Source organism: Streptomyces sp. NPDC020845 (assembly GCF_044334165.1).
Taxonomy (GTDB): Bacteria; Actinomycetota; Actinomycetes; order Streptomycetales; family Streptomycetaceae; genus Streptomyces.
Map to the genome: position 1 here is coordinate 1 of NZ_JBIRSJ010000001.1, position 230,686 is coordinate 230,686.

The 230,686-nt window shown below is 72.8% G+C and carries 164 protein-coding genes and 6 pseudogenes (1 of these 170 cut by a window edge); 102 read left to right on the forward strand and 68 right to left on the reverse strand.

What is annotated here, in order from left to right; genetic code table 11:
* The 5 genes from ACH4U7_RS00005 to ACH4U7_RS00025 all read left to right on the forward strand — a co-directional run.
* A partial coding sequence (locus tag ACH4U7_RS00005) for an amino acid adenylation domain-containing protein (protein ID WP_398525747.1) occupies positions 1–2,433 on the forward strand: 2,433 nt, incomplete at its 5' end.
* 72 nt (positions 2,434–2,505) lie between these two features.
* Positions 2,506–3,846 (forward strand): cysteate synthase, encoded by a 1,341-nt coding sequence (locus ACH4U7_RS00010; RefSeq protein WP_398525748.1) that lies wholly within the window; start codon positions 2,506–2,508, stop codon positions 3,844–3,846.
* A gap of 69 nt (positions 3,847–3,915) precedes the next feature.
* Entirely contained in the window at positions 3,916–5,043 is a 1,128-nt protein-coding gene (hppD, locus tag ACH4U7_RS00015) for a 4-hydroxyphenylpyruvate dioxygenase (protein ID WP_398525749.1), read from the forward strand.
* A complete protein-coding gene (locus ACH4U7_RS00020; protein ID WP_398525750.1) occupies positions 5,040–6,221 on the forward strand; it encodes an alpha-hydroxy acid oxidase in 1,182 nt (393 codons plus the stop codon). The genes hppD and ACH4U7_RS00020 overlap by 4 nt, the downstream gene beginning before the upstream one ends.
* Positions 6,218–7,546 carry a PLP-dependent aminotransferase family protein gene (locus ACH4U7_RS00025; RefSeq protein ID WP_398525751.1) on the forward strand — a complete coding sequence of 443 codons (1,329 nt, stop codon included), beginning with the start codon at positions 6,218–6,220 and terminating at the stop codon, positions 7,544–7,546. Before ACH4U7_RS00020 ends, ACH4U7_RS00025 begins: the two co-directional genes overlap by 4 nt.
* A 52-nt stretch (positions 7,547–7,598) precedes the next feature.
* Here ACH4U7_RS00025 and ACH4U7_RS00030 read toward each other — a convergent pair whose 3' ends face one another.
* Positions 7,599–8,678 carry an O-antigen ligase family protein gene (locus tag ACH4U7_RS00030; protein WP_398525752.1) on the reverse strand — a complete coding sequence of 360 codons (1,080 nt, stop codon included), beginning with the start codon at positions 8,676–8,678 and terminating at the stop codon, positions 7,599–7,601.
* A gap of 402 nt (positions 8,679–9,080) precedes the next feature.
* On the opposite strand from ACH4U7_RS00030, the gene ACH4U7_RS00035 reads away from it, so the two are divergent.
* The 3 genes from ACH4U7_RS00035 to ACH4U7_RS00045 all read left to right on the forward strand — a co-directional run bounded on the left by ACH4U7_RS00035 (position 9,081) and on the right by ACH4U7_RS00045 (position 12,626).
* The gene (locus ACH4U7_RS00035; protein WP_014173722.1) at positions 9,081–9,560 is read left to right on the forward strand and encodes an NUDIX domain-containing protein; all 480 of its coding nucleotides are present in this window, start codon (positions 9,081–9,083) and stop codon (positions 9,558–9,560) included.
* A gap of 55 nt (positions 9,561–9,615) precedes the next feature.
* A complete protein-coding gene (locus ACH4U7_RS00040; protein WP_398525753.1) occupies positions 9,616–10,476 on the forward strand; it encodes a 3-hydroxybutyrate dehydrogenase in 861 nt (286 codons plus the stop codon).
* A 116-nt stretch (positions 10,477–10,592) separates the two neighbouring features.
* Positions 10,593–12,626 (forward strand): helix-turn-helix domain-containing protein, encoded by a 2,034-nt coding sequence (locus ACH4U7_RS00045; RefSeq protein ID WP_398525754.1) that lies wholly within the window; start codon positions 10,593–10,595, stop codon positions 12,624–12,626.
* A gap of 45 nt (positions 12,627–12,671) precedes the next feature.
* On the opposite strand, the gene ACH4U7_RS00050 is transcribed toward ACH4U7_RS00045, so the two are convergent.
* From ACH4U7_RS00050 to dhaK, 10 genes are all read right to left on the reverse strand, one after another.
* Positions 12,672–14,132 carry an MFS transporter gene (locus tag ACH4U7_RS00050; RefSeq protein ID WP_398525755.1) on the reverse strand — a complete coding sequence of 487 codons (1,461 nt, stop codon included), beginning with the start codon at positions 14,130–14,132 and terminating at the stop codon, positions 12,672–12,674.
* Between the two features lie 263 nt (positions 14,133–14,395).
* Complete coding sequence (gene sbnA / locus ACH4U7_RS00055) at positions 14,396–15,379, reverse strand: 2,3-diaminopropionate biosynthesis protein SbnA (protein ID WP_398525756.1); 984 nt, start codon at positions 15,377–15,379, stop codon at positions 14,396–14,398.
* 37 nt (positions 15,380–15,416) lie between these two features.
* Positions 15,417–16,496, reverse strand: a complete 1,080-nt coding sequence (gene sbnB / locus ACH4U7_RS00060) for a 2,3-diaminopropionate biosynthesis protein SbnB (protein WP_398525757.1) — start codon at positions 16,494–16,496, stop codon at positions 15,417–15,419.
* Positions 16,493–17,497 carry a TauD/TfdA family dioxygenase gene (locus ACH4U7_RS00065; RefSeq protein ID WP_398525758.1) on the reverse strand — a complete coding sequence of 335 codons (1,005 nt, stop codon included), beginning with the start codon at positions 17,495–17,497 and terminating at the stop codon, positions 16,493–16,495. Before ACH4U7_RS00065 ends, sbnB begins: the two co-directional genes overlap by 4 nt.
* A 43-nt stretch (positions 17,498–17,540) precedes the next feature.
* Complete coding sequence (locus ACH4U7_RS00070) at positions 17,541–20,855, reverse strand: amino acid adenylation domain-containing protein (RefSeq protein WP_398525759.1); 3,315 nt, start codon at positions 20,853–20,855, stop codon at positions 17,541–17,543.
* Between the two features lie 17 nt (positions 20,856–20,872).
* A complete protein-coding gene (locus ACH4U7_RS00075) occupies positions 20,873–23,446 on the reverse strand; it encodes a Pls/PosA family non-ribosomal peptide synthetase (RefSeq protein ID WP_398525760.1) in 2,574 nt (857 codons plus the stop codon).
* A gap of 170 nt (positions 23,447–23,616) precedes the next feature.
* A complete protein-coding gene (locus ACH4U7_RS00080; protein ID WP_398525761.1) occupies positions 23,617–26,238 on the reverse strand; it encodes a polysaccharide lyase family 8 super-sandwich domain-containing protein in 2,622 nt (873 codons plus the stop codon).
* Positions 26,239–26,403: 165 nt separating this feature from the next.
* Positions 26,404–26,817, reverse strand: a complete 414-nt coding sequence (locus ACH4U7_RS00085) for a PTS-dependent dihydroxyacetone kinase phosphotransferase subunit DhaM (protein ID WP_089505382.1) — start codon at positions 26,815–26,817, stop codon at positions 26,404–26,406.
* Entirely contained in the window at positions 26,814–27,464 is a 651-nt protein-coding gene (gene dhaL / locus ACH4U7_RS00090) for a dihydroxyacetone kinase subunit DhaL (protein ID WP_398525762.1), read from the reverse strand. The genes ACH4U7_RS00085 and dhaL overlap by 4 nt, the downstream gene beginning before the upstream one ends.
* 68 nt (positions 27,465–27,532) lie before the next feature.
* The gene (gene dhaK / locus ACH4U7_RS00095) at positions 27,533–28,525 is read right to left on the reverse strand and encodes a dihydroxyacetone kinase subunit DhaK (RefSeq protein ID WP_398525763.1); all 993 of its coding nucleotides are present in this window, start codon (positions 28,523–28,525) and stop codon (positions 27,533–27,535) included.
* Positions 28,526–28,680: 155 nt separating this feature from the next.
* Between dhaK and ACH4U7_RS00100 the strand changes: the two genes are divergently transcribed.
* The 13 genes and pseudogenes from ACH4U7_RS00100 to ACH4U7_RS00160 all read left to right on the forward strand — a co-directional run bounded on the left by ACH4U7_RS00100 (position 28,681) and on the right by ACH4U7_RS00160 (position 45,702).
* A complete protein-coding gene (locus ACH4U7_RS00100; protein WP_398525764.1) occupies positions 28,681–30,744 on the forward strand; it encodes a pyridoxamine 5'-phosphate oxidase family protein in 2,064 nt (687 codons plus the stop codon).
* Positions 30,745–30,953: 209 nt separating this feature from the next.
* Positions 30,954–31,868: a carbohydrate ABC transporter permease gene (locus tag ACH4U7_RS00105; protein ID WP_398525765.1), complete on the forward strand. Its 915-nt coding sequence runs from the start codon at positions 30,954–30,956 to the stop codon at positions 31,866–31,868.
* On the forward strand, positions 31,865–32,722 hold the full coding sequence (locus ACH4U7_RS00110) for a carbohydrate ABC transporter permease (protein WP_398525766.1): 858 nt from the start codon (positions 31,865–31,867) through the stop codon (positions 32,720–32,722). Before ACH4U7_RS00105 ends, ACH4U7_RS00110 begins: the two co-directional genes overlap by 4 nt.
* The gene (locus tag ACH4U7_RS00115) at positions 32,719–34,107 is read left to right on the forward strand and encodes an ABC transporter substrate-binding protein (protein ID WP_398525767.1); all 1,389 of its coding nucleotides are present in this window, start codon (positions 32,719–32,721) and stop codon (positions 34,105–34,107) included. The genes ACH4U7_RS00110 and ACH4U7_RS00115 overlap by 4 nt, the downstream gene beginning before the upstream one ends.
* A complete protein-coding gene (locus tag ACH4U7_RS00120) occupies positions 34,104–34,826 on the forward strand; it encodes a glycerophosphodiester phosphodiesterase (RefSeq protein ID WP_398525768.1) in 723 nt (240 codons plus the stop codon). The genes ACH4U7_RS00115 and ACH4U7_RS00120 overlap by 4 nt, the downstream gene beginning before the upstream one ends.
* Before the next feature lie 165 nt (positions 34,827–34,991).
* Complete coding sequence (locus tag ACH4U7_RS00125) at positions 34,992–36,182, forward strand: acyl-CoA dehydrogenase family protein (RefSeq protein ID WP_398525769.1); 1,191 nt, start codon at positions 34,992–34,994, stop codon at positions 36,180–36,182.
* A 94-nt stretch (positions 36,183–36,276) separates the two neighbouring features.
* Positions 36,277–36,918: pseudogene (locus ACH4U7_RS00130) on the forward strand (oxygenase MpaB family protein); the annotation flags it as partial.
* Between the two features lie 58 nt (positions 36,919–36,976).
* The gene (locus ACH4U7_RS00135; protein WP_398525770.1) at positions 36,977–39,490 is read left to right on the forward strand and encodes a tetratricopeptide repeat protein; all 2,514 of its coding nucleotides are present in this window, start codon (positions 36,977–36,979) and stop codon (positions 39,488–39,490) included.
* Between the two features lie 410 nt (positions 39,491–39,900).
* Positions 39,901–41,454 carry a phytoene desaturase family protein gene (locus tag ACH4U7_RS00140; RefSeq protein ID WP_398525771.1) on the forward strand — a complete coding sequence of 518 codons (1,554 nt, stop codon included), beginning with the start codon at positions 39,901–39,903 and terminating at the stop codon, positions 41,452–41,454.
* 174 nt (positions 41,455–41,628) lie between these two features.
* On the forward strand, positions 41,629–42,732 hold the full coding sequence (locus tag ACH4U7_RS00145) for an NAD(P)H-dependent flavin oxidoreductase (RefSeq protein ID WP_398525772.1): 1,104 nt from the start codon (positions 41,629–41,631) through the stop codon (positions 42,730–42,732).
* Positions 42,733–42,792: 60 nt separating this feature from the next.
* On the forward strand, positions 42,793–44,352 hold the full coding sequence (locus ACH4U7_RS00150) for an acyl-CoA synthetase (RefSeq protein WP_398525773.1): 1,560 nt from the start codon (positions 42,793–42,795) through the stop codon (positions 44,350–44,352).
* Positions 44,353–44,371: 19 nt separating this feature from the next.
* Complete coding sequence (locus ACH4U7_RS00155; RefSeq protein ID WP_398525774.1) at positions 44,372–45,067, forward strand: alpha/beta fold hydrolase; 696 nt, start codon at positions 44,372–44,374, stop codon at positions 45,065–45,067.
* Positions 45,068–45,072: 5 nt separating this feature from the next.
* Complete coding sequence (locus ACH4U7_RS00160) at positions 45,073–45,702, forward strand: chorismate mutase (protein ID WP_398526417.1); 630 nt, start codon at positions 45,073–45,075, stop codon at positions 45,700–45,702.
* Positions 45,703–45,731: 29 nt separating this feature from the next.
* Here ACH4U7_RS00160 and ACH4U7_RS00165 read toward each other — a convergent pair whose 3' ends face one another.
* Positions 45,732–46,796, reverse strand: a complete 1,065-nt coding sequence (locus ACH4U7_RS00165) for a saccharopine dehydrogenase family protein (protein WP_398525775.1) — start codon at positions 46,794–46,796, stop codon at positions 45,732–45,734.
* A 134-nt stretch (positions 46,797–46,930) separates the two neighbouring features.
* Between ACH4U7_RS00165 and ACH4U7_RS00170 the strand changes: the two genes are divergently transcribed.
* Complete coding sequence (locus ACH4U7_RS00170; protein WP_398525776.1) at positions 46,931–47,920, forward strand: AraC family transcriptional regulator; 990 nt, start codon at positions 46,931–46,933, stop codon at positions 47,918–47,920.
* Here the strand turns inward: ACH4U7_RS00170 and ACH4U7_RS00175 are convergent.
* On the reverse strand, positions 47,872–49,506 hold the full coding sequence (locus tag ACH4U7_RS00175; RefSeq protein ID WP_398525777.1) for an acyl-CoA synthetase: 1,635 nt from the start codon (positions 49,504–49,506) through the stop codon (positions 47,872–47,874). The genes ACH4U7_RS00170 and ACH4U7_RS00175 overlap by 49 nt on opposite strands.
* Before the next feature lie 163 nt (positions 49,507–49,669).
* Here ACH4U7_RS00175 and ACH4U7_RS00180 point away from each other — a divergent pair, with 163 nt between their 5' ends.
* From ACH4U7_RS00180 to ACH4U7_RS00200, 5 genes are all read left to right on the forward strand, one after another.
* Positions 49,670–50,476 (forward strand): crotonase/enoyl-CoA hydratase family protein, encoded by an 807-nt coding sequence (locus ACH4U7_RS00180; RefSeq protein ID WP_398525778.1) that lies wholly within the window; start codon positions 49,670–49,672, stop codon positions 50,474–50,476.
* A 216-nt stretch (positions 50,477–50,692) separates the two neighbouring features.
* A complete protein-coding gene (locus ACH4U7_RS00185) occupies positions 50,693–51,697 on the forward strand; it encodes a Zn-ribbon domain-containing OB-fold protein (RefSeq protein ID WP_398525779.1) in 1,005 nt (334 codons plus the stop codon).
* Complete coding sequence (locus ACH4U7_RS00190) at positions 51,694–52,794, forward strand: thiolase domain-containing protein (RefSeq protein ID WP_398525780.1); 1,101 nt, start codon at positions 51,694–51,696, stop codon at positions 52,792–52,794. Before ACH4U7_RS00185 ends, ACH4U7_RS00190 begins: the two co-directional genes overlap by 4 nt.
* An 8-nt stretch (positions 52,795–52,802) precedes the next feature.
* A complete protein-coding gene (locus ACH4U7_RS00195; RefSeq protein ID WP_398526418.1) occupies positions 52,803–53,969 on the forward strand; it encodes a thiolase domain-containing protein in 1,167 nt (388 codons plus the stop codon).
* Positions 53,970–54,140: 171 nt separating this feature from the next.
* A complete protein-coding gene (locus ACH4U7_RS00200) occupies positions 54,141–54,383 on the forward strand; it encodes a DUF397 domain-containing protein (RefSeq protein ID WP_398525781.1) in 243 nt (80 codons plus the stop codon).
* A gap of 55 nt (positions 54,384–54,438) precedes the next feature.
* On the opposite strand, the gene ACH4U7_RS00205 is transcribed toward ACH4U7_RS00200, so the two are convergent.
* Together ACH4U7_RS00205 and ACH4U7_RS00210 are read right to left on the reverse strand one after the other, a co-directional pair.
* On the reverse strand, positions 54,439–56,763 hold the full coding sequence (locus ACH4U7_RS00205) for a HelD family protein (protein ID WP_398525782.1): 2,325 nt from the start codon (positions 56,761–56,763) through the stop codon (positions 54,439–54,441).
* 92 nt (positions 56,764–56,855) lie between these two features.
* A complete protein-coding gene (locus tag ACH4U7_RS00210) occupies positions 56,856–57,584 on the reverse strand; it encodes a leucine-rich repeat domain-containing protein (RefSeq protein WP_398525783.1) in 729 nt (242 codons plus the stop codon).
* Between the two features lie 285 nt (positions 57,585–57,869).
* On the opposite strand from ACH4U7_RS00210, the pseudogene ACH4U7_RS00215 reads away from it, so the two are divergent.
* Together ACH4U7_RS00215 and ACH4U7_RS00220 are read left to right on the forward strand one after the other, a co-directional pair.
* A pseudogene (locus ACH4U7_RS00215) lies at positions 57,870–58,556 on the forward strand (RNA-guided endonuclease InsQ/TnpB family protein); the annotation flags it as partial.
* Between the two features lie 21 nt (positions 58,557–58,577).
* Positions 58,578–58,682: pseudogene (locus ACH4U7_RS00220) on the forward strand (CGNR zinc finger domain-containing protein); the annotation flags it as partial.
* 88 nt (positions 58,683–58,770) lie between these two features.
* Here the strand turns inward: ACH4U7_RS00220 and ACH4U7_RS00225 are convergent.
* Entirely contained in the window at positions 58,771–59,841 is a 1,071-nt protein-coding gene (locus tag ACH4U7_RS00225; RefSeq protein ID WP_398525784.1) for an isoafricanol synthase, read from the reverse strand.
* Positions 59,842–60,092: 251 nt separating this feature from the next.
* On the opposite strand from ACH4U7_RS00225, the gene ACH4U7_RS00230 reads away from it, so the two are divergent.
* Together ACH4U7_RS00230 and ACH4U7_RS00235 are read left to right on the forward strand one after the other, a co-directional pair.
* Positions 60,093–63,041: an ATP-binding protein gene (locus tag ACH4U7_RS00230; RefSeq protein ID WP_398526419.1), complete on the forward strand. Its 2,949-nt coding sequence runs from the start codon at positions 60,093–60,095 to the stop codon at positions 63,039–63,041.
* 41 nt (positions 63,042–63,082) lie between these two features.
* Entirely contained in the window at positions 63,083–63,583 is a 501-nt protein-coding gene (locus ACH4U7_RS00235) for a hypothetical protein (RefSeq protein ID WP_398525785.1), read from the forward strand.
* A 145-nt stretch (positions 63,584–63,728) separates the two neighbouring features.
* Here ACH4U7_RS00235 and ACH4U7_RS00240 read toward each other — a convergent pair whose 3' ends face one another.
* Together ACH4U7_RS00240 and ACH4U7_RS00245 are read right to left on the reverse strand one after the other, a co-directional pair.
* On the reverse strand, positions 63,729–65,738 hold the full coding sequence (locus ACH4U7_RS00240; RefSeq protein WP_398525786.1) for an N-acetylmuramoyl-L-alanine amidase: 2,010 nt from the start codon (positions 65,736–65,738) through the stop codon (positions 63,729–63,731).
* A 394-nt stretch (positions 65,739–66,132) separates the two neighbouring features.
* Entirely contained in the window at positions 66,133–67,224 is a 1,092-nt protein-coding gene (locus tag ACH4U7_RS00245) for an aminoglycoside phosphotransferase family protein (protein ID WP_398525787.1), read from the reverse strand.
* 240 nt (positions 67,225–67,464) lie between these two features.
* Here ACH4U7_RS00245 and ACH4U7_RS00250 point away from each other — a divergent pair, with 240 nt between their 5' ends.
* Positions 67,465–68,985: a hypothetical protein gene (locus ACH4U7_RS00250; RefSeq protein ID WP_398525788.1), complete on the forward strand. Its 1,521-nt coding sequence runs from the start codon at positions 67,465–67,467 to the stop codon at positions 68,983–68,985.
* An 81-nt stretch (positions 68,986–69,066) separates the two neighbouring features.
* Here ACH4U7_RS00250 and ACH4U7_RS00255 read toward each other — a convergent pair whose 3' ends face one another.
* The gene (locus tag ACH4U7_RS00255) at positions 69,067–70,590 is read right to left on the reverse strand and encodes a PP2C family protein-serine/threonine phosphatase (protein ID WP_398525789.1); all 1,524 of its coding nucleotides are present in this window, start codon (positions 70,588–70,590) and stop codon (positions 69,067–69,069) included.
* A 319-nt stretch (positions 70,591–70,909) separates the two neighbouring features.
* Between ACH4U7_RS00255 and ACH4U7_RS00260 the strand changes: the two genes are divergently transcribed.
* The 6 genes and pseudogenes from ACH4U7_RS00260 to ACH4U7_RS00285 form a co-directional block, all read left to right on the forward strand.
* Positions 70,910–72,325, forward strand: coding sequence for a HEAT repeat domain-containing protein (locus ACH4U7_RS00260; RefSeq protein ID WP_398525790.1), 1,416 nt, complete (start codon positions 70,910–70,912; stop codon positions 72,323–72,325).
* Positions 72,326–72,444: 119 nt separating this feature from the next.
* Positions 72,445–73,575 carry a glycosyltransferase family 4 protein gene (locus ACH4U7_RS00265; protein ID WP_398525791.1) on the forward strand — a complete coding sequence of 377 codons (1,131 nt, stop codon included), beginning with the start codon at positions 72,445–72,447 and terminating at the stop codon, positions 73,573–73,575.
* A 169-nt stretch (positions 73,576–73,744) separates the two neighbouring features.
* Positions 73,745–75,019 (forward strand): glycosyltransferase, encoded by a 1,275-nt coding sequence (locus tag ACH4U7_RS00270; RefSeq protein ID WP_398526420.1) that lies wholly within the window; start codon positions 73,745–73,747, stop codon positions 75,017–75,019.
* 430 nt (positions 75,020–75,449) lie between these two features.
* Complete coding sequence (locus tag ACH4U7_RS00275) at positions 75,450–76,802, forward strand: SGNH/GDSL hydrolase family protein (RefSeq protein WP_398525792.1); 1,353 nt, start codon at positions 75,450–75,452, stop codon at positions 76,800–76,802.
* Positions 76,799–80,410 (forward strand): hydantoinase B/oxoprolinase family protein, encoded by a 3,612-nt coding sequence (locus tag ACH4U7_RS00280; protein WP_398525793.1) that lies wholly within the window; start codon positions 76,799–76,801, stop codon positions 80,408–80,410. The genes ACH4U7_RS00275 and ACH4U7_RS00280 overlap by 4 nt, the downstream gene beginning before the upstream one ends.
* Before the next feature lie 186 nt (positions 80,411–80,596).
* Positions 80,597–80,836, forward strand: a pseudogene (locus tag ACH4U7_RS00285) (WhiB family transcriptional regulator); the annotation flags it as partial.
* A gap of 142 nt (positions 80,837–80,978) precedes the next feature.
* Here ACH4U7_RS00285 and ACH4U7_RS00290 read toward each other — a convergent pair.
* Both ACH4U7_RS00290 and ACH4U7_RS00295 read right to left on the reverse strand, forming a co-directional pair.
* Positions 80,979–81,914 (reverse strand): S1 family peptidase, encoded by a 936-nt coding sequence (locus ACH4U7_RS00290; RefSeq protein WP_398525794.1) that lies wholly within the window; start codon positions 81,912–81,914, stop codon positions 80,979–80,981.
* A gap of 218 nt (positions 81,915–82,132) precedes the next feature.
* Entirely contained in the window at positions 82,133–82,639 is a 507-nt protein-coding gene (locus ACH4U7_RS00295) for a DUF664 domain-containing protein (protein ID WP_398525795.1), read from the reverse strand.
* Between the two features lie 249 nt (positions 82,640–82,888).
* Here ACH4U7_RS00295 and ACH4U7_RS00300 point away from each other — a divergent pair, with 249 nt between their 5' ends.
* A complete protein-coding gene (locus ACH4U7_RS00300) occupies positions 82,889–84,295 on the forward strand; it encodes a S1 family peptidase (RefSeq protein WP_398526421.1) in 1,407 nt (468 codons plus the stop codon).
* Positions 84,296–84,401: 106 nt separating this feature from the next.
* Here ACH4U7_RS00300 and ACH4U7_RS00305 read toward each other — a convergent pair whose 3' ends face one another.
* From ACH4U7_RS00305 to ACH4U7_RS00315, 3 genes are read right to left on the reverse strand one after another with little or no spacing between them, the layout of a single operon-like run.
* Positions 84,402–84,689: a DUF1876 domain-containing protein gene (locus tag ACH4U7_RS00305; RefSeq protein ID WP_398525796.1), complete on the reverse strand. Its 288-nt coding sequence runs from the start codon at positions 84,687–84,689 to the stop codon at positions 84,402–84,404.
* Positions 84,690–84,711: 22 nt separating this feature from the next.
* Positions 84,712–86,109: a nicotinate phosphoribosyltransferase gene (locus tag ACH4U7_RS00310; RefSeq protein ID WP_398525797.1), complete on the reverse strand. Its 1,398-nt coding sequence runs from the start codon at positions 86,107–86,109 to the stop codon at positions 84,712–84,714.
* A 45-nt stretch (positions 86,110–86,154) separates the two neighbouring features.
* Positions 86,155–87,303 (reverse strand): acyltransferase family protein, encoded by a 1,149-nt coding sequence (locus tag ACH4U7_RS00315; RefSeq protein WP_398525798.1) that lies wholly within the window; start codon positions 87,301–87,303, stop codon positions 86,155–86,157.
* Between the two features lie 261 nt (positions 87,304–87,564).
* On the opposite strand from ACH4U7_RS00315, the gene ACH4U7_RS00320 reads away from it, so the two are divergent.
* Positions 87,565–88,476, forward strand: a complete 912-nt coding sequence (locus ACH4U7_RS00320; RefSeq protein WP_398525799.1) for an endonuclease/exonuclease/phosphatase family protein — start codon at positions 87,565–87,567, stop codon at positions 88,474–88,476.
* A gap of 7 nt (positions 88,477–88,483) precedes the next feature.
* Here ACH4U7_RS00320 and ACH4U7_RS00325 read toward each other — a convergent pair whose 3' ends face one another.
* Entirely contained in the window at positions 88,484–89,365 is an 882-nt protein-coding gene (locus ACH4U7_RS00325; RefSeq protein ID WP_398525800.1) for a LysR family transcriptional regulator, read from the reverse strand.
* Positions 89,366–89,488: 123 nt separating this feature from the next.
* On the opposite strand from ACH4U7_RS00325, the gene ACH4U7_RS00330 reads away from it, so the two are divergent.
* The gene (locus ACH4U7_RS00330; protein ID WP_398525801.1) at positions 89,489–89,857 is read left to right on the forward strand and encodes a YybH family protein; all 369 of its coding nucleotides are present in this window, start codon (positions 89,489–89,491) and stop codon (positions 89,855–89,857) included.
* A 2-nt stretch (positions 89,858–89,859) separates the two neighbouring features.
* Positions 89,860–90,996 carry a flavin-dependent oxidoreductase gene (locus ACH4U7_RS00335; RefSeq protein WP_398525802.1) on the forward strand — a complete coding sequence of 379 codons (1,137 nt, stop codon included), beginning with the start codon at positions 89,860–89,862 and terminating at the stop codon, positions 90,994–90,996.
* Positions 90,997–91,066: 70 nt separating this feature from the next.
* Here ACH4U7_RS00335 and ACH4U7_RS00340 read toward each other — a convergent pair whose 3' ends face one another.
* Together ACH4U7_RS00340 and ACH4U7_RS00345 are read right to left on the reverse strand one after the other, a co-directional pair.
* Positions 91,067–92,329 (reverse strand): hypothetical protein, encoded by a 1,263-nt coding sequence (locus ACH4U7_RS00340; protein WP_398525803.1) that lies wholly within the window; start codon positions 92,327–92,329, stop codon positions 91,067–91,069.
* 90 nt (positions 92,330–92,419) lie between these two features.
* Positions 92,420–93,370 (reverse strand): anti-sigma factor RsbA family regulatory protein, encoded by a 951-nt coding sequence (locus ACH4U7_RS00345; protein WP_398525804.1) that lies wholly within the window; start codon positions 93,368–93,370, stop codon positions 92,420–92,422.
* A gap of 232 nt (positions 93,371–93,602) precedes the next feature.
* On the opposite strand from ACH4U7_RS00345, the gene ACH4U7_RS00350 reads away from it, so the two are divergent.
* The 4 genes from ACH4U7_RS00350 to ACH4U7_RS00365 all read left to right on the forward strand — a co-directional run bounded on the left by ACH4U7_RS00350 (position 93,603) and on the right by ACH4U7_RS00365 (position 96,696).
* Positions 93,603–94,484 carry an alpha/beta fold hydrolase gene (locus ACH4U7_RS00350; protein WP_398525805.1) on the forward strand — a complete coding sequence of 294 codons (882 nt, stop codon included), beginning with the start codon at positions 93,603–93,605 and terminating at the stop codon, positions 94,482–94,484.
* Positions 94,485–94,671: 187 nt separating this feature from the next.
* Entirely contained in the window at positions 94,672–94,995 is a 324-nt protein-coding gene (locus ACH4U7_RS00355; protein WP_398525806.1) for a hypothetical protein, read from the forward strand.
* A gap of 53 nt (positions 94,996–95,048) precedes the next feature.
* Positions 95,049–95,879, forward strand: a complete 831-nt coding sequence (locus ACH4U7_RS00360; RefSeq protein ID WP_398525807.1) for an SAM-dependent methyltransferase — start codon at positions 95,049–95,051, stop codon at positions 95,877–95,879.
* Between the two features lie 49 nt (positions 95,880–95,928).
* Positions 95,929–96,696: an N-acetyltransferase gene (locus ACH4U7_RS00365; RefSeq protein WP_398525808.1), complete on the forward strand. Its 768-nt coding sequence runs from the start codon at positions 95,929–95,931 to the stop codon at positions 96,694–96,696.
* Positions 96,697–96,712: 16 nt separating this feature from the next.
* On the opposite strand, the gene ACH4U7_RS00370 is transcribed toward ACH4U7_RS00365, so the two are convergent.
* Positions 96,713–99,544, reverse strand: coding sequence for an AfsR/SARP family transcriptional regulator (locus ACH4U7_RS00370; RefSeq protein WP_398525809.1), 2,832 nt, complete (start codon positions 99,542–99,544; stop codon positions 96,713–96,715).
* A 152-nt stretch (positions 99,545–99,696) separates the two neighbouring features.
* On the reverse strand, positions 99,697–100,569 hold the full coding sequence (locus ACH4U7_RS00375) for a pentapeptide repeat-containing protein (protein WP_398525810.1): 873 nt from the start codon (positions 100,567–100,569) through the stop codon (positions 99,697–99,699).
* A 222-nt stretch (positions 100,570–100,791) separates the two neighbouring features.
* Between ACH4U7_RS00375 and ACH4U7_RS00380 the strand changes: the two genes are divergently transcribed.
* The 6 genes from ACH4U7_RS00380 (at position 100,792) to ACH4U7_RS00405 (ending at position 105,437) form a co-directional block, all read left to right on the forward strand.
* Complete coding sequence (locus ACH4U7_RS00380; RefSeq protein ID WP_398525811.1) at positions 100,792–101,361, forward strand: TlpA disulfide reductase family protein; 570 nt, start codon at positions 100,792–100,794, stop codon at positions 101,359–101,361.
* Between the two features lie 119 nt (positions 101,362–101,480).
* Complete coding sequence (locus ACH4U7_RS00385; RefSeq protein ID WP_385627063.1) at positions 101,481–101,684, forward strand: hypothetical protein; 204 nt, start codon at positions 101,481–101,483, stop codon at positions 101,682–101,684.
* Between the two features lie 172 nt (positions 101,685–101,856).
* Positions 101,857–102,399: a MauE/DoxX family redox-associated membrane protein gene (locus ACH4U7_RS00390; protein ID WP_398525812.1), complete on the forward strand. Its 543-nt coding sequence runs from the start codon at positions 101,857–101,859 to the stop codon at positions 102,397–102,399.
* Positions 102,400–102,427: 28 nt separating this feature from the next.
* Positions 102,428–103,009, forward strand: coding sequence for a peroxiredoxin family protein (locus ACH4U7_RS00395; RefSeq protein ID WP_398525813.1), 582 nt, complete (start codon positions 102,428–102,430; stop codon positions 103,007–103,009).
* Positions 103,006–104,964 carry an ABC transporter ATP-binding protein gene (locus tag ACH4U7_RS00400; RefSeq protein ID WP_398525814.1) on the forward strand — a complete coding sequence of 653 codons (1,959 nt, stop codon included), beginning with the start codon at positions 103,006–103,008 and terminating at the stop codon, positions 104,962–104,964. The genes ACH4U7_RS00395 and ACH4U7_RS00400 overlap by 4 nt, the downstream gene beginning before the upstream one ends.
* Positions 104,961–105,437 (forward strand): S26 family signal peptidase, encoded by a 477-nt coding sequence (locus ACH4U7_RS00405; RefSeq protein ID WP_398525815.1) that lies wholly within the window; start codon positions 104,961–104,963, stop codon positions 105,435–105,437. The genes ACH4U7_RS00400 and ACH4U7_RS00405 overlap by 4 nt, the downstream gene beginning before the upstream one ends.
* 27 nt (positions 105,438–105,464) lie before the next feature.
* On the opposite strand, the gene ACH4U7_RS00410 is transcribed toward ACH4U7_RS00405, so the two are convergent.
* Positions 105,465–108,341, reverse strand: coding sequence for an AfsR/SARP family transcriptional regulator (locus tag ACH4U7_RS00410; protein WP_398525816.1), 2,877 nt, complete (start codon positions 108,339–108,341; stop codon positions 105,465–105,467).
* A gap of 163 nt (positions 108,342–108,504) precedes the next feature.
* On the opposite strand from ACH4U7_RS00410, the gene ACH4U7_RS00415 reads away from it, so the two are divergent.
* Positions 108,505–108,960 carry a winged helix-turn-helix transcriptional regulator gene (locus ACH4U7_RS00415; protein WP_398525817.1) on the forward strand — a complete coding sequence of 152 codons (456 nt, stop codon included), beginning with the start codon at positions 108,505–108,507 and terminating at the stop codon, positions 108,958–108,960.
* Positions 108,961–108,976: 16 nt separating this feature from the next.
* Here the strand turns inward: ACH4U7_RS00415 and ACH4U7_RS00420 are convergent, their stop codons facing one another.
* The 4 genes from ACH4U7_RS00420 to ACH4U7_RS00435 all read right to left on the reverse strand — a co-directional run bounded on the left by ACH4U7_RS00420 (position 108,977) and on the right by ACH4U7_RS00435 (position 111,649).
* On the reverse strand, positions 108,977–109,639 hold the full coding sequence (locus tag ACH4U7_RS00420) for an NADPH-dependent FMN reductase (RefSeq protein WP_398525818.1): 663 nt from the start codon (positions 109,637–109,639) through the stop codon (positions 108,977–108,979).
* A gap of 45 nt (positions 109,640–109,684) precedes the next feature.
* Positions 109,685–109,987 carry a hypothetical protein gene (locus ACH4U7_RS00425; RefSeq protein ID WP_398525819.1) on the reverse strand — a complete coding sequence of 101 codons (303 nt, stop codon included), beginning with the start codon at positions 109,985–109,987 and terminating at the stop codon, positions 109,685–109,687.
* Positions 109,988–110,063: 76 nt separating this feature from the next.
* Positions 110,064–110,705 (reverse strand): NAD(P)-dependent oxidoreductase, encoded by a 642-nt coding sequence (locus ACH4U7_RS00430; RefSeq protein ID WP_398526422.1) that lies wholly within the window; start codon positions 110,703–110,705, stop codon positions 110,064–110,066.
* 2 nt (positions 110,706–110,707) lie between these two features.
* On the reverse strand, positions 110,708–111,649 hold the full coding sequence (locus tag ACH4U7_RS00435) for an EamA family transporter (RefSeq protein WP_398525820.1): 942 nt from the start codon (positions 111,647–111,649) through the stop codon (positions 110,708–110,710).
* A gap of 45 nt (positions 111,650–111,694) precedes the next feature.
* Here ACH4U7_RS00435 and ACH4U7_RS00440 point away from each other — a divergent pair, with 45 nt between their 5' ends.
* Positions 111,695–112,192 carry a MarR family winged helix-turn-helix transcriptional regulator gene (locus tag ACH4U7_RS00440; RefSeq protein WP_398525821.1) on the forward strand — a complete coding sequence of 166 codons (498 nt, stop codon included), beginning with the start codon at positions 111,695–111,697 and terminating at the stop codon, positions 112,190–112,192.
* An 82-nt stretch (positions 112,193–112,274) separates the two neighbouring features.
* On the opposite strand, the gene ACH4U7_RS00445 is transcribed toward ACH4U7_RS00440, so the two are convergent.
* From ACH4U7_RS00445 to lxmK, 3 genes are read right to left on the reverse strand one after another with little or no spacing between them, the layout of a single operon-like run.
* Positions 112,275–112,745, reverse strand: a complete 471-nt coding sequence (locus ACH4U7_RS00445) for a hypothetical protein (RefSeq protein WP_398525822.1) — start codon at positions 112,743–112,745, stop codon at positions 112,275–112,277.
* Positions 112,746–112,751: 6 nt separating this feature from the next.
* Positions 112,752–113,906, reverse strand: coding sequence for a T3SS effector HopA1 family protein (locus ACH4U7_RS00450; protein ID WP_398525823.1), 1,155 nt, complete (start codon positions 113,904–113,906; stop codon positions 112,752–112,754).
* Entirely contained in the window at positions 113,903–115,081 is a 1,179-nt protein-coding gene (gene lxmK, locus ACH4U7_RS00455) for a class V lanthionine synthetase subunit LxmK (RefSeq protein ID WP_398525824.1), read from the reverse strand. The genes ACH4U7_RS00450 and lxmK overlap by 4 nt, the downstream gene beginning before the upstream one ends.
* 323 nt (positions 115,082–115,404) lie before the next feature.
* Between lxmK and ACH4U7_RS00460 the strand changes: the two genes are divergently transcribed.
* Positions 115,405–115,575 (forward strand): hypothetical protein, encoded by a 171-nt coding sequence (locus tag ACH4U7_RS00460; RefSeq protein WP_398525825.1) that lies wholly within the window; start codon positions 115,405–115,407, stop codon positions 115,573–115,575.
* Between the two features lie 78 nt (positions 115,576–115,653).
* Here the strand turns inward: ACH4U7_RS00460 and ACH4U7_RS00465 are convergent, their stop codons facing one another.
* A complete protein-coding gene (locus tag ACH4U7_RS00465) occupies positions 115,654–116,118 on the reverse strand; it encodes an XRE family transcriptional regulator (protein ID WP_398525826.1) in 465 nt (154 codons plus the stop codon).
* Positions 116,119–116,281: 163 nt separating this feature from the next.
* Here ACH4U7_RS00465 and ACH4U7_RS00470 point away from each other — a divergent pair, with 163 nt between their 5' ends.
* The gene (locus tag ACH4U7_RS00470) at positions 116,282–118,990 is read left to right on the forward strand and encodes a LuxR C-terminal-related transcriptional regulator (RefSeq protein WP_398525827.1); all 2,709 of its coding nucleotides are present in this window, start codon (positions 116,282–116,284) and stop codon (positions 118,988–118,990) included.
* Here ACH4U7_RS00470 and ACH4U7_RS00475 read toward each other — a convergent pair.
* Together ACH4U7_RS00475 and ACH4U7_RS00480 are read right to left on the reverse strand one after the other, a co-directional pair.
* Complete coding sequence (locus ACH4U7_RS00475) at positions 118,938–120,272, reverse strand: MAB_1171c family putative transporter (protein ID WP_398525828.1); 1,335 nt, start codon at positions 120,270–120,272, stop codon at positions 118,938–118,940. The genes ACH4U7_RS00470 and ACH4U7_RS00475 overlap by 53 nt on opposite strands.
* Complete coding sequence (locus ACH4U7_RS00480) at positions 120,265–120,888, reverse strand: ParH-like protein (protein ID WP_398525829.1); 624 nt, start codon at positions 120,886–120,888, stop codon at positions 120,265–120,267. The genes ACH4U7_RS00475 and ACH4U7_RS00480 overlap by 8 nt, the downstream gene beginning before the upstream one ends.
* Before the next feature lie 256 nt (positions 120,889–121,144).
* On the opposite strand from ACH4U7_RS00480, the gene ACH4U7_RS00485 reads away from it, so the two are divergent.
* From ACH4U7_RS00485 to ACH4U7_RS00525, 9 genes and pseudogenes are all read left to right on the forward strand, one after another.
* Complete coding sequence (locus ACH4U7_RS00485; protein ID WP_398525830.1) at positions 121,145–121,714, forward strand: cupin domain-containing protein; 570 nt, start codon at positions 121,145–121,147, stop codon at positions 121,712–121,714.
* A 374-nt stretch (positions 121,715–122,088) separates the two neighbouring features.
* Positions 122,089–123,426, forward strand: coding sequence for a beta-ketoacyl synthase N-terminal-like domain-containing protein (locus tag ACH4U7_RS00490; RefSeq protein ID WP_398525831.1), 1,338 nt, complete (start codon positions 122,089–122,091; stop codon positions 123,424–123,426).
* A gap of 129 nt (positions 123,427–123,555) precedes the next feature.
* On the forward strand, positions 123,556–130,092 hold the full coding sequence (locus ACH4U7_RS00495; RefSeq protein ID WP_398525832.1) for an SDR family NAD(P)-dependent oxidoreductase: 6,537 nt from the start codon (positions 123,556–123,558) through the stop codon (positions 130,090–130,092).
* A gap of 66 nt (positions 130,093–130,158) precedes the next feature.
* Positions 130,159–131,601, forward strand: a complete 1,443-nt coding sequence (gene mptB, locus ACH4U7_RS00500; protein ID WP_398525833.1) for a polyprenol phosphomannose-dependent alpha 1,6 mannosyltransferase MptB — start codon at positions 130,159–130,161, stop codon at positions 131,599–131,601.
* Positions 131,598–132,869 (forward strand): glycosyltransferase 87 family protein, encoded by a 1,272-nt coding sequence (locus ACH4U7_RS00505; RefSeq protein WP_398525834.1) that lies wholly within the window; start codon positions 131,598–131,600, stop codon positions 132,867–132,869. Before mptB ends, ACH4U7_RS00505 begins: the two co-directional genes overlap by 4 nt.
* Before the next feature lie 45 nt (positions 132,870–132,914).
* Positions 132,915–133,889, forward strand: a complete 975-nt coding sequence (locus ACH4U7_RS00510) for a YbhN family protein (protein WP_398525835.1) — start codon at positions 132,915–132,917, stop codon at positions 133,887–133,889.
* Positions 133,890–134,253: 364 nt separating this feature from the next.
* Complete coding sequence (locus ACH4U7_RS00515; RefSeq protein ID WP_398525836.1) at positions 134,254–137,004, forward strand: YfhO family protein; 2,751 nt, start codon at positions 134,254–134,256, stop codon at positions 137,002–137,004.
* Between the two features lie 28 nt (positions 137,005–137,032).
* The gene (locus ACH4U7_RS00520) at positions 137,033–138,007 is read left to right on the forward strand and encodes a glycosyltransferase family 2 protein (RefSeq protein ID WP_398526423.1); all 975 of its coding nucleotides are present in this window, start codon (positions 137,033–137,035) and stop codon (positions 138,005–138,007) included.
* A gap of 29 nt (positions 138,008–138,036) precedes the next feature.
* A pseudogene (locus tag ACH4U7_RS00525) lies at positions 138,037–138,390 on the forward strand (GtrA family protein); the annotation flags it as partial.
* Positions 138,391–138,949: 559 nt separating this feature from the next.
* On the opposite strand, the gene ACH4U7_RS00530 reads toward ACH4U7_RS00525, so the two are convergent.
* Together ACH4U7_RS00530 and ACH4U7_RS00535 are read right to left on the reverse strand one after the other, a co-directional pair.
* The gene (locus tag ACH4U7_RS00530; protein WP_398525837.1) at positions 138,950–139,600 is read right to left on the reverse strand and encodes a response regulator; all 651 of its coding nucleotides are present in this window, start codon (positions 139,598–139,600) and stop codon (positions 138,950–138,952) included.
* Between the two features lies 1 nt (position 139,601).
* Positions 139,602–140,888 carry a sensor histidine kinase gene (locus ACH4U7_RS00535; RefSeq protein ID WP_398525838.1) on the reverse strand — a complete coding sequence of 429 codons (1,287 nt, stop codon included), beginning with the start codon at positions 140,886–140,888 and terminating at the stop codon, positions 139,602–139,604.
* A 102-nt stretch (positions 140,889–140,990) separates the two neighbouring features.
* On the opposite strand from ACH4U7_RS00535, the gene ACH4U7_RS00540 reads away from it, so the two are divergent.
* The 12 genes from ACH4U7_RS00540 to ACH4U7_RS00595 all read left to right on the forward strand — a co-directional run bounded on the left by ACH4U7_RS00540 (position 140,991) and on the right by ACH4U7_RS00595 (position 152,090).
* Positions 140,991–141,902: an ABC transporter ATP-binding protein gene (locus tag ACH4U7_RS00540; protein ID WP_398525839.1), complete on the forward strand. Its 912-nt coding sequence runs from the start codon at positions 140,991–140,993 to the stop codon at positions 141,900–141,902.
* Positions 141,899–142,690: an ABC transporter permease gene (locus tag ACH4U7_RS00545; RefSeq protein ID WP_398525840.1), complete on the forward strand. Its 792-nt coding sequence runs from the start codon at positions 141,899–141,901 to the stop codon at positions 142,688–142,690. Before ACH4U7_RS00540 ends, ACH4U7_RS00545 begins: the two co-directional genes overlap by 4 nt.
* Before the next feature lie 33 nt (positions 142,691–142,723).
* A complete protein-coding gene (locus ACH4U7_RS00550) occupies positions 142,724–143,320 on the forward strand; it encodes a GNAT family N-acetyltransferase (RefSeq protein WP_398525841.1) in 597 nt (198 codons plus the stop codon).
* Between the two features lie 46 nt (positions 143,321–143,366).
* Positions 143,367–144,863 (forward strand): ABC transporter substrate-binding protein, encoded by a 1,497-nt coding sequence (locus ACH4U7_RS00555; RefSeq protein ID WP_398525842.1) that lies wholly within the window; start codon positions 143,367–143,369, stop codon positions 144,861–144,863.
* Between the two features lie 50 nt (positions 144,864–144,913).
* The gene (locus ACH4U7_RS00560; protein WP_398525843.1) at positions 144,914–146,821 is read left to right on the forward strand and encodes an ABC transporter permease subunit; all 1,908 of its coding nucleotides are present in this window, start codon (positions 144,914–144,916) and stop codon (positions 146,819–146,821) included.
* The gene (locus tag ACH4U7_RS00565) at positions 146,818–148,101 is read left to right on the forward strand and encodes an MDR family MFS transporter (protein WP_398525844.1); all 1,284 of its coding nucleotides are present in this window, start codon (positions 146,818–146,820) and stop codon (positions 148,099–148,101) included. Before ACH4U7_RS00560 ends, ACH4U7_RS00565 begins: the two co-directional genes overlap by 4 nt.
* Before the next feature lie 123 nt (positions 148,102–148,224).
* Positions 148,225–148,305, forward strand: coding sequence for a putative leader peptide (locus ACH4U7_RS00570; RefSeq protein WP_353594285.1), 81 nt, complete (start codon positions 148,225–148,227; stop codon positions 148,303–148,305).
* Between the two features lie 217 nt (positions 148,306–148,522).
* Positions 148,523–149,077 carry an NADPH-dependent FMN reductase gene (gene ssuE / locus ACH4U7_RS00575; protein WP_089505458.1) on the forward strand — a complete coding sequence of 185 codons (555 nt, stop codon included), beginning with the start codon at positions 148,523–148,525 and terminating at the stop codon, positions 149,075–149,077.
* Positions 149,078–149,146: 69 nt separating this feature from the next.
* Positions 149,147–150,271 (forward strand): LLM class flavin-dependent oxidoreductase, encoded by a 1,125-nt coding sequence (locus tag ACH4U7_RS00580; protein ID WP_398525845.1) that lies wholly within the window; start codon positions 149,147–149,149, stop codon positions 150,269–150,271.
* 225 nt (positions 150,272–150,496) lie between these two features.
* Complete coding sequence (locus ACH4U7_RS00585; protein ID WP_398525846.1) at positions 150,497–151,006, forward strand: hypothetical protein; 510 nt, start codon at positions 150,497–150,499, stop codon at positions 151,004–151,006.
* A gap of 67 nt (positions 151,007–151,073) precedes the next feature.
* Entirely contained in the window at positions 151,074–151,547 is a 474-nt protein-coding gene (locus ACH4U7_RS00590) for a DUF1348 family protein (protein ID WP_398525847.1), read from the forward strand.
* A gap of 150 nt (positions 151,548–151,697) precedes the next feature.
* Entirely contained in the window at positions 151,698–152,090 is a 393-nt protein-coding gene (locus tag ACH4U7_RS00595; protein ID WP_398525848.1) for a VOC family protein, read from the forward strand.
* 63 nt (positions 152,091–152,153) lie between these two features.
* Here the strand turns inward: ACH4U7_RS00595 and ACH4U7_RS00600 are convergent, their stop codons facing one another.
* The 5 genes from ACH4U7_RS00600 to ACH4U7_RS00620 are packed head-to-tail and all read right to left on the reverse strand — an operon-like array spanning position 152,154 to position 157,419.
* A complete protein-coding gene (locus ACH4U7_RS00600) occupies positions 152,154–152,912 on the reverse strand; it encodes a DUF6182 family protein (RefSeq protein WP_398525849.1) in 759 nt (252 codons plus the stop codon).
* Positions 152,909–154,168 (reverse strand): hypothetical protein, encoded by a 1,260-nt coding sequence (locus tag ACH4U7_RS00605; RefSeq protein WP_398525850.1) that lies wholly within the window; start codon positions 154,166–154,168, stop codon positions 152,909–152,911. Before ACH4U7_RS00605 ends, ACH4U7_RS00600 begins: the two co-directional genes overlap by 4 nt.
* A complete protein-coding gene (locus ACH4U7_RS00610) occupies positions 154,165–155,025 on the reverse strand; it encodes an SAM-dependent methyltransferase (protein WP_398525851.1) in 861 nt (286 codons plus the stop codon). The genes ACH4U7_RS00605 and ACH4U7_RS00610 overlap by 4 nt, the downstream gene beginning before the upstream one ends.
* A complete protein-coding gene (locus ACH4U7_RS00615; RefSeq protein ID WP_398525852.1) occupies positions 155,022–156,788 on the reverse strand; it encodes a GH3 auxin-responsive promoter family protein in 1,767 nt (588 codons plus the stop codon). Before ACH4U7_RS00615 ends, ACH4U7_RS00610 begins: the two co-directional genes overlap by 4 nt.
* Positions 156,775–157,419 (reverse strand): hypothetical protein, encoded by a 645-nt coding sequence (locus ACH4U7_RS00620; RefSeq protein ID WP_385621833.1) that lies wholly within the window; start codon positions 157,417–157,419, stop codon positions 156,775–156,777. The genes ACH4U7_RS00615 and ACH4U7_RS00620 overlap by 14 nt, the downstream gene beginning before the upstream one ends.
* 609 nt (positions 157,420–158,028) lie before the next feature.
* Here ACH4U7_RS00620 and ACH4U7_RS00625 point away from each other — a divergent pair.
* Positions 158,029–159,930: pseudogene (locus tag ACH4U7_RS00625) on the forward strand (BTAD domain-containing putative transcriptional regulator); the annotation flags it as partial.
* A 29-nt stretch (positions 159,931–159,959) separates the two neighbouring features.
* On the opposite strand, the gene ACH4U7_RS00630 reads toward ACH4U7_RS00625, so the two are convergent.
* Positions 159,960–160,799: a methyltransferase domain-containing protein gene (locus tag ACH4U7_RS00630; protein WP_398525853.1), complete on the reverse strand. Its 840-nt coding sequence runs from the start codon at positions 160,797–160,799 to the stop codon at positions 159,960–159,962.
* A 28-nt stretch (positions 160,800–160,827) separates the two neighbouring features.
* Between ACH4U7_RS00630 and ACH4U7_RS00635 the strand changes: the two genes are divergently transcribed.
* The 7 genes from ACH4U7_RS00635 to ACH4U7_RS00665 all read left to right on the forward strand — a co-directional run bounded on the left by ACH4U7_RS00635 (position 160,828) and on the right by ACH4U7_RS00665 (position 167,754).
* Positions 160,828–162,312 carry a PLP-dependent aminotransferase family protein gene (locus tag ACH4U7_RS00635; protein WP_398525854.1) on the forward strand — a complete coding sequence of 495 codons (1,485 nt, stop codon included), beginning with the start codon at positions 160,828–160,830 and terminating at the stop codon, positions 162,310–162,312.
* A 24-nt stretch (positions 162,313–162,336) separates the two neighbouring features.
* The gene (locus tag ACH4U7_RS00640; protein WP_398525855.1) at positions 162,337–163,449 is read left to right on the forward strand and encodes a CapA family protein; all 1,113 of its coding nucleotides are present in this window, start codon (positions 162,337–162,339) and stop codon (positions 163,447–163,449) included.
* A 28-nt stretch (positions 163,450–163,477) separates the two neighbouring features.
* Positions 163,478–164,251: a DUF2127 domain-containing protein gene (locus ACH4U7_RS00645; RefSeq protein WP_398525856.1), complete on the forward strand. Its 774-nt coding sequence runs from the start codon at positions 163,478–163,480 to the stop codon at positions 164,249–164,251.
* An 89-nt stretch (positions 164,252–164,340) separates the two neighbouring features.
* Positions 164,341–165,279, forward strand: a complete 939-nt coding sequence (gene opcA, locus ACH4U7_RS00650; protein WP_398526424.1) for a glucose-6-phosphate dehydrogenase assembly protein OpcA — start codon at positions 164,341–164,343, stop codon at positions 165,277–165,279.
* A 145-nt stretch (positions 165,280–165,424) separates the two neighbouring features.
* Positions 165,425–166,525 (forward strand): LLM class flavin-dependent oxidoreductase, encoded by a 1,101-nt coding sequence (locus ACH4U7_RS00655; RefSeq protein ID WP_398526425.1) that lies wholly within the window; start codon positions 165,425–165,427, stop codon positions 166,523–166,525.
* Positions 166,526–166,637: 112 nt separating this feature from the next.
* Positions 166,638–167,303: an FMN reductase gene (locus ACH4U7_RS00660; RefSeq protein WP_398525857.1), complete on the forward strand. Its 666-nt coding sequence runs from the start codon at positions 166,638–166,640 to the stop codon at positions 167,301–167,303.
* A gap of 25 nt (positions 167,304–167,328) precedes the next feature.
* Positions 167,329–167,754 carry a tetratricopeptide repeat protein gene (locus ACH4U7_RS00665; RefSeq protein WP_398525858.1) on the forward strand — a complete coding sequence of 142 codons (426 nt, stop codon included), beginning with the start codon at positions 167,329–167,331 and terminating at the stop codon, positions 167,752–167,754.
* Between the two features lie 111 nt (positions 167,755–167,865).
* Here the strand turns inward: ACH4U7_RS00665 and ACH4U7_RS00670 are convergent, their stop codons facing one another.
* A complete protein-coding gene (locus tag ACH4U7_RS00670) occupies positions 167,866–169,014 on the reverse strand; it encodes a CapA family protein (protein WP_398525859.1) in 1,149 nt (382 codons plus the stop codon).
* Positions 169,015–169,357: 343 nt separating this feature from the next.
* On the opposite strand from ACH4U7_RS00670, the gene ACH4U7_RS00675 reads away from it, so the two are divergent.
* The 6 genes from ACH4U7_RS00675 to ACH4U7_RS00700 all read left to right on the forward strand — a co-directional run bounded on the left by ACH4U7_RS00675 (position 169,358) and on the right by ACH4U7_RS00700 (position 187,032).
* Complete coding sequence (locus tag ACH4U7_RS00675) at positions 169,358–178,648, forward strand: amino acid adenylation domain-containing protein (protein WP_398525860.1); 9,291 nt, start codon at positions 169,358–169,360, stop codon at positions 178,646–178,648.
* Positions 178,649–179,342: 694 nt separating this feature from the next.
* Positions 179,343–181,883 (forward strand): ATP-dependent Clp protease ATP-binding subunit, encoded by a 2,541-nt coding sequence (locus ACH4U7_RS00680; protein ID WP_398525861.1) that lies wholly within the window; start codon positions 179,343–179,345, stop codon positions 181,881–181,883.
* A gap of 123 nt (positions 181,884–182,006) precedes the next feature.
* Positions 182,007–183,644 carry an AMP-binding protein gene (locus ACH4U7_RS00685; protein WP_398525862.1) on the forward strand — a complete coding sequence of 546 codons (1,638 nt, stop codon included), beginning with the start codon at positions 182,007–182,009 and terminating at the stop codon, positions 183,642–183,644.
* A gap of 217 nt (positions 183,645–183,861) precedes the next feature.
* Complete coding sequence (locus tag ACH4U7_RS00690) at positions 183,862–184,905, forward strand: LacI family DNA-binding transcriptional regulator (protein ID WP_398526426.1); 1,044 nt, start codon at positions 183,862–183,864, stop codon at positions 184,903–184,905.
* A 163-nt stretch (positions 184,906–185,068) separates the two neighbouring features.
* Positions 185,069–185,737 carry a ThuA domain-containing protein gene (locus tag ACH4U7_RS00695; protein ID WP_398525863.1) on the forward strand — a complete coding sequence of 223 codons (669 nt, stop codon included), beginning with the start codon at positions 185,069–185,071 and terminating at the stop codon, positions 185,735–185,737.
* 65 nt (positions 185,738–185,802) lie between these two features.
* Positions 185,803–187,032 (forward strand): alginate lyase family protein, encoded by a 1,230-nt coding sequence (locus tag ACH4U7_RS00700; RefSeq protein ID WP_398525864.1) that lies wholly within the window; start codon positions 185,803–185,805, stop codon positions 187,030–187,032.
* 180 nt (positions 187,033–187,212) lie between these two features.
* On the opposite strand, the gene ACH4U7_RS00705 is transcribed toward ACH4U7_RS00700, so the two are convergent.
* From ACH4U7_RS00705 to ACH4U7_RS00725, 5 genes are all read right to left on the reverse strand, one after another.
* Positions 187,213–189,780 carry a SpoIIE family protein phosphatase gene (locus tag ACH4U7_RS00705; RefSeq protein ID WP_398525865.1) on the reverse strand — a complete coding sequence of 856 codons (2,568 nt, stop codon included), beginning with the start codon at positions 189,778–189,780 and terminating at the stop codon, positions 187,213–187,215.
* 88 nt (positions 189,781–189,868) lie between these two features.
* Positions 189,869–190,759 carry a RimK family alpha-L-glutamate ligase gene (locus ACH4U7_RS00710; RefSeq protein ID WP_398525866.1) on the reverse strand — a complete coding sequence of 297 codons (891 nt, stop codon included), beginning with the start codon at positions 190,757–190,759 and terminating at the stop codon, positions 189,869–189,871.
* Positions 190,756–191,673 carry a RimK family alpha-L-glutamate ligase gene (locus ACH4U7_RS00715; protein WP_398525867.1) on the reverse strand — a complete coding sequence of 306 codons (918 nt, stop codon included), beginning with the start codon at positions 191,671–191,673 and terminating at the stop codon, positions 190,756–190,758. Before ACH4U7_RS00715 ends, ACH4U7_RS00710 begins: the two co-directional genes overlap by 4 nt.
* Positions 191,674–191,784: 111 nt before the next feature.
* Positions 191,785–192,627 carry an ABC transporter permease gene (locus ACH4U7_RS00720; protein WP_398525868.1) on the reverse strand — a complete coding sequence of 281 codons (843 nt, stop codon included), beginning with the start codon at positions 192,625–192,627 and terminating at the stop codon, positions 191,785–191,787.
* Positions 192,628–192,752: 125 nt separating this feature from the next.
* Positions 192,753–195,491, reverse strand: a complete 2,739-nt coding sequence (locus ACH4U7_RS00725) for a CocE/NonD family hydrolase (RefSeq protein ID WP_398525869.1) — start codon at positions 195,489–195,491, stop codon at positions 192,753–192,755.
* 260 nt (positions 195,492–195,751) lie between these two features.
* On the opposite strand from ACH4U7_RS00725, the gene ACH4U7_RS00730 reads away from it, so the two are divergent.
* Positions 195,752–196,030: a hypothetical protein gene (locus ACH4U7_RS00730; RefSeq protein WP_089505484.1), complete on the forward strand. Its 279-nt coding sequence runs from the start codon at positions 195,752–195,754 to the stop codon at positions 196,028–196,030.
* Positions 196,031–196,117: 87 nt separating this feature from the next.
* Here the strand turns inward: ACH4U7_RS00730 and ACH4U7_RS00735 are convergent, their stop codons facing one another.
* The 6 genes from ACH4U7_RS00735 to ACH4U7_RS00760 form a co-directional block, all read right to left on the reverse strand.
* Complete coding sequence (locus tag ACH4U7_RS00735) at positions 196,118–197,320, reverse strand: class I SAM-dependent methyltransferase (protein WP_398525870.1); 1,203 nt, start codon at positions 197,318–197,320, stop codon at positions 196,118–196,120.
* Positions 197,317–198,567 (reverse strand): glycosyltransferase, encoded by a 1,251-nt coding sequence (locus ACH4U7_RS00740; protein WP_398525871.1) that lies wholly within the window; start codon positions 198,565–198,567, stop codon positions 197,317–197,319. The genes ACH4U7_RS00735 and ACH4U7_RS00740 overlap by 4 nt, the downstream gene beginning before the upstream one ends.
* Complete coding sequence (locus ACH4U7_RS00745; RefSeq protein ID WP_398525872.1) at positions 198,564–199,409, reverse strand: alpha/beta fold hydrolase; 846 nt, start codon at positions 199,407–199,409, stop codon at positions 198,564–198,566. The genes ACH4U7_RS00740 and ACH4U7_RS00745 overlap by 4 nt, the downstream gene beginning before the upstream one ends.
* Positions 199,410–199,412: 3 nt before the next feature.
* The gene (locus ACH4U7_RS00750) at positions 199,413–199,742 is read right to left on the reverse strand and encodes an acyl carrier protein (RefSeq protein WP_179284970.1); all 330 of its coding nucleotides are present in this window, start codon (positions 199,740–199,742) and stop codon (positions 199,413–199,415) included.
* Positions 199,743–199,894: 152 nt separating this feature from the next.
* On the reverse strand, positions 199,895–204,790 hold the full coding sequence (locus ACH4U7_RS00755) for a beta-ketoacyl synthase N-terminal-like domain-containing protein (protein WP_398525873.1): 4,896 nt from the start codon (positions 204,788–204,790) through the stop codon (positions 199,895–199,897).
* Positions 204,787–212,325 carry an SDR family NAD(P)-dependent oxidoreductase gene (locus ACH4U7_RS00760; protein ID WP_398525874.1) on the reverse strand — a complete coding sequence of 2,513 codons (7,539 nt, stop codon included), beginning with the start codon at positions 212,323–212,325 and terminating at the stop codon, positions 204,787–204,789. Before ACH4U7_RS00760 ends, ACH4U7_RS00755 begins: the two co-directional genes overlap by 4 nt.
* Before the next feature lie 334 nt (positions 212,326–212,659).
* Here ACH4U7_RS00760 and ACH4U7_RS00765 point away from each other — a divergent pair, with 334 nt between their 5' ends.
* The 3 genes from ACH4U7_RS00765 (at position 212,660) to ACH4U7_RS00775 (ending at position 214,389) form a co-directional block, all read left to right on the forward strand.
* Positions 212,660–213,040 (forward strand): hypothetical protein, encoded by a 381-nt coding sequence (locus ACH4U7_RS00765; RefSeq protein WP_398525875.1) that lies wholly within the window; start codon positions 212,660–212,662, stop codon positions 213,038–213,040.
* A 191-nt stretch (positions 213,041–213,231) separates the two neighbouring features.
* Entirely contained in the window at positions 213,232–213,786 is a 555-nt protein-coding gene (locus ACH4U7_RS00770; protein ID WP_398526427.1) for a TerD family protein, read from the forward strand.
* A 126-nt stretch (positions 213,787–213,912) separates the two neighbouring features.
* On the forward strand, positions 213,913–214,389 hold the full coding sequence (locus ACH4U7_RS00775; RefSeq protein WP_398525876.1) for a nucleoside deaminase: 477 nt from the start codon (positions 213,913–213,915) through the stop codon (positions 214,387–214,389).
* Positions 214,390–214,420: 31 nt separating this feature from the next.
* On the opposite strand, the gene ACH4U7_RS00780 is transcribed toward ACH4U7_RS00775, so the two are convergent.
* Positions 214,421–215,047, reverse strand: coding sequence for a TetR/AcrR family transcriptional regulator (locus ACH4U7_RS00780; RefSeq protein ID WP_398525877.1), 627 nt, complete (start codon positions 215,045–215,047; stop codon positions 214,421–214,423).
* 59 nt (positions 215,048–215,106) lie between these two features.
* Here ACH4U7_RS00780 and ACH4U7_RS00785 point away from each other — a divergent pair, with 59 nt between their 5' ends.
* The gene (locus ACH4U7_RS00785) at positions 215,107–215,823 is read left to right on the forward strand and encodes a 2-oxoglutarate/malate transporter (RefSeq protein ID WP_398525878.1); all 717 of its coding nucleotides are present in this window, start codon (positions 215,107–215,109) and stop codon (positions 215,821–215,823) included.
* A 58-nt stretch (positions 215,824–215,881) separates the two neighbouring features.
* On the opposite strand, the gene ACH4U7_RS00790 is transcribed toward ACH4U7_RS00785, so the two are convergent.
* Positions 215,882–216,583 carry a TetR/AcrR family transcriptional regulator gene (locus ACH4U7_RS00790; RefSeq protein ID WP_398525879.1) on the reverse strand — a complete coding sequence of 234 codons (702 nt, stop codon included), beginning with the start codon at positions 216,581–216,583 and terminating at the stop codon, positions 215,882–215,884.
* Between the two features lie 105 nt (positions 216,584–216,688).
* Between ACH4U7_RS00790 and ACH4U7_RS00795 the strand changes: the two genes are divergently transcribed.
* The 3 genes from ACH4U7_RS00795 (at position 216,689) to ACH4U7_RS00805 (ending at position 219,697) form a co-directional block, all read left to right on the forward strand.
* A complete protein-coding gene (locus ACH4U7_RS00795) occupies positions 216,689–218,143 on the forward strand; it encodes an MDR family MFS transporter (RefSeq protein WP_398525880.1) in 1,455 nt (484 codons plus the stop codon).
* Between the two features lie 150 nt (positions 218,144–218,293).
* On the forward strand, positions 218,294–218,545 hold the full coding sequence (locus tag ACH4U7_RS00800) for a DUF6296 family protein (RefSeq protein ID WP_014173572.1): 252 nt from the start codon (positions 218,294–218,296) through the stop codon (positions 218,543–218,545).
* A 153-nt stretch (positions 218,546–218,698) separates the two neighbouring features.
* Positions 218,699–219,697, forward strand: a complete 999-nt coding sequence (locus ACH4U7_RS00805) for a sigma-70 family RNA polymerase sigma factor (RefSeq protein ID WP_398525881.1) — start codon at positions 218,699–218,701, stop codon at positions 219,695–219,697.
* Here ACH4U7_RS00805 and ACH4U7_RS00810 read toward each other — a convergent pair.
* Entirely contained in the window at positions 219,596–220,060 is a 465-nt protein-coding gene (locus ACH4U7_RS00810; RefSeq protein ID WP_398525882.1) for an STAS domain-containing protein, read from the reverse strand. The two genes, ACH4U7_RS00805 and ACH4U7_RS00810, sit on opposite strands and share 102 nt — an antisense overlap.
* Before the next feature lie 82 nt (positions 220,061–220,142).
* Here ACH4U7_RS00810 and ACH4U7_RS00815 point away from each other — a divergent pair, with 82 nt between their 5' ends.
* Together ACH4U7_RS00815 and ACH4U7_RS00820 are read left to right on the forward strand one after the other, a co-directional pair.
* Complete coding sequence (locus ACH4U7_RS00815; RefSeq protein ID WP_398525883.1) at positions 220,143–220,667, forward strand: GNAT family N-acetyltransferase; 525 nt, start codon at positions 220,143–220,145, stop codon at positions 220,665–220,667.
* Positions 220,668–220,685: 18 nt separating this feature from the next.
* Positions 220,686–222,101 carry a hypothetical protein gene (locus ACH4U7_RS00820; RefSeq protein ID WP_398525884.1) on the forward strand — a complete coding sequence of 472 codons (1,416 nt, stop codon included), beginning with the start codon at positions 220,686–220,688 and terminating at the stop codon, positions 222,099–222,101.
* Here the strand turns inward: ACH4U7_RS00820 and ACH4U7_RS00825 are convergent.
* From ACH4U7_RS00825 to ACH4U7_RS00840, 4 genes are all read right to left on the reverse strand, one after another.
* Positions 222,031–224,055 carry an AMP-binding protein gene (locus ACH4U7_RS00825; RefSeq protein WP_398525885.1) on the reverse strand — a complete coding sequence of 675 codons (2,025 nt, stop codon included), beginning with the start codon at positions 224,053–224,055 and terminating at the stop codon, positions 222,031–222,033. The genes ACH4U7_RS00820 and ACH4U7_RS00825 overlap by 71 nt on opposite strands.
* 119 nt (positions 224,056–224,174) lie before the next feature.
* Complete coding sequence (locus tag ACH4U7_RS00830; RefSeq protein WP_398525886.1) at positions 224,175–224,876, reverse strand: glycoside hydrolase family 75 protein; 702 nt, start codon at positions 224,874–224,876, stop codon at positions 224,175–224,177.
* 110 nt (positions 224,877–224,986) lie between these two features.
* On the reverse strand, positions 224,987–225,829 hold the full coding sequence (locus ACH4U7_RS00835; RefSeq protein WP_398525887.1) for a ketose-bisphosphate aldolase: 843 nt from the start codon (positions 225,827–225,829) through the stop codon (positions 224,987–224,989).
* Positions 225,830–225,913: 84 nt separating this feature from the next.
* Positions 225,914–226,804 carry an SIS domain-containing protein gene (locus ACH4U7_RS00840; protein ID WP_398525888.1) on the reverse strand — a complete coding sequence of 297 codons (891 nt, stop codon included), beginning with the start codon at positions 226,802–226,804 and terminating at the stop codon, positions 225,914–225,916.
* A 185-nt stretch (positions 226,805–226,989) separates the two neighbouring features.
* Here ACH4U7_RS00840 and ACH4U7_RS00845 point away from each other — a divergent pair, with 185 nt between their 5' ends.
* A complete protein-coding gene (locus ACH4U7_RS00845) occupies positions 226,990–227,775 on the forward strand; it encodes a DeoR/GlpR family DNA-binding transcription regulator (protein WP_398525889.1) in 786 nt (261 codons plus the stop codon).
* Between the two features lie 20 nt (positions 227,776–227,795).
* Here the strand turns inward: ACH4U7_RS00845 and ACH4U7_RS00850 are convergent, their stop codons facing one another.
* Positions 227,796–230,686, reverse strand: partial view of an amino acid adenylation domain-containing protein gene (locus ACH4U7_RS00850; protein ID WP_398525890.1) — the end only. It continues 7,801 nt past the right edge of the window; the window shows 2,891 of its 10,692 coding nt (coding positions 7,802–10,692); its start codon lies beyond the right edge, outside the window; the stop codon is at positions 227,796–227,798.

Genomic DNA, 230,686 nt, shown 5'->3' on the forward strand with positions numbered 1-230,686 from the left:
GACATCACCTTCGGCGCCACCACCGCCGGCCGACCCCCACACATACCCCACATCGAAACCATGGTCGGCCTCTTCATCAACACACTCCCCGTACGGGTCACCCTGCAGCCCAGCGAATCGATCAGCGCACTGCTGAAGCGAGTGCAGCAGGAACAGACCGAGCTGCTGGCCCATCAGCACCTTGGGCTTGCCGATATCCAGAAGGCAGTGGGACTCGGCGAACTCTTCGACACGGTCATCGTCTTTGAGAACTATCCTGTTGATCTTCCTGACGCTGACGGGCCTTCGGGAGAGCTCCAGTTCACGAAGGAAGACACCAGGAGCGGCAACCACTACCCGCTCACCCTGGCGGTAGTTCCCGGCCGCCAACTCCACCTCCGGTTTGACTACCGCACCGATCTGTTCGATCAGGCGACGGTTGAGGCGTTGGCTGGTCGTTTTGTGCGGGTGTTGGAGGCGATGGCCGCGGATCCGGATCTGCCCGTGGGACGGGTCGATGTGCTGGGTGAGGCCGAGCGGCAGCAGGTGCTGGTCGACTGGAACAACACCGCGCATCCGGTGCCGGATGCGGTGGTACCGGAGTTGTTCGAAGCGCAGGTCGCACGGACCCCGGATGCAGTGGCAGTGGTGTGCGAGGGCCAGAAGCTGACCTACGGCGAGTTGAATGTGCGAGCCAACCGGCTCGCCCGGTACCTGATCGGACAGGGAGCCGGGCCTGAGCGGCTGGTGGCGGTGGCCCTGCCACGCTCGGCCGAACTGGTCGTGGCGCTGCTGGCGGTGCTGAAATCGGGAGCGGCGTACGTGCCCGTGGACCCCGAACTACCCGCCCAGCGGATCAGCTACATGCTCCAGGACGCCGACCCGCTGCTCCTGGTCACCGACACCACCACCGCAACCGCCGCCACCCTGCCCACCCTGGACGGCCTGTCCGTGGTGGTGGACGCTCCTGAGACGGCCGCACAGATCGCCGGCCAGCCCGGCACCGACATACGCGACACCGACCGCACGGGAGCGCTGCTGCCGGGGCACCCGGTGTACGTCATCTACACCTCCGGCTCCACCGGCCGCCCCAAAGGCGTGATCATCCCCCACCAGGCACTGGTCAACTACCTCACCCGCGCCACCGAGGCATACCCGGAACTGTCCGGGGCCACCGTCGCCCACGCCTCCGTCTCCTTCGACATCGGCATCACCGTCCTCTACGGCACCCTGATCAGCGGCGGCCGCCTCCACCTCACCGCCTGGGACACCACCACCCCCACACCACCCGATAACCAGCCGGTCAGCCTGATCAAAATCACCCCCAGCCACCTCCCCCTCCTCCAAGACTCCCCCCACCAACCCACCGGCCGCCTCATCATCGGCGGCGAACCCCTCCCCACCGAAGCCCTCCACACCTGGCACACCCACCACCCCCACACCCCCATCACCAACCACTACGGCCCCACCGAAACCACCATCGGCGCCACCGACCACACCATCACCACACCAACCACCGGCACACAGGTCAGCGGCACCATCCCCATCGGCCGGCCCATGTGGAACACCCACACCTACATCCTCGACCAGGCCCTACGCCCCGTACCCCCAGGAGTCCCCGGCGAGCTCTACATCGCCGGCACACAACTCGCCCGCGGATACCATCGCCGCCCCACCCTCACCGCCGAACGCTTCATCCCCAACCCCTATGGCCCACCCGGCACCCGCATGTACCGCACCGGCGACCTCGCCCGCTGGAACACCAGCGGCACACTCGAACACCTCGGCCGCACCGACACCCAAATCAAAATCCGCGGCTTCCGCATCGAACCCGGCGAGATCGAGGCCGTCCTGACCGCTCACCGCGCGGTCGCCCAAGCCGCCGTCGTCGTACGCGAAGATCAGCCCGGCGACAAACGCCTCATCGGCTATCTCGTACCTGCCGACACGGCCGACACGGCTGACACGGCCGACACGGCTGACACGGCCGAAAGAGCCGACAAGGAAGCGGCCCTGGACACCACCGAAGTGCTGAACCTGGCCAAGGACCGGCTCCCCGACTACATGGTGCCCTCCGCGCTCGTCGTGCTCGAGCGCCTGCCGCTGACGCCCAACGGAAAGCTCGACCGGAACGCCCTGCCCGCCCCGAACCACACCGCGTCCGCCTCCCGGCGTGCCCCGCGTACACCGCGGGAGGAGACGTTGTGTGCGCTGTTCGCCGAAGTGCTCGGGATTCCGGAAGTGGGCATCGACGACGACTTCTTCACGCTGGGCGGGCATTCGCTGCTCGCCACCCGGCTGGTGAGCCGTATCCGGACCGTTCTGGGGGTCGAACTCGCCATCCGCGCCCTGTTCAAAGCACCCACTGTCGTCGGTCTCGGCGAACATATCGACGCATCCGCCGCCCAGCCGACGCGACCGAAACTGAGGCCCATGCGGAGGCCGGAGCAATAGTCGCGTCAGCGGACCCCCTCCTGCCCTGCGGGCCGATGCAGCCACCGCGGGCCGGGTCATGAGATTCTTGGAATGGGAGACATCGCAGTGGAAGTGTCGGGCAAACGCCACTATTCATTGGTGTGTTCGTGTTGCGGTAAACAGTATGCGGATGACGGGCTGATGCTCACCTGCCCCAATGGCCATGAGCCCGCGCTGCTCCAAACCGAATACACCGAGAACAACTTCACACCGGTGCAGGGAGACGAGGGGATATTCCGATACCGCCACTGGCTGCCGGTCGTCCGGGAGATCCCGGGCTCCGCGCGCCCCGCGGTGTTCCGGAGTGAGCGGCTCTCCCGCCTGGTGGGGCTTCCTGACCTCTGGGTGGCGTTCAACGGGTACTGGCCCGAGCGCGGTGGGCTTCTGGAGACCGGGACCTTCAAGGAATTGGAGGCATATACGGTTCTCGGCAGGCTGCCGAAGGATCCCGTGGTCCTGGTGGTGGCCTCGGCCGGCAATACGGCTGCCGCCTTCGCCTCCGTCTGTTCCCGCTATGGGCAGCCGTGTCTGCTCATCGTGCCGGAGGTCGGGCTCGGTCGGTTGAAGCTGCCCGAAGCGTTGCATCCGTCGGTACGATTGGTCGTTCTGGAAGACGCCGACTATGCGGATGCCATCGCGCTGGCGGAGGCGGTGGGGAAGTTAACCGGCTTCCAGTTGGAGGGAGGGGTACGCAATGTCGGGCGCCGCGATGGGCTGGCGACGGTGATGTACTCCGCCGTGGAGGCCATGGGCGAGCTGCCGGACTTCTACTTCCAAGCCGTCGGCAGCGCCGCCGGTGGTATCGCGGTCCACGAGGCCGCGAAGCGCTTGATGGCGGCAGGAGCCCCCTCGAATGCGTCGACTGCGCCGAAGGAGGCGCTGCCGCGGCTTTTCCTGTCCCAGAACGAGTCATTCGCCCCCATTCACAGGGCGTGGCAGGCCGGTCAGCGCTTCCTGGTCCGCGGTTCCGTGGAGGATGACAAGCGCGCCGTGCGGCGTGCGTTCGCCGATGAGCTCACGAACCGGTTTCCGCCCTATGCGGTTCATTCCGGTGTCTATGACGTGCTTGTCGAGAGCGACGGCGATGTCCTCGCGGTCGATGGTGAGTCGGCCCGTGCGGCCAGGGACATGTTCAACGACATCGAGTCGATCGATATAGAGCCGGCATCCGCCGTCGCCGCTGCCTCGCTCCTTTCCGCGGTGCGGGGAGGGAGAATCCCGCGAGACGCCTCCGTTCTCCTCAATGTGACCGGCGGTGGGCGGGCGAGAATGGCGCGGGATCACTCGCCGATTCAGGCCGAACCCAGTCTGCGTATCGCATCCCTGGGGTCTTTGGAGGAGGCGGTGAATCAAATAACAGGTCTCTTCTCTGTTGATCTTCAGATTTCCTAATTGAGGCCAGTCAAAGCACCTCCGAGGAATCCTCAAGGAATCCTCAAGGAATCAAGGAGCGCACTTCCCATGACTGATGGTGCCATCTCCACCACATCCGCCACTTCCGGCCTGGCCGGCCTGACCCTGGACCACATCGAATTCTTTGTGACCGACGTCGAGGCGACAGTGAGTGCACTGTCCACCGGTTACGGACTGGAGGTGCTGATACCGCCGACCCGTGGCAGCCGTAGAGGCGATCACCGGTCCGCGTTGCTGGGACGGAACCGTATTCGGCTGCTGGTGACACAGGCCCTCTCCGATGACCACCCCGCGCGGGCCTATGTCGAGCGACACGGCGACGGCGTCGCCGATATCGCTCTGTGCGCCACGGACGTCCGCGCCTCGCACGCCGAGTTGATGGCGAACGGGGCCGTGGAGGTGGCGCCGCCGCGGGAAGAGGACGGCTGTGTGACCGCGGCGGTGGGCGGCTTCGGGGATGTGATCCACACGCTGGTGGAGCGGCGCCCCGGTGTGCCGGTCGACCGCCTTCCGGGGCTGCCAGAGCCACGCCCCGCGACCGCCGAAGAGTTGACGACCGACGACCCGGTCGGGCTGCTGAACATCGACCACTTCGCGGTCTGCCTCCCGCTGGGTGAGCTGTCGGCGGCCATGAGGTTCTACACCGACGTCTTCGACATGCCGGTGGTCTTCAAAGAGCGCATCGAGGTGGGCCCGATGGGGATGGACTCGGCCGTGGTGCAGAGCCGTTCGGGCGAGGTGACCTTCACGCTGATCGAGCCGATGCCAGGAGCGCGCGCGGGGCAGATCGAGAGCTTTCTCGCCGATCACGGTGGGGCCGGGGTCCAGCATGTCGCGTTCGCCACGGACGACATCGTGCACAGCGTCGGCACGATGGGCGGCCGTGGCGTGCCCTTCTTGAACACTCCGGCGACGTACTACGATCTGCTCACCGCTCGGCTGACGCCGCTGCGCCATTCGGTGGAGCAACTCCGGGAGTTGAGTGTGCTGGTGGACGAGGACCACGACGGTCAGCTCTTTCAGATATTCACCCGTTCCGTACATCCTCGGGGAACGCTCTTCTTCGAGGTCATCGAGCGCATTCGGGCCACTACGTTCGGCAGCAACAACATCCGGGCGCTCTACGAGGCGATCGAACTGCAGCGCGCGGCGGCGGCGAAGGGGCAGGCGGAGTGACCAAGCTCCCCGCTGACCAGGGGTCAGGCGACCGCGCGGGTGCGCGGTCGCCCGATCCCGTCTCAGCCGCCCTTTCCGTGGCCGACTTCGCGGAGCTCGCGCGCACGGTGCTCAGCGTCGAGCTCTGGGACTGGCTGGAGGGCGGCGCGGGGCGGGAGCGGACACTGGTCGGTAACCGCGGCGCGTTCGACCGCGTCGCGGTGGTGCCCCGCGTACTTGCCGATGTGTCGTCCTGCGACCCGGCGGGTTCGCTGGTGGGCAGCCCGGCCGCGCTGCCCGTGGCCGTGGCGCCCATCGCGTATCAGCGCCTGTTCCACTCCGAGGGCGAGCTCGCGGTCGCGCGGGCGGCGGCGGACAGTGGGGTGCCGTATACGGTGTCCACGCTGAGCAGTGTCCCCATGGAGGAGATCGCGGCCACCGGCGCCACCACCTGGTTCCAGCTCTATTGGCTACGGAACAAGGGCGCCGTCCTCGATCTGGTCCAGCGGGCCGAGGCGATCGGGAGCGAGGCGCTGGTCCTGACCGTGGATGTGCCGGTCATGGGGCGGCGGTTGCGCGATATGAGGCACGGTTTCGCGCTGCCGCCGACCATCCGGGCCGCCAACCTCGACGGCGGGGCCATGAGCAGCGCGCATGAGCGCGTAGAGCGCGGCTCGGCCGTCGCCGCACACACCGCGTCCGCCTTCGCACCGTCGTTCACCTGGCATGACATCGAATGGTTGCGGGAGCGCACCGGACTGCCTCTGGTGGTCAAGGGGCTCTCCCATCCGGCCGACGCGCTGCGCGCGGCCGAGCTCGGGGCGGCCGCGGTGGTGGTGTCCAACCACGGAGGGCGGCAGCTGGACGGGGCCGTGCCCACCGCCGTGGCGCTTCCCGGTGTTGTGGAGGCCGTCAGGGGCGCGTTTGGGGAGAGCTGTCAGGTGCTGGTGGACAGCGGGATCCGGAGCGGGGCCGATGTGTTGGGCGCGCTGGCGCTGGGTGCCTCGGGTGTGCTGCTGGGCCGTCCCGTCATGTGGGGGCTCGCCGCAGGTGGCGAGGCGGGGTGTGCGCGAGTCCTGTCGCTGCTGGGGGAGGAGTTCCGGCACGCCATGGCCCTGGCGGGGTGCCCCGATCTGGCCGCCGTGGCCCGGCTGCGGACGACGACCATGCCATGCCACTGTGGGAGTGACCACCAATGACCGATTCCGCTGCCCGCGCCATCGATGTCCATGACGTACGGCTGTCGCAGCTGCACGGCTCGCTCGCGGATCCCGCGATGGCCTCGATGAACTTCCTCAACGAAGTGGCCATCCGGTTTCCGAACGCCATCTCGTTCGCGGCCGGGCGCCCCAGCGAGGAGTTCCTGGACTTCGCCGAAGTCCACCGCTACGTCGACGTCTTCATCGACCATCTGCGCCGCGAGCGGGGTATGACCGAGGCCGAGGCGAAGCGGACCGTCCTTCAGTACGGCCGGACCAAGGGCATCATCCATGAGCTGGTCGCCAGACATCTGGAAGTCGACGAGGGAATCTCGGTCTCCAGTGAGTCCCTGGTCATCACCGTCGGCTGCCAGGAGGCGATGTTCCTGGTGCTGCGCGCCCTGCGCACCGGCCCGCAGGACATCGTCCTCGCGATCTCTCCCACGTACGTCGGGCTGACGGGCGCGGCGCGCCTGGTCGATCTCCCCGTCCGGCCGGTCCGCGGGGGCGAGCGGGGGATCGACTTCGACGATCTGGGCGCGCAGATCGCCGAGGCCCGCGCCGCGGGTCTGCGGCCACGCGCGCTGTACCTCGTGCCGGATGTGGCCAACCCGACCGGCATCAGCCTGGACCTCGAGGCGCGGCGGGAGCTGCTACGGGTGGCCGAGGCGGAGGATCTGCTGCTGCTGGAGGACAACGCGTACGGTGTGTTCGCCGGAGAGGGCAGGCTGCCGTCGTTGAAGTCGCTGGACACCGGGCGCAGGGTCGTCCGGCTCGGCTCGTTCGCCAAGACGGTGCTGCCGGGGGCGCGGGTGGGCTACGTGGTGGCCGATCAGCGTGTGGTGGACGAGAATGGCGGCACCTCCCTCCTCGCCGACCATCTCTCGACCATCAAGAGCATGCTCACGGTGAACACCTCGCCCTGGGCGCAGGCCGTGGTCGGCGGGGCGCTGGTCGAGCACGGCTACAGCCTCCCGGCCGCGAACCGCCGGGAGATCGACGTCTACCAGCGCAATCTCCGGCTCATCCTGGAAGGGCTGGCTCGCCGCTTCCCGCGGGATTCGGCGGGGCCCCTGATCTCCTGGAACACCCCCACCGGTGGTTTCTTCCTCACTCTGACGGTCCCGTTCCGGGCGGATGACGAGCTGCTTGAGTACTCCGCCAAGGAACATGGCGTGTTGTGGACTCCCATGTCCCACTTCTACGGCGGTGACGGCGGTTACGAGCAGATCCGTCTCTCCCTGAGCCAGCTGACCCCGGACGCCATCGACGTCGGCCTGGACCGGTTGGCGTCCCTGGTACGGGAGTGTGCCGCGGCGCCGTGACCGGGACGCTGCGCCCGGACCGGGACGCTGCGCCCGTTCAGCGCGCCCACGCTCAGTGCGCCGCCCGTACCGGGTCCAGGGGCGGTGGCTCGCCCGCGAACGGACCCGGAGACGGACTCGGGCCCGAGTCCGGGTCCGGGCCCGTCTCCGGCAGTCGCGCCGTGGCCAACCCCGCGAGCAGGCCGGCTCCGGCGGTCACCTCCGGGAAGCTGAGCGCGTTGCCGAAGGTCGACTCGACGGCCAGGGCGGTCAGGGCCGCGGCCGCCGTCAGGATGGCCGGTGTGTGGCGCGGTGAGCGCCACAGCGCGTACAGCAGCCAGCCGAAGGCCGTGCCCAGCAGGGCGAGGCCCGGCAGCCCCTGGCCGGCGGCCTGCTGCAGCGGGGCCGAGTACGGCGTGTCGTCCGCGGCGGCGGGTGACTGCTGGGCGGTGGGGCTCAACTCGCCGAACCGGTCGGGCCCCGCTCCGCGCAGCGGTCCGTGCTCGGCGATCTGGGCGGCGTCGTGCCACAGCCGCACCCGGTGTTCGCCCAGCCGGTCGCGCAAGGGTGCCGAGAGCGCGCCGGGGAGGGCGTCCTCGGCCATGGCCCAGCAGCCGCCGACGGCCACCGCCGCGACCAGGGCCAGCCCGGCAAGACCCGGCAGCCGGCGGCGGGTCCGGGCGACGGCGAGCGAACACAGCAGCACCAGGGCCCCGGCCACACAGCCGACCGCCGAGCCGACCGCCAGGGCCATGGCCGTGATCGCCACCGCCAGCAGGCGCAGCGCCAGCCGGAGCGCGGCCGACCGGGCGGCCCAGGCCGCGCCGCAGGTCGCCCCGACGGCGAGCGTGAACTGCGCCGCGTGGGCGCCGCCATGGCCGTTCATCCCGTCCGGGACGGTGCAGGCCAGGCCGAGGCCCGCGAGCGCGGCGGCCGTGGCGGCGGCGACCGGCAGCAGCGATCCGGCGATCCGGCCGCATGCGTAGCCGGCGGCGACGGCCAGCACGGCGAGCAGGACCCCTTCGGGGCGGGCGGTGCGGCCCGCGGCACAGACCAGGGCCCAGACGGCGCAACAGCCGAGGACCGCGGTGCCCACGATGTCGGGCGCGCTGTGGTGTTCCCGTACGACAGGCCGTGCCGCTGAAGACGCCATCCCGTTTGCCCCCGTTTTTTCGGCTCGCCTCCGGGGCGCCTCAGCCCCTGTCGACGGTCGACCGTGCTCGGCCGCCCGCGCGGCGGTAGCCGCATATCGATCGCAGCCCTCGCGGCCTGCGCGCGCTCTCCCTTTCGACAGGGTCGCGCCCCTTCGGCTCCCCACCCCCGAGTCGTGACGGGCACCGCGTGCCGGGCCGGCCGTCCGCGGGGGCCGGAGGCCCGCCGGAGGCGGCCAAAGGCCGCATGCGGGCCTGGACGGATACCGTAGCGACTGGGGCCGGATATGTGTATATGTTGCGCAGAAACGATGCGGCAGGTGTGTGACAGCTGTGCGGAAGGCGTCCGGCTGTGACGGGAATGGCATCCGGTGCCGCCTTGCCCGGACCGATAGCCTCAGCGTATGCCTACTCCCGACTTCATCCTGGAGCTGCGGGCCACCGCGGGTCACCAACTGCTGTTCCTGCCGGGCGCCAGCGCAGTCGTCCTCGACGACGAGGACAGAGTGCTGCTCGGGCGCCGAGCCGACAACGGCCGCTGGGCGCTCCCCTCCGGCATCCCCGAACCCGGTGAGCAGCCCGCGACGGCGGTGGTGCGCGAGGTGTACGAGGAGACCGCGGTGCGCTGTGTCCCCGAGCGCATCGTGCTCGTCCACACCGCGGAGCCGGTGACCTATCCCAATAAGGATGTATGCCAGTTTGTCGACATCTGTTTCCGCTGCCGCGCGGTGGGCGGCGAGGCGCGGGTGAACGACGAGGAATCCCTGGAGGTGGGCTGGTTCCCGGTCGACTCGCTGCCGGAGCTGGACGAGTACGCGCTGACCCGGATCAAGCGGGCCTTCGAAGACGGCCCGACGTGGTTCGATTCCACCATCCCGGAGTGAAGTATGTGCCGGGCGCACATCGGTCGGGCCCCGGCCGCCGCTTAGCCTGCCCGTCATGAGCGCGTCCACCACACCGGGCCCCGACGCCGGGGCCGACCCGGCCCACGCCGCCGGGGCCACCGCGGGCCTAGGCGGCCGTACCGCACTCGGCGGCCGTACCGCACTCGTCACCGGGGCCGCCGGCGGCATCGGCCGGGCCTGCACCCTCCGGCTGGCCGCCGCCGGGGCCACGGTCCTGGCGGTCGACCAGGACGAGAAAGGGCTCGCGGAGCTCGCCGCCCTGGCGGCCCGGGCCGAGGCGGCGCCCGGGCTGCCCGGCAGGGTGGAGGCTCGGGCGCTCGACCTGACCGACCTCGACGCGGCCGAGCGGGCCGCCGCAGGCGTCGACATCCTGGTCAACAACGCCGGGCTGCAACTCGTACGGCCCATCGAGGACTTTCCGCCCGAGGCCTTCTCCCGGGTGCTCACGGTGATGCTGGAGGCCCCCTTCCGGCTGCTGCGGGGCGCGCTGCCGCATATGTACGCCCAGGGCTGGGGGCGGATCGTCAACATCTCCTCCGTCCACGGGCTGCGCGCCTCGGCCTACAAGTCGGCGTACGTGGCCGCCAAGCACGGGCTGGAAGGGCTCTCCAAGGTCGCGGCCCTGGAGGGCGCGCCCCACGGGGTCACCTCCAACTGCGTCAACCCCGGCTATGTCCGCACCCCGCTCGTGGAGCGGCAGATCGCCGACCAGGCCGCCGCCCACGGCATCCCCCCGGAGCGGGTCGTCTCCGAGATCATGCTGGCCGACTCCGCGGTCAAACGGCTCATCGAACCGGAGGAGGTCGCCGAGGCCGTCGCCTACTTGTGCGGTCCGCACACCTCCTTCATCACCGGCGCCTCGCTCGCCATGGACGGCGGATGGACCGCCCACTGACCGGACGGCTGCCCGGGCGTACGGCGGCCCACCCCGCCGAGCGGGCACCCGAGCGGGCGTCGGGGTCGCGCCCGGGCACTGGCGGGTCCGAGCCCGGCGGGAGTATCCCTGTGACCATGTCCGATGATCAGCCGGAGACCCCGTACCTGGAACTGCTCGCGCGCGGCGCGCCCGCCGAGGCGTACGAGCGTCCGGTGCTGCGCGCCCGCGCCGAGGGGGCGTCGGCCGCCCGGCTCGCCGCCCTGGAGCGCGCCAAGCTGCTGGCCCTGCGCGTACGCGGCGAACTGGAGGGGCGCAGACGCCGCGAGGCCGAGCTGTCCGCGCTCTTCGAGACCGCACACGATCTGGCGGGGCTGCGCGACCTGGACGCGGTGCTCCAGGCCATCGTGCAGCGTGCCCGCTCGCTGCTCGGCACCGAGGTCGCGTATCTCACGCTCAACGACCCCCAGGCCGGGGACACCTATATGCGGGTCACCGACGGTTCGGTCTCGGCCCGCTTCCAGCAGCTGCGGCTCGGCATGGGGGAGGGGCTCGGCGGGCTGGTCGCGCAGACCGCCCGCCCGTATGTGACCGAGAGCTACTTCGACGACGAGCGGTTCCAGCACACCCGGACCATCGACGCGGGCGTCACGGACGAGGGCCTTGTAGCCATCCTCGGCGTGCCGCTGATGCTGGGCAGCGGGGTCATCGGCGTGCTGTTCGCCGCGGACCGCCGCGCCCGCGTCTTCGAACGCGAACAGCTCGCCCTCCTCGGCTCCTTCGCCGCCCACGCGGCCGTCGCGATCGACACGGCCAATCTGCTGGCCGAGACGCGTTCTGCGCTCGCCGAGCTGGAGGCCGCCAACGAGATCATCCGCGATCGCAGCGAGGTCATCGAACGCGCCTCGGAGGTGCACGACCGGCTGACCGAGCTGGTGCTGCGCGGCGGCGGGGTGCACGATGTGGCCGCCGCCGTGGCCGAGGTGCTGAGCGGGACGGTGGAGTTCGTCGAGGCGCATACGGCGCCGGCCGCGGCCGTGGACCGCTCCCGGGCCGACGGCCACGCCGTACGGCACGGCGAGGACTGGATCGCCGCCGTCTCCGCGAGCGGCGAGCTGTTCGGCGCGCTGGTGCTGCGCGGCCACCCCCGACTCGACCCCATGGACCAGCGCACCCTGGAGCGGGCCGCCGTGGTCACCTCGCTGCTCCAGCTGGCCCGGCGCTCGGCGGACGAGGCCGAACAGCGCGTACGCGGCGAGCTGCTGGACGATCTGCTCGACGCCCCCGACCGCGAGCCACGGCTGCTGCGCGAGCGCGCCGCCCGGCTGCGGGCGGACCTGGACGCGCCCCATGTCGTACTCGCCGCCGGGATCGACGCGCCCGGCGCGGCGCCTGGCGCGGCGGGCGGTGCGGCCTGCGGTGGCGGGCCTGGTGGGGTGTCCGGTGGGGTGTCCGGCTCGGGATCCGGTGAGCCCGGCAACGGACCACGAGCGCGGTCGGCCGGGCCGCCGCCGGACGAGGCGGCCGACCGGCAGCGCCTGTGGTCCGCCGCCACCCATCTGGCGGCCACCCGGCACGGCCTGGCCGCCGCCCGCGATGGCGGCACCGTCCTGCTGCTGCCCCTGGCCGACGGAGAGGGCGCCGACGCCTTGGCCCGCCGCACCGCCCGGCAGCTCGGCACCGCCGTACACGCGACGGTCACCGTCGGCGCCTCCGCGCCGGTGTCCGCACCCGCCGCCCGCCCCGGCGAGGTGGCCTCGGCGTACGCGGAGGCGCGGCGCTGTCTGGACGCGCTGCGGGTGCTGGGCCGCAGCGGCCAGGGCGCCGCGGCCGAGGACTTCGGCTTCCTCGGCCTCCTGCTGGCCGGCTCCCGCGACGGCACGGGGGACGCCGCCCGGGTGGCCGGGTTCGTCGACCGCACCATCGGCGCGGTCGTCGACTACGACGCCCGGCGCGGTACGGACCTGGTCCGCACCCTCGACGCGTACTTCGCGAGCGGGATGAGCCCGGCCCGCACCAAGGACGAACTGCACGTCCACGTCAATACGGTGGCCCAGCGACTGGAGCGGGTCGGACGGCTGCTCGGCCCCGACTGGCAGTCGCCGTCCCGCGCCCTGGAGGTACAACTCGCCCTGCGGCTGCACGGCCTGGCCTCGGCGGTCGCCCGCTGAGGCCAGCCCGTGTGGGGGCGCCGTCCGGCCCTTCCCGCAGGCTCGTCAGGCCGAGGCCGAACGGGGCGCCGTGCCCGGCTCGTTCGCAGTCCGCGGCGCCCCGTTCGGCTCGTTCGCGCCCTGTGCCGCCGCGCTCGGCCGCGCAGCCGGCGTCGGCTCGATCCCGGCCAGGTCGCGGTCCCGGGTCTCTTTGGCGGCGCCGACCGCTACCAGGGTCAGCAGCGCTGCCGCGATGACGTAGAGCGCGATCGGGACGGAGCTGTCGTAGTCGGCCAGCAGAGCCGTGGCGATCAGCGGGGCGGGGGCGCCGGCCGCGACCGATGCGAACTGGGCGCCGATCGAGGCGCCCGAGTAGCGCATCCGGGTCGCGAACATCTCGGAGAAGAAGGCCGCCTGCGGGGCGTACATCGCGCCGTGGAAGATCAGCCCGACCGTGACCGCGAGCACCAGCGCTCCGAAGTCCCGGGTGTCGATGAGGGCGAAGAAGGGGAAGGCCCACGCGCCCACGCCCGCGGCGCCCAGCAGATACACCGGGCGGCGGCCGATACGGTCCGACAGCGCGCCCCAGGCCGGGATCACCGCGAAGTGCACGGCGGAGGCGATCAGCACGGAGTTGAGGGCGGTCTGTTTGCCGAGGCCCACATGGTCGGAGGTCGCGTAGACCAGGACGAAGGCCGTGATGACGTAGTAGCTGATGTTCTCCGCCATCCTGGCGCCCATCGCGACCAGCACATCCCGCCAGTGGTGGCGCAGGACGGCCACCAGCGGCAGCTTCTCGGCCAGGTCGTCCGCCGTCCCGGCCCCGGCCTTGCGGGCCTCGGCCCGCGCCAGGGCGGCCTTGAAGACGGGCGATTCATCGACAGAGAGACGAATCCACAAGCCGATCAGCACCAGCACGCCCGAGAGCAGGAACGGCACCCGCCAGCCCCAGGACTGGAACGCGGCGTCGGACAGCGTGGCGGTCAGCGCCGACAGCACACCGGTGGCCAGCAGCTGTCCGGCGGGCGCGCCGGTCTGCGGCCAGGAAGCCCAGAAGCCGCGCCGCCGCGCGTCCCCGTGCTCGGACACCAGCAGCACCGCCCCGCCCCATTCGCCGCCGAGCGCGAAGCCCTGGACGAGGCGCAGCGCGGTCAGCAGTACGGGCGCGGCGGAGCCGACCGTGGCGTGGGTCGGCAGCAGGCCGATCGCACAGGTCGCCCCGCCCATCAGCAGCAGGCTCAGGACCAGCAGCTTCTTACGGCCGAGCCGGTCGCCGTAGTGGCCGAAGACGAGGGCGCCGATGGGCCGGGCGGCGAAGCCGACCGCGTACGTCAGGAAGGACAGCAGCGTGCCGACCAGTGGATCGGTGTCCGGGAAGAAGACCTTGTTGAAGACGAGCGCGGCGGCGGAGCCGTACAGGAAGAAGTCGTACCACTCGATGGTGGTGCCGATGAGGCTCGCGGCGACGATACGGGGGAGGTTCGCGGGTGCTGTGGGTGTCGGGGGAGCGGATGCTGCGGAGGCCATGTGCACCACTTCCAGAAGTTCGGTGGGGACGTGTACGTGTCCGCACAAGGTAGGAACACGCTGGTCAGTGGCACATGTGGCGGGACACCATACTTCGGGGCCGGAGTGTGCGTGCCGCCTCCGCGTCCGCCGCCTCCGCGTCCGGCGCCTCCGCGTCCGGCGCCTCCGCGTCCGGCGCCTCCGCGTCCGGTCCCCCGCTTCCCCCACCGCGTACGCCGGGCCGTCGCCGGGTGTCGGCCCGCCGTACGCCGTATGAGCTCGGCCTACCGGGAGTCGGCCGTCACCTCCTCCTCGGAGTCGAGGATGCGATCCCCGTACAGGTCCTGCAGCCAGGCGCTCTGGTAGATGGTGTCGAGATAGCGCTCGCCGAGGTCCGGGGCGATGGCCACCGCGGTGAGGCCGGGCGTCCGATGCCGGCCCAACCAGTCCATCGCGCCGCTGACCACCGTCCCGGTGGAGCCGCCGAACAGGAACCCGCGTCTGGCCAGCCGGTGGCAGGCACGGATGGTGTCCGCCTCCTCGACCTTGATCACCTCGTCCACATAGGACTCGTCGAGCAGCGGGGGGCGGATGCTCATGCCCAGGCCGGGAATCATCCGGCGGGCGGGTTTGCCACCGAAGGTCACCGATCCGGCGCTGTCCACGGCGACGATCCGCACCGGCCGGTGCCATTCGCGGAAGTAACGTGCGCAGCCCATCAGGGTCCCGGTGGTGCCCGCGCCGATGAACAGCACGTCCAGGCGCGGGAACTGGCGGGCGATCTCCGGGCCCGTCCTACGGTAGTGCGCCCGCCAGTTGCCCGGGTTGGTGTACTGGCTGAGCCACACATATCGGTCATCGGAGGCGCACAGCGCACGTACGTAGTCGATACGGGCGCCGAGGAAGCCGCCGTTGGGGTCCACGTCGGCGATGATGTGCACCTGGCTGCCCAGCGCCTCCATCAGCAATCTGGCCGACAGGTTGCAACGGGAGTCAGTCACACACAGAAACCGATAGCCCTTGCTGGCGGCGATCATGCTGAGCGCTACGCCCAGATTTCCGGACGAGGACTCGACCAGGATCGAATCCCGCGTCAGGACTCCATGCCGCTCGGCGCTCTCCACCATCTCGACCGCGGCCTTCAACTTGATCGAACCGGCGAAATTGAAACCCTCGCACTTCAGATAGAGGGAGCGCCCGAAGATCGACCGGAGGTCGACATAGAGCCGGCTCTCGTTGAAGGCATGGGGTGCGGATATGACGGGCACGCTGGCCTCCTGATGCCTGAGCTGAGGGATGGGACGGTCAGCCGTACCGGCGCAGGTCGTGGAAGAAGTCGTCGATGAGGTGGAGCTGTCCGGAGCGGACCACTGCGTCGTAGACGTATTTGCCGACGGCGAGGTCGAGGACGCCGAGTCCGAAGGGCGAGAAGATCACCGGCCGGTCGGCCGGCGGGGTCACCCGCCCGGACATGACGTCGTCGAGGGTGCCGTACAGGAAGTCGCGGTGGCCGGTGAGCTGCTCGGCCAAATGCGGGGAGGTGTCGGCTTTCAGGCAGTGCTCCACGTCGTCGACGATATTGGCCGAGGCGAGCAGGATCTCGGGGGCGAGGTCGCGCAGGGACACATGCAGGACCAGCGGATGGTGGGTGAACCAGCCCGGGTCGGTGATATGAGGCCGGTCGGCGATGGTGGCGAAGACCACCAGATCGCTGGAGCGCACCAGTTCCTCGGCGCTGTCGTGCACCGTGACCTGCCCGGAGTGTTCGTGTCCGCCGACCCGCCGCAGATAGCCGTGGAAGCCCGTGGCGCTGTCGGCGGACACGTCGTGCACGCCGATGGTGTCGAATGTCCAGCCGGTGCCGGCCAGGAACGTGTGGATATAGCGGGCGATCAGGCCCGTGCCGATGAATCCGATCCGGGTGGGGCGGGGTCTGGTACGGCTGAGCCAGTCGGCCGCCAGCGCGGCGGACGCCGCGGTTCTGGCGGCGCTGATGATCGAGCTCTCCAGGCAGGCGAAGGGGTAGCCGGTGTCGTGGTCGTTGAGGATGAGGACCGCGGAGGCCCGGGGCAGACCGGATGCCACATTGGCCGGGAAACTGGAGATCCATTTCAGCCCGTCCACGTGCAGCGGCCCGCCGACGGAGGCAGGCAGCGCGATGATCCGGGCCGTGGGGCGGTCGGGGAAGCGCAGGAAGTACGACGGGGGGTTGACCGAGTCCCCGGCGCCGTGCAGCCGGTAGGCGGCCTCGACCAGCTCCACGATCTGTTTCTCGCGCCCCTCCAGTGCCCGCCGCACCTGCTCACCGGAGATCACCGCGAAGCTCGGCGCCGGGACCGGGTGGGAGGTGGCGGGCTGGGGGGTGGGGGACAGCAGGGGGTTCATGACCGCGCCACCTCCCCGGGCGGGCGGCCGTCGGCCAGGCGCTGGGGCTCGGCCATGGCCACCAGCACCTGGCGCTCTCCGGTGAAGGCCTCTCTGCTGTGCGCGGTGCGGATGTTGTCGACCAGCATCACATCGCCGGCCTGCCAGGGCTCACGCGCGGTGTGGGCCTCGTAGGTGGAGTTGATCAGCTGGATGATGTCCTCGCCGATCGGGGTGGAGTCCGCGAAACGGGTGTTGAACGGCAGCCCGTCCGCTCCGTAGACGTCCACCAGGTATTCGCGTACCTCCGGGGCCAGTGTCCACTCGTTGAGGAAGGCGATCTGGTTGAACCAGCAGCGTCGGCCGGTGAGTGGATGCCGCACCACGGCGCCACGGAGTTGCCGGGTGCGCAGGGAGCCGTCGGGTTGCCAGGCGAAGTCGATGGCGTGGGCGCGGCAGTAGCGCTCGATGGCGGCGGGGTCGTCGGTGCCGAACGACTCCGCCACGGACGCCCCGATCTCGTCGTTGTAGCTGCGGGTGAGCAGCCACCCTTCCCGTTCGAACCGCTCGCTCAGCGTGGCGGGCAGCGCCTGGAGCACATGCTCCGCGTCGGCCACCGCGGTCGCCCCGCCCTCGCTGGGCGCTTCCAGACACGCGAACAGCATCAGACCGGGGCACTCCAGCGTGTAGCTCAGTTCATGGTGCATACACATCGGCTGGTTGGTCGGCCAGGCGGTGGAGGAGTACAGCCCAGGGCCGTGGATCTGCCGGGGGGCGAAGGCCTCCCGCTCCACCATCAGCTCACCGGCCAGCCCCGCGAACACGGCACCGACCTGATCCACCTCGCGCAGCCCAAGGCCGCGGACGAGAACCACACCGTGTTCGGTGACCTGCGCGCGCAGCGCCTCGCGGTGCTCGGCCGCCCAAGTCGAGGGGCATCCGGGGGGCTCGACGTGCAGAATCGGAGGTCTGCCCGGTCGTAGCTGCACCGCGGAGAGCGGTTCCAGGGATGTGGACGACATCTCGGTTCCTTTCGATCGCCACTCAGAAGGCTCGGGAGGAGCCTCAGGAGGGGGCCGGCGATTCCGCCAAGGTCGGCGATTCGGCGGCGCTCAGGACGGCCTGTGCCGTTACGAGCGGACGGGTACGCGGGAAGTAGTGGCCGCCGTCGGCGAGTTCGCGCAGCTCCACCCGCTCGGCGAGGAGCCGCCAGTCGCGGTACCGGTCGCGGTAGTCCGCCGTGCTCGGGTCGTCGGCGGCGATGACGACGGTGACCGGTGCGGAGAGCTTCGCCGTCGGCGGGGTCTCCAGGGCGTCGGTGAAATAGCGGTGTGCGGCCACGCAGTCGTGCCGGTAGGCGGCACCGATGTGCTCGGCGTGTGACTCGTTGAGCTCGGTGAGTTCGGTGTAGCCGCCGTGCGCGCTCAGCTGCGCGGCGATCTCGGCGTCGGTCTGTCCCGTCAACTCGCCGATGGCGGCGCTCCGGTCGGTGGCCGTGCCGAGCAGCTGCGCGCCGAGGAACACACGGGGGACCTCCACCCCGCGCTCCCCGAGTTTCCTCGCCGTCTCCACGGCCGGCGCGGCGCCCGAGGAGTGGCCCCACAGCATGACCCTGCGCAGGCCGTGCCCGGTGATCTCGGCGATGACCTGCTCCACTACCCGCGCCATCGGCGCGAACGGCTCGCTCTGGGCGGCCAGATCGTGACCGGGCAGGTCGACGCCGTAGACCGCGGGCCCGCGGCCCGCCAGGGCGTCGGCCATCGGACGGAAGTTCACCGCGTTGCCGCCCGCGTAGGGGAAGCACACCAGGGCACACTCCGGGGCACCATCCGCCCCCGCCAGTGACCGGTCCGACAGGGGCTGGAGCAGCCCCGGGCGCGGCCGGGACGTGCCGTCGAGGAGTGCGGCGAGGTCGGCGAGCACCGGGTGGCGTGTGATGTCCTTGAGGGACACCGCGCGGCCCAGGGCGATGGTGAGTTTCACGGCCGACAGCGAGGTGCCGCCGGAGTCGAAGAAGTGGTCCTGCCGGCCGATCCGGTGCCGGGGAACGCCCAGCAGCTCGGCCCAGGCAGCCGCCAGCCTCCGCTCGGTCGGGGTGCGCGGGGCGTGGTGCTGCGCTCCGGCGGCCTCGCCCGTCCTCGCGGGTGTGGTCTGCTCGGCCGGCGGGGCCTGTTCGGCCAGCGCGGTCAGCGCCTTGCGGTCGATCTTGCCGTTGGCGGTCAGGGGTAGATCGTGCTGCCAGTGAAAGGCCGCGGGGACCATATAGGCGGGCAGCGCGGCGCCCAGCGCCTCGCGCAGTACGTCCGCCTCCTGCCGCCGGCCGCTGTAGAAGGCGATCAGGTGTGTGCTGTGGTCCGGCCGCTCGGCCACGACCACGGCGGCGTTCCGTACCCCGGGCGCCCGCAGCAGAGTGTTCTCGATCTCGCCGATCTCGATACGGAAGCCACGGATCTTGACCTGGTTGTCCCGACGGCCGAGGAACTCCAGCTTGCCACCGGGATGCCAGCGTCCCCAGTCACCCCCCAGATACAGCCGCTCACCCGGCCGGTGCGGATCGTCACGATATGCCTCACGGGTCCGCTCGGGGTCATTGACATATCCACGCCCCACGCACACCCCGGAGAACGCGATCAGCCCCGGGGCGCCCAACGGCACCAGCGACAGACGCTCGTCGACGACATAGACATGCACGTTGCTGACCGCACGGCCCAACAGCACCCGCTCCGGCACCCCGTCCATGACCTCGTGGTTGGTGTCGTCCGAGGTCTCGGTCAGCCCGTAGGCGTTGACCAGCTTGATCCTCGGCTGGATGGCGAACCAGCGCTGGACCAGCTCCCGCTGCAGCGCCTCACCGGTCACCGAGACACACCTCAGATCGGGCAGCTCGCGGGGATACCGCTCCAGGTACGACACCACCACCTCCAGATAGGAGGGCACGACCTGCACCACGGTGGCCCGGCCACGTACCAGCGTGTCGACGAAGCGCTCCGCGTCCACGACCACCTCTTGGCCGATCAGCAGCGTCCGCCCGCCCACCAGCAGCGCCGCCAGCAACTGCCACAGCGAGATGTCGAAACACTGCGGGGCCGTCTGCGCCACCACTCGGCCCTGACCGATCCCCAGGTCGTCGATCTTGGCGTAGAGGTGGTTGAGCATGCCCGCGTGCTCACACATCGCCCCCTTCGGTTCGCCGGTGGAGCCGGAGGTGAAGTAGATGTAGGCCAGCTGATCGGCCGCGACGTCCACCCCGACGTCGGTGTCGGCGTGCTGTTCCGCGTACGCCGCCTCGACCAGCACCTTCTGCACCCCCGGCAGCGTGGCCAGGGCCTGATCGAGGGTGTGTGTGCTGCCGGATTCGGTGAGTACGAGTCGGCACTCGGCACGCGACAACGTGGCCGCGATACGACCGGCGGGGAAGTGGGGCTCGATCGGCAGATACACGCCCCCGGCCTTGAACACCGCCAACACCGCGGCCAGCCAGTCGAGGCCGCGTTCGGCGACCACCCCCACCACCGCTTCCCGGCCAAGACCCCGCGCCAGCAGCGCCCGCGCCAGCCGGTTCGCGCGCGCGTTCAGCTCCCCGTACGTCCACCGGCGATCGCCGTGCACCGCCGCCACCGCCTCCGGATGCGCCCGCGCCCGCTGCTCGAACAGCTCATGCGCGCGCCCCTGCGGCAGCATCCGGCGGGGCCCGGCAAGACCTTCGAGCTGATGGCGCACCTCCTGGGCCGACAGCAGACTCTGCCGCGTGTGCTCAGCCTCCGCATCCGCCGCCATCAGGCCCAGCGCGGCCAGGTGGTAGCCGCCGACGCGGGCCGCGCATTCGCCGTCGATCACCTCGGTGCGGTACCGCAGCCGCGCCACCAGCCGCCCGCCCCGATCACACCAACACCAGCTCACCTCTAGCACCACGCCGTCGCCCAGCCCGCGTTCGGCGCCCGCCGGGTCGAACACGACCTCGTAACCCGCCGCCTCCGGCTCCCGCCGCGGCTCATCGGCGGCAAACTCCCCGTGCGCCGCCGGCTCGGCCGCGGCGCGATGAGCGCTCAACACCAGTGCGCGCCACGACTCGGGTGCGACGGTCAGCCGGCACGGCAGCGGAGGGTCCGTCGTGTCGGCGGCATAGCCCGTCACCACCTCCTGCTCACCCGACAGCGCGGACAGCACCTTGGCGTGCGCGGCCAACAGCACCGCGCTCACCGGCACCCCCAACTCCCGTGCCAGTTCACGCACCCCCTCCACCACATCGCCCGGCACTGCCACTTCGTACTCGGCCACGCCCGCCACCGGCTCCCGGGTCCACCGTGGAACCACGGGGAATCCACCAGCGGTCGGCACACCGCTCACACACTCCTGATCCGCTTCCACGCGTGCTCCCATCGAATGGCCCCCCTTCCTCACATCGCCGTGGATCCGGCGTGGTTCGCCACCGGCAGCTCCGTGGCGGGGTTTCCTCCCCACTGTGCGTTCGGGGGGACTTCCTCGCCTTTCATGAGGAAGGAATCGGGTGCCATCACCACACCGTCGCCCAACGTCACGCCGTAGTGCACATGGGTGCCGACCCCGAGGGTGCAGTCGGCACCGAGCGTGGTGCGGTCGGACTTGAAGGTGCCGTCCTCCTGCGAGTGGCACTGGACCTTGCTCCCGATGTTCAGGGTGCAGTCGTCCCCGATTGCGGTGAGCGTCCGCTCGGTCATATAGCAGCCGTCGTCGAAGACCCTGCTGCCGATGCGCACCCCCAACAGCCGCCAGATCAGATTCTTGAAGGGGGTTCCGTTGAAAAGCTCGAGGTGTTCGTCCGGAACCTTCCACAGCCGTTCATGCCACCAGAAGTACGGGTCGTAGATGGAGCACAGCCGCGGGCGCAGCGCGCGGAACGCCGCCACGCCGCGCTCCACGAGGGCGAAGTAGAGGGCGGTGAAGGCGAGCGTGAGAGCCAGATACGCGGCGATCACCACATGCCCGAGCTCACCGTAGAGGCTGATCGAGGCGAGACCGAGCGCCGTGAGCACAAAGGCGTGCAGCCACCGTACGAGCAGGAAGAAAATCATGGAGCGGGCGTTGTAGCGGTTCTTCGCGGCGAGCCTGCGGCGCAGTTCCTCCCCGCCCCTGAGGTGGTCGAATCGGGAGTCGCGCTCCACCGACCGGGGAATCTCGAAACAGGGCGAGCCGAGCAGTCCCACCCCTTCGCGGAGCTCACCGTCGAGGGGGACCATCACCTTCGTCGCGAGCAGGCAGTTGTCACCCGTCCTGGCCCCGACGGGATAGGCGATGTTGTTGCCGAGGAAGTTATGCGCTCCGATCGACGCCCGGGACACCCGGAAGGATGTGCTCGAGAATTCCGCGTTGAGGAGGGAGAGGCCGTCGGCCACCATCGTTCCGCTGCCCACGGAGGCCAGATACGGGGTCTCGTGCCGCACCTCCGTGCCGAAGTTGGACCCCGTCTGCTCGACCCGGGACAAGTCGTATCCGAGACCGCGGAGATAGTGGACGATATAGGAGCTGTCGCCGAAGAACCATGTGAAGAACTTCAAGTTCGTCATGCCGGCAATCGCCCGGTGCGCCGCGTAGTGGAAGCCGTAGAGCGGGTAGACCTTGTCGGGCTTGATGAACAGATTCAGCAGGCGCGGAACGGTGCATACGAAGGCGAGGCCCACGACGACGAAGCCGAAGAACAGCGCGGAGGACATGAGCAGCGCGTCGATGAGGAAATTCGACGAGGTGATTCCGGCCGCCCCCGCGTCCGCTCGCTCGCCGAGCGCCGGAATCGCCTGGAACAGCATGTATATGCCGCCGACGGTCAGCGGTAGATACAGCAGGAACAGCTGAAGCAGGGTGGCGAGGCCGAAGCGGAACCGGCGCGACGTACCGCACCGGGCCGGCCCGACCCTCACATGGTCGATCTGTGTCGGCTGCGCCGGTGACCCGTGATGGCGCTCGCCGTCCGGGACCGCCTGACCGCGGTAGAGGGCGGATGAGTGGCCGAGCTGCGCTCCATCGCCCATCGAGGTGTCGATGTCGAGCACGGTCTTCTCGCCGATGAACACGTCCCGACCGAGGGTGACCCGGCCGGTCTGGATGTGTCCGGCGTGCGCCCGATAGCAGAGGAAGAACGCATCCTTGCGGATCACCGTGCCGGCCCCGACCGTGAGCAGATCGGTGCAGACGGGGATGGAGTGGGAGAGGATGGTGACTTCCTTGCCGATCCGCGCGCCGAGCGCCCGCAGATACAGCACATACAGCGGATTGCCGATGAAGAAGTGCATCGGATTGGCGTGGAGCAGCGCTTTGACGATCCAAAAGCGCACATAGGTCAGGCCCCAGACCGGGAACTCGCGGCTCTTCCAGCGGCCGATGAGGATCCATTTGGCGGCGATCGGGAAGGTGCACAGAACGACGAAGCCGATGCCGCCGAACAGGACCGACCGAAGATAGGTGTCGACCAGACCCGAGCCGTCGGCGACCCATTCATAGCCTCGGGCCGCGACGAGTCCGGTGACGGAGGAATAGCCCAGGAAAACCAGCAACTGGAGTGTTCCGCACAGTACGTAATCCAGTGTGCGCGCCGATGCCTTCCGCGTCGGCGGTACCATCTGCGTCGGTGCCGGTGAATCGACAGCGGTGGCGGTGGCGGTGGCAGTGGCGGTGGCGGTTGCGGCAGCGGCGGTGCTCGCGACAGCCGCCGCCAGGCTCTGTATCGTGGGGTGTCGATAGATGTCCTTCATCGACACGGACGGCAGGTCCGGTCTCTTTCTGACCCGTGCGCAGAACTGGGCCATGACCAAGGAGTTCGCGCCGAGATCGGTGAAGAAGTGGTGGGCGGTCGAAACGCGTTCTGCGGATACGACCTCGGCCAGTACTTCGGCGAGTTTCCTCTCGATGTCCGTCCCCGCCGGTTCGACACCGACGCGTCCGTCGATCGCGGGTTCGTCCGGCTCCGATATCAAGGCTTCGGCGGACTTCTCAGCCATTCGAGCTCCTTGAGGAAGTTTCGATGACCACCGGTCACTGGGTGCCGCTCGGACTCGATCGCGATGACACGACAGTAATGTTCGGCGGGCCGGTGTTCCTCGATTTCCTCCACCGACCGGGTGAGGAGCCCTTGTTCTTCGGCCTGTTGGCTATCCGTCGGCCTGTTCGGCTATCCGTCGGCCCGTTGGCTACCTGCCGGCCGGCCTTCGGCCCGTCGGCGTCCGCGCAGCGTCGCCGTGAAGCTCCGTCCGTAGGAGTGGCGGGTGGCGACGCGGATCCGGGTGCCGCCGGGGAGGCGGTCGACCCGTACGCCCTCGTCCACCGAGCCGGCCCGCAGGGCGCGGCCCCGGATGACGACCGAGACCGTGTCGCGCTCGGTGGTCGGGTCGGCCACCGCCACCGATACGGTCCCGTCGCGCCCCTCACGGAGGATCACCGACGCCGGGCCGTCCATCGACAGATGTCCGGCGTGGTGGTGGCCGGGGGCGAAGACGTTGACGGCGATCAGGCCGAGGCCCTCGTGCCGCACCGCCTGGACGCGCGCGGTGTTGGCCAGCACGGACATCGGCCCGTCGGCGTACGCCATCAGCTGCCGCTCGGACGCGTTCGGGACGAGGGCGTAGGCCATCGAGGTGGCGGGCGCGCCGGCCGGCTGTTCGACGGAGACGGAGAAGACCTGCTTGGTCACCATGGTGTCCGGGTTGGACACGCGGACGGCGCGGCGGCTGCGGGTGACCGTCTCGAGCGCCACGGTGGGCCGCCGCCCGTCCAGGAACACATAGCCGACCGCGGTGCCCTGGCCCGCGTCGGCGTAGCGCAGCCAGGCCAGCGGGGCGGTGCCGGTGCCGGACCAGGGCGTGCCGTCGCGCAGCCGCCCGGTGAGGGTGACGGTGTCCGCCGGCCGGGCCAGGCGGCTGACGCGGCTGTCGATGGTTGTTGTCACCGCGCGACCCGCCGGGTCGCCCACGCCCGCGGCGAGGACGACGATCTCGTCGTCGAGCATGAACCACGACTTGGTGGCGCGGGCGTTGCGGTAGGCGACGAAGTCGTCGGGCAGGGTACCGGCCTGCTGGGCGGCGTACGCGACGTCGTCGGCCTGGACGAGCCCGGCCGCGCCGTACGCGCCGAGGCAGGCGCCGCCGGAGAGGCCGCCCGCGCCGCGGGGGAAGTAGACGTAGGTGTTCTGCGACTCGGAGGAGGAGGTGAAGCCGCGCTCCGGGTTGTCGTACCACAGGCCGCCGTAGAGCTCGGGGACCGTACGGCGGGTCTCCACGGGGGCGGTGACGCCGGCCAGGCGGTAGGGCGAGACGGTGGTGAAGTAGTCGACGCCGAAGGCCTGGGTCTGGTCCTGGCCGGAGAGATAGAGGTAGTGGGCCCCGTCGCCCTGGAACCAGGGCATCAGGTTCTCGCCGTTCATGTACTCGTACTTGCTGATCCTCGGTGAGCTGCGGGCCAGCGCGAAGGCGTAGCCGGGGCGCCGGTGGACGGTCTTGTCCATCGCGTTGAACGCGACGTGGCGCTCGGCCGGGTTGAGGTCCTTCGCGGGGATCCCGGTGTCGGCGAGGATGTCGGCGTAGCGGGCGACGCTGACGGGGGAGAGGAAGCGCGCCGGGTCGAGGGTGGCCCGGGAGTTCTGCCGTACGAACTTGACGTAGCCCTTGAGGGCGGTGGCGTCGGCCCCGGCCGCATAGCCGGACAGGTCGACGACGGCCTCGACGACCTCCGCGACATCGGTGTATCCCGTGGTGGTGCTGCGGGACACCCCGCGGCCCTTGACGATCTCCATCATCCAGCCCTCGAACACCAGCGGTGCGAAGCCGCGCACCACCCAGTTGCGCACGGCGCCGACGCGGTCCTGGCCCTGGGCATAGCCGGTCCCCTCGAGGATCTTGATGGCCTGGACCATGCGGGTGAGCAGGCCCTTGCCGTAGGAGCCGGTGTAGGCGACGGAGGCGTGCTGGATGAAGGAGCCGTCGGCGTAGAAGCCGTCGGTGACGTTGTGGCTGAGGTGGTACGGGTCGATGGTGGTGAGGACGGTCAGCTGGTCGGCGACCGCCTTGGTGATACGGGCCTCGTCGCCGAGCACGGCGCCTTGGAGGATCCGGTTGGTGGTGATGTCGGCGAGGTTGGCGCCGGTGTGGAAGCGGGAGTCGAGGTCGACGTCGCCGGCCTTGCCGTTGCGGAGGTAGGCGTCCATCGAGGCGACGCAGGTGGCGGTCAGGTCGGGGCGGTATGCGGTGAGCTCGTCCTTCAGCAGGACGAGGGTCCGGGTCAGCTGGGAGGAGATGCCGATCTCCCAGTTGAACCAGTTGCCGTAGTAGCCCTTCGACTGGTCGCCGTAGTAGTCGTCGTGGAGCCGGACCAGGCCGTCGATGACCCGCCGCTGGACCGCTGTATCGTCACCTGCGCCCGGGGCCGCGCCGCCGGGGGCGCGGGTGGCGAGGGCGATCTCGTACAGGTACTGGAAGGACGTCGTCAGATTGGTGTCGCTGCTCCCCAGCGGAAGGCCGCGGAACAGCTCGCCCGACCCGGCGCCGTCCAGGGCGGCCAGCCGGGCCTTGGCCGTGGAGGCGATGGCGGCGAGCTTGGCGGCGACCTCCGGCCGGGCGTTGGAGTCGGCGGTGCCGGCGAGGACGGCGACGGTGTTGCCGATCAGCGTTGCCTGGTCCTCGGCGGCCTCGCCGGGTGTCGCCTCCCGCGGCGCCTGGGACCAGGCCCGCTGCGGCGGCGCCACCGCCGACAGGGTCGCCGCCGGGACGATCGACAACAGGGCACGACGTGTCATCCGCACGGGACGCTCCAGGGGTTGACCGGAAAGCGCTCGGCGCATTCAACCAACGGTGACCTTCCCTGTCACCAGTCCGGGCGATGATTGCATCTTCATGCCGAAGCCCCCGGGCTCGGAGTCCGGGCTCGCCCCCGGGCCCGACCCGGAAGGCCCCGGACCCGTCCCGGATCAGACCTTGCGGTAGTCGTACGCCTCCTCCGCCGCCCGCGCGACCGCGTCCACGTCCGCCCCCGCCGAGGCGGCGACGACCGCCGCCACCGCGCCCTCCACCAGCGGCGCGTCCACCAGCCGGGAGCCCGGGGGCAGCTCGTCGCCCTCGGCCAGCAGCGCCTTCACGGTCAGCACGGCGCTGCCCAGGTCCACCAGGACCGCCACGCCCGCGCCCTGGTCGACCGCGTGAGCCGCCTCGGCGACCAGCTCCGGGCTGGTGCCGAGCCCGCCGTCCGGGGTGCCGCCGGCCGCGGTGACCGGCGCGGTGCTGCCGCCGCCGGCCAGCCCGGTGGCCAGCTGAGCCACCGACTCGGCGACGGCGGCGCTGTGCGACACCAGCACCACGCCGACCCGCTTCTCCGCGTCACTCATGAAGAAGCCACCTCCGCGAGGGCCGCGAACAGCAGCGCCGACGAGGTGGCGCCGGGGTCCTGGTGGCCGATGCTGCGCTCGCCCAGATAGCTGGCCCGGCCCTTGCGCGCCAGCATCGGCACGGTGGCCAGCGCGCCCTTGTCCGCGGCCTCGCTCGCCGCCGCGAAGGACCCGCCGTCGGCGGCCAGCGCGTCCAGCGCGGGGAGGAGAGCGTCCAGCATCGTCTTGTCGCCGGGCGCGGCGCCGCCGAGCTGGGCGACCGCGTCCACACCGGTCCGCAGCGCGTCGGCCAGCTGCCGTACGGTGACCTGCTCGGCGTCGCCGAGCGCCTTGCCCGCCCGGCGCAGCAGTGTCCCGTACAGCGGCCCCGAGGCGCCGCCCACCTTGGAGATCAGCTGACGTCCGGCCAGGATCAGCACGGCCCCCGGCGGGCCCGGCGGCTCCTTCTCCAGGGCTTCGGTGACGGCCGTGAAGCCGCGCTGCATATTGCTGCCGTGGTCGGCGTCGCCGATGGCTGAGTCCAGCTCGGTCAGTCGGGTCGCCTCGCGGCTTATGGCCGCGGCCGCCGCGGTGAGCCAGCGGTGGAAGAAGGCGGCGTCGAGCGCCGGTTCGTCGGCGGTTTCGCTGCTGGACACAGAGCTGGGCACAGGGCGCCTCCTCGGTCGAATGGCCAAACGGCGACAGCGTACGTATCGGTGGCGGGAGCCGGTCCCGGTCAGCAGCCCCAGCGCAGTCCGGCGGTCCTTACCGGCGCGTTCCACAGTCGCAGCAGTTCCTCGTCGACCCGGCACAGGGTCACCGAAGCGCCCGCCATGTCGAGCGAGGTGACGTAGTTGCCGACGAGCGTATGTGCCACCACCACCTCGCGCTCGCCGAGCACCCGGTGCACCTCGGCGGCGAAGCCGTACAGCTCCAGCAGCGGTGTGGCCCCCATGCCGTTGACGAGGACGAGGACCGGGTTGTCGGTCCGCAGCTCCTCCAGCACCGCGTCCACCGCGAAGTCGGCGATCTCGTGGGAGGTCATCATGGCCCGCCGCTCGCGCCCGGGCTCGCCGTGGATGCCCACGCCCAACTCCAGCTCCCCGGCCGGGAGGTCGAAGGTCGGGCCGCCCTTGGCGGGGGTGGTGCAGGCGCTGAGGGCGACGCCGAAGCTCCGCGACGACTCGTTGACCTGCCGGGCGAGCGCCGCCACCCGGTCCAGCGGCGCGCCCTCCTCGGCCGCCGCGCCGGCGATCTTCTCCACGAACAGCGTCGCCCCGGTGCCGCGCCGCCCGGCCGTGTAGAGGCTGTCGGTCACCGCCACGTCGTCGTTGACCAGGACCTTGGCGATCTGTACGCCCTCGTCCTCGGCGAGCTCGGCCGCCATGTCGAAGTTGAGGACGTCGCCGGTGTAGTTCTTGACGATGAACAGGACCCCCTTGCCGCTGTCCACGGCGGCCGCGGCCCGCACCATCTGATCGGGCACGGGGGAGGTGAAGACCTCGCCGGGGCACGCCGCGTCCAGCATTCCGGGCCCGACGAATCCCCCGTGCAGCGGCTCATGCCCCGATCCGCCACCGGAGACCAGCGCGACCTTGCCGGCGACCGGGGCGTCCCGCCGGACGATCAACCGGTTCTCGACGTCCACCGTCAACTCGGGATGCGCGGCGGCCATTCCGCGCAGGGCGTCGGCGACCACGGTCTCGGCAACGTTGATCAGCATCTTCATATGCGTGTCCGTTCTCCGCCGGGTGGAGCTGTACGGGTGGAGCTGTACGCGGGATGAAAATCCTACGGATCTCCGGCGCTCATGGCACCCCTTGGGCGCTGAGCTGAATGGATCAATGCGGAGAAAAAGGTACAAAAGCATCATATGGTTCGCGCATGGAGAATACTGTCGCCCCGGCCGCCGCCACCCCGCGCCCGCGCCCGCAACCCTTCGAGCCGGCGCGCCATCGCCGCCCCGCGCCCTGGCTCGCGCTGGTGGCCGCCGGTTACGCCCTCGTCCAGCTCCTCGTGGTCATTCCGCACACCGCGCACGCCCTGGGCTGGGACGAGTCCGTGTACGTCTCCCAGGTCGACCCGCGCCACCCGGCCGCGTACTTCAGCGCCCCCCGCTCCCGCGGCATCAGCATGCTGGTCGCCCCGGTCGTCTCCGTGACCTCCTCCATTCCGGTGCTGCGGGTACTCCTCGCGGTGCTCTCCGCCGCCGCCCTGTACGCCGCCTTCCGGGTGTGGCGCCGGATGCTCGGCCACGGCACGGTCGCCCTGGCCGCACTCCTGTTCGCCGGGCTGTGGATCACCCAGATCAGTGGACCCACGGTGATGCCGAACCTGTGGGTGGCGATCGGCGCGGTGGCCGCCGTCGGCTGGTTTCTGCGCGCCCCCGCCGAGCGGAGCGCGCGCTGGTGGCTGGCCGCCGTCATCGCGGGCGTCACTCTCGTACGGACCCCCGACGGGGGCTGGCTGGCCCTGCCGCTGCTGGCCGGGGCCGTGGCCATCCGGGCCTGGCGGCCGGCCCTGCCCGCGCTGCTCGGCGGGCTCACACTGGGCGCCGCGCAGTGGGTGGGCGAGGCGTACGCCCGCTTCGGCGGCGTCCTGGAGCGGCTGCAGGTCTCCAGCGATGTCGAGGGCGGCATGGGGCTGCACTTCAACGTCGGGGCGGCGCTGCGCAGCCTGAACGGGCCGCAGCTGTGCCGTCCGTGCGAGGTGCCGCTGCGCCACCCGGAGCTGACCGTGTGGTGGCTGGCGCTGCCGCTGCTGACCGCCGCCGCGGTCGTCGTCGCCGTACGGGACCGCCGCGACCGCCGGGAGCGCGTGGCCCGCCCGGGCGCCCCGCACCACGGCCACCCGCTCGCGCTGACCATCCTGCCGATCGTCTGCGCCGCCGCGCTCGCCATCCCGTATCTGCTGCTCATCGGCTACTTCGCGCCGCGCTTCCTGATGCCCTCCTATGCGCTGCTCGCGCTCCCCATGGCCGAGCTGCTGCTCCGTATCGTCCAGGGCGTGCGCTCCCCGCAGCCCGTGGCGGTCGCGCTCGGTGTGGTGGTCACCCTCCAACTGGCCTCGCAGCATGTGGTGCTCGGCCGTTCGGCGGCCCAGTCGGAGAAGGTCAACGGAAGCTACCGGACGGCCGCTGCCGCGCTGCACCGGCTGGGGCTGCGGTCGCCGTGCCTGGTCGCCGGCGACCACGCCCTGCCCATCGCGTACCACGCAGGCTGCGCCTCCGCCCAGACCAGCGGGAACAACCGGTCCATCACGCCCGCGGCGCTGGTGTTGCGGTCCGCCCGGGAACCCACTGCCGTGCTCACCCACCGCTCCCAGCCGCGTCCCCCGGCCTATGCGCAGACCTGGGTGGCGTATCGGCTGCCCGGGACGGACTGGACCGCCCATCTGCCGCCGGATCAGGCGCGTGAGCTCCAATCCCGACAGAAGGTGTCCGGTAATCCCGGAAGCATGGGCGCCATGATGAGTGCGACGACGACCAGTTGGGGTGGGTTCGAGGCGGCGGAGCCCGCGTTCTCCACCGTGGTGCGGGAGCGATTCCAGCGCTACCGGCACCATGTGCTGGCCACCCTGCGCCAGGACGGCAGCCCGCGGGTGACCGGTCTCGAAGTGGACTTCCGCTTCGGCGAGATGTGGCTGGGCATGATGCCGGATTCGCGCAAGGCCCTGGACCTGCGGCGCGACGCGCGCTTCGCGATCCACGCCAACCCCGGCCCCGACACCGGGATGGACGGCGGCGACGTACGGGTCGGCGGGCGCGCCGTGGAGGTGACCGATCCGCAACTGCTCGCCCGCTTCGCCGCGGAGGTCCACCCGCCGGAGCCGTTCCACCTCTTCCGCGTCGAGGTGACCGAGGTGGTGCGCACCGCCGTGGAGGGCTCCGATCTGGTGCTGCAGACCTGGCGCCCGGGCGAGGTGGTGCGGACCACCCGACGGGGCTGAGTCCCGTGTTTCCGGCGGTTGTTCACGGAAGGAGTGAGAAAAAGCCAGCGATGCATGTGATGTAGGCCAAGTTGTAACACGACAAGGTGTTTCCTTCTCATCAACTCTGTTGGTATCCCTTGGGGCTGTCACCAGCACGTCCCCCCGGGGGTACCTCCCAGCGGTAGCTGGGGGCGCCTCGGGGCGCAGTTCGGAAGGATCAACTCCCCTTGTCTGCCATCGACGACGCCGGCCGCCGTCTGCGCGCCAGGCGCAGACGGCGCGACTATCTGCTCTTCGCCGCGTTCGCCGCCCCGAACTTCCTGTTCCTGCTGCTCTTCGCCTACTGGCCGGTGGTCTACAACGGCTATCTCAGCCTGACCGACTGGGACATGATCTCCCCGGTCAAGGACTTCGTCGGGCTCGGCAACTACACCGATCTGCTCACCGACCCCGACTTCCGCGCCACCTTGTGGACCACGGTCGTCTTCGTCGTCGGCATCGTGGCCGGCGGTATCGTCCTCGGGCTGGCCACCGCGCTGCTCCTGAACCAGAAGCTGCGCGGCCGGAACGTGGTGCGGACGCTGACCTTCGCCCCGTATGTGCTCTCCGGGGCCGCCGTCGGCACCCTGTGGCTGTTCGTCTTCGACCCCAACTACGGGCTGATACGCCCGCTGATGGCCCCGCTCGGACTGACCGCCCCGGCCATGATGACCGACTCCAAGTGGGCGCTGACCGGTCTGATCCTGGTCTACCTCTGGAAGAACATCGGATTCGTCGCCGTGGTCTACCTGGCCGGGCTCCAGGGCCTGCCCAGGGAGGTGTACGAGGCCGCCGCGCTGGACGGCGCCGGGCCCTGGACGCGGTTGCGCCGGATCACCCTCCCGCTGCTTTCACCGGTCACCTTCTTCCTCCTGGTGACCTGCACCATCAGCACCTTCCAGGCGTTCGACGTGCTGGCCATGATGACCGCAGGCGGCCCGGGCACCTCCACCTCCACCCTCAGCTGGTTCATCTACGACCAGGGATTCCGCGCCTTCGACGCGGGGCGCTCCGCCGCCGGCGCGATGATCATGTTCGCCGTGCTTCTGCTGATCACCGCGGGACAGGCGCGCTACCTCGAGCGAAAGGTGCACTACCAGTGACGGCCCTCGACCCGGCGGCGCCCTCCCGCCGCCCCGGCGGCCGGGCCCGGCGCCTCGGCCTGTACGCGCTGCTCGTCCTGGTCGCGCTCATCGCGGCCGGCCCGCTGTACTGGCTGGCCTCCTCGGCGCTGAAGACCAACCCCCAGATCTACGCCTATCCGCCCCACTGGGTCCCCACCGACCTGCGCTGGAGCAACTTCACGGACGCCTGGAACGCGGCCCCCTTCGACCGGTTCTTCCTCAACTCCCTCGTGGTCTCGGTCGTCGGCACCGCCATCGAGCTGTGTTCCGCGCTGCTGTGCGCGTACGCCTTCGTCTTCCTGCCCTTCCCCGGCAAGAAGTGGCTGTTCCTCTTCCTGCTGGGCGCCATGATGGTCCCCGGCCATGTCACCCTGCTGCCCAACTTCCTGACCATCGCCCAGCTGGGCTGGGTCAACACCTGGGCCGGCCTGATCGCCCCGGGGCTGGGCTCGGTCTTCGGCACATTCCTGCTGCGCCAGCACATGCTGACGCTCCCCAAGGAGGTCATGGACGCGGCCCGGATCGACGGGGCGGGCCATCTGCGCACCCTCTTCCGCGTCGTACTGCCCATGTCACGGCCCATGGTGATCACCGTCGCCATCGTGATCATGGTGACCAAGTGGAACGACTTCATCTGGCCGCTGATCGTGACCAGCAGCGCCGATATGCGCACCCTCCCGGTCGGCCTCCTCTTCCTGCGGGACCAGGAGACCTACGCCAACTGGGGCGCCATCCTGGCCGGCACGGTGATGGTGATCCTGCCGGTGCTCATCGTCTTCTTCATCGCCCAGCGCTACATCATCGCCGGGCTGACCCAGGGAGCCGGGAAGTGAACCAGAGCCTCCCCAACCTGAGCCACAGCCTCCCCAGCCCGAGCCACAGCCTCCCCAGCCGTCGGCGCTTTCTCGCCCTCGCGGCCGGGGCGCCCACGGCCGCCGCGCTGCTGAGCGCCTGCGGCACCACCACCGGGCCGGTGGACCAGCCGGGCGGATCGGTCCCCGACCGCTACGCCGGGCGCACCCGCACCGTGCTGTGGTCCACCTTCGCGGACGTACCCGGCCGCGCCCTCCAGGATCTCGCCGACAAGTTCAACCGCGAGCAGCGCGACATCTATGTGGAGGTCCAGTTCCAGGGCACGTACGACGAATGCGCCCAGAAGGCGGTCGTCGGGCTGCTCGCCGGCCAGGCACCCGATCTGTGCGTGCTGTCCGATGTGAAGTGGTACCGCTTCTACTTCGGGGACGCGCTCGAGCCCTGGGACGACTACATCGACCCCGGCGAGCTGCGCGCCACCTACAACGCGAGGCTGCTGGGGGAGGGGCGGGTCAAGGGCCACCACTGGTGGCTGCCGCTGGCCCGCTCCACCCCGCTCTTCTATTTCAACCGCACCCTCTTCAAGAAGGCCGGGGTGCCCGACCGGGCCCCCGAGACCTGGGAGGAGATGTACGGCTGGGCCAAGGAGATCACCCGGCTGAAGACCCAGGGCAAGCCGGTCGCCATGGAGGCGTATCAGAAGATCGACGGGGACTGGCAGTTCCAGTGCACCGCCTGGCAGTGGGGCGGCGCGTACTCCAAGGGCCTGGACGTCACCATCGACCACGAGGCCACCGTCGCGGCCGGGGAGTGGCAGCGCAAACTGGTCCACAAGGACCGCATCGCCTATATGTCCACCGACCCCGCCGGGGACATGGGCAACCAGCTGATCGCAACCCTGATCACCTCCACCGGCGGGCTGAAGAAGATCTCCGAGATGGCGAAGGCGGGCGGCTGGGAGCTGGGCACCGGATTCCTGCCCCGCCACAAGGAGTTCGGGGTGACCACGGGCGGCGGCGGGCTCGGTATGTTCAAACGGGTGCCCAAGGAGCGCAAACAGGCCGCCGCGGAGTTCGTACGCTTCCTGGCGCGGCCGGAGAACGCGGCCCAGTGGACCGTCCAGACCGGCTATATGCCCGTGGTCCCGGCCGCCACCAAGTCCCCCGCGCTGGCGAAGCTGCTCACCGAGGACCCCAACTTCTCCACCGCGGTCAAGCAGCTGCCGCACACCCGCAAGGGCGACCAGGTGCGGATGATGGTGCCCAACGCCAATGTCCAGATCTACACCGGGCTACAGAAGATCTGGACCGGCAACACCCCCGCGCACGAGGCGTTCTCCGATGTCGCCACGCGGCTGCGCAAGGGAGTGGACCGGCACCGTGAGTCCATTGAGGAGCACCTGTGACACCGTCCCGACCCGCCACCCCACGCCCGGCCGTACGTCCTCTGGTCTACGGACACCGGGGCGCCAGGGCCGATGAGCCGGAAAACACCCTGCGCTCCTTCCGCCGCGCCCACCGGGTCGGCGCCGAGGGTGTCGAACTGGATGTGCGGGTGTCCCGCGACGGGCACCTCGTGGTGATCCACGACGCCACCGTGGACCGCACCACCGACGGTACGGGCGAGGTCGCCGCGCTCTCCCTGGCCGAGCTGCGGGAGCTCGACGCCGGCCAGGGCGAGCGGATCCCCACGCTCCGCGAGGCCCTGGACGCCTTCCCCGGACTGGTGCAGGTGGAGATCAAGGCCCCCGAGGCGGTGGCCGCTCTGGCCGAGTTCGACCGGCAAACCCCACTGCCCGAGCGAGTCGTGCTCACCTCCTTCCAGGCCGAGGCGCTCGACGAGGCCGCGCGGCTGCTGCCCCAGGTGGAACGGGGGCTGATCACCGCCGACCCCACGGCGGAACTGCCCGCGCGCGCCGCCGAAGTGAAGGCCACCTGGGTCTGCCCGGAGCTCACGCCCGAGCTGACGACCGGTCTGGTCGAGCGCTGCCACGCCCAGGGGCTGAGGGTGGACGCCTGGCCGGCCGCCGACGCCGGGCGGCTGGCGCGCTGTGTGGCCCTGGGCGCCGACGCGGTCACCACCGATCATCCCGCGCTGATCGACGGCTGGCTGCGAGCGGTCTGACCGCCCGCAGCCAGCTGCCCGTTCGGCCGGGATACGCGGGCCCGGACGCCGTCTCGGCGGATGCGGCGTCCGGGCCCGCGGCCCTTCCGTATTGTTGGAACACGTTCTACCGTGCCCCTCGATTCCAGGCGCCTACGCGGCGGACGCGAGACTCCAGGAGGGGCCGTGCACCTCGACTACACCCCCGAGCAGCGGCAACTGCGCACCGAACTGCGCGCGTACTTCACCGAACTCGTCCCCGACGACGCCTACGCCCGCTACGCCGACCCGGCCGGGCAGAAGCGGTTCTACCGCGAGACCATCCGCCGCCTCGGCGCGGATGGCTGGCTGGGCGTGGGCTGGCCACGGGAGTACGGCGGGCGTGGGCTCGGCCCGGTGGAGCAGTTCATCTTCTTCGACGAGGCCGCCCAGGCGGGAGTGCCGCTGCCCCTCATGGCGCTCAACACCGTCGGGCCCACCCTGATGCGGTACGGCACCGACGAGCAGAAGGAGTACTTCCTCCCGAAGATCCTCTCCGGCGAGATCGACTTCGCCATCGGCTACAGCGAGCCCGACGCGGGCACCGACCTCGCCTCGCTCAAGACCCGCGCCGTGCGCGAAGGAGACCCCGAGACCGGCCACTACCTCGTCAACGGCCAGAAGACCTGGACCACCAACGGCGACACCGCCGACTGGGTCTGGCTCGCGGTCCGCACCGACCCGGACGCCAAGCCCCATAAAGGGATCAGCATTCTGCTCGTGCCGACCAGCGACCCCGGCTACTCCTGCACCGTCATCACCACCCTCGCCTCCCACGACACCACCGCCAGCTACTACGAGAACATCGAGGTGCCGGCCACCCGCCGGGTCGGCGCGGAGAACGAGGGCTGGCGGATGATCACCACCCAGCTCAACTACGAGCGGGTCACTCTCGCCGCCCACGGGACGATGGCCATCCGCGCCCTGCGCGGCGTCCAGCAGTGGGCCGCCGACACCAAGCTCGCCGATGGCCGCCGCGTCATCGACCTGGGCTGGGTACGCGGGCGGCTGGCCCGTACCCACGCCAGGCTCGACGCCATGAAACTGCTCAACTGGCAGATGGTGGACGCCCTCCAGCGCGATGCACTCACCCCCCACGACGCCTCCGCCGTCAAGGTGTACGGCTCCGAGGCGCGCCGCGACGCGTACGCCTGGCTGATGGAGATCGTCGGCGCGGCGGGCCCGCTCAAGGAGGGATCGGCGGGGGCAGTGCTCCACGGCGAGCTCGAACGCGGCTACCGCAGCAGCGTCGTGTTCACCTTCGGCGGCGGCAACAACGAGGTGCAGCGGGAGATCATCTCCTGGATCGGCCTGGGGATGCCGAGGGTGCGCCGTTAGCGGATGAGCACCGGTGCCGGATCTGAACGGCCGGGTGACCGCGACCCGGGAGATGCCCCCGGGAGATCCCGCGGGAGTTGGCGCGCCCGCGGGATCCGAGGACCGCGAGGCTGCCCGGCTGGTCGGCTGCCTCGACCCCGCGGGCGTCCCCGCCGATACGGCGGGGCTCGCCGCGTACTTCGAGAAGGTGCGCCGGGCGCTCGCCCATACCCCTGGGGCCGGGAAGTCGACGCCTTTTTTGCGCAGACCGCCCGTTCATGCCCTGCTCGTGCCGGCGCGTGCGTTGATATGGGGGCGCATCGCCGCACTCGCCTATGCGAGCCTGCCCCCGTACGCCCACGAGTTGTACGCCCGCCCCCGCCGTCGTCACCCGCCGTCCCCCTTTTTTTGGCGGCTCGGTTCTCCCCCAGCTACCGCTGGGAGGTGCCCCCAGGGGCGCCTCAGCCCCTGTCGACGGTCGACCGTGCTCGGCCCTCCGCGCGGCGGAGCCGCATATCGACTGCGGCCTCAGGGCCTCCGCGCGCTCTCCCTTTCGACAGGGGCGCGCCCCTTCGGCTAACTCGTCGGGGGCGGCCGGGTGCTGCGCCGTATCCTGCCCACTCTCCGTTGGCAGCTGCCGCCCAAACACATCCTGCGGGCCGTCGAACGGCTGGATCCGGGCACTCGTCCCTCGGTCTACAAGTTGCGCCAAAACGCCGCCATACTGGACAACGGGGATGCGTCGAAGGCTCCATGACGAGCCGTCGGCTTCGACGGGGGCGGCGGGAGGCACTCCCGCCGGAGGCAGGGGGACCATGGCGGACACCAGGCTGATCCAGGGCCGTTACCGGCTGCTCGATCTGATCGGGCGCGGGGGAATGGGCGAGGTGTGGCGGGCGCTCGACGAGTCGCTGGGGCGGCGCGTCGCCGTCAAGTGCCTCAAGCCCATGGGGCAGCAGCGGGACCCGTCCTTCACGGACGTGCTGCGCGAGCGGTTCCGCCGCGAGGCGCGGGTCGCGGCCTCGCTGCAGCACCGCGGGGTGACCGTGGTGCATGACTTCGGGGAGCACGAGGGCGTTCTGTATCTGGTGATGGAGCTGCTGGAGGGGCGCAACCTCAGCCAGCTGCTGGAGGACAACGAGCAGCGGCCGCTGCCGGTCCCCGACGTCCTGGACATGGCCGGCCAGCTCGCCGTCGCCCTCGCGTACACCCATGACCAGGGCATCGTCCACCGGGACCTCAAGCCCGCCAACATCATGCGGCTGGCCGACGGCTCGGTGAAGATCTGCGACTTCGGCATCGCCCGGCTCGGCCATGACATCGGCTTCACGGCCCGGCTCACCGGGACCGGTATCGCCATGGGCACCCCGCACTACATGTCGCCCGAGCAGATCGCGGGCGGCGCCGTCGACCACCGCAGCGATCTGTACTCCCTGGGCTGTGTGCTGTACGAAATGGCCACCGGCGCGCCGCCGTTCGATGTCGACGACGCCTGGGCGGTGCTCGTCGGCCACCGCGACACCCCGCCCGAGCCGCCGCGCCGGCACCGGCCCGAGATCCCCGAGCCCTTCGAGCGGGTGATCCTCGACCTGCTGGCCAAGGACCCGGAGGACCGTCCGCGCGACGCCTCCGACCTGGCCAAGCGGATCGCCCTGGCCCGCGCGACCTGGGGTGCGGGGCAGCCGCTGGTGCCCGCGTGGACCCTGCCGGGGCTCGGCGCGGACGTCCCCGCGCAGCGACAGCCCCGCCTGCCCGACTGGGCCCGGCATATGTCCACCGGTACCGCGGCGGGCGGGGCCGCCCGGCCCGGGGCGCGGCCTGGCCCGCCGGGCGAGGCCGCCGGGCTCACCGGCGCGTGGACCGGTCGGGGCGGGGGAGCGGGGGCGGGCGGGCTGACCGCGGCGTGGGCCGCCGGCCCGGCGCCGCCGCCCGCCGGCCCGGCGCCGCCGCCCGCCGGCCCGGCGCCGCCGCCCGCCGGCCCGGCGCCGCCGCCCGCCGGGCCGTCTGCGCCTGCCGGGCCGTCTGCGCCCGCTGGGCCGTCTGCGCCTGCCGGGCCAGCTGGGCCGTCTGCGCCTGCCGGGCCGCCCGGGCTCGCTGGGCTGCCTGCGCTGGCCGGGTCTGCTGGGCCGCCCGCTGGGCCGTCTGCGCTGGCCGGGTCCGCTGGGCCGCCCGGGCTCGCTCTGGCGCCCCCGCCGCCGAATCTGCTCGCCACGCTCGCCGTCCGGCACACCATCGGGATGAGCCTGGCCCTGCAGGGCCGCTGGGAGGAGGCCGGCCAGACGCACCAGGAGGTCGCCGCCGAGCGGGAGCGCGTGCTGGGCCCCGACCACCCCGACACCCTCGCCAGCCGTTACGAGGCGGCCTTCGCGCTCGGGCGGCAGGGCCGCCACGGCGATGCGCTGGGCGAGTACGGGCGGGTGGCGGCGGGCCGCGCTCGGACGCTCGGACCCGAGCACCCGGACACGCTGGCCGCCCGGCAGGAGACCGCGTTCGCGCTGAGCCGCCTCGGCCGTCACTTCGAGGCCCACCAGATCTACGCCGCCGTACTCGCGTCCCGCGAGCGCACGATGGGCGCCGAGCACCCCGACACACTGCGCTGCCGCCACAACCTGGCCTTCAACCTGGGCCGCCTGGGGCGGTTCGAGGACTGCCACCGCGTGGCCCGCGAGGTGGCCGCGGCCCGCGCCCGTACCCTCGGCCTCGACCACCCCGACACCCTGGTCACCCGCTACGAGGTCGCGTACGCCCTCGGCCAGCTGGGCCGCTGGAGCGAGGCGCTGCACATCTACCGGGAGGTGGCCGACGCCCGCGGCCGGACCCTCGGCCCGGACCACCCGGACACCCTCGCGGCCCGCTACGAGGTCGGCATAAGCCTGGCCCGGCTGGGCCGCAGCGCGGAGGCCCTGGTGCTCTACCGCGCCCTCGTCGACGACCGCACCCGCGCCCAGGGCCCCACCGACCCCGAGACCCTGCGTGCCCGGCACGGCCTCGGCGTGAACCTGGGCCGCCTCGGCCGCTGGGAGGAGGCCCTGGCCGAGGCCCGCGACGTCTCCGCCCTCCGCGAGCGGACGCTGGGCCCGGACCACCCCGACACCCTGGTCAGCCACCGGGAGGTGGCGGTGGCCCTCGGCTGGCTCGGCAACTGGACGGACGCCCTGGAGCTCTACCGCCGGGTCGCCCGGGCCCGGGCGGACGTGCTGGGCGCTGACCACCCCGACGCCCTCGCCAGCCTGGGCGACGAGGCCCAGTGCCTGGAGCAGTTGGGGCGGCGGGAGGAGGCCGTCGAGCTGTACCGGCGGATGGCGGCGGTACGGCGTCGGCACGAGTGAGACCCAGGGCCGCCCGGCCCCGGCGGCGGCCGGGCCGTGCCCCTTGCGCGGCTCCGCTGCGGTGGGGCTCGGTCGGTGCGGCGGGACGGGCGGGCCCATGGAACGGCCTTGGTGTGTTGCCGTCGCGCGGCTGACGGGCGGGTCGGCTGTGCCTCGGTCCGGCGGGCCCCCGGCGGCTGCTCCGGCCCGGTCCGGCGGGCCCCGGCGGCGGCCGGGCCGCGCCCCCTGCGCGGCTCCGCCGCGGTGGGCCCGGTCGGTGCGGCGGGCAAATGGCCCCTCGGACGGCCTCGGATGTGTCGCCCGTACCCCCACGGGGGTCAGCTGTGCCGGGCCCGGCGGGGGCGGCGGCTGCCCGAGCCGCGCCTTGCCGCGTCCTGGCCCCGGCGATCACCGCGTGCTACTCAGGAGGTATGCCTCACAGCGACGCGTACGACGCCGTCATCGTCGGCGGCGGCCACAACGGCCTGGTCGCCGCCGCCTACCTCGCCCGCGCCGGCCGCAGGGTGCTCCTGATGGAGCGGCTTGACCACACCGGCGGCGCCGCCGTCTCCACGCGCCCCTTCGCCGGGGTCGACGCGCGGCTCTCCCGATACTCGTATCTGGTGAGCCTGCTTCCGCGGCGGATCGTGGACGACCTCGGGCTGCGCTTCTCCGTCGCCAAGCGGACCGTGTCCTCGTACACCCCCGCCGTCCGCGGCGGGCGCCCCACCGGGTTGCTGGTGGGCGGTGGCGAAGCCCGTACCCGTGAGTCGTTCGCCCGGCTGACCGGCTCGGACCGGGAGTACGAGTCCTGGCAGCGGTTCTACGGGATGACCCGGCGCGTGGCCGAGCGGGTGTTCCCGACCCTCACCGAACCGCTGCCCACGCGCGAGGCGCTGCGCGCGCGGATCGGCGACGAGACGGCCTGGCGGGCGCTGTTCGAGCGGCCCCTCGGCGAGACGGTGGAGGCGGAGTTCGAGGACGACCTGGTCCGGGGCGTGGTCCTCACCGACGCCCTGATCGGCACCTTCAGCCACGCCCACGATCCGTCGCTGCGTCAGAACCGCTGCTTCCTCTACCACGTGATCGGCGGCGGCACCGGCGACTGGGACGTGCCGGTCGGCGGCATGGGCGCGCTGACCGACGCGCTCCGGGACGCGGCCCTCGCGGCGGGCGCCCGGATCGCCACCGGCTGTGAGGCGACGGCCATCGCTACCGACGGGAAGTCCGCGGAGGTGATGTTCCGTGACGCGGACGGGGAGGGCCTGGTGGAGGCCCGATACGTACTCGTCGGGGCCGCTCCGCAGGAGCTGGCCGTGATGCTGGGCGACGAGTCGCCCGATCCGCCCGCCGAGGGCGCACAGCTCAAGGTGAACATGCTGCTGCGCCGGCTGCCCGCGCTGCGCGACCCCGACGTCGACCCGCGCGAGGCGTTCGCCGGGACGTTCCACATCGCCGAGGGCTACGGCGACCTGGAGGCCGCCTACAGCCAGGCCGCGGCGGGTGGGCTGCCCCTGCGGCCACCCTCGGAGATCTACTGCCACTCGCTGACCGACCCGTCGATCCTGGCCCCCGACTTGGTCCGGCAGGGCTACCAGACCATGACGCTGTTCGGGCTGCAGACCCCCGCGCGGCTCTTCACCACCGACCATGACACGACGCGGGCCACGCTGCTCGAGGCCACCCTCGAACTGCTCGACGCCGAGCTCGCCGAGCCGATCGCCGACTGTCTGGCGTACGACTCCGAGGGCATGCCCTGTATCGAGGCGAAGAGCCCGCTGGACCTGGAGCGGGAGCTGCGGCTGCCCGGCGGCAACATCTTCCACCGCGAGCTGGCCTTTCCGTACGCCCAGGAGGGCACCGGCCGCTGGGGCGTGGAGACGCGCCACGCCAATGTGCTGCTGTGCGGGGCGGGCGCGGTACGCGGGGGCGGGGTGAGCGGAATCCCGGGGCACAACGCGGCCATGGCGGTGCTCGGCCGGTAGCCGCGCCCGGGCCGTACCCGGGCCGTACCCGGGCCGTACCCGGGCCGTACCCGGGCCGTACCCGGGCCGTACCCGGCCCGCATCCGGGCCGCAGCCAACCGGACAGCCAAAGAATCTGACGTTGCGTCAGAAAAACTCTTCCTTCGTCCGCCGCCCTGCGGCATCCTGCCGCCCATGGAGACGGAGCTGAGCAACAGGCTGGGCATCGAGCACGCCATCTTCGGCTTCACGCCGTTCCCCGCCGTGGCCGCCGCGATCACCCGGGCCGGCGGGTTCGGCGTGCTCGGCGCGGTCCGCTACGGAGCGGCGGACGAGCTGGCGCGCGACCTCGACTGGATGCAGGAGCACACCGACGGCAAGCCGTACGGCGTCGATGTCGTCATGCCCGCGAAGAAGGTCGAGGGGGTGACCGAGGCGGACATCGAGGCGATGATCCCCGAAGGACACCGCCGGTTCGTCCAGGAGACCCTGGCCAAGCACGGCGTACCCGAGCTCGCCGAGGGCGAGGCCTCCGGCTGGCGGATCACCGGCTGGCTGGAGCACGTCGCCCGCAGCCAGCTGGACGTCGCTTTCGACTACCCCGTCAAACTCCTGGCCAACGCCCTCGGCTCACCGCCCCCCGACGTCGTCGAGCGCGCCCACGGCCACGGCATCCTCGTCGCTGCCCTCGCGGGCAGCGCGCGCCACGCGCTCCACCACAAGGACGCGGGGCTCGACATCGTGGTCGCGCAGGGCTACGAGGCGGGCGGCCACACCGGCGAGATCGCGTCCATGGTGCTCACCCCGGAGGTGGTACGGGCGGTGGACCCGCTGCCCGTACTCGCGGCCGGCGGCATCGGCAGCGGCGAACAGATCGCCGCCGGGCTCGCGCTCGGCGCACAGGGCGTCTGGCTCGGCTCCATCTGGCTCACCACCGACGAGGCCGCGCTCACGTCGCCCGCGCTCACCCAAAAGCTGCTCGCGGCCGGGTCCGGCGACACCGTCCGCTCCCGCGCCCTCACCGGCAAGCCCGCCCGACAGCTGCGCACCGAGTGGACCGACGCCTGGGAGGCCCCCGAGGGCCCGGACCCGCTGCCGATGCCGCTGCAGGGCCTGCTGGTGGCCGAGGCCGTCTCGCGCATCCAGAAGTACGAGGTGGAGCCGCTGCTCGGCACGCCGGTCGGGCAGATCGTCGGCCGGATGGACACCAAACGCCCGGTGCAGGCCGTCTTCGACGATCTGACCCGCGGCTTCGAGTGCGCCATCGACCGCGTCAACCGTATCGCCGGACGGGCCTGAGCCCGCCGCGACCCCTACTGTCCCTGCCTGATACGCCGCCAGAAGGAGGACCGGACCGCCATGTCCCGTACACCCAACGGCTTCTGGGCCCAGGCCGCGCTCGAACCCGACCGCACCGTCCTGATCGCCCCGGACGGCGAGGAGTGGACCGCCGCCCGGCTGCACGCCGCCTGCAACCAGCTCATCGGCGGGCTGCGCGCCGCGGGGCTGCGGCGGGGCGACGCCTTCGCGGTGGTGCTGCCCAACGGCGTCGAGTTCTTCACCGCCGCGCTCGCCGCCACCCAGGCCGGGCTCTATCTGGTGCCCGTCAACCACCACCTGGTCGGCCCCGAGATCGCCTGGATCGTCTCCGACTCCGGCGCCAAGGTGCTGATCGCCCACGAGCGCTTCGGCGAACAGGCCACCCTGGCCGCCGACGAGGCCGGGCTGCCCGCCACCCATCGCTATGCGGTCGGCGAGGTCGGCGGCTTCCGCCCGTACGCCGAACTGCTGGCCGGACAGTCCGATCAGCCGCCCGCCGACCGCGAGCTGGGCTGGGTGATGAACTACACCTCCGGTACGACGGGCCGCCCGCGCGGCATCCGGCGCGCGCTGACCGGAGCCCTCCCCGAGAACGCCCACCTCGGCGGCTTTCTGCGCTTCTTCGGCATCAAACCCCGCGACGAGGAGCCCGACAACGTCCATCTGGTGTGCTCACCGCTCTACCACACCGCGGTGCTCCAGTTCGCCTCCTCCTCCCTGCACATCGGCCACCGGCTGGTGCTCATGGACAAGTGGACGCCCGAGGAGATGCTGCGCCTCATCGACGCGTACCGCTGCACACACACCCATATGGTCCCCACCCAGTTCCACCGGCTGCTGGCGCTGCCCGAAGAGGTCAGGGGGCGCTACGACGTGTCCTCGATGCGCCACGCCATCCACGGGGCCGCACCCTGCCCTGACCACGTCAAGCGCGCCATGATCGACTGGTGGGGCGGCTGCGTCGAGGAGTACTACGCGGCCAGCGAGGGCGGCGGTGCCTTCGCCACCGCCGAGGACTGGCTCAAGAAGCCGGGGACGGTCGGCAAGCCCTGGCCGATCAGCGAACTGGCCATCTTCGACGACGACGCCAACCGGCTCCCGGCCGGTGAACTCGGCACCGTCTACATGCGGATGAGCACCGGCGGCTTCGCGTACCACAAGGACGAGGCCAAGACCCGCAAGAACCGCATCGGCGACTTCTTCACGGTCGGCGACCTCGGCCTGCTCGACGAGGACGGCTATCTCTACCTCCGCGACCGAAAGATCGACCTGATCATCTCCGGCGGCGTCAATATCTACCCGGCCGAGATCGAGGCCGAACTGCTCACCCATCCCGCCGTCGCCGACGCCGCGGCCTTCGGCATCCCGCACGATGACTGGGGCGAGGCGGTCAAGGCGGTCGTGGAGCCTGCCCCGGGACACGAGCCGGGGCCCGAGTTGGAGCGGGAGCTGCTGGACCACTGCGAGGGGCGGCTGGCCGGATACAAACGCCCCAAGTCGGTCGACTTCGTGGCCGAGATGCCACGGGACCCCAACGGCAAGCTCTACAAGAGGCGGCTGCGCGAGCCGTATTGGGAAGGGCGTGAGCGAGCGATGTGACGCGGGTAGCCTCTGCCCTATGCACACACTTGACACCGTCGAGGTGGACGGGATCGAGCTGGCCTACCGGGTCTGGGGGGAGCGTGAGGCTCCCCCCGTCCTGCTCTTGGCCGGCCTTGGCGCGGACGGCGTCGACTGGCTGGGAATCGCCCCCGAACTCGCCCGCACCCGGCGGGTGTACGCGCTCGACCTGCGCGGCCACGGGGCCAGCGACTGGCCCGGGGACTACGCCCTGGAGCGGGTGAGCGACGACATCGTCGGCTTCCTCGCGGCCCTCGGCCTGCCCCGCGTCTCGGTCGTCGGGCACTCCTACGGGGGCGTGGTCGGCTACCTCCTCGCCCAGCGCCACCCCGACCTCGTCGAGCGGCTGGTGATCGAGGACGCCCCGCCGCTGTGGGCCCAGGACCCGCCGCTGGAAGTGCCCGAGCGCCCGGCGGGGCGGCTGGTCTTCGACTGGGCGGTCAAGACCCAGTTCACCGAGCAGCGCAACGCGCCCGATCCACGGTGGATCGAAGGGCTTTCCGCGATCACCGCCCCGACCCTGCTCATCGGCGGCGGCCCGGACAGCCATATCCCGCAGGAGCTGATGGCCGACATGGCCAAGCGGATACCCGACTGCCGCCTGGTCACCATCGACGCGGGGCATCTCGTCCACGAGACACGCCCCGCGGAGTTCCTGGCCGAGGTGCGCCCGTTTCTGGAGGCAGGGGAATGACGCCGATGCTGAAGGGGACGCTGCGCCACGCGCTGACCGCCGTCGCGGCCCTCGGGCTGCTGGCCACGGCTGCGCCCGGCGCGGCGGCGGCTGGGGCCGTTTCCGTCGCCGCTCCTGCCTCGGCTTCCGTACCGGCGCCTCCCTACGGGCGGCTGCTGCCGATCACCGACCTGTCCGCCCAGCGGCTGCTGACCGCCGATCAGGTAGCGCAGGCGAAGTGGGGCACGGACAGCCCCATCGACGACCCCGAGCGGGAGCGGCAGGTGCTGGAGGCGGTGGCCGAACAGGCCCGCGCGCTGGGCGCGGACCCGGAGGCCACCGTACGGATCTTCCGCGACCAGATCGAGGCCAACAAGCTCGTCCAGCGCGGCCTGTACCGCCGCTGGGAGGCCGACCCCGCCCAGGCGCCCACCGAACGCCCCGACCTCTCCAAGGTCCGGCTGGAGATCAACCGGATCAACGGCGAGCTGGTCCGGGCCATCGCCGGCTCGGAGCGGGCCCGGGCCGAGCGGTCCTGCACGGGCCTGCTGACCGTGGCCGCGCTGCGCGTACGCCACGACAGACAGCTGGACGCGCTGCATTCGGTGGCACTGGAGCGCGCCCTGCCGTCCGTGTGCGCGCCGAACGGGACCTGAGCGCAGCGGCCTCCCGTGGGGTGCGGGGGCTACGCCTCCGCCGCCTCGCCGACAGACCAGCTGACGCCGTGGTCCCCCAGGAAGTCGAGGAACCCGGCGGCGTCGAAGGCCTGGGCGGAGGCGAGGACCCCCGCGGGGGCGCCGTCGGCGGCAAGCCGTCGGGCCGCCTCGACGGCGATCACGGCGGTGGTGCCGTACGCATCGAAGCCGCGGACCTCGCCCCGGGCGCGCCGGCCGTCGACGCCCAGCACCTCCACCGCGAAGGCCCACTGCATCGCCTTGCGCTGCGCGGCTGTCGGGCCTTCCGGCACCTGCTCGGCCATCTCGGGGGACAGCCGGGTGAAGAGCTCGTACACCTCCTGGGAGGCAAGTCCCTCCACCTGCCGGGTGCGCACATGGCGGGGCACGGTCACCACCGCGGGCAGCGCGAAGCGCACCACGGGCGTCGGCGCCGACCCGCCGGGCAGCACGATCTCCTTACGGCGGGCGGTCGCCCGCGGTGACAGCTGCCCGTCCTCGTAGCCGAGACCGCCGTCGAGCAGCGTCTCCCGCAGAGCGCCCATCGAGCGGATGGTGCCCCGCGAGGCGCCGCCGCTGACGATGTCGACGGCGATGGCGATCTCCTCTGCCTCGCCGCCCACGCGCGCGGCGGTCAAGGCGGTGATCAGGTCGCTCGGGAGGCCGTCGTCGGTGACACCGGGGACGACGGCGACCCCGGCGCGCTCGGCGTCCGCGCCGAAGGTGTCGAAGATGTGCCGGATGTAGGGCTGTTCGCCCGTGATGTCGACATAATGACTTCCCGCGGCGATGGCGGCGCGCACCACACCCTCTCCCCACCGGGTGAACGGTCCGGCGCAGTTGACGACGGCGTCGGTGTCGCGGAATGCGGCGACGAGCGCGTCGTGGTCCTCGGCGTCCGCGACCCGTATCTCCGCGACCCGTATTTCCGCGCCCCGGAACCCGGCCTCCGACGCCGCGGCGCGCAGCCGCTCGGCGCCGCGCCCCACCAGCACCACGTCGATACCGCGGCGCCGCGCCTCCGCGACCGCGAGCTTGCCGGTGTAACCACTCGCGCCAAAGACGGCGATCTTCACAACGTTCTCCTCTGGGTGTGCCTTCTGGCTTGTGATCCACCGTAGGAAGACCCGGAGAGATTCCCGATGCCTCACCGTATTCGGAACATGTCCATTCGTCTCGTGTGCGGCGCGGCTCCGATATGGTGGCGCGCATGGATGTCCTCAGCGACGCGATCACCTCCATGCGCGCCGGGCGGCCACACGCGGGGCGCACGGAGCAGCACGGCTCCTGGGGCGTGCGCTTCCCCGACTCCGAGGGCGCGGGCTTCCATGTCGTGCTCCAGGGGACGTGCTGGATGCTGCCGCGCGACGGCGAGCCGATTGCCCTGGGCCCGGGGGATGTGGTGTTCATGCCGCACGGGCGCGGACACGGCCTCGCGGACAGCCCCCACACCCCACTGGCCGCGTTCCGAGGCTCCCTCCCGGGTCCGTTCGCCGAAGACGCCGCTTCCGCAGACATCGAAGGGGGCGCCGACGCAGGCGCGGATCGGCGCCCGGGCCCGGACACGCTGTTGCTCTGCGGCGCCTATTTCCTCGACAGGGCCCGGCCGCACCCCCTCCTCGGTGAGCTGCCCCAAGCCCTCCACATCCCGGCCCGGCTCGGCCGCCACCCCGAGCTGCGCTCGGCCGTCGAACTGCTGGGCGGCGAGCTGGAGCGGGCGCGCCCCGGCACGAGCGCCGTGCTGACCTCACTGCTCGACATGCTGCTGCTGTATGTGCTGCGCGCCTGGTACGAGGAGCAGTCGGGTCACATGAGCACCGGCTGGGCCGCCGCCCTGCACGACCGCGCCGTCTCCGAGGCGCTGCGCGCCATCCACCGCGACCCCGCCCACCCCTGGACCGTCGAGACGTTGGGACAGGCCGCGGGGCTGTCCCGGGCGGCGTTCGCCCGGCGCTTCACGGCCCTCGCCGGGCAGCCGCCGCTCGCGTATCTGACCTGGTGGCGGATGACGGTGGCGGCCCGGCTGCTGCGCGAGTCGGAGCTGCCGCTGCGCGCGGTGGCCGAACGGACCGGATACGCCTCGGAATTCGCCTTCGCCAAGGCGTTCAAACGGGAGTACGGGGTCGCGCCCGGCGGCTACCGGCGGCACGGTCAGGAGTCGGCAGGGGCGCTCGCCGCGACCTCCCTCGCCCAGCGGTAGTCCGCCTTGCCGCTGGGCGAGCGCTGAATGTGGTCGCTGAAGACGACCGTACGCGGGATCTTGTAGCCCGCGAGCCGGGTGCGGCAGTGCGCCCGTACGGCGTCGGCGGTCAGCGGCGCCGCGCCCTCGCGGGGCTGGACGACGGCCGCGACGCGGCTGCCCCAGCGCTCGTCCGGTACGCCCGCCACCAGCGCGTCGTACACATCCGGATGGGCCTTCAGCGCCTGCTCGACCTCCTCCGGATAGACTTTCTCGCCGCCGGTGTTGATGCACTGCGAGCCGCGTCCCAAGACCGTGATCACACCGTCCTCGTCGACCGTGCCCATGTCGCCGAGCAGCACCCAGCGCTCGCCGTCCGCCTCGAAGAACGTCTCGGCGGTTTTCTTCGGGTCGTTGTAGTAGCCGAGCGGCACATGGCCGCGCTGGGCGATGCGGCCGGGCTCGCCGGGCGCCACGGGCTGGTACGTCGCCGGGTCGACCACCGAGGTACGGGCGTTGACGCGCAGCCGGAACCCCTTCTGGGGGCCGGCGTCCTCGGTGGCGGTGCCGTTGAAACCGGACTCCGAGGAGCCGAAGTTGTTCAGCAGCATGGTGTGCGGCGCCAGCGCGGCGAACTGGGCCCGTACGGTGTCCGACAGCACCGCGCCGGAGCTGCTGACGCTGAACAGCGACGAGCAGTCGGTGTCCTTGAGGGGGCCGGCCAGGGCATCCACCAGGGGGCGCAGCATCGCGTCGCCGACCAGCGAGACGCTGGTGACCTTCTCCTTCTCGATCGTGCGCAGCACGTCTTCGGGCACGAATTTACGGTGGATGACCACCTTCTGGCCGAAGTTGAAGCCGATGAAGGCGGTGAGCGTGGAGGTGCCGTGCATCAGCGGCGGGGTGGGGAAGAACACCAGGCCCTCGCCGCCCGCCGCCACCCGCTCCGCCAGTTCCTCGGGCCGGTCGACCGGCCGGCCGGTCGGTGCGCCGCCGCCGAGCCCGGAGAAGAACAGGTCCTCCTGCCGCCACAGGACGCCCTTGGGCATGCCCGTGGTGCCCCCGGTGTAGATGATGAACCGGTCGTCGGCCGAGCGCGCCGGGAAGTCGCGCTCGGGCGAACCCGAGGCCTCGGCCTCCTCGAAGGGCACGGGCGCGGGGTCGGGGGTGGGGCCGTCCCCGGCCGGCGCGCCGACCCGGATGAGATGGCGCAGGGTGTCGGTGCGGGGGAGCGCGGCGGCCACCCGGTCGCCGAACTCGGCGTCGTACACCAGCGCCGCCAGGTTGGCATCCCGGTAGAGGTAGATCAGCTCTTCTTCGACGTAGCGGTAGTTGACGTTCACCGGCACGGCCCGGATCTTCAGACAGGCGAGGGAGGTCTGCAGATACTCGACGCCGTTGTACAGATGCAGGCCTACGTGTTCGCCCGGCGCGATGCCGGCGGTGTCCCGCAGATGGTGGGCGAGCCGGTTGGCGGCCGCGTCGAGCTGCGCGTAGCTCAGCCTCCGCTCGGCCCCGGTGCCGGGGTGGTCGATATACACCAGCGCCTCTCTGTCGGGCACCGTGTCGACGATCGACTCGAACAGGTCGGCAAGGTTGTACTCCACGGCTCCTCCTGACCTGACACCGGGCGGCCTTGGCGGTCATTGGAGCGCCGTCCGGAAGAGATGTGAAGGCGCATGGCCAATAAATCTGACTGAGCATCAGATTTCTCTTGAAGTCGTCCGGCACCTCCTGCAACCTGTTCTAGGTCGAGACGGGAGGACTGCCGTGACAAGCGGGACCGAACACCTGATGGTGGAGCGCGCCGGCGCGACGCTGGTGCTCACCCTGAACCGTCCGGAGGCCAAGAACGCGCTCTCGCTGCCGATGCTGGTCGGCCTCCACGACGGCTGGGCACAGGCCGACGAGGACGACGACATCCGGTCGGTGGTGCTCACCGGGGCCGGCGGGGTCTTCTGCGCGGGCATGGACCTCAAGGCCCTGGCGGGCGGCGACGGGATGGCCGGACAGCACTACCGGGACCGGCTCAAGGCCGACCCCGATCTCCACTGGAAGGCGATGCTCCGGCATCACCGGCCGCGCAAACCGGTGATCGCCGCCGTCGAAGGCCACTGTGTCGCGGGCGGCACCGAAATCCTCCAGGGCACCGACATCCGCGTCGCGGGCCACGGCGCCACCTTCGGACTCTTCGAGGTCAGGCGCGGCCTGTTCCCCATCGGCGGCTCCACCGTCCGCCTGGCCCGCCAGGTCCCGCGCACCCACGCGCTGGAGATGCTGCTGACCGGGCGGCCGTACACCGCCGAGGAAGCCGAGCGGATCGGGCTGATCGGCCGGGTCGTACCCGACGGCACGGCCTTGGAGGCCGCCCTGGAGATCGCCGAGCTGATCAACGCCAACGGCCCGCTCGCCGTCGAGGCCGTCAAGGCGTCCGTGTACGAGACGGCGGAGATGACCGAAGCCGACGGCCTGAAGTCGGAACTCGAACGCGGCTGGCCCATCTTCGCCACCGCCGACGCGAAGGAGGGCTCGAAGGCCTTCGCGGAGAAGCGACCGCCGGTCTACCGACGGGCCTGAACACCCACCTCGCGAGCGCACCGCCCCTACCCGGCCGCGACGCCCGGCGAGTGAGCCGAAGGGGCGCGCCGCTGTCGAAAGGGAGAGCGCGCGCAGGCCGCGAGGTACGAGCGGCCGAGCACGGTCGACCGTCGACAGGGGCTGTAGCGCCCCCGGGGGGCACCTCCCAGCGGTAGCTGGGGGAGAACCGAGCCTTAAAAGGAGGAGAGGCACACGATGAATCCGGCTCCCGCGCCCGAGGTGCTTTCCGCCCCTCTGGTCGTCGAGTTCCCCTTCACCCGCTCCCTCGGCCCCGTCCAGAGCGCCTTCCTGACCGGGCTGCGGGAGCGCGCCGTGCTCGGCGTACGGACTGCGGACGGCCGGGTGCTCGTGCCCCCCGTCGAGTACGACCCGGTCACCGCCGAGGAGATCCGCGACCTCGTCGAGGTGGGCACCATGGGCACCGTCACCACCTGGGCCTGGAACCCCGCCCCGCGCCGAGGACAGCCCCTCACCACCCCCTTCGCCTGGGTGCTGGTACGGCTCGACGGCGCCGACACCGCCCTGCTCCACGCCCTCGACGCACCCGGCCCGGACGCCGTGCGCACCGGTATGCGGGTGCGGATCCGATGGGCCGAGGAGCGGGTCGGCGCCATCACCGACATCGCCTGCTTCGAACCGTACGAGAGCGAACCGTACGAGAGCGAACCGTACGAGAGCGAACCGTACGAGGGTGAGCCCGCCCCGCAAGCCGCCGCGCACAGCGGCGAGTTCGCCGATCCCGTGCAGGGCATCGTGGCGCCCGCCCGCCTGGACTATGTGTACTCGCCCGGCCGCGCCCCCTCCCGCTACATCGCCGCCCTCGCCGACCAGCGGACCGTGGGGGAGCGCTGCCCGACCTGCCGCAAGGTGTATGTCCCGCCCCGTGGCGCCTGCCCCACCTGCGGCGTCGCCACCGCCGAACAGGTCGAGGTCGGCCCGCGCGGCACCGTCACCACCTTCTGCATCGTCAACATCAAGGCCAAGAACCTCGATATCGAGGTGCCGTACGTCTACGCGCACATCGCCCTGGACGGTGCTGACCTCGCCCTCCACGGCCGTATCGGCGGCATCCCCTACGACCAGGTGCGGATGGGCCTGCGCGTCGAGCCGGTGTGGACCGAGGACGGGCGCTACCCCGACCACTACCGCCCCACCGGGGAACCCGACGCGGACTACGACACATACAAGGAGCTGCTGTGAACCCGAGGCGCGTCGCCATCGTGGCCTTCGCGCAGACCCGCCACCGGCGCCGGTCCGCGGAGCTCTCCGAGGTCGAGATGTTGATGCCGGTCCTGCACGAAGTGCTCGGCGCGGTCGGTCTGCGCACCGGCGAGATCGACTTCACCTGCTCCGGCTCCTCCGACTATCTGGCCGGCCGCGCCTTCTCGTTCACCATGGCGCTCGACGGCGTCGGCGCCTGGCCGCCGATCTCCGAGTCGCATGTGGAGATGGACGGTGCCTGGGCGCTGTACGAGGCGTGGGTCAAGCTGCTGGCCGGGGAGGCCGAGACCGCGCTCGTCTACTCCTACGGCAAGTCGTCGCCGGGAGAGCTGCGCGACGTCCTCACCCGACAACTCGACCCCTACTACCTCGCCCCGCTGTGGCCGGACCCGGTGTCCCTGGCGGCCCTCCAGGCCCAGGCGCTCATCGACGAGGGAGCCACCGACGAGCGCGCCCTCGCCGGGGTCGCCGCGCGCAGCCGCGGCGCCGCGGAACACAATCCGCACGCCCAACTGGCCGGCTCCGCCGCCCCGGACGCGCTGCTCGAGGACCCCTACCTGGTGCGCCCGCTGCGCCGCCACGACTGCCCGCCCATCGGCGACGGCGCGGCCGCCGTCGTCCTCGCCGCCGGCGACACCGCGCGCCGCCTGTGCCCCCGCCCCGCGTGGATCCACGGTATGGACCACCGCATCGAGGCACACGCACTGGGCGTACGGGACCTCACCCGCTCCCCCTCGACCCGGCTCGCCGCGCACAACGCCGGTCTGTTCGACGACGCTGCCGCGCCGGTCGACACCGCCGAGCTGCACGCGCCGTTCACCTCGCAGGAGGTGATCCTCCGCCGCGAGCTGGGGCTGGGCGAGGACGTACGCGTCAATCCGTCCGGCGGCGCGCTCGCCGCCAACCCCATGATGGCCGCCGGGCTGATCCGCCTCGGCGAGGCCGCGGCCCGTATCCACCGCGGCGAGTCCGACCGGGCCGTCGCACACGCCACCTCCGGGCCGTGTCTGCAGCACAACCTCGTGGCGGTCCTGGAAGGAGAACGGGACGGTCAATCGGAAGGGGACCAGACATGAGCGCGCGCATGAGCAAGGAGCCCATCGCCGTCGTCGGGGTCGGTCAGACCAAGCACACCGCCGCCCGCCGGGATGTGTCGATCGCCGGGCTGGTCCGCGAGGCCGCCGTACGCGCCCTCGAAGACGCCCAGCTGACCTGGGCGGACATCGACGCTGTCGTCATCGGCAAGGCGCCCGACTTCTTCGAGGGCGTGATGATGCCCGAGCTCTACCTCGCCGACGCGCTCGGCGCGGTCGGCAAGCCCATGCTGCGGGTGCACACCGCGGGCTCGGTCGGCGGCTCCACCGCGCTGGTCGCCGCGAACCTGGTGGCCGCCCGCGTCCACCGCACCGTCCTCACCCTCGCCTTTGAGAAGCAGTCGGAGTCCAACGCCATGTGGGGGCTCTCCCTGCCCATCCCCTTCCAGCAGCCGCTGCTGGCCGGGGCGGGCGGCTTCTTCGCCCCCCACGTCCGGGCCTATATGCGGCGGACCGGCGCCCCGCCCGCCATCGGCTCGCTCGTCGCGTACAAGGACCGCCGCAACGCCCTGCGCAACCCCTACGCCCACCTCCACGAGCAGGATCTGACCCTGGAGAAGGTGCAGTCCTCCCCGATGCTGTGGGACCCCATCCGCTACTCGGAGACCTGCCCGTCCTCCGACGGCGCCTGCGCCATGGTGCTCACCGACCGGGTAGGCGCGGCCCGTGCGCCCGCCCCGCCCGCCTGGGTGCACGGCGGCGCCATGCGCAGCGAGCCGACGCTGTTCGCGGGCAAGGACTTCGTCTCGCCGCGAGCCGGCAAGGACTGCGCGGCCGATGTCTACCGGCAGGCCGGGATCACCGATCCGCGCCGCGAGATCGACGCGGTGGAGATGTATGTGCCGTTCAGCTGGTACGAGCCGATGTGGCTGGAGAATCTGGGCTTCGCCGCCGAGGGCGAGGGCTGGAAGCTCACCGAGTCGGGCGTGACTGAGATCGACGGCGATCTGCCGGTCAACCCGTCGGGCGGAGTGCTGTCCACCAACCCCATCGGCGCCTCGGGGATGATCCGCTTCGCCGAGGCCGCGCTCCAGGTGCGCGGGCAGGCGGGGGAGCACCAGGTGGAGGGCGCGCGCAAGGCGCTCGGGCACGCCTATGGCGGAGGCTCGCAGTTCTTCTCGATGTGGCTGGTGGCGGCCGAACCCCCGGTCGGCTGACCGGGTCCCGGGCCCAGGCTGACCGGGGGCTCGGGCCGCCCCCGCCCGATGTCTGCCGCCGTCCCGACGTACGCCCGCGTGTGCGGTGCCGTCCTTCTTTCGCGGCCTGTGCGGCGCCGGTTGCGATCGCTAGGGTGGGGCGGGGACGACGATCCGGGAGGAGCCAACCACGTGGCCGACACCACCACCGAACAACCCCTGGCAGGCAGCGCCGAGAAGCCCGACCTCGATCTCACCACCGCCCAGTGGAGGTCGAGCAGTCAGGGCCTGGGCGATGTGGAGATCGCCTTCGTCGAGGGCTATATCGTCATGCGCCACGGCCGCCGGCCGCAGGACCCCGCCCTGATCTTCTCCCCCGCCGAGTGGCGCGCCTTCGTCATCGGCGCGCGCGACGGCGAGTTCGACCTGACCTGAGCTGATGTGACCTGCGCCGGGGCCGATTCGGGCCAAGGCGTTACGGGCCGAGGCGTTACGGGGCGAGCCGCCCGAGCACTTCGGGCAGCTCGCCCTCGTACACGACCGTCAGCCGCCGCGTCACCCGCGTGATCGCCACATACAGATCGTGCCCGCCCTTGGGGGACTGGGACCAGATCCCGGCCGGGTCCGCGACCACCGCGCGGTCGAACTCCAGCCCCTTGGCCTGCGCCGCGGTCAGCAGCACCAGCGGGGAGTCCAGCGCGTCGGGCCGGTCCCCGCGGACGGCGCCGGGCAGCGCCCGCGCCAGCGCGTCCACCGCCCGGTCGGCGGCCACCACCGCGAGCCGGCCGCCGCCCTGTTCGGCCAGGTCCGCCAGATCGGCCTCGACGGCCCGCACCACCTCGCCCGCCAGCCGGCCCCGTGGGGCCCGTACGGCCACCGGCGGCCGTCCTTCCCGGCGTACCGACTCGGGGACCGACAGCTCGGGCGCCACCTCGGCAAGTACCTCCGCGGCCAGGTCCATCACCTCCGCCGGGGTGCGGTAGTTGACCGTCAGCCGCTCCTCGCGCCACCCGCCCCGGGTGTACGGGTCGAGCATCTGCCCCCAGGAGGCCGCCCCGGCCGGGCTGCCGGTCTGGGCCACATCGCCGACCACCGTCATCGACCGGGTGGGCACCCGCCGCATCACCATCCGCCAGGCCATCGCGGACAACTCCTGCGCCTCGTCCACGATCACATGGCCGTAGGCCCAGGAGCGGTCGGCGGCGGCGCGCTGGGCGGTGCTGCGCACCGGCCCGGTGTCCAGATGGCGGGCGGCGAGGGCGGCCGCGTCCACCGGGGCGGGCCCGTCGTCCTCGCCCTCGCCCAGGCCGACGATCTGCAGCACCTCCCGCGCGTACCGCTCCTCCTCCCGCCGTTCCTCCGCCGCCGCCCGGACCCTGGCCCGCTCGGCCGAGTCGTCGGTGCCCAGCAGCTCCGCGGCCTCGTCCAGCAGCGGGACGTCGCCCACCGTCCACGGCGCGTCCGGCGCGCGCAGCAGCGCGGCCCGCTCGTCGTCGGTCAGCAGCGGCGCGGCCGAGCGCAGCCGGTCGGGGTCCGAAAGCAGCTCCGCGACCAGCCGCCGCGGGGTGAGCGGCGGCCACAGCGCGTCGACCGCCGCGCGGACCGGCGGCTGCGCCCACAGCTCGGCCGGGCCGTGGCGCAACTCCTCCTCGTCCAGCGGCCGTCCGTGTTGCCGCGCCCGCTCCTGTACGAGGGCGTCGAGCAGATCGAGTACGAAGCGCTTACGGGCCACATTGTGCGGCGCGTGCAGCGCCTGTGCGCGCTCGCGGGCGCGGGCGCACGCCCGCCGGGACAGCCGCAGCGGCAGCGCCCCGTCCTCCAGCGGGATGTCGACCGGGCCCGCGGGCGGCAGCTGCCGGTCCCGTACGGCGGCGGAGATCACCTCCACCATCCGCAGATCGCCTTTGACGACCGCAGCCCGCGCCCCGTCCTCGGCGGTCGCGGACACCCCGGGGAACAGCCCGCCCAGCGGGGTGAGCACCACGTCGGACTCGCCGAGGGAGGGCAGCACCTGGCCGATGTAGTGCAGAAAGGCCGCGCCGGGGCCGATGACCAGCACGCCGCGGCGGGCCAGGGTGTCGCGATAGGTGTAGAGCAGATACGCGGCCCGGTGCAGGGCGGCCACGGTCTTTCCGGTGCCCGGCCCGCCCTGGACGACGAGCACCCCCTGGAGCCCCGACCGGATCACCCGGTCCTGCTCGGTCTGGATGGTGGCCACCACGTCCGTCATCCGGCCGGTACGGCCCCGCCGCAGCGCGGCCAGCAGCGCGGCCTCGCCGACCAGGCCGCGCCGCTCGGACTCGGCCATGCCGTCGAGGTCGAACACCTCGTCGTCGACGCCGGTCACCCTCCGGCCCCGGGTGTGCAGATGGCGGCGGCGTACCAGGGTGCCGGGGGCGGTGGGGGAGGCGGCGTAGAAGGGGCGGGCGGCCGGCGCCCGCCAGTCGATCAGCAGCGGCTCGTGCGCGTCGTCGCGCAGTCCGATCCGGCCGATGTAGTGGCTGGCGCCGCCCGCGTGGTCCGCGTGGTCGATCCGGCCGAAGCACAGGCCGCCCTCGACCCCGTTGAACCGGGCGATGCTCCCGGCGTGTTCATCGGCGCGCACCTCGCGCTCGACGAGCGCCTGGCGCGTCCCGCCGTGCGCGCCGTCGCGCAGCACCGTGCTCAGGGCCTGCTCTTCCCGCTCGCGCAGGGCGTCGAGCCGTTCGTACAGGGCGGTCACATGGTTCTGCTCGGTGCGCAGGGCCTCGGCGAGGGCGGTGGAGGGCTCAGAGGAGGCTACGTGGGCTGTCGGGGCGGCTTGACGGGCTTTCATAGCGCTGATACACTCCCGTTTTAGCGGCTTCTGTGTTGTGAAGTTCGCTGGTCAAGTCAAGAAGCGTATCAGCTTCCGCGCCCGGACACCCCTCAGGTGAGCACGGCGCAGCCCCTTTCCCTGAGCGCCTGCAGTGGCCGCAGCTCGTCTCCTCGCTCCTCGAATCCGTTCCAGCGCAGATCGAGCTTTTCCAGGGACGGCAGGTCCGCGATCCAGTCCGGAATCCCGCGCAGCCGGTTGCTCCGCAGATCGAGATGGCGCAGCAGCGGCAGCCCGCGCAGCGGCTCGGGCACCGACTCCAGGGCGTTGTCCCGCAGTTCGAGGTGGCGCAGCTGGGTGAGCGCGGAGAAGGCGGCGGGCAGGGAGTCGATGCGATTGCCGCGCAGCCACAGCTCCCGCAGCCGGCCGAGCCGCCCGATGGACTCGGGCAGCCCGGCCAGCTCGTTGTGTTGCGCGCGCAGCTCGACCAGACCCGCGATGTCGCCGGTCTCCGGCGGGAGTTCGCCGATCCGGTTCTCGCCGACGTTGAGATACGCCAGCTCGTCCAGTTGGCCGAGCTCGGGCGGCAGTCGGGTCATACGGTTGTCGTGCAGATACAGATACCGGGTCAGGCCCCGCAGCTCGCCGAGCTCGCCGGGTGCTTCGGCGAGTTGGTTGTGGCCCAGGTCGAGCGTGTGCAGCCGCTGGAGGCGGCAGATGGCCGGGGAGAGGCGGGTGAGCCCGTTGTCCGCGAGGATCAGCACCCGCAGACCGGTGCGCTCCCATACGTCCTCGGGTACCTCGCCGAGGCCCGCCTTCCAGAGGTTGAGTACATCCGTCATGAGGGCGGACTCTATGGGCTGCCCGGACATGGCCTGGGCCGTGTCCGCAAACTCGCGTCGGATCAACGTGCAGTGTCTGGTACGGCAGGGGGCACCTGTCAGCGGTAGTTGGGGAGCATCACAAGGCGGAGGGTCGTCCTCTCGGGGCCGTCGGTCGAAGGGTGGGGGAGCAGTTGCCACATGTTGCGCATGATCTCCTCCGTGTGCGCGTCGGATCCGCGCAGGTGAACACCTTGTGCGAGCACTTCGTCACCAAAACCACATGTGCATACAAGAGAAGAGACAATGTCCGCCCGTTCCGATCGATCCATATTCGGACATAAGTCAACCAGTACGGTGATCGGCGCTTCTCAGCGCGGCAGTCTGGCGAGGGCGTTCGGGAGCGCTCGCGTCGTATGGAACGATGCCCTGCGCGTCCGGCGTGAGGCCTACGCCAAGGGCCTGCCGCGCCTGACGGCGGCCGAGCTGTCGAAGCGGGTCATCACCGAGGCGAAGAAGACCCCGGAGCGGGCCTGGCTCGGCGAGGTGTCAGCCGTGGTGCTCCAGCAGTCCCTGCGCGACCTGGAGGCCGCGTACAGCAACTTCTTCGCTTCGAAAAACGGCGCCCGCAAGGGGCCGACGATGGGCCCGCCGATGAAGAAGCGCGAGTTGCCCTGCGAACCCTCCAGCGTGACGATCGTCAAGGACTCGTCCGACAGGTATTTTGCCGGCTTTGTGGTTGAGGTGGAGGACAAGCCCTGGCCCGAGCTGGATTTGGAAGAGACGGACACGGGGATCGACCTGGGCCTGTGCTCCTACGCTGTGCTGCGCGGCCGGAAGATCTCCTCTCCGAAGTTCTTCCGACGCCAGGAACGCAAACTCAGGCGGGCCCATCGGGCCCTGTCCCGCAAGCAGAAGGGATCGAACAACCGGCGCAAGGCCAAGCGGGCCGTCGCCAGGATCCATGCCCGCATCGCCGACCGGCGGCGCGACCCGCGTCCACGTGGGTGAGGACGTCAATTCGTCAAGGACCATCCCCGGCAGGAGTGGTGCAAGCCGTCCTGCGGCAACCGCGCCCGCGTCGCCCGCCACCACCGCCGCCACCGGACGGAGTCCTGACCCGCCTGGAGTGATCCCGCCCGGAGTGATCCAGCCCGGAGTGATCCAGCCTGGAGTGATCCTGCCTGGAGCCGAAACGATCCGGCCGTCAGGGCGCCGGTGTCGCATACGCGGCGAGGCCCGCCCACGGCCGCTGCCGCCCGCTGCTCACCGCCGCTATGCCGCGCTCGTCGTACCGGGCCGTCCGATACGACCACGCGAGATTGCCCCGCATCACATGCCGCATGCCGTCCACATAGTGCGCGACGTGCCGCAGAGTGTCCGCCCCGGCCCCGGCGAGGAGCGTGGGCAGCCGCGCGGCGGTCTCCTCGAACCACTGGTAGCGGGCGTCGGCGAGGCGCGCGATGTGCTCCACGGCCTTCTCCAGGGTGCAGCCCGTGAGTTCCCGCTGGACGATCACGCTGTTGTGGACGTCCCCGGCGGCCAGTTCCTTGGCCAGGGACACGATGTCATTGGTGAAGACCACCACATCGTCGGTGGCCTCCCGCATCCGCTCGAGGGGGAAGCCGCCGTGCACCGCCTCCGGCAGGGCGTATCCGCCGAACCGCTCGTTGAGATCCAGACACGGCTGCACGCCGATCGAGTGGCGGCGCAGGTCCACCACCGCCTCCACCGAGCGCGGGCGGCTCCCAGTGCGGCCCAGCGCCTCGCGGTGGTAGGAGTGCAGATACTCCATCCAGTGGTGGCGGAAACGTTCCCGCCACACCCGCGGCCTGCCCTGGTGGATGCGGTGCCACAGATCGCGGAAGCTCTCGACGAGAGGGCCGCCGGGAACGTCCCCGGCGGCCCTCCCAGTCGGCTCCTCCGCCTCTTGCGTCACCTGGACGAGGGCGTCGAGCAGCCGTAACACCTCCTGCGGCCGGCATCCCAGCTCCCCGTCGAACTGGTCGTCGAAGACGAAGTACCACCCGCACAGATCATTGCCCAAGGCCAGGTCGGCGTCCGTCTCGCCCGGGTAGAAGTACGCCGCCAGCAGATCGAAGCGCAGCGCGTCGTACTCCGCCACCGACGCATCCCCCTGGAAGACGCCGTACCGCGACAGCCACTCAATGGTGTGCCGCCGCGCGGCCTCGGCGTCCGGGCTGATCAGATCGGCCGGCGGGAAGCCGAAAAGCGCCGCCGACCGGGTCGCCAGTGGTGGTGAACCTGCCTTGTCCATGGTCCGTATCCGCCCCCTCAGGACATACGGGACCGCGCCGGAGCCAGGGACCGGCCCTCTTTGCGCCATGGTCCTCGCCGCATCCGGACATGGTGGCGTGGCCGCCGTTCCCTTCGATAGGGCGCCTGTCGAATTGGCGTGTGCCAATGGCAATGCCGTCAGAAAATTCCCCGCATACCGCGCTACGGAGCGTCCCGATCGGGCTACGCTCAGCTGTACCTGCCGAATGGGGTACGAGCGTGGCGGAGAACATGACACGACAGGGCCGGGGGCGCCGGACGTTGCTGGAGCGGGAGCCCGAACTCAGCGCGGTGGACCACGCGTTGACCGAGCTGTGCGGGGAGTCGGCCGACGATCCGGCCGGGCCGCGCGCCGGCGGGGTGATCGCGTTCGCGGGGCCGGGCGGCGCCGGTAAGACCGCGCTGCTCGGCGAGGTCAGGCGGCGGGCCGCCGCCCGTGGCTGCACGGTGCTCTCGGCGCGCGCCGGGGAGCAGGAGCAGGGCGTCGCCTTCCATGTCGTACGCCAGCTCTTCCAGCCCGTACTCGCGGCGACTGGCGAGGAGACCCACCGCAGGATCCTCGGCGGCTGGTATGACATCGTCGCGCCAGCCGTCGGCCTGGTGGTCTCGGCCGAAGGCGGCTCGCCCGACCCGCACGGGGTGCGCGACGGCCTGGACTGGCTGGTGACCCGCTTCGCCGTCCAGCAGGCCCCAGTCGTCATGATCCTGGACGACGCCCACTGGGCCGACGCCGAATCCCTCGACTGGCTCACCCGGTTCGCGCCCCGTGCCGTGGATCTGCCCATGCTGCTCGCGGTCGGCTACCGCCCCGACGAGCTGTCCGCCGACGCGGTGGCGCTGCGCGGGCTCACCGAGCGCCAGGGCTCGCGGCCTCGGCTGCTGGCGCCGCTCACCCCGGGCGCGGTCGGCCGGATGGTGCGCGAGGTGCTGGGCGCGGGGGCGGACGACTCGTTCTGCCGCGAGTGCTGGGCGGTCACCGGCGGCAACCCCTTCGAGGTCGTCGAGCTCACCGCCAAGGTCCGCGAGCGCGATCTGAAACCGCAGTCGGACAACCTCGCCCATCTGCGCGAGCTGGTCTCCACGGCCAAGGAGAGCGGCCTGACCGACCGGCTGAGCCGGCTCGGCACCTCCGCCGTCCGGCTCGCCTGGGCCGTCGCGGTCCTCGGCAGCGAAGCCACCCCGGCCCTGGCCGCGGAAGTCTCGGGCCTGTCCACCATCGAGACCGCCGAGCTGGCGCTGCGGCTGGCCGACGCCCGTATCTTCACCCCGCCGCGCCCATCGCCCGAGAAGCGGCCCCTGGAATTCCTCCACCCGCTGATCGCCACCGCCGTCTACCGCGCGATCCCGGGCGCCCTGCGCGTGGCCATGCACGGCAGCGCCGCCGCCACGGTCCTGTCCGCGGGCCGCGGCTCGGGGGCAGCCGGCCGGCATCTGCTGGAGCTGCACCCCGAGGCCGACCCCTGGGTGGTGCGCCATCTGCGCGCGGCGGCCCGGGAGTATCTGCGAGCCGGCGCGCCCGACACCGCCCGCCGCTGCCTCGCCCGGGCACTGCGCGAACCGCCCTCGCTCCAGGAGCGGCCCGCCGTGCTCTACGAACTGGGCTGCGCCGCCCAGCTCAGCGAGCCCGCCGTCACCGTCAACCATCTGCGGGCCGCCCTGGAGGAGCCAGCGCTCGGCCCGGAGCTGCGCGAGTCGATCACCTACCGGCTGGCCCAGGCGTACGGCCACAGCGGCCGTATGGAGGAGGCCGCGCAGCTCGTGGCCGCCGAGGCCGGGCGGGCCGGCAGCGCCCGTACCCGGCTGCGGATGCAGGCCGAACAGATCATGTGGAACATGTTCCGCGCCGACGGCCAGGACTCGCCCGCCCGCTCTCGCCGACTGGCCCGGTTGGTGGACCGGCTCTCCGGCCGCGGGATGGCCGAGCGCTATCTGCGGGGCCTGCGCGCCTTCGACGCGATGACCCGCGGCGAACCGGCCGCCATCGCCCTGCGCCACGCCGACGAGGCCCTGGGCGACGGCCTGAGCTGGACCGATGAGGAATGGGGCTTCGAGGTGCCCATCCTGGTCGCCCTGACCTTCCTCCACTGCGACCAGCCGGGGCGCGCCGAGGAGCTGTTCGCGAACGGTGTCGCGGAGTGCGAGCGGAAGGGCTGGCGCGGCGCGCATCTGGCGTTCGGCCTGACCCTCCTCGGATACGTCCGCTACCGCCGCGGGGCGCTCGCCGAAGCCGAAGAGCTCGCCCGCGAGGGGCTGCGGATCGCCGACCTGGTCGGACCGGAGACGCCCGCCCACTGGACCGCCGTCGGCACGCTGATCCAGACCCTGCTCAGCCGCGGCCGGGTCGAGGAGGCCCAGGAGTTCGCCGCCGAGCACTCCTGCGGCGGAAACACCCTCCAGGCACTTCAGGCACTCCTGTGCCCGGACGCGCCGACCGTGCGCGGCGAGCTGCTGCTGGCCCGCAATATGCACAGCGAGGCCCGGCAGCGGCTCACCCAGGTCGGCCGGCGGATGGACCGGCGCGGTATGCGCAACCCCGCCTGGTGTCCCTGGCAGCTGCATCTGGCCCAGTCCCTGGCGCTCACCGAGCCACGGCAGGCCGCCGAAGTGGCCCGGGACGCGGTGCGCCGCGCCCGCCAGTTCGGCGCCCACTCCATGATCGGCCGCGCCCTGCACACCGCCGGGCTCGTGACCCAGGGGCCGGAACGGCTCAGGCTGCTGGCCGAGGCCGTCGACCACCTCGAACGCTCGCCGTCCGCCTACGACCTGGCCGTCGCCCTGGTCGACCACGGCACCGCCCTGCGCCGGATCGGACTGCCGCAGGAGGCCGGAGAGCGGCTCTACCGCGGGCTGGAAGGCGCGGTGCAGTGCGGGGCCGACGCGCTCGCGGTACGGGCCCGCGACGAGCTGTCCGCCACCGGACTGCGCCCGCTGCAGCTGCGCGCCGACCACGGCTCCCCGCTCACCTCCCAGGAGCAGGCCGCCGCCGAGCGGGCCGCCCTCGGCTGGGGCGACGACCGGATCGGTGACGAGCTGGGCCTGGAGGAGCGCGAGGTGGCGCAGGTGCTCTCCGGCGTGTACCGCAAGGTGGGCACCGACCGCACCGGGCTGGCCAAGGTCCTGGGCGCCCCGGCCGGTGTCACCATCGGCGCCCGTGTCCCGCGGCCGGTGTCCGGGCGCTGACCCGGGGCGGATTCCGGCGCCGGGGCACGTACCATGTCCGCATGTCGTTCCTCCGCCGCCGCAGCCCCGCCACGCCCACCGGTCCGGACTTCGACGTCCTGGCCATGGACCCGGGGGACTGGCCCGGCGATCTCGGGGCCGGGCTGCTGCCCGCTCCCGACGGCAGCTGCCAGGGCGTCTTTCTGCGCTACGACCTGTTCGGCGGACGCGGCCCCGCGATGATCATCGGGAATCTGCCCGAGGGATCCCCGGCCCGCGAGCTGGCCGAAGGACAGGTGCCGTTCGAGGTGACACAGCTGCTGGCGGCCCTGGGAAACGACGAGCCGGTCCATGTGGTGGACATCGAGGACACCCCGGTCATGCACGAGGACAACCTGCTCATCGTGCGCCGCATCAAGCTCTCCGAGGGCCGGATCTCCTGCTCCCAGTTCGACCGCAGCGACGGTGTCCTGGTCACCATCGCCAGCTGGGACCGGCCCATCACCGACGACCTCTACCGGCTGCTCAAGCCGCTGCCCGCGGAGATGTTCCAGCAGGGCTGAGGCGCGACCCGGCGGCCTTGCCCAAGGAGCGCGTCGGCAACGGGAGTTCCCTGCCTCGTATCGTCGCCTCGTACTTCGATCGGGTGATTGCCGGACCGCTGAGGCCGACCGCGCGGCGCGGTCGGCCTCACCCTGTGGCTCGCGACTACCGGTCGGAGCGCTCGATCCGCACATCGGCGGCCCGTACGAACGCCACCCGGTGCCCGAACTGGATCTGGTAGTACGTGTCTTGGCCGCGCACCACCTTGTGGCCCGCCGGGTCGAAGGTCGTCGCCCACAGATACTCGCCCTGGGTCTTCAGCCCCAGCGCATACCGCTGCCCGGCGAGCAGCTTGTACGGCAGCGGCGAGACGGCCTGCACCGGTACGCCCTCCGGGTACGCCTCCTTCTCCGGGTAGGCGCGGCCGTACACCGGCACGTCAGCCGCGCCGTCCTTCGGGGTGATGACCAGACCCCTGCCGTTCACCGCGGTCGGCCGGCCCTTGGGGTTCTCGAACCAGGCCTTCTGCCCCAGATACCAGATGGCCGTCCAGTTGCCCTGCCGCTCCGCGACCGCGAACCGCTGGCCGGTCGACGCGCGGGCGCCGGTGTCGTTGACGCCGGTCGTGGAGTCCGCCCCGTCGGGACGCAGCCCGATGTCCTTGATCAGCGGGGCGTCCGCGCTCGGCGCGGTGTGCAGCCGCACCGCGCCCGAGCCGTGCGGGGCGCAGGGCTGTCCGGCGGTGTCGCAGTCGGTGTACACGGGCTGGTGGGTGTCGTAGTCGGGGCGGATGGTGATCAGCCCGCCGCTGGGGCCCGTGGTGGTGCGGAAGGGCGCGCCGAGGAGGGTGAAGTAGTGCGCCCAGTCCCAGTAGGGGCCGGGGTCGGTGTGCATCCCCTTGATGTTCGGGGTGGTGGTGCCGGGGACGTTGTCATGGCCAAGGATGTGCTGGCGGTCCAGCGGGATGTCGTACTTCCGCGCGAGATAGCGCACCAGCCGGGCCGAGGCCCGGTACATCGCCTCCGTGTACCAGGCGTCGGGGGCGGTGAGGAACCCCTCGTGCTCCACGCCGATCGACTTGGCGTTGACGTACCAGTTGCCCGCGTGCCAGCCGACGTCCTTGAGCGCCAGGTGCTGGGCGATATGCCCGTCGGCGGAGCGCAGGGTGTACTGCCAGGACACATACGTCGGGTCCTTGATCAGCTTGAGGCAGACGTCCCAGGTGCCCTCGGTGTCATGGATGACGATGTAGTCGATCGTCTGGGACTCGGGGCGGTTGCCCAAGTCGTGGTTGCCGTAGTCGTTGTCGCCGAACTGCTCGTACGGCGCCGGGAACCACTCGCAGGAGACGCCCTTGGGGGCGTCGATGTTCGGATCCCGCGCGACGGACGGCAGCCCCAGCGTCCGCAACTGCCGGGTGTCGGGAGACACTTCGGGCGCGGCCGGGAGAGAGACCACCTCGCCCGAGCCGGTGGTGCGCGCCGCGCCGCCACGGATCACCTCGAAGACGTCGTCGGCGAAGACGGCGGCTGCCGTGGCGTTGTCGGAGCCGGAATAGGCCGCCACCGCCCCGTACCAGTCGGCCGGGTCCTCGCTCAGTGGCAGCCCCAGCTTCTTCTGCTCGGCGGCCAGCAGGGCCGCGCCACCGCGCACATTGGCCGCCTCGTCGGCGCGCAGAGACTCCGCGGACAGCCCGCTCAGCTCGGCGGCCCGCTCCAGCGTCCGCAGCCGCGCGGGCAGCTGCCGCGGCTGGGGTACTTCGGTGTCGGGCACCAGACGGGCGCGCGCCAGATCGCCACGCGCGTCCTCGGTGCCGTGGCTGTGGTGCGGGGTGCGGGCCAGGGCGGTGGTCGCGTCGGTGAGGTGCATGGGGCCGTAGCCGCCGGTGACGCTGGGCGCGCCGCCGTGGCCGTCCCAGCGCGACTGCAGATACGACACGCCCAGCAGCACGCTCAGCGGGACGCCGTACTCCTTCGCCGCGGCGGCGAAGGCCCGCTGCAGGGCGTCGCTCCCGGACCGGGACTCGTCGGCCAGAGCGGCCGGGGCCTGGGCCGCGAGGGGGAGCAGAAAGGCGGCCGACGCGGCGGCACCGGCCGTCCGCAGGGCGGTCCGTCGCGTGGGGCCGGGCTCCGGTCTGTTCGGGTCGTGCGCGCTGTCCTGTGCGGATCCTCGCATTGCAGCCTCCTCTAAGGCGGGCCGAGCGTGCGCCGGTGTGCCCCGGCCATGCGTACGGGGCCGAGCCCACCTAGAGGTATCCGGTGCCGGGCGATCCGTCAATCATGCTCACCCGCCCGGGTGTTCGCACGTCAACGCCCGTGCCGAGGTGTTTCCCCTTTTTTCTGGGGCTCAGTTCGCCTCCCGGGCGCTGCAGCCCCTGTCGACGGTCGACCGTGCTCGGCCCCTCGTTCCTCGGGGCCTCCGCGCGCTCTCCCTTTCGACAGGGTCGCGCCCCTTCGGCTCGCCCCCAGCTACCGCTGGGAGGTGCCCCCTGCCCGGCACGGGCGTACGGGCCTGCGGCGCGTCACTGGTCCAGACCGATGGCGTCCAGACCGATGACGCGCCCCGCGGCTCAACGGGTTCCGACCGCGGCCCGCACGGCACGCCGCGCGAGGGAGCAGTCGTCGTGCAGGCGGCGCAGCAGCAGACGCTGCTCCTCACCGGCCCCGACCGCGCCCGGAGCCACGGGGGCGGGGTCGTGCATGGTGCGCTGCACGGCGGTTTCGCACTGGCGGATCTCCCGCGTCAGTACGAGCATCAGATTCACCAGGAAGGCGTCCCGCGCATCGGGCCCCGCCGCCTGCGCCAGCTGGCTGATCTGGCGCCGCGGCCCCGGGGCGTCGCCCAGCGCGGTCCACAGCGTGGCCAGGTCGTACCCGGGCAGATACCAGCCCGCGTGGTCCCAGTCGATGAGCGCCGCCCCGGCCGGCGAGAGCAGGATGTTGTTCAGTAACGCGTCGCCGTGGCAGAACTGGCTCTGGCGGGCGGCGGTGTGCGCGAGGCCGCGCAGCAGCTTCCGCAGATCGCCCATGTCCCGGTCGGTGAGCAGCCCGAGCTCGTGGTAGCGGGCCAGCCGGGCGGCGTAGTCGATCGGCGCGTCGAACAGATCGGCGGGCGGTCGCCATAGATTGATCCGGCAGATGGCGCCGAGCGCGGCCCGCACATCGGCGCGCGGCGGCGGCTCGCAGGGGTGGCGCTGGGACGCCGCCACCCGCCCGGGCATCCGCTCGATGACCAGGGTGCAGTTGTCCGGGTCCGCCGCGATCAGCCGGGGCACCCGGACCGGCGGCCGATGGCGGACGAACGCCCGGTACATCGCTATTTCCCGCCGGAACCGCTCGGCCCAGGCCGGTGAGTGGTCCAGCAGGCACTTGGCGACCGCGGTGCTGCGGCCGGTGGTGCCGACCAGGAGCACGGACCGCCCGCTGCGCCGGAGCACCTGGACGGGGTTGAACTCCGGACAGATGCGGTGGACCGACGCGATCGCCGTGCGCAGCTGTGCTCCCTGCGGGCCGGACATGTCGAGTCTGCCGCTCAGCGGGCCGGGGCCCGGGGCCCGCCTCGCTCGCCCGCCGAGGGCGGGATCCAGAAACGGCCCGGCGCCGGGCGGCTGCCGCCGGTACGGCCGGGGCGGGGCGGACACGGAGGACGATGCTGCGTACATGGACAATACAGATCCCTTCGTGCGCCGACGAGTCGCGCGCCTCCCGGCCCCGGGGCGAGGCCGCACCCTGGGGAATGCGACCATTCGCTGAACGCCGCCGGGCCGGGTGGCGCGGTCCTACACCACACCCGGCCGCGGGTGGCACACCATCTGGCGGACCCTGGCGAACCCTGGCGAATAGTCGCACGGGCCGTGACAGGGCGGTTACTGTCAAGTCAGCCGAGAACCTGGGGGCTTGACGTGACGAGGGAACCCAACACCCGTCTCGCGGACCTGTTCGGCCTCGCCGGCTGGTCCAAAGGGGAACTCGCGAGGCTCGTGAACCGGAAGGCGGCGGCCATGGGCCATCCGCAGCTGGCGACCGACACCTCGCGGGTGCGGCGTTGGATCGACACCGGCGAGATGCCGCGCGATCCCGTGCCCAAGGTTTTGGCCGCCCTGTTCACCGAGCGCCTCGGTCGAGTCGTGACCATCGAGGACCTCGGGTTCGCACGGCAGGGGCGCGCGGGGAAGGGGCAGTCCGCGGACGGGCTGCTCTGGGCGCCCGAGTCCACGGCCGCGGTCCTCACCGAATTCACGGGAATGGACCTTATGTTCAACCGACGCGGCTTGGTGGGTGCGGGCGCCGCGCTCGCCGCAGGATCAGCCATCACCGGAGCCATGCACGACTGGCTGCACAGTGACCCGACTCTGGCCACCGACGCCCCCCGTACCGACGATCCGCTGTCCGCGGACTTCGCCGGCTTCGACCGCTACGAGGCGGCCCCCGTGGGCTCCCAGGAGATAGACGCGCTGGAGCGCTCGGTCGACGTCTTCCGCGCCTGGGACGCCGCCCGCGGCGGGGGGCTGCAGCGCAAGGCCGTGGTGGGCCAGCTCAACGAGGTGGGCGGGATGCTCGCCTATCGCCACCCCCCGGCGGTGCAGCGCCGGTTGTGGGGCGTCGCGGCCAACCTGGCCGTGCTCGCCGGCTGGATGTCCCATGACGTGGGCCTGGAGCCCACCGCCCAGAAGTACTTCGTCATCGCCGCGCACGCGGCCCGCGAGGGCGGCGACCGCCCCCGGGCGAGCGAAGCGCTCTCCCGCGCCGCCCGGCAGATGGTCCATCTGGGCCGGCCGGACGACGCACTCGATCTGATGAAGCTCGCCAAGTCCGGTGCGGGCGAGGAGACGCTGCCCCGCACCCGCGCCATGTTCTGCACCATCGAGGCATGGGCGCAGGCGTCGATGGGCCACAGTCAGGCGGTGCGCCGCACCCTGGGCCAGGCGGAGGAGCTGTTCGTCTCGGACAAGGGGGATGTGCCGCCGCCGAGCTGGATGCAGCTGTTCAACGAGGCCGATCTGCACGGCATGGAGGGGCTGGTCTACCGCACGCTCGCGGAGCGTGAGCCCGGTGCCGCCGCGATCGCCCAGCAGCATGCCAAGGAGGGGCTGCGGAAGCGGGAGGGCGGCCGCGACCGGTCGCAGATCTTCGACCACATCTCCATCGCCTCGGCGTGCTTCATCGGCGACGACCCCGAGCAGGCGGACAAGTACGCGCGGTTGGCCCTGCTGACCATCGAGCACAACTCCTCCCACCGCACCTGGGACCGGCTGCGCGAGATGTACCGGCTCACCGGCCGGTACTCCACGCGCCCCGATATCCAGAGACTGCGCGAGGAGATCGAGCAGCGGGCGCCGAAAGGGCTGGGGCCCAAGGGGGCCGGGCCGAAGACACCGGAGGGCGGAGCGCCGGGCGGCGACGGAAAGACGGCCGTCGTGTGATGCGCTACGAGCCGGCCCGCGCGCTCGGCTGACGCGTGAGGAGTTGGCGCGTGAGGAGCTGACGTGTGAGGAGTTGGCGCGCTATGAGCCGACCCGCGCGATCAGCACGCAGGCGTCGTCCTCGCGCCGCTCATCGTCGAACGCCTCCACCACGGCCCGCACGCATTCCTGTGCGCTGTGGGCGGTGGCGAACCGCGGCGCCAGCCCGAGCAGCCGCTCGGCCCCCGCGTCACCCTCGGCGTCCGCGCCGTACGGCCAGAGTCCTCCGGTGTGCAGCACCAGCAGATCGCCGGGCTCCAGCCGCTCGCCGTACTGGGCGTATGTCGCACCAGGCGTGGCGCCGAGCAGGACGCCCTCCGGGGGCCGCAGGGCGCGCCCCGTCCCGTCGCGGAAGAGCAGCGGGGCGGGGTGCGCGGCCTGTGCCCACACCAGGGTGCGTGTGGCGGGGTCGTACCGGCCGCATACGGCGCTGCCCAGGGCGGGCTGCGCGGAGGCGTCGAGCAGTTGGTTGAGCCAGCTCATCAGGGCGCCCGGCTCCACCCCGGTCACCGCCATCCCGCGCACCGCGCCGAGCAGCATCGCCACGCCGGAGGTGGCGGCCACGCCATGGCCGGTGAGGTCGCCGACGCTGAGCAGGGTCCCGCCGTCGGGCAGCTCCAGCGCGTCGTACCAGTCGCCGCCGATCAGCGTGCTGGTCGAGGCGGGGAAGTAGTGGGCGGCGAGGTCCAGGGCGGCCGGACCCCCCGGGGAGGGCCGCGGGGAGCCGCGCCACACGGGCAGCACGGCCTGCTGGAGCTCGACCGCGACCCGGCGCTCGGTCTGTGCGATATGCCGCTGCCGCCGCAGCGAGTCACGGGTCTCGCGCACCGCGCGCTCACTGCGCCGCAGCTCGCTGACGTCCCGCAGGACGGCCCACATGGACGCGGTGCTGCCGTCGTCGTCGAGCACGGGCTCGCCCGACATATGGACGGTGCGCACCGCGCCGTCGGCGCGCACGATACGGAACTCTCCGTCGATCGGCTTGCCGTCGACCAGACAGTCGGTGACCAGCGCGGTCAGGGTCGGCTGGTCCTCGGAGAACACCCAGGAGGGCAGCTCGTCCAGGGGCAGCCCGCCCTCTGCGGGGGCCCGGCCGAAGATCTGGTACAGCTCGTCGGACCAGGTCACGGCGTCGGTGAGGAGGTTCCACTCGGCGCTGCCGACGCGGCTCAGCAGCGAGCCGTGCCCCTCGGGCCCGGCGTCCCGCGCGGACGTGGCGTACGCGGAGCCCGGCGGCGGGGGCGGCTCGGCGGCGGGCCGGCCCCCTGTGTCCGCCTCCGCCTCCGAGGGCGCTTCGGCCTCGGCCGGGTCGGTGGGCAGCCCCTCGCGCAGCTGGTCCAGATTCCGGCCCAGGTCGTCCAGATGGTGGACTGCGAGATCGCACAGCGCGCGCTGCCAGCGCAGCTGGGGGTCGTCCGCCCGGTCGAGGTCCGCCGTGGTGTCCCGGCGGACGGCGTCGACGTCGCCGCGCAGCCGCCGGGTCTGTGAGATGAGTGCGTCGACCGTGTCCCTGGGCGGCTGGGGGGGCTGGGCTGCGGAATGGTCCGCGGAGCGGGGGGACGGCATGACGTTCTCCGATACGGGCACGGCGCGGCCGGGTCGTGAGGGAAGGACCGGTAACGACTCTTGCACAGGCTGCGACGTCGCGTAAGCGGTTTGGCAATACCCGATCCGGTGGTGCTCTTGGCATATGCCAGTGGCTTTCCTGGGCAAGTCGGCACGGTTCGGCGGAACGATCTGTTCCGGGTAGGCTGCGGCGCTCGGGATCTCAAGGTCCACGGCGTTGATCCACGTTCATCGCGCATATCACGCCCGGACACCGGCAAGAATGCCGGACGACGGAAATCCCGTTGCCAGCGAACCCCCCGCACCGGATGCTGACCTCATGTTCGATCCAGACATAGCGCCCAGCGGCACCCTGCTCGGCCTCCTCCAGCGAGGCCGCGGCGACGGGACCCTGCACGCCCTCGCGGCGCCGCGGGCCGAGTCGCTCGCGGCACTGCACCACTGTGTGCTGCACGACCCCCGGCGAGACTGGCAGGTCGAGAACCGCTCCTTGTACTACGCCCGACTCTGCCTCGACCTCGACGCCGGACTCGACGAGATCGAACAGCACCTCTTCGACCCCGACGACCTCATCGACCCCGCCGAGGAGCGCACCGGCCTCGCCCTCGCCGTCCTCGGCCACCTCGCCTCGTACGGCCGCGAGGACGCCCTCCGCCTGCTCCGCCGCTACGCCGCGACCGGCGGCAACTGGCAGTGGGCGCTGGACGAGCTGGCCCTGCGCGACGAGGACACCGAGCTGCGTGCCCTCGCCCCCGCCGTCCTCGCCCGATACCCCGAGACCCCCGAAGGCGACGCCGAACTCGCCGCCGCCGTGCGCGGCGCCTATGAACCCCGGCCCTGGCGGCTGTGGGCCGACGACCCCCGGCACGGGACCCGGGTGCGCGCCGCCCAGGAACAGGGCTCCTTCGACCGCTGGCAGCGCCAGCTGCGCCCCATGGGCCCGCGGCCCGGCTGGAGCGTCCATGACGTGCTCCTGTGGGCTGGGCAGGAGGACGACCTGCGGCCCGGCGCCCGCCGCCCCGAAGCCGCGGCTCGCTGCCTGGCCGCCGTCGCCGGCCCCGAAGACCGGCCCGAACTCCTCGCCGCCGCCGCGGCCGCGCCCGACGCGGCCCGCGCCGCGGCCCTGCGGCACCTCGCGGAGACCGGCGACCCCGAGGTGCTGGACCTGATCGAAGCCGCCGTCACCGACCCCGCCGCCTCCGAGCTGGTCTCCCAGGGAGCCCTCGCCGCCTTCGAGCGGATGCGCAGCATCGTCGCCCTCGACCGGGCCCGGATGTGGGCCCAGCGCCCCGACGCCCTCGGCGCCGCGGCCGCCGCCATGCTCGCCACCCGGGGCGGCCAGTACGACGCGCCCCTCGTACTCTCCGCCCTGCGGGGCACGGTCCGGGCCGAAGGCCCCGACGCCCAGGCCCTGTGGACCCTCGTCGACGGCGCCGGACGGCTGAGGATCGCCTGCGCGGCCCCCGTGCTGCGCCATATCTACCGCGAGACCGCCTCCTCCCACCTCCGCGGCCGCGCGGCGCGCGCCCTGGCCGCCACCGACCCCTCCTTCGGCGCCGGCTTCGCCGTCGAATGCCTCTGGGACTGCGAGGAGAGCACCCGCGAACTGGCCGCCCGGCACGCCACCACCGCCGATGCCCGCGTCGTCGACCAGCTCCGCAGACTCGCCGCCGACCCGGCGGAGGAGGCGGAGGTCCAGACGGCGGTCCGCAGCCGCATCGGCCCTGAGGACTAGGCCCGGGCGTCGGGAGCAGGGCGCCCCCTTTGACGCCAGGGCCTAACGCTCATGGGACGTTCCCCGTCCCGAAAGCTTCACGATGCCGGGGCCACCCTTCGTACGCCGACAACACGGGTATGCGTGTCGCCATCGTCACCGAATCCTTCCCGCCCGACGTCAACGGCGTCGCTCACTGCGCCCTGCAGACCGCCCGGCATCTGCACCGGCGCGGTCACCAACCGCTCGTCATCGCGCCCGCCGTCCCGCACGACGGCCCGGCGGACCCCGATGCCTCCCGCCCCTATCCCGTTCTGCGCATCGCGTCCCTGCCGCTCCCCGGCTATCCCCAGGTACGCGTCGCCCTCCCCAGCCGACGGCTCGCCGCCGCCCTGACCGCCCACCGCACCGACGTCGTCCACCTCGCCAGCCCCTTCGTCCTCGGCGCCCGCGGCATGACCGCCGCGCTGCGGCTGCGCATCCCCGCCGTCGCCGTCTACCAGACCGACCTGGCCGGCTACGCCCGTACGTACCTCGGCAAGGGCGAGAACGCGGCCTGGCGCCGGATCCGCGCCGTGCACACCGCGGCCGACCGGACCCTCGCCCCGTCCACCGCCGCCGCCCACGACCTCGACGACCACGGCGTGCCGCGGGTGCGGCTGTGGGCGCGCGGCGTCGACACCGAACGCTTCACCCCCGCGCGGCGCGACACCGAGCTGCGCCGCACCCTCGCCCCCGGCGGCGAGCTGATCGTCGGCTACGTCGGCCGGCTCGCGCCCGAGAAGAACGTCGAGCTCCTGGCCCCCGTCTGCGCGCTCCCCGGCGTCCGGGTGGTCATCGTCGGGGACGGCCCCAGCGAGCCGGGGCTGCGCGCCGCGCTGCCCGGGGCCCGCTTCCTGGGGCGCCGCACCGGCAACGACCTCGCCCGGGTCTTCGCGTCCCTGGACGTCTTCGCGCACACCGGCCCGCAGGAGACCTTCTGCCAGACCGTGCAGGAGGCCCAGGCCAGCGGCGTCCCCGTGATCGCCCCCGCGGCCGGCGGCCCACTCGACCTGGTCGACCACGGCCGCACCGGCCTGCTGGTGCCGCCCCTCGACGGGACCGCGATCGCCGACGCCGTCTCCCTCCTCGCGGCCGACCCGCGGCTGCGCTCGGCGCTCGGCGCCGCGGGGCACAAGGCGGTCCAGGGCCGCACCTGGGAGGCGGTCGGCGACCAGCTGATAGACCACTACACCGAGGTGCTCGCGACCCGTACGGCGGTGCCGGCATGAGCGTGTCTTGGTGCGCTGTGCGGGCTGGACTGAGGAGCCGCGCAGCGACGGAGGAGCGAGCAGTGACGAGGGAAGCTCGCGCGTTGGAGCGCGCCGGGTCTGAGCGGGAGGGAGGGGCGTGAGCGCGGCGCCGCCGAGGGCGGGCGCGTCGGCCTATGAGCCGAACGGCGTGCGCACGCCGCTGCGGATCGTCAGGCTCGCCAACTTCATCACCCCCTCCTCCGGCGGGCTGCGCACCGCGCTGCGTGAGCTCGGCGCGGGCTATCGGGCGGCCGGGCACGAGCCGGTCCTGGTCGTGCCGGGCGCACACGCCTCGGATGAGCTGACCCCCCAGGGGAGGGTGATCACCGTCCCGGGGCCCGAGGTGCCCGGCACGGGCGGCTACCGCGTGCTGACCGACCGCCGACGCCTGGCCCGGCTGCTGGACGGGCTCGCGCCCGACCGGCTCGAGGTCTCCGACCGGACCACCCTGAGGTGGACGGGGGAGTGGGCCCGGCGCGCCCGCGTGCCCTCCGTGATGGTCTCCCACGAGAGCGCCGACGGCGTGCTGCGCACCTGGGGCGTCCCCGAGGCCGCCGCCCGCCGGGCCGCCGACGGGCTGAACCGGCGCACCGCGCGGGCGTATTCGCGCATCGTCTGCACCACGGAGTGGGCGGCGCGCGAGTTTGTACGGATCGGCGCGCGCAATGTCGTACGCGCGCCCTTGGGCGTCGACCTGGACCACTTCCACCCGACCCTCCGCGACCCGGCGCTGCGCGACCGGCACCGGGACGGGGCCGCGGTGCTTCTGGCGATGTGCTCGCGCCTGTCGCCCGAGAAGCGGCCCGGCCGCGCGCTCGACGCGCTCGCCGAGCTGGGCCGGAGGGGCGTCGGCGCGGCGCTCGTGGTCGCGGGCGACGGCCCGCTGCGGCCCCGCCTCGAGGCCCGCGCCCGCGAGGAAGGGCTTCCGGCCGCGTTCCTGGGCCATGTCGCCGACCGGGGCGCGCTCGCCGCGCTCCAGGCCAGTGCGGACGTCGTGCTCGCCCCGGGGCCCGCGGAGACCTTCGGGCTGGCCGCGTTGGAGGCGCTGGCGTGCGGTACGCCCGTCGTCGTCAGCGAGCTGTCCGCCCTCCCGGCCATCGTCGGCCCCGCGGGTGCGACGGCGGCCGACCACGGCGCGGCGTTCGCGGACGCCGTCGAGCACCTGCTGTCCCGCCCCGAGCCGACCCGCCGCGCGGCGGCCCGCGCCCGCGCCGAGTGCTACAGCTGGCCGGAGGCAGTGGCCGCGTTCCTCGCGGCCCACGACGCGCCGCCTGTGCACGATCCGTCACCGGTTCGTGGTGGGTTGCTCATCGGCGGCGATGTCCCCGCTGGTGACGGCCGTGACGGTGACGCCGCCTCCCCGGAGCCGGGGGCGCACGCCGACGGCCTGCCGGTCGGCCCGGCCGCCAGGGCCGCGCGATGAGCGCGGGCCGCGTCGGCGCCGCCCGGCTCTCGGCCGTCCACGGGGCAGCCCCTGCCCGGGCGGCCTGGTCGGGCCCGCGAAGCGGGCCACGGTGCCCCCGGCGACCGCTGGGGGCACCCTCGGCCCCGTCGTGCGCGTCGCCCGCCGCGCCGCGCAGCGGTAGCTGGGGGAGGCAGACCGACCGCGGCGCCCCGTACGAGGGCGACACTCCGCCGTGCGATCGCACGCTTCCCCAGTCGGCACCGGGAGGAGCCCGCTTGGCGTCTGCCGAGCCGGCGCGACATCGCGGCATGCGGGGCACCCGGGGCGCGTCCGGGAAGCTTCGAGCGGTCGGCGACACGAGGCCAGGCGCCGCGGGCCGCCCTGGGTTTCCGGGGGCGACGACTCCCTGGGCGGCGTCGGCCGGGTTCCGCCGCGCGGGGTGGCGGCCGTGACTGCGGTGTGGGGCCCAGGCGCCCCGGTTCCGGCGGCCCCGGCCGGACAGGAGCGGCGGGAGGCCCCGTCGGACGGTGCCGTCGCGGCGTCGCGTACGGCCGCGCGGCGTGTCGCCGGGCAGCGGTCGGGTGGGGGGCCGGCCGATCCGGGTGGCCGGGACGGTGAGCCGGGCGGCCTGACCGTGGGTCCGCTTCTGGCGCGCCCCGTCCGGCCGCCGGTTACGGCCGCCACGGCCGTCGTCGCCGAGTTCGACGCCGCGCCCGTCGGTGCGAGGTGCGCCCCGGACGGCCCGAGCGGCCATCCGGCCGCACAGCGGCCGTGGCCCCCAGGTCCGCCCGCCGCCGACCGTGCCCCACACGTTCTGCGCTTCGCCGCGCTCGGCGACTCGCTGAGCGAAGGGATGGGCGACCCCGCGCCGGGCGGCGGGTGGCGCGGCTGGGCCGTACATCTGGCGGGCGGGCTCGCGCCCCGGCCGGGGGCCGTGGAGCTCGTCAACGTCTCCCGGAGCGGCGCGCTCTCGACCGACCTCGTCGACGGGCAGCTGGCCGCCGCCCGCGCCGCCCGACCCCATCTCGCGTCGGTCGTGGCCGGCGCGAACGACACTCTCCGGGCCGCGTTCGACATCCGGCGGGTCGCCGAAGCGCTTGACACGGTCATCGGCACGCTGCGCGCCGACGGTGCCGTGGTGCTCACCGCATGTCTCCCCGACCCCGGCCGGATGCTGGGGCTGCCGACGCCCCTCGCCCGGCCTCTGGCCCGCCGGATGCGCGCCGTGAACACCGTCGTGCACACGCTGTCCCGGCGGTACGAGGCCGTGCACGTACACCTCGCGGACCACTCCTGGGTCGAGGAGCGGGCGGCGTGGAGCGTGGACCGGCTGCATCCGAGCGAGCTCGGACACCGGTTGCTGGCGCGGGAGTTCCATGCCGCTCTCACCGCACACGGGCTGGCCACCGGCCATCCGCCCGCCGAGGCGCTTGACGGCCCGCCGCCCTCGCTGCTCTCCGGCGCCTGGTGGATGGCGACGCGCGGCACCCGCTGGGTCGCCGATCGCTGCACCGATCTGCTGCCGGACCTGCTCAAGCTGGCGGCGCTGGAATGCCGCCACGCCGTCCTGGGCACCGGCCGTCAGCTCGACGCCCGGGACCGCCTGGAGACCCGCGCCGCCCTCGCGGCGATCACCTCCGAACCGACCGCCCACCGGCCCCACGAAACCGACCACGCCGACCACGCCTGCCGACCCGACCACGCCTGCCGACCCGACCACGCCTGCCGGCCCGAGCAGACCTGCCACGCCGACCGGGCCGGCCGGGCCATCCAGGCAAATGGGGCGACAATGGCGGGGTGACGACGGGACGCTGGGAGTTCTGGATCGACCGTGGCGGGACCTTCACGGACGTCGTGGGCAAGCGCCCCGACGGCCGCCTGGTGGCCCGTAAGCTGCTCTCGCACCACCCCGAGCGATACCGGGACGCGGCTGTCGCCGGTATCCGGCTGACGCTCGGACTCGCCCCCGACGAGCCCATCCCGGCCGACCGCGTCGCCGTCGTCAAGATGGGCACCACCGTCGCCACCAACGCCCTGCTGGAGCGCACGGGCGAGCCGACCGTCCTGGTCATCACCGAAGGCTTCCGGGACGCCCTGCGCATCGCGTACCAGAACCGCCCGCGCCTGTTCGACCGCCGGATCCTGCTGCCCGAGGCGCTGTACGACCGGGTCGTCGAGGTGCCCGAGCGGGTGGACGCCCACGGTGGCGTGGTGCGCGAACTGGACCTGGACGCCACCGCACACGCGCTGCGCGCCGCGCGCCGGGACGGCTTCCGCAGCGCCGCCGTCGTGCTGGTGCACGGCTACCGCCACGCCGCGCATGAGCAGGCCGTCGGGGCGGTGGCCCGCGAGTTGGGCTTCACCCAGGTCAGCTGCTCACACGAGGTGAGCCCGCTGATGAAGCTGGTGTCCCGCGGCGACACCACCGTCGTCGACGCGTATCTCTCTCCGATCCTGCGCCGCTATGTCGAGGACGTGGCGGCCGAGCTGCGCGGCATCCGGCTGATGTTCATGCAGTCCAACGGCGGGCTGCGCGAGGCCTCGCACTTCCGGGGCAAGGACGCGGTGCTGTCCGGGCCCGCGGGCGGGGTGGTCGGCATGGTGCGCGCCTCCGGCGAGGCGGGCCACCACCGCGTCATCGGCTTCGACATGGGCGGCACCTCGACCGATGTGTCCCACTACGCGGGCGAGTTCGAGCGGGTCTTCGGCACCGAGGTGGCGGGGGTGCGGATGCGCGCCCCCATGATGAACATCCACACGGTCGCGGCGGGCGGCGGCTCGGTGCTCCACTTCGACGGGCGGCGCTACCGCGTGGGGCCCGACTCCGCCGGGGCCGTCCCGGGCCCGGCCTGCTACCGGCGCGGCGGCCCGCTGACCGTGACCGACGCGAATGTGATGCTCGGCCGTGTCCAGCCCGGCCACTTCCCAGCGGTCTTCGGCCCCCACGGCGATCAGCCCCTGGACGCGGAGACGGTGCGCACCCGCTTTGCCGCGCTCGCCGGCCGGATCGCGGAGGCGACGGGCGACCGGCGCGGACCGGAGGAGGTCGCGGCCGGTTTCCTGGACATCGCGGTGCTCAACATGGCCAACGCCGTCAAGAAGATCTCCGTGCAGCGCGGCCACGACATCACCCGCTACGCCCTCACCAGCTTCGGCGGCGCGGGCGGCCAGCACGCCTGCGCGGTCGCCGACGCCCTCGGCGTGACCACCGTGATCGTGCCGCCGCTCGCGGGCGTGCTCTCCGCGTACGGCATCGGCGTGGCCGACGCCACCGCCATGCGGGAACAGGCCGTCGAGACGGAGCTGAGCGACGCCACCCTGCCGCGGGTGCGCGAGACCTGCGCGAGTCTGGAGACGCGGACGCGCGCCGAGCTGCGCGCGGACGGCGTCCCCGAGGAGACCGTGACCACCTCGGCCCGGGTCCATCTGCGGTACGCGGGAACCGACTCCGCCATCCCCGTCCCCCTGGACACCGCCGAGGCGATGGCCGAGGCGTTCGTACGGGCGCATCGCGCGCGCTACGCCTTCACCATGGACAAGCCGCTCGTCGCCGAGGCGGTGTCGGTCGAGGCCGTCGGCGCGGCGGGCCCCACGGCCCCCACGGGCGGGTACGCGGACGGGCGGCCGGGCCGTACAGGCGGGCGCCCGGCGGCGACCGTGCGGATGTTCAGCGAGGGCGCGTGGCGGGACACCCTGCTGTACGAGCGTGCCGAGCTGCGCCCCGGGGACGCCGTCGCCGGTCCGGCGATCATCGCCGAGGCGGACGCCACCACCGTCGTCGACCCCGGCTGGCGGGCCGCCGTCGACGAGCGCGGCCATCTGCTGCTCACCCGGGTGCGGCCGCGCCCGCGCACCGTGGCGGTCGGCACCGAGGTCGACCCGGTGATGCTGGAGGTGTTCAACAGCCTCTTCATGGCGATCGCCGAACAGATGGGGCTGCGCCTGGAGAACACCGCCCACTCCGTGAACATCAAGGAGCGGCTGGACTTCTCCTGCGCCCTCTTCGACGCCGAGGGAAACCTGATCGCCAACGCCCCGCACATCCCGGTGCACCTCGGGTCCATGGGCGAGTCCATCAAGGAGGTGCTGCGGCGCAACGGGGACGCGATGCGGCCGGGCGATGTGTACGCCATCAACGACCCGTACCACGGCGGCACCCATCTGCCGGACGTCACCGTCGTCACCCCCGTCTTCGACGAGCAGGGGGCGGAGCTGCTGTTCCTCGTCGCCTCGCGCGGCCACCACGCCGAGATCGGCGGCATCACGCCCGGTTCGATGCCCGCCTTCAGCCGCCGGATCGAGGAGGAGGGCGTGCTCTTCGACAACTGGCTGCTGGTACGGGACGGCCGGCTGCGCGAGCGCGAGACCCGCGAGCTGCTGACCACCGGCCCGTATCCGTCGCGTGCCCCCGACGCCAACCTCGCCGATCTACGGGCCCAGATCGCCGCCAACGAGAAGGGCATCCATGAACTGCGGCGGATGATCGGGCAGTTCGGCCTGGACGTCGTACACGCCTATATGGGACACGTGCAGGACAACGCCGAGGAGTCCGTGCGCCGCATCGTCCCGCACCTCAAGGACGGTTCGTACCGCTACGAGACGGACAGCGGCGCGGTCATCGAGGTGGCCCTGCGGGTGGACCGCGCGGCGCGCGGGGCCGTGCTGGACTTCACCGGCACCTCACCGCAGCAGCCGGGCAACGCCAACGCGCCGAGCTCGGTGGTGATGGCGGCGGTGCTCTATGTCTTCCGGACGCTGGTGGCCGAGGACATCCCGCTCAACAGCGGCTGCCTCAAGCCCCTGGAAGTCCGCATCCCCGAGGGCTCGATGCTCGCGCCCGCCTTCCCGGCCGCCACGGTCGCGGGCAACGTGGAGACCTCACAGGCCGTCACCGGCGCGCTGTACGCGGCGCTGGCGGTGCAGGCCGAGGGCTCCGGCACGATGAACAACGTGACCTTCGGCAATGACCGTGTGCAGTACTACGAGACCGTCGCCAGCGGCTCGGGCGCCGGGGACGGCTTCGACGGCGCGGACGCCGTGCAGACCCATATGACCAACTCCCGGCTGACCGACCCCGAGGTCCTGGAGTGGCGCTACCCGGTGCGCGTGGACGCCTTTGAAGTGCGGCGCGGCAGCGGCGGCCACGGCCGCTGGCGCGGCGGCCACGGCGTCACCCGGCGCATCCGCTTCCTGGAGCCGATGACCGTGGCGCTGCTGACCGGCCATCGGCGGATGCCTCCGTACGGCATGGCGGGCGGCGAGCCGGGCGCGTGCGGTGCGAACCTGATCGAGCGCGCCGACGGTTCGGTGGACCGGCTCGGCGGCTGCGACGCGGCCGAGGTCGGGGCGGGGGACGTACTCGTCGTCCACACGCCGGGAGGCGGCGGCTACGGGCCGCCGGGCGGCTGAAGCGCGGTCTTCGGCCCCGTTGACGCCCCGTCACGACGGCGTCGGCCGCAGCCCGAAGATACGTCGCCTCCAAGGCCGTTTGCCGCCCCGGCCATGGGGGACTCGCCACCCGTCAAGCCCGCCCGGCCCGCCCGCTGCCGGGCCGGGAGCGGGCCCGTATGGCGATCAGTAGCTGGAGGAGCGGTCATGGAGTGGTGGCGGTACGCCGCGTGCGTGGACGAGGATCCGGAGCTGTTCTTTCCCGTGGGCGTGGCCGGCCCGGCGGCCCAGGAGCAGCAGGCGCGGGCCAAGGGGGTCTGCGGCCGCTGCCCGGTGTGCGACGAGTGCCTGGAGTACGCGCTGACCATGGGGGTGAGCCACGGCGTATGGGGCGGCACGAGTGAGGAGGAGCGCCGGGCGCTGCGCCGACGGGCCCAGCGCCGGGGGGCACCTCCCGGCGGTGGCCGGCAGGGGGCACCTCCCAGCGGTAGCTGGGGGAGCCTCAGCTCGTCGAGGGGCGGCCGTCGAACGGGCTGACCGGCCGCCCGGGAGGGACGGCCGGCCGCTGCGGGCACGGGAGGGGCGGGCGCTAGGGAATGGTCGCCCCGTGGTTGTTGAGCGCTTCGGTCACCGGCTGGTAGTACGTGACGCCGCCGGTCTGGCAGTTGCCGGAGCCACCGGAGGTGAGGCCGATGGCGGTGTTGCCGGAGAAGAGCGGCCCGCCGCTGTCCCCGGGCTCGGCGCACACATTGGTCCTGATCATCTGGTAGACGACGTTGCCGTTGCCGTAGTTGACCGTGTAGTTGAGCCCGGTGACGGTGCCGTCGTGCAGGCCCGTGGTGCTGCCGCTGCGCTGGACGAGCATGCCCACGAAGGCGTTGCCGGCCCTGGTGATGGCGCGGTAGGTGCCGTTGTAGAGGTACACGTTGCTGGGGTGCGGCAACAGCGGGTTGGTGTACGAGATGTAGCCGTAGTCGTTGACCGGGAAGCTGGAGTAGGCCGTCGGGCCGATGGGCACGCCGAGCCTGGCGGACCAGTTCGGGTAGCCGTTGGTGCAGTGACCGGCGGTCAGGATGTAGTACGAAGTCCCGATGTGCACATTGAACCCCGCCGAGCAGCGGAAGCCGTTGGACGAGTAGATCGGGTCCCCGCCGGAGAGCAGCTGGGTGATTCTGCCCCGGGCGCGCTGGATGTGCAGGGCGCCGCTGCGCGGGCCCGCCGCTTTCTTGAGCGTGGCGAGCTCGGAGGACGAGACGGTGCTGTCGACGTCGACGCGGACCGAGCCGCTGTCCTCGTCGACGGCCCACGCGGTGCCGCCGACGTCCGCGGCGAGGATCGCGTCGCTCGCTGCCCTGAGCTCCGAGGCGCTGTACGCTGCCGCGGGGTCCGCGGCAGCGGCCCCCGGCGCGAGCAGCGCGAACACGGCGGCCAGACCCGCTATGAGGGCCGCCGTCCGTAGACGTGAAGCCGCGTGGGCGGGGCGGTTCGCCGGGCCGCTTCTGTGGACCGGGTGCTTGATCCTCACGACTGTCCTCCTGATGCCGGGGGAGAGGAGGCCCGCGCCGCGGCCGGTGTCCCGTGGTGGCGCGGGCTCAGCGGGTGAATCCCTGCTGGCAACAGTGATGTCGGCATTCGCCCGGTACAAGGGTTGTTGGGCGGTACCGGGGGGTCGTGAGGAGTGTCCCGATCGCGCGATTACGTCCGCACCCCGGCGCACGCGCCGCCGCGTCACCCCCCGTCGCGCTACCGCCGCCGCAGCACGCCGCGGATGAAGGCCGCCTGCCCGGCGTGCTGCAGATCGTCGGAGATGATGCTCACCAGCCGGACGCCCAGCGTCACCGGCGGGGTCCATGCCTCGTCCACGACGGCGGCCAGATCGGCGTCGCGCAGCCCCCGGACGTAGCCGATCGTGCGCTCGTGGACGGCGTCGTGGTACCCGAGGAGCAGCTTCGGGGGCACCCGGAGGGCGGCCACGTCCTTGGGCCGGTGCCCGTAGCCCGTCGCCGCCGCCGAGAACGGCAGCTCGAACCGCTCGTACCAGCCCTGCTCGGTCCAGACCTCCTCGGCCGCCGCGACCTCGGAGACATGGTTGTCCTGAACCCGTGTCAGGTGCCACACCAGCCAGGCGACGCTGTTGGCCTTGTCGTCGAGGCGGGTGGCCAGCTGGTCCACCGTCAGCCCCTTCACCGCTTCGTGAACCGTCTCCTGAACGCGGCCGAAGGCGTCGGCCAGGACCTCTGCGCTGTTCATTCTCACGATCGTAGGCCGCCCGCCCGCCAGGCGCCGGAACGACAGGCGCGCCTGAACGCGCGTTTTCCCGCGGCCGAGGGCGCGGACGCGCACCACCGAGCAGCGCCGAATTTCCGGATTTCAGGGCCACTTGACGTCCCGGGTGAGCGGAACGGCGCCGTGGGCCGTATGGAAGGGAAGCCTATGCCGTCCCGGCCCCCCGCGGCCGGGGGCGGCGCCGTGCTGGAACGACGTTAAGGAGGCAGGGTGGTGGGACACACGCGGCGCAGGGCGCACCGTGTCGCACGCCTCGTGGCCATCGGGGCAGTGGTGTGCGGCGGCGTGATGGTCTCTCAGGCCGCGGCGGACGGATCGCCCGCCAACGGGTCCGGCGGCGATCCCACCCGGGCCCTCGAGGCGAGAGACACCCGGGACGCCGAGCTGGCCAGGAGTCTGGTGGACAAGCTCGGCACCTCCCGTACGGCGGGCAGCTGGATCGGCTCCGACGGGCGGGCGGTGGTCGCGGTGACCGACGCGGAGGCGGCGGACCAGGTCAACCAGGCGGGCGCGCATGCCAAGCAGGTGCGCTACAGCATGCGGCAGCTGCGCTCGGCGACCGAGACGCTGCGTGAGGCGCCCCGGGTGGCCGGGACCGCGTGGGCGGTGGACGCCATGTCCAACGAGGTGGTGGTGCTCGGCGACAGCAGCGTCTCCGCCGACCAGTGGTCACGGATGAGGGGCGTCGCGTCGGCGATCGGCGGCGAGGTGCGCATGGAGCGGACCACCGGCTCCTTCACCACCCGGACCCTGGGCGCCGAGCCGATCTTCACCCAGGGCGGGCGCTGCTCGGCCGGTTTCAACGTCACCAACGGCCAGGCCGGGTTCATCCTGACCGCGGGACACTGCGGTCCGAACGGCACCGCGTGGTTCGCGGACACGCAGGGGAACACCACCGTCGGCACGACGGTCAGAAGCGACTTCCCCGGCAGCGACTTCTCCTTGGTGCAGTACCAGAACACCTCGCTGGACCAGAGCAGCGTGCTGAACATCGGCAACGGGCAGACCGTACGGATCACCGGAGCCGCCGACCCGGTCGTCGGCCAGAAGGTGTTCCGCAGCGGCAGCACCTCGGGGCTGCGCACCGGCTCGGTGACCGCGCTGAACGCGACGGTGAACTACCCCGAGGGCACCGTCAGCGGGCTCATCCAGACCAATGTGTGCGCCGAGCCGGGCGACAGCGGGGGCCCGCTCTTCGCCCAGAACGTGGCGCTCGGCGTGACCTCAGGGGGCACCGGCGACTGCACGAGCGGAGGCGTGACCTTCTTCCAGCCGGTGACCAAGGCGATGACCGCCCTCGGCGTGTCCCTCCCGAACGCCCCGGCGAGCGACGGGGAGGCGGCGGGTACGGCGTCCACCGCCCCGAACAACGGCTCGGACCCGGCCGCCCAGGGCGCGGCGGGTGGTGCCGGCGGTGCGGGCGGTCAAGGCAGCCAGGTGGGCCCGATCATCCCGGGCACCCAGGGCGACACCTCGTCGCTCGCCGGGGTCGTCGCGTACGCACAGAGCTTCGGCCCCGGGCTGGCGCTCATCGGCGCGGGACTCCTCGGCTTCCTGGCCACGCTGCTCATCCGGCCGGGCCGTCGCGGGTACCGGGGCTACTCCACGCGATGGGGGTGAGGTCTCCCGGTCGGCGCGAGGGGACCCGGTCGCGGGCCGCTACGTGCCGGGCGGCCTGTCCCCGTGACGGTGCGGGGTGCCCGGCGTGGGTGCCCCGCCGCGCCGCTTACAGGGCCCACCCCGGCGCCGGCCGGATCCGTGGCCGGTGTGCGGCGATCTCGCCCTCGATGTCCCGCTCCGCGGCGATCAGCAGCTGTTCGCCCAGGTCGTGCATGGCCCGCCCGGCCGCGAGTTCGTCGCCGATCTCCGGCACATCGGCGTCGTCGGGGCTGCACCGGGCGACGCCCCGGCCGGTGAACGAGGTTTCCTTCGTGTCGAGCACCACGCGCGCCTTGGTCGTTCCCTGGTCCTCGTAGAGGTAGAGGTGAACCTTCCACTCCACTGTCTGCGGCATGGCCGACTCCTCACCTGGTGTCTCATCTGATGGTGGTCCGGTGTGATCCGGACGCGGCTTGTTCGGGGCGTCCCGGCCGCACGATGGCGCCGAGCTCACGGTCGATGCGGCCGCGCACCTCCTCGGCGAGCGCGGCCAGGCGCTCGGAGACGACGGGCCGCTGGGCGGCGGGGGCGCGGATCCGGCGGGCCGGGTGCGGAAGGTCCGCCAGGTCGGCGAGGAACCGCTGGTGGCTCTCCGCCAGGGTGGCGCGTTCGCGGGTGCGCTCGCCGCCGCGCATCACCGTCTCCAGGACCGGCCGGCCGTACGGGGTGGGGTCCTCGTCCGCGAGGCCGATCACATCCGGCTGCCCGGCGCGGCGGAAGATCTGCTTCGGGCCGGGGGCCGTGATCTTCGCCGCGGAGAGCTTCATCACCGGCCGCCCGTCGTACGCGACCAGCTTGTAGGCCGAGTCCAGGTACGGGGCGTCGGCGGAGACCCCGACGCGGGTGCCGACCGCGTAGATGTCGATGGGCGCCGCGGAGCGCACCAGATCCTCCACGGCGTACTCGTCGAGACCGCCGCTGACCACGATCCGCACCCCCTCCAGACCGGCGGCGTCGAGGATGCCGCGCGCCTGCCGGGCCAGCAGGCCGAGGTCCCCGCTGTCGAGCCGGATGGCCGAGCCCGGGGCCCGGGCGCCGCCATCCAGGTCCCGCAGCACGCGCGTGGCCGTGCGGACTCCCGATTCGGTGTCGTACGTGTCCACCAGCAGCGTCAGCGGTCCGGGGTGGGTCCGGGCGAAGGCCCGGAAGGCGGCCTCCTCCGAGTCGAAGGCCTCCACGAACGAGTGGGCCATCGTGCCCACCGCGGGCATCCCCTCGGCGCGGGCGGCCGCCACATTGCTCGTTCCGGCGAATCCCACCACCCCGCCGAGCCGCGCCGCGTGGTAACCGGCCTCGGGGCCATGGGTGCGGCGCAGCGAGAAGTCCACCACGGGGCGTCCCGCCGCCGCGAGCACGCAGCGGGCGGCCTTCGAGGCGATCGTCGTCTGATGGTTGAGCCGGTTGAGCAGATACGTCTCGACCAGCTGGGCCTCGGGCATCGGCGCGGTGACCTCCAGCAGGGGCTCCCCGGCGAGCACGACCCGGCCCTCGGGCACCGCCCGCACCTGGCCGGTGAACGCGAGGCCGAGCAGCGGGCGCAGCTCGTCGACCGGCCGCCCGAGCACCGCGGCGAAGTCCTCGACGTCCTCGGGGCCGACGCGGAAGTCGGAGAGGAAGTCCAGTGCGGACTCCAGGCCCGCGCCGACCAGGAAGCCGCGGTCGGGTGGCAGATCCCGGACGAAGAGGCTGAAGGTGGCCGGGCCGATCATCCCCTCGCGCAGATAGGACATCGCCATCGTGACCTCGTAGAGGTCGGTGGTGGTCGCTTCGGACATCGTCGGCACCTCCTCCGTGCCCGTTTCGCGCGGCTATCACCCACTCTAATGAGTGTCTTGCACTGTTTTGATATGTTGCGTCTTGTTCGGTGCGCTCTTGGCGGCGTTCTGGGCGGCACGCTTGCCCTCGCGCTGGAAGGCCCAGGTCATCCGGGGTTCGACCAAGGGGCGGAAGACGCGCCGTACGGGGGCGGTGCACAGCAAGGTGATCATGGCGATCGCGGCGGCCGTGACCGTCAGCTCGCCGATGGGGGTGTGCAGCCAGGGGTGGTCGTACCAGCTCCAGAAGCGGGACGACTTGATCACAAAGCCGTGCAGCAGATAGCCGTACATCGTCCCCGTGCCGAGCGTGGTGATCCACAGCTGCCGCCCCGGCACCCAGGCCAGGAAGGCGGCCGTCAGCAGCAGCGCCAGCGCGAACAGCGCGGGTGTGGCGAACACCCCGGCCCAGTGCGGCACCCCCCGGCCCGCCACGCTTCCGCGGTGGTAGAACCACCCCGCGTCGATCCGCGGCGCCAGCGCGTACGCGGCGACCAGCGCACCGACGCCGACCGGCAGCGCCGCCAGCCGGACCCGCCGGGTGCGCAGCCGCGTGAAGTGCTCCGGTCGCAGCTTCAGCCCCAGGACGAAGCAGGGCAGAAACGCCAGCACCCGCTGCAGGGCGAGATCGCCGCCCACCTCCGGCGAGACCGAGCCGAGCACGGCCAGGGCCAGCGCGATCGGCACCGGGTGGCGCAGGGCCAGCCACAGCGGTGTGGTGAGCCGCCAGATGAACAGCGCGACCAGGAACCACATCACATACCAGGGGTCGAGCAGACTGATCGGATAGCCCGGGTCGTCCTGCGCCCAGCGGTAGAAGAGGGTGTACGCGACCTCGAAGACGATGTACGGCACGGCGACTCCGGTGAGGAGCCGCCGCACCCGCCCGGGTCCCAGGTCGAAACCGCGCGAGAAATACCCGGATATCAGCGCGAAGGCCGGCATATGGAAGGCGTACACCGTGAGATACACCGCGGTGACGGCCCGGCTGCCGTAGGTGAGCGGTTCCCAGGCATGGCCGCAGGCCACCAGCACGATGGTGAGGTACTTCGCGTTGTCGAAGTACGGGTCGCGGACGCGGCTCCGGGCCCCGCCCTCTCGGGGCGGAGCGGCGGCCGGCGGCGGTTGCGTGCGTGTGGGGGTCTCCTGCTGCACTGAGTCTCCTGGCGCCTTTTGGTCGAGTCGTTTGATCGAAACGTGATCGGACCCGAGGGCGCCTGCCCGCCTCGGCCTCTTCCATGACAGAGCACCGCGAGTAATTCGCCACGCGGAATTCACCACAAGGAGGGGTGCGAGGGGTGGCCCGGCGGCCATCCGCGGGTAGTTCTACGTTTCGAACCACGGTCACCGCAGGTCACTTCGCCCACACCGCGAGGCCCGAGACTTGAGGCCATCGCCGGATCTCACGGAGGAGCCATGCCCGCACCTGTGTTCAGCCGTCGTCACGGTATGCGCGCCGCGGCCGCCACGGCCCTCGCCATGCCACTCGTCGTCCAGTCCGAGGGCGCCGCCGAGGCCGACTCCGGCCCGGAGCGCGACGCGCGGCTGCGCGTCATGACCTTCAACCTCCGCTTCGCCTCCGACGCCGAGCCCAACTCCTGGGCGCAGCGCCGCCCCGCCATGCGGGAGTTGCTGCGCCGCGAGGCGCCCCAGCTGCTGGGCACCCAGGAGGGGCTGTACGGCCAGCTGCGCGATATCGCCCACGATGCCAACCGGTCGGGGCTGCGCTACGACTGGCTGGGCACGGGAAGAGCGGGCGGCAGCCGTGATGAGTTCATGGCCGTCTTCTATGACACCAATCGGCTCGAACCGCTCGAGTACGACCACTTCTGGCTGTCCGACACCCCGTATGTGATCGGGTCCAACACCTGGGGCGGGGCGGTGGTCCGTATGGTCACCTGGATCCGCTTCCATGATCTGTACACCGGCGGGCAGTTCTACGCCCTCAACACCCACCTCGACCACCGCAGCCAGCCCGCCCGCGAGCGCGCCGCCGCCCTGATCACCGAACGGCTCGGCGGCCTCGACGCGGCCCTTCCCCGCATCGTCACCGGCGATTTCAACGTCGCCGCCCATGGCAACCCGGTCTATGACGCGATGCTGGGCGGCGGCACCCTCGTCGACTCCTGGGACGCGGCCGAGCGGCGCAGCGCGCAGTACGCGACCTTCCACGGCTACCGGCCGCTGGTCCCGGACGGCGACCGGATCGACTGGATCCTCACCTCGCCGACCGTGCGCACCCACTACGCGGCCATCAACCCCTACTCCCGGGACGGCCAGTTCCCCAGCGACCACCTGCCGGTGCAGGCGGTCATGCAGCTGCCCTAACCCTGCCCTAAGCCCGTCCGATGAGTTGCCGCGCACGCCCGATCAGGGCGCGCGCGGCGGGGCTGACGGGGCCCTCGGCGCGCCAGGCGAACGCGAGGGCGCCGCGCAGTGCGGGGCGGGTGATGGTGAGGGCACACAGATCCTCGCACCGCCGCACGACGCCCGAGGGCACGATCGCGACGCCCAGGCCGCGCGCCGCCAGCTCGGCGAGCACCGCGGGGGTTCCGGCCTCGAAGGCGATATGCGGGGTGAAACCGGCCGTGGCGCACGCATCGTCGAGCAGCGAGCGGATGCCCGCGCCCCGGGGCAGGGCGATCAGCACCCGGTCGCGCAGGGCGTCGAGCGGGATCGTCGACCGCTTCGCCAGCTCATGGTCCCGGCTGACCGCCGCGACGATGGTGTCCTCCGTGACGACGTGGAGCTCGAGGCCCGGTGGCGGCGTGGTGCCGTAGGCGATGATGGCCGCGTCCAGCCGGCCGCCGCGCAGCGCGTCGACGAGCCCGTCGGAGCTGTCCGTGGTGAGGGTGATCTCCACGGCCGGGTGGTCCTCGTGGAACTCGGCCAGCAGTGTGGGCAGATCGACATTGTGGGAGGTCACCGTCCCGATGGCGACATGCCCGCGGACCAGCCCGGTCAGCTCCTCCACGGCCAGCCGCACCCCGGACACCGCCGAGAGCGCGGCCCGGGCGTAGGGGAGGACCGCCGCGCCCACCTCGGTCGGCCGCACCGAGCGCCCCGAGCGGTCGAGCAGTTCCTGCCCGAGCTCGTGCTCAAGGCGTTTGATCTGCGCGCTGACGCCGGGCTGGGCCACGTGAAGCCGCTCCGCCGCCCTGGTGAAGTTGGCCTCCTCCACCACGGCCACGAAGTATTCGAGCTGCCGGAGTTCCATAACGGCCGATGCTATAACGATCGCTTCTGGCGGGCAGCACAACCAGCTCTTGGACTTCTAGATCGCCGGGTCGCAGAGTGGAGGTGTCAGCAAGAGACGGAACGCGGGAGAGCAGGAGCAGCCATGACCGACCAGACCACCGCGCGCGAGCGCGCCACCGAGCCCGAAGACCTCACCCGCCTGTTCGTGGAGCGGGCCAACGCCGGTGACGTCGAAGGCCTTGCCGAGCTGTACGAACCCGATGCCGTGCTCGCCTTCCCGCCGGGGTCCCAGACCGTCGGCCGCGAGGCGATCCGGGCGGTGTTCGAGCAGATGCTGGCGCAGGCGCCGCACTTCCAGCAGGAACCGACGCTGCCGACCGTCCGCAACGGCGACCTCGCCGTCACCTCGACCCGGCCGGCCGACAACACCGGCGGGCGGGTCCAGGTCGTACGGCGGCAGCCCGACGGCAGTTGGCTGCGGATCATCGACCGACCCGAGATCAGGGACTGACCGTGCGGGTGCTGATCGCGGGGGCCGGCATCGGCGGGCTGACCGCCGGCTTAAGCCTGCACGCCGCGGGGTTCGAGGTCACCGTGATCGAGGCCGTCCGCGAGCTGCGCCCCCTGGGCCTGGGCATCAATCTGCTGCCGCACGCCGTGGGGGAGCTGACCGCGCTCGGCCTCGGCGACGAGCTCGCCCGGATCTCGGTCGCCACCGCCGAGAACGTGTACTGCGACCAGTTCGGGAAGGCGCTCTACACCGAGGAGCGCGGGCTCGCCGGGGGCTACCGGTGGCCGCAGTACTCCGTGCACCGCGGCCGGCTGCAGTCACTGCTGCTGGCCGCCGTACGCGACCGGCTCGGTCCGCACGCCGTACGCACCGGCACCCGGCTGCTGGACTTCGAGCAGGACGCCGACGCGGTCCGGGTCCGGGTGCCCGGGGCCGAGATCGAGGCGGCGGCCCTGGTCGGTGCGGACGGTCTGCACTCGGCGGTGCGCGCCCGGCTGCACCCGGACCAGGGCCCGCTGCTGTGGTCGGGGGTGCGGATGTGGCGCGGGGCGGCCGAGGCCAGGCCGTTCCTCGGCGGCCGCACGTCGGTGATCGCACGCGGCGCGGGCAACGCGGAACTGGTCGCCTATCCGATCGGCCCGTCCTTGATCAACTGGGTGGCCCTGGTGCCGGTGGGCGAGCCCGGGCCACTGCCCGGCGACGCCAACTGGAACACGCCGGGCCGGGCCGAGGAGGTGTTGGAGCACTTCGGCTCCTGGGACCTGGGCTGGCTCGACGTACCCGCGCTGATCGGCGACAGCCCGGCGATCCTCGAATACCCGATGGTCGACCGCGACCCCCTGCCGGCCTGGGGCGAGGGGCGGGTCACCCTGCTCGGTGACGCGGCGCACCCCATGTACCCGGTCGGGGCCAACGGGGCGTCGCAGGCCATCGTCGACGCCCGGGTGCTGGCCGAGCAACTTGCTCTGGACTTTCCCCGGGGCCTGGCCGCCTATGAGAAGGCGCGCCGGGAGGCCACCGCCGCGGTCGTCGCCGCCAACCGGGAGATGCAGCGCACGGGGGACGCCCGGTCGCCGGAAGAACTCGCGCGGATCACGGCGACCTACCGACGCGCCACCCGCGCCGACCACCATCGCTGAAGAGCGTCACTGGCCACTTCGTCCCCGGCGCCGGCCACCGCGGCTGGTGGCAGGCGCCGGAGCCGAGTGTTCAGCGGTGCTGCACCCGCTGCCAGGCATCGAGCAGCCGGGCGGCAGAGCCACCGATCGGCCCGACGGCGTCCGCGAGGGTGGCGGGATCGGGCAGGTGTGCCGCGTTCACGGCGGCGACCGCCGCGCCCGCGTCGTCGATGGTGGCCGAGCAGACCGCCAGCAGATAGTCCGGCACGGTCAGTTCGGGGTCGGTGCAGCCCACCAGCGGTGTGCCGACGGCGGCGACCAGCGGGAACACCGTCCCGGGGATGCCGATGGCCGCCTCGGCACGCGCGGAAGCCGTGACCGACGGGACGCTGCTGATCTCGTACCGGTCCCACAGGCTGCGGTCCTCGCGCGGATGCAGACCGACCAGGATCCGCTTGCCCGCCGCGGCGAGCTTTTCCGCACTGGCCAGCAGCAGTTCAGTCCCCGGGGCCGCGTCTCCGGTGGCGTCCGGGTGTGTGACGCTGGTCAGGACGAGCACCAGACCGGGTTCCGGGTGGCGCGGCGGAAGGCCGTCGGTCTGCGGTGAACCGACGGCCCGGATCGGCCGCCGCGTCCCGAGGTACTGGGCGAACGCCCGCCCCTCGGCGGGCGAGGAGGCGGTCAGCAGCCGCAGCCGCGGACGCAGCTCCCGGGCGCGGGGCGCCTCGACCGGCTTCTGATAGGCCAGGGCGCTCGCGGCCAGCGGGAGCCGCCGCAGACGGGCCGCGCAGTCCGCCGGCCAGTCACCGGCCCCCGTGACGACGAGCAGATCCGCCTCCGGGGCGTCGGCCGGCGTGGCGACCGGGACCGGGTCTCCCGGGGTGATCTGGGTGTAGTCCGGCACCAGCTGGGTCAGTTGCCAGCCGCGCCGCGCCACCTCCGCGAGCAGCGGCTTGACGTGGTACGTACCCCAGGGCTCATTGGTGGCCACCAGGACCCGAAGCGGCCTGCCGTGCGCGGGTCCGGCGGCCACGGCCGAGTCCGCGCCGCCGAGCACCAGCCCCGCGGCTCCTCCCAAGACCCCGCCGAGCACGGCGCGGCGTGACACCTGAAGTCCGTTCATGCCCGGCACAGTAGCGGCGTGGCCCGAGCGATCAAGGCGACGGCGTGTGAACACCTCCGGAACACGCGCCACCGCCCTCACCAGGGAGTCCAGGGCGGCGCGGAGCCGCGAGGTGCCGCCCGACGACGCCTCCTTGAACGGCTCGTCGGAACGGGTACGGACGAAGTAGCCGCGCTCGGCCATGCCGCGGATGGCGTCCTCGCCGAACACCGAACACCGAACACCGAACATGGACGAGGCTGATGTACCCGCCGAGCCCGGGGGCTCGGGGTTGGCCGGTACATGCCCGGCGGCCGCCGGGCAAAGCGGGCGCTGGGGCGCTCAGATACGGGTGCGCAGCCTGATCACGGTGCCGTCCGTGTCGGTCTGCATCTGCACCACATCGCACAGCATGCGCACCCCCCACAGCCCGAACGCGGGCTCCGAGTCGGCCGGCGGGGTGAAGCCCCACAGCGCGTCCGGGTACCAGTGGCCGGGGCCGGAGATCTCGCTGACCAGGTCGCCGTTGTCGGTCCATATCCGCAGGGCGGCGGGCGCGCGCCCGTGCCGGGCGGCGGTGGTGGCCACCTCGGCCACGCCGGCGACCATGTCCCGCAGCGCGTCCCCGGTCAGCCCATGGCGGCCGGCCCGCTCGGTGGTGAAGGCGCGCAGGGCGTCCAGATCGGCCGTGTTGACCGGCATCGTCTCGGCCAGCCGAGGGGCGCGGGGGAGCGGCCGGCGGTCGCAGGTGGCGATGAACGGGCCCGGGGCGGTGTACTCCTCGCTGGTGCGCGGCCCGTGCCCGTCGATCATCTCGGGGTGGGTCTGCCGCGCGTAGTCAAGGATCTGGGGAGGCAGCGCCTCCTGGTCGTAGCAGCAGATCACCCGCGCCCCGGAGTCGCTGAACGCCGCGTTGACGATGGACTCGTAGCGCGCCCACTCCACGACCTCGAGCGGGGTGCGCCCCTGCCACACCGGCTCGGCGACCAGCCGGGCCCGGCGGGGCTTCTCGGCCTCGACATAGGCGTGGTACGCGGCGATGGTCCGCACCGGGTGCTGATACCAGTGGAGCGCGTCCTCGAACTGCACCGACGAGGCGTCCTGGCCCAGGGCATCGCGCAGCGCGTTGATATTCGACTTGGAGGCGACCACGGCGACCGCGTCGTCGGCTTCAAGACCGGCGCGCAGGAAAGGCACACCGACCGAGACCACCTCCTCCTCGTCGCGGTAGAGGAATCCACGGTGCACCATGGAGTCGCGGTGCTCCGCGACCCCACTGCTCTGGCCGGTCATAGGGCCTCCCTCGCGCTGCGCCGAAAAATCGCACACGGATCCGCGACTTGAGAAGTCGGGACGGTGTGATGCGCAGTCTGCCACCCTCGCCCGTGCGCCGCACGGGGACCCTCAACATCGAACAATGCCTGAACGCAACGGTGTTGCGCGCGGAAGAGTCCCGGGTGGAGAGTCGGCGGAGGCGTGGCGGCCGCACATGGACGCGACCTGGGGGGTGGCATAGCATCCCGGCGTGACACAGCTGAAGTACGTCAACGCTAATGGACTTGAGTTCGGCTATTTCGAAGCCGGCCCGACTGACGCGCCGTTGGCGCTCTGCCTGCACGGCTTCCCCGATACCGCGCACACCTGGCGCCATCTGCTGCCCGCCCTCGGCGACGCGGGCTACCACGCCGTCGCCCCCTTCCTGAGAGGCTATGCGCCCACCGGTATACCCGCCGACGGCGCGTACCAGGCCGGTGCGCTGGCCGCCGACGCCAACGCGCTGCACGACGCGCTCGGCGGCGGCGACGACGCCGTGCTCATCGGACACGACTGGGGCGCGATCGCCACCTACGGCGCCACCGCCCACTCCCCGCAGCGCTGGCGGCGGGCGGTCACCATGGCAGTTCCCCCGCTGGGCGGGGTGCTGGCCGACTTCTTCGGCTTCGACTACGGCCAGTTCAAGCGCTCGTTCTACATCTTCCTGTTCCAGACGCCCCTGGCCGAGGCGGGGGCCGCGGCGCACGACATGGCGCTCATCGACGGCCTGTGGCGCGACTGGTCGCCGGGCTACCACCACGCCGAGCAGGACATCGCGCACGTCAAGGAGAGCCTGCGGGAGCCGGCCAACCTCGAGGCCGCCATCGGCTACTACCGCGCCCTGTTCGACCCCTCGCGCCACCTGGAGAAGTACGCCGCCGAGCAGGAGGCCGTCACCCGGACCGGGGAGCGGCCCACGCTCTACCTGCACGGTACGGCCGACGGGTGCATCGGCGCCGACGTGGTCGGCAGCGCGAAGGACCACCTCCCGCCCGGTTCGCGCGTCGACCTGGTCGAGGGGGCGGGACACTTCCTGCACCTGGAGCGGCCCGAGGCCATCAACCGGGAGATCCTGGCCTGGCTGGCCGAGTAGGGCTGAGTGAGGCCCTTTCAGGGCCGGGCGCTCCTCGCCCACATGAGGCGACAGTGGTACCTGCGGCGGATCCGGTATACCGGGTCCGCCGCACGGTTTACCGCCGCTATACCGCCGCTACCCCACCCTCTTCGATGCTGGACACATCGCTACAGCCGCCCGGTAGGGATGCGTCTGGAGAGGGCCAGTGAACGTCGACGAGCAACACCAACAGCACACCGAGCACGATGCCCTCTACGCCTGGAGCACCTACCAGGTCTCCGGCGGAGTGGAAGGATCCGGACCGAGCGGCACCTGCCGCGCGGAGAAGACCGCACGCGCCTGCCTCGAAGCGGCGCTACAGGCCGCGGCGGTCCACTCGGACGTCTACTCCTGGGGGCAGCTCAGCCGGGTGCGGGCGGATATCGATCTGCCCTTCCACCTGTGGTCCCGTGCCCCGGTCGCCTGGGCAGAGCCGGGGCCGCGGGAGACGGTCACCTGGCGGCCCGGTCTGGCGCCGCACGGACAGTGACACGTAACGGCAGCGGTGAGGCGGTGGCAGTGCTCGTGGCAGGGGAATTCGGGATGAACAGCAGCGGGGCCGGCATCGGGCTCAGGACACCGGGGATACGGCAGCACACCGGACACGGCCACCATCAGGGGCGTGCGGCGAATCCGGCCCGGGTCTACAACTATCTCGTCGGCGGCAAGGACAACTACCTCGCCGACTACGAGCAGGCCCAGCGCTTTCTGAAAGTCGCTCCCGAGGTCAGGGACACCGCGCTGTCCAACCGCCGATTCCTGGCCCGCGCCGTGAGCCAGGTGGCCGGTGACGGCATCACCCAGTTCCTGGACATCGGCGCGGGCCTGCCGGTGAGCCCGAACGTGCACGAGGTGGCGCAGGCGGTCAATCCCCGGGCCCGGGTGGTCTACGTCGACAATGACCCGATCGCGGTGAGCCACGGACGGGCGCTGCTGACCGGCTCCGGCACCACGACGATCAGGGCCGATCTGCGCACCCCCGAGCAGATCCTCGACCACGACGAGCTGTGCCGGCTACTGGACCCCGAGCAGCCGGTGGCGATCGTCCTGGCCTTCGTCCTCGACTACATCGACGACGCGGACGACCCCTGGGGACTCGTCGCCCGGCTCATGGACTGGGCCGCGCCGGGCAGCCGTCTGATCCTGTCCCATGTCACCGGCGACTTCACCCAGAACCCGTACCGGGACTGGTCCGGGTTCACCGGCCCCGTCGTGTCCGGGGCGCGCGACCGGTCGCAGATCCTGGACTTCTTCACCGGGCTCGACCTCCTCGAACCGGGGCTGGTGCAGCTGCCGCTGTGGCGGCCGGGCATCGGCGCCGAACACGACCCGTCGCGCGTCTGGGCCTACGGGGGCGTCGGCCGCAAGCCGTGACCCCGAAAACATCTGGCCCGTACGCTGCGGTTATGGCAATGTGCCCGCCGTGACACATAGCGACACCATCCTGATCACCCCGCTCGCCGACCGTCCGTCGTTGATCGACCGCGTGTATGAGATCGCCGAGACCTGGCCCGAGTTCATCACCCATGACCTGGTCTCCAGCGCACTCCTGAGCCGGGTGGTGGAGGAGTTTCCCGAGTACTGCGTGGTGGCGACCGACGGCGACCGCGTGGTGGCACGAGGGCTCAGCGTGCCCTTCAACGCCGAGCTCGACGGCCGCGAGGAGATGCCCGACCAGGGCTGGGACCGCGTGGTGACCTGGGCGTTCCGCGACCGGCGCGGCGGACATCCGCCGACCGTGGCCAGCGCGCTCGAGATCACGTTGGACACCGAATACCTTGGCCGAGGGCTGTCGTACCGCATGCTGGAGGCGCTGCGCGCCACGGTCGCCGAGCAGGGCCACGACACGCTGCTGGCCCCGGTGCGCCCGACGGCCAAACACCTGCATCCGCACGTCCCCATGGCCGAGTACATCCGCGGGCGGCGCGAGGACGGACTGCCGAGCGACCCCTGGCTGAGGGTGCACGTCAAGGCGGGTGGCACCGTCGAGAAGGTCGCTCCGGCCTCGATGACGGTCAGCGGATCCCTGGCGCAGTGGCGGCGGTGGACCGGTCTGCCCTTCGACCGCGACGGCGAAGTCGAGGTGCCCGGCGGCCTGGTGCCGGTGCGCTGCGACACCACCCAGGATCGCGCGGTCTACGTCGAACCCAATGTGTGGATCCGTCACGGCACACGAACCAAGCAGGTCTGAGCGTCGGAAACACGCCTCAGCGCGGGCCGGGGCCGATCTGAAGCGTCATACAGGCGGGGAAGAGCCCGCTCCAGGTGTGCCCGCGCCAGCTCTCGTAGGTGCCCGGCCGCTTCCACACGGGCAGGGCCTCATCCATGTGCGTCCGCCCCTCGGGGAACTTCCCCTGCTCCATGTACGTGAGCCCCATCTCGTACAGGGCGAACCCCTGGTGGTGGATGTTGCCCGTCCGCCGCGCGCCCTCCAGGCTCTCCCGGAAGCAGGTCAGGGCCTCCTCGGGGTGGCCGAGACCGCGGTGGGCGCGGCCGAGGTTGCCCAGGCCGATCACCTCGGCCGCCGCGTCGCCGGTCTCCCGGGCCAGGGCCAGCTGGCGCTTCTGCACCACGATGGCCTCCTCGTGGAGCCCCAGCTCGCACAGCGCGTCGGCGAGGTTGCACAGGGTCCGCAGCTCGCCCTCGTGATGGCCCAGTTCACGCCAGATCTCCAGCGCCGACTCCAGACACTCCCGGACGTCGTCGTACGCGCGCTGCAGCCAGTACGCACCCGCGAGGTGGTCGAGTAACCACGCCTCGCTCTCCAGGTCGCCGAGGCGGCGGGCGGCCGAGATCGCCAGCTCGTTGACCGACTGCAGGTCCTGGGCGTGCGCCCGCGGATAGAGAAACCACTGAAGCGACTGCGCCAGCTGCACACCGAGGCGCGCCACCGGCTCCGGCCGCTCCACGGCGTAGGCGACGGCGGCCAGCAGGTTGCGGAGTTCGGCCTTCAGCCAGGCGTCCGCCTCCGCGCTGTCGTCCAGCGGGACCACGGCGCCGTCGCCGTCGACGGGGCGCCCGGGCCGGGGGCGTAGCGGATCGAGCAGGGTGACCGCCTGCTGGGCGGTGGCCAGGTAGCAGGACAGTCCGCGCGCCACGGCCGTCGACCGCTCGGCCTCGGAGTCCTCCTGCTCCCCCCGCTCGGTGGCGAACAGCCGGAGCAGGTCGTGCATGTGGTAGCGGATCGAGTCCGGGCTCTCCAGGAGCTGTGCGTCGACCAGCCGCTCCAGCGCGCTCTCGGTCCGGCTCTCGCTCAGCCCCAGCAGTGCGGTGGCCACCGGCAGGCTCACATCCGGTCCGGGCAACGCGCCCAGCAGCCGAAACGCCCGCGCGGCGTCCAGGTCGTCGGAGCGCCGGCCCTCGCGGAAGCCGTCGTAGCTGACCTGGAAGCTGGTCCGTACGGCCAGGTCGCCGAAGCTCAGCTCGTCCAGCCGGCCGCGTACGTCGGTCAGCTTGGTCACCAGGGTGCGCAGCGGCCGGCCGGGGCGGGCGGCCAGCCGGGCCCCGGCGATCCGCAGCGCCAGCGGCAGACCGCCGCACAGCCGGGTGATGGCCTCGGCCTCCTCGGGCTCGGCCCGGACCCGCTCCGCGCCGACGATCCGCTCCAGCAGCGCCACGGCCTGGTCGCGGGGGAGGACGTCCAGGTGCAGATGGGTGGCGCCTTCGAGAGTGGTGAGCATTTCGCGGCTGGTGACCAGCGCACTGCAGCCGGGCCCGGCGGGCAGCAGCGGGCGGACCTGCTCCACGGAGGCGGCGTTGTCCAGGATCACCAGCAGCCGCCGGCCCGCCGCCAGCGAGCGGAACTGGGCCGACGCCTCGTCGGTGGAGCTGGGTACGGTGGAGCCGTCCACCCCGAGGGCGCGCAGAAACCGGCCGAGCACTTCGCCGGGGTCCAGGGCCGTCAGCCCCGCGGTGGCGCCGTGCAGATCGACGTAGAGCTGGCCGTCGGGAAACCGGTCGGCGAGCTGATGCGCGGCGTGGATGACCAGGCTCGACTTGCCGACCCCGCCGGTACCGTCGATGGCCGCGATCACCACGGGCCGCCCGCCGCCTCCGTCGCCGCCCTCGGTGGCCACGGCCCCGGAGCTGTCGTGTTCCTCCGCTTCTTCGATCAGCGTCCGTATCACCGCGATTTCGCCGTGGCGCCCGGTGAACGCGGGGCTGGCGGGCGGGAGCTGGCGGGGGCCGCGGGGGGTGCGGGTGGCCCGAGGGGGCGCGGCGGGTGTCCCCGAGCCGGAGCTGGACGCTGCCCCCTCCGCCGCACGCTCCGGCGGCATCAGGGTCTCGTCGGCGGTCAGGATCCGCTGGTGCAGCCGCTGCAGCGCCGGGGTCGGCTCGACGCCGAGCTCATCGGCCAGCGCCCCGCGCAGATCGCGGTACGCCGCCAGGGCATCGGCCTGCCGACCCGACCGGTACAGGGCCAGCATCTGGCGGCCGCGCAGATCCTCCCGGAAGGGGTGTTCGGCCGTCAGGGCCTCCAGTTCGCCCAGCACCGAGGCGTGGCGACCGCAGCGCAGATCGGCCTCGATCCGGGCGTCCACGGCCTCGAGGCGGCACTCCTCGAGGCGCGTGGCCTCCGCCTCCACGGCCGGGGTCGGGGGTACGTCCTGGAACGGTGCCCCGCGCCACAGCCCCAGCGCCTCGCGCAGCCGCTCGGCGGCGGCCTCGGGCGCGTCCCGGTCCAGGCCGCGCCGCCCCTCCTCGACCAGCTGCTCGAACCGGTGGGCGTCGAACTCGGCCGCCTCCACGGCGAGTCGGTACCCGTGCGCCTTGTAGCCCTGCTTGTCGGTGATCAGGACCTCACCGGACTCATCGCCCAGGGTCTGCCGCAGCCGCGACACATAGGTCTGCAGCAACTTGCCCGCGCTCTGCGGGCGCCCCTCCTCGCCCCACAGCTCGTCCATGAGCCGTTCGGTGGGCACGGTCCGGTTGGCGTGGCACAGCAGCACCGCGAGCAGCATGCGCCACTTGGCGGGGCCGAGGGAGATCCATCGGCCGCCGTCCCACAGCTCAAGCGCCCCCAGGACCCGATACCGCACCCGTTACCTCCGAGGTCCTTGGCCCAAGCCCGGTCCCTGTCTCGTTTCGTCGATACGTCAACTCACCGCTCTGGTAACGGTTATACCTCTCCAGCGGCCGTTCCCGTGCATCATTCACCGGTCGCGGAGTACTCTCCCCCGGCCGTCGCGCGTCAAGTTGTCCGAAAACGCTCGGAGGCCCAGTGGGCCGGGCGGCTCAGCGTCCCCGGCAGCCTGGTGTTGGCGTCCCCCTTCGCGGCGTTGAGCTGGGCCTGAGTGAGGAAGACGGCTCCGGTGAGGTCGGCGCCGGTCAGATCGGCGTCGCGGAAGTCCACCCCGATCAGATCCGCCGACCGCAGGTCCGCGCCGGTCAGATCGGCCGCGATGAGCAGGGCCCCGCGAAGGTTGGCGCCACGCAGATCGGCGCCCTTCAGGCGAGCCCCGATGAGATCGGCCCCCCGGTGGTTCTTCTTGCGCCCCGGGACCTCGGCGCGCACCAGCTCGCCGGCGCGCACCAGCAGTACATTCACCTCCTGGCGCAGCGCCGCCACGTCAAGACCGGCCAGGGACTCGGCGCTGCCGCGGGTGCGGCCGTCGAGGTCCGCCAGCGCGCGGCGGAGGTCGGCGTGGACCGGGCGGGCCGACGGCAGGGCCAGCGCTTCGGTCACGTACCACAGCAGCTCGTGCAGGGCCCGCATGACGGGGAACACCTCGAACATCCGGGGCGCGGTCTCGGGGGCCTGCCGCCAGTCCCGGCCGCCGAAGGTGGTCTGGGACACCTTCTGGCCGGCTCCGAAGCAGTCGAAGACCGTGCAGCCGGAGAAGCCCCGCTCGCGCAGCTGCGCGTGGATGCCGCAGCGGAAGTCCTCCTGGAGGTTCGTACACGGCCGCCCGGCCGCCTTGTCGACCGCGAAATCCGCCGAGGCGGCGAAGGGCAGGGCGACACAGCACAGTCCGAAGCAGTTCGCGCAGTCGGCCCGCAGGGCGCGCCGGTCGGGGTCGGCCGCCGGGGTGCCGGCCGAAGGGGTTTCGCGCTTGCGGGACAAGGTGCCTGATCTCCTGCCGTGAGATGAGCACCGCTGCATGCCGTGCTCGGAACTGGTGTCCATTCTCCCCGGGGCCCCGGAAAGTCTCCCCCGAGGCCCCGACGAGCCGTGTTGGCCGGCTGTTAGGGGCCTGTTAGCGACCGGTTAGCCCCCTTGGGCAAGGTCGTCGCCGAGCGGCCGCGGCGCACTGGTGACCGCAGGTACGGGGAGAGGACGCATGTCGTGATATTCGCTGTAGTCGGGCTGGTGCTGGTCGGCGTCATCAGCGTACTGAACCTGGTGATCCTCCTGGTCGTGCTCCGCCGGTGGCGGGAGCTGGAGGCTTCGGGCGGCGGTGGGCACAGCCATGGCCATGGCTTCCCCACGACCGGAGCCATCTCCAGCATCCGGACCGGTGACCGGCTCCCGGACTTCTCCGCCCGTGCCCTCGACGGCACCGCGGTGACGGAGCGCACTCTGCTCGAGAAGGAGACCCTGGTCGGCTTCTTCTCGCTCACCTGCAAGGCATGCGTCGAGGCCGTACCCCTCTTCGCCCGGCACGCCGAGCGGCTGCGGGCCGACGGCGGGACCTCCTTGGCGATCGTCCATGGAGACGACTCGGCCGACAGCGAGCTGGCCGCGATGCTCAGCGAGGCGATGGACATCGTGATCGCCGAGGACTCCGAGGCCGAGTTGTCGAAGCGGTACGGCGCCAAGCACTACCCGAGCTACGCCTGGTACGGGCCCGACGGCATGGTGACCACGGCGGGCGCGGGCGTCTCCGCCCTGCGGGCCCAGCCGGTCGCCTCCTAGCGTCCCGAAGGCCCCACCCACAAGGCCCGCGCGGGCCGCGGCCGCCGCGTTCGACGTCCCTTCGTGGCGGCGGTCTGCCCGTGTGCGGAAACCGATCACACCAACCCCAAGGAGAGGCAATGTTCCGAAGCGTGACCGAGCGTGTCACCCGCGCCGTCGAGGTGCTGCTTCCCAAGGCCACCGCCGACGCCGCCTGCCCGCCGGACCCGTACACCCAGTGCAAGGAAATGAGCGGTACCTGCTTCTGTCGCAACTGCTCGACCAACGGCGCCTGCAAGGTTGTCTGCGGCGCCTGGTACAGCATGAGCCACAACTACTGCTGATTTGCCCTAAGCACTGTCGGCGCGTGTAACGCCGGTTGATCTGCCGCGTGGCCATCCCGTCGGGGCGGCCACGTCGGCACGCCGAAGCTCGCCGAACGAGCCGCATATGGCCAGCTCCCTCCCCCTCCGAAGCGGCCGCATCGCCTTCGCGCAACCCCTCCCAGGAGCCTCCGTGTTGTACGTATCGCTTGCCTGCCGCCTCACTCTGGTGGCGGTGATGACGCTGGCGGCGGTGTCCAAGCTGCGCTCCCCGGGCGTTTTCGCCGCCTCCCTCGAAGGTTTCGACTTCATCCCCGGGCGGCTGAGGTCCCCGCTCGCCGTACTGGTCCCGGTCGCCGAGCTGCTGATCGCGCTGCTGCTGGCCGTGCCGGCCACCGTCACCGGCGGATTCGTCCTCGCCACGCTGTTCTGCTGCGGGCTGACGGCCGTCCCGGTCCTGGTGCTGGTCCGCGGGAAGACGGTGAAGTGCGCCTGCTTCGGCGCCAGTGAGGTGCCCATGGGCGGCTGGCACGTCGCCCGCAACGCGGTGCTGCTGGCGGCGGCCGGCCTGGGCACCCTCGTGGCGCTGCGCCTCGGCGACGGGGTGCCCGCCCATGCGCCGGGGATCGCGCTGGCCGTCGTCGCGGCCGGGGTGCTCACCACTTTGATCGTCTTCGTCGATGACATCGCCGCGCTCTTCCAGTCCCCGATACCCGCCGGGGACCTCGGCCGGTGAGACGGCGCCGCAGCAGGAAAGGACACCCGTGGAATACCTCGTCGCAGGACTCGTTCTGGTCGCGGCCCTCGCGGCGGTCAACGCCGCGCTGACCGTGGCCGTGACGCGTCGCTGGCGTGCGCGCATGAGCGCCCCGCCGGCCGCGCACCACGGCCGCCACGGCCCCGTCGCCGTCGACGGGGAGCTCGAGTTGGGGATCGCGCCCGGAGACCGGATGCCCGCGTTCACCGCGGTCACCGGCGAGGGCGCGACGGTCACGCGGGACGACCTGGCCGGTCGGGAGGTGCTGGTCGCCTTCCTGTCGCTGGAGTGCTCGAGCTGCGACGACAGCGTGCCCGAGCTCGGCGAGCGGGCGCGAAAGGTGCGCGAGGCGGGAGGCCGGGTGCTGGCCACGGTGGTCGGGATCGACGCGGCCGACAGCGAGCTGGCGGCCCGGCTCGTGGGCGTCGCCGACCATGTGGTGCCCGAGTTCCTGGACGCTCCGGTCAGCAATCTCTTCGGGGCCCGCTTCTACCCCGGATTCGCCCACTACGACGCCGACGGGGTCGCGACCGTCACGAGCATCGGCCTGGAGGGGCTGGGCGAGCTCGCGCAGCCGTCGATGCCGTGAGCGCCGAGGACCTCGGCGAGGAGGACGGCGTCTCCGTCACGCGCGGCATGAAGGCGGCCTACGCGCTGGCCTGGCAGGCCTGTCCCGGCATGCTGGTGCTCCAGGCCGTGACGGCGGTGATCGGCGGCATGGCGCCGGTCGCCACCGCCTGGCTGACCAAGGCCGCGCTCGACGAACTCGCCGCCGACGACCCCCGGACCGGGGCGCTGGCGTGGTGTGCGGCGGGCATCGGCGCCCTGGGCATCGCGATGGCCGCCACCTCGGCCGTCACCAGATATGCGCAGGGGCGCGCCCGGCGGGCCATCGGCCTGCACGCGCAGGACCGGCTGTTCACCGCGGTCAACCGGTTGAGCGGGCTGGCGCGGCTGGAGGAGCCCCGTTTCCACGACCGGCTGCGGCTGGCCCAGCAGTCCGCCGAGCACGCCCCCGACCAGCTGGTCCAGATGGGCCTGTCCACCCTGCAGGGGGCCCTGGGCATCGCCGGGTTCCTGGGCACCCTGCTGGCGATCAGCCCGGTCATGGCGGGCGCCGCGCTGGTGGCCGCCGTGCCCGCGATGGTCGCCCATCTGGCGCTGAGCCGACGGCGGGCCGGGCTGATGTGGAGTACCAGCCCCGGTATGCGGCGCAAGCTCTTCTACCAGATGCTGTTGACGGATCTGCAGGCCGCCAAGGAAGTCCGCCTCTTCGGTCTCGGGGACTTTCTGCACGGCCGGATGCTCACCGAGCTGCGCGCGGCCAACAGCGCCGAGGACCGGCTGGAGCGCGGCGTGGTGCGGACCCAGGTCTCCCTGGCCGCCCTCGGGGCGCTGCTGTCGGCCGGAGGGCTGCTGTGGGCCGTGCAGACGGCCGCCGCCGGAAACATCAGCATCGGCGATGTGTCGGTCTTCATCGCGGCCCTGGCCGGCCTCCAGTCCGGGCTCAGCGTCCTGATCCAGGGCGTCGCCCTGGGACACCAGTCCGCGCTGGTCTTCCACCACTACCTGGCGGTGGTCGCGGTACGGGACGACCTGGCCGGGCCGTCGCGGCCCCGGGAAGTGGCCCCGCTGGCCCACGCCATCGAGCTGCGCGACGTGTGGTTCCGTTACGGCGAGGACTCCCCGTGGGTGCTGCGCGGCCTGAACCTGACCATCCCGCACGGCACCAGCCTGGCCGTGGTCGGGCTCAACGGGGCCGGCAAGAGCACGCTGGTCAAGCTGCTCTGCCGGTTCTACGACCCGCAGCGCGGCTCGGTGCTGTGGGACGGCGTCGACATCCGCGACGTGCCCGTGGACCAGCTGCGGCAGCGGATCGGGGCCGTGTTCCAGGACTATATGGACTATGACCTCAGCGCCGCCGAGAACATCGGGCTCGGGGACCTGGCGGCGATCGACGACCTGGACCGGATCCGGGCCGCCGCCGAACGCGCCGGGGTCCACGAGACCGTCGAGCGGCTGCCGGCCGGCTACCGGACCATGCTGAGCAGGCTGTTCCACGCCGGGGACGAGCACGACGAGGACGGCGAGGAGGACGGGGGCGGTGAGGCCGCCTCGGCCAACGGCGTCCACCTGTCCGGCGGGCAGTGGCAGCGCCTGGCGCTGGCCCGCGGGCTGATGCGTCAGGGCCGCGATCTGATGATCCTGGACGAGCCCAGCTCCGGCCTGGACGCGGTCGCCGAGCGGGAGGTCCACGACCGGCTGCGGGAGCTGCGCGCCGGCTCCACCAGCATCCTGGTCTCCCACCGGCTCAGCGCGGTCCGCCGGGCCGACCGGATCGTCGTCGTACAGGACGGCAAGATCCTGGAGAGCGGCGACCACGCCTCCCTCACCGCCTCCCCCGACGGCCTCTACGCCCGGCTCTTCCACACCCAGGCGGAGGGCTATCGGGAGGACCCCGACCCGTCGGCGGACAGCGCCGGGTCGCCGCCCGGGGAGACCGGCGCGACCGGCGCGGTGCCGACCACGGCGGTCGCCGGATGAGCGCGGCGGCCCTGGTCCTGGCCGCCGCGGCACTGCTGATCGGGGCCGTGCCGGCGGCCCGGCTGCTGCTGTCCACCGTCACGGTGCGCGGCGGCAGCATGACCCCGACGCTGCGCCACGGCGATGTGCTGCTGGTGCTGCGCCGCCGCCACCGGGCCAGGTCCGGCCGGATCGTGGTCGTCCAGCGGCCCGACCGCCACACGGGGTGGAACGGGCCCGCCGACCCCTCCGGAGCCGCAGGCTGGTACGTCAAACGGGTCGTCGCGGCGGCCGGTGACCCGGTGCCCTCCTGGGTGGCAGGGGACCGGCCCGGCCGCGTACCACCGGGCATGCTGGTGCTGCGTGGCGACCACCCCCGCTCGGAGGACTCCAAGCAGTGGGGCATGTGCCCGGCGGACCGGATGTACGGGGTGGTGCTGCTGCGGCTGCGCACGGGAGACGATCAACCCGATCAAGAAGGTAGAGCCGCCTGATTCGTCGCTGCGCGGCTCCTCAGTCGCTCAAAGGTCCAGCCGCGCCACGTCCCGCGGCGGCAGTCGCAGCCTGCGGCCCATCGTCAGTGACCGCTCCCAGTGCTCCCGGGCGGCCATTTGGTCACCGAAGTGGAAGTGGGCCAGTGCGATGGTCTCCAGGGTGTCGGCCGTGCCGACGTGCTCGCCGAGGCGCAGCCGGATCCGCAGCGCCTCCTCCAGCGCCTGGAAGGCCTCAGCCGGGCGGTCCAGCGTGGTCAGGGCGTCCCCGAGCCGGGTCAGGGTGGTGGCCGTGCCGTCGAGGACGCCGTGATCCCGCCACAGCTCCAGGGCCTCCCGATAGCGCTCCTCGGCCGCCGTCGGCTCACCGGCCTCCATCAGCGCGTCGCCCATGCTGCTCAAGACCGTCGCGACGCCCCTCGGATCGTCCGCCTCCCGGTGCAGTTCCACGGCCCGCTCCCCGCAGGACAGCACCCCGCTCAACTGCCCCAGCTTGCGGTGGACCTCGGCCAGCCCGGCATACGACGACGCCTGCCCCACGATGTCATCCGCCTTCTCGAAACAGGACAGGGCCAGCTGTAAATGCTCCAGACACAGCTCCAGCCGGTGGGCCATCCCGTGGGCCAGGCCCATGCGGCGGTGCAGCCACCCCTGACCGAGCAGGTCGTGGTGCTCCGCAGCGCAGCGCAGCGCGAGCCCCATACAGCGCTCCCACTCCCTGGTCCACCAGAACCGCTGCGCGTAGCCGAACAGCCCCGCGGCCATCCGCCAGGCCAGGTCGGGCCGGGCGTACCGGGCCGCCAGCTGGATCGCCTCGGAGAGCGCGGGCAGCTCCCGTACGCACCACTGCAGGGCCTCGTCGGTGTCGGCGAAGGCGGGCAGGGGCGCGGCGACCTCGGTCTCCAGGGGCGGCAGGGGATGACACCGGGACGTCAGCACGGCGTCCGCCTTCGCCACCGCGGCGGTGTACCAGACAACCAGCCTCAGCCGGGCCGCCGCCCGGGCCTCCGGCGACTCCTCCTCGGCGGCCCGCTCCCGCGCGTACTCGCCGAGCAGGTCGTGGAAGGTGTAGTGGCCGGGCGACGGGGTCTGCAGCAGGTGGGCGTCCACCAAATACTCCAACAGGTCGTGCGCCTCCTCGACCGGCCGTCCGAGCAGCGCGGCGGCCGACTCCGCGGCCAGAGTGTGCCCCGACCACAGCCCCAGCATCCTGAAGCCGTGCGCCCGCTCGGTCTCCGGGGACAGCGGGCTGTCGCGCATCGCCACATAGCTCATGGCGAAGGTGTCCTGGACGGCAAGGCCGCCCGCGGACAGCGCCCGCAGCCGCCCCCGGCTGGAATCCAGGCGCTGCGCCAGCGTGGTCAGCGGCCAGCTGGGCCGGCCGGCCAGCTGCGCCCCGGCCAGCCGCAGCGCGAGCGGCAGTCCGCCGCAGGCGGCGAGAATCCTGGCCGCCGCCTTGGGGTCGGCCCGCATCCGACGGGAGCCGCAGAGCGAGGTCAGCAGCTGTCGCTGGCCCTCCGGGTCCAGGGGGTCGAGGCGCAGTCGGCCGACGCCCGGCAGACCGGCGAGGGTGTGCCGGCTGGTGACCAGCACCGCGCAACCACCGCTGCCCGGCAGCAGCGGGATGAGCTGCGCGGCGTCTTTGGCGTTGTCCAGCAGTACCAGCACGCGCCGGCCGTCCAGGGCGGAACGGAACCGCGCGGCGCGGTCGTCGGTGTGCTCGGGCAGCGATTTCTCCCGTACCCCCAGATCAGTCAGGAACCGGGCGAGCAGGTCGTGCGGGCTGCGGGCGTCGCCGGCGCCGAAGCCGCGCAGATCGGCGTGGAGCTGGCCGTCGGGGAACTGGCCGCGCAGGCGGTGTGCCGCGTGCACGGCCAGCGCGGTCTTGCCGACGCCCGCCATGCCCGAGACCACTACGACGCGGGGCACGGTGACCGCCGGGTCGGGGTTGAGCATGGCGCTCAGCCGTTCGAGCTCGGACTCCCGGCCGGCGAAGTCCACGATGTCGGCGGGCAGTTGGGCCGGAGCCGGGCGGAGTCGGCGGGCGGAGCGGGGCGGCGCGGCCGGTGTGCTGATCGCGGCCGGTGCCCCGGGGGTGCCGAGGGCGTCGGGCGCGGTGAGCGCGACGGGTGTGGTGGACGGGGTGGCCACCGCGACCCGCTGAGCCGTCAGGATCTCCTGATGCGCCTCCTGGACGGCGGGCCCCGGCTCGATGCCGAGCTCGTCGATCAGCGTGCGTCTCAGTCGGTGGAACACGGTGAGCGCTTCGGCCTGCCGGTCGGTGCGGTGCAGGACGAGCATCAGCTGACGGTGGAAAACCTCACGCAGCGGATGCTCCTCGGCCAGCCGGGCCAGCTCGGGGGCCAGCCCCCCATGGCGCCCGAGCCGCAGCTCGGCGTCGAAGCGCCACTCCAGTGCCTGCAGCCGGGCCTCCTGGAACTGCTGGATCTGCGGCCGTACCTCCGGATGGCTGAGGGCCGAGTCCGGCAGATTGGCCAGCGGCGAGCCGCGCCACAGCTCCAGAGCCCGTACGGTCTCCCGTCCGACCCCTGCCCAGTCCTGCCGCAGCCGGTCGGCGCGGGCGCGCTCCAGCCGTTCCGCGAACAACTCGCTGTCCAGCTCGCCCGCTCCGACGGTCAGCAGATATCCGCCGGGAACCGCCCGCAGCCGCGGCTCGCCGTCCTCGGCGAGGAGACGCCGCAGCCGGGCCACATGGTTGTGCAGCGAGGCGCTCGCGGTGGCGGGCGGATGCTCGCCCCACAGCACTGCCTCCAGGGTGTCCAGCGGGACCGCGTGATTGGGCTGCAGGAGAAGTGCGCCCAGCAGCGCCCGGCCCTTGGGACTGCTGATCGGGCGGGCGGCCTCGCCGTCGTGGACGGTCAGCGGACCGAGTAGAGCGAATCTCATCTGCGTACCTCCGAGCACCTTCTGGACAACTGGGCTGGTCGGCCCATCTGCCGCGGGTGGATGCTCAGTTGGCGGGTATGATAACCGCCGCTCGGGCGGTGGCGGGTTCCGGCCCGACCGCCTTGGTTTGAGAACCAAACCCACACCCCCGTACGCTGCGCGTATGAAGGATCCACGGCCCTGCTCCATCGCCGACTCGCTCGCCGTGGTCGGGGAGAAGCACTCGCTGCTCGTCCTCCGCGAGGTGTTCCTCGGGGTGCGGCGCTTCGACGCCATGGTCCGCAACATCGGGGCGCCGCGCGACATCCTCGCCGCCCGGCTGCGCCGCCTGGTGGAGGCGGGCGTGCTGGAGAAGGTCCCCTACAGTGAGCGGCCCCGGCGCTTCGAGTACCGGCCCACGCAGGCGGGCTGGGAGCTCGAACCGGTGCTGCTGATGCTGATGAAGTGGGGCGACCGGCACCTCGCCGAACGGCCCCCGGTGGTGCTCGAGCACTCCTGCGGCGCTGAGTTGGAGCCGGTCGTGGTCTGCGGTGCGTGCGGGGAGCGGGCGTCCCGGGACACGCTCACCCACCGCGTCGAGGCGCCGGGGTGGACCACCACAGGACCCGAGGCCGGGTGAGCCGTGCCGGCGGGGCTTACCCCTCCGCCCGCTGGATGACGGGCGCCTGTGTGCTGTCTCCCGGGAACTCGTACCACCGGCGCCGCAGGCAGACATAGTGGGCATCGGCCTCGACGAGGCGGAGGAAGGCGCCGACGGTCTGGCTGAGGCGCTGCTGCAGGCCGGAGTCGGTGAGCCGACCGTCCTCGGCGAAGGCCTCGTAGGCCCTGGGCAAGCTGAACATGTCCGGGTAGACGCGGGTGCCGAGGTGTTCCAGGGGGACCCTCAGGGACCACAGCCCGCGATTGGCGCCCATCATGGACGGGGAGGCGGAGACGAGCAGTCCGTGCTTGGTCCCGAACGGCTGTGGCCGGATCCGCGAGACCCAGTCGATCGCGTTCTTCAGGACGCCGGGCACGGAGGCGTTGTACTCGGGGGAGGAGATCACAAAGGCGTCGGCCCGCTCGAGCCGGTCGCGCAGCGCCAGGGCGCCCCGCGGCACCCCTTCGGCGGCCTCCGCGTCGCCGTCGTACGGGGGCATGGCGAACTCGCGCATGGTGGCGAGGTCGGCAATGGCGCCGTGGTCGGTGACCAGGCGGGCCACGAGCGCGGCGAGACGGGCGTTGACGGACCCGATCCGCAGCGCGCCCCCGAAGACGAGCACCCGCAGCGGGCCGGGAGCTTGGTCGTCCATGGACATGGGGCCGTTCCTCCCGTGCGCGACGAGCTCCCGTCCGGAATGCGCTTATCGTGGCACGGCCCCGGCGCCCCCGCGCGACGGCGAGGCGGGCCGGGTGATCACGCCGCGGTCGGGGCGCCAGGGGTCGTCCGGCGACGGGATCGGCAGCTTGCGTTCCGCCTGCACCTGAATCTCGTAGTGGGAATCGTGGCCGGTCGCGTGCCAAGCCTGGTCGTAGACGTCGACGATGGAGCGGAAGGCCGACCCGGCGACACCGCGGCGCCGGACGAGGACGGCCAGCCAGGTGAAGAAGGCCATGACCACGGCGAGAGAGCCGACGACCATCAGGAACGGAAGTAACTCACCCATGGGGGAACCCTACGCCGGGGCCGGTCCGCGCGGACCGGCCCCGGCGTAGGGTTCCCGCGAGAGCGGGAGAGCCCGATCATGTCTGTGCGACGGTGAATCGGGTCCGGTGGTGCCGGGGGTGCTCGGCCTCGTCCAGCAGGGCCACCGCGAGGTCTTCCACGGAGATACGGGACGTGCCGTCGGCGTCGACCAGGAGCTCGTCGGTCCCCAGCCGGTAGGTGCCGGTGCGCTCGCCGGGTTCGAGCAGGGCGGCCGGGCTCAGATAGGCCCAGTCCGCCCCGGACTCCGCGCGGCACGCCTCGAGTTGTTCGGCGCAGGCCAGCGCGATGCCCCGCCAGGCGGCCGGGAAGCCCGGGGCGTCGACGACCAGCGTGCCGCCGGTGCCGGGCACGGTCAGGGTGGCCGCGCCGCCGACGACCAGCAGCCGGACGCCGCCGCTCGCCACCCCGGCGAGCAGCGCCTTCGTGGCGATGACGAGCTCGTCCTCGCTGCCGGGCGCGGGGCGGGTGGCGGTGATCACGAGATCCTGGCCGGTGCTCAGCCGGACCACGTCGTCGACGTCGGCCGCGTCGCCGACCCGGGCCGTGGCGCCGGCCGGCAGATCGCCCAGCCGGCCCGGGTTCCGTACGACCGCGGTGACCGCATGGCCGCGGGAGAGCGCCTCGGCCACCACCCGGCTGCCCACGCTCCCGGCCGCTCCGAAGACGGTGATGCGCATTGTCATCGGTTTCCTTTCGGCTCGGCCGTCCGGCGGACGGCGAGATCGCTGAGCGGGCGGGCCGGCCGTACGCGGCCGTGATCGGCGCGGCGGGCCGGACGGGTCTGGGCCATGACCATGGCGGCGAGGACCACCGCCCCGCCCAGGGCCTGCCACGCGGTGAGTTGCTGGCCGAGCGCGAGCCAGCCGAGCACGGTGGCGACCAGCGGACTGAGCAGCCCGAGGAAGGTGACGTCGGTGGGGGACAGGGCACGGATGCCGCGGAACCAGAGGGCGTAGGCCAGGGCGGCGCCGACGAGCGAGAGATAGCCGTAGCCGGCCAGGTTCTCGGCGGTCAGCCTCGTCGGGGGTGGCCCTTCGACGAGGAGGGCGACGGGGAGCAGCAGCAGGCCGCCGGCGACCAGTTGCCAGCCGGTGGTCGCCAGCAGGGGCGCGGGGGAGGTCCACCGCTTGCTGAGGACGACCCCGGTGGCCATGACGAGCGCGCCACCGGCCGCCGCGGCGACGCCCAGGGCGTCCAGGCGCGCGTCCGCCCGCAGGACGAGCAGGCTGACACCGGCCACCCCCGCCGCCCCGGCGAGCGCGATGCGCCGGGACGGCCGCTCGCCGAGCAGGCCGGAGGCGAGGGCGGCGACGAGAAGGGGCTGCAGGGCGCCGACGGTGGCGGCCACCCCGCCCGGCAGCCGGTAGGCGGCGACGAACAGGAGGGCGAAGAACACCCCGATGTTGAGGGCTCCGAGCACCAGCGCGCGCCACCACCACACCCCCCGCGGCAGCCGCCGCGTGACCAGGACGAGCAGCAGGCCGGCCGGCAGGGCTCGGACCACCGCGGCGAGCAGGGGGCGGCCCGGGGGCAGCAGTTCGGTGGTGACGAGGTAGGTGGTGCCCCAGACGGCCGGTGCGAGCGCGGTCAGCAGGACGATCCCGATCCGATTTCTTAGCACTAAGGAAAAGTATCTCACTGCTAAGAGATTGGCTAGGCTGGGGGTGTGACAGACCACGTGGACCTGGTGTTGGAGCAGTGGGGTGCGGAGCGCCCCGATCTGGATGTGTCGCCGATGGCGGTCATCGGGCGCCTGAAACGGCTCTCACGGCTGATCGACGCCGAGACGCGCCGTACGTTCGGCGCCCATGGGCTCGACCCCGCGTCCTTCGACGTGCTCGCCACGCTGCGCCGCAGCGGGCCGCCCTACCGGCTGACCCCCGCCGCGCTGATGCGGGCGGCCATGGTCACCTCGGGCGCCATCACCCAGCGCCTCGACCGACTGGAGGCCCGTGGCCTGGTGACCCGTACGCCCAGCGAGTCGGACGGCCGGGTGGTGCATGTCGCCCTCACCGACGAGGGTGGCGCGCTTCTCGACCGGGTCCTGCCCGACCACCTCGCCACCGAGCGCCGGTTGCTCACCGCGCTCGGCAAGACCGACCAGGATGCCCTCGCCGATACGCTCCGGAATGTCCTGGAGTCGCTGGGCGACACCAGGGAGTGAGCGGGCTGAGCCGGCTGAGCAGTGGGCTGGGCGGCGGCCGCACTCCTCGTGGCGGCCGCCGCGTGGATCGCCCGACGGCAGGTCAGCCGATGCGGATGCCGAGCGAGTAGGCGGTGAGCGACGAGGGGTCCGACGCGAGGTGGTCCTTGGCGGCCGCGCTGAAACTCGGCGTCTGGGTGGTGGCCGGTTCGAGCTTCCAGAGCAGGTTGCCCGCGCCGTGGTAGTGCACCTCCGCGCCGCCGCCCGTCAGCGCGTACCCGGGAGCCACCGAGGCCACGGCCGCCGGGTGCGGCGTCTGGGTGGAGTCGGACCTGGAGATGCTGGTGAGGACCCGGCCGACCGGGAGGTTTCGCTTCAGCGCGATCGCGTACACCCGGAGATTGGCCGGATCGGAGGCCAGATGGTCCTTCGACCGCGCCTTCCACGAGGTCTCGGTGGCGGGGAAGGAGGCCGTGGCCAGATTGCCCTGGCCGTGCCACTCCACCTTGAAGCCGCCGCCGACCAGCACATAGTCGTTCGACGACGGAATTCCGGCCTCGGCCTCACGTATCACATGGGGTCAGGACGGAAAGGAAGCCGACCGCAGGGTCAGCAGGGTGGCGGTGAGCAGGCCGGGGGAGGAGTGGTTGCGGGCCGGCTCTTCGGGGTCGGCCGCCGCGCCGCGCAGCGAGACCGCGATCTCCTGGGCCAGGTCGGTGCGTTCGCGGTCCGTCGCGTACCGTACGACGCCCTCGGCGACCGCCGCCGCGCGGTGCTGCCCGAAACTCTGCCCGCCCCACCCGGGCCGGGTGTCCCGCGGCTCCCAGGCGACGGCGAGGCCCGGGAGCAGGCGTTGCGCGAAGACGGAGGTGTCCGCGCCGATGCCCGGCAGCCGGTGCACGGCCGCCGCCAGCGGGAACACCACGTCCGCGAGGTCCGCGTCGAGGTAGACCACGATGGCGTCGCGGCGCGGATACGCCCACGGGCGCGAGAGGACCTTCGCCCGGTACGGCACCGACCGCGCGGCAAGCTCCGCCAGCAGGGCACCCCACACCCGCGGGGCGGCGTCCGGGTACCGCAGATGGACATACATCCGCAGCAGTTCGCGGTCCGCCCCGTCCGCCGGCCGCCCGTGGACCCCGTCCACCAGCAGGAACCCCGGTGACAGGGCCGGCCGTACGGCGGGCAGTTCCGCGACCACCCGCGCGCCCGCGACCGGCGCCGCCCCCTCCGCCGACGCCACGGGCCCCGCGACCTCGGCCGCCGACGTCACAACAGCCGGTATCGCAACGGCTGATGGAGCAGCCCCACGGGCCACCCGGGCCGGGCCCCGCACCGCCTCCGGCGGCAGGCTCACCCGCACCCGCCCCAGCTCCACCGTGAGCAGGCCGCCGCCGCGCGGCGCGGTGGTGTGCACCACCGCCTCGACAGGGGTGTGCGCATGTGGTGTCGCGGCGGTCAGACGGGCCTCGAAGGCGTGGTCGCGGCGCGGCAGTCGGGCCGGGGCGTCGGGTTCGAGCGCCGTTGCCGCGTGCCATCGCTCGTACATCGCGGTGGCCAGGGCCAGCCGTACCTCCCGCGCGGTGTCGCCCGGGATACGGCGATCCGCAAGCCATACGTCCGGCACGCCGTCCGGCCGAAGGCCGGGCAGGCGCAGATCGGTCAGCGCGGCGCACAGGGCGGGCGACAGCGGGCCCGGCCCGGTCCGCCCTGACGCGTCCGAGGAGCTCGTCATGTGTCGTCCCCCAGCCCGAGTACGTCGACGAACCGCGCGGGCGCGAGCAGCGCGCCGCGCCCCAGGCCCGCCGTCCCCCGCTGGACGGCCGTCAGGCGGGCGCTGTGCGTGGCGGTGGCGAGCACTCGGTCGAACAGATGCCACCCGGCGTAGGCCACCGCCCGCTCCGCGAGGCCCGGGTCGGCCGCCGGCCGGGCCCCGCGGTACCCCCGCCAGAACGCGGCGACCAGCGGCCGTACGGCGTCGAGTTGGTCGGCGCCGCCGCGTACCAGGGGCGCGTGGGTGCCGCCGTCGGCACCGGCCGCGTCGGCCGCGTCAGCTGCGTTGTCTGCGCTATCCGGGGGGTCGGGTTCGAACTCGGTGAACATCAGCGTGGCCGCGCGGAACAGCCACTGTCCGACGAAGCCGCCGATATCGCGGGCCGGATCGGCGAGGCGGAACTCCTCCCAGTCGCACAGATGCAGCTCGTCGCCGTGCAGCAGAAACTGATCCAGCCTCAGGTCGCCGTGGGCCGGTGCCGGCTCGGCGGCGCCCGAGCGCTCACCGAGCACTCGCAGCGCGGTCTTGAGGTCGTCGTCGTGCTGCAGCAGCGCCCAGAAGGCGAGCTCGACCGCGCTGCTGCGGGTGTACTCCGCCACGGTCAGAGTGGACAGCCGGGAGGCCAGGCCGCGCCCGTGGTGGGCCGCCGCCGCGGGCACACCGGCGGGGTGGAAGCCGTGCAGCTCTCCCACCGCCCGCCCGGCGCGGCGCGCCAGTTCGGCGTCGAACCGGCCCTCCTCCGCCAGCGCTGCCCCGGACACCGCGCCCTCCAGCAGGGCGTAGACCATGACCAGCGCCTCACGGTCGCCGCCGAGGAAGACCGGGGCGCTCCAGCTGAACGGCCCTGCCGCGGCCCGCACCACCTGGAAGGCGTACGCCCGGTCGAAACGCGCCGTCGCATCAGGCGCCCGCCGGTCCAGCCGTTTGACGAAGACCTGCTGACCGTCCTCGGTGCGGCCCGCCCAGTTGTCATTGCGGCCCGGGTGGCTGACGAGCCCGTCCGGTACCAGTGGCGGGAGGCCGAGCCGCCTCAGCGCGCGCGCCACTTCGGGCGCCTCCGAGAGCGGTACGGGGGCCAGATCGTGCCGTGAGGCGTCCGGTGCGCCGTACACATCCTCCGGAATCGTCGCTGTCATATGCGAAACGCTAGGCATGGCCGCGAACAGGCGGGAAGTGGCAGGACTTCGCCTGGCAGACCTCCGGACGGACAGCGGCGGGGCCGTGCCAGGGGCAGGAATCTGTCAGTTTCGCGCCGTGGCGGGCGCCCCCCCCCGGCCGGCGCCGCGCGCCGACTGGCGTCGGCCCCTCGGGGTTGGGCCAGTTTCCTGCGGGTGTCCGGGCCGGGCGACCGCTGCTGGGATCGAGAGGACGGACGGGAGGCGGGCCGGGGGCGGACCCGCCCCCGTCCGTGCGCACTCGACACCGCCCGCGCCATCAACGACTCAAGGAGTCAGCAGTTATGAGCGCCATCGACCTGATGGGCGGCTACGCCGCCTACCCCACGCCCGACGCCGCCGTCGCGGAGCTCGCCACCACCCGGACCGTCCACGACCCGGACGCCTCCGCCATCACGACCATCATCATCACCACCACGCTCTCGCTGCTGACCACCATCACCAAGGGCGACTGACCCCGGAGGCCGAGAGCCGGAAAAGCCAGGGCCCCGCCGACGTTCGCGTCGGCGGGGCCCTGGCGTATCACCCCGCCGTCAACCGCGATCGCGGCGCCGCTTCGCGCTGCCCTTCTCCGCCTCGGCCGCGGCCTCCGCCTCGCGCCGGGCGATCGCGTCGATCACATCGCTGATCGTGCCCAGCCCCTCGGGGGAGAGGTTCACCGCGCGCAGCGCCACGTCCCGTACGCCCGCGTCGCGCAGCGCGCCGAGCAGTTCGAGCTCGCGGGCGATCTCCGCGCCCTGCTCGTCGTCGAAGAAGTAGGCCGGGGGGACCTGGAAGAACTGTGCCAGCGCCTCCAGATGGCGCTTGGTCGGGTTGTCCCGCCGCCCGGTGCGCAGCTGCCACAGATAGGTGGCCGAGAAGGTCTCGCCGGTGGCCTCGCGGCAGGCCCGGGCCACTTCCTCATGGCTGTACTGCTGGCGGTCGGGCCGGCGCACGACCTTGAAGAGAGTGTCGATCTTGTCGGCCAGCGCCGACGGCGCGGGCTCCTCCCCTGTCACGGCGCACCTCTCTCGTTCGCGCCCGCCGTGGCTCTTCGGCGGGCGGCAGCAGACATAGGTCCTCAACGTGTCGCCATTCATTCTAGTTGACAGGCCGTACAGCTGGTGTGCAGGATTTTCCACATAACATTCATCTCAGCTCACACACTCCGTGGAGCCGTCCATGACCGATCCGCCCGACCGCGAGATCTTCGGACGGGACCGTGAGATCTCCGAACTGCTGGCGCTCCTGACGGACACGGCCACACTGGGCGTGGTGCTCTCCGGCGGGCCCGGCATAGGCAAGACACGGCTGGCCCGAGCGGTCGCGTCCGCGTACGCGTCGGCGAGCGGGGCCGAGACGATCGGCTTCGACGGCTCCGCGTACGAGGACCCCGGCGCGGCGCTCATCCGACTCGTCGCGCGCCTCCGTGAGCGCCCAAGGGCCGCCAGGGACGGGGGACCTGGCGGCGTCGGCGCCCCGCCGCTCATCCTGGTCGAGGGCCTGGCCGCGGCCAATCACGGGGGCGTGCGGGCCGCGGTGGCGCGCGCCGGCGTCAGGCTGATCGTCACCGCCCGCGAGCCCCTGGCCGCCGCGACCGCTGCGTCCTCTGCGGGCTTTTCGGCCCGTACGGTCGGGCCGCTGCCCGTCCCGTTCGACTGCTCGGCGCTCGACCTCGACGGCATGTGCCGCATCCCGTCCGTGCGGCTGTACGTGGCCTCCTTACACGCCCTGAACCCCGCGTTCCGCGTCCAGCACGACAACCAGGAGGCGGTCGCCCGTACTTGCGCGGAGCTTCGAGGCATCCCCGGCGCGCTGGTGCTGGCGGCGCGGATCGCCGCCCTGGAGGGGCCCGAAGTGCTCTGGGCCGCGCTGGACGGGCGCTTCGACCCCGGCCCCGAGGGCCCCGCGGGGGCCGGTGGCGACAGCGGCAGCCTCGCGCGGCTGCTCGACGCGTACGGCGGCCCGGCCCCCGCCACGCCCTCGCCGCGCGCGGCGGCCACGGACCCGGACACGTCCGTACGGGCGCGGCGCCACCCCGAACTGGACGACGCCGAACGCCGCCTGCTCGCCTGCTCCCGGCTCTTCAGCGGCGGGGCCGGGCCCGAGGCGCTGAGGCGGATCGCCGACATCCCCCTCAACGCGTTCCCGGCGGCGCTCGAGACCCTGCTCGGCCGCCATCTGCTGAACGTGTCCGCGCTTCCGTCCGGCCGTCTCGACGGGTTCACCCGCACCCGGCTGCACATCCCCTTCGAGCCATCCGTCCCCACCGCCGGGCCGGATTCCGCCCCCGCCCACGACAACCCGCGCCTCTCGCACGCCCGTTACTACGCCGAGCTGGCGCGCACCGCCGCCCGCCGCATCGCCGAAGGCGACCAGTACGCCGGGATCACGGCCTTCCGGAGCGAGGAGCGCAACATCCGCTGCGCCCTGGACACCCTGATCGGCGTCGGCGCGGCGGACGAGGCGATCGCGCTGGTCGACCATGCGCGTACGTACTGGTACGCCTCGGGCGCGCCGTTCACCTGGGCCGAGCGGCTGACCGCCCTGCCGGAGACCCCGGCCGATACGCCCCGGCGGACCCGGCTCAACCTGCTGCTGGCCGAAGCGGCGATCCGGGCCGGTGAGCCGGAGGCGGCCCTGGCCCTCCTCGGCCAGGCGGACGCGGACCGGGCCGGTGTGGTGGGGAGGGCGGAACGGGGGGACGCGGCCGCCGACGACGCCGAAGAGGCCCTGCTCGCGTCCCGGTTGCTGCATCTTCGAGGCATCGCCGAGGCTCCGCACCGGCCGGGTGAGGCGCTGGCCGCCCTGCACACGGCGGTCGCGGGCCACCGGTCGCACATCGGCGACGGACACGCGCTCCACCGCGTCATGCTCGACGCCTCGCTCGCGGAATTCCTGCACGGCAGCCCGGCGAAGGCCATGGCCCTGGCGGTGGAGGCCCTGTCGGGTGCCACCCGCCGTCGCGACGCGCTGGTCTCCGGCACCGCTCTGCTCCAGCTGAGCGTCTTCGCCGCCGCGCGGGGTCGGGAGGCCGAGGCGGACGGCTACTTCGACCGGGCCGTGGCCGGTCTGCGCACCCTCGGCGCCCCCGCCGTACTCGGGGCCCTGCTCTCGGTGCTGGGCACGCCCCTGCTGCCCAGGACCACGGCCCGCGCCGCCGACGTGGTCAGATGCCTGGGCGCCTGCCACGCGGCGCGCGGCGCCGGCGGGCTGCTCGACGAGCCCGGGTACCCGGACTTCACGGTGGGGCGGCTGGAGGGGCATATACGGCGCCACCTGGGTGAACGGGGCTTCCTCGCGGCTCTGTCGGACGGCGCCGGGACGCCGCTGCCCGACCTGGTCAAGGAGTTCGCGGCCCGTTGCGGTCGCTTACGGCCGGCGCCGGACCCCGACCCGGGCCGGAACCCGAACGTAACCCGGAACCCGAACGTAACCCGGGCCCCCTTGATGTCCGCGACGTCCGACCGCGACGCGGCCACGGCGCCCAACCGCTCCCTGGCCACGGCCCGTCCTGAGCCCCGAGCATCCGCGAAGCTGCGCCCCCGCCCGGACCGCACCGCCCACCCGTACGCGGGGCCGCCCGACGCCGACGGGCCGGCGCTCCCGCCCGCGCCCGGGTGCGGCGGCCCGCTGCCCGGTGATCCGCTCACTCCCCGGCAGTCCCAGGTCTCCGCCCTGATCACACTCGGGCTGAGCAACAAGCAGATCGCCCGGCGGCTGCAGATATCGGAGTGGACGGTGGTGAATCACATCAGGGAGACCATGCGGAAGCTGGGCTGTTCCTCGCGGGTCGAGATCGCCAACTGGGTGCACCATACGACAGACGTCTCCGCGCTCACCCCTTCCGCCCCGGCGCCGACGCGGGTGCCCGCTCCCGCCCCCGGCTGAGCCGGAGTTCGGCGGGCACCCGGGAGCGTACGGGCCGCTCCGCCGCGGACCGGGCGAACGCGTCGGCCACCCGTACCAGCCAGGCCGCCTCGGCGTCGACCGTGCCCCGGATCGGCCGAACGGCGGACCCGGAGGCGAGGCTGGAGGCGGGACCGGAGGCGTTGCCGACGGGGTCCGGGTCGCCCGGGCGTACGCCGCTGCTCGCCGCCACGATCGCCGCCGCGACGGCGGCGGCCTCCGCCTCCGCGGCGCGGGCCACCTCGGCCTCGACGCCCACGCCCATGTCCTTGCCGGGGCCTTCGCCGTCCGCAGCCGTCCCGGCCTCCTCCGCCGCGCCCCGTGGCGCGGCGTACGGGCGCAGCGCCAGGTAGCCGTCGCGGATCTCGATCACCCGGCGGTACAGCGCGAACTCCGCGCTGCGCGGCGGCAGCCACGACAGTCGGCGCGTCCGAGTGCGCAGGGCGATCCCGGGGGCGGCGGCGTGGAGCGCCGACCAGAGCGGTGCCAGGGCGCGGTAGCGGCGGTACGCGCGCAGCCAGCGGGCGGGCGCCGTCACGGCGCCGCGCCACCAGGCGGCGGTCGCGCCCAGGCAGGCCAGCACCAGGCAGGAGGCGGCCAGCACCATGGCGACCGGGTCTGTGCCGGCGCCCTGACGGCCGGTGCGCGCCATGTTCTCGACGCCCGTCAGCCCCCACAGCGCCCACAGCCCGCCGACGCACGCGCTCGCGGTGACCAGCCGCAGCCCCGTACGGAACGGGCCCGGGCCCGAGCGCCGGATCTGGGCGTGGACCGGCAGCGCGAACAGGGTCAGGCTCCACAGGCTGTACAGCGTGAAGAGCACGTCGAACGCGACCAGCCCGGCCCTGCCGCTCGCCCCGGGGGCGACCACCTCGCTCTCCTCGACCACCGCGCCCGAGGTGAGGAAGCACACCGCGGCCACCGCACACACGGCCATCGTGACCCGCACATGCCACCGCGGCGGGATGTGCCGCGCATCGGGCAGATCGAGGGCCATCGCCGCCAGCGCCAGCCAGGCGAGCGCGGCCATCTCCAGTTCACGGCCGACGAAATGGGGCCACGCCTCGGCTGCGGCGGGCAGTACGTGGCCGGCCGCCGTCACCGTCGCGGGGGCGAGGACCGCCATCGCGGCGCCCATGCACAGCCCGAACAGGCACAGTTGGCGGGTGCCCGGGGCGAACCGGCGTCTGCGCGCCAGCCGGAGCTCGTACCAGCCCACCGCCATCGCCGCGGCGGCGGGCAGGTAGCCGAGCAGGTCACCCATGGCCGTGGTCAGGTTCCGGGGTCGGTGGTGTCCCGGCCCGTCCGCCCTGCGCCTCGCTACGTCCGCCCGGAGGCGCGATCCGGTCCGGAGGCGCGATCCGGTCCGGCGGCACGAGCCGGTCCGGCGGCGCGCCGACGAGCGAGCCGAGCGGGGCCTGGCCGGGGCTCGACGCGCTCGGCCCCCGGTCGTTGCGCAGGGCCCGCTGCAGAATCAGTGAGGCCAGGAACTCGGCTTCCTGCTCCTGCGGCTGGGTGTACACGGTCCGGCCGAGCACCCGGCGCACCAGGGAGCCCGACAGATGGGGGGTCAGCAGGCCGAGCGAGGCCGGGTCGGCCGTGCCATCGTGGCCCCACAGCAGATGGGCGGTCTCGTGCAGCACGATGTGCTGCCGGTGGAGAGCGGTCGTATCGGCCGCGTAGAGGATGTAGTCGGCCCGGTCGGTGGTCGCGAGCAGACCGCAGGGGAGGGAGTGGCGTACGGTGACCGGCAGCAGTTCGATCGGGCGGCCGCGCCGCTCGGCCAGCAGCGCCACGAAGGCGGCCGGGTCGAAGGGGCTCGGCAGTTCGAGACCGTCGGCGACCCGGCGGCTGCGCCACCATAATCGCGCTCGGTTCACCGGCCGCCCACCAGCGCGCCCATAAGCCGCCCCCTTCAAGTGCCCGGCGATTGCGGGGCACTGGCGACTGTACCGGCATCCGGTGGATCCACAAGCGCGAGAAGTGGCCTTACTCCCGACCGTCGCGCGCCACTGGGGCGTGGCGCGCGACGCCGTTAAATCCGCATGCTAAATTCCAGTTATCAGCGGAACCGTGCTCGTGAGGTATGCGTCTCACGGTCTTGTGGGAGGAACGGGAAGGAGCGGTGGGAAGCCGATGCCGGCGGTATCTGGTGTGCTGGGAAGGCTGTCGGAGCTGATGCGCGAGGTGACGGCGGACCGCGGCGGGGCGCTGTGGCGGCTCGCCGCCGAGGGGCGTCAACTCGACTCCAACGTGATCCGGTTGCCCGCCGAAGCCCGGGTCGACTTCCATGTGGAGCCGGACCTCGACGTGCTGCTGTATGTGGCCGACGGCAGCGGGCGGCTCGACGTGGCGGACACCCGGCAGGAACTGGAGCCGGGCTGTGTGGCATGGCTGCCGCACGGCGCCCGCCGCGCGCTCTCCGCCGGCGCGGACGGCCTGGTCTACCTCACGGTGCACCGCCGCCGCCCCGGCCTCGCCATCCGCGCCGCGGCCCCAGAAGTCGCGGTCCAGGAAGCCGGCACCCGGGAAGCCGGCACCCGGGAAGCCGACCCCCGGGAAGCCGCGGTCCGGGAAGCCGCCGCCCCGGAAGGGGGCGAGCCGGCCTGCCTGCTCCACCGGGTCTGTACGGAGTGCGGCCGGCTCGCGCAGGAGCGCGACGCCCGCTACTGCGCCCGCTGCGGCACCCGCCTGCCGACGGACTGACGCGCCCGCCGTTTTCGTATCGGCGCGACCGGAGGGGCATCGCGGCGGTCGGGGGCGGCGGCGCCCCTGATCGCGACGGTGTGCCGCACGACCGCCGGGCGCGCGAGGCGGAGCGGGGGAGGCGGGGCTGTCCGCCGTTCTGCCGGTGCGCCGTCTTCGGGATTCCATTCAACGGCGTACCAACTTTCCCCGACCTGTACCACCTTGTGTTTCGGCGCTCCCTTTCTCTTCTCGACACCGCGGCGTACGTTGTCTATTCCACAAAACGTTGAAGCGTGATGTGGCTCTCTCTCGGCCGACGGAGTCGAGAACTCGCGGCTGACCCATCACATTGGATTGACAGACATGACTGTGCTCAGCTGCGGCAGGCCGTCATGAGCCCGCCGAACCCTTCCCTCGAAGTCCGCGGAAGCCCCAGGGACGCCGTGGTCACCGGCCTGGGATTCTGCCTGCCGGGCGACGACGGACCGGCCTTCACCGCCGGTCAGGTGTGGAACATCGCCTCTCGGGGCGGCTGCTGTCTCGGGCGGAACGGGACGTATTACGGCTCGGTCGACCTGTCCGACGGCATGTTCGCGGAGCGCGTTCCCGACATCCCGGAATTCTTCTCCCGCCACTTCACCGACGCGCACCGATTCGGGCTGGTGTCGCTGGTGGAGGCGTGCGCGGATGCCGAACTGGACATCATCGCCGACGACCTGGGGGAGGCGGCCCTACTCGTCGGACGAGGCGGGGTCGACAGCAACGTCGAGAGCTATCTGGCGGCGCTGCGCGCCGACCCCGCGCACACCGCACCACTCGAAGCGCTGGAACTGTTCATCGCGGGCGGACAGGCCGGCACCGCCTCCGATGTGGCCGTGGTGCAAGGGGCGTTGACCCGCACCACCGGCCCGTGTTTCACGGTGGCCTGCGGCTGCGCGTCCGGATCCGTGCAACTCGGCCACGCCCAGCGCATGATCGCGGCGGGCGAGATCGAACTCGCCGCGGTGACCGGTGTCGACGTCTTCAACAGAGACGTCATCCGGACGGCGGAACGCCTGCTGGGGGGCGCCCGACGCGCCTATGAGGCGCTGGGCGGCGAGCCCGGCACGCTGGGGCTCACCCCCTCGTCCGACGCCGTGATGCGGCCGTACGACCGGCGTGCCGAGTGCATCAACTACGGCGAGGGCGCGGCGACCGTCATCGTGGAGAGCCGCGAGCGCGCCCACCGGCGCGGCGCGCACATCTATGGCCAGGTGCTCGCCACCGCCCTCACCCGCGACGGGCTGGCGAACCCGCTGGGAGCCGATGACACCGGCGCCCAGCTGGCGGACGCCGCGCGCCGGTGCCTGGGGGAGCGGTGGCAGATCGAGCAGGTGCCGTACATCCACAGCTGTGGCCACGGGGACTCGGCCGTGGCCGGCGTGGAGGCGGGCGCCGTCCGGACCCTGTACGGGGCGGCGGGCCCGGTGCTGATCACCTCGCAGGACGCGTGCTTCGGCCACCACGGGGCCCCGGCCGGGTGCCTGGGCGCCGGCCTGACGCTGATGATGATGGAACAGGGCGCGGTGTGTCCCACCGCGAACTGCGAACAGCCCATGGACGGGCTCCCCTTCGACCCGGTGCCCGGAACACGCACCCGGCCGCTCGACTTCGACCACGCGCTGTGCTTCAGCTACCAGACCGGCGGCGTCAAGCACGCCATGCTGCTGGGCAGCCCGGAAGCCACCTAGCGCCCACCCCGGCACCCAGCGCCCACCCCGGCACCCAGCGCCCACCCCGGCACCCAGCGCCCACCCCGGCGCGGAACCACCCCTCACGGCCCACCCCGCCGTACCCTCGCACAACCTTCGGAGAACCCGATGAGCAAGAACACAGACGCATCCGGACGGCCGCCCGGCCAGAGTGCCGACCGTATCGCCGTGGTCGGCATGGGCTGCCGGTTCCCGGGAGACGTCGACTCGCCCGCCGCGCTGTGGCGGCTGCTGATGGACGCCCGGGAGGCGCTGGGGGATCCCCCGGCCGAGCGGGCGGAACTGCGTGCACCGCGCGGTGCACGGGCCCCCGGCCCGCAGACCCTGTCGGACGGTACCCCCGTATCCGTACGCGGTGGGTATCTGCGCGACGTCTCCGGCTTCGACGCCGACTTCTTCGGCGTATCCGGCCGCGAGGCGGACGTCCTCGACCCCCAGCACCGACTGCTGCTCGAGGTGGCCTGGGAGGCCCTGGAGCACGCGGGGATGCCACCCGAGCGGCTGGCCGGCACCTCGACCGGCGTCTTCACCGGGCTCAGCTACCACGACTACCTGGACTGCCTCGACTGGCAACCCCACGAAAACGAGGGCTCGATCCTGGCGAACGGACACTGCGTGGCGGCGGGCCGGATCTCCTATCTGCTGGGGCTGCACGGCCCGTGCGTCGCCCTGGACACCGCCTGCTCCTCGTCGCTGGTCGCCGTGCATCTCGCGGCCCAGGCGCTGCGCGCGGGCGAGTGCGACCTGGCCCTGGCCGGCGGGGTCACCCTGATGTTCGACCCCAAGATCACCCGCTCGTTCACCCGGATGGGCATGCTCTCGCGCCGTGGGCACTGCCACGCCTTCGACGCCGCCGCCGACGGCTTCGTACGCGGCGAGGGCTGCGGGATCGTCGCCCTCAAACGCCTCGCCGACGCCGTACCGGACGGCGACCGGATCCTGGCGGTGCTGCGCGGCTCCGCCGTCAACCAGGACGGCCGGTCCGACGGACTCGCCGCGCCCTCGGCCGCCGCCCAGCGCGCCCTGTACGAGGAGGCGCTGGCCCGGGCCGGGGTCGATCCGCGCGACGTGGGGATGGTCGAGGCGCACGGCCCCGGCACCCCGGTGGGGGACCCGGTGGAGTTCGCCAGCCTCGCCGCGGTGTACGGGAACGGCCCCGGCCGATGCGCGCTGGCGTCGCTCAAGACCAACCTGGGCCACCTGGAACCCGCCGCCGGGGTGGCCGGGCTGATCAAGGCCGTGCTGTGCCTGCGCCGGGGGACGATCCCGCCCAACCTGCACTTCACCCGCTGGAACCCGGCCATCGAGAACGCCGACGCGACGCGGCTCTTCGTACCCACCGAGCCGACGCGCTGGCCGATGCCCACCACCCCCCGGCTGGCCGCCGTGTCCTCTTTCGGGTTCTCCGGGACGAACGCCCATGTGCTGCTGGAGGAGCCACCCGCCGCCTCGGCCCGTCGACGCGCGCGGCCACCGCGGCGGGAGCGGGACGCGACACCCCTGGCCTTCCTCGTGCCGGCGGGCTCCCGCGCGGCCGTGCCGACCGCGGCTGGGCGCCTCGCGGACTGGCTGGAAGGCGACGGCGCGACCGTACCGCTGCGCGACATCGCCCACACGCTCGCCGTGCGGCGCAGCCCGGGCCGTGGGCGGCTCGGTGTCGTCACGGCGTCCCGGGACGAACTCGTGCGAATTCTACGCGCGTCACAGGAGGGGCGGGCCCATCCGGCGGCGGTGATCGGGGAGGTGGGGGCCGCGGTGTCCCGGCGCCCGGTGTGGGTGTTCTCCGGTCAGGGCTCACAGTGGCCGGGCATGGGGCGCGGACTGCTGCACACGGAGCCCGCCTTCGCCGCCGCGCTCGCCGAGGCCGATGAACTGATCGCCGCCGAGGCCGGGTTCTCGGTCCTCGACGTGGTGCGCTCCGGTGAACCGGTGACCGGCTGCGCACGGGTCCAGCCGGTGCTGTTCGCCCTGCAGACCGCGCTTGCGGCGGCCTGGCGCGCCCACGGCGTGGAACCCGCCGGGGTCATCGGACACTCCATGGGCGAGGTCGCCGCCGCGGTCGTGGCCGGGGCGCTGTCCCTGGCCGACGGGGTACGGGTGATCTGCCGCCGCTCCGCGCTGCTGACCCGGGTCGCGGGGCGGGGCGCGATGGCGACGGTGGGCCTCGGGGCGGACGACGTACAGACCGAACTCGACGCCGAACTCGACGCCGATTCCGGGGCCAGGGGAGCCGCGGTCACGGTCGCGGTCATGGCGGCGCCCGACGCCACGGTCGTGGCCGGAGACGCGGCACATCTGGAGCGTCTGGTCGCCGGCTGGCAGGCGCGCGGCATCCCGGCCGCCCTGGTCGCGGTGGACGTCGCCTCGCACTCCCCCCAGGTGGACCCGCTCCTGGCCGATCTGCGCGATGCCCTCGCCGATCTGACACCCCGCACACCGAGCGTGCCGTTCTACACCACCGTGCTGGACGATCCGCACACCGTCCCCGCCTTCGACGCCGACTACTGGTGCGCCAATCTGCGCCACCCGGTCCGGTTCGCCGCGGCCGTCGCCGCCGCGGCCGTCGACCGTCACCTGGTGTATGTCGAGCTCGCCCCGCACCCGGTCGTCACCCACTCCGTCGGCCGCTGCCTGGAGGCCATGGGTGACATGGGCGGCATGGGCAGCGGACACGTCGTGCTGCCCACGCTGCGCCGCGACGAGGACGAGACAGCCACCTTCCGCACCCAACTGGCCGCCCTGCACTGCGCGGGCGTCCCCGTGGACTGGACGCGGCTGTACCCACGGGCCGCCCTCGTCGACGTCCCCACCATCACCTTCGACCGCAAACACCACTGGACCCAGCCCACCCTCACAGCCGTTCCGGGAGGGTCGCCGGGCCCCGCCGCCGGTCCGCTGCCCGGCAGCCACACGGAGGTGCCCGGCGATCCGGTCCGGCACACCTGGCTCGGGGAGACCGGGACCGCCGCGCTGCCCTGGCTGGACGACCACAAGGTCCACGGCGCCCCCGTACTGCCCGGAGCCGCCCACTACGCCATCGCGCTCACCACCGCCTGCGAGGTCTTCGGCGCCCGGCCCACCGAAGTCGAGGTCACCGATGTGCACTTCCGCGAGCCGCTGCGGCTCGCCGAGCACACCGACATCACCACCACGCTCACCCTGGCGGCCGCCGACCGCGCCGACTGCGAGATCTTCGGACGCGGCGACGACGCCGCCTGGATACGGCAGTCCACCGCGGTCGTGCGCCGGCTGGCCGTACCGCCGAGGCCGCGCTCCGCGTCCGTGGAAAGCCTCGCCCTGCGCCACCCGGTCCCCGTCGAACCCGCCTCCCTGTACGCCCATATGCGGGCCCGCGGGCTCCACCACGGGCCGGCGTTCAACGGGATCATCCAGGTGTACGCCTCCCGCCGCGGCGACAGCTTCTGGGCACGGGTCGAGCTACCCGAGGTGGCGCGCACGTCCGAGCACGCGCTGCGCGTCCACCCCGCCCTCGTCGACCTGTGCGGTCAACTCCTCATAGCGGGGCTGCTGCACGAGACCGACCCCGGGCTGATCCTGCCGGTCCGGATCCGCTCCGTACGGGTCCTCGGCGATACCGCGACCGCGGCGTACTGCCACGCCCGCATCGTCGAGGCCACGCCCGACACGCTCATCGGCCACATCCGGCTGCTCGACGAGGCGGGCACCCCGGTCCTGGCCATCGACGGTCTGCGGCTGGCGCGCCACGCCGTCCCCGAGCCCGCCGAAGTCGACCACTGGTTCCTGGAGACCGGCTGGCACCGCGCCGAGCGGCCGACACCCGCGGCCACCGGCCCGGCGGGCGACTGGCTGGTCGTCGGCGAGGGCGGGACGGACGCCCTGGCGGGGGAGCTGGCCGACGCGCTGCGCGCGGCCGGGGCGCGAGCCGACACCTGGAACTGGCCCCCGGACGACCGCCGCCTCGACGCCTTCCGCGAGTCCCTGACCGCCCGACTGGCCCAGGGCGCCACCACGGCCGTGGTCCTCCTGAGCGGTGCGGATACCGACGCGGACCCGGCCACTGAAGCCCTCGCCCGCACGCGCAGGGCGCTCGGCGCCGCCCAGGCGATCGCCGCCCGCGGCGCGGAGCCGCCCCGTCTGTACGTGATCACCCGCGGTGCCCGGGCCGTGGCACCCGGGGAGGTTGCGGATCCGGCGCAGAGCTCGCTCCGCGGGCTGGTCCGAGTGCTCGCCCTCGAACACCCGCGCATGCGGGCCACGCTGGTGGACACCGCACCCATCGGCTCCATCACGGATCGCGCCGGGGCCGTCGACGCGGATATCGCCGGGGCGACCGACCCCGCCACCCCCGCCCCCACCTGGTTGTCGGACCTGGCCGCGGAACTGCTCGCCGACGCGCCCGAGGACGAGGTCGCCCTGCGCGGCGCCGCTCGCCACGTCGCGCGGCTGGCCTACGCGCCGCTGACGGACGCCGAACGCTCCGCGGCCGTCGCCCGCAATGTGCGCTACGGCGTCGATGGCTTCCGGCTGCGGGCGGGCCGACTCGGGGACCTCGGCAGCCTGGAGCTCGCCGCGACGGGGCGGCGGCGGCCGGGGGCGGGGGAGGTGGAGGTGCGGGTGGCCGCGGCCGGGGTGAACTTTCGGGACGTTCTTACCGCCATGGGGCTGCTGCCCGGCGACCGCGACATCCGGTATCGGATCGGCTTCGAGTGCGTGGGAGAGGTGACCGCGGTCGGGACGGGTGTCACCGAGTTCGCCGTTGGCGACCGGGTGCTGGCCGCGGATGTGAACGGTGGGGCGTTCGGTTCGTTCGCCGTCGTACCCGCCGAGGTGGTGGCACCAGCTCCGGACGGTCTCGACGCGGTCACCGCCGCGGGGTTGCCCATCGCGTTCCTCACCGCCTGGTACGCGCTGCGCCATGTCGCCCGGCTGGCGCCGGGGGAGCGGGTGCTGATCCACTCGGCGACCGGCGGCACCGGGCTGGCCGCCGTCGCGGTGGCGCGGCTGCTGGGCGCGGAGGTGCTGGCCACCGCGGGCAGTGAGGACAAGCGGCGGTTTCTGCGCGGCATGGGCATCGCGCACGTCATGGACTCGCGCTCGCTGGACTTCTGCGCGCAGGCCCGGGCGGCGACCGGCGGGGAAGGGGTCGACGTCGTTCTCAACTCACTGGCCGGCGCGGCGATCAGGGCCGGGCTCGAAGCGCTGCGGCCGTTCGGCCGGTTCGTCGAGCTGGGCGTGCGCGACATCCTCTCCGATGCCCCGCTGGGTCTGGCGCCGTTGCGCCACAACATCACGCTGAGCACCGTGGACCTCGGTGAACTGCAGCGCGACCGGCTGGCGGTGTTCGGCGGGGCGCTGCGCGAGGTGGTCGCCGAGTTGGCCGAGGGGCGGCTGGCGCCACTGCGGTGTACGGAGTTTCCGCTGTCGGCGGCCTCCGACGCGTTTCGGCTGATGGCGGGTGCGGGCCATATCGGCAAGTTGGTGCTGACCGTGCCGGAACAGGGCGAAACCGGCGCCGTGCTGCCCGATGGGCCGCGGCCGGTGCGCGAGGGCGGGGCTTATGTGATCACCGGCGGTCTGCGCGGCCTGGGGCTGGCCACCGCGCGCTGGCTGGCGGCCCGGCGCGCCGGACATCTCGTACTGAACGGCCGCACCGCCCCCACGGCCGCCACCGCGCGGGAGCTCAATGAACTGTCGGCCGCCGGGACCCGGATCACCGTGGTGCTCGGCGATATCGCCCGGCCGGGCACGGCCGAGCGCCTGGTGGCCGCCGCCACCGCGGACGGGACGCCGCTGCGTGGGGTGGTGCACAGCGCCATGGCGCTGGACGACGCGACGGTCACCAACATCCGTGACGACCAACTGCGGCGGGTGTGGGCGCCCAAGGCCACCGGTGCGTGGCGGCTGCACGAGGCCACCGCCGGGCAGCCGCTGGACTGGTTCGCGGTGTTCTCCTCGATGGCCTCGCTGTTGGGCAATCCCGGCCAGGGCGCCTACGCCACCGCGAATGCCTGGCTGGACGGGTTCGCGGCCTGGCGTTCCGCGCGCGGGCTGCCCACCCTCGCGGTCAACTGGGGCCCGTGGGGCGAGACCGGCGTCGCCACCGGCTTCGCCGACCGCGGTTACGAGACCATCCCCACCGACCGGGGCCTACGAGCGCTGGGCGCCCTGCTGGCGCACGGCCGGGTGCAGACCGGGGTGATCCCCGGTGAGCCGGGCACCTGGATTCCGGCGGCCGGGCGGCAGTCGGCGCTCTTCGGCCCCCTGCTTCCGGACGGCACCGACGGCACCGACGGCACCGACGGCACGGCGAGCACGAACAACGCAAGCGACGGCGACGACATCCGCGCCCGGCTGGCCGCGCTCCCCGCGGGCCTGGCCCGCCGCTCGGCCCTGGAGGCGTACTTGGGCGACCACATCCGTACGGTTCTCCGCCTCAGCGGTTCCACGCTGGACCCGCAGACCTCCCTGAAGGCCCTCGGCTTCGACTCCCTGCTGGCCATGGAGTTGCGCGTGCGGCTCGAATCCGGCCTGGGCGTCAAGCTCGCCGCCAACTTCGTCTGGCAGCACCCGACAGTGGCGGAGCTCGCCGTCGGACTGGCCGAGCACATGGGGCTGGACATCGCCGGGGGTACGCCAGGCGGCCGACACCTGGCCGCCGACTGACGGTGACCGCGGCGTCAATTTTCGGACACACGGCGGGCCAATTCTGGTCAGGTGCTGGTCCGCCGTGTGTTCCTTCGCCGTGTCGCTCATGCCGCCCTCGTCGTCCATCCGCACCAGTGCGTGCTGCTCGGGCTCGCGGGCTCGTTGGCGCTGGCGGCGGGAGGAAGGACCGCCGGCGCGCTGCCCGTGGCGGACGTCCTGGTCCCCGATTCCGGGGGCGCCGCGCTCGGCCTGGTCAGTACGTACTTCGGCCTCGTACTGCTGGTCGGGGCCTGGCTGTTGCTGGGCCGCGCGGTACGCGGCCCCCGGCCGCCGGGCCCGCGCGACCTGTTGGTGACCCTCGCGGTCTGGGCCGCCCCGCTGCTGGCCGCGCCCCCGCTGTTCAGCCGGGACGTCTACAGCTATCTCGCCCAGGGCGCCATGGTCGACGCGCGCATCGACGTCTACGTACACGGCCCCGCCCGGCTCGGCGGGCCGCTGGCCGCCGAGGTGGCGCCCCTGTGGCAGCACACCCCCGCCCCCTACGGCCCGGTGTCCCTGGCCTTCGAGACGGCGGTCGTGGGCGCCTCCCGCACCGAGGTGTCCGCCGGAGTGTTCGGCATGCGGCTGGTCGCGTTGGTCGGTGTGGCGCTGATGATCCTCGCCCTCCTCGCGCTCGCACGCCGCAGCGGCACCGATCCGGCCGCCGCCCTGTGGCTGGGGGCGCTCAATCCGCTGTTGCTGATCCACCTGGTGGGCGGGGCGCACAACGACGCCGTGATGATCGGGCTGCTCGGCGCCGGGCTGGTGGCCGCGACCGGCCGGTGGCCCGCGTGCGGCGCCGTGCTGGTCACCCTGGCCGCCCTGGTCAAGGCGCCCGCCGCGCTCGGGCTGCTGGCCGTCGCCGCGCTCTGGGCGGGCCTGCTGAGGGGGAGATGGCGGCGCACCAGGGCCGTGCTGGCCACCGGCGCCCTGGCGCTGGGCACCACGGGCGCGGCGACGGCCGTCGCCGGCACCGGCTATGGCTGGATCACCGCCCTGACCACCCCGGTCTCCCCGGACAACTGGGCGCTGACCAGCGCCCTCGGCCGCGCCACCGGCGCCGCCCTGGACGCCCTCGGCAGCGGTCTGGCGCCGCTGGCCACCCCGGCCTGGCATGCGCTCGGCCTGCTGGCGACGGCCGTCACCGTCGCGGTCGTCTGGCTGCGCGCCTCCCGCTCCCGCCCCGTCTACGCGCTGGGGCTGAGCCTCATCGCGGTGGCGGCGCTCGGCCCCGCGATCCGCCCCTGGTATCTGCTGTGGGGGCTGTTCCTCATCGCCGCGGTCGCGCCGAGCGGACCGGTGCGCCGGGCGGTCGCCGCCGCGAGCGGGGTGCTGGCCCTGGCCGTACTGCCCAGCGGATTCGCGCCGGACCGACAGCAGCTGACCCTCGCCGTATGCGGCGGGGCGCTGGCCCTGCTCACGCTGTGGTGCGTCAAATTGGCCCCGAGACTCGCCGCAGGCGACCACTGGACGGAGCACGCGGCATGACGGGCCCCACCACCACGCGCGGCCGACTGCTGCTGACGCTCGGGCTGACCGGGGCCGTGGCGCTCTTCCTGGCCACCGTGCCGCTCCACCGCGACTGGTTCGATCTGAGCGTCTACTACGGCACCGTCGACCACTGGCTGCACGACGGGGGACGCATGTACGACTACACGGTGCCCGGCGCGGACGGCACCGCCTATGGCTTCACCTACCCGCCGTTCGCGGCCCTGTGCATGCTGCCGATGGCCCTGGTGAGTTGGTCGGGCGCGATCACCATCTGCATGCTGCTCAACCTGACCGCCTCGGCGGTCGTGCTGTACTGGCTGACCGGTCCGCTCGTACGCCGCCACGCCCGGCACCGATGGTTCGCCTTCGCCGTGGCGGCCTGCCTGTTCGCCCTGCTGGAGCCGGTCCGGGACACCTTCAGCTTCGGCCAGGTCAACCTGGTCCTGCTGGCACTCGTGCTTTTGGACGCCTGGCTGCTGTCCACCGGCCGCGGCAAGTACGCGGGGTTCGCCATCGGCATCGCCGCCGCGATCAAGCTCACCCCGGCGATCTTCATCTGCTATCTGGCCGTCACCGGGCGCCGGCGCGCCGCCGGAACGGCCGCGGGCACCGCGGCGGCCGCGACTCTGCTGGCCGCCTGGGTGGCGCCGACCGCGTCACGGGACTACTGGACCGAGGACCTGTGGGACACCGACCGCATCGGGGTCGCCGCGTATGTCTCCAACCAGTCGTGGCGCGGAGTGCTGGCCCGGCTCACCGACCCCGTCCCGCCGAGCGGCGCCATCTGGGCGCTGGGGGCGCTCGCCGTCATGGCCCTGTGGGCCCATCGCGTACGGCGCGCGGCCGCCGCGGGGGACGAGGCGGCCGGGTTCGCGCTGACCGGCGTCGCCGCCTGCCTGGTCAGCCCGATCACCTGGGTGCACCATCTGGTGTGGCTGATCCCGGCCCTGACGGTGCTGGTCGACACCGGGCTGCGGTCCGACACGCAGCCCGCGCGCCGCCGCCGGCTGCTGTCCACCGCGGCAGCCGTGTATGTGATCCTGTGCAGCAGCGTGGTGTGGCTGTGGCGCTTCCACCCCACCGGCGTGGACGGCTTCCTGGGGAGCAACGCCTACGTATGGATCTGCCTCGGCCTGCTGCTCGCCCTCCCGGTGCGCGAGCCGGACGCCCCCGTGCGCGAGCCGGACGTCTCCTTTTCGCCACCGCCGCGCCGACCGGATGTCGATCCGAGTACGCCTCAACGTCTCCCGCGGTGGACACCCTGACCACACCGCCCCGGTCTCTCCGCCCCCGAGCACCTGTGAGCGCACATGCCCGCGACGATGATGCCCGAGCGGCAGAGCCTCCCCGCCCGCCGGCGGCTTCCGCTGCGCCAGATCCTGTGCCTGCTGCCGATCGCCGTCGTCGCCGTATGGGTGGTCGGACACTGGTCGCTCATCGGCTCCGGCGCCCGTCAGCTCCTTGACGCCAACCCCTACTGGCTGCTCGCCGCGGTCGCCACGACCGGTCTCGGCTGGGTCGCCGTGTCGTTCGCCCGGCAGGGCACCGTCCTGGAACGGCTGCCTCCGGGGCGGCTGTTCGCCACCCAGTTCGCCGCGGGGGCGGCCAACCACCTTCTGCCGTCGGGGATCGGCGCGAGCGCGGTCAACATCCGCTTCATGACCGGCTGCGGCCTCCCCGCCGCCCGCTCCTCGGCCGCGCTCGCCCTGTACTTCCTCGCGGAGGCCACCGCCCGCATCGGGCTGCTGCTGGTCCTCCTGCTCGCCTTCCCCGAAGCGCTCAGGATCGGGCCGCTGCTCCCGGACCGGATCGGGGCGGCGCTGCCGTTGACGGTTGGGGCGGTGGTCTGCGCCCTGGTGGCCGCGGTTCTGGCGATCCGTCCGGTGCGCCGGATCGTCCGCAACTTCCTGGTCACCGCGCTCACCGACGCCCGCTCGCTGCACGCCCGGCCGTCCAGGGCGCTTGCCCTGTGGGGCGGTTCGGTGGCCTTTCCCGTGCTGCAGGCGGCCGGGCTCGCGGCGGTCGCCGTCGCGGTGGAGCTGGACGTGCCGCCCGGGCATGTCGTGCTCGCCTATCTGGCAGCGACGTGCCTGGCCGCGGTCATCCCCTCGCCCGGGGGCATCGGCTCCGTGGACGCCGCGCTGGTCATCGCGCTCGTCGCGACCGGGGCCCCGGCGGACGCCGCCACCTCCGCGGTGCTCGCCTACCGCTTCATCACGGTGTGGCTCCCGTTGATCCCCGGAGCGCTGGTGTTGGGAACCCTGGTGCGCTGGAAGATCGTCTAAGCGATCGCGGCCGGGCCGCCCAACCGCCGTCCCCTGATGCTTCGCACATTGCCTCTCGCCGCCCAAAAGGTGAACACAGCAAATACGAAGGATTAATTCCGGAAGTCGCCCCATCGTTTTGTAAATTCCGCAGAGAGCGGGGCAACCAATCAAGGATTCGCGGGGTCAAACAGGCCGAGTGAGCGCGCCGCGCATTCCACTGGGGGGAGCCGTGCGACGTCCATTCGAGCTGCCCGCGTACGCGGCCGTGAAGTGTGCCCCACGCCATGGGAACTCGTCCGCGTCGCCGGACAAGTAATCGGCGTGAAGTCAAAATTCACGCCGTCTATCGGAATTGGATCCTGACGAATTCATGCGATCGCTCATGACCGGCCAACCGGCCCGCACCCGGCCGGATGACCAGCCGCGCGAAGCCGCCGCGCCGCCCGCGTCCGACGCACCGCCGGTCGCGCTGCCGGACGCGCTTCCGGACGCCCCGCGCGGCGTCCGCGCCCGGGCCGCCGCGCTCGCCGCCCTGGTCACGGTGGCAGCCTTGTGCCTCGGCGACGCCGTGGCCCGCAGCTACCCCTTCGGGTTCAGAACCCGCAGCGTGAACGACCTGGGCAATCAGTTCGTGCCCTTCCACGCCCATCTGTGGGACCTGCTGCACGGCCGCGGGGACGGCGGCCTGTTCCTCAACTGGCAGTCCGGCTACGGCGCCAGCTTCCTGCCCGACCTGGGCACCTACCTCGGCAGCCCGTTCGCGCTGCTCGTCGCCCTCTTCCCGCGTGACCAGATCGACCTCGCGGTGTATGTGATCACGCTGCTGAAGATGGCCACGGCCGGCGCGGTGATGGCCCAGCTGCTGCTGACGCTGCGCCCCGGCCGATGGTGGGCGGCCGGGGCGCTCGGCGCCTCGTACGCGCTGTGCGGCTGGTCCGTGGCCGAGGCCTCGTACAACCCCATGTGGCTGGACGGGCTGATCGCGCTGCCACTGCTGTGCCTGGTCGGCCTCTGGGCCCTGGCGGGGCGACGGTTCATCGTGGGCGCGCTGCTGGTCGCGCTCATGTGGATCGCCAACTTCTACACCGCGTACATGGCCACCCTCAGCGCCGCACTGCTGCTGCTCACCCGGCTCCTGGTGGACGCCCCCACCGGCGTCTCCCTGCGGCAGCGGCTGGGCCGTGTCCGTGAAGTCGCGGGCCCGGCGGGACTTCGCGGACACGGCCCAGCTCCGCTGTGGCGGCCCGTGGCGCGGCTGGCGGGCGTCCTGGCGGTCGGCGTGGGCCTCGCGGCGCCCATGGTCTCGGTCGTCTACTTCGGCACCAAACACGCCTACCCGGGCCGGGTCATGGAGTTCACCCCCAAGCCCTGGACGGACGTCCTGGCCCGGCTGCTGCCGGGCACGTACAACTTCAGCAGCCCGGCCGTCTACGTCGACACGGTGGCGCTGCTGCTCGCCCTGACGCTGCCGTTCAACCCGGCGGTCCCCAAGCGGCTGCGAAGCGGCTGGACGCTGCTGGTCGCGGCGGTGGCGCTGTCCTTCCAGTGGGGGCCGACCCAGCTGGCCTGGCACGCCTTCAGCGTCCCCAACGGCAGCCAGTACCGGGAGACCTTCGTGCTGTGCGGGCTGCTGGTGACCGCCGCCTGGCTCTCCTTCGCGCACGGCACACCGGGCCGGCGCCCGCTGCTGGCCGCGGGCGCGCTGCTGGCGGTGATCGCGGCGGGCGCGTCCCGCGCCACCGAGCTGATGCGCCCCTGGACCTATCCGCTCCTGCTGGCCGGTCTGGCCGCCGTCGCGGTCGCCCTCCTGCTCGCTCGGTACGCCCAGCGGCACCACCGTCCGCTGCTCGCCGCCCTCGCCGTCGTCCTGCTGATCGGCGCCCAGGTGGGCCAGTCCGCGGCCACCATGGCCGTCGCCGACCGGCTGCGGCTGGGGCATCTGGACGACTACGCACCCTGGGGCGAGCGCCAGCAGAAGCAGCAGGAGTTGATCGCGGACGCGAACGGCTGGCCCCGGTACCGTACGGACCCGGGCCGCGAACAGACCGTCGGCAATGACCCGCTGCTGGTCGGCGGGCAGGGCGCGCAGTACTACAGCAGCCTCACCGCCGACGTGTTCAGCCGCACCCTCACCGCTCTCGGCGGCGGCTGGTACTCGCGCGGCCGGTCCCTGCAGAGCCTGGACAACCCGGTCACCGACGCGATCTTCTCGGTCGGCGCCCGCGTCCACTCCCCGCCCGATCCGCACCGGGACCCGAACGCGACGATCGACGTCGAGCCGTATGTCACCCGCGCGTCCGTACCGCCCCTGGTCACCGTCCGGCCCGCCGTCAAGAAGGCGCCCGCGTTCGGCTCCTCGCCGTTCCGTAACCAGGAACTGCTGCTCGGGGCCCGGGTGTACACCATGGCCGACAAGATCGCGATACGCGGCGCGGACGGCGGCCCGGCCGCCCGCACCCCCGAGCACGGCTACCGACTGCCCCCTGGCCCCACCAAGCACTCCCGCCCGAAGGCGCTGCTGACCGCCACCTGCCCGGGCGGCTCCCAGGTGTTCCTGTGGGCGCCGCACTACTGGGGCACGGCCGCGCTGCGCGGCGCCGACCGGCCGCCGGTCGGGTTCCGGGGCGACAACCCGGTCACCAAGATCGCCCCCATGCAGCCGCTGGGGAAGGCCCCGGCCTCCGGGCGCGTCGAGGTGGATCTGACCATCCAGAAGGGCGGCACCGTCCCCGCCGATTCCATCGGCTGCCTGGACACCGGACGGCTGCGCAAGGCTGTCGACCGGCTCCGGTCCCACGGCGCCACCTCCGTCCATGTTTCCGACAGCGTTACCGACACCGGGATCCGGGCCGAACTGCCCGCCGGCTCCCGCGGCCTCGCCGTGGTCGCCGTCCCGCGGATCGCGGGCTGGCAGTGCGCCGCGGGCGACGGAGAGCACCGCCCGGCCGACAGCTACCTCGGCCTGATCGCCGTGGAACTCGACGGCTCCGCCACCTCCATCGACTGCACCTTCCGCCCTCCCGGCCTGCGCCTCGGCTCCGCCGTGGGAGCCGCCGCACTGCTGGCCCTGACCCTCCCGGCCGCCTACCGGCTGCTGCGCAACCGACGGGAGAGCCGCCATGTCCATCACTGACGCCCACGAATTCCGCACGGGGGAGACCATGCTCATTTCCATCGTCGTACCCTGCTACAACGAAGAAGCCGTGATCGATCGTTTTCATGAACACCTCACGCGAGAACTCAGGGCGATCGGCCAAGACTGTGAATTCGTTTATGTGGATGATGGCAGCAAGGACCGTACGCTTTCGCTGCTGAAAAAACTGGCCGAAACCGATCCCCGGGTCCGCTACGTTTCCTTCAGCCGCAATTTCGGCAAGGAAGCCGCGATGCTGGCTGGGCTGCGTTATGCCTCCGGCGACGCCGTCGTCATCATGGACGCCGATCTCCAGCACCCCCCGGAGCTGGTCAAGCGCATGGTGGAGCTGCATGCCCAGGGCCATGACCAGGTCATCGCCAAGCGCACCCGCGACGGCGACCGGGTCACCCGGGTCCTCACCGCCCGCGCCTACTACCGGCTCATCAACCGCTTCGTCGATGTGGAGCTGGTCGACGGCGTCGGCGACTTCCGGCTGCTGTCCCGGCGCGCGGTGGACGCCGTGCTGGGGCTGACCGAGTACAACCGTTTCTCCAAGGGGCTGTTCGCCTGGGTGGGCTTCCCGAGCGTGACCTTCGAGTACGAGAACGCCGTACGCGAGGAGGGCCGCAGCAAGTGGACCTTCGGCCAGCTGCTCAACTACGGGGCCGACGGGCTGATCTCCTTCAACAACAAGCCACTGCGCGCCGCGGTCTACCTCGGCCTGCTGCTGCTGTCGGTGGCCGCGCTGTACGCGGCGTGGATCGTGGGCAGTGCGGCGGTCAACGGGGTCGACACCCCCGGCTATGTCACCCTGCTCGTCGTCATCACCGCGCTGGCCGGCGTCCAGATGGTCATGGTCGGCGTGATCGGTGAGTACATCGGCCGTATCTACTATGAGGTCAAGCGGCGCCCCCACTTCCTGGTGCAGTCCACCAACGCCGTCCCCGCCGCCACTGCCGCCGCCCCGCTCAAGGACCAGCTGAAGGATTTCGTCCGGTGACCTCTCGTACCAGGCCCGCGCGCCGGGCGATGCTCGGCCAAGCGGTCAGATTCGGCCTGGTGGGCGTCGTCAACACCGCCACCTACTACGGCATGTACCTGTTGTTCCTGCGCTGGCTGCCCTATCTCGTGGCCCATGTCGCCGCCTTCGCCCTCAGCACCGTCGGCTCGTTCCTGCTCAACTGCTGGTTCACCTACCGCACCCGCCCCACCTGGCGGAAGTTCCTGCTCTTCCCCCTGACCACGGCCGCCAACTTCGTCATCACCACCGGCGGGGTCTACGTCCTCGTCGACCTCCTGCACACCGGGGACCGGGCGGCCCCGCTGATGGCCGCCGCGGTGGCCGTGCCGATCACCTTTGTCCTCTCCCGGACGATCATGCTCGGGCAGGGGTCCCAGGGCCCCCAGGGGCCCGCCGAAAACCCGGTGCGGCGGCGGACGGTGGCCACTACCGTGCCAGGCATCCACCTGGACATCGAGCACGGGAGAGGTATGCCGGTCGGAGAAGAGCCGCGCGTATACGAGATCCGCGTGTACGGCTGCGCGGACAGCGGGGAGGCCATCGCCCTGCAGGGTCCGGTCGCCCGCCTGCTGTGTCCGGAGGAATGGCACGACGGGCCGTGCGACGTCCCCTGGGGCTTCACCCTCGACAGTGACCGGCGGGCCGACGGCGACGAGGCCACGGTGCTGGTGCTCGGCGTCTACACGTCCGGTGCGCGGGCGGCGGAGGTGGCCGACCAGGTGCGCGCCGCCATCGGGGAGAGGGGCCCGGTCGAGCTGGGGGAGGGCGACGCCGAGCAGTTCGAGACGCTGGTGGAGCAGTACCGGATCGAGAGCGGGGCCCGCGGGGTCTGAGCGGGTCTCGCGGGGTTTGAGCGGGGCCTGCGGGTCTGAGCAGGTTCCGTGCGGTCTGAGCGCCTCCGGCCTGGGCCAGTCGGCCGGGTCAGCCGGTCGGGCCCGCGTCGCGCACCAGCAGGGCGGCCTGGACCCGGTTCGAGCAGCCCAACTTGGCCAGCACCCGGCTCACATACGTCTTGATGGTCTTCTCGCTCATATGCAACTCCCGGCCGATCTCGGCGTTGGACATGCCCTCGGCCACCAGGCGCAGCACCTGCGACTCGCGCTCGGTGAGCGCCGTCAGCCGCTCCGCGGCCTCCCGGCGGCGCCGGGCCGCGACCGGGGTGATCAGGTCCAGCACCGGGCGGGTCACCGCCGGGGACAGATAGGCCTCGCCGCCGTGTGCCGCGCGCACCGCGCGGATCAACTCGTCGGGCGTGCAGTTCTTCAGCACGAACCCCGCCGCGCCGCTCTGCAGCGCCTGGAGCACATTCGGCTCGGCCCCGAACGCCGTCAGCACCACCGTGCGCAGCGCGGGCGCCTGCCGCCGCAGCTCCTCCAGCGCGCTCAGCCCGTCCAGCAGCGGCATGTTGATGTCGAGCAGGGCCACATCCACGCGGTGCGCGACCGCCTCGGCCACGGCCGCCCGGCCGTGCTCCGCCATCGCGACCACCTCGATATCGGGAGCCGACTCCAGTACGGTGCGGATACCGGCCCTGATCAGCGGCTCGTCGTCGGCCACCAGCACCCTGATCACCTCAGCCCACCCCCAGCAGCATGCCGACCGGCAGCACCACGAACATCACGGCGGCGGTGGCGAATCCGAGCGCGACGGTGCGCAGGCCCCCGAGCCCGGCGACACCCTCATCGCTGTCAAGGTCGCGGTCCCGGTCGCGGGCCGAGACAGTGCCGACGTCAGTGTCGGTGTCGGCGGTGTCCGGGGCGGTCGGCACCATCGCCACCAGCCGGAAACCGCCGTCCGACAGCCGGTGATCCACGAACCCGCCGACCTGCCGCATCCGTTCGTCAAGACCCCGCAGCCCGTGTCCGCCGCCCGCCGCCTCGCTGAACTCCCGCTCCCCGCCCCCGACCGGGTTGACCACGGTGATCAGCAGCGCGTCCGGCTCCCAGGTGACGGACACCGTCACCGGCCGGCCCGGGGCGTGCTTGGCCGCGTTGGTCAGCCCCTCCTCGACCACCCGGTACACCGCCTCCCCGGCCGCCGGAGGCAGCGGGCGGGGCTTCCCGCCGCCGCGCCGCAGTGTCACCGGCACCCCGGCCGCCCGGAACTCCGCCACCACCTCGTCGATCGCCTCCGCCCCGGGCGCCCGGGCGGCCGTCTCGTCCGTCCCTCGCAGCGCCCCGACCAGTTCGTGCAGCTCGTCCATGGCGCCGCGCGCCGTCCCGGCCAACTGCCGGACGGCCTCCCGCTGCGCCGATGGCAGTTCGGCCACCTCCAGAGCCGCGGCCTGCACCGACACCAGGCTGAGCCGGTGGCCGAGGGAGTCGTGCATGTCCCGGGCGATCCGCAGCCGTATCCGCAGCCGCTCCCGCTCGGCCAGCAGCTCCCGCTCCCGGCGCAGCCTCCGGTTGCGCCGGCCCAGCTCGGCCACCAGCCGCCGATGCTGCGCCAGATAGCGGCCCACGAGCAGCGGCAGCGCCACGAACACCACAAAGATCGAGACCAGTTGCGGTACGGCGGGCGCGTCCGCCGGCCAGACCAGGAGCCGTACCGCGAGCCAGCCGAGCACGGCACCCGCCACCTGGGCCGTGTCCCGCCCCATCGGCGCGCGGGATCCGGCCCCGTAGGCGGCCCACAGCAGCAGCACGTACGAGCCTCCGGTCAGCGCGGCCAGCAGCAGGGCCGCCGTGAAGGCCGCCGCCGGGGCCCGCTCGCCCAGCACCACCACACCGGCCACGGCCAGCGCGTACGCCACCGCGGCCCAGGGGAGCGGACCGCCGTGGCGCGCGGCCATGAACAGCGCGGTGTCCACCACGATCACGGCGGCGGCCGGAAGACTTCGGCCCAGGGGCAGCAGGCTCATGGCAGCAGGCTAAGGCCTCGACAGGGGTGTCGACTTTGGTCCCGACGACGGGCGACTTTCGACCACAGCGCGCCACCGGGCCCGGTTTCTAGCGTGAGCGGTGTGATCGAAGTGCGCGACCTCAGCAAGAAGTACGGGACCACCACCGCGGTCGACCGGCTGTCCTTCACCGTGCGGCCCGGCCAGGTGACCGGGTTCCTCGGGCCGAACGGGGCGGGAAAGTCCACCACGATGCGGATGATGCTGGACCTCGACCGCCCCACCACGGGCCATGTCCTCATCGACGGCGACCGCTACCGGCGCCTGTCCGATCCGCTGCGCCGGGTCGGGGCGCTGCTGGAGGCCAGGGCGGTGCACGGCGGCCGCAGCGTGTACGACACCCTGTGGTGGCCGGCCCGCAGCAACCGGATCCCCGAGGCGCGGGTGCGCGAGGTGCTGGAACTGGTCGGGCTGGCGGGCGTGGCCCACCAGCGGGCCAAGGGCCTCTCACTCGGCATGGCCCAGCGGCTCGGCATCGCGGCGGCGCTGCTCGGCGATCCACCGGTGCTGCTGTTCGACGAGCCGGTCAACGGCCTTGACCCCGAGGGGATCCTCTGGATCCGCAACCTCATGAAGGACCTGGCCGTGGAGGGCCGGACGGTGTTCGTCTCCAGCCATCTGATGAGCGAGATGGCGCTCACCGCGGAACACCTCATCGTCATCGGGCGCGGCAGGCTGCTCGCGGACACCACCGTGAGCGAGTTCATCGAGGCCAACTCCCGCTCCTGTGTACTGATCCGCACGCCCGAGCCGGATCGGATGCGCGCCGCGCTGGCGGGCGTCGGCGTCCGGGTGGAGCGGGCGGCCGATGGGGCGCTGGAGGCGTACGGGACGCGGGCCGCGGCGGTCGGCGAGCTGGCGGCGGCCCAGGGTCTGACGGTGCACGAGGTGAGCACGCGGCAGGCCTCGCTGGAAGAGGCGTTCATGCGGCTCACGGGCGAGGCCGCCGAACACCGGGCGGGAGGTGCGCGATGAGGGACGCGGCCCGTATGCGGGCGGCCTTCGCCGCCGAGTGGATCAAGATCCGTACCGTCCGCTCGACGCTGTGGACCCTGCTGCTGTCCCTCGTCGTCAGCGTCGGCCTCGGCATCCTCGTCGGCCACTCCATGAGCGCGAGCTTCGCCGGGATGGACCGGGAACGGCAGGAGAACTTCGACCCCGTCGAGGCGGGCTTCCTCGGCCTGACCGTCGGCCAGATCGCCCTCGTCGTGTTCGGTGTGCTGCAGATCGGCGCCGAGTACACCAGCGGCACCATCCGCGGCTCGCTTCTCGCGGTGCCCCGCCGGGGGCTGTTCTACGGGGCCAAGGTGGCGGCCACGATGCTGACCGCGCTGGTGTTCTCGCTGTTCACCGTCTACATCACCTTCTTCGCGGCGCAGTGGGCGCTCGGCCCGCAGGGCGTGCCCCTCGGTGACCCCGGCGTACTGCGCGCGACCCTCGGCGCCTGGGCGTATCTGACGCTGATGTGCGCGTTCTCGATCGGGGTGGCCACGATGCTGCGCAGTACGGCGCTCACGCTCGGAATCATGATTCCGCTGCTCTTCCTCAACTCGCAGGGGCTCGGCAATGTGCCGAAGATCCGGACGGTCGCGCAGTTCCTGCCCGACCAGGCCGGGGCGGTGATGATGCGGGTGGTCACGGTGGACGAGTCGTTCATCACGCACCGGGACTTCGGCCCGGGGACGGCGCTGGTGATCCTGCTGGCCTGGACGGCGGCGGCGCTCGTCGGGGGCCTCATGGCGCTGCGCCGCCGCGACCCCTGATGCACCACGATCCTTGATGCATAGGATGTGCAAGTGCATAGCTATCGCATCAGGACGGCCACGCCCGAAGACCTCGACGGTGCCCGGAGCGTGATGCTCGACACCGTGTACCGGGACTTCGGTACGGGGTATGTGCCGCGCTGGCACGGCGACATCGTCGATCCGGAGGGCGCCTACTTCCGGTCCGCGCGGCACACCCTGCTCGTCGCCGTCGACGAGCGCGACGGGCAGGTCGTCGCCACGGGCGCGCTCGACGCGCGGGGGCCCGCGCATCCGCCCAACCCCCGCGCCCTCGCCGAGCGTTACCCCTCCGGGCGGACCGCCCAGCTGCGCCGGGTGTACGTACGGCCCGAACACCGGCGGCGGGGGCTCGCCCGGCGGTTGGTGGGCCGGTTGCTGGACTTCGCGGCGGCGGACGGCGGCTATGCCGCGGTCTATTTGCACACCGACCCCGCCGTGCCCGGTGCCGAGGCCTTCTGGCGGTCCCTGGGGGAGGTGGTGTGCGACGAGCGAACGGCGCCCGGCGGCGGGCAGGGCGTCGTGCACTTCGAGGTGCCCATGCGGGGGGTTCCTCACGGTGGAGCTAATGGAAATGATAATCATGTAGCCTGTGCGGCGTCCCGCTCGTAAAACCGCTCGCACATCCCGCTCGTAGAACTCGTGGAGAACGAGGACCATGCGCTACGCCCGCCGCCGTCAGCTGGTCTCCGCCCTGCTGCTCGCCCCGCTGCTCTCCGGCTGCTTCGCCGCCGACGACAACTCCTCCCGGTCCGGCTCCGGAGCCGACACCCGGCTGCGCGTCGCGCTCGCCTTCCCGCCCGCCGAGAACTTCTCGCCGTACGGCAGTGACGCCACCCTGCTCAGCCGGCTCGGTGTCACCGAGGGGCTGACCCGGCTGGACGGCAACGGTGCCGCGTCCCCCGCGCTCGCGGAGTCATGGCGTCAGGAGAACGAGCACACCTGGCTGTTCACCCTGCGCGAGGCCCGGTTCCAGGACGGGACCGACCTCACCCCGGCCGCGGCCGCCACCGCCCTCACCCATGCCGCCCAGGCCGACCCGGCCCCCGCCGCGCTCTCCGGGGTGAAGCTCACCGCCGAACCCGTCGGGAAGCGGCAGGTCCGCGTCACCACCGCCGACCCCGACCCCGCACTGCCGCTGCGGCTCTCCAGCCCGAGCCTGGCCGTGCTGTCCGCCAAGGCGTATCAGGAAGAGGGCACCGTCGATCCGGTGTCCACCGCCACCGGGCCATTCGCGCTCACCAAGGCCGACGGCGGCAACCGGGCCACCCTGAACCGCTTCGACGACTACTGGGGCGGCCGGGCCCGGGCCTCCGGCGTCGACGCGCGGTTCATCGCCGACGGCACGGCCCGCACCAACGCGCTGCGCACCGGCGAGGTGGACATCGCCGAAGCGGTGCCGGTCGCCCAGACATCCTCCCTCGACACGGACATCGCCCGCGAACTGGCCACCACCCGCACCACCAGCCTGCTGCTGAACACCCGCTCCGGCCCCTTCAAGGACCCCAAGGTGCGGGCCGCCGCCCGGGCGGCGGTCGACACCTCGGTCCTCGCCAAGGACGTGTACGAGGGCCACGCCGACCGCGGCCAGGGCGTGTTCGGGCCCGCCCTGACCTGGGCGGCCGACAAGCGCGTGGCGCCGGAGGGGCGGGCGCGGGCCGCGCGCGTCCACGGCACCGCCATCACCCTCGCCACCTACGACAACCGGCCGGAGCTGCCCGAGGTCGCCCAGGTGCTGCAACAGCAGCTGAAGAAGGCCGGGTTCACCGTAGAGGTGGAGGTGCGTGAGTCCTCTCGGATCGAGGGCGACGCGCTCGCCGGCAAGTTCGACGCGTTCGTCGGCGCGCGCAACACCATGCTCGACACCGGCGACCCGGTCTCCGTCCTCGCCAGCGACTTCACCTGCGACGGCAGCTACAACCTGGCGCTGCTGTGCGACAAGCGCGTCGACCGGGCCGTCGCCGAGGCCGAGACCGCCGCCGAACCCGCGAAGCGCCAGGACGCGACGATGGCCGCGGAGGCCGAGGTCCTGCGCACGGACGCGACCGTCCCGCTCGTACACCAACGGATCGTGCACGGCGTCCGCGCCTCGGTCCACGGCGTGCTCCTCGACCCGTACGAGCGCACCCTCATCGGCCCCGGGACCCGGCGCTGAGCGCCATACGCCGCGGCGCCCCGGCGGCGGGAGCGCTGTGGCGCGTCACCGTGGCCGCGGCCCTGCTGTGCGGCATCGGCCTGCTGCCGTGGCTCTCCCGCACCGACCCCGCGCGCACCGTGCTGGAGGCGCGCTCGGCCGAACGCGACCCCGCCCCCGAGGTGCTGGCCGCCGTACGCGATGAACTCGGCCTCGACGCCGGGCCCCTGCACCTGCTCGGCCAGTGGCTCGGCGGGCTGCCGCGCGGCGACGCCGGCCACTCCTGGATCTCGGGCGAGGCCGTACTGCCCGCCGTCACCACGGCCCTCGGTGCCTCGCTGCTGCTCATGGCCGCGGCCTTGGCCGTGGCCGTTGTCACCGCCGCCGCGGTGTGCGCCCGCACCCTGAGGCCGGGTCCTGTCCGGGCGACGCTGGGAGGTGCCCCCTGCCGCGGTGTGGCGGACCCCCCGACAAAGCGGCGAGGCGCGGTGCCAGGCGTCGGGGGCCCGCGGGGGTTCGGGGGCCCGTGGAGGTCGTCCGGACAGCACCTGAGGGCGCGGCCCACCGGCGGCGCGGCGGCGATGCTCGCCGCGCTGCCCGAGTTCCTGACCGCTTCCGTCCTGGCCACCGTGGTCGGGGTACAGCTCGGCTGGCTGCCAGCGCTCGGCTGGTACGGGCCGCGCTGGCTCGTCCTGCCCGCGCTGGCCATCGGCCTGCCCACCGGAGCGCTGCTCGGCCGGATGCTCGACGACGCGCTGCCCGGCGCCTTCGCCGAGCCCTGGGCGCGGGCCGCCGCCGCCCGGGGCATCCCGGGCCGACGCATCGCCCGGCACGCGCTGCGCCGGTGCGTCCCCGGACTGCTGCCCAACTTCGGGCTCTTCGTGGTCGGCCTCACCGGCGGCGCGGTCGCCGTGGAGCAGATCTTCGACATCCCCGGGCTCGGCCGGCTCACCCTGGAAGCCGCCGTCGCCCAGGACCTGCCCGTGCTCCAGGCCGGCACGCTCGCCCTGGTGGCGCTCGCCGCCGCCGTGGGCGGCCTGGCCCGGCTCGCGGGCCGCGCCCTCCTCGGACCCGCGCTGCGCGACGGCGCGCTGGTCACCCTGCACCGGGCCACCGCCCCGGAGCCCCGTACGCTCCCCCTGCTCTACGGCGCGCTGCTGCTCGGCGTCATCGTCCTCGGCCTGATCCGCGACCCGCTGGCCCTGGACACCGCGGCCCGGCTGCAACCCCCGTCCTGGGCGCACCCGTTCGGCACCGACGCCCTGGGCCGCGACCTCCTGGCCCGGGTCGGCCAGGGCGCGCTCACCACCCTCGCCCTCGCGCTCGCGGTCAGCGCCGCCGCGCTGCTCGCCGGAGTGGCGCTCGGGCTGGTGCCACGGGTGTCCCAGGCCCTCGTCGACACCGTCAACGCCGTACCGGCCGTACTCGCCGGACTCCTCGTCACCGGCGTCACCGGCGGCGGCCCCGCCACGCCAGCGCTCGCCGTGGCCGCGGTCGCCTGGGCCCCGCTGGCCGCGCACACCTCCGCCCTGCTGCGGCAGGAGCTCGCCACCACCCACCTCGCCGCCACCCGCGCGCTCGGCGCCGGACGGCTGCATGTGCTGCGGCGCGCCCTGCTGCCCGCCGTACTGCCACCGGTGACCCGGCACGCGCTGCTGCGGCTGCCCTCGGTGGCGCTCGGCCTCGCCTCCCTCGGTTTCCTCGGCCTCGGCGCCCAGCCGCCGTCCCCCGAATGGGGTCTGTTGCTGGCCGAGAACCACCCGTACGCCGAGCGCGCCCCCTGGGCGGTGCTGGCCCCCGCCGCGATGCTCGCCGTCCTCGGGGCGCTGGCGGTCACCGCGGCCGGCGGAGTGCGGTGGCCGCGGCGGGGCCGCGCCCGGCGCGCCGACGGGGCGCCTTCCGCACTGCGGGAGCAGGCCCTGCCTTCCGTGGTGGAGGAGCAGGCGCAGCCCACCGCCGTGCGGGAGCAGGCCCCATGACCAGCATCCGGACGCTCGCCGGTACGGCCCGCCCCTGGCGGCGGCGCGCCGGGCTGCCACCGCTGCCGCCCCTGCTGCGGCTGCTGATCTGGACCCAGCTCGCCTTCAACATCGGCTTCTACGCCGTCCTGCCCTTCCTCGCCGAACACCTCGGCACCGCCATCGGCATGGCCGGCTGGCTGGTCGGCCTGGTGCTCGGCCTGCGCACCTTCAGCCAGCAGGGGCTGTTCGTGGTGGGCGGCGTCCTGGCCGACCGATACGGCATCCGGCCGGTGGTGCTGGCGGGCTGCGCGCTGCGAATCGTGGGTTTCGCGTGGCTGGGCTGGGCGGAGCGCACCTGGGCGGTGGTCGGCGCGGTGCTGCTGATCGGCTTCGCGGCCGCGCTGTTCTCGCCCGCCGTCGAGTCCGAGGTGGCCCGCCAGGCGGTGGTCTGGGAGAAGGCGGGCGGTGGACCCCGCACCCGCGTCCTGGCGCTGTTCTCCGTCGCCGGGCAGGCCGGGGCGTTCGTCGGACCACTGCTGGGCGCCCTCCTGCTGGCCGTGGACTTCCGTGCCGTCTGCCTCGCCGGGGCGGGGGTCTTCGTCCTCGTCCTGGCCGGACATCTACGGCTGCTGCCCCAGCACATCCCCGGCCGGGTGGCTGTTGTCGAGGGCTCGGACCGCACCCGGACCCGGGGCGGGATACGGGCGCTGCTGCGCAACCGGCGATTTCTCGCGCTGTGCCTGGCGTACGGCGTCTACTCGCTGGCGTACAACCAGCTCTACCTCGCCCTGCCCCTGGAAGTGGAGCGCGCGGTGGGCTCGCAGGCCCCGCTGGCCTGGCTGTTCGCGCTCTCCTCGGTGCTGGTCGTGACCGCCCAACTGCCCATCACCCACTGGGCCGCCGCCCGGCTGGACCTGCGCCGCTCCATGGCGGCCGGGCTGCTGCTGCTCTCCGCGGGCTTCGCCGCCGTGGCCGCCGCCCGCCCCGCCGACTGGACCGGCGCCGCCGGGCTGCTCCCGTCGGTGGCCCTCGTCGTACTGCTCACCCTCGGCCAGATGCTGCTCGCCCCGGCCGCCCGGGCCTGGGTGCCCGACCTCGCCGACGAGGGCAGGCTCGGCCTCTGCACCGGCGCCCTGTCGTCCGTCTCCGGCCTGGTCGTCCTGGCCGGCAGCGCGGCGACCGGCTCGCTGCTCGACGCGGGCCTGCCGGCCGCGGTTCCCTGGCTGGTGCTCACGGCGCTCCCGGTGGCGGCGGTCGCCCTGCTGCCGCGCCACCGGGACGCCGGGCCCACCCGGTGAATGGCCCACCCGCTGAACGGTCCACCCGGTGAACGTCGGGAGCCGCGCCGACCATGTCCGGGATGTGGAAACCCGCTTGGCCCTCCTTGACCGGGTGTACGCGCCACTGATTTGATCGAGGGCATGAAGCGACAGGATCTCACGCGACGACGCCACGTCGATCTCGCGCGTGTCTCCAGCGCGTCCTGTCCCTGTCGGGCCTGAGCGAGCCCGCCCCCACCCTCACCGCATCCTCCTCGCGCCGCCTTTGACCCATCCCGGCCGCGCGTGTTCCGGCTGTGCGTTCTTCCGCGCCGCGATATCACCTGCGTGATCGCGGCGCCGCGCCCGTACGCCTTGATGCCCCGTCAATTCGCTCCCGCGCCCTGACCGGCCGACCGGCCGGACCACCGCGTCGCACCACCTCCCCGAAGGGTCCGCCATGGCCACCGTCCTGTCCGTCTCCGGAAGCCCCTCCGCCACCTCCCGCACCGCCCGGCTGCTGCGCCACCTGGACGCCCGGCTGGAGCGCCACGGACACGAGGTGATACCGCTGGACGTCCGTACGCTCCCGGCCACCGCCCTGCTCGGCGCCGACTTCGCGCATCCGGCCATCGTCCGGGCCACCGCCCTGTTCGCGCGCGCGGATGGCGTCGTCATCGGTACGCCCATCTACAAGGCCGCCTACTCCGGTCTGCTCAAGTCCCTGCTCGACCTGCTCCCGCAGTACGCCCTCGAAGGCAAGACCGTGCTCCCGCTGGCCACCGGCGGCACCACCGCTCACGTCCTGGCCATCGACTACGCGCTGCGCCCAGTGCTCAACTCCATGGGCGCCGGACACATCGTCCAGGGCTGGTTCACCCTCGACAAGGACCTCCAGACCGGGCCGGACGGCGCCCTCACAGTCGCCCCCGGCTCCGCCGAAGCCCTCGCCCAGGTCGTCGACCGGTTCTCCCTCGCACTCGGCGGCACCCCGCTGCTCGCCGCCGCCGGCTGACACGCCCGAACGGCTCCGGCGCCCCCACTGTCCGTACCGGCCGCCCACCACCTTGAACGGAGTTTCCACGTGAGTCTCGCCTTCCACTGGTTCCTGCCCACCAACGGCGACAGTCGCCATGTCGTCGGCGGCGGCCACGGCTCCCCGGCCACCGCGACCGGCGGTGACCGGCCACCGACCGTCAACTACCTCTCCCAGATCGCCCGTGCCGCCGAGGACCTGGGGTTCGTGGGGGCGCTCACACCGACCGGCGCCTGGTGCGAGGACGCGTGGCTGACCACGGCCATGGTCAGCCAGCGCACCGAGCGGCTGAAGTTCCTGGTCGCCTTCCGGCCCGGCTTCCTGTCGCCCACCTTCGCCGCGCAGATGGCCTCCACCTACCAGCGGCAGACCGGCGGACGGCTCATGCTCAACGTCGTCACGGGTGGCGAGAGCCGGGAGCAGCGCGCGTACGGCGACTTCCTCGACAAGGACGCCCGGTACGCGCGCACCGGTGAATTCCTCGGCATCGTCCGGGACCTGTGGGACGGCAAGACCGTGGATCTGGCAGGTGAGCATCTGCGGGTGGAGGACGCCAAGCTGGCCCGGCTGCCCGACCCCGTCCCGCAGGTGTACTTCGGCGGCTCCTCACCCGCGGCGGGAGTGGTGGCGGCCCGGCACGCGGATGTCTACCTCACCTGGGGTGAGCCGCCCGGCGCGGTGGCGGAGAAGGTCGCCTGGGTGCGGGGGCTGGCGGCGAAGGAGGGGCGGAGCCTGCGTTTCGGCATCCGGCTGCATGTCATCACCCGGGACACCGCGGAGCAGGCGTGGGCAGAGGCGCGGCGGCTGCTGGACGGCTTCGACGAGGCGACCGTACGCGCGGTGCAGGAGGGCCTGGGCCACAGCGAGTCCGAGGGGCAGCGGCGGATGCTCGCCCTGCACGGCGGGGGCCGTGACGGCCTGGAGATCCACCCCAACCTGTGGGCCGGTATCGGGCTGGTACGCGGCGGGGCGGGAACCGCGCTGGTGGGCAGCCACGCCGAGGTCGCCGACCGGATCGCCGAGTATCACGCGCTGGGCATCGACGAGTTCATCCTGTCCGGATACCCGCACCTGGAAGAGGCGTACTGGTTCGGCGAGGGCGTGTTGCCGATCCTGCGTGAGCGGGGTCTGTGGAACCACCCTTTCCGCGGCGAGGGGCGGATCGCGGCGTAGATCCACTTCGCGGTGTCCAGGAGATCGTGAAAGACCTGGCGCGCAGGTACGGTGTCCCCCAACTGCCGTAGGGCGAGCGGCAGTCAATGGGGGACTGACGTGGGAACATCGGGGGATACGGCGCTGCGCGCACGTCTGGTCGAGGTGAGCCGCCTCGGCCGGACCGGCCGGTTGAGGCCGGGCGGTGAGGGCTGATGGAGTGGGATCTGACCCCCGATTGGCTCGATGACGCGGTTGGTCGTGCGCGTGGTGCGCGGCGGGAAGCGGCTGCTGAACACCCGGTACCATCTGGAGCAGGCGCAGCTCACCGAGGAGCAGTGGCGTACGCGGTGGCAGGCCGGGCGCCGGTTCCTGGCCGCGGACGGTGAGGGATCGTCCAGGACGCCGGCGGACGGCCGGAGCTCGGCTGAGCTGGGTGTTCAGGGGCTCGCCGAGCGGCCGTCCGGCTCCGTTCCGCTGTGGCTGGGAAGCGCGGCGGCCCTGGCGGGCAACTATCGGGCCCGGGCCGAGGAGTACGCGCGGATGTCCAGCCCCCGCCCGGCATACGACCTGCCGCGGTTCGTGGACACGCTGACGGAGCATGGCGAGCATGGCGAGGAGGCCGTCCGTTTCTTCTCCGTGGACCGTGGGGACTGGACCTTCCTGTGCGTGGTGACCGGTGACCTTTCGCGCGCTGGCCGCCACCGCGATCAGGAGCGCACCCGGGGCCTGACCCACCCTGCCACGCTTGCATGAGAACCATCGTTCTCGTAGAGTCCTCAGCAGAGGCGAGAACGATGGTTCTCTCCTGCGAGGAGCTGATATGTCTCAGGAATCACGTCCCCCATTTCCTCCCTTCACCAGGGAATCCGCCATCGAGAAGGTCCGCGCCGCCGAGGACGGCTGGAACACCCGCGACCCCGAGAAGGTCGCCCTCGCCTACTCGGTGGACTCCCGCTGGAGGAATCGCGCGGAGTTCGTCAACGGCCGCGACGAGATCGTCGCCTTCCTTGCCCGTAAGTGGCGCAGGGAGCTGGACTACCGGCTGATCAAGGAGTTGTGGGCGTTCGACGGCAACCGCATCGCCGTGCGCTTCGCCTACGAGTGCCGCGACGACTCGGGCAACTGGTACCGGTCGTACGGCAACGAGAACTGGGAGTTCGACGAGAACGGGCTGATGACGCACCGCTACGCCTGCATCAACGACCTGCCGATCAAGGAGTCGGAGCGGGTGTTCCACTGGCCGCTGGGACGCCGCCCGGACGACCACCCGGGGCTGGGCGACCTCGGCTTGTGAGGGCCTTGACCTCGGTCTGTGAGGGGCTTTGGCGTGCACTCGACGTGTTGGGTGGCCACCGACTAGGCTCGGGGGTGCGGCATCGCGTGTCGGTCACCGGCTGGGTGAGACATGGAGGTGTCGGGACATGCCTTGTGGAGGCATTCCAATATGTCAGTCGAGTTGAATCACACCATCGTGCACTCCCGGGACAAGCGGGAGTCCGCCGAGTTCCTGGCGAACATCCTGGATCTTGAGGTCGGTGCCGAATGGGGCCCGTTCATCCCCGTGGCCACCAGTAACGGGGTCACCCTGGACTTCGCCACGATCCCGGCCGAGTCCATCACCATGCAGCACTACGCCTTCCTCATCTCCGACGAGGAGTTCGACGCGGCCTTCGGGCGGATCAAGGACGCGGGGATCACCTACTACGCCGATCCGCACGGGAAGCAGCCGGGCGAGATCAACCATCACCACGGCGGGCGCGGCCTGTACTTCCACGATCCGGCCGGTCACGGCATGGAGATCATCACCCGCCCTTACGACAACCCCGAACAGGGCTGATCGTCGGGATCGTGAGTGACCCCACCGGCCGGGGCGGCGCCCCGGCCGGTGGGGTAAACGAGTTCACCGCGCCGCGCCCACGGTTTCCGCGGTCGCCTCGGTCAGGCAGGCATACGCCCGCAGCCGGTCCGGGTGTTCCCGCTCCGTGCCGACCCGCAGTGCCGCGTACGGCCCGGACAGCCCGGCAAGCCGTGGCATCTGACGGATGACCAGGGTGTCCCCGGGGGCGATCAGGCCGTCCAGGACCGCCTCGACGAGCAGATGGTTGAGGTGCACCAGGCAGTCGGCGACGGTGATTCCGGCCGTGGCCACGTACAGCTCGCGCCCCACGGGCGGCCGGTGGCGGGGGCCGATGGCCTCCGGGATCCGGACCGGTGTGTCCGGGCGGGGTGGCAGGCCACGGGAGCCGTCGAAGAGCTTGAGCAGTCTGCGCAGCCCGGCGGAGGCGCCCGCCGGGGCCGGTCCCGTCCATGCGGCCGAGCCGTCCTCGGCGATGTGGTCGAACCGGACCCGGTCGCCGAGGTTGTCCGGGTTACCGGCCAGGAAGATCGTACGGGAGAACGAGCCCCGCCACGCCGCCAGCCGCTCCGGCGCCAGGCCGATGGCGAACTCGCAGGTGGCGCGCGCCCATTCGGCCAGCTCGAAGCGGCGTACGACGGACACGGCGAGCAGCCCGTCGGTGTCCGCGAACTCCTGGATCCGGGCGTGCACCTCCGACAGGGCGGTGGCGGTGGACAGGTCCACCTCCTCGGCCAGATCGGGGCGGGCGACCCGGATGCGCCGCACGGCCTCGGCCCGCAGCAGGTCCTGGGAGAGCTTCACAGGAACACCGCCGGCAGCAACTCGTGGACCGGGGCCGGGCGGTGTTTGGCCAGCAGTCCGGAGGTCAGACGGTACGGGTCGACGTATGTGTGGTCGCCGCGCTGCCGCTCGAGGAAGCCGGTCAGCCCGGCTTCGGCCACCGCGTCGGCCGGGGCCTCGTACGACGCCAGCATCCGCTCGGCGCGCACCACGCACTGGCGCAGCAGGTCCGGGCGGAACGACTGCCGGTCGCCCGGCCCGAGCGTGGCGATGAAGTACAGCCGCATGCCGAGCCGCAGCGCCGGTCCGTCGTGGTCGGCGCCCAGGGCCTCGAGCAGCGCGCCCGCCGAGTGGCCGCGCCAGTCGCCGTGGCGCGCGGACCGGATCTGGCCGTCGATCGGCACCCGTCCCACCGGCACCCGCCGCACCACCGGTCCGAGCTCCGACAGCACACGCTGCAGCAGCTGGTAGTCGGGCTCCAGCTCGCGGTCGTAGAGCAGCACCACCTCGTCGTAGCCGGGGACGAGCGGGACCAGCTCACGCAGCGCGCACGCCAGGTAGTTGGGCCGCCCCTGCGCCGTGGCGATCTGCCGCAGTGGCAGCCCGTACCGGGTGGCGTCCAGATAGACCGGCCCGCCGTACTCGCGCATGTCCAGGCACAGCCCCAGTGGCACCAGGCGGTCGAGCACCTCGTCGAGGGTCATCCCGGGCGGCTGGTGTCCGGTGAGGCCGGGGTCGTGCATCCCCAGCCGCGCGTACTGCGCCGACCACAGCTCCAGGACCCGGGCGCTGGACGGATGCACCCAGCCGTGGTGCTCGATCGCGTCGAGGTACGGCCGCAGCGCGGCCACCGGGGCCTGGCGGCCGTCGGCGCGGTAGCCGACGTACAGCTCGCCGATCTCCTCCTCGGACAGCTGGGAGTAGTCGCTGTCACCGAGCGTGTGGTCCAGATACTCCCAGAAGCCGAGGGTCTGGTCGGTGGGGTGGTACGTGGTGGGGCTGTAGCGGTAGGTGACATCGGCCAGCCGCGCGGTGGCGCGGTACATCACATCGACCCAGAAGAGCCCCTTGAGGTGGCTGGGGGTCAGCGGTTTGCCGGGGGTGACGGTGACCGGTGCGAGCAGCACCCGGGGCCGGCCGTGGCGGGGCGCGGCCGGGGCGTCGGCACCACCGGGCAGTGGCGCCGGGCCGTCGGGGCCACCGGGGAGCGGCGCCGGGGCGTACGAGCGCCCGGGGTCGCCGCGGAGCAGCGGTATCGGTTCCACGGTCCCCGTCATGCGGCGCGGCTTCCGTGGACCAGGAACACCCTCTCGGCGCCCTCGGCCGTGCGCGGTGGCACGGGGTCCCGCCACCGGCCGTAGTGGGCCGACGGCTCCCCGGGCTGCACCGCCTCGACGGCGAAGCCGTGCCGCCCGAACAGCGTCTCGGGCTGGTCCGTGCCGAACACCCACGGGCAGCCCCAGTCGGCGAACACCTTCAGCAGGCCACGCATGTTCGGCGCGGTCAGCGCCACGTCGTTGACCACATCCGCGCCGATGCGGCTGCCGGGTGCCGTCACCGCGGCGACCCGCCGCAGCAACCCCTCGACCTCAGCCTCCGCGAAGTAGTACAGCAGCCCTTCGAAGAGCCAGGTCGAGGGCAGACCGGGGTCGTAGCCCGCCTCCAGCAGAGCGCCCTCCCAGCCGGGGGCGAGCAGATCGGCGGGGACCGGGCGGCGGTCGGCGCCGGGCGTCTCGGCGGCGAGCAGCTTCTCCTTGACCTCCAGGACGGACGGCCGGTCGATCTCGAAGAAGCGGACGTGGTCCGGCCACTCCAGCCGGTAGGCGCGCGAGTCCATGCCCGCCGGGGCCAGCACGATCTGGGTCATCGACGGGTCGGCGGCCGCGCTTTGCAGCCAGTCGTCGAAGAACCGGGTGCGGATGGGGTTGAAGTCGAAGGTGCTCGGCACCGTGCGCGGGACCTCGCCGTCCGGGAAGGTCGCCGATCGGATCTCGGCCAGCAGCTCGGGGCCCGCGTCGCCGACGAGCGTTTGCGCGTACGGGTCGTGGTAGAGCCGGTCGTCCCTGCGGCTCTCCCCGGCCCGGAGCGCGGCGGTGAGCAGACAGGTGCGCTCGATGGCGTCGAGTTGCGTCATGATCGATCTCCTTGCCGGGCGGCCGCGCCGGTGAGCTGCCGCCAGTTCTCCGGGTCCTGTCGGAAGAGCCGGTCCTTGACCTGAGTGGGGCGCACCCCGCGGCCGACCGATTCCTGCCACTCCGCCAGGAAGGCGTCGCGGTCGAGCCGGATCAGTTCGGCGGGGCCGAGCCGGCCGGCGTCGCGGGCCGCACGGTAGTCGGCCGACTCTCGGATGAGCTCGGTGTCGAGCGCCGCGGTGAGCCGCCGTGTCTCGTCGGTGCTCCACGCCGACTCGCCGGCCAGGGCGAACACATAGCGGGGCGGCCGGCCGTCCGGGGTCTCCACATGGCATGCGGCGTTGCGCACGGCGAGGCCGGCGCCGCCCAGTGCGGACTGCAGGGCCCGGACGACCTGGGCGTCGCGCAGCCGCTCCCCGGCCACGTCGGAGCGGTTCTTGCGGCCCGCGTACGACACCCGCGGCACACCGCCGGGCTGGGACGGCACGTCGACCACGCGGACCACATCGCCGCCCGCGTAGCGGTACAGGCCGCCGACATGGCTGTAGATCGCGTGGTACTCCCGGCCCGGCTCCAGCTCGTGCGGTGCGAGCGTTTCCACATCGGGGCCCAGGTCGCGGTCGGCGTCCACGAACTCGTACACGGAGGCCGTGACGACCAGGCTGCCCGCCGTCGGGTGCCGGTCAAGCGCCACGCCGACCGGGCCCTCGGAGGCCGCCACGGGCGCCGGCAGGGCCGTCACCGAGGGGCCGAACTCCTCGCGGAGCCGGGGCAGATAGAGCGAGGCGAGGCCGGTGGTCCAGCAGAACAGCAGCCGCATGTTCGGCCAGATGTGGGCGGGCCGTACGGTGCCGAAGTACGCCGCCAGCCGCTCCAGTTCGGCGGCGCGCTCCCGGTTGGGGGAACGGAACGGATGGCCGCCGAGCGTGCCGTCGCGGACGTCCTTGACGATCCGCGGCCACCACAGCCTCAGCTGGTACGGCACCGCGGCGACCATCGCCGGATTGATCCCGATGACACAGCGGACATCGCTTTCGACGGCCATGCGCAGCCGCAGATACATCTTCTCCACGTGGTCGTCCGCCGCCACCGGCACCGGCAGGGTGGCCCAGGGGGCCGCGGTGCCGGGCTCGGCCGACAGATGCTCGCCGAACATCTTCCCGAAGTCCACCTGGCTGGCGCCGACATGGGGGCGTCCGGAGGCGGTGGTGGCGGGCGCGACGACGGGGTCGTGCTTGAGGTTGAGCACCGCGTCCGGCCGGGTGAGGACGTCCGGGAAGTGTTCGGCCATCGGAGCCCAGGCGGCGTAGTAGAAGGGGAAGAAGGTGGTGTGCATGAAGCGCGGGGTGACCGGGATCTTCTTATGCGCTCCGGTGCTGCCGCTGCTGGTGAAGAACACCGCGGGCTGGTCGGCGGTCAGGACGTTGGGCTCGCCCTCGGCCATGCGCTCGATCCACGGCGAGAGCGCCGTGTAGTCCTGGACCGGAACCGCCTTGCGGAGGTCGTCCAGGGTGCGCAGCCGGTCGAAGCCGTGGGCCTTGCCGTAAGCCGTTCCCGCGTTGAACGTCAGCAGGTCGGTGAGGACTTCGCGCTGCCGCGCCGCCGGGTCCGAGAACGCCCGCCGCAGCCGTTTCCGCTCTTCGAACACGCGGGCCCGGTAGCTGTCGAGCCGGTCCTCGGCGGCCGGCGGCTCGGTGCTCGGGGGCTCGGTGTTCTGTGCCCCGGTGTTCGGGACCTCCGCGGCCTGGGGCTCAGCGGTCTTCATCTGACAACACCTTTCGTATGGCCTGAGCGGTCTGGGCGATATCGCCCTGCGCCCGGATCACCGTGACCGGCAGATGGCTGATCTCGTCGAGCATCAGGCGCCGCAGTTTGGTCTGGTAGGCCGCGAAACCCTTGGGGTCGGGGCGGTCCCCGTAGTACTCCAGCCGGTTGGTGGCCGCGCCGTTGCCGGAGCGGCGCCAGGCCGTGGCGGTGGACACGTCCAGGAACACCACGCGCCGCGGCTGCGGAAAGGAACGCCACCACGTGAACATCGGGTTGTCCCGCAGCCCGGCGAGCCGGCACTTGGCCAGGATCTTGTAGTAGTACGAGTCGACGAGCGTGGGTGACGACGGGTCGCTCGCCTCGATGCGGTCGCGAAGATGCACCACGGCCGTCTGGAGCAGACTGGCCGTGAATTCCGGCGAGTAGTCCGTCCCCAGGGACGGCAGCACATCCACCGCCACATCCCTGCGCAACCGGCCGATCAGCGCGTGGGCGGGCTGAAGGAAACGTTCGTCCGTGGAGATGAGCCGCCAGGCCGGGGACGAGCTGGCGAACTCGGACATCACCGAGGACTTTCCGGCGTAGTCCGGCCCCAGGAGGACGGAGAAACCGGGATGGGTCGTCCGCACGATCGGCACTCCTTACGTAGTTCCGGTGCTCGCCACCGCGGTCCGGGCCGCGGTGGCGGCCCGCCGATCGGCTGCCGGGGGTGCCGTCCCGGCTGGGTGGGGAAAGTCAACATCGCCGGGATTGGTGTTTGATCAGGAGAAAATGGGATGCGAGCGGGTGTTCGGAAGTCGCGGGCCGGAAAGTGGAGCGGCAGCCACCAGATCGGTGTTGACATCGAATAACACGCCGCACGCCCGGGCCCGCTGGACGAAAGTTGATGTCCATATCCTGGTCCGCCTCTCGGCGGGGGCGGGCGGAAGGCCGGAAGACCGGACCTTTCTCCGGACTTTTCTTGCCACGCAGAACACTGCGGCCCGTAGGCCACGGCGACTAGAGTGATCGACGAGCGTCGGGGGACAAGGCTCGGAGGCGAAGGAATGCGGGGGACGGCCTTTTCGCGCGCGTGTGCGGAGCGGCAGTGGGAACGGCCGGTGGTCTTTCTCATGGTCTACGCGACGGTGGCCGCGCGGCTGGGGGAGCCGGCGGAGGTGACCGCGCGCCAGTTCCACCGGTGGCGGCAGCCCGGGCCGCCCTGCCCTCAGCCCTCCGCACAGCGTGTCCTGGAGGAGATGTTCGGCACCCCGCTGCACCGCCTCGGCTTCGACCTGCCCGAACATCGCCGACGGGACACGGCGGCACCCCGGGTGGCCGCGGCCGAGCCGCCCCCGGCCGCACTGCGGTTCGCGGTCCTGGGGCCGGTGCGGGTGCGGCGCGGCGACGAGACACTGGCCGCGGGGCGGCCGCAGGAGCGCGCCCTGCTGTGCGCGCTGCTGATGCGCCGCGGCCACACGGCCACCGCGCAGGAACTGATGGACGCGGTGTGGGGCGGCAAACCGCCGCGCCGCGCGCTCGCGACCCTGCGGACGTACGCCTTCCAACTGCGCAAGACCCTCGGCCCCCGCGCCCTCGTCTCCGACTCCGGCGGATACGCGCTGCACATGCCGCCCGAGGCACTGGACCTGGTGGTGTGCGAGGGCTACGAGGCGCAGGCAAGGATCGCGCGGGCCGCGGGCGAACTGCCGCGCGCCCGGACACTGCTCCGCAAGGCCCTGGACCTGTGGGACGGCGAACCGCTCGGCGGTGTCCCAGGGCCCTACGCCCAGGCACAGCGCGCCCGTCTGACGGAGTGGCGGCTCACCCTGTTACAGACCCGTCTGGAACTCGACCTGGAACTGGGCCACCACACCGCCGCCATCGCGGAGCTCACCGCGCTGTCCGTCGAATACCCGCTGCGGGAGCGGCTGCGCGCGCTCCAGATGCTCGCGCTGTATCGCGGCGGCCGACAGGCCGAAGCGCTGCGGGTGTACACCGACACCCGCCATCTGCTCGCCGAAGAGCTCGGCGTCGACCCCGGCCCCGAGCTGACCGAGCTCTACCAGAACGTCCTGTGCGCCTCCCCGGCCCTCGCCCGCCCCACGGCCCCGCGACGGCGCCCGCCCGCCAAGGACACCGTCCCGTACGCCTCACCGCGCCCCGCACCAATCCCCGCGCAGCTCCCGGCGGAATCAGCCGACTTCACCGGCCGGGCCGCCCTCGTGCACCGGCTGGCCGAGCAACTGCCACGCGTCCAGGGCGCGGTGATGCCCGTCCTCGCCGTCCGCGGGCTCGGCGGAGTGGGCAAGACCGCGCTGGCGTTACGCGTCGCCCATACGGTCCGCGGCCACTTCCCCGACGGGCAGCTCTACGCCGATCTACTCGGCCACGGCGCCGGCCCCGCCCAGCCCGGAGCCGTCCTCGCCGCGTTTCTGCGCGCCCTGGGCATACCCGCCGCCGCCGTCCCCGAAGGAACACCCGAACGGGCCGCGCTCTACCGGTCCACCCTCGCCGGCCGCCGGGTGCTGGTCCTGCTCGACAACGCCCACGACGGACCCCAGATCCGCCCCCTGCTCCCCGGCGCCCCCGGCTGCGCCGCCCTGGTCACCAGCCGCGCCCGGCTCGCCGACCTCGACGGCGCCCGCCCGCTGGACCTCGACGTCATGACCCCGGAGGAAGCCCTCACCCTGTTCACCCGCGCCATCGGCGAGGAGCGCGCCGAGGCAGAACCCGTCGCCTGCCGCGAGACCGTCGCCGCCTGCGGCTTCCTCCCGCTGGCCATCCGTATCGCCGCGGCCCGCCTGTCCGCCCGCCCCGCCTGGACCGTCGCCGCCCTGGCCGCCCGGCTGGCCGACGAGCGCGGCCGGCTGGACGAGCTGCGGATCGGCGACCTCACCGTCGCCTCCTGCTTCGCCTCGGCGTACCGCCGCCTGAGACCCGACCAGGCACGCGCCTTCCGCCTGCTGGCGCTCGCGGACGGCCCCGAACTGTCCCTGTCCGTGGCCGCCGCGCTGCTCGGCCGCGACCGGCACGACCCGGATGTCGAACCCCTGCTGGATTCCATCGTCGACAGCGGCCTCCTGGAGTCACCCGCCCCTGGCCACTACCGCTACCACGCCCTGATCCGGCTCTACGCCCGCCGGCGCGCCGACACCGAGGCCGATGCCGGCGGCGGGGACGGGGGAGATCAGCTCCTCACGGCCACCCCCTTGAAGAACGTGTAGTGAAACGTCCCGCCGTCGTCCGCCGTCCGGCGCAGATCGGCGATGCCCCGGTCCCAGTCGCTCCGGGTGATCAGGTCCGCGGCCAGCGCGTCGTCGCGGACGGACTCGACCATGGCGATGAAGGTGTTGCGGGTGAAGCCGTCCACCAGGGCCGGGCGGGTCCGGTCGGCGTAGACGGTCCGCGGGCGGACGACCACGTCGTCGTACCCGGCCTCGGCCAGCAGCGGCTGCAACCGCCGGCCGATCAGGGCGTCGCCGCCCGCCGCCGACTGGAGCTGGATCTGGCGGTCGATCGCCGCGTGGGCGTAGGGGCTGGAGGGATGGAAGAAGGCCGAGCCGTGGTCCCCCTCGATCACGGTGATCGTGCCCCCGGGCCGCAGTACCCGCCGCAGCCCGGCCAACGCCCGCCCCGGGGCGCGCAGATGCTCCAGTACGAAGCAGACGAAGACATGGTCGAACGACGCGTCCGCGAACGGCAGGCCGAACACATCGGCGTGGCACCACTCCACCCGGGCTTCCGGTGCGTGGGCCGTCACGTTGGCGCGGGCGCGGGCGAGGGAGGCGGCGGAGACGTCCGTCGCCACGATGTGTGCTCCGGGGCTGGACGCGACCAGATGGACGGTCTGGGCGCCCACCCCGCAGCCCACTTCCAGCACCCTGCTGCCGGCCGGGTAGGCCGTGTCCGCGTGCAGCAGCGCGGCGAGCGTGTCCGCCTGATCGCCGAGGCGGCGGGCCTCGTGGCGCGAGTAGCCGTGTACGTAGCCGCGCGACGTGTCCGTGCCCGTGTCCGTGTCCGTGTGCATGCCTTTACGGTGTCGCCATAATGGCCCGGTGAACAGGTCCAATGAGGGGCCCGCTGACCGGTCCATAATCTCCGGCTCCGACTTCCTTCAGCTGAGCACCGAGGAGGCCCCGCCGGGCGGCCTCGCCGACTGGCTGGCCCGGCGGCTGCGGGCCGCGATCGCGGACGGGCGTCTGCCGGTCGGCAGCAGGCTGCCGGCCACCCGCGTGCTGGCCGGGGAGTTGCGGGTGTCCCGTGGCGTTGTCACCGAGGCTTATCGGCGGCTGACCGAGGACGGGCATATCGCCGGGCGCGGGCGGGGCGGCACGGTCGTGGTCGCCGCCCCGGTGGCGACGGCGCCGACGCCAGACACCCGTGAACCATCGGGTGGCCGCCCGCCGGCCGACGCGCTGTTCGCCGCCCCGCCCGGCGCGGACATCTTCGACGCGCTGCGCACGGCACCGGCCCGGATCGACCTGTCGCCCGGTCTGCCCGACCTGGCCTCGTTTCCGCGTACCGCGTGGCTGCGCGCCGAACGCTCCGTACTCGCCGGCCTCTCGGCGGCCGACTTCGGATACGGGGATCCCCGCGGGACCCCCGCGTTGCGGCTGGCCGTCGCCAACTGGCTGGCCCGCAACCGCGGCATCAGGGCGGACCCGGACGGTGTCCTCGTCGTGGCCGGTACCGCCCAGGCGCTCGGGCTCATCGGGCAGGTGTTCCGGACCGACGGGATCCACAAGGTGGCCGTGGAGGACCCCGGCTCGCTGGGAGCCCGGCAGCATCTTCGCCACTGCGCGCTGGACACCCCGGCGGTCCCGGTCGACCCCGAGGGCGTACGCGTCGACGCGCTGCGTGCCACCGGCGCCCCGGCCGTCCTGCTCACCCCGGCACACCAGTTTCCGACCGGGGTGGTGCTCGGCGGCGAGCGGCGGCGCGAGCTGATGCGGTGGGCCGGCGAGGGCGGGGTGATCGTCGAGGACGACTACGACGCCGAACACCGCTACGACCGGCCACCCGCCCCCGCCCTGCGGTCGATGCTCGCCGAACACGTCTGCTACGCCGGAAGCGTGTCCAAGCTGCTCGCCCCCGCCCTGAGGGTGGGCTGGGTGCTCGCGCCGCCCAAGTACCGGGACGCGTTGGTGGCCGCCAAGCGGTTCGCCGACCTCGGCAATGCCGCGCTGCCCCAGCTGGTGCTGGCCCATCTGATGGAGTCGGGCGAGCTGGAACGCCATCTGCGCCAGCTGCGCCGCCGCCACCGTCGCCGCCGGGACGCGATGATCGGCGCCATCCGCACCCAGCTGCCGGGCGCGGTGGTGCACGGCGCCGCGGCGGGCCTGCATCTGATGGTCACCTTCGACGGCGACTTCTCCGACACCGACCTCGCCGCCGCCGCGCTCGCACACGGCGTGAAGACCCAGCCCCTGTCGTGGCACAGCATCCGTCCCGGCCGCCCGGGGCTCGTCCTGGGCTACGCCGCGAGCACGCCGACCGCCATCGCGGAGGGCATCGCGCTCATCGGCGAGGCGCTGCGCTGATCAGGACTGCACTAGTTTGGGGGTGTGGGCGGCGATGCGACGACGCTGTTCCTCTGCGGCGATGTGATGCTCGGCCGTGGCGTCGACCAGATTCTCCCGCACCCCGGGGATCCGGAGCTGCGGGAGCCGTACATCCGGGACTCCAGGGCGTATGTCGAGCTGACCGAGGAGGCACACGGCCGGGTGCCGCACCCGGCGGACTACGCGTGGCCGTGGGGCGACGCGCTGCGGGTGCTGGAGGAGACGGCGCCCGACGCCCGGGTGGTGAACCTGGAGACCAGCGTGACCCGGAGCGACGAGTTCGCGCCGGGGAAGAGCGTGCACTACCGGATGAGCCCGGCCAATCTGCCCGCCCTGGCCGCGGGCCGGCCCGATGTCTGCGTCCTGGCCAACAACCACGTGCTGGACTTCGGCCGTCACGGCCTTGTGGAAACGCTCGACGCCCTGGCCGGGGCACGGCTGCGGGTGGCGGGCGCGGGGCGGGACGCCGCCGCGGCGCGGCGGCCGGCGGCCGTTCCGGTCCGCGGTGGCCGACGTGTGCTGGTCTTCTCCTGCGGCACGGGGTCCAGCGGTATCCCGTACGAGTGGGCCGCCGCCGAGCACGACCCCGGCGTCGACTTCCTCCCCGAGCTGTCGGAGGCCCGCGCGGCCCGGTTGGCCCGCCGGATCCGGCAGCTGAAGCGGCCGGGCGATATCGCCGTCGTCTCCATCCACTGGGGCGGCAACTGGGGGTACCGCGTCTCCGACGATCAGATCCGCTTCGCACACGCGCTGATCGACGGCGGCGCCGATGTGGTGCACGGCCACTCCTCGCACCACCCCCGCCCCCTGGAGGTGTACCGCGGCAAGCTCGTCCTCTACGGCTGTGGCGACTTCATCGACGACTACGAGGGCATCACCGGCTACGAGGAGTACCGGGACGATCTGCGGCTGATGTACTTCGTCGCGGTGGCCCCGGACAGCGGTGAGCTCGCCGGGATCCGGATGGTGCCCATGCGGGCCCGGCGGATGCGGCTGTGCCACGCCACCCTCGGCGACGCCCGCTGGCTGCGGACGGTGCTCGACCGGGTCAGCGCCGACTTCGGCTCCCACGTCGTCCTCGACCGGGACGGCGCCCTCTCCCTGGAGCGGCCCTGACGGCCATCACCGGAACGGAGCGCTGAGCGTGAAGATCGACTGGAACCGGCGTACCTGCGCCCGGCGCGGCCACGTCACCTACGCGCCGACCGAGGGTGAGCTACGCGAGCGGCTGCGCGCCGCCACCGCGCTGGGCGAGGCCTGGCGCTGTCTGCGCTGCGGCGACTTCGCCCTCGGCGCCCCGCACGGCTCCGGCCCCGCGGCCGACGCCCCCCTCGTCACGCGCGGCAGGGCGTTGCGGGACCTGATCGTGATGCGTTTCATCGCCGCCGAGCGGATCGTGCGCGGGCTGTTCGTGCTGCTGGCCGCCGTCGCGGTGTGGCGGTTCAGCAACAGCCGGTCCGCGGTGCGCCAGCTCTTCCAGGAGGACCTGACCGTCTTCCGGCCGGTCGCGCGCCACTTCCACTACGACCTCGACCACTCGCCGGTGGTCGACACCGTCCGTAAGACCTTCGAGTACCGGCACTCCACCCTCGTGATCGTGGCCGTGGTGCTGGCCGCCTACGCGGCCCTCACACTCGTCGAGGGCGTGGGGCTGTGGCTGCTCAAGCGGTGGGCCGAGTATCTGGCGGTGGTGGCCACCGCCGCGTTCCTGCCGCTGGAGATCTACGAGCTGACCGAGAAGATCAGCTGGCTGAAGATCGCCACCTTGGTGGTCAACATCCTCGCCGTGCTCTACATCCTGCTCTCCAAGCGGCTCTTCGGGCTGCGCGGCGGCCGTGCCGCGTTCGAGGCGGAGCGGCACAGCGCCTCGCTGCTGGAGGTGGAGGCCGCGGCCGATCATCCGGTCATCCGGTCTTGATCATTCGCCCCGGCCGTGCGGGGGAGTGACGATACGCTCGGGCCGCGGACGAAACGCTGATGCGAGAACGGCAGGAGCTGGCGCGGGCCATGAACACCGACCTGACCAACACCACATCGAGCAAGATCAACGCGGCCTTGGTACAGGCCCGCAGGGCGATCGGCAGTCCGGCGGTCGGCATGGTGCTGACGCTGGTCATCGTCACCGATGAGGCCAACCACTACGACGCCCTCAAGGCCGCGGGCGAGGCCTCCCAGGAACACCCCTCGCGGATCCTCGTGGTGATCAAGCGGCCCGGCCGCACCCCGCGTGAGCGCGGCAGCTCCCGGCTGGACGCCGAGGTGCGCGTCGGCGGCGGCGACGGCAGCGGCGAGACCGTACTGCTGCGGCTGCGCGGTGAGATCGCCCAGCACCCCGAGTCGGTGGTGCTGCCGCTGCTGCTGCCGGACGCCCCGGTCGTGGTCTGGTGGCCGGTCGACGCCCCGGACCACCCGGTCAGGGATCCGCTGGGCAGGCTGGCGCAGCGGCGGATCACCGATGCGTACGCGGTCGAGCGCCCGCTGCGGGAGCTGGCGGCCCGCGCCGCCTCGTACGCGCCCGGCGACACGGACCTGGCCTGGACCCGGCTCACGCCCTGGCGGTCCATGCTGGCCGCCGCGCTGGATCAGGCGCGGGCCGCGGTGACCTCGGCGGTGGTGGAGAGCGAGGCGGACAACCCGAGCGCCGAGCTGCTGGGGCGCTGGTTCGCGGACCGGCTGAAGGTGCCGGTCGAGCAGGTGGTCACCGACGGGCCGGTGGTCACGGGGGTCCGGCTGCGCACCGCCGCCGGGGACATCCACATCGACCGCCCGGACGGCCCGGTGGCCACGCTGTCCATTCCGGGTCAGCCCGACCGTACCCTCGCGCTGAAGGTGCGCAGCACCGCCGAGCTGATCGCCGAGGAGCTGCGGCGGCTCGATCCCGACGAGGCGTACGCCGCCGCGCTGCGCGCCACGGTTCCGTCCGCCGCGCTCGGACAGCTCGGCTGACCCGTCTCACGACCCCTCCCACCAGGCACGACGGCCGATCTGAAACGATGCCCTTCCCTCCGCCACGGGCGGGGGGAATAGGGGCGGCAGGTGTCACGTTCCGGGGATATAGTTGAATCGTAAACATCCTAGGAGGGTGAGACCGGTGCAGTTCGGGATCTTCACGGTCGGCGATGTCACGACGGACCCCACCACGGGTCGGGAGCCGACCGAGCACGAGCGGATCAAGGCGATGGTCACCATCGCCCAGAAGGCGGAAGAGGTGGGCCTCGACGTCTTCGCGACCGGTGAACACCACAACCGGCCGTTCGTGCCCTCGTCCCCGACCACCATGCTGGGCTGGATCGCGGCCCGCACCGAGCGGCTGATCCTGTCCACCTCCACCACGCTGATCACCACCAACGACCCGGTGAAGATCGCCGAGGACTACGCGATGCTCCAGCACCTGGCCGACGGCCGGGTGGACCTGATGATGGGCCGCGGCAACACCGGCCCGGTCTATCCGTGGTTCGGGCAGGACATCCGCCAGGGCATCCCGCTCGCGATCGAGAACTACGCGCTGCTGCGCCGGCTGTGGCGTGAGGACGTCGTCGACTGGGAGGGCAAGTTCCGCACCCCGCTGCAGGGCTTCACCTCCACGCCGCGGCCGCTGGACGACGTGCCTCCGTTCGTCTGGCATGGCTCCATACGCTCGCCGGAGATCGCCGAGCAGGCCGCCTACTACGGTGACGGCTTCTTCGCGAACAACATCTTCTGGCCCAAGCACCACTTCCGGAAGCTGGTCAACCTCTACCGGGAGCGGTACGCGCACTACGGGCACGGCACGCCGGAGCAGGCCATCGTCGGCCTCGGCGGGCAGGTGTTCATGCGCCGTAACTCGCAGGACGCCGTCCGTGAGTTCCGGCCGTACTTCGACAACGCGCCCGTCTACGGCCACGGCCCCTCCCTGGAGGAGTTCACGGCCGAGACGCCGCTGACCGTCGGCAGCCCGCAGGAGGTCATCGAGAAGACGCTGACCTTCCGGGACACCTTCGGCGACTACCAGCGCCAGCTGTTCCTCGTCGACCATGCGGGCCTGCCGCTGAAGACGGTGCTGGAACAGCTCGACCTGCTCGGCGAGGTCGTCGAGGAGCTGCGCAAGGAGTTCGCCAAGAACCGCCCGGCCGAGGTGCCGGACGGCCCCACCCACGCGTCGCTGGTGGCCCAGCGCGACGCCAAGGCCCTTGAGGAGGTCGCCCACCAGTGAGCAGGGGGCACCTCCCAGCGGTAGCTGGGGGAGCACACGCGGCTGCCGGGCCGCGGATGGCGGCGATGCCCGCGCCTACGCCGCGTGGGCGGAGAAGTGAACGAGGAGAAAAATGAACGATGTCGTACGGATTCCGCAGCAGGCCGGCGCCCCCCGGCCGGTGAGGCTCGCGGTCGTGTCGGCCGGGCTGAGCGTGCCCTCGTCCACCCGGCTGCTGGCCGACCGGCTGGCTGAGGCCACCCGGCAGCGGCTGGTGGCGGACGGGCACGGGGTCGAGGCGCACGTGGTCGAGCTGCGCGACCTGGCAGGTGACATCGCGAACAACATGGTGACGGGCTTCCCCTCGGGCGCCCTGGAGGAGGCGATCGAGACCGTCACCGGCGCGGACGGGCTGATCGCGGTCACCCCGGTCTTCTCGGCCTCCTACAGCGGGCTGTTCAAGTCGTTCTTCGACGTGATCGACAACACCGCCCTGGTCGGCAAGCCGGTGCTCGCCGCCGCGACCGGCGGCACGGCGCGCCACTCGCTCGCGCTGGAGCACGCGCTGCGGCCGCTGTTCGCCTACCTGCGGGCGATCGTGCTGCCCACCGCGGTGTACGCCGCGTCGGAGGACTGGGGCGGCTCCGGCGATCCGCTCACCGACACCCTGCCCACCCGCATCGACCGCGCGGCCGGCGAACTGGCGGACCTGGTCGGCGGCCGCCGGGGCGCCGCGGCCCCCGAAGCCGAGGCCGTCGTGCCGTTCGAGCAGCAACTAGCCGCTCTGCGGCCCGAATGACCGCTCACCTCAGGAAGGAGCTCACATGATCGACAACTTCAACAGCTACCAGCCCGACGGTGAGCCCACCGCCGACCGCTGGGTCACCGCGCTGAGCCTGTTCGACGACAAGGAGCGCGAGGAGACCACCGCGGAGCGCTGGGAGCGGGCCGGGCTGTACTTCGAGGCGAAGCAGTACGCCGAGGCCGCCCGCCTCCTCGTCCAGGTCGTCGAGGAGGCCCCGGAGCAGACCGCCCCGCGGCTGCTGCTGGCCCGCGCCTACTACCACTCCGCGCAGCTGGGCCGCGCCGAGGAGCAGCTGCGTGAGGTGATCGCGCGTGACCCGGTCGAGCACTACGCCCATCTGATGCTGGGCCGTACGCTCCAGCGGCAGGGGCGCGCCGAGGAGGCCGGGACATGGCTGCGGATGGCCGAGGCGTTCTCCACGGGCCAGGCGCTCGAGCTGGACTGACCGGCCTGAGCCGACAGGGCGGCGGCCGGACCTGAGGGTTCGGCCGCCGCGTCTGACATGGCGGCGACGGGCCGGGGCCGACGGGCCCCGGCCCGTCGCCGGGGCGGGGTGTCAGCGGCCCATCGTGAGCCCGTCACGCGCCGCGCCCCTGCTGAGTACGGCGCGGCGGATGGTGTCCAGGGCCTCGGTGTGCCCGCCGGCGCGCGGGAGGTTGACCACCCTGATCGGGTCGTTGTCCACGCCGTGGGGGATGAACTCCGCCTTCTTCACGGTCCATGGTTTGTCCGTGGTGGCGGGCGGGGCGAAGGTGAAGCGGGCGGCCGAGCCCATCTGGCCGCGCGGGTCGTTCATGACGCCCGCGACCTGGTCGCCCATGCCGTAGACGACCCAGGTGTCGTTCACTTTCTCGTACGCCTGGGGTATGTGGGCGTGGGTGCCGAGGATGAGATCGATGTCGTGGCGCCCGCCGTCCATCGAGGCGGTGAGTTTCTTGGCGACCGAGAGCTGGAGCTGATCCGGCGCCTCCTGCCACTCGGTGCCCCAGTGCAGGCTCACCACGACCACGTCGGCCCCGGCCCGGCGGGCGGCCCGGGCGTCCTTGACGATCTGCGCCGGGTCGATGAGGTTGACCAGCCACGGCTGGCCCTTGGGTACGGGGATGCCGTTGGTGCCGTAGCTGTAGGCGAGCTGGGCGACCGTGGCGTCACCGGCCTTCATGAGGGTCGGCATCGCGTGCTCCTCGGCGGAGCGGGCCGATCCGGCGTGTCGCAGACCGGCGCGGTCCATCGCGTCGAGGGTGCGGGTCACGCCTTCCGCGCCGGCGTCCAGCGTGTGGTTGGAGGCGGTGGAGCAGGAGTCGTAGCCGAGCTCCTTGGCGGCCTCGGCGACCTCCGGCGGGCTTTTGAAGGTCGGGTAGCCGGTGAACGGCCCGCCCACGGCGCCGTAGACCGTCTCCATATGGCATATCGCCAGGTCGGCCCCGGAGACCACGGGCTCGGCCCCGGCGAGCATGGGTCCGAAGTTGTAACCGTTGCCGCCCGCGTCCGTGCGCGCCTGGCGGATCACCGAGTCATGGATCAGCAGGTCACCGGTGGCCACCAGGGTGAACCCCTTGGTGGGCCCGGGCTTCGCCGCGGCCGCGGTCCGGGAGGACTTCTCCCCCGATTCGGGGGTGGCGGGTATGCCGGCGGTGCACGCGGTCGCCGCGCCGAACAGCGCGGCGACCACGAGCGCGGTCCGTTGACGGGGCTCGAGAGACAACAGGCTCACCTCACGCTCACATGGGCCAAATAGGTGGATAGTCGTATTTATGTGCGTGTGGGAGCCCGCTTGAGTCGCGACAGCGCCGGGCTTCACCGGAACGGCCGACGAAACGCACCCGATGGGCCCACACCGCTACGCCGCCGGGCCGAGCGCCGCGGCGTGTCGTCGGGGCGGGGGCGGGGGCGGGACGCGGGGCGGGGTGCGCGGTTCGCGGCAGTTCGTTAAGGCCGACAGTTGCCATTGCAGCGAACTGCCAGGCCATTCGGCCGCATTACGGCCCTACACTCGGGAAACCACACCGGAAATCGGCAGCCTACTTATCGAGGAGGCCAGACCCCTCATGCCCGCCAATGGCCCCGCCCCGGGGATTCCGCTTGCCGCTCAGCGCGAATTCTGGATCGCCCACTCCCTGCGCCCGGACAGCGTCGCCTACAACATCGGCGAATATATCGAGATACGCGGTCGGCTCCGTTTCGATTTATTCGAGTCCGCCCTGCGCCACGCCTTCGCCGAATGCGCGGCGCTCGCGGTGCGGTTCATCGCGGACGAGGCCGGTCCGCGCTGGGCCGTCAAGGGACGCGACGACTTCCCGCTCGTCCGCGTCGATCTGACGGCCGAAGCGGACCCGCGCGCCGCAGCCGAGCGATGGATGGTGGAATTCTTGGCCAGGCCGGTTCCGCTGCCGGACGGTGAGCTGGTCGCCTACGCGGTGATCCAGTTGGCGGATGATCTCTATTACTGGTGCAGCCGATACCACCACATTCTCGTCGACGGATTCAGTGGACCGCTTATCGCGCACCGAGTGGCGGGGGTCTACTCGGCGCTGGACGCGGGCGAGGAAATACCGCCGAGCCCCTTCGGAAATTTCGGCCGACTGCTTGCCGAGGAAGCGGAATACCGCGCTTCGGAGGCGTTCGTCCGGGACCGTGACTACTGGCTCGAGAAATTGCGCGACCTTCCGGAACCCGTTTCCCTGACCCGCAGGCACGCACCCGCCTCCGGTTTCACCCGGGCCTCGGACCGCCTGTCGCCCCAGGATCTGCTCGCCCTGGACCGCGTCTGCGAGCGGGCCAGAATCCATCGCTCCGCGATGCTCTTCGCCCTGGCCGCGCTGTATCTGCACCGGATGACCGGGGAGCCGGAAGTGGTGCTGGGGCTCGTCGTCGCGGCCCGCACCACCCCGGCCGCCAGGACCACCCCCGCCGTCCTGTCCAACGTCCTGCCCGTCCGGCTGTCCCCGCGCCCGGACATGACCGTCGAGGAGCTGGCGCGCGCCGCCCAGAAGGCAATGCGGTCAGCGCTGGCCCACCAGCGTTACCGCGCGGCCGACATGGCGCGCCTGGTCTCGTCGGACGACCAGCCGGCCCCGCTGTACTCGATGATCGTCAACATCATGTCGTTCGACTACGACCTGCGGTTCGGCCCGCACCCCGCCGTCGCGCACAACCTGTCCACCGGCCCCGTCGAGGACCTGGCGCTCGCCTTCACCGACCGCCTGGACGGCCGGGGCCTCACGGTCGACCTGGACGCCAACGCCGCCGTATGGGGCGGCGCCGAGGCGCGGGGCCACGGCGCGCGGATCTCCCGGCTGCTGAGGACCGTCGCGGCCGACGGCAGCGGCATGTCGCTCGCCGAGGTCTCCATGCTCTCCGACCGCGAACGGGGCTCCCTGCTGCGCAAGGCCACCGAGGCGGCCGTGGTGGTGCCCGACGCCACGGCGGACGAGCTCTACGAGCGGCAGGCCCGGCTCCACCCCGACCACCCCGCCGTGCTCTCCGGCTCCGCCGAGCTCTCGTACGCCGAACTCAACACACGGGCCAACCGGCTGGCGCGGGCGCTCATCGAGCGCGGCGTCGGCCCCGAGACACCGGTCGCGCTCGCGCTCCAGCGGTCCGTCGAGTTCGTCGTCTCCGTCCTGGCCGTCTGGAAGGCGGGCGGCGCCTTTCTGCCGGTCGACCCCCACTATCCGCCCGCGCGCGTCGAGTTCATGCTCTCCGACGCCCGGCCCGCGCTGACGCTGACGACCACGGCCCATGCGCGGACCGTCGGACACCTGCCGGGCGACCGGCTGCTCCTGGACGCCCCCGAGACCGTCCGCGACCTGGCCGGCCGCGACCCCGCGGACGTACGGGACGAGGAGCGGCACGCGCCGCTCGACCCGCGCCACCCCGCCTATGTGGTCTATACGTCCGGGTCCACCGGCACGCCCAAGGGGGTCGTGGTGACCCACGCGGGCCTGCCGAGCCTGGTGCACACCCAGCGCACCCGGTTCGGCGTCGGGCCCCGCTCCCGGGTCCTGCAGTTCGCCTCGCCGAGCTTCGACTCCGCGGTCTGGGAGCTGACCGCGGCGCTGCTGTCCGGCGGCTGCCTGGTCATCGGCGCCGACGGAACGCCGCCCGCGGGCCCCGAACTGCCGGAGCTGATCACCGGCCTCGGTGTCACACACGCCGTGCTGTCGCCCGCCGTGCTGGCGAGCCTGGACCGCGGCACCCTCCCGGCCGGGCTCAGGCTGATGTCGGTGGGCGAGGCGCTGCCGCCGGCGCTGGCGGCAGACTGGGCCGCCGACACCGTCCTGCTCAACGGCTACGGCCCGACCGAGGCCACCATCTGCGCGGCCATGAGCGGCCCGCTCGGCGGCGAGGGCACACCCCCGATCGGCAGCTCCGCCGCCAACACGGCCGCGTATGTACTCGACGCCGCCCTGCGCCCGGTCCCCGTCGGCACGGTCGGCGAACTCTGGCTGAGCGGGCCCGGGCTGGCCAGGGGCTATCTGAACCGGCCCGGCCAGACCGCGCAGCGGTTCGTCGCCAACCCCTACGGCCCGCCCGGGTCACGGCTGTACCGCACCGGCGACCTGGTGCGCCGTCGGGAGGAGGACCAGCAGTTGGAGTACGTGGGGCGCGCCGACGGGCAGGTCAAGGTGCGGGGCCTGCGGATCGAGGTCGGCGAGATCGAGGCCGTGCTGGCGGGCCATCCGGCGGTCCGGCGGGCCGTGGTGACGGCCGACGAGATCCGCCCCGGCGCCACCCGGTTGCTGGCCCATGTCCTCCCCGAGCCGGACACCGGCCACGCCACGGCCGCCGCGCTCCCGGCCGAGCTCATGGCCCGTGCCAAGAGCGGGCTGCCGGACTTCATGGTGCCCGCGCAGATCGTCCTGGTGGACCAGCTGCCGCTGAGCCCCAACGGCAAACTCGACCGGGCCGCGCTCCCGAAGCCCCGGCCGGCCGAGGACACCGGACACCGGGCCCCGCGGACCGACCGGGAAGAGCTGTTCCACGAGCTGTTCACCGACATCCTCGGCCTTGACCACGTCGGCGTCGACGAGAGCTTCTTCGCCCTCGGCGGCGACAGCATCCTCTCCCTCACCCTGGTCAGCCGCGCCCGCGCCGCAGGGCTCGCCATCTCCCCGCGCGAGGTGTTCGAACACCGCTCCGTGGCCGCGCTGGCGCGCGCCGCCCGCTCCGCGGCGGACACCGCCCACGGCGACGGCCCCCACACCACCGACGACAGCGGCGAGCTCTCCCCGACCCCGATCATCCGCTGGCTGACGGGCCTGGGGCCGGACGCCGTCAAGGAGTTCCACCAGTCGGTGCTGGTGCGGGTGCCCGGCGACCTGCGCCACGACCACCTGGCCGACGCGCTCGACACGCTGCTCGACCGCCATGCCGCGCTGCGCCTCCGGCTCGGCGCAGGGGAGGGCGGCGCGCTGGAGATCGCCCCGCGCGGCGCCGTCCGCGGCCATGAGTGCCTGACCCGTGTGCCCGTACAGGATGAAGACCCTAACAACAACGCCACGGCGCGGTGGCGCCGGACCGTCGAGGCGGCCTCGGAGGCGGCGCGCGGCCAACTCGATCCGGAGAAGGGGGCGTTGCTACGGGCCGTGTGGTTCGACGCGGGCCCCGAGCGGCCCGGCCGGCTGCTGGTGCTGATCCACCACCTCGCGGTCGACGGGGTCTCCTGGCGCGTACTGCTGCACGACCTCGCCGACGCCTGGGCCGCGGCCGCCGAGGACCGGCCCCTCGCGACCCCCGGCCCGGTGACCTCCCTGCGGCGCTGGTCCCGGCTGCTGACCGAGGGCGCACACCACGAGGCCCGGACGGCCGAGCTCCCGCTGTGGGAGAACATCCTCGATGGCGCCGACCCGCTCCTCGGTCCCCGCCCGCTGGACCCCGCCCGGGACACCGCCACCAGCGCCCGGATGCTGTCGTTCTCCCTGCCGGCCGACGCCACCGCCGCGCTGCTGACCTCCGTACCCGAGCGCTACCACACCGGGATCAATGACGTCCTGCTGACCGCGCTCAGCCTCGCGGTGGTCGAGTGGCGGCGGCGCCGCGGCATCGGCGATACGGACGATGTGCTGCTGGAACTCGAAGGACACGGCCGGGAACACCTCGCCGACGGGGTCGACCTCAGCCAGACCGTCGGCTGGTTCACCAGCATGGTCCCCGCCCGGCTCGCCCCCGGAACACTCGACTGGGCCGAGGTGACGGCCGGTTCCGCGGTGCTCGGCACCGCCGTCAAGACGGTCAAGGAACAGCTCGCGGCGCTGCCGGACCACGGCATCGGCTACGGCATGCTGCGCCACCTCAACCCCGACGCGGCACACCGGCTCGTCGGACACCCGGGCCCGCAGATCGGCTTCAACTACCTCGGCCGGTTCACCGTGTCCGACGGCGCCGACTGGCTGCCCGACCCGGACCCCGACTTCGGAGCGCTGCGCGGCGGCTTCCCGCCCGGTATGCCGCTGCCGCACACCCTGGCCCTCAACGCGCACACCGAGGACCGGGAGGACGGCCCGCGGCTCACGGCGGTGTGGATCTGGGCGGGTGAACTGCTGGACGAGGCGGCCGTACAAGAGCTCGCCGACGCGTGGTTCGCCGCGCTCACCGGCCTGGTGGAACACGCACGGGCCATCGGAAACCTCGCGCACACCGCACACCGCGGCCACACCCCTTCCGACTTCCCCCTGGTCTCGCTCTCCATGGCCGAGGTGGAGCGGCTGGAGCGGACCGTGCCGGACCTGGCCGACATCTGGCCGGTGTCCAGCCTTCAGCAGGGCCTGCTCTTCCACGCCGTGTACGACGACACCGCCCACGACGACTACGTGGTGCGGTTCGGTCTGGACCTGGCGGGCGACGTCGACGCGGCGCGGCTGCGCACCGCCACCGAGGGGCTGTTCGCCCGCCACCCCGGGCTGCGCGCATGTTTCGTACGGGAAGGGCTCGCCGAACCGGTGCAGGTGATCCCCGCCCAGGTGGCGCTGCCGTGGCGGGAACACGACCTGTCGCGGCTGGACGGACCCGCGCGCGAGGCCGAACTGGCCCGGCTGCTGGACGCCGACAGCGGGCGGCGCCTTCCCGTGGACACCGCCCCGCTGGCCCGCTGCATGCTGCTGCGGCTCGGAGCGGACAGCCACCGGCTGATCCTCACCAGCCACCATCTGCTGCTCGACGGCTGGTCGATGGCGCTGCTGTCGCGCGAACTGCTCGCGCTGTACGACGCGGGCAACGACCCCGACGACCCCCACGCGCTCGCCGCGCTGCCCGCGCCCCGCCCGTACTCCGCCTATCTGTCCTGGCTGAAGGGGCAGAACAGCCAGGCGGGGCTCGACGCCTGGCACACCGCCCTGTCCGGGGTGGCCGGGCCCACCCTCGCCGCGAGCCCGGACACCCCCGCGACGGCCGCCACCCGGCGGCACGTCCTGGAGCTGACGGCCGAGCAGACCGCCACGCTCACCGCGTACGCCCGCCGCCACGGCCTGACGCTGAACACGGTGGTGCAGGGCGCCTGGGCGATCGTGCTCGGCTGGCTGACCGGCCGCGACGACGTGGTCTTCGGCGTCACCGTCTCCGGGCGCCCGCCCGAGATCGACGGCATCGACACCATGGTCGGGCTGTTCATCAACACCGTGCCCGCCCGGGTCCGGCTGCGCCCGGACGAGACGTTCCCGGAGCTGCTGACCCGCGTCCAGGGCGAACAGGCCCGGCTGCTGGACCACCACCACATCGGCCTCACCGACATCCAGCGCCGCATCGGCACCGGTCGGCTCTTCGACACCCTCCTGGTCTACGAGAACTACCCGCACGACCCGGACGCGCTGCGCTCCGCCTCCAAGCGCCTGACCGTCACCGGAGTGCACCCCGAGGACGGCACCCACTACCCGCTCAGCGTGGTCGCGCTCCCCGGCGAACGGCTGCGGATCCACGTCAACTACTGCCCGGACACCGTCGGCCGGAGCCGGGCGTCGGCCGCCGCCGACGCGATGGAACACCTGCTCACCGGGGTGCCCGTCATGCCCGGAGCGGCCGAGACCCCGGTGGCGCGGCTGCTGACCGCGGCCGCGCCGCAGTCGGCGCCCGGGGGCGTACGGTGCGAGGAGACCCTGCCGGAGCGGTTCGAGGCACAGGTGCGGGCCACCCCGCACAACATCGCCGTGGTCGACGGCCGGCGCTCCCTGACGTACGCGGAGCTCAACGACCGCGCCAACCGCCTGGCGCGGCTGCTGACCGGACACGGCGCCGGGCCGGAGCGGGTGGTGGCGCTGGCGGTCGACCGCCGGGCCGAACTGGTCGTGGCGCTGCTGGCCGTCCTCAAGAGCGGCGCGATGTATCTGCCGGTGGACCCCGCCTATCCGCGCGAGCGCATCGGATTCATCCTCGCGGACGCCGCCCCGGTGTGCGTGATCACCACCACCGACACCGCAGCCGCGCTGCCCGACGGCCTCGACGTACCGGTCGTGGAGCTCGACGCGCCGCAGGTCATGAGCGCCATGCGGGACCTCGCGCCGACCGACCTGACCGACGCGGACCGCGGCGGCCCGCTCACCCCGGCACACGGCGCCTACATCATCTACACCTCGGGCTCGACCGGGCGGCCCAAGGGCGTGCTGATCCCGCACGAGAACGTCATCCGGCTGTTCACCTCCACCGACCACCTCTTCGGGTTCGGCGCGGACGACGTGTGGACGCTGTTCCACTCCTACGCGTTCGACTTCTCGGTGTGGGAGATCTGGGGCCCGCTGCTGTACGGCGGCTCGCTGGTGATCGTGCCGCACACCGTCACCCGGTCCCCGGGCGAATTCCTGGAGCTGCTGGTCGAGCAGGGCGTCACCGTGCTCAACCAGACCCCGTCGGCGTTCTACCAACTCCTCGGCGCCGACCGCGACCGCCCGGAGCTGGGCGCGCGGCTCGCCCTGCGGTATGTGGTGTTCGGTGGCGAACGGCTCGACGTCTCCCGCCTGGGCGACTGGTACACCAGGCACCCTGAGGACACGCCACGGCTGGTCAACATGTACGGCATCACCGAGACGACCGTGCATGTCACCCACACCGAACTGGTCCGCGCCGACGCGGTGCGGGATGCCTCGGTCAGCCCCATCGGGCGGCAGATCCCCGATCTGCGGCTGTATGTCCTCGACCATCTGCTGCGCCCGGTGCCCCCGGGCTCCGTAGGCGAGCTGTACGTCGCCGGCCCCGGCCTGGCCCGCGGCTACGCGGGGCGGCCCGCGCTGACCGCCGAGCGGTTCGTCGCCGACCCGTTCGGCACCCCCGGCGAGCGCATGTACCGCACCGGAGACCTGGCCCGCCAGGGCGGCGACAGCGGGCTGGAGTACGTCGGACGGGCCGACGGCCAGGTCAAGCTGCGGGGCTTCCGGATCGAGGTCGGCGAGATCGAATCCGCGCTCACGGCCCTCGACCAGGTGGCGCGGGCGGCCGTGGTGCTGCGCGAGGACCGGCCCGGCAGACCGGCGCTGGTCGCCTATCTGGTGGCCGAGCCCGGCGCCGCACTGCCCGGGGCCGCCGAACTGGCGGCGCTCGCGGCGGCCCGGCTGCCGGTCCACATGGTGCCCTCCGCGTTCGTGGAGATGTCCGAACTCCCGCTGACGGTCAACGGCAAGCTGGACCGCGCCGCCCTCCCGGCGCCCGACTTCACGGCCGCCTCGACGGCGGCCCGCCCGCGCACTCCGGTCGAGGAGACCCTGTGCTCGCTGATGAGCGAGGCGCTGGGGGTGGACAGCGTCGGCGTGGACGACGACTTCTTCCTGATGGGCGGCGACTCCATCGTCTCCATGCGCTTCGCCGACATGGCACGCCACGCCGGCCTGGCACTGCGGCCCAGGGACGTGGCGGAGGGCCGTACGGTCACGGCGCTGGCCGCGATCGCCGAGCGGAGCGCGCCGCGCCGGGGGCCGGCCGGCGAGGGCCGCCACCGGGACGGCGGCGGCGCGGGCGACGGGGTGGGCGAGCTCCCGGCGACGCCGATCATCAGGCGCATGTGGGACTGTGAGGGGCCGATCGACGCGTACCACCTCTCCATGGCGGTCCGCGTCCCGGCGGGCGTGCGGGCCGAGCATCTGATCGCCGCCCTCCAGGCGCTTGTCGACCGCCATGACGCGCTGCGGATGCGGCAGCAGGACGACCAGGGGCGGCGGGCGCTGGAGATCGCGGAGCCCGGCTCGGCCCGGGTGGCCGACTGCTTCACCCACCAGGTCATCCAGGTCGCCGACGAGGCGGAGTGGCCCCCGGCGCTGGCCGATGCGTCCTTCCGCCACCAGGCGCAGCTCGACCCCGCGTCCGGCCGCACCCTCCAGGCCATCTGGCTGGACCCCGGTCCTGAGCGGCCCGGCCGGCTGCTGATCCTGCTGCACCACCTCGTGGTCGACGGGGTCTCCTGGCGGTTCCTGCTGCCGGACCTGGCCCGTGCGTACGAGGCCGTCGCCACCGGCCGGCGGCCGGATCTGCGGGCACCGGCGACCTCCTACCGCAGATGGGCGCGCCACCTGGTCGAGGAGGCGGTGGAGCCCGCGCGCGAGAAGGAACTGGAGATGTGGACGCGGATGTTCGAGCCGAAGCGGCCCACGCTGGGCACCCGGCGGCTCGACCCGCGGACCGACACCCTGGCCTCGGCGCGGATGGCGCTCTTCGACCTCCCGGAGGAGGACACGGCGACGCTGCTCGCGGTGCCCGGCGCGCTGGGCGTGGACCTGCGCGATGTGCTGTACGCGTCGTTCGCCGTCGCCTACGCGCGCTGGCGGGGCGACGAGGGCACCGGAGTGCTGGTGGACCTCCAGGCGCACGGCCGTGAATTCCTTGCCGACGGGGTCGACCCGTCGTCCACCGTCGGATGGTTCACCGCGCAGTTCCCGTTCGTCCTGGACCCGGGGGAGATCTCCGAGGAACAACTCGACGCCTCCGGCGCCGCGTTGACCGAGGGCGCCGCGCGGGTGGGGGCCCAGCTCGCGGCCCTGCCCGACAACGGCATCGGGTACGGCCTGCTGCGCTATCTCAACCCGCGCACCGCTCCGCAGCTGGCCGCACTCGGCGATCCGCAGATCTCCGTCAACTACCTGGGCCGGTTCCAGGTCGGCGAGAGCTCGGCCCACTGGACCCCCACCGGCGAGGCGGGGTCGGCGATGGGCGGCGGGGCGGACGCCGGGGCTCCGCTGGAGCGCACCCTCACCCTCACGGTCGCGGTCGAGGACCGCGAGCGGGGCGCGCGGCTGGCGGCGCGGTGGATCTGGCCGTCGGGCGTCCTCGAGGACGACCACGTCGCCGAGCTCGCCCGGGGGTGGTTCGATGTGCTCCGCCGCTACGCCGGGCACACCAGGGCGGCGCGTACCCAGGCGCCCTGACGACGGTGACCGCGCCCCGTCCCGGCTCGGTCAGCGCATCCCCGGGATGTGCGGAACGGGTCGGGGCGGCGCGCCGCCAGCCGCATCATGGCGATCGTGGAGCGGACGACCCTCCTCCCAGGCCCTTCGGGCCTGGGAGGTACCCCCTCCTTGACGTGGGCGGCGGTCCGGCTTGTGAGCCCAGCTCACGAGGCGTGTCGTCCGCCCGCACCGCCTGGATCAGCCCGTCCCGGCGGCCCAGGCTCACACACTGCACCACGAACCGGAAGCGCATCGGCCGCGGCTCGCGTCCGCGGGCCTCGGCGATGAGGCAGGTCGCCGCGTGCGAGGCGGCGGGCAGGGCGGTGGCGCAGGCCATGCGCAGCGCCCCGGCGGCCGGCGAGGAGGCCGCGGCGCAGTCCCCGGCCGCGTAGATCGGGCGGCCATCGGCCCCGCATAGCCCGCGCCCAGCACCAGGACCTCGCGCTGCTCCATCTCGGTGGCCTCCTTGTGAGGGGGTGTCACTGGGGAGACGGCATGGTGTCCCGGAGTGTGACATGAGGGGACGGCGAAGACGTCGTGCATACGAATCTGCTCCAGCCCTCGGCGAGCGGCCCCGATGTCGGATAAAATCAATCAAAGTCGATCAAATGGGACTCCTTGCAGCGATGACAACGGGGCCCGCATCTCCGCCGGGCCACCGGGACGGATGCCTATGAACAGCGGGTACGAGGGATCGGAAGAATTCGGTCCGGACCCCCTCGGAGACTTTCTCGCACGCTTCCTCGGCGTCGGACCGGCCGGGCAGCGCCCCGGCTCCCGGCACGTCGACTTCGGCCGCCTGATGAGCGAGCCCGCACGGCAGCTCGTCTCCTCCGCGGCCTCGTACGCCGCCGACCGCGGCTCCACCGACCTCGACACCGAACACCTGCTCCGCGCGGCGCTCACCGCCGAGCCGACCCGCACCATGGTCGTCCGGGCCGGGGCCGACCCCGAAGCCCTCGTCGCCGAGATCGACCGGCAGACGGGGGAGGGGCCGCCGCGCGGTTCGGTCGCGGTCACGCCCGCCGTCAAGCGCGCGCTGCTCGACGCCCATGAGATCGCCCGGTCCTCCGGCTCCTCGTACATCGGCCCCGAGCACGTACTGATCGCGCTCGCCGCCAACCACGACTCCACGGCCGGGCAGCTGCTGCATGCGGCCCGGTTCGAGCCACGCCCCGGTCCGCCCGGCGGCCTCGCGGCGGCCCCCGGTGCCGCCGAACCCCGTCCAGGACCCAACCGGCGGGAGACGCCCAACCTGGACAAGTTCGGCCGCGACCTGACCGAGATGGCCCGCGAGGGCCGGATCGACCCGGTCATCGGGCGCGACGAGGAGATCGAGCAGACCATCGAGGTGCTGGCCCGCCGGGGCAAGAACAACCCCGTCCTCATCGGCGAGGCCGGCGTGGGCAAGACCGCCGTCGTCGAAGGGCTGGCCCAGCGCATCGCCGAGGCCGACGTCCCCGACATCCTGCTCGCCCGGCGCGTCCTGCAGCTCGACTTCGCGGGCGTCGTGGCCGGCACCCGCTACCGCGGCGACTTCGAGGAGCGGCTGACCGGCATCATCGACGAGATCCGCGCCCACTCCGAGGAACTGATCGTCTTCATCGACGAGCTGCACACCGTCGTGGGCACCGGCGGTTCCGAAGGCGGCCCGCTGGACGCCAGCAACATCCTCAAGCCCGCCCTGGCCCGCGGCGAACTGCATGTCATCGGCGCCAGCACCCTCCAGGAGTACCGCCGCCACATCGAGAAGGACGCGGCCCTCGCCCGCCGCTTCCAGCCGATCATGGTGCCCGAGCCCGCCCCCTCCGACGCGCTGGAGATCCTGCGCGGACTGCGCGACCGCTACGAGGCCCACCACCAGGTCCGCTACACCGACCAGGCGCTGCTGGCGGCCGTCGAGCTCTCCGACCGCTATCTCACCGACCGCTTCCTGCCCGACAAGGCCATCGACCTGATGGACCAGGCCGGCGCCCGCATACGGCTGCGCTCCAGCACCAGGGGCACCGACATCCGGGCGCTGGAACGCGAGGTCGAACAGCTCACCCGGGACAAGGACCAGGCCGTCGCCGCCGAGCAGTACGAGCGTGCCACCTCGCTGCGCGACCGGATCGGCGAGCTGAACCGGCGCATCGAGGAGGGCTCCGGCAAACAGCACCCGGCCGGCCGGGTCGCCGAGGTCACCGTCGAGGACATCGCCGACATCGTCTCCCGGCAGACCGGCATCCCCATCAGCAGCCTCACTCAGGAGGAGCGGGACCGCCTGCTCGGCCTCGAGGCGCATCTGCACAAGCGGGTGATCGGCCAGGAGGAGGCCGTCTCCGCCGTCGCCGACTCCGTACTGCGCTCCCGCGCCGGTCTCGCCGACCCCAACCGCCCCATCGGCAGCTTCCTGTTCCTCGGCCCCACCGGCGTCGGCAAGACCGAACTGGCCCGCGCCCTGGCCGAAGCGCTCTTCGGCAGCGAGGACCGCATGGTCCGCCTGGACATGAGCGAATACCAGGAGAAGCACACCGTCAGCCGGCTGATCGGCGCCCCGCCCGGATACGTCGGCCACGAGGAGGCGGGGCAGCTCACCGAGGCGGTGCGCCGGCAGCCGTACTCGCTGCTGCTCCTGGACGAGGTCGAAAAGGGCCACGCCGACGTCTTCAACATCCTTCTGCAGGTGCTCGACGACGGACGGCTCACCGACGCCCAGGGCCGCACCATCGACTTCAAGAACACCGTCATCGTCATGACCAGCAACCTCGGCTCCGAGGAGATCGCCGGACGCGGCGCGGTCATGGGCTTCGGCGGTGGCGCGGAAGCCGACGAGGACGCGCGCCGCGAGCGGGTGCTGCGCCCGCTGCGCGAGCACTTCCGGCCCGAGTTCCTCAACCGCATCGACGAGATCGTCATCTTCCGGCGGCTCGCCGACGAACAGCTGCGGCAGATCACCGATGTGCTCCTGGAGGAGACCCGACGCCGGCTGCGCGCCCAGGACGTGCCCGTCGACTTCACCCCCGCCGCTGTCGACTGGCTGGCCCACCACGGCTACCAGCCCGAGTACGGCGCCCGGCCGCTGCGCCGGACCATCCAGCGGGAAGTCGACAACCCGCTGTCCCGGATGCTGCTCAACGGCAAGCTCCAGCCGCACAGCCATGTGGAAGTCGATGTGGAGGAAGGGAAGCTGACCTTCCGCAAGGAGCAGAACCCCACCACCACACTCGGCTGACAACGGTCTTGTGAACACTGGTTGCCGAGCTCGCGAGCGGGCGCGATAGCGTGTACAAGCCAACGGGGACAGCACCGCCCCTGGCACTTGGATTCCGCTCGCCCGCATGCACGAGGAGCCCACTTGACCAGCCCGGAACAGCGCATGGCCGACCTGCTCAAGACCTTCGGAGATCCGGCGGCGTGCACCGCCCATCTGCTGTGCGACCGGCACCCGGCCGACGCCGTCGCCTTCACGGTGGTCGGCGCCGACCTCAGCGGGCACGACATGACCTACGGCGAACTCCGCGAGTCCTCCGCGCGGATGGCGAGCGCCCTGGCGGCCCTCGGGGTGGGCCCCGGCGACCGGGTCGCCACCCTGATGAGCAAGTCCGCCGAACTCCTCGTCGCGACACTCGCGATCTGGCGGATCGGCGCAGTCCAGGTGCCCCTGTTCACGGCGTTCGCGCCCCCGGCCATCGCCCTGCGGGTCACCGGCAACGGCACCAAGGTCGTGATCACGGACGCCGGGCAGCGCCCCAAACTGGCCGCGGGCCCCGACCTCCCCAGCGACCAGCCGTGGCGGATCATCACCACCGGGCCCACCGAGGAAGGCGACCTGTCGTTCGCCGAGCTACTCGCGGGACACCCGCCGCTGGACGAGGCGGCCGTCCTCGGCGGGGACGCCACCATCGTGGAGCTGTTCACCTCCGGCACCTCAGGACCGCCCAAGGCCGTGCCCATCCCGCTGCGGGCCGTCGCGGGATTCGCCATGTACCAGGAGTTCGGCCTCGACCACCGGCCCACCGATGTGTTCTGGAACGCCGCCGACCCGGGCTGGGCCTACGGGCTGTACTACGCGATCATCGCCCCGCTCGCCCTCGGCCTGCGCAGCCTGCTGTACAACAGCCTGTTCTCCGCCGAGGGGACCTGGGCGGTGCTGTCCCGCTTCAACGTCACCAACTTCGCCGCCGGCCCCACCGTCTACCGCAAGCTGCGCGGCACACCCGCCCCCGACGGCGTGCGGCTGCGCTGCGCCTCCGCGGCCGGTGAGCCGCTGCCGGCCGACGTGGTCAGCTGGGCGGAGCGGACACTCGGCATCCCGGTGCGCGACCACTACGGCTCCACCGAACTGGGCATGGCCATCGCCAACGCCTGGCACCCCGCGCTGCGCACCGACCTCAAGCCCGGCTCCATGGGCAGGCCGCTGCCCGGCTGGAGCGTGACCGTCCTGCGCGAGGACACCAACTCCGCCGTCGCCGAGACCGGTATGCCCGGCCGGGTGGCGATGGACATCACCAAGAGCCCGCTGATGTGGTTCGAGGGCTACCGCGACGCCCCGGAGCGCACCGCCGAGAAGTTCAGCCCCGACGGACACTGGTTCTACTCCGGCGACACCGCCTCCCGGGACGAGGACGGCCACCTGTTCTTCTCCGGGCGCAGCGACGACGTGATCCTGATGGCCGGATACCGCATCGGCCCGTTCGAGGTGGAGAGCGTGCTGCTGGAACACGAGGCGGTGGCGGAGGCGGCGGCGGTCGGCGTCCCCCACGAGGAACACGGCGAGGTGATGGAGGCATTCGTGGTGCTGCGCGCGGGGGCGTCGTCGCCTTCGGACCCCGACGCCCTCGCCGCCGAGCTCCAGCAGCTGGTCAAGGACCGGCTGGCCAAGCACGCCTACCCGCGGAGCGTGCACTTCGTCACCGAGCTGCCCAAGACCTCGAGCGGCAAGACCCAGCGTTTCCTGCTGCGCCCGCGCCAGGTCAGCTCCCGCGCTCGCTGAGCCGGGCCCGGGGCGGCCCCCGCTCGGCTATCGTGAGCGGTTACGCGGTGGGCAGGGTGATACGCGGCCCGAGGGGCACCTCCCAGCGGTAGCTGGGGGAGAACCGAGCCCTGGAAAGAGCAGCCGAGGGGATTAGGCCTACGTGAACGAGGCAGCTGAGGCAACCGGCGCGGGCAAGGCGGGCAAGCGGGCGGCGGAGTCCACCGCGGGCAGGGACGTGTCCACGGTCAGGGACGTCGCCAAGCGCGCCGGGGTGTCCGCGTCCACCGTCTCCCGGGTCATGGGCGGCACCTATCCGGTGGCCGCGGCCACCCGGGCCAGGGTGGTCAAGGCGATGCGCGAACTGGACTACGTGGTCAACGCGCACGCCCGCGCGCTCGGCGGGTCCACCAACAAGACGGTGGCGTTCGTCGTGGACGATGTGACCGGCCCCTTCTACGCGCATATCGCGCGCGGCGTGGAGGAGCAGGCGTCCGCCGAGGGGCGGCTGTGCATGCTGTGCACCACGCACGGCGATCCGCAGCGCGTCCTCGCCGTGGTGGAGGCGATGCGCGAGCAGCGGGCCGACGCGGTGATCGTGGTCGGCGGTGCCTCTGAGGACAAGGCATACCAGGACCGTATGACGCACTTCGCGCACGCCCTGGACCGGGTCGGCTCGCGGCTGGTGCTGGTCGGCAGGCCGCCGCTGGGCGAGGGCGTACCGGCCACCGTGGTGGAATACGACAACGAGGCCGGCGCCTTCGCGATGACCACCCACCTGCTCAGCGCCGGACACCGGCGCATCGCGTATCTGGCCCGGGTCCCGGGCCTGTCCACGAGCACCCAGCGCATCAGCGGCTTCACCCGGGCCCATGAGCTGATGGGCCTGAGCCCGGACCCGGCCCTGATCCTGGACGGAAGTTTCACCCGCGCCCACGGCTATCGCGCGGCCCGGGAGCTGCTGGCCTCCGGGGCCGAGTTCAGCGCGGTGTTCGCGGGCACCGACATGGTGGCGGCGGGGGCGCTGCAGGCGCTGCGCGAGGGCGGTCTGCGGGTGCCCGAGGACGTGTCGCTGGCCGGGTACGACGACATTCCGGTGGCGATCGACGTCTACCCGGCGCTGACCACCGTGCACGTACCGCACGAGGAGCTGGGGCGCACCGCCGTGCGGCTGGCCCTGCACCGCGAGGAACTGCCCGAGAGCCAGCACCAGGTGCTCGGTACACATATCGTCATCCGCGCGTCGACCAGGGCACCCGGCCGTCCCCCGGAAAACCGCTAGAAAACGGTCTCTGCCGACGGCTTTCGCGTGCGACGGTCGTCGGCGGAGGCTATCGAAAATTTTCGCGTCTGGTAGCGGTGGAAGACGGCGCGGTGCGGCACGCCCATGATGGACACCGGTTTCCTTGGGTTCCCCCACCGCACGCCTTCTTGGAGCGACCACCATGGCGCAGAGCCGGCCGAGGTTCCTCGTCTACACCCGCACCACCGCCTACCGGCACGACTCCATCCCCGAGGGCATCCGTGCCTTCCATGAGCTCGGCGCCGAGCACGGCTTCGACGTGGAGGCGACGGAGGACCCGAGGGCCCTCGAGCGCGGCCTCGACCGCTTCGCGGCCGTGGTGTTCCTGTCCACCAGCGGTGATGTGCTCACCCCCGAGGGACGGGAGGCGCTGCGGTCTCTCCTGCGGGGCGGCGGCGGGTTCATGGGCGTGCACGCGGCCGCGTGCACCGAGTACGGCTGGCCGTACTACGGGGAGCTGCTCCGGGCCCGTTTCGACCGCCACCCCGCACTGCAGCCGGGCGTCCTCACCATCGAGGACCGGGACCACCCGGCGACCGGCCATCTGGGCGCCACCTGGGCGTTCACCGACGAGTGGTACGACTTCCGGGCCAGTCCGCGCGGTGCGGTGCGGGTGCTGGCCTCCGCCGACGAGACCTCGTACGAGGGCGGGGGGATGGGGGCCGACCATCCGCTCGTCTGGTGTCATGAGCACGACGGAGCGCGGGTCTTCTACACCGCGCTCGGACACACCAGTGAGGCGTACGACGATCCCGCCTTCCGGGCCCACCTCCTCGGCGGGCTCCGCCACGTGGCGCGATCACAGCACTGACCACATTCCGCACCACCCCCACACCCCCCCACGACCACCCCCCCCACGATGGGAGTGACTTCTCGATGAGCCGCGAGAACACACATAAGCTCAGCCGCCGCGGAGTGCTGAAGGCCGCCGGAGGGCTCGCCCTCGCGGGCGCCGCCGGCGGCATCACCACCGCCGTCACCGCGGGCTCCGCCGGCGCCGCCCCGGCCACCTTCACCCACCCGGGCATGCTGCACGCCTACGGCGAGCTCAACCGGGCCAAGGTACGGGTGGCCGCGGGGAACGACCCGTGGCTGTCCGGCTGGAACCGGCTGATCGCCAACTCGCACGCCCAGTCAGGCTGGAAGGCCAACCCGCAGGCCACCATCATCCGCGGCGGCACCGGCGAGAACTACGGCATCCTCTACAACGACATCCACGCCGCCTACCAGAACGCCCTGCGCTGGAAGATCGCCGGGACCACCGCCCACGGCGACACCGCCCGCGACATCCTCAACGCCTGGTCCGCCACGCTCACCACGGTCACCGGAAACGCCGACCGGTTCCTGGCCGCCGGGATCTACGGCTACCAGTTCGCCAACGCCGCCGAGCTGATGCGGGGCTACTCCGGCTTCGACCTCGAGCGGTTCAAGAGGATGATGCTCAACGTCTTCTACCCGCTGAACAACCAGTTCCTCACCGGTCACAACGACGCCTGCATCACCAACTACTGGGCCAACTGGGACCTGTGCAATATGAACTCGATCCTGGCCATCGGCATCCTGTGCGATGACGGGGCCAAGTACGACCAGGCCGTGAACTACTTCAAGAACGGCGCGGGCAACGGCTCCATCAAGCACGCCGTCCCGTTCCTGTACGACAGCCAGGGCCTCGCCCAGTGGCAGGAGTCCGGCCGTGACCAGGGCCACACCATGATGGGCATGGGCCAGATGGGCGCCTTCTGCGAGATGGCCTGGTCCCAGGGCGAGGACCTGTACGGCTACGACAGCAACCGTTTCATGAAGGCCGCCCAGTACGTCGCCAAGTACAACCTCGGCCAGGACGTCCCCTTCACCACCTACACCTGGGGCACCGGCCAGAACTGCGCCCAGCAGTCCCACACCGTGATCTCCTCCGCGAGCCGCGGCCAGCTCCGGCCGGTGTGGGACATCCTGCACTACCACTACGCCAGGCGCCGGGGCCTGTCCGTCCCGTACATCACGGCCATGGCGGAGAAGGTCCGCCCCGAGGGCGGCGGTGGAGACTACGGCTCCACGAGCGGTGGCTTCGACCAGCTGGGCTTCGGAACCCTGCTGTACGCCAAGTAGGGCGGTACGACGGTCTTCGTTCGACGCCGGTCATCCCGAGGCCCCGCAGTTGTTACAGCTCCAACCGCCATTGGGCCCCTGGATGACCGGCGCTCCGCACTGACTGCAGTTCACAACGGCCCCCCTGTCTCACCTTTTACCCAAGAAGACGCCGTAACTCTGCCTCAGGCTGCTCGCATTTCAGGCGGAGAACGAAAGGGCGCCGTTCTCGCCGCTCGGCGGGAGGCTCTGCTCGGCCCAGATGACCTTGCCGTGCGGGGTCTGCCGGGTGCCCCAGCGCTGGGTGAGCTGGGCGACGAGCAGCAGTCCGCGCCCGCCCTCGTCGAAGCTGCGGGCCCGGCGCATATGCGGGGCGGTGCTGCTGGCGTCGGAGACCTCGCAGATCAGCCCGGCGTCATGGATCAGCCGCAGCTGGATGGGGCTGCTGGCATGGCGGATGGCGTTGGTGACCAGCTCGCTCACCACGAGCTCGGTGGTGAAGATCGCCTCTTCAAGACCCCAGGCCGTCAGCTGCCGGGAGGTCCAGCGGCGCGCCTCGGCGACGGTCGCCGCGGTGGCCGGTACATCCCGGGTGGCCACGCTGGCGGCGTCCAGGGTGCGGGTCCGGGCGATCAGCAGGGCGATGTCGTCACTGCCCCGCTCCGGCGTGAGGGCGTCCAGCACGGACTGGCACATCTGTTCGGCCGACTCGCCGGGCTTGGTCAGCGCCCGGCACAGCAGCGCCAGCCCCTCGTCGGGGTCGCGGGCGGCGGACCGCAGCAGCCCGTCCGTGTACAGCACGAGCGTGCTGTCCTCCGGGAGCTCCATATCGACGGTCTCGAACGGCAGGCCCCCCACGCCCAGCGGCGGCCCCGGGGGCACCCGCGGCAGCGTGACCGCCCCGCCGGGGGTGACCACGACGGGCGCGGGGTGGCCGGCGCTGGCGAAGGATGCCGTGCGGGTGATCGGGTCGTACACCCCGTACAGGCAGGTGGCGCCCAGCTCGCCGGTGCTCTCCTTCCGCTCCTCGGCCACGAGACCGCCCGTCTGGTGACGCAGCTCGGTCTCGCCGGTACGGGGCTCGGTCTCGCCGGTACGGGGCTCGGTTTCGGCGGTGTGGAACTCCTCCTCGTCCAGGCGGAGCACCAGATCGTCCAGGTGGGTGAGCAGTTCGTCCGGGGGCAGACCGATATCGGCGAGCGTACGAACCGCCGTCCGCAGCCGCCCCATGGTCGCCACGGCGTGCACCCCGTGCCCCACGACATCGCCCACGACCAGGGCTATCCGGGCTCCCGAGAGCCTGATGACGTCGAACCAGTCGCCCCCGACCCCCGCCGCGGTGCGCGCCGGAAGGTAGCGGGAGGCGATCGACGCGGCCATCTGCCGCATCCCCGTGCGCGGCAGCATGCTGCGCTGGATGGCCAGCGAGACGGCGCGCTCACGCGTGTAGCGGCGGGCGTTGTCCACGCACACCGCGGCCCGCGCCGTGATCTCCTCGGCCAGCAGCAGATCGTCGTCGTCGAACGGATCCCGCGTCCGGTGGCGGTAGAACATCGCGACCCCCAGCGTGGTGCCCCGGGCGATCAGCGGCACCGCCATCACCGAGTGGATCCCGTACCGGCGCACCGACTCGGCACGGCGGGGGACCTCCCGGGTCCAGCGCCGGATCTCCTCGTCCCCGGTCGAGTGCCGCACACCGCGGCCCGCCGCCAGGGCCTGCGCGGGAGGCGAGTACTCCGGCCAGGCATCCGCGCCCCCGGCCACCAGCGACGCCTCCGGGCAGCCCTCCAGAACGGACTGCTGCGCGATACGGCGGAAGTCCACGGCCCGGCTCGCCGGGCTCACCATCGGCTCCTGCCCGTGGTAGATCGCGTCCAGCAGATCGACGGTGACGAAGTCGGCGAACCGGTCGACCGCCACATCCGCCAGCTCCTGCGCCGTCCGGCTCACGTCCAAGGTGGTGCCGATCCGACCGCTCGCCTCGTTGACGATGGCCAGCCGACGGCGGGCCCGGTACTGCTCGGTGTAGTCGAAGACCACCGCCGACAGGCCCCGCACCACGCCCACCGCGTCTTTGACGGGGATCAGATAGACGGTCCGGGCGGGGTCGAAGCCCTCATGGCTCAGCCCTTCCCCGGTGCGGATGACCTCCTCCTGGAGCCGGTCGAGCTCCTGGACGATGGGCCGGGGGTCCATATCGCGCAGACGCAGCCCGCGCATCTGGTCCACCGACCGCCCCATGAGACGGGTCATGGCCACGTTCGCGCCCACCAGCCGCGCCTGGGCGTTGTAGACCGCCACGGGAATCGGCATCTGGGCCAGCGTCCAGTTCTCCAGCAGCCGCTCCTCCTCGGACAGCTCCGGTGCGCCGGGCTCCGTGTCGGGCCGGGCCTCCGCTGCCGTACCCGCCACCACGAGCCAGCGGAGCCCGCCGTCGGCGCCGGTCAGCGGATGTGCCTGGACCGCCAGCCGTACGCGGTGCCCGCCCCGGTGCCTGGCCTTGATCGGGCCGCTCCAGCCATCGCCCGGCTGCGCGCGCAGATACCTCCGGGCCGAGGCGGGGAGATCACCGGCGAGGAGGTCCCGTACGGGATGCCCCAGCATGTCGCCGGGCTGGTAGCCGAGCAGCCGCGCCGCATCAGGCCCCCAGGCCGTGATGTACCCGCGGGCATCGACCTCGATCGCCGCCGAGAGCGGCGCGGCCCGCTGATGCCCGAATTCCTCGGCCCCACCGCGGGACCTGGTGGATTCGTTCTTGCGCATCGGCATCTGCCTCGCCGGGCCATGTCCGAATGCCCGGGCTCGGGGCCCGGACGCCACGACCCCTCTTCAGGATGATCCCCGGGCCCGGGCCCGCTCAATCGGCCCCGGGCCATGGTCCGGGCCGGGATCCGTCCGCGATGGCTCGGCTGTCCGGGATGGCTCGGCTGTCCGGGACGGCGCCCCGCTCGGCGGTGCGCAGCGCCAGCTCGGCCAGCGCCTCGGGGGCGCCGGCCTGGCCGCGTATCCCCGGAAAAGCGTTGATGTCCACGATCAGTGGCGCCCCGCCGCCCGCGTCGATCACATCCACGCCGTACACCCGCAGTCCGAAGACCGAGCCGACCCGCAGCGCCAGCCGCGCCCAGCCGTCCGGCAGATCCCCCGGCGCCAGCGACCGCGCCGGGCCGCGGTCGGGGTCCGCCAGCTCCGACCGGCGTACGGCCGCGAAGACCCTGCCCTCGATCACCCACAGCTTGTGGTCCCAGCCGCTGTTCTCGGTGAACGGCTGCACCACCACCGGCTCGCCCGACCAGACGGCGCCAAGGGCGCGCAGCCCGGCGGCGTCGTCGACCCGGGCCACCAGGTCGTGCCGTCGGCTGTGCCGGCTCTTGATCACCACCGGATACGCGAGCTCTTCGCCATCGAGCCGGGCGAGGGCCGGTACGGTCCTGGTGCGCGCGAAGGGCAGCCCGGCCCGTAGCGCCAGGTCGGCCATCGCCGTCCGGTCCTGGCACAGCTCGGTCGGCCCCGCCGCGTTCAGCACCGGAGCGCCACGCTCTTCGAGATAGCGGGCCAGGCCGAGCGCGCGCTGCATGTGCGCCTTCAGCAGATAGACATCGGCGAGCGCCCCGAAGGAGTCCGGATCTTCCGGTGCGCCGTTCCAGCCGCCCGGATCCACCGCCTCCACCCGGTGCAGGGGCGTCAGCAGCGCGGTCGTGGCGGCCAGCAGCGGGTGCTCGGGCTCCGGGGTGATCAGACCGATCCTCATCGGCTCTCGCCGGTGCCCGCGGGAACCTGTTCCGCCACCCGCGCCCGCGCCGGCGTCGCGGGTACCACGGCCGTTGCTCCCGCTGTCGCCCCCGCTACGTTCGGGCCCCGGCGGGCCAGCTCCAGGACGGCCCGCCCCACCCGTGCCGCCGCGTCCGGCACCTGACGGAAGCTCGGGAAGTCGTTCACATCGACGATCACCGGGCCGTCCGGGCCCAGCAGCACATCCACGCCGTACAGATCCAGGCCGTAGACCGCCCCGGCCTCGGTGACGATGCGGCCCACCTCGGCGGACAGCGCCACCCGCCGCTCGCGGACCGGCTCCTCGGGGTGCAGCGGCGAGCTCCGCTCGGTCGCGTACAGCTCGCCGCCCACGCAGTAGACCTTGAGGTCGACCCCGGAGTTGGCCACATAGGGCTGGGCTATCAGCATCCTTTCCCCCGCCAGCTCCGCCCCCAGCCCGGCCAGCCGGTCGGGGGAGGACACCAGCCGCACCGCTCGCCCCGAGCTGCCGTCGGCGGGCTTGACCACCAGCGGGAACTCCGCCTCCGGTATCTCCGCCAGCAACTCGGGCCGGGCCGCCGCGTAGGTCCGCGGCATCGGCAGCCCCCGGGCGGTGCCGATCGCCGCCGCCAGCACCTTGTCCCGCACCCCGCGGATCGACCGGGCGTCATTGACCGTCGTCAGCCCCACGGCCGCCGCGGCCTCGAGCAACGTCAGGCCCGGGCCCCCGGAGACGGTTTTGAGCACCCAGGCGTCATGGCTGCCCGTCCCGACCGCCTCCGACACACTCACCAAGGAGCTCCCCGGCCACACCACATCCACCCGGTGTCCCCAGGCGGTGAGCTGTCGGATCACCTCCAACGGCATGCCGTCGTAGCGGTAGTGCTCCTCCACCAGAAAGCAGAGCCTCATGGACCTTCCCTGTCACGCCGGACGTTCGCCGACCCGTCCGGCGCGCCATAACGTCTCAGCATGTCATGGCACACCGGACCACTCGCGGGCGGGAACGCAACCGGCCGTGCGTCAGGAGACGATGTCCTTGCGGCTGAACCCGCGGAAGGCCAACGCGAGCAGCACCACGGCGTATGCGACGGACACCGATACGCCCTGCACCATGCCGCTCCACTCCGCATGCGGCTGGAGCGCGTCGAGCCAGGCGAACTGCCAGTGCGCGGGCAGGAAGTCGCGCCAGGAGCCGAGCGCGGTGACCGCGTCCAGGACATTGCCCACGATGGTCAGCCCGACCGCCCCGCCGACCGCGCCCAGCGGGGCGTCGGTGACGGTGGAGAGCCAGAACGCCAGCGCGGCGGTGACCAGTTGGGACAGGAAGATATACGCGACCACGACGGCGAGCCGGCCCAGCGCCTCACCCGTGGCCAGCGACCCGCCTGTGGGGAGCCGCAGCGGCTCCCAGCCATACGCCACCGTCCCCACCACCAACGCCACCAGCGGCAGCAGCACGATCGCGGCCGCGCTGAACCCCAGCGCCACGGCGAGCTTGCTCAGCAGCAGCCGGGTCCTGGGCACGGGCGCGGCCAGCAGATAGCGCAGCGAGGACCAGTTGGCCTCGGCCGCGACGGTGTCCCCGCAGAACAGCGCCACTGGCACGACCAGCAGGAAGGCGGCCGAGACAAACAGCGCCGTCGCGGTGAAGTTGGCCCCGGAAGCCGTCGCGGTGACCATGAGGGTGGTCCGGTTCTCGCGCCCTTCCGGGGTGCCGCCCAGCGCGAAGGCCGCGACGAGTACGAGCGGCAGCGCGGCCAGCACCGTGGCCATCACCATGGTCCGGCGCCGGCGCAACTGCCGGACCGCCTCGACCCGCAGGGGCAGGGTACGGCCCGGCCGGTGGCCGGGCGCCGCCTCCATCACAGAACCCCCTCCCTCCCGCTCAGTCCTGGCGCGATTCCACGCGTGGGCTTCCTTCGTCACTGCTCGCTCCTCCGTCGCTGCGCGGCTCCTCAGTCCAGCCCACGCAGCGCGCCAAGACACGCTCATGAGGCCCCTCCGATCAGGGTCAAGAACGCGTCCTCCAGGCGCCGGTTGGGCCCGAAGCTGGTCACCGGGATCTCCAGCCGCATCAGCTCCGTGAGCAGCTGCGCGGGGCCGGTGCCGTCGAGCCGCACCAGCAGACCGTCGCTGGTACGCGCGGCGGAGGCGACTCCCGGCAGCGCGCCCACCTTCTCCACCAGGGCGTCGCTCAACTCGCCCTCGTGGCCGACCAGCAGACTGCTTCCGGTGCCGGCGATCTCCTCGACCGGGCCCGCCTCGACGAGCCGGCCGCGGTCCATGACCACCAGATGGGTGCAGGACTGCTCGACCTCCGCGAGCAGATGGCTGGAGACGATCACGGTGCGGCCGACCGCCGCGTACCGGATCATCACCTCGCGCATCTCGCGGATCTGCGGCGGGTCGAGTCCGTTGGTCGGCTCGTCCAGGATCAGCAGATCCGGCAGGCCCAGCATGGCCTGGGCGATGGCCAGCCGCTGGCGCATGCCCTGGGAGTACGTGCGCACCGCGCGCTCCAGCGCGTCGCCGAGCCCCGCGATCTCCAGCGCCTCGTCCAGATGGGCGTCCTTGGATGGGCGGCCGGTGGCCCGCCAGTACAGCTCCAGGTTGGCCCGGCCGGTCAGATGCGGCAGAAAACCTGCCCCTTCGACGAAGGCGCCCACGCGGGACAGCACCGAGGCGCCGGGCCTGATGGCGTGTCCGAACACGCGGATCTCACCGCTGTCGGGGGCGATCAGCCCCATCAGCATCCGCAACGTGGTGGTCTTGCCCGCGCCATTGGGCCCGAGCAGCCCGAGGACCTGTCCCTTCTCCACGGTGAACGAGAGGTCCTTGACCGCGTACCGGTCGACCGACTTCGCGTACCGCTTGCTCAGCCCCGTGATCCGCAGCGGCACCTCGGCCAGCTCGGGGTCGGGCGCCGGGGCGGCCGTGCGCCGCCTGCCGGTCAGCAGCAGGGCCGCCGCCACCACGGCGGCCACCAGCGGCAGCCCCCACACCCACCAGGGCAGCGGGGCGGACTGGGTACGTACGTCCGGCGCGGTGGGGACCGTCAGACCCCCGTCCGCGAGGGAGACGGTGTATGTGGCGGGCTCGGCCGGCGAGGCGTAGCCGAGGTCGGTCGCGGCCAGCACCAGCCGCAGCCGGTGGCCCGGCTCCACCTCGTGGTCGACGGCGGGCAGCCGCAGTTCGACGGTCCGGCCCCGCTCGGCGCCGGTGACCCGCACGGGGGAGACCAGCTGTGAGGGCAGCACCTGCCTCCCGTCGGGCCCCACGTCGTACACCTTCGCGAACAGCACCGCGTCGGGCGCGTCCGCCTTCACCCGCACCTTGACCGTGGGCGAGCCGGTGATGCGCAGCGATTGGCGCAGCGGAGCCGAGTCGAAACGGGCGTACTGCCCAGGGAAGTCGAGGGAGACCCCGACGCCCAGGGAGGAGGCTTGGGAGAGCCCCGCGATACCGGGCACCGAGGAGACGCCCGACGGCCCGCCGCCGGGCGGGTTGGCGAACGACTGCTCGCCGCCGCTCAGCCGTACGCTCCGCCCGTGGCCGGTGAGCCCCGGATAGCTGTCGCCCGTCGCACCGCGCAGCAGGGCGGCACCGTCGGTGGAGTCGAACCCGCCGGTGCGGGTGATCCGGAAGGCCGGCCCGGTGTCGGTGCCCTTGTCGCCCTTGAGATAGCGGTCGAACCACGCCCGGGTACGGGACGTGATGCGCTTGGTCTCCAGGTCGCCCCCGTCGTGTCCGCCCGCGAGCCAGTCGACGGCGACCGGCGCCCCGTTGGCCTTGATGGCCTTGGCCATCGCGTCCGACTGGTCGAGCGGGAAGAGCGAGTCGGTCTGGCCCTGGAGGATCAGCGTCGGGACCTTGATCCGGTCGGCCACGGCGGACGGGCTGCGCGCCTCCAGCATCTTGCGGGCGGCGTCGTCCGGCTTGCCGGACACGGCGACCCGCTCGTACATCGCGCACAGCCGCGCCTCGAACCGGCCGCAGCCCTGGCCGCTCCGGTCCTTCTGGCCTCCTTGATTCCTCCGCCGGTCTCCCTGGTTTTCCTGGTCTGCCTGGTTCTCCTGGCCTCCGGGCGCCTGGCCGGCGGTGGGGTCCGCCGAGCCGGTGGTGAAGAAGATGCCTGTCCACAGGCTCTTGAAGACACCCTTGGGGAAGAGCGAGTCGGCCAGGTTCCAGTAGGTGATGGCCGGGGCGATGGCGTCGACGCGGCGGTCGTACCCGGCGGCGAGCAGCGAGGCCGCCCCGCCGTACGAGGCGCCCGCCACCCCCACCCGGGGATCGCCGGCCGCGTCGAGCCGTACCTCGGGCCGCTTGGCCAGCCAGTCGATCAGCCGCCGGACATCGGCCACCTCATGGGCCGGGTCGTTCAGCCCGATCTTGCCCGTGGACGAGCCGAAGCCGCGCGCCGACCAGGTCAGTACGGCGTATCCGTCGCGGGCCAGCTCCTCGGCCTGTGACCGCAGATCCTCCTTGCTGCCCCCGAAGCCATGGGCGAGCAGCACCGCGGGCCTGCGGCCGGAGCCCGCGGTGAAGTACGAGGTGTCGATGCGGGCACCCGGCATGTCCAGCACCCGGTCCTCGCGGTGGACGGAGGGGCGACCATCGGACGCAGCGGCGACGGCCGCCCAGGTGCCCGCGCCCGCGAGCACGGCGACCGCGGCTGCCGCCGACACCACCAGCCGTCGGCCGCGCAGCCGGGCTCTTCGCAGAATCATGTCTGCACCCTAAGCGGGCCTCGGGGACAGGGCCGCTGACACCGGGTGGATTCCGGGCCCCTCCCCGGGGAGTAGCCTGCCCGTTTCGGGTACGCCTCCCGCGGTACGGGGCGATGCCCCGGCGGACGCTGTGAAAGTGGTCTGCGGGACCCGCCGGCCACCCCGTTCAAACCGGCTGTGGCCAGGGGCTTTTGTCGGTGCCCGGCAGTAGAATGGAGGGGTCAAGAACAAGGGTCCCCGACCTCCTTTGGAGGAAGCCGATGGCCGCTGCCGCCACACCTCTTCCGGACCTGCCGAGCTATGCGACCCTCCCGACAAAACGAGTGCCCGCCGGACGTCCGCGCGAGTGGTACGAGACCCACCACCGCCGGCTGAAGGCCATGCGCCTGGCCATCGCCCTGCTCAACTCCGGGGTGTACCGCCCCGAGCAGGCGCCCAACCGCAAGATACGCACCACCGCCGCCCGGATCGGGGTGCGCCCGCCCTCCAACACCACCTGCCGCATGGTGCGGTCCCTCATCCGCTACGAGCAGCGCTGACGCCGCGCCCGCCGCGCCGTCGTCTTCGTCTTTGTCTTCGGCTCCACGACGCGGCGGGCCCGCTCGGTTGAGGCTGTTCAGGTCCTGTCAGTCGCGCCGGGCGACCACCCGGTAGGCGTTGGACAGATGGCGCCGGCCGGCCAGCGGTCTGATCAGGAAGTGGTCCAGCGCGGCGGTCACCAGCAGGGCGGGGACGCCCGCGAGCACGATCGCCGTGCGCAGCAGCCGCCGGGCCCGCCCCGGCGGCTGCGCCAGCCAGGGCTGGTCCTCGGGCGGGGCGACGGCGTTCAGCAGCAGCCACACCGCGCCGAGCAGATCGACCGGGTCGTGCGGCCCGGCGTGCTCCTCGGCGACGACGGTGAAGCCGAGCCCGGACAGCTCCTTGCGCAGATTGGCCACGGGCACGAAGTGGAGGTGCTGCGGCTGAAGCCACGGCAGCCACCAGCGGCCCAGCAGCCGGGAGAAGCGGCTCTCCGCATCCGGCACATCGATCAGCAGATGTCCGCCCGGGCGCAGTGCGCGCCGCGCCGCGCGCAGCTCGCCGCGGGGGTCCGTACTGTGCTCCAGATAGTGGAACATGCTCACCACGTCGTACCCGTCGGCCAGTTCCGTCACCCGCTCGACGAAGCCGCCCCGGATGCCCCGCGTCACCCGGCCCGCCCGCTCGGCCAGCTCCACTCCGGCGCTCAGATCAAGACCGTCGAAGAGGGTGCCGGGGAAGACCGCGCGGGCCGCCTCGCAGAAATGGCCGTGGCCGGTGCCGACGTCCAGCCAGTTCCCCGGGGTCTCGGCGAAGGGCCGCAGCGACTCCGCGCGCCTGACGTACGTCTTCCGGCGCCCGGCGAAGAGACCGCCCATGTCCTTCTCGCCCAGGCCGTCGTAGAAGTCCCGGTAGTAGAACTCCAGGCCCTCGCCGCTCAGCCGCGGATTCTGGAACACATGGCCGCAGTCCCGGCACCGATCCAGCCGGAAGCCGCCCGGTTTGTACTGGAAGAGGTCGGTGGTGCGCAGCCGTTCCTCCAGTTGGGCCGAGCCGCACCACGGGCAGTCGGCCCGGCGCGGTTCGAAGAACCGGTCGGTGCCGCGCGCGAGATCGTCCGCGTAGCGCGGGCGCAGCGCGGCGACGGCCGCGGCGCGGTCGCCCTTCTTCGGGGCTCGGTTCGTTTCCGGTGCGCTCAAGCCGGTGTCGACAGGTTCGCGCCCCTTCGGCTCTCCCTCAGCTACCGCCGGACGTTGCTCCTGGCCGGGGCCGGGGCTGGGCGCGGTGGGTGGTTCGACGCCGCTGGTCATCTCTCCTCCAATGAGGGCTGCGAAGGTGGCCGGGTGGCGGCCCGCGCTGCCAGCCGTTCGAGGTGGCCGGCGGCCGCGGCGGCGCCGCCGGCCGCGCGGAAGGACGCCCCGATGCGCTCGGCCGCCGCCCGATGCCCCGGCTCGTACAGCACGGCGTCCAGGGCCTCGCCAAGACCGGCCGCCGTGACCCGGCCGAACCGCACCCGTACGCCCGCCCCCGCGGCCACCACCTGCCCGGCGACCACGGGCTGGTCGTCGCGGATGGGGGCCACGACCAGCGGTACGCCGTGCCACAGCGCCTCGCACACGGTGTTGTGCCCGGCGTGGCACACGACGGCCGCGACCCGCGCCAGCAGCGGCAGCTGTGGGACCCCGCGCACCACCAGTACATCGTCGTCCAGCGGCGCGCCGGACGCGGTGTCCAGCGCGCCCGCGAGGTCGACGAGCACCGTCTGGACGCGGCCGGCGCGGGCGCGCGCGGCTTCCCGGCAGACGCCGAGGAAGCGCGCTCCGGCGTCGGCGTTGACGGTGCCCAAGGTGACCAGGACGGCCGGGCGCGCCGGGTCGAGCCAATGCCAGGGGAAGTCGGGCGCGGCGGGGCGGGTGGCGATGGACGGGCCCACGAAACGGATCCGCTCCGCGGCCCGCACGGGCCGGCCCGCCAGCTCCTCGGTGGTGAACGCCAGCACCAGATGCGGTGAGAAGCGGGGATCCGCCGTCCCGGCCGGATCACCGATCCGGGCGCGCAACCCCTCCAGCAGCCCCTCCAGCCAGGCGCCGATCCGCGGCATGCCGTCCAGCGCCCCGGTGAACTCCGCCGAGGTGGTGGCCGAGGTGGCCCACCGTACGCCCAGCCGCTCGGCGACCAGACCACCGGCGACGGCCTGCTGGTCGGCGACCACCACATCCGGCCGGAACTCCTCGACCGCAGCCCGCACCCCCGGGGCCATCGCCTCCGCGAGCGGCACCAAAAAGCGCTCCCACAGGAACTTGAATGCGCCAGGGCCCCGCGCGTCCGCGGGGCGTACGGCGCTGATGTCGCCCTCGCCGAGCGCGGGCACCGCGCAGCGGAAGACCGCCGCCCCGTCCCCGGCCAGCCGCCCCACCACCTCCGGCGTCCCGGCCCAGGCCACCCGGTGGCCGCGGGCGGCGAGTTCGGCCCCGACGCCGAGGGTGGGGTTGATGTGTCCGACGAGCGGCGGCACGACGAACAGGAAGCGGCGTCCGGAGGCGGCGACGCCCCTCATAAGGCCGCCTCCGCTTCGGCGAAGACCGCCGCCGGAGGCAGCCCACCCGGATCGCCGATCCAGCCCAGGACATGGCGGAGCACCAGGGCGGGCACCTCGACGAGGACCGAGTGCTCATGGCCCGGCACGACAACCGTCCGGCTCCACGGCAGCAGCGACTCCAGCCACGGCGCCTGGGCGGCCATGTCCGAATCGGCGCCGTAGAGGGCGAGAACCGGACTGCGTACGGAGCGGATCCGGCCCTCGCCCAGCACCGCGCTCGACGGTATGTCCTGGGCGATGGTGGTGGTGCGCACCAGCCGGGCCGCCGATTTGGCCAGCCGGGCGGTGTGCCCGCCGTGGTGGGCGTCGATCCAGGCCAGGGCGTCGGCCTCGTGCTCCGACAGCTGGGACGCGGTGTAGCCGAGGAGCTTTTCGAGCTTCGCCGCCCACGCGGGGGTGGCCGGTTCGGACTCGATCAGCGAGAGACCGGCCACCCGCTCCGGGTGCCGGACCGCGTACTGGAACGCGACCGTCCCGCCGAAGCAGTTGCCGACCAGGTGCACCGGGCCGCGGATGCCCAGCCGGTCGAGCAGCCGCTCCAGGTCCCCGACGAAGGCGTCCAGCCGGTAGCCGTGTGCCGGGCGTTCGCTGCGCCCGTGGCCCCGCTGGTCGTACATGACCACGTCGACCCCGGCCGCGGCGAGCCCGGGGCCCACGGTGAAGTAGTAGGCGGCCAGGCTGTCGGTGAGCAGGCCGTGCAGCAGCACGGCGGTGGGGGTCGCGGGCCCGGCCCGGCCGGGGCCGAGCCGCTGCACATGGAGCCTGACGCCGTCCGGTCCGCCGGTGTGGACCATGGCCATCGGTCAGCTCCCCCCGGCGGCCTTCAGACAGCCCACGACGTACTCGACGAGGCGCCCCACGGTGAGGTCGATGATCTCGTCGAGCTCCAGCCCGGCCACGAACTCGGCGAAGTTGACGTGCCGTCCGTACCGGGCCTGCAGTATTCCCGCCAGGGTGACCAGGTCGATGCTCTCCAGCTCCAGGTCCTCCATGAACCGGCTGTCCGCGGCGATCTCGATGTCGTCGAGGCCGTACTCGTCGAGCATCTTCCGGAGCATTCCGGCGATGTCCGCGAGGACGGTCTCCTCGTCGTCCGCCACGGGCGCTGCGGCGGTCTGCTTGGCGGTACTCACTCTGCCTCCTTGTTCGCCCCGCCGCGGCGGCGGCTCATGTCGCTGTCGCCCACGCGGCGCGGGTGCGGGTTTCGTCGCCATCTGCGGTCGGCGGCCGCGCGTGCTCCGCCAGCTACCGCTGGGAGGTGCCCCCTGCTCACGGTTCGGTCTCCTCACTCGTCGTCCGCCGGGCCGGTGGTCCAGGCCACGACGTAGTCCCTGCTGGGCAACCCGGGAGGGTTGGCCGTACGCATGCTGTGCACCCGGTAGCGGCGCGGCCGCCCGGCGACCGTGGTCACTTGGAGCAGCCGCCCGTGGCTCTCGTCCCCGACACCCCCGACACCCCCGACACCCCCAACACCCCCGACTCCCCCAACACCCCCGATGCCCTCGACGCCCTCGGCTTTGGCGACCGCCTCTTTCGCCGCGCGGAGGGCCGCGGTTTCCTGTGCGGCGGTGTCCAGTCCGGTGATCTCCTCGATATGGATGCCGGGGCCCGGCCCGGAGTCCTCGCGGTCGCGGTCCGGCGCCCGCGGCACCACCAGGGCCACCCCGGCCTCGGCCCGGCTCGCCAGTGCGAGGTCCAGCCCGGGCAGCGTCCGGCCGTGCACCCCGAGGACGTACGGGCGGCCGCGCGCGTCCTCGCACACCTGGATCTCGGCCGGGAAGACCGGCCCCTCCCCACGCGCCCAAAGCCACTGCCGCACCGCGTCCTTGGCCGCGATCCGGCCCAGCAGCCACTGCCGCCGGCCGCGCGGGGCCCGCCGCTCGTACGTCCTGCGCTCGGCGCCGGCCAGGTGGTTGCGCATGATCAGGTCGCGCGACGCCAGATCGGGCCAGCGCTCGTGCAGCAGTGCCCAGCCGCCGGGCTGCGGCTGGGAGAGCGCGTTGAGTTCGGGGAAGCGCTCGACCGGCCGGGTGCTCGGATGGTTGTCGAAACGGCGGTCCTGCCAGCCGTCGATCTGGGCCCACACCTGCCCGTCGATGAGCAACTGGACATTCGCCTCGAGCGTGGTGTCGGTCAGCGAGCCGACCCTGATCACACACTCCACCGTGGTGCCGGGGAGCGGATGCGGTCCGAAGAGGCGGATGTGCCGCATGCCGACGGGGAAGACCACGGTCCGTTCGGTGCGGGTGGCCATGAGCCAGTAGCCGAGCAGCTGGCCGACATTGTCCAGCAGGGCGCCGGGCGCGGCCGGCGTGGTGATCGTGCCGCGCACCCGCGCCGCGCCGATCGCGGTGATCTCGCTGACTCCCTGGAACGCCGGGCCGTGGAACATCCAGCGCCTGCTGTACAGCTCGGCCGCGGTATGGGCGGGGGCCTCCTCGGCGGCCGGGTCGGCGGGCCAGGGGGCGGGGCGCGGGTTCGGGAAGCGGGGCGCGAGCTCCACCGTGCCCTGGGCGCTGCGGCCGAAGTCCACGGCCAGTCGGTCCGGGCCGTCGGGCGACGGCGTCACGGTGATGGGCACCTCGGCGGGCGGCGCGGCGGTCACCCACCGGCCGAACCGCGCACCGTGCACCGCGACCGCCCGCCGCCCGGGGGCCGTCCGCTCCGCCGCGTCCATGAGGTGCCCGACGATCGTGGTCGCCGGAACGACCGGCCACCGGTCCGACTCGTCGGGCCAGCCGGGCCGTTGCCGGAAGAAGCAGTGGTCGCGCAGGTACGGCATGGTGTCCGTGGACACCCGCAGCACGGTGCGCCAGGTCGTCGGCGCGGGTGCGGCGGCCTTGGGGGCTGACGGGACTGGCGGGACTGGCGGGACGTACGGGGCCGACGGTCCGCCCGCGCGGTCCGCGACGGTGATCAGCTCGGCCGCGGCACCGGCCGTCTCGCGCAGCAGCGCGCCGAGTTCCGCGGCCACCGGAAACCGCCCCGCCACCGCGTCCAGCGCGGACACGGCGTCGGCCCGGAGGGCGGGAACGTCGGCGCTGGGGGAGGCGGCGGCGCCGGATGCCAACGCGTGGCGCAGCGCGGGGAGGTGGCGCTCGTCCAGGGAGATCAGCGCGCCGCCGAGATCGAGCCGTACCGGCTTCGGCGAGACAGCGGATGGCACGGTGGCGGGGCGCGGCAGGGACGGGTCCACCCGGGCCCCGTCCACCCACAGGGCGGTGGCCACCCGGCGCAGCTGGGCGACGCCGTCGCGGTGCGGCGAGTCGGCGGCCACCGCGAGATGTTCCGCCCCCTGGAGCGTGTCACCGATGAGCGAGGCCAGCTGCCCCGGGCCGACCTGCACAAACGCCCGGAAGCCCGCCTCGTACAGCGCCTTCGTCAACAGCCGGAAACGGACCGGCTCGAGCAGATGGCGTACGAACAGCTCCCGTACCCCGGCCGCGTCGGGCGGATACGGCGCCGCGGTCGTCCCCGACCAGATGGGCACGCGCGGCGGAAACAGCTCGAACCGCTCCGCGGCGGCTCTGATCGGCCCCAGGTACGGCGCCAGCATCGGGGTGTGGAAGCCCGACTGGAACGGAAGGACGTGCCCGATCACCCCCTCGGCACGCAACTGCCGTACGAACGCCTCGACGTCGGCCCGCGGCCCGCACACCATCGACTGGTTCGGCGCGTTGTCGTGGGAGAGTACGACCCGACCGTCCGCGCCCTCCGCGAGCGCGGCCAGCACCCGCTCGGCGGGGGCGCCCAGTACGCCGAACGCCAGCCCGGGCACGCGCAGCGCGTCGGGGTCGAACGAGCCGAGGAATTCGTCGACCGCGGCGCCGGAGTACAGCCCGGCCGACACCATCGCGGTCCATTCGCCGACGCTGTGCCCGGCCACCGCGTCCGGCACCACCCCCATCCGCCGCATCGCGCGGTCCAGCAGACGGCCGACGGCGAAGACGCCGACACCGTGGCGGCCGATGTCACCGACCGGGGCGCGTCCGTCGGCCGCCCCGACGGTGGCGGGGGAGAGCCCGAAATACTCGGCGACGCCGTCCACGCGCGGCGCGAACTCGGCCTCCAGGCCGGGGAAGACGAAGACCACCCGGCCCGGCTTGCCCGCCGCGCGCTCGCTCAGCAGCGGATCGGGCGTGAACCACACGTCGTTGCGCCCACGCCACGAGGCCTTCTTCGCCACCACGCGCCGCGCCAGCGCCAGCCGCTTGGCGGTCGGCCCGACGATGCCGAGCTTGACCCGGCCCGAGGCGGGGACGGTGGCGGTGGCCCGCAGCGCCGCGTCATCCTCCTCCGCCAGCCACGCGGCCAGCCGCTCCGGCGTCTCGGCCGCCACCGCGAGTACCCGCTCCGCCTCGGTGACCTGGGCCCTGGGCCTGGTGGATGTGGTGGGTGGAGCCGCGCCGTCGGTGGCGTCGGGCACCCGGGCACCCGGCCTGCCGGCCATCACCGGGGAGCTGGCGGGGCATTCGGCCGGCGGTGTGGTGTCGGGCCTGCGTGGCCCGGCGTGTGGTGCGGCCCCCGGTGCAGTACCCCCCGGCGTGGTGCCAGGGGCGGCTGCCACAGGCTGCTGAAGAGCCGTGCTGTCGGCCGCCGGGCCGGCCGTGGCGGCGGGCGCGTCGACACCCGGCTCCGTGGGCACCGCCGAGGCCGTCGTCCGGGGCCTCGGGGGCGACGGGGGCCGAACGGCCGCCAACGGCGGCTGTTCCAGCACCACATGCGCGTTGATCCCGCCGAACCCGAACGCGTTCACCGCCGCGCGGCGCACCCCCGCGCCGCGCCCCGTCTCCCACGGCTCCGCCGTGGCGATCGGGCGGAAGCGGGTCGCGGCCAGGGCCGGGTGCGGGTCGTCGCAGTGCAGGGTGGGCGGCAGCAGGCCGTGGTGGATCGCGAGGGCAGCCTTGATCAGGCCCGCCACCCCGGCCGCCGGCATGGTGTGGCCGATCATCGACTTCACCGACCCGATCACGGCGCGGTCGGCGCCGTCGCCGGTCGCGGCGCCGAAGGCCTCCGTCACCGTGGCCAGTTCCGCCGTGTCACCCGCGGGCGTCGCGGTGCCGTGCGCTTCCAGCAGCCCGAGCGAGCCGGGCTCGCGCGGATCAAGCCCGGCCGTACGCCACGCCTGTCGCACGGCCCGCGTCTGGCCGCCCGGGTCCGGGTTGACCAGGCCCGCGGCGCGGCCGTCGCCGGCCACGCCGGTGCCCCTGATGACGGCGTACACCCGGTCGCCGTCCCGCCGCGCGTCGGCCAGCCGTTTGAGAACCACGACGCCGGTGCCCTCGCCGATCAGGATTCCGTCGGCCTCGCGGTGGAAGGGGCGGATGCGCTCGCTCGGTGAGAGCGCGCGCAGCTGCGCGAAGACGCTCCACAGGGTGATGTCGTGGCAGTGGTGCACCCCGCCCGCCAGCACCGCGTCGCACCGGCCGGAGGCCAGCTCGGCCCCTGCCTGGTCGATGGCGACGAGCGAGGACGCGCAGGCGGCGTCCACGGTGTACGCGGGGCCGCGCAGATCGAGCCGGTTGGCCACCCGCGAGGCGGCGAGGTTGGGCACCAGGCCGATGGCCGACTCGGGGCGGTCGGGGCCCAGGCGCTCGGTGAACGCGGCCCGGACTCGCTCCAACTGGTCGGCGCCGAGGCCGGGCAGCAGCTCGCCGAGCGTGCGTACGAGCTGGTGGGCGGTGCGTACCCGCTGGTCGAGGCGGACCAGACCGGGCGTGAGATAGCCGCCGCGGCCCAGCACCACCCCGACCCGCCCCCGGTCGGGCAGCCGCTCCTCGCCGCCCGCGTCGGCGACGGCCGCGGCCGCGACATGCAGGGCGATCAGCTGGTCGGGCTCGGTGCCCGGGACGGAGGCGGGCATGATCCCGAAACGGGTGACCTCCAGCTCGGCCAGCCCGTCGACGAATCCGCCACGGCGGCAGTACACCCGGTCGGCGGCGGTGGCCGAGCCGGGCCCGTTTCCGGGGTCCCCGGGGACCCCGGGGGTTCTGGGGGTTCTGGGGGCGTAGAACTCGGCGTCCCACCGCTGCGCCGGGACCTCGGTGATCGCGTCCACGCCGGTCACCAGGTTGCGCCAGTACGTCCCCAGGTCCGGCGCCCCGGGCAGCAGCACGGCCATCCCGACGATCGCCACCGGGGGTCTGCGGCCGCCGCCTTCGTCGTCGTACGCCACGGTCACCAGCTCGACGCCGTATAGACGACGGCCCGGTCGGACTCCTCGCCCCAGGCGAGCTCGCGCAGCAGCGCCAGCGCCCCTTCCTCCGGGTCGATGAGCTCGACGCCACGCCTCGCGTATTCGCGCGCGAGCGCGGGGCTGACCATCCCGGTGTGCCCGCCCGTGGGTGCCCAGGGCCCCCAATGGACCGTCAGCGCCCGGCGGCCGGTGCGGGCCGCCCACCGCGCGCCGAGGGTCTCCAGCGCGTCGTTGGCCGCCGCGTAGTCGGCCTGGCCGCGGTTGCCGAGGACGGCGGAGACGCTGCCGAAGAGCACCGCGAACAACGGCCCTCCAGGGCTGCCGCCCGGTCCGCCGGGCAGCTCCTCCAGCGCGTCCAGGAGCGAGCGCGCGCCGCCCGCCTTCGTGTCGAAGACCCGCTGGAAGGACTCGGCGGACTTCTCCTCGATCAGCCGGTCCTCGATCACCCCTGCCGCGTAGACGACGCCATCCAGTCGGCCGTGGTCGGCGTGGATCTCCTTGACGGCCTGGCGCACCGCGTCGGGGTCACGGAAGTCGACCGACCGGTAGCGCGCTTGGGCCCCGAGTTCGGTCAGCTCCCGCAGTGTGGCGGCCACTTCACGTCGCGCCAGAATCCCGGCCGCCTCCCGCTGGATCTCGGCGGGTCTCCGGCCGCCGCCCGCGGCGAGCGCCGTGCGCAGGGCGGCCTCGTCCCGGGCCCCGGCGGTGGCCGGGTCCTCGGGCCCGGCGGGTACGGGGGTGCGGCCGAGCAGTTCGATACGGCAGCGGGTGGCGGCCGCGAGGGCCGCCGCACACCGTGCGGTGATCCCTCGCGCCCCGCCGACCAGCACGACCACCGAATCGCGGTCGAGGCCGATGGCCGCGGCCTCCGCCGCCCCGTCCCCGGCGGGCCCCGCGCCCGAGGCGCCGAGAACGCCCAAGCCGCTCTCCACGAGCTCCAGCCCGTGCCGACCGTTGGCGGTGCGCAGCACGACGGGTGGGTGGTCCGGGGCGAACACCTCCGCAAGCAGCGCGTCGGCGACGGCGGTGGCGGGCGCGTCGGCGGGGAGGTCGACGACGGTGGCCACCGTCCGCGGGTACTCCCGGGCGACGCTGCGGAACAGGCCGTGCAGCCCGGCCGTCCCGACGTCGAGCGGGTCCGCCCGCCGCGCGGCCAACAGCCACCTCGGCCCGCGGGCCAGGGCCGCCCGCAGTACAGGGAACGCCGCGGGCAGTACGGGTGCGCCGGAGGTGGCCGACGGCTGGAGCAGGATCACCCCGTCAGGGGGTACCTCCCAGCGGTGGCCGGGGGACGGACCGTCGCCCTGGCCGAGAAGGTGCCCGCCCGCCAGGGCCACGGCCTCGGCGCCGCACCCCCGCAGCCGTTCCGCGACGGCCCCGGCCAGGGGCTCGTCATCGCCCAGCAGCACAAACCGCCTGCCGGACAGGGCGGTCGAGGGCTCGCCGAGCGCCGCGCCCCCGGCGAGCGGCACGGACCGCAGCAGCATCCGCTTCGGCGCCACGCCCCTGACGGCGGGGCTGCTGGGGAGTGGCCCGCGTGCCACGGGCTCGGGGCCGCGCGCGGGCTCTGGGCCGGTGGTGACCTCTGGGCCGGTGGTGGCCTCTGGGCCGGTGGTGGCGGGGCCGTTCGGCGGTGGCGCGCCTGCCGGGGACTCGATGGCTTCCTCAGGACCGGTGGCCGTCGGGCCGCTGTCGTCGTGTGGACCGGCGCCCCCGGGCCCGGCGGTGGCCTGTGGCCCGGGCCCCACGGCCGTGGCGATGCCGTTCGGCCCGGCGTCGGTATGGTCGGTCGCCGCCGCGTCGTCCGTCAGCCGAGGGGTGAGCCAGGCGGTGACCGCGGCGGTGGTACGGGCCTTCGTCAGCTCTTCGAGCTCTTCGTCCGCGAGCGCCGCCGCGCCGCTGCCGCCCGTGCCGCCCACGCCCAGGCGGGCCGCCAACTCGCCCGCGATCTCGGCCCGTTTGATCGAGTCGATGCTCAGATCCGCCTCGAGGTCGAGGTCCGGCTCGATCATGTCGACCGGGTATCCGGTGCGCTCGCTGATGATCTGCGCGACCATACGGGCCACGTCCGCCTCGGTGACCGCCACCGGCTCCACGGCTGCTGCCGCCCCGGCAGGCGTCGGCATGGTCAGTGGTGTCGGCATGGGCGTCGGCGTCGGCCCGCTCAGGGGCTGTGGCGGGAGGGCCGCTGCCGCCTCCACCGCTCCGGCCACCCCCGGTACCGCGGGCGCGACGGGACTGGTGGGCCTGGCCCCCGGCGTGGCCCCGAGATGGGTGAGGAGCACATCGCGCTGGGCCGCCACCATCTCCCGGCTGGTTCTCAGGAACTCCAGGATCAGCGCGTCCCGGTCCGTCTGGCTCACCGTCGCCTCCTCGACACGTCGGGCCGGCGCCAGCGCGCCGGGCAGGAGTTCGCCCGCGGCGGTACGGACCAGCTGCCCGTCCACCGTCCAGCCGGGTTGTTTCGGCGCCGCCGCGCGGCCGGCGTCCACGGCGTCGCGGCCGCGGAACATCCAGCCGGTACGCACCGGCAGCCCGGCGACGGCCAGTTGAGCCAGAGTGTCGAGAAAGCCGTACAGCCCGCGCGGACCGGCACTGACCCCGCCCCCGACCCCGCCACCGACTCCGACGCCGACTCCGACGGCGTTTACGGCCTGTGCGCCGACGCGCCGCCCCTCGAAGGCGATGGCGCGGTGCGGACGGTCGCCGAGGATTTCCCCCACCAGCCGGGTGAGCACGGTGCCGGGCCCCGCCTCGACGAAGATCCTGGCCCCCGCCTCGTACATGGCCTCGATCTGCTCGACGAAGCGGACCGGCGCGCCGATCTGGGCCGCCAGCTCCGCGCGTATGGCGTCGGGCTCGCTGCCGTGTGGGGTGGCGGTGCGGTTCGCCCAGACCGGGTACTCGGGCGGATGAATCGGCTGTCGGGCCAGGGACTTGGCGAACCGTTCGCCGGCCGTGGCCACCAGCGGGCTGTGAAAGGCGCAGGCCACCGCGAGCCGCTTCACCGGATATCCGGCCTCCCGCAGCAGTCCGACCGCGGTGTCCACCTCCTGCCGCGGCCCCGAGATCGCGGTCTGGCGCGGTGCGTTGTGGTTGGCGGCCACCACCTGGCCGACGAGGCCGCCGTGGCGCAGGACGCGCTCGACGTCCTCGCGGCTCGCGGTCACCGCCGCCATGGCGCCCGGCTCGGGGCCCGCGGCCTGCGCCGCGTCCAGGATCGCGGACGCCCGCTCGGCGCTCAGCTCCAACAGCGCGGACGGGTCGAGCGCGCCCGCCGCGCAGAGCGCGACCAACTCGCCATAGCTGTGCCCGGCGGCCATGTCGGGGCGGACTCCGGCCGTCACGAGCAGCGAGTGCGCGGCCAGGCCGACGACGCCGAGCGCCGGCTGGGCCACCCGGGTGTCGGTGACCCTGGCCCGCTGGGCGGCCCGTCCCGGCTCGTCGAAAGCGGCCGGTGGATGGAGGGCGGAGGCGTGGGATCCGGCGAGCCGCGCGTGGCCGTGGAGTTCGGGGAAGGCGACGAACAGGTCGGCGAACATACCGGGCCGCTGGCTGCCTTGTCCTGGGAAGAGAAAGGCGACCTTGCCGGCGCCGAGACCGGGGCCTCGCCCCGCGCCGTCGTCGGCGGATGTGCCACCACCGCTCTCCGCGATGGCGCGACCGGCCGGGTCGCCACCGCCGTCCGGATCGGCTGGCCTCTCGGGACCGGTCGTACCCTCCGTACCGGTCCGCCTCGCCAGACCGGCCGAGTCCGCCGCCCCGGCCAGATAGATCCCCGCGGCCGGGTCGTGTTCCCCCGCCAGCACCCGCCGCAGCAGTGCCGCCGGCTCGCCGGGCCCGTCCGGGGCGGTGGCCACCACGGCGGCCCACACCGGGCCCTGACCGGCGTCGGAGCGGGTGGCGGCGGCGAGGGCGAGGTCGCGCAGCCGCCACGAGGACCCCGCCGCCTCGTTGGCCTCGGCGAGCGCCAGCGTCTCCTCGACGGCGCGGAAGGCCGCCGCCCGGTCCGTGCCGCGGAAGGTGAACAGCTCGGCGGGCCAGGCGTCCAGGGCGTGGGCCGGGGGTGGACCGGCGTCGTGGGCGGACAGGACGACGTGGAAGTTGGTGCCGCCGAAGCCGAAGGCGCTGAGCCCGGCGATCCGCTCGGCGGGCGGGGCCACCCAGGGTGCGGCCTCGGTGTGGAAGGCGAAGGGGCTGCTCGTCGCGTCCCAGGAGGCGTTGGGGCGGCGCAGGTGTGAGGTGGGCGGCTTGACGCCGGTGTACAGGGCCAGCGCGGTCTTGACCAGACCGGCCAGGCCCGCGGCGCATTTCGTATGCCCGATCTGCGACTTGACGGAGCCCAGCGCGCAGCCGCCGGCCGTGGCCCCGGCCGCGGTGAACACCTCGGTGAGGATGGACAGCTCGGTGCGGTCGCCGACGACCGTGCCGGTGCCGTGGGCCTCGACGAGACCGACGTCAGCGGGGGAGATCCGGGCGTTGCGGTAGGCGCGCTCCAGCGCGGCCCGCTGGCCCTCGGGCCGGGGCGCGGTGAGCCCGAGCGACCGCCCGTCGCTGGAGCTGCCCACGCCCTTGATCACGCCGTAGACGCGGTCGCCGTCGCGTTCGGCGTCCGCCAGCCGCTTGAGCACCACGCAGGCGACGCCCTCGCCGAGCGCGATGCCGTCCGCCGAGGCGTCGAAGGTGCGCGAGCGGCCCGTCGGGGACAGCGCGTGCACGGAGGAGAAGAGCATGTAGTCGTTGATGCCGTTGTGCAGGTCGGCGCCGCCGCACAGTACGAGATCGCTGGTGCCGCTGACCAGTTCCTTGCAGGCCATGTCGACGGCGGCCAGGGAGGAGGCGCAGGCCGCGTCCACCGTGTAGTTGGCACCGCCGAGGTCGAGCCGGTTGGCGATCCGCCCGGCGATGACATTGGCGAGCATGCCGGGGAAGGAGTCCTCGGTCAGCTCGGGCAGCTGTTCCGCCAGCCCCTCGGGCACCGTGCCGAAGTAGGAGGGGAGTACCGCGCGCAGCGTCTGGGCGCTGGACAGATCGCTGCCTGCTTCGGCGCCGAAGACGACCGACGTACGGGAGCGGTCGAAGGCCCGGCCACCCGAGCTCCCGGGGCCGCCCCGCTCCTCACCGGGCGCCGCCTGGTATCCGGCGTGCTCCAGGGCGCGCCGCGCCGCCTCCAGCGCCAGCAGCTGTACCGGCTCGATGCTGCCCAGGGACGCCGGCGGGATGCCGTAGCGCAAGGGGTCGAAGGGGATCGGGGGCAGGAAGCCGCCCCACTTGGAGGCGGTGGCGCCAGGGGACGCCGAGGCATTGGCGGACGCCGTGGCGTCGTGAGCCTCGTCGGGGGAGTAGTGGACGGCGGGGTCCCAGCGCTCGACGGGCACTTCGGTCACGGCGTCGACGCCGCCGACCACATGGGCCCAGAACGTGGCGAGATCGGGGGCGCGCGGAAACATGCACGCCATCCCGACCACGGCCACGTCCAGCGGCGCCGGGGCCTCCCGCTCCGCCCGCCCGGGCAGGGCCACGCCCAGGCGCTCGCGCAGGGCGGCCGCCGCACGGCGGAAGAAGTCCGCGGCGGCCGGGGCAACGGAATGGTGCAGGGCGGCGACGGTGGTGGTGGCCGAGCGCAACACCGCCACGTCACCCGCCATGAACATGCCATCCTGATATTGGCGCTCCTCGCCGACCGCCACCAACCCGCCGCCCGGGCCGCGTTCGACACCCTTGCCCGCGATCCGCAGCCGACCGACGTTGAGCCGTTCCAGCCGCTCCCACACCTGCCGCTCCGGGACGTCCTCCCCGCGCAGTCGCTCCTTGACGGCGCCGAACTCCTCGGTGAACGGGCTGGGGACGCAGCGGGTGGCGTGCCCCGGAGCGGTCTCCAGCAGCGCGGTGCGCCGCGCGGCCACCACCTGGCGCTGGAACAGCGGCTGGACGGCGCCGTGGGCGACCGCCTCCTCGGTGAAGAGATACGCGGTCCCCATCAGCAGGCCGACCAGGACACCGCGCCGGGTCAGCGGGGCGGCGAGGGCGGCGACCATCGCCGCGGACCGCTCGTCGTGGACGCCGCCCGCGAAGAAGACCTCGATCGGGGCCGCCGCCCCATTCCGCCCAGCCCCGCCACCACCCGTCCCACCCGCACCCGCCCCGCCCCGGCCCTCCCCGTCCAGGAAGTCCTCGATCACCGCGATCTGGGCCTCCCACAGCGGAAAGCTGTGGCGCGGGCCGACGTGTCCGCCGCACTCGGAGCCCTCGAACACGAACCGACGGGCGCCGGACCGCAGGAACTGCCCCAGCAGCCCCGGCGAAGGGACGTGCAGAAAGGTGGCGATCCCGGCCTTCTCCAGCGCCTCGGCCTGGGCGGGCCGTCCACCCGCGATGATCGCGTGGCTGGGGCGGATCTCCCGTACGGCCTCGAGCTGGGCCTGTCTGATCTCCTCGGCAGCGAAGCCGAGCACCCCCACCCCCCACGGCCGCCCCTCCAGTGCGGCCGCCGCCTCCACCAGCATGGCGCGGGCCTGTTCGCGTCCGGCGAGGGCGAGCGCGAGGAACGGCAGGGCGCCCTCGGCGGCGACCGCGGAGGCGAATCCGGCCCGGTCGCTGACCCGGGTCATCGGCCCCTGCGCCACCGGCAGCCGGGTGCCGAGCGCGACACTCATCGGGGAGCCCGGGCGCAGCGCGGCGGTGGCGCGGTCGTCCCGTACGGCATCCCGTACGGCTTCGGCCACGGCGCGTACGGCCCGGCCGACATCGCCGTACCGCTCGGCGAAGCGCGCCGCCAGAAAGCCGTCCTGACCGACGGGCAGCGGCCGGGCGCGCGCATCGCGCACCCGGCGGCGCAGCACCCGGCGGCCGTCGACCACTGCGGTCTCCGAGCCGTCCAGCGAGCGGAGCACGGCTGCCGTCTCCTCGGACACCCCCGATTCGGCGAGCAGCGCCAGTTGGGTGTCCAGCACGACGCCCGCCGCACCGCCGACGACCGCCGCGGCGGCCGTGTGGAGGCCGATCCCGCCACAGGCCCACACGGGTACGGACACCCGCGGCTCGGCGAGCAACTGCTGAAGGAGTACGAAGGTGCCGAGCGCCCCGACCCGGCCGCCGCTCTCGCCACCCCGGGCGATCAGGCCGTGCGCTCCGGCCCGTACGGCATCCAGCGCCTCCTCCAGGTCGGTGACCTCGGCGAGGACGCGGTGGCGGCCCACGGCGTCGGCCACCGCCCAGGGGGAGTCCGGCGCGAGCACCACCGTGTCCGGACCCGCACCCGCGCCAACACCCCGGTCCTGGGGCCCCGTCAAGTCCGCGGGCGCCAGTCGGCAGCCGGGGCCGATCCGCACCCCGTACCGGCCGTCGGGCGCCCAGTCCCGAAGCCGCTCCAGCGCCTCCCGGGACCGCCGGTCCCCGGTCCCCAGGTCCAGGATTCCGAGCCCTCCGGCGCGGCTGACCGCGGCGGCGAGCCTGGCGTCCGGCCGCCCGAAGGGAGTGATGCCGAGGACGAGGTCGCCGAGCCGGTCAGCAGATCTCATGGCGTCTCCGAAAGAATCGGCAGAGCGGTGGGGGTAAAGGGAGATCATTCCCGGCACGTGGACCCGAAGGTACGGCTTCGGAATTCCGCCCGGGGCGGCGCGAGGCATGAAATTAGACGACGGACCTGATGGAACGTCAAGAGCGAAGCGCCCGCCGGGGCGGTGATCACGCCGAATCGGCCGATGTGGGCGAATGGTTCGCTCGCGACAAACAAGGGCAGAATCCCCATCCGTGCGTCAATCATCGATTTCCATTCGATGAACGGGCTGATTCGGCCAAGGGACGGGACGCCCCGGCCACGGCCCGGCGGGGCGCGGGATATAGGGTGCCCGGGTGCGCTGGAAAGATGAATCCGGAACCAAGTGGCGGCTGCGACAGCAGAGGCTGGCCTGGCCGCGATGGGTCAAACCGGAAGTAGCCTTCGAGCACGCCCCGAGCGGTCTGGGCGACGACCCGATCTCCGCGATCATCGCCCTGCCCTTCCTGCTTGTCTTCGCGGTGATGCTGCCCTTCTGGCTGGCCGAACTTCTTCTGCGGCTGCTGCTGGCCCCGTTCGTGGCCGTGCTCCGGCTGGCCGGCGCCATCCCTTACCGGCTCAAGCTCTACAAGGCGGGGCGGTTGACCGGGTCATATTCGGCGGATGGCCATGGCGAACTGGTGCGGCTGCGCCATGAGCTTCGCCGGATGGGGAGCCCGGCCGGCGGCGGTCACTGATTCCCGTACCGGCGCGTCCCGCGCGTACGGGCGGGTCCCGCCTGGTGCGGGCGGGGCGGGCGTTGCGGGCCCGGCTGCCTTGTCTCCCCGTGACCCGCCGTCCCTGTCGGATGCCGCTGATAAAATCCCAACTCCGTTGTTGTGCGCGGGATTGAGGCAGCAGGATCCGGGCAGGCGGGAATTCTGTTCGGATCAATTCCGGAAAGGGGAGTCAGGTGACCGGTCTCAACAAGGGCCCGAGCAAAGTCCAGGTGGCGCTCAAGTGGGACCCCAGCCCGCTGGGGCAGCCGGCCCACGATCTCGACATCATCGCGGGGACCTACACCGCGGCGGACGCGTACGGCGAACCGGCCTACCTCGTGCACTTCGACCGCCGGTCGCCCGACGGCACCATCACCCTCAACCGGGACAGCCAGACCGGCCAGGGCCTCGGCGCCGACGAGGTCATGACCTTGGAGCTGGACCGGCTGTCCCCCTCCTACACCCGGGTGATCGTGGGCGTCGCCATCCAGCAGGGTGGCGGTCCCAAGACCTTCGGCGACGTGACCAACTGCAGCTTCCGGATAGCCGACGGGATCACCGAACTGGTGAACAGCGGTTTCGTCGGGGCGCTGGGTGCCAAGGCCGCGACCATCGCCGAATTCATCCGGAACGACTCGGGAGAGTGGCAATTCCACGAGGGGATCCGGGGATTCGACGCCGACCCGGATGAATTCGCCGGGCTGATGGGCCGGGATTATTCCTGACCCCTGTCCGGCCCCTTACGCGGATGGGTCGGCCTGCTATGCGGATGGGTCGGCCTCTTCCATGGATGCGTTCGGGCGCGGCGAGGCTTTAGCATGCCGTGAAGATCACTTCCCGAGGAGGCCGCCATGGCGAACGACGCCGATCTGCGCCATCTGCGCCGCTGCGTGGAGCTGGCGACCGAGGCCCTGGAAGCGGGCGACGAGCCGTTCGGTTCGGTGCTCGTCGCCGCGGGCGGGGCCGTCCTCTTCGAGGACCACAACCATGTGGCGGGCGGCGACCACACCCGCCACCCCGAGTTCGAGATCGCGCGCTGGGCCGCGGCCAATCTGACCCCCGAGGAGCGCGCCGCGGCCACCGTCTACACCTCGGGCGAGCACTGCCCGATGTGTGCCGCGGCCCACGGCTGGGTCGGGCTGGGCCGCATCGTGTACGCCAGCTCCTCCCGGCAACTGGCGGCCTGGCTCACCGACCTCGGGGTCCCGGCCCCTCCCGTACGGACCCTGTCCATCCAGGAGGTCGTCCCGGGCGCCGTGGTGGAGGGCCCGTTCCCCGCCCTCGCCGAGCGCGTACACGAACTGCACCGCCGCTTTCACGGCTCCTGAAGCGCGGGTGGGCGGGGGCGGAAGAGGGAGCTCAGTCGAGCAGCTCCCTTACCAGCGCCTCGCCCCACCACCGCTCGACCCGGTCCGGTGACCAGCCGCGTTCCGCGGTGAGCACGGTGTAGACGTCGATGTTGCACAGCGCCGCGTAGACATCGACCGCTGACCGTACGTCCAGGTCGTGCCGGAGGACACCGGCCGGCCAGGACGAGAACACCTGTACCCGGGTTTCATCACCCCGCGCGCGGCCGTCCCGGTAGACCGTCGCCAACTCCGGCTCGACGCGTCCCGCTTCCCGCACCAGCGCGATGACGTCGCCCGCGCGCTCGAACAGCCGCCGGTCGTAACCGGCCATCGCCGCGAGTTGCCGGGCGGGGTCGGCCGCCGGGGCCTCCAACTCCGCGAGCATCCGCGACGCGTCGGCGGACAGATCGGCCGCGTCGGCCAAGGCCCGGGTGAGCCCCGTCTTGTTCCCGTACGCCGCGTAGACCGTCGGCACGGAGACCCCCGCCTCACGTGCCACGTCTCGCACGGTGGTCGCCGCCCATCCCTGGGAGACGAACAGCCGACGCGCCGCGTCGGCGATCTCCGCGCGAGTCTGCTGTGCCTGCGTCGTCCGGCGCACCGAGTCATAGCGGCGCCGGCCCGGCTCTGCGCTCATGGCCCGCCTCTCCTGCCCACTCTTGCTCCACTTGATTTTACGCTGCTTATAATGAATATATGATACGTCAACTGCGGCAGCCGCTCCACGGGCCGACGATGGGCTTCTCCCGGCTCAGCGGCTTCGCCGCCCTGGGCTTCGCCTTCCTGATCGTGTTCGCCAATGTGCTCCAGGTCCCCGCCGGTATGCCCCTCACCGGCGCCGACGTGGACGAGGTCGACGAGTTCTTCAGTACGAAGGCCGACATCGTCGGCGTCGGGTCCGCGTTCACCCCCGCCGCCTGGGCCTTGGCCACGCTGTTCGGCGCGGGCGCGGTGTCCGCGCTGTGGCGGTCCGAGCGCGACCGGGGCGAGGCGTGGTCGCTGCTCGGCTTCGCCGGTCTGGTGCTGCAGAACGCCGCCTTCGCCGGGGTCATCGCGCTGCGCCTCGCGCTCGCGTCGACGGCTGGGGGCCACGCCGACGCGACCTCGGGGCTGTGGGCGTTCCACGACGCGCTGTTCACCCTCAACGGCGCCTTCCTGGCCCTCGCCCTCGTCGGCCTGTCCGTCGGCGGTCTGCGCGGTGGGCTGATCCGGTCGTGGCACGGCGCCCTGGGGCTGCTGTCGGCCGCGCTGCTGTTCGGCTCGGCCACCCTCGCCCCCCTGGTCATCGACCACGCCGGCCCCTTGGGCCTGCTCGGTCTCGTCGGCTGGCTGATGTGGGTCGTCTGGCTCGTCGCGTACGGCGCCGCCCTCATCCGCCGCAACCCGGCCTCGCACTCTCGCGTGCCTGGCTGACCGCGGCTGAGGGTCCCCCGCCGATGTGGGTGCGCGTCGCCTCGGCCCGGGATCCCGCTCAGGGGCGGGGCCCGGGCGCGTACACGCGCAGGAAGAACCGCACCCCGCCGGCCACCAGCTCGTCGATCAGCGCGTCGTCGACCTCCACGGTGCCGAACAGCGAGCGGTTGTTCACCCGGCCGGTGACCAGGAGGCCGAAGTACTCGGCGGCCTCCACCGGGTCTGCGATGTCGAGCAGTCCGGCTTCCGCGTACCGCTCCAGCCGCTCGGCGATGGCCTGCTGCGCGTGGCCCACCGAGCCCGCGCGGCGCCGCAGGGCGGGGAAGTGGCCGGCCTCGGCGCTGATCAGCCGGACCAGCGCCGCCCGTACGGGTGACCGCAGGACGGCGGTCGCGAACTCCCGGCCGAACGCGGTCAGCGCCGCCTCCAGCTCCGCCGCCCAGGGCCCCTGCTCGCCGGTGCCCGGGGCGGTCGGGGCGGTGCCGGGGGCCGTGACGGCGACGGTGTCCAAAGTCTGCTCGAGCAGTGTCTGGAAGCCCTCCTCCTGCGCCGCTTCAGTCTCCTCAATGGCCGCCAGGAACAGGCGTTCCTTGTCGCCGAAGTAGTCGTAGACGGTGCGCTTGGAGACCTTCGCGCCGGCGGCGATCGCGTCCATGCTCGCGCGCGCATACCCCTCGCTCACGAAGATCCGCAGCGCGGCCGCGACGATGGCGGCGCGCTTCTCGGGCGAGCCCTGGCGGAGGGGGGCCTGGCGGGGCATGGGCGCTCCTGATCTGGGGCCGCGGATGCGGCGGGTCGGTGCGTGACGGGGGAACTGCACGGTGCAGTGTACAGAGCTACACTGTACGGTGTAGTTTCCCTCGCTATGAGTGACCGATCGTCGCAACCTCCCGCATCTCCCGACTCCCCTGACTCCCCCGACCCGGCCGCCGGACCCGCCCGCGCCCCCGCGCGGCTCGACGCGGCACTGCTCCGGCTGGCCGCGATCGTCGTCGTCGGCGCGCTGACCTCCATGCTCGACATGACCATGGTCACCGTCGCGCTGGCCGGTCTCGCCCGTGACTTCGACGCCTCGGTGGCCGTGATCCAGTGGGTCAGTACCGGCTATCTGCTGGCCATCGCCATGGTCATCCCCGTCACCGGATGGGCCATCGAGCGCTTCGGCGCCAAGCACGTCTGGCTGTTCGCGCTCACCGTCTTCACGGCCGGGTCGGCGCTGTGCGGCACCGCGTGGTCGGCGGGCAGCCTGATCGCCTTTCGGGTGCTCCAGGGCGTCGGCGGTGGCATGATCGTGCCGCTGAGCATGGCCATCCTGGCCCAGGCCGCCGGGCCCGAGCGGCGCGGCCGGGTGATGAGCGTCGTGGCGGTACCCGCGCAGTTGGCCCCGATCGCCGGTCCGCCGCTGGGTGGACTGCTGGTGGAGGGCCCCGGTTGGCGATGGATCTTCTACGTCAACGTGCCGATCGGCCTGCTGGCCGTCCTGCTGGCCTGGCGGGGCATTCCCCGCGCCCCGCGCCCCGCGGCCGCCGGGTCGTCGCTGGACGTGGTGGGCCTCGCCCTGCTGTCACCGGCCCTCGCCGCGCTCACCTACGGCCTCTACCGCACCAGCGTGCCGTTCACGGCCGCCGGAGCGGTGCTGCTCGCCGTGTTCACGCTGCACGCGCTGCGCACCCACGGCACGCCCGTCGTGGACCCGCGGCTGTTCGCCCGGCGGCCCTTCGCCGCCGCGTCCGCGCTGAATTTCCTCTCCCGAATGTCGATCTTCGGGGCCATGATCCTGATGCCGCTCTACTACCAGCAGGTACGCGACCACAGCGCGCTCACCGCCGGGCTGCTGCTGATTCCGCAGAGCCTGGGCACCATGGCCGCCCTGCCGCTGGTGGGCGGGGCGACCGACCGTGTCGGCGCCCGCCCGGTCGTGCTGGCCGGGATCGCCACCGCCCTGCCTGCCGCGCTGGTCTGCGCCCGGATGGGCGCGGACACCAGCGAGCTGCTGCTGTCCGCCGCGCTGTTCGTATGGGGCCTGGCCACGGCCGCCGCCACCGTGCCGGTGATGGCGGCCGCGTACCACGGCCTCGAGCCGGCCGCGATCCCGCGCGCGACCAGCGCCATCACCACGGTCCAGACCGTGGGCGCCTCCGTCGGTGCGGCGGTCCTGGGCACGATCCTGGCGCATCGGACGGCTGATCGGCCGGGTGCCCCCGCGGAGGCGTTTGCGGACACCTTCTGGTGGGTCGTGGCCTTCTGTGCCCTGGCGCTCGTCCCCGCCCTGCTGCTGCCGCGCCCGCCCCGCGCCCCGCACGGCGAATCCCGGAGCTGACGGATCCCGGAGCTGACGGATCCCGGAACTGACGGATCCCGGAACTGAAGCGTGTAATCGGTTGCGCTCTTGCGCGTTCGGGCCCGTTCGATAGTGTTGAATGTCCCGGTTTGGGGAGTGGGTCGGGATGGCGTGGCAGGAGGGCGTGTCATGGCGCGTCGTGAGAGATATGAGCTGATCTTCGTGCATCCGGATGCTGCGGCCCAGGCCGCCGAGGACGTGGCCGAGGACGTCGTGGTGGTGCACCGTACAGACAGCAGTGGACCGGGAGGGCACCCCGTCTACGCGGACGACACCGGCATCGTGCGGGCCGAGATAAGCGACCGCGCCGAGGTCCGGATGCTGGCCAGCGGCGGGCATCAGGTGCACTCCTCCACGGTCCGCGCCCGGCCCGTCGGCTGAGCCTCATGCGCCCCGCACGTCCCCCGCTGCGTGTCTCACCTGGGCCGTATGCCCGCGGGGAAGGCGGCGGTGGGCCTGGCGACGGGGGATTGTCAGACCCAGCCACTACCTTGCGCCCAAGGGATAACCGGAGGGTCGACAGGGAGCTTTGAGATGAGTGACGTGACGGCGACGGAAAGCGCGGCCGCGGTCGAGCCGCAGCTGGAGCGGCACCGAGCGGAGCTGACCGGGTACTGCTACCGGATGCTGGGCTCGGCGTTCGAGGCCGAGGACGCCGTGCAGGAGACCATGGTGCGGGCCTGGCGGGGCTTCGACCGGTTCGAGGGCCGGTCGGCGCTGCGGTCGTGGCTGTACCGCATCGCGACCAACGTATGCCTGGACATGCTGGGCGGCAGTCAGCGCCGCGCCCGGCCCATGGACCTGTCGGCCGTGGCGACGGCCTCCTCGCCGCTGGGCCCGCCCCTGCCGGAGACCGCGTGGGTCGGACCGGCCCCCGACGGCCGCATCGTGACGGAGGACGGCGATCCGGCCGAGCTGGCCGCCCAACGGGAGTCCGTGCGGCTGGCGTTCATCGCCGCGCTGCAGCATCTGGCGCCCCGGCAGCGGGCGGTGCTGATCCTTCGGGAGGTGCTGGCCTGGAAGGCCGCCGAGGTCGCGGAGCTGCTTGACACCACGGTCGCGTCGGTCAACAGCGCGCTGCAGCGCGCGCGGGCCACCATCGCCACGAGCGGAATCAGCGCCACCGACCCCGTCCAGCCGCTGGACGAGGAGCAGCGCGCCCTGCTGGCCCGTTATGTGGACGCCTTCGAGCGCTACGACCTCGACTCCCTCACCTCCCTGCTCCACGAGGACGCGACGCTGTCGATGCCGCCCTACTCGCTGTGGATGCGTGGCCACGCCGATATCCGCCAGTGGCTGCTGGGCAAGGGCATAGGCTGCTGCGGCTCACGGCTGATTCCGACGGCGGCGAACGGCTCGCCCGCCTTCGGTCAGTACCGCCCCGCCTCGGACGGCGGCCATGAGCCATGGGCGCTCCAGGTCGTCGAGGTGTCAGCCGGCCGGATCACCGCGCTCAACTCCTTCCTGGACACAGCTCGCCTCTTCCCGCTCTTCGGCCTGCCCGCCCGCCTCGACCCCGTCGCCGCCCAGTAGGTCCGCCGTCGGCACCACGCTGTCCAGGCCCGATCGGGCGAGGGCGGCCCGCAACTCGCCGCTCGCGCCGCGCAGCCGGACCCCGCTGCCCAGGCGCCGGGCGGTGAGCTGCAGCCGGGCCAGCGCCTCCAGCACGGCCAGGTCCGGGGCGCGCACCGCGGCCACGTCCACGACGACCGGACCGGCCCCCGCGCCGTGCGACGCCAGCTCGCGCAGGCGCGCGCACAGCCCGGGCACCTCGGCGCGGCGGACCACGGGGTCCAGGACCAGGACGGCCGGGGCGTGCACCGCAGGGTCACCAGGGCCGCCGGCGAGTTCGGGACCCGGGCCGCGGGGCGCCGGCGTCTCGTCATGAGCGGTCAACGTCCACCTCCTCTCGGTGCGTTCTCCCTGGAAGACCGGCCGATACGGGGAAACTCATCGCCCGAGATGGCAGGATCTGTACATGACGAATGATCGGGCGGGGCGGGCGGGAGCGGCGGTGTCCGGGAGGGCGGCGGCCGAGCCCGCGGACGCGGCGCGGCGGCTGCGGGCGGGGCGGGAGGACGAGGCAGAGGCGCTGAGCGAGCTGGCGCTCAGATCGAAGGGCCACTGGGGGTACGACGAGGCGTTCCTGGCCGCCTGTCGGGAGGAACTGCGGCTGCACCCCGGCGAGGTGGCGGTCCGTCGGACCACGGTCGCCGAGCAGGACGGGCGGATCCTGGGCTTCGCCACCCTGGAGGGAGACGGTCCCGAGGGCGAGCTGGGGATGCTGTTCGTGGAGCCGGACGCGATCGGCGGGGGAGTGGGCCGCCTGCTGTACCGGCATGTGCTGCGGGAGGCGGGCCGGCTCGGCTTCACACGGCTGATCATCGGGGCCGACCCCTACGCCGAGTCCTTCTATCTGGCGATGGGCGCACAGCGGATCGGTGAGACGCCGTCCGGGTCCATACGGGGCCGGGCGCTGCCGCTGCTGGCCGCCTGGCCCTGACTGCCGGAGCCCTCCTGGGTGACGGCGTGGACCGGCGGGGCACCGGCCGTGCACATCGGGAACGTCGGCGACTTCAACGCCCAGTTCGCCGGCGGCTCGCCCGCGGTGCGGCGCGCCGGGGGCCACTACGCCTGCCTGGCCGCCTTCTACAGCCCCGACCCGCGGATTCTCGTGCTCCCGCGGCAGACCGACGACTTCTGGGTGCGCGAGTTGTCGCGCGTGCTGGAGTGGCAGGACATCGCCGTGTACGGCGCGGTCGCGGGGGAGGACGGCGGGGTGGCCGAGGCGCTGCGGTCCAGGCCGGCGCTGCTGGAGCGGATCCGGCGGTCCGGGCTGCCGGTGATCACCTGGGGCCGCACTCCGGAGTCCGAGCGGCTGCTCGCCCCACCTGAGCCGACGGCCGGGGCCGGGTCCGATGTCGGGTCCGATGTCGGACCGGACGGCCTTGGCCAGGCGCTGCGCGTGACGCGCCGTTATGAGTCGAAGGCGGCCGCCCACCGGCTGTTTTGCACGCTGGCCCCGGCCCACCCCGGCATCGTCGTCCCCGCGCAGGAGCGCGTGACATCGCGTCGCGGGGCCGCCCGCGCGCTGGCCGCCCGTGCCGCCGCCGGGGCCACGGCGGTGGTGAAGGCCGAGTACGGGGTGGGCGGCTACGGGACCACCGTGGTGACGCCCGGCCAGATCGCCGCGGCCGGCGGCGCCCGGGCCCTGGCCAAACGCCTGGCCCGGGGCGCCGTGCTGATCGAGGAGTACGTCCACGGCTCCGGCCCCTTGCGGAACCTGACCTTCGACGCCCTCGTCGACGACGTAGGCGCCGTCCACCCCGTCGGCGTGGGCGTGATGGACATCGACGGAACGAGCTACCAGGGGGTCACGGTCGGCCCGGGGGCCGTCCCCGACGCACCCGCCGCGGTCGCCGAGCGGTTCGCGGCGGCCGTGGGCCGGGCCCTGGCCGCCGAGGGCTACCGGGGCTGGTACGACGTCGACTTCGTCATGGACCGGGCGGGTCGGCTCGCCCCCGTAGAGATCAACCTCCGGCTCACCGGGCCGGCCGTGGCGTTCATGATCCAGGCCAGGCTGGCCCGGCTCCAGGGCGGTCGGCCCCTCGTACGAACCCTGGATCGGCTGCCGCTGGGCTCCCGGCTCCCGGCCGCGGCGCTGGCCGACCACCTCCGCGAGGTGTCCCGCCAGTGCCGCTGGCTCGGGGTGACGCTGCTGCCGACCGTGGTGACCGCGGCCTTCGAGCCGGACCCGTACGTGGGCGTGGCGCTCGCGGCCCGTACGACCGGCACCCTCGACGCGGCGGAGGCGGTGGTGCGCTCGGCCAACGAGGCCCTGGGCCGGATGTTCCTGGACACCGGCGTCAGCGCGTCGGGTCCGTCTTCCGAGGCTTCGCCGCGACGAACGCGACGAGCACGGCGCCGGCGATCATGAGCGTGACGTTGAAGACGTAGACGAGGGCGGCCTGCCGCGCCCAGTCCGTCTTGGCCGCGAGCCGGTAGTAGTTGTCCTGCGGCCACCACGCGATCAGCAGCCAGGCCACCGCGAGGTGCGCGGCGCTCGTCAGAACAGGGGAGCGCCCGTGGCGGGCCACCAACGGCCGCGCGCAGAACAGGAATCCCATCCCCAGCCCGAAGGCCAGCGACTCACAGACGTACAGCCCGGTGAACAGCGCCGCCCAGGGCTGGGGAACCAGCGACAGATCGGTCGAATACGGCCACAGAGCGTCGGTGAGAATCCAGGACAGGAAGGAGAAGAGTGCCGTGATCCCCGCGATGCCGCTCCATATGCCGCCCCCTTCACCTCCGTCGACCGACAGGCCCCCCTTCCCGCCCGACGCGCGCCGTGTGGCGTCGCGCTGCGCCGGCAGCGGAACGCCGCTCCGGTCGATCTTGCCGGAGCGCGTTCTGGGCAGTGCGGCCACCCGGGCCAGCGTCTGCGGGGCCCGGGCGGACGGCAGCCGGGTGGACAGGAACAGTCGGAGTTCGTTCCAGTCCACCTCGGCACCCTCGACGGCGGTGACGTAGGCGATCAGGGTCTTCCGGCCCTTGCCGAATTCGACGGTGGTGACCAGGCACTCCCCGACCGATGGATGCCCTCGCAGCACCGCCTCGGCGTCGGCGTGCGAGGCCACTCGGCCGAGGTGTTCGAGCCCCCCGTCGTCGCGCACCCGGCCGAGGTCGCCGGTGCGCAGGAACCGACCGGACTTGAACGCAGAGCCGTCTCGATAGCCGCGGCCCAGGACCGGGCCCCTGATGCCCAGTTCGCCCCGCGCGCCCCGGGCTGCGGGCGCCCCGCCCCGGCCGAGCACCGCGACCGCCGCGCCGGGGAAGGCCGTGCCGATCGGCGAGACGCGCTCGGGGTGCTCGGTGACCGTGGGCCGGTCGGGCAGTTCGAAGTACGCGCCCGATCCGGCGGCCTCGGTCACGCCGTAGACGTTCAGGATCCGCACATGCGGCCCCAGGGTCCGGCGCAGGTCCTGCTGCTCGTCCAGGTACCAGCTGTCGCCCGAGACGGCGATCAGCCGGACGTCCGCGAGGTCCGCGCCCTGCGAGCGCAGATGCCGATGCAGGCCGCGGACGGTGGGAACGTCGCACGCCACGACGGTGATCTCCCGGTCGACGAGCAACCGGTGCAGCGGGGCCGCGTCGCCCGCCCGGTCCAGGTCCTCGTCCCGGCCCGCCAGCACCAGCGTGCCGCCCGAGCACAGCGCGCGGACCCAGTCGGCGGTGAATCCGGCGAACTCCGAAGGGGTCGTCTGAAGATGGCGGTCGGCGGGGGAGAGGCGGTACACCACCCGCCATCCCTCATAGGCGCTCGCCAGAGTGCGGTGTTCGATCAGCACGCCCCGGGGCATCCGCCCGACCGTGCCGGCCGTGTACAGCACACACGCCAGGTCTGAGACGCCGACACCGGCGTCGAGCGGTTCCCCGGACCGGGCGGCGATGGCCTCGGCCTGGGTGTCCAGGCAGATCACCGGCCGGCCCGAGCGGACCGTGTCGGACACCATGACCCGCAGCGACTCCCAGGTGACCGCAGCGAAGAGCCCCGGGTCCGCGAGGACCTGCCGCAGCACCGACGGTGGCGCGCTCGGCTCCACGGGCACATACGCCCCGCCCGCCTTGAGCACCCCGAGCATCGCGGTCAGGACCTCGGCGTCGCGGCCCAGGCACACCGCCACCGGCCCGCCCCGCGGCAGGCCCGCCTCCCGCAGATGGCGGGCCAACCGGTTTGCCCGCTCGTCCAGTTGGCGGTACGTCAACTGCTGGGAACCCGATATGACGGCGACCGCGTCGGGTGTGCGGCGCGCGTGGTCCTCGTACAGCTGATGGACGCACCGCCGCGGGCGAGAGACGGAATCCTTGGATGTGGGCGGCTCCTGCGGCATGACGTGTCCCCCGGCGGTCGTCGGATCGGCCCTGCGCGTGATCTGTGATCATGCCCAGGGCCGGGCTTCCGCATAATGGCACGCCTGACCGGTGGCCGGTGGTTGCGCCGGGGGAGGGGTCAGTTGTTCTGGATGAACTGCTGGGCCAGGCCGTCGCCCACGGAGACCGCCTTGTCGTGGTTCTCGATGGGGGAGACCGAGGAGTTCTTGAAGAGGATGTACGTCACACCCGAGTCCGTGCCGCCGTTCTCCGGGTCGGGGTCTATCCCCAGGGCGTTGGCCGTCGCGTAGGACGCCTCGCCGATTATCTTGGTGGGGCCGGTGTCGCCGACCACCGCGTACTCCACCTTGTTGTTGTAGATGACGGCGACCACGCCGCCGCCCTTGATGCCCGCCTGGCTGTAGTTCCAGATGGAGCTGGTGCTCGGCACCACCACGTACGGCAGCTTGTCGGCGATGAGCGGCTTGCCGTCCGACTGGTGGAAGGCCGTGTCGTCCTGGAACCACGGGTCGGTGTCCCCGTTGCACCGCGAGGTGACCTGGCCGTCGCAGTCGATGTCCATATCGGCCTTCCAGAAGACCGCCCCGTTGGCGCCGCAGACCGGGATGGTTGCCGAAGTCTCCTCGTCGGTGCGGTACTTGCCGTTGGATATCTGCGAACAGCCCTGCACCTTGGCGAGCAGCTGGGCTGCCGTGACCGTGCCTTCATTGGCCGACTTGGGGGCCGGTGCCGGGCCCCGGGTGGCGGCACCGGCCCCCGTGGTGACGGACACGGCCAGCAGACCGGCGCCGGCGAGCGCGAACGCGAGTCGCTTACGCATGACACACCCCTTTGTTAGGAACCTTTCCTAACCTCCCCTGCACTGTGGCGACTTGATAAGATCATGTCAATAGTGAAGGCGCGGTGTCAGAGGTGGCGCCAGAGGCCGCGTCAGGGCGTGACGGCCCGCAGCAGCGGGAGCAGGCGGGCCACCTCGCGCGCCACCGCGTCGCGGGCCTTCGCGACATAGCGGCGTGGGTCGACGACCTCGGGGTGGGCCGCGAGGTGGTCCCGGATCGCCCGCGTGTAGGCGACGTTGAGATGCGTGGCGATGTTCACCTTCGTCAGGCCCGCCTCGACCGCGCGGGTCAGATCCGCCTCGGGCACTCCGGAGGAGCCGTGCAGCACCAGCGGTACAGGCACGGCCGCACGCAGGGCCGCCACCAGCCCGAGGTCCACCACCGCCTCCTTGACGACCATCGCGTGGGAGGTGCCGACCGCGACCGCGAGCGCGTCCACGCCGGTCGCCGCGACATAGGCGGCGGCCTCGGCCGGGTCCGTACGGGCCCCCGGTGCGTGGACGCCGTCCTTCCCGCCCACCTCTCCCAACTCGGCTTCCACCCACACCCCTTGGGCGTGGCAGTCGGCGGCGACCTCCGCGGTGGCCGCCACATTGGCCTCGTAGTCCAGCGCGGAGGCGTCGAACATCACCGACCCGAACCCGAGCCTCACCGCCTCCCGCACCAGGGCCGGTTCGGTCGCGTGGTCCAGATGCACGGCGACCGGCACCCGGGCCGCGGCCGCGACCTCCACGGCCGCGCGCCCGATGGCGGCCAGCGCCCCGTGGTACCGCACGGCGTTCTCGCTGATCTGCAGGATGACCGGCGCCCCGGCCGCCTCCGCCCCGGCGACGATCGCCTGGGCGTGCTCGATCTGGATGACGTTGAACGCCCCCGCGCCGAGTCCGGCCCGTACGGCCGGTCCGACGATTTCGCCGGTCGCCACCAGCGGCATGTCCCGGCTCCTTCCGCTGCTCGTTGGTCTGTTGTCCCGGTCCCTGTACTGTGCGGCGGCCCGGCAAAGCGCCGGGCCGCGCGGTCACCCGAGGATCACCGAGCGGGTCAGATGCCGGGGCCGGTCCGGATCGAGGCCGCGGGCCTGGGCGATCGCGACGGCGAGCCGCTGCACCGCCACCAGCTCGGCCACCGGGTCCCGGCCGTTCCCGACCAGCCGACCGCCGGCGGCCGCGATCTCCTCCTCCAGGCCGCAGTCGCCCTCGCCGAGCCACCACACCACGCTCTTGGGGCCGGTGACGCTGATCGGACCGTGTCGGAACTCCATCACCGGATAGGCCTCGGTCCACGCCCCCGCTGCCTCGCGCATTTTGAGCGCGGCCTCCTGCGCCAGCCCGTACGTCCAGCCACGCCCGAGGAAGGTGAACTGCTCGGCGTCCAGCAGGCCGTCGGCCACCGGCGCGGCGATGGCGGCGCGCCCGTCGGCATCCAGACGGGCCGGCGACGCGCCCAGATGGGCCCGGAGCAGGACGATCTCGGTGGTCGCGAAGCGGGTCTGGACGACGGACTGCTCGTCGGCAAAGTCGAGCAGGACCACCGAGTCCGCCACCTCGGTGACGGGGGAGTCGGGCACGGCGGTGACCACAGTGGTCGGCGCGGTGCCGCGCAGGCGACGGAGCAGTTCGAGCACTTCGGTCGTGGTGCCGGACCGGCACAGCGCGAGCACCCGGTCGTAGCGGCGGCCCGGCGGCATCTCCGAGGCGGCGAACGCGTCTGTTTCCCCCTGCCCCGCCGACTCCCGCAGCGCCGCGTACGACTGCGCGATGAACCACGACGTGCCGCACCCGACCACGGCGACCCGCTCACCCGCCCGCGGCAGCGCCTCCCGCACCGCTCCGCCCGGCTCCTGGACCAGATCCGCGGCGCGGCGCCAGCAGTCCGGCTGGCTGGCGATCTCGGCCTCGGTGTAGCTCATACGGCTCCCCTTGTCATGCGTGAATGAGCAGGCGGCGTGCTGTGAGTTGCATCGTACGGGCCGATAATGCGCATGTTTTTGCAGAGAAGTCCAGCGTTCGCTGCCGGGCGCGATAGGGTGAACCGCGCCTGTGACAACGGCGCGAGCACGGGTGACGCGGGTGACGACGGGGTGAGGGAGACGGCGTGAAACGGCCCGAACGCTGGAATGCCCTGCTGGAGCTGTTGGCCCGGGACGGCAAGATCGACCTCGAAGAGGCGGCGGCCGAGCTCGCGGTGTCCACCGCCACGATCCGCCGCGACCTCGACGAACTCGCCCGGCAGCAGATGCTCACCCGCACGCGTGGCGGCGCGGTGGCGCACAACGTGTCCTACGACCTGCCGCTGCGCTACAAGACCGCCCGGCGCGCGTCCGAGAAGCAGCGGATCGGCGCCGCCGTCGCCCAGATGATCGACCCCGGCGCGATCGTCGGCCTCAACGGTGGGACCACGACCACCGAGGCGGCCCGTGCCATCGCCACCCGAGCGGATCTGACCGCCCCCGGCGGCGCCCCCGCCGTCACCATCGTGACGAACGCGCTGAACATCGCCGGTGAGCTGGCGGTGCGCCCGCAGATCAAGATCGTGCTCACCGGCGGGGTCGCCCGCCCCCAGTCCTTCGAGCTGATGGGCCCGCTGGCCACCGGGGTGCTCGACCAGGTCTCCCTCGATGTGGCCGTCATCGGCGTGGACGCGCTGGACCTGGCCCAGGGCGCCACCGCCCACCACGAGGGCGAGGCGAGCATCAACCACCTGATGGCGCGCCGCGCGGCGCGGGTGATCGTGGTGGCCGACAGCACCAAGCTGGGCCACCGGGCGTTCGCCCGCATCTGCGCGATCGACGAGATCGACGTGCTGGTCACCGACACCGGTGCCCCCGACGAACTCGTCGACCGGTTCACCGAGGCCGACATCCAGGTCGTCCGGGCATGACGGGGACCTCGGCTGACTGATCAAGGACCCAGCAGGCTCCCGAGGTGGCACTCCGGGTTCTCTGTGACTTCTCCGAGGAGCCGGGCGAAGCCCGTACTCCACTCCTCGACCGTGGCCCGTGTGAACAGATCCGTGGAGTACTCGAATAGCACCGTGATCGCATCGTCCTGGGGCTGCAGGACGACATACAGTTCAGTCCGGGCCACGCCTGACGTGGGCAGTGCGCGCACCGAGGCCGATACCGACCGCAGATCCAGAGCGGGTGGTGGTGTGGTGACGACGGTGAACAGCACGGTGGGGAACAGTGTGTCCCTGGTCCCGGGCGAGACCAGCTCGACCACGTCCGTCAGGGGCAACTCCTGGTGGTCGAGCGCGGTGAACAGCGTCCCGCCGAGTTGTGTCACGAGGTCGGCGAAGGTCCGGGCCACGCCGATCCGGGCGCGCAGCAGGACGGCGTCGCCCAACAGCCCCACCACCTCGGATCGCTCGGGTTGCAGGCGGTTGGCGCTGGACGCGGCCAGCACCACGTCGGCGGACCCGCCGCACACCCCGGCCAGCCAGGTGGCGAACGCCGCCGCCAGCACGGCGTACGGGGTCGTGCCCAGGTGTGTCGCGGTGTCCCCGACCCGGCGGGGCGTGTCGCCGTCGATGACCACGGTGTGCAGGGCGCCCCGGCCGGACAACGCCTTGGGCCTCGGGTGGTCGTAGGGCAGGGCCGCGCGCAGTGGCGCACCGTCGAGTTCGGCACGCCAGAACCGTTCGAGTTCCGCCCTGCGCTCGTCGCCCAGCTCGTGCTCCGCTCGCGCGAAATCCGTGAACTGTGCGGTGAGAACGGGCAGTCGCGCATCGGCGTCGGCCCGCCGCGCGTTGTACAGCTCCTGCAGGTCGCGCCAGATGAGCCCCATGGACCAGCCGTCGCAGATCGCATGGTGGAACACGGTCAGCAGCACCCAGCGGTCCGCCCCGAGACGCGCCAGACGACAACGGAACAGCGGTGCCCGATCCATTGCGAACGTGCCGGACGCCTGCTCCTGGCACCACCGCTCGACGGTGGCGGTGTCCTGGGCGTGTGTGGAGATGTCGGTGACCGACAGGTCCACGGACACCCCGGCCAGCACCTCGACGACGTACTCTCCGCCGCCGCTGCGCACCGCCCGGCTGCGCAGCGCCTGATGGCGCCCCACCAGGTCTTCCAGGGCCTGGGCGAGGGTGCCGGGATCCAGGTCGCCCCGCAGGTCGATGCGGTGGGCGACGTTGTAGACGCTCGGGTCGGCGCGTTCATGGTGGCGCCGCCACAGGCGGCGCATGGTGGACGGCATCGGCACGGTGTCCACCACCTCGTGCGAGGGGGCGGGCTCGTGGCGGGCCACGACGCCCCGGATGGTCGGATCGAGGAAGAAGTCGGCCATGGCGAGGTCGATGTCCAGGCGGTCCCGCATCCGGTTCAGCAGTCTGATCGCGCTCAGGGAGTGGCCGCCGAGCCGGAAGAAGGAGGCGGTCAACGGGGCCTGCGGTGCGCCGAGTTCCTCGCACCACAGGTCGTGCAGCGCCTTCTCCAGGGGGGTGACGGGCCCGGCATCGGCCTCCCGAGCCTGGTGGTCCGCGCCGGGCTCGGGCAGGGCGGCACGGTTCAGCTTGCCGGAGGCGTTCACGGGGAGCCGCTCCAGCCACACCCAGTGGCGCGGCACCAGATGGTCGGGGAGTTCGGCGGAGAGCGCGGTGCGCAGCCGCCCGGCATCGGCTGCCGAGGACGCTGGGGTCGTGGGCACCACATAGGCGACCAGTTCCATATCGCCGTGCCGGTCACGACGGGGTACGACGGCCGAGTCCCGTACGTCGGGGAGCGCGGTCAACGCCGCCTGGATCTCGCCGGGCTCGACCCGGAATCCACGGATCTTGACCTGGTCGTCGGCCCGGCCGCAGTAGTGAAGGCTGCCGTCGGTACGCCAGCGCCCGAGGTCTCCCGTACGGTACAGCACCCCGCCCGCGCCGTCGTCGAGGAAGGCGGCGGCGGTCTCCTGTGGCCGGGCGTGGTAGCCGTGCGCGACCGGGACGCCGCCCACGCAGATCTCGCCGACGGCGCCCATGGGCACCTGGCGCCCGGCGTCGTCCAGGAGCGAGATCCGCGCTCCGGGCACCGGGGTGCCGATCGGCGGCCACTCCTCGCCGCCTGGGTCGACCAGGTGCGAGGTGACGATGATCGAGGCCTCCGTGGGCCCGTACTGGTTGTACAGCGCACACCGCGGGTGTGCGGCGAGAAAGCGGCGAAAGGCACCGGTGAGCTGGAGTGCCTCGCCGGCCGAGACCAGTTCGCGCAGGGACGGCAGATGAGGCTCGGTCCCGATCAGATACTTCAGCGGGGTGCAGGGCATGAACATCCGCTGCACCTCATGGCGCCGCACCAGTTCGGCCAGGGCCGCGGGATCGTGCCGCACCTCGTCGCCGATCAGGACGAGTGCGGCTCCGGACGCCAGCGTGGTGAAGATCTCCTGCACGCTGACGTCGAACGCGGGCGAGGTCCACTGCAGGGTACGCAGCGCCGGCCGGTGCCGAAGGTGTCCACGGACCAGGTTGGCCGGTCCGCGGTGGGGGACGACGACGCCCTTGGGGCGGCCGGTCGAGCCCGAGGTGTAGATGCAGTAGGCGGGATCCTCCGGCCGAGTCCCGTCCTGAAGCGGCTCGTCCTGAAGCGGCCCGGTCTGAAGCGGCCCGGTCTGAAGCGGCCCGGTCTGGAGGGGCTCGGTCTGGAGGGTGTCGCGGGCCTCCTCGGCCAGCTGGATCGGCAGCCGTGCCGCGAGGCCCGGGTGGAGGGTCAGGGCGGCGTCGCTGGTCAGCAGCAGAACGGGGGTGGCGTCGTCGAGGAGCCGGGCGAGCCGCGGGGTGGGCACGGAGGGGTCGAGGGGCACATACG

Excerpts from the sequence above, each read along its gene's own strand:
- ACH4U7_RS00010 (WP_398525748.1), top strand. The coding sequence starts at position 2,506 with ATGGGAGACATCGCAGTGGAAGTGTCGGGCAAACGCCACTATTCATTG.
- hppD (WP_398525749.1), top strand. The coding sequence starts at position 3,916 with ATGACTGATGGTGCCATCTCCACCACATCCGCCACTTCCGGCCTGGCC.
- ACH4U7_RS00025 (WP_398525751.1), top strand. The coding sequence starts at position 6,218 with ATGACCGATTCCGCTGCCCGCGCCATCGATGTCCATGACGTACGGCTG.
- ACH4U7_RS00030 (WP_398525752.1), bottom strand. The coding sequence starts at position 8,678 with ATGGCGTCTTCAGCGGCACGGCCTGTCGTACGGGAACACCACAGCGCG.
- ACH4U7_RS00035 (WP_014173722.1), top strand. The coding sequence starts at position 9,081 with ATGCCTACTCCCGACTTCATCCTGGAGCTGCGGGCCACCGCGGGTCAC.
- ACH4U7_RS00040 (WP_398525753.1), top strand. The coding sequence starts at position 9,616 with ATGAGCGCGTCCACCACACCGGGCCCCGACGCCGGGGCCGACCCGGCC.
- ACH4U7_RS00045 (WP_398525754.1), top strand. The coding sequence starts at position 10,593 with ATGTCCGATGATCAGCCGGAGACCCCGTACCTGGAACTGCTCGCGCGC.
- ACH4U7_RS00050 (WP_398525755.1), bottom strand. The coding sequence starts at position 14,132 with ATGGCCTCCGCAGCATCCGCTCCCCCGACACCCACAGCACCCGCGAAC.
- sbnB (WP_398525757.1), bottom strand. The coding sequence starts at position 16,496 with ATGAACCCCCTGCTGTCCCCCACCCCCCAGCCCGCCACCTCCCACCCG.
- ACH4U7_RS00065 (WP_398525758.1), bottom strand. The coding sequence starts at position 17,497 with ATGTCGTCCACATCCCTGGAACCGCTCTCCGCGGTGCAGCTACGACCG.
- ACH4U7_RS00070 (WP_398525759.1), bottom strand. The coding sequence starts at position 20,855 with ATGGGAGCACGCGTGGAAGCGGATCAGGAGTGTGTGAGCGGTGTGCCG.
- ACH4U7_RS00075 (WP_398525760.1), bottom strand. The coding sequence starts at position 23,446 with ATGGCTGAGAAGTCCGCCGAAGCCTTGATATCGGAGCCGGACGAACCC.
- ACH4U7_RS00085 (WP_089505382.1), bottom strand. The coding sequence starts at position 26,817 with ATGAGTGACGCGGAGAAGCGGGTCGGCGTGGTGCTGGTGTCGCACAGC.
- dhaK (WP_398525763.1), bottom strand. The coding sequence starts at position 28,525 with ATGAAGATGCTGATCAACGTTGCCGAGACCGTGGTCGCCGACGCCCTG.
- ACH4U7_RS00100 (WP_398525764.1), top strand. The coding sequence starts at position 28,681 with ATGGAGAATACTGTCGCCCCGGCCGCCGCCACCCCGCGCCCGCGCCCG.
- ACH4U7_RS00135 (WP_398525770.1), top strand. The coding sequence starts at position 36,977 with ATGGCGGACACCAGGCTGATCCAGGGCCGTTACCGGCTGCTCGATCTG.
- ACH4U7_RS00140 (WP_398525771.1), top strand. The coding sequence starts at position 39,901 with ATGCCTCACAGCGACGCGTACGACGCCGTCATCGTCGGCGGCGGCCAC.
- ACH4U7_RS00145 (WP_398525772.1), top strand. The coding sequence starts at position 41,629 with ATGGAGACGGAGCTGAGCAACAGGCTGGGCATCGAGCACGCCATCTTC.
- ACH4U7_RS00150 (WP_398525773.1), top strand. The coding sequence starts at position 42,793 with ATGTCCCGTACACCCAACGGCTTCTGGGCCCAGGCCGCGCTCGAACCC.
- ACH4U7_RS00155 (WP_398525774.1), top strand. The coding sequence starts at position 44,372 with ATGCACACACTTGACACCGTCGAGGTGGACGGGATCGAGCTGGCCTAC.
- ACH4U7_RS00160 (WP_398526417.1), top strand. The coding sequence starts at position 45,073 with ATGCTGAAGGGGACGCTGCGCCACGCGCTGACCGCCGTCGCGGCCCTC.
- ACH4U7_RS00170 (WP_398525776.1), top strand. The coding sequence starts at position 46,931 with ATGGATGTCCTCAGCGACGCGATCACCTCCATGCGCGCCGGGCGGCCA.
- ACH4U7_RS00185 (WP_398525779.1), top strand. The coding sequence starts at position 50,693 with ATGAATCCGGCTCCCGCGCCCGAGGTGCTTTCCGCCCCTCTGGTCGTC.
- ACH4U7_RS00195 (WP_398526418.1), top strand. The coding sequence starts at position 52,803 with ATGAGCAAGGAGCCCATCGCCGTCGTCGGGGTCGGTCAGACCAAGCAC.
- ACH4U7_RS00205 (WP_398525782.1), bottom strand. The coding sequence starts at position 56,763 with ATGAAAGCCCGTCAAGCCGCCCCGACAGCCCACGTAGCCTCCTCTGAG.
- ACH4U7_RS00210 (WP_398525783.1), bottom strand. The coding sequence starts at position 57,584 with ATGACGGATGTACTCAACCTCTGGAAGGCGGGCCTCGGCGAGGTACCC.
- ACH4U7_RS00225 (WP_398525784.1), bottom strand. The coding sequence starts at position 59,841 with ATGGACAAGGCAGGTTCACCACCACTGGCGACCCGGTCGGCGGCGCTT.
- ACH4U7_RS00230 (WP_398526419.1), top strand. The coding sequence starts at position 60,093 with ATGACACGACAGGGCCGGGGGCGCCGGACGTTGCTGGAGCGGGAGCCC.
- ACH4U7_RS00235 (WP_398525785.1), top strand. The coding sequence starts at position 63,083 with ATGTCGTTCCTCCGCCGCCGCAGCCCCGCCACGCCCACCGGTCCGGAC.
- ACH4U7_RS00240 (WP_398525786.1), bottom strand. The coding sequence starts at position 65,738 with ATGCGAGGATCCGCACAGGACAGCGCGCACGACCCGAACAGACCGGAG.
- ACH4U7_RS00245 (WP_398525787.1), bottom strand. The coding sequence starts at position 67,224 with ATGTACGCAGCATCGTCCTCCGTGTCCGCCCCGCCCCGGCCGTACCGG.
- ACH4U7_RS00255 (WP_398525789.1), bottom strand. The coding sequence starts at position 70,590 with ATGCCGTCCCCCCGCTCCGCGGACCATTCCGCAGCCCAGCCCCCCCAG.
- ACH4U7_RS00260 (WP_398525790.1), top strand. The coding sequence starts at position 70,910 with ATGTTCGATCCAGACATAGCGCCCAGCGGCACCCTGCTCGGCCTCCTC.
- ACH4U7_RS00265 (WP_398525791.1), top strand. The coding sequence starts at position 72,445 with ATGCGTGTCGCCATCGTCACCGAATCCTTCCCGCCCGACGTCAACGGC.
- ACH4U7_RS00295 (WP_398525795.1), bottom strand. The coding sequence starts at position 82,639 with ATGAACAGCGCAGAGGTCCTGGCCGACGCCTTCGGCCGCGTTCAGGAG.
- ACH4U7_RS00305 (WP_398525796.1), bottom strand. The coding sequence starts at position 84,689 with ATGCCGCAGACAGTGGAGTGGAAGGTTCACCTCTACCTCTACGAGGAC.
- ACH4U7_RS00310 (WP_398525797.1), bottom strand. The coding sequence starts at position 86,109 with ATGTCCGAAGCGACCACCACCGACCTCTACGAGGTCACGATGGCGATG.
- ACH4U7_RS00320 (WP_398525799.1), top strand. The coding sequence starts at position 87,565 with ATGCCCGCACCTGTGTTCAGCCGTCGTCACGGTATGCGCGCCGCGGCC.
- ACH4U7_RS00325 (WP_398525800.1), bottom strand. The coding sequence starts at position 89,365 with ATGGAACTCCGGCAGCTCGAATACTTCGTGGCCGTGGTGGAGGAGGCC.
- ACH4U7_RS00330 (WP_398525801.1), top strand. The coding sequence starts at position 89,489 with ATGACCGACCAGACCACCGCGCGCGAGCGCGCCACCGAGCCCGAAGAC.
- ACH4U7_RS00340 (WP_398525803.1), bottom strand. The coding sequence starts at position 92,329 with ATGTTCGGTGTTCGGTGTTCGGTGTTCGGCGAGGACGCCATCCGCGGC.
- ACH4U7_RS00345 (WP_398525804.1), bottom strand. The coding sequence starts at position 93,370 with ATGACCGGCCAGAGCAGTGGGGTCGCGGAGCACCGCGACTCCATGGTG.
- ACH4U7_RS00360 (WP_398525807.1), top strand. The coding sequence starts at position 95,049 with ATGAACAGCAGCGGGGCCGGCATCGGGCTCAGGACACCGGGGATACGG.
- ACH4U7_RS00385 (WP_385627063.1), top strand. The coding sequence starts at position 101,481 with ATGTTCCGAAGCGTGACCGAGCGTGTCACCCGCGCCGTCGAGGTGCTG.
- ACH4U7_RS00405 (WP_398525815.1), top strand. The coding sequence starts at position 104,961 with ATGAGCGCGGCGGCCCTGGTCCTGGCCGCCGCGGCACTGCTGATCGGG.
- ACH4U7_RS00410 (WP_398525816.1), bottom strand. The coding sequence starts at position 108,341 with ATGAGATTCGCTCTACTCGGTCCGCTGACCGTCCACGACGGCGAGGCC.
- ACH4U7_RS00415 (WP_398525817.1), top strand. The coding sequence starts at position 108,505 with ATGAAGGATCCACGGCCCTGCTCCATCGCCGACTCGCTCGCCGTGGTC.
- ACH4U7_RS00420 (WP_398525818.1), bottom strand. The coding sequence starts at position 109,639 with ATGTCCATGGACGACCAAGCTCCCGGCCCGCTGCGGGTGCTCGTCTTC.
- ACH4U7_RS00425 (WP_398525819.1), bottom strand. The coding sequence starts at position 109,987 with ATGGGTGAGTTACTTCCGTTCCTGATGGTCGTCGGCTCTCTCGCCGTG.
- ACH4U7_RS00430 (WP_398526422.1), bottom strand. The coding sequence starts at position 110,705 with ATGCGCATCACCGTCTTCGGAGCGGCCGGGAGCGTGGGCAGCCGGGTG.
- ACH4U7_RS00450 (WP_398525823.1), bottom strand. The coding sequence starts at position 113,906 with ATGACGAGCTCCTCGGACGCGTCAGGGCGGACCGGGCCGGGCCCGCTG.
- lxmK (WP_398525824.1), bottom strand. The coding sequence starts at position 115,081 with ATGACAGCGACGATTCCGGAGGATGTGTACGGCGCACCGGACGCCTCA.
- ACH4U7_RS00460 (WP_398525825.1), top strand. The coding sequence starts at position 115,405 with ATGAGCGCCATCGACCTGATGGGCGGCTACGCCGCCTACCCCACGCCC.
- ACH4U7_RS00470 (WP_398525827.1), top strand. The coding sequence starts at position 116,282 with ATGACCGATCCGCCCGACCGCGAGATCTTCGGACGGGACCGTGAGATC.
- ACH4U7_RS00475 (WP_398525828.1), bottom strand. The coding sequence starts at position 120,272 with ATGGGTGACCTGCTCGGCTACCTGCCCGCCGCCGCGGCGATGGCGGTG.
- ACH4U7_RS00485 (WP_398525830.1), top strand. The coding sequence starts at position 121,145 with ATGCCGGCGGTATCTGGTGTGCTGGGAAGGCTGTCGGAGCTGATGCGC.
- ACH4U7_RS00490 (WP_398525831.1), top strand. The coding sequence starts at position 122,089 with ATGAGCCCGCCGAACCCTTCCCTCGAAGTCCGCGGAAGCCCCAGGGAC.
- ACH4U7_RS00495 (WP_398525832.1), top strand. The coding sequence starts at position 123,556 with ATGAGCAAGAACACAGACGCATCCGGACGGCCGCCCGGCCAGAGTGCC.
- ACH4U7_RS00505 (WP_398525834.1), top strand. The coding sequence starts at position 131,598 with ATGACGGGCCCCACCACCACGCGCGGCCGACTGCTGCTGACGCTCGGG.
- ACH4U7_RS00510 (WP_398525835.1), top strand. The coding sequence starts at position 132,915 with ATGCCCGCGACGATGATGCCCGAGCGGCAGAGCCTCCCCGCCCGCCGG.
- ACH4U7_RS00515 (WP_398525836.1), top strand. The coding sequence starts at position 134,254 with ATGACCGGCCAACCGGCCCGCACCCGGCCGGATGACCAGCCGCGCGAA.
- ACH4U7_RS00520 (WP_398526423.1), top strand. The coding sequence starts at position 137,033 with ATGCTCATTTCCATCGTCGTACCCTGCTACAACGAAGAAGCCGTGATC.
- ACH4U7_RS00535 (WP_398525838.1), bottom strand. The coding sequence starts at position 140,888 with ATGAGCCTGCTGCCCCTGGGCCGAAGTCTTCCGGCCGCCGCCGTGATC.
- ACH4U7_RS00545 (WP_398525840.1), top strand. The coding sequence starts at position 141,899 with ATGAGGGACGCGGCCCGTATGCGGGCGGCCTTCGCCGCCGAGTGGATC.
- ACH4U7_RS00555 (WP_398525842.1), top strand. The coding sequence starts at position 143,367 with ATGCGCTACGCCCGCCGCCGTCAGCTGGTCTCCGCCCTGCTGCTCGCC.
- ACH4U7_RS00565 (WP_398525844.1), top strand. The coding sequence starts at position 146,818 with ATGACCAGCATCCGGACGCTCGCCGGTACGGCCCGCCCCTGGCGGCGG.
- ACH4U7_RS00570 (WP_353594285.1), top strand. The coding sequence starts at position 148,225 with ATGAAGCGACAGGATCTCACGCGACGACGCCACGTCGATCTCGCGCGT.
- ssuE (WP_089505458.1), top strand. The coding sequence starts at position 148,523 with ATGGCCACCGTCCTGTCCGTCTCCGGAAGCCCCTCCGCCACCTCCCGC.
- ACH4U7_RS00585 (WP_398525846.1), top strand. The coding sequence starts at position 150,497 with ATGACGCGGTTGGTCGTGCGCGTGGTGCGCGGCGGGAAGCGGCTGCTG.
- ACH4U7_RS00590 (WP_398525847.1), top strand. The coding sequence starts at position 151,074 with ATGTCTCAGGAATCACGTCCCCCATTTCCTCCCTTCACCAGGGAATCC.
- ACH4U7_RS00595 (WP_398525848.1), top strand. The coding sequence starts at position 151,698 with ATGTCAGTCGAGTTGAATCACACCATCGTGCACTCCCGGGACAAGCGG.
- ACH4U7_RS00605 (WP_398525850.1), bottom strand. The coding sequence starts at position 154,168 with ATGACGGGGACCGTGGAACCGATACCGCTGCTCCGCGGCGACCCCGGG.
- ACH4U7_RS00610 (WP_398525851.1), bottom strand. The coding sequence starts at position 155,025 with ATGACGCAACTCGACGCCATCGAGCGCACCTGTCTGCTCACCGCCGCG.
- ACH4U7_RS00615 (WP_398525852.1), bottom strand. The coding sequence starts at position 156,788 with ATGAAGACCGCTGAGCCCCAGGCCGCGGAGGTCCCGAACACCGGGGCA.
- ACH4U7_RS00630 (WP_398525853.1), bottom strand. The coding sequence starts at position 160,799 with ATGCACACGGACACGGACACGGGCACGGACACGTCGCGCGGCTACGTA.
- opcA (WP_398526424.1), top strand. The coding sequence starts at position 164,341 with ATGAACACCGACCTGACCAACACCACATCGAGCAAGATCAACGCGGCC.
- ACH4U7_RS00660 (WP_398525857.1), top strand. The coding sequence starts at position 166,638 with ATGAACGATGTCGTACGGATTCCGCAGCAGGCCGGCGCCCCCCGGCCG.
- ACH4U7_RS00665 (WP_398525858.1), top strand. The coding sequence starts at position 167,329 with ATGATCGACAACTTCAACAGCTACCAGCCCGACGGTGAGCCCACCGCC.
- ACH4U7_RS00675 (WP_398525860.1), top strand. The coding sequence starts at position 169,358 with ATGCCCGCCAATGGCCCCGCCCCGGGGATTCCGCTTGCCGCTCAGCGC.
- ACH4U7_RS00680 (WP_398525861.1), top strand. The coding sequence starts at position 179,343 with ATGAACAGCGGGTACGAGGGATCGGAAGAATTCGGTCCGGACCCCCTC.
- ACH4U7_RS00695 (WP_398525863.1), top strand. The coding sequence starts at position 185,069 with ATGGCGCAGAGCCGGCCGAGGTTCCTCGTCTACACCCGCACCACCGCC.
- ACH4U7_RS00700 (WP_398525864.1), top strand. The coding sequence starts at position 185,803 with ATGAGCCGCGAGAACACACATAAGCTCAGCCGCCGCGGAGTGCTGAAG.
- ACH4U7_RS00705 (WP_398525865.1), bottom strand. The coding sequence starts at position 189,780 with ATGCCGATGCGCAAGAACGAATCCACCAGGTCCCGCGGTGGGGCCGAG.
- ACH4U7_RS00710 (WP_398525866.1), bottom strand. The coding sequence starts at position 190,759 with ATGAGGATCGGTCTGATCACCCCGGAGCCCGAGCACCCGCTGCTGGCC.
- ACH4U7_RS00715 (WP_398525867.1), bottom strand. The coding sequence starts at position 191,673 with ATGAGGCTCTGCTTTCTGGTGGAGGAGCACTACCGCTACGACGGCATG.
- ACH4U7_RS00720 (WP_398525868.1), bottom strand. The coding sequence starts at position 192,627 with ATGGAGGCGGCGCCCGGCCACCGGCCGGGCCGTACCCTGCCCCTGCGG.
- ACH4U7_RS00725 (WP_398525869.1), bottom strand. The coding sequence starts at position 195,491 with ATGATTCTGCGAAGAGCCCGGCTGCGCGGCCGACGGCTGGTGGTGTCG.
- ACH4U7_RS00730 (WP_089505484.1), top strand. The coding sequence starts at position 195,752 with ATGGCCGCTGCCGCCACACCTCTTCCGGACCTGCCGAGCTATGCGACC.
- ACH4U7_RS00735 (WP_398525870.1), bottom strand. The coding sequence starts at position 197,320 with ATGACCAGCGGCGTCGAACCACCCACCGCGCCCAGCCCCGGCCCCGGC.
- ACH4U7_RS00740 (WP_398525871.1), bottom strand. The coding sequence starts at position 198,567 with ATGAGGGGCGTCGCCGCCTCCGGACGCCGCTTCCTGTTCGTCGTGCCG.
- ACH4U7_RS00745 (WP_398525872.1), bottom strand. The coding sequence starts at position 199,409 with ATGGCCATGGTCCACACCGGCGGACCGGACGGCGTCAGGCTCCATGTG.
- ACH4U7_RS00760 (WP_398525874.1), bottom strand. The coding sequence starts at position 212,325 with ATGAGATCTGCTGACCGGCTCGGCGACCTCGTCCTCGGCATCACTCCC.
- ACH4U7_RS00775 (WP_398525876.1), top strand. The coding sequence starts at position 213,913 with ATGGCGAACGACGCCGATCTGCGCCATCTGCGCCGCTGCGTGGAGCTG.
- ACH4U7_RS00780 (WP_398525877.1), bottom strand. The coding sequence starts at position 215,047 with ATGAGCGCAGAGCCGGGCCGGCGCCGCTATGACTCGGTGCGCCGGACG.
- ACH4U7_RS00785 (WP_398525878.1), top strand. The coding sequence starts at position 215,107 with ATGATACGTCAACTGCGGCAGCCGCTCCACGGGCCGACGATGGGCTTC.
- ACH4U7_RS00790 (WP_398525879.1), bottom strand. The coding sequence starts at position 216,583 with ATGCCCCGCCAGGCCCCCCTCCGCCAGGGCTCGCCCGAGAAGCGCGCC.
- ACH4U7_RS00795 (WP_398525880.1), top strand. The coding sequence starts at position 216,689 with ATGAGTGACCGATCGTCGCAACCTCCCGCATCTCCCGACTCCCCTGAC.
- ACH4U7_RS00800 (WP_014173572.1), top strand. The coding sequence starts at position 218,294 with ATGGCGCGTCGTGAGAGATATGAGCTGATCTTCGTGCATCCGGATGCT.
- ACH4U7_RS00805 (WP_398525881.1), top strand. The coding sequence starts at position 218,699 with ATGAGTGACGTGACGGCGACGGAAAGCGCGGCCGCGGTCGAGCCGCAG.
- ACH4U7_RS00815 (WP_398525883.1), top strand. The coding sequence starts at position 220,143 with ATGACGAATGATCGGGCGGGGCGGGCGGGAGCGGCGGTGTCCGGGAGG.
- ACH4U7_RS00825 (WP_398525885.1), bottom strand. The coding sequence starts at position 224,055 with ATGCCGCAGGAGCCGCCCACATCCAAGGATTCCGTCTCTCGCCCGCGG.
- ACH4U7_RS00830 (WP_398525886.1), bottom strand. The coding sequence starts at position 224,876 with ATGCGTAAGCGACTCGCGTTCGCGCTCGCCGGCGCCGGTCTGCTGGCC.
- ACH4U7_RS00835 (WP_398525887.1), bottom strand. The coding sequence starts at position 225,829 with ATGCCGCTGGTGGCGACCGGCGAAATCGTCGGACCGGCCGTACGGGCC.
- ACH4U7_RS00840 (WP_398525888.1), bottom strand. The coding sequence starts at position 226,804 with ATGAGCTACACCGAGGCCGAGATCGCCAGCCAGCCGGACTGCTGGCGC.